Raw genomic sequence first — 225,223 nt, forward strand, 5'->3', positions numbered from 1 at the left:
GTGGCGCACCAGTGCTGCGGGTGCGTCCGGGTCGCGCAGATCCATCGTTGTATGCCCGACTGCGGCGCCAGGGGAGCGCAGCACCTCCAGCTCAGTGATGAGCGCCTCGATGTCATCACCGCCCCACGGCAGTTCCATGTCATGTGGAGCGAAGTGCTGAATGAAGACGGACGCGCCGTCGGCGAGCAGCCGGGACGCCACGGCGAAGCCGATGCCGCGGCGTCGGGACACGCCGGTGACGAGTGCGGTCTGGCCGGCGAGGGGGAGATGAGTCATGAAGGAGTCCTGTGGGGTCGCGGGTGGGTGCGGAGCAGGGGTGAGGTCACAGGGTCTTCATGCGCCACAACCTAGCATCGCCGCTTGGATGGACCGGTAGCGTGACCCCATGACCACCGTGTCCTGGCAGCGCGCCGAGAATGCCGTGATCGCGATCGCCGTGATCGTCACGACCCTCGTCCTGGGCTACGACTGGTGGTGGCTGCTCGCGCTCTTCCTGGCCTTCGACCTCAGCGCGCTCGGCTACCTGATCAGCCCGCGTGCCGGAGCCCAGGCCTACAACGCCGTCCACTCGTACTGGGGTCCGGCGGTGCTGGCGGTGGTCGCGCTCACGGTCGATGCCCGATGGGCCGGTCTGCTCGCGCTCGCATGGGCCTTCCACGTTGCGGTCGATCGCGCGCTGGGCTACGGACTGAAGGAGGGCGACAGCTTCCAGCACACGCACCTGGGCTGGATCGGCAAGGGGCGTCACACCCCGGAATGACCGCGAGCGTCGTGCGGTTGTCCGGGACGGAACGTCGAAGGAGCCGCGCATGACCATCGCCATCACCGCGGCCTCGGGAAACCTGGGGCCACTGGTCATCGATGCGCTGCTGGAGCGCGGCGTGCGGCCCAGCCAGATCGTGGCGGTGGTGCGCGATCCGTCCAAGCTGGACCACATCGCCGCCGCAGGCGTCAGCATCCGCCAGGGCAACTACGACAACCCGCCCAGCCTGCGCACCGCGTTCGAGGGCGCCCATAAGGTGCTGGTGATCTCCGGCTCGGAGTTCGGCCGTCGCATCGCCCAGCACGGCAACGCGATCGACGCTGCCGTCGCAGCGGGCGCGCAGCTGATCGCCTACACGTCCGTGCTGAGGGCCAGCGACGCGACCGTCAACCCTGTGCTTCCCGAGCACCAGGGCACCGAGCGGCTGCTGGAGCAGGCGGGCGTGCCGTGGGTCATGCTGCGCAACGGCTTCTACACGGAGAACTACGTGGAGCAGGCGCGTCAGGCCTTCGCGACCGGCGAGGTGCTCACGAGTGCCGGCATGGGTCGCACCGCATCGGCCACCCGCGCGGACTTCGCTGCCGCAGCCGCCGAGGTGCTGGTGAGCCCTGGACACGAAGGCCAGCGGTACGAGCTCGCGGGTGACGACGCCTGGACCATGCACGACTTCGCGGACGCGGTGGGCCGCATCGCCGGCCGTCCCGTGCACCTGCGTCAGGTGGACGCCGCGGAGCACCTCGAGGCGCTCATCGGCAACGGCGTTCCTCAGCCGTGGGCGGAGATGACGGTGGCGATCGACCAGGCTGTGCGGGCAGGGGAGCTCGATGCCCCCGGCGATGACCTCCCTCGCCTCATCGGACGCCGCACCACCCCGCTGGAGGATGGGCTGCGCGCCGCCCTCGCGTGACCCCACGGGCCACACCGCACGCGCCACTAGACTCGAATGCGTGCTGAGCCGAATCGACCTCCGTGACCGCCACCTGACCGCGCGCGAGCTGCTGGGCGTGGTCCCGCGTGCGGACGTGGACGTGTCTCATGCCCTCGCGACGGTCGAGCCCATCCTGGCTGCCGTGCGCGAGCGCGGGGCCGATGCTCTGCGCGAGTTCGGCGAGCGCTTCGACGGCGTGGTCCCGGAGCACCTGCGCGTGCCCGCCGCGCGCATCGAGGCGGCGCTCGAGACCCAGGATGAGGCCGTGCTCGACGCGCTGCGCGAGGCGATCGCGCGGGTGCGCACCTTCCACGACGCCACCGTGCCGCCGCCGGTGTCCGTGCAGGTGGCGCCCGGGGCTACGGTGTCGCAGCGGTGGATCCCCGTGGGCCGCGTGGGCCTGTACGTGCCCGGCGGCCTCGCGGTGTACCCCAGCTCCGTGGTCATGAACGTCGTGGCCGCACAGGCCGCTGGCGTCGAGTCCATCGCGGTCGCCACGCCGCCGCAGAAGGAGTTCGGCGGCGAGCCCCACCCGACCATCCTCGCGGCCTGTGCACTGCTGGGCGTCGATGAGGTCTATGCCGTGGGCGGCGCGCAGGCGGTGGGCATGCTGGCGTACGGCGTCGACGATCTGTGCGATCCCGTCGACGTCATCACGGGTCCAGGCAACGTCTACGTCGCTGCTGCCAAGCGCGCCGTCAACGGAGTGGTGGGCATCGACTCGGAGGCCGGACCCACGGAGATCGCGATCATCGCGGACGACTCCGCCGACGCGGGCTACGTCGCCGCGGACCTGCTCTCGCAGGCCGAGCACGATCCCATGGCGGGATCCGTGCTCATCACGGACTCCGAGGCCCTGGCCGATGCGGTCGAGCTCGCGCTCGCGGCGCGCATGGACGAGACCAAGCACCTGGCTCGCACCAAGGAGGCGCTCACGGGTCGCCAGAGCGCGGTGATCCTGACCGAGGACATCGACCAGTCCGTCGCGGTGGCCGATGCGTATGGCGCCGAGCACCTCGAGATCCACACCCGCGACGCCGCGGACGTGGCGGCGCGCATCCGCAGCGCTGGCGCGATCTTCGTGGGCCCGCACACCCCGGTGCCGCTGGGCGACTACCTCGCGGGCTCGAACCACGTGCTGCCCACGGGCGGCACGGCGCGCTTCGCGTCCGGACTGGGCGCGCACAGCTTCCTCAAGGCCGTGTCCACGATCCACTACACGGCCGATGCGCTGGCCGAGGTGGGGCACAAGGTCATCGCCTTGGCGAATGCCGAGGACCTTCCGGCACACGGCGAGGCGATCGCCGCGCGCCTGCAGGACTGACGGCGCGGCGGTGCCGCGCCGCGGGCGTCAGCGGACGCCCAGCACGAACGGGTAGACCGCGGACGCGCCGGCACGCCGCAGCAGCCGTGCGGCGACGGTGAGCGTCCACCCGGAGTCCGTGGAGTCGTCCACCAGCAGGATCGCGCGCGCCCGCATCGCGTCGAGCGCCGCGTCGTCGAGCTCGAGGGTGAGGCGGCGGTTCACGGACGCGAGCCGCTGAGCGGAGTTGACGTCGTGGCGGTCCGGGTCCTGGCGAGTGGAGACCGGACCGAGCGTGCCCAGGAACGGCACCTGCAGGTAGCGGCCCAGTCCCGGCCCCAGGTGGTCCATCAGCTGGGGGCGGGTCACGGATCGCAAGGCCACCACGGCGCTCACGGCAGGCCCTCGACTGTCGCCCGCACCTCGCCACAGGGCATCCCAGTCCTCGAGCGTCCGCACGGCCGCGCCGCGCAGCGCCTGCGGCGTCTCGCCGTCCACCGGCCGGCCGTCCTCGTCGCGTCCCTCGAACAGGTCGCGCAGCGCCCCGGACCACCCCAGTCCGTCCAGCCGGGCGATCGCGCGGCCCGGCTCAGCCTGCTCGTCGGCGGGGATGCGCCCGCGCAGGTCCACGCCCATCGCGTCCATCCCGCTGGGCCACTGCCGGCGCGGGACGATCTCCACGCCCACGCGGTCCAGGCCCTCGCGCGCGGCCGTCACCGCGTCGCCGTCCGGCAGGGCCGGGAGGTCGACGCCGCCGCAGCCGTCGCAGCGGCCGCACGTCCAGTCGTCCTCCAGGTCCGGATCGTCCAGCACGCGCCGGAGGAACGCCATGCGGCAGCCGTCGAGCGCCTCGTACTCGAGCATGGTGCGCTGCTCCGCCTCGCGCGCGGCGGCGACGCGGGCGTAGCGCTCGGCGTCGTACTCCCACGAGACGCCGGTCGCGAGCCAGCCGCCCTTCACGCGCGTGACGGCTCCGTCCACGTCGAGCACCTTGAGCATCGACTCGAGGCGCCCGCGACGCAGGTCCACCTGGGTCTCGAGCGCGGCCAGCGACGTGGGCGAGGCGGTCCCGAGCGCGCCCAGCGCCGTGCGGACCTGGTCCTCTGGCGGGAAGGCCTGCGAGCCGAACCACTCCCAGATCGCGCGGTCCTCCGCGCCCGGCAGGAGCACCACGAGCGCCCGGTCCACGCCACGGCCCGCGCGTCCCACCTGCTGGTAGTACGCGATGGGGGAGGACGGCGCGCCCACATGGATCACGAAGGCCAGGTCCGGCTTGTCGAACCCCATGCCCAGGGCGGAGGTCGCCACCAGCGCCTTCACGGCGTTGGTCTTGAGATCCTCCTCGAGCTGCTCGCGCTCCGTGGGGTCAGTGCGGCCCGTGTAGGCGCCCACGGCGTGCCCGGCGGCGCGCAGCTGCGACGCGACCTCCTCCGCGGCGGACACGGTGAGGCAGTACACGATCCCCGAGCCGTCGATCTCGTGCAGCGCGGCCGCGAGCCACGCCACGCGCGTCGCGGGATCCGGCAGGCGCACCACGCCCAGATGCAGCGACTCGCGGTCGAGCGCCCCGCGCAGCACCAGCACGTCCTCGCGCGCCGCCATGTCCGCTCCGCGCACCCCCAGCTGCTCGGCCACGTCGTCGGTCACGCGAGAGTTCGCCGTGGCCGTGGTGGCGAGCACCGGGATGCCATCGGGGAGCTCGGCCAGCAGCGTGCGGATGCGCCGGTAGTCCGGCCGGAAGTCGTGTCCCCAGTCCGAGATGCAGTGCGCCTCGTCGATCACCACCAGCCCCGCATCGGCCGCCAGCCGCGGCAGCACCTCGTCACGGAACTGCGGATTGTTGAGCCGCTCCGGCGAGCACAGCAGCACGTCGATCTCCCCGCGCGCGATCGCCGCATGGACGTCGTCCCACTCGGTGACGTTCGCGGAGTTCACCGTCGCGGCACGGATGCCGGCGCGCGAGGCCGCCGCGATCTGGTCGCGCATGAGCGCCAGCAGGGGAGAGACGATGATCGTGGGCCCCGCCCCGCGCGCCCGCAGCAGCGACGTCGCCACGAAGTACACCGCAGACTTGCCCCAGCCGGTGCGCTGCACCACCAGAGCGCGCGCGTGGCGGGCGACCAGCGCCTCGATGGCGCGCCACTGATCGTCGCGCAGGCGCGCATCGTCCCGTCCCACGAGGGCTCGCAGGGCGGCCTCGCCCTCCTCGCGCAGGACGGCCGATGCGGTGGTCGCTTCCGTGGTCATGCGTCCACCGTAGGTGGCGCCGGTGACATCGCTCGACCGCCGCATCGGCCGTCGATCGCCGCCACTAGACTTCCAGCCATGACGCTGCCCCTGCGCCCCGATCTGATCGGGCTGGAGCCCTATGGCGCCCCCCAGCTCGAGGTGACCGCGCGCCTGAACGTGAACGAGAACCCCTACGCCCCGCCGCCAGCCGTGGTGGACGCGATCGCTCAGGCCGTGCGCAAGGCCGCAGAGGGTCTCAACCGCTACCCGGACCGCGACTTCACGGCGCTGCGAGCGGACCTCGCGCACTACCTCGAGGTCGAGAGCCACGTCGACTTCGTCGAGGTGCGCAACATCTGGGCCGCGAACGGCTCCAACGAGGTGATGCTGCACCTGCACCAGGCGTTCGGCGGCCCGGGCCGGACCATGATGAGCTTCGCGCCCACCTACTCGATGTACCCCGAGTACGCGCGCGACACCATCACGGAGTACGTGACGCTGCCGCGCCGTGAGGACTTCCATCTGGACCTGGACGCCGCGCAGGCCGCGATCCGCGAGCAGCAGCCCAGCCTGGTGATCGTCGCGAGCCCCAACAACCCCACCGGGACCGCGCTGACGCTCGACGAGGTGCGCGCGCTGCTGAGCGCCGCGGATGACGTCGAGGGCGGCTGCGTGGTGGTGATCGACGAGGCCTACGCGGAGTTCCGCCGCTCAGGCGTGCCGAGCGCCGCGACCATCATCCCCGAGCACCAGAACCTCGCCGTCAGCCGCACCATGTCCAAGGCCTTCGCGCTGGCAGGCGGACGCCTGGGCTACCTGGTCGCTCACGAGCCGGTGATCGACGCGCTGCGCGTGGTGCGCCTGCCGTACCACCTGAGCGCCGTCACACAGGCGGTCGCGCGCGCCGCGCTGGCGCACCACCGCGCGCTGCAGGCGCAGGTGGACGAGATCCGCGCCGAGCGCGACGAGACCGTCGCCTGGCTGCGCGAGCAGGGCTACACGGTCGCGGACACGGACGCGAACTTCGCGCTGTTCGGTCCGTTCGAGGACCGTGAGAGGGTATTCGAGGGGCTGCTGGCGCACGGCGTGCTGATCCGTGTGACGGGCCCCGAGGGATGGCTGCGCGTGTCGATCGGCACGCCGCAGGAGATGGCGCTGTTCCGCAGCGCGCTACTGGAGGTCACCGCATGAGCCGCACGGGTCGCATCGAACGCGCCACGAGCGAGTCCCAGGTCCTGGTCGAGCTCGACCTCGACGGATCCGGCACCACCGAGATCGACACAGGCGTGCCGTTCTACGACCACATGCTCACCGCGCTGGGCAAGCACTCGCTCATGGACCTCACGGTCAAGGCCACCGGCGACGTGCACATCGACAGCCACCACACCGTCGAGGACGTCGCGATCTGCATCGGCGAGGCCCTCAAGCAGGCCCTGGGCGACAAGGCCGGCATCTCCCGCTTCGGCGACGCCATGGTGCCGCTGGACGAGGCGCTCGCGCAGTGCGTCGTGGACGTCTCCGGGCGTCCCTACTTCGTCCACGTGGGCGAGCCGGTGGGTCAGGCCACCCACCTCATCGGCGGCAACTTCGCGGGCTCGCTCACCGGACACGCGCTCGAGTCGATCGCGCACCACGCCGGCATCTGCGTGCACATGCGCGTGCTCGCCGGGCGCGACCCCCACCACATCGTCGAGGCACAGTTCAAGGCGCTCGCGCGAGCGCTGCGCGCCGCCGTGACGGCCGATGCGCGGGTGAAGGGGATCCCGTCGACCAAGGGCGCGCTGTGAGCGACGAGGACTTCGACGTTCCGGACGATCTGTCCGGCCTGGCGGACGCTACGCCGATGGGCGAGTCCGGTCGGCATGTCGAGCAGGACACGGTCGCGCTGTTCACGCCCATCCAGAACGGACGCGTGCTGGCGGCGGTGTGCGCGCTCAACGGCGTGAAGGGACAGGCGATCGAGACGTCGGCGGGCGCCTTCGCGGTGCTCGACGACACCACCGCCGGTGCCGTCGACACCGCGGGCGAGGTGATCAGCGCGTTCGTGAAGACGCAGCCCATCCTCGCGATGGAGCGGCGGGCCGGTCAGATCACCATCCACCGCTGGCAGGGCGGCGCCAAGGGCGACAAGCTGCCCCCGGGCCTCGCGCTCGACCAGGCGCCCGGCGTCATCACGACGCTCATGGCCGGCACGCAGACCATCGATGAGATCGCCGCCACCCATCCGGGGAAGGTGTTCGAGGCGCGCATGAGTCGCGTGTCCGCGTTCCGCGAGCTGCGCAAGGCCTCCAAGGAGGCCAAGAAGAGGTACAAGGCCATGGAGGCCAACAAGCGCGACTCGGACCCGGATCCCGGCGGCTCCGCCTCCTGAGCAGGCGCGCCTCCGCGGCCCGCCCGCCCGCGCATCGGCCGTCTCCCCACGCTCGTTAGACTTGACCGGTGACCTCCCCCCTCGTCTGCGTCCTCGACTACGGCTTCGGCAACGTCCGCTCCGCGGTGCGTGCCGTCGAGCATGTGGGAGCCCGCGTGGTGCTCACGGATGACCGCGCGATCGCGGAGAACGCGGACGGCCTGATCGTCCCGGGAGTGGGTGCCTTCGAGGCCGTGATGACGGGGCTCAAGGGCGTGCGTGGCGAGCAGGTCATCGGCCGTCGGCTGTCCGGCGGGCGTCCCGTGCTGGGGATCTGCGTGGGCATGCAGGTGATGTTCGAGCGCGGCGTCGAGCACGGCGTCGAGTCCGAGGGCCTGGACCACTGGCCCGGCACCGTCGAGAAGCTCCAGGCGCCCGTGGTGCCCAACATGGGCTGGGCGCAGGTCGACGTTCCCGCGCAGTCCGTGCTGTTCGACGGGCTCCAGGACGAGCGGTTCTACTTCGTCCACTCGTACGGTGCGCGGCAGTTCCCGCTGGGCACCACGGAGGACACTGGGCGCTTCCGTGCACCGCTGGTGACGTGGTCGGAGGCAGGCACGGCCGATGCCTCGGACCGGTTCGTCGCGGCTGTCGAGAACGGCCCGCTCAGCGCGACGCAGTTCCACCCGGAGAAGTCCGGCGAGGCGGGGCTGCAGCTGCTGCGCAACTGGGTGGCGACGTTGTCCTGACGGCGGCCCGCGCCCGCCTGCGCCTTCCGCCCTTGTAGGCAACTCATGTCGAGGGTGGACGCGATTGCGGGCGTCCGAGGCACGTGAGGGTCACGAATCACGGCTGCGTCAGGCACGACGAGCGGGGCTCGCAGAGATCGAGTTCGTCGGCCGCGGCGGTGCCGCGTCCGTGGCCATCACTGGCCTCGGGGAGCCCTGCGAAGCCGCAATCGTAGGCATGAGTTGCCTAGGAGAGCGGTGGGGTGGGAAGGTTCGCGGGGCCGGTCGCCGAGCCGTCGGGTGCGCAGCAGTCGTCCTCGCACTCCACCTCGGAGCCATGCAGCAGGGCGCCGGACGTGGTGGCGCACCCGTCGCCGCTCCACGCCTCGCGCCCCTCGCGCACCGCGAAGCCGGCGATCACGATCGCGGCGAGCGGATCCGCCCACCACCAACCCAGCAGCGAGTTCAGCAGCAGTCCCACCAGCAGCGCGGCGGACAGGTACGAGCACAGGACCAGCTGACGGGAGTCGGCGATCGCCGTCGCGGAACCGAGCTCGCGGCCCGTGCGTCGCTCGAACCAGGCGATGGACGGCATGATCGCGAGCGACGCCGCGGCGAGAGCGATGCCCACGGGGGAGTGCGCGGGCGGGTCCGCGGCGACCAGGGCGCGCACCGCATCGGCCGTCACCACGAGCGCGAGCGCGAAGAACGCGACCGCGATGAGGCGCAGAGTGAGGCGCTCCCGGGTGCGGGGATCCGGCGCCGCGAACTGCCACGCCACGAACGCGGCGGACGCGACCTCCACCACCGAGTCCAGCCCGAAGCCGATGAGCGCGCTCGAGCCCGCGACGGCGCCCGCGCTGAGCGCGATGATCGCCTCCGCGACGTTGTACGCGATGGTCCCGGCGACGATCCAGCGGATGCGGCGACGCAGCGTAGCGGCGCGGTCGGTGGTGAGGGCCGATGCGCTCATCAGCACGTGCACCCGTCGCCGTCGCAGCAGGACGGGTCCAGCGCGTACGTGAGCGCCAGCATCGCGCCCAGGGCCTGTGCCAGGGCCGGGTCCGCGAGCGAGTAGTGCATGTGGCGCCCACGCCGCTCGGCGACCACGAGGCCGCAGCCGCGCAGGCAGGACAGGTGGTTCGACATCGACTGGCGGCTCACGCCCAGCTCGGCGGCCAGGTCCGCCGGGCAGTGGCTCCCGTGGCGCAGGGCGAGCACGATCGCGGCGCGCGTGGGGACCGAGAGCGCGTGTCCCACGTGCGCCACCGCGCGGGTGTGTGCCGGAGCGGCGCAGGCGATGTGGTCGCGAGGCTCGGCGCCGAGGGAGACGCGGGTGTCCACAGCGATGCTCATGACAGCCACGGTAGTACAGGATTCGCTGTACTGTCGAGCGCCCTGCGGGAGTCGCCCGGGACGGTAGCCTGGTGCCCGCATCGGCCGTATCCCATGAAAGCGAGACCATGACCGACACCCGCCGCCTCGAGCTCCTCCCCGCCGTCGACGTCGCTGACGGCCAGGCCGTCCGCCTCACCCAGGGCGAGGCCGGCACCGAGACCGGCTACGGCGACCCGCTGTCCGCCGCCCAGGACTGGGTGGACGGCGGCGCCGAGTGGATCCACCTCGTGGACCTCGACGCAGCGTTCGGACGCGGGTCCAACGCGGAGCTGCTCGAGCGTGTGGTGAAGTCCGTCGACATCAAGGTCGAGATGAGCGGCGGCATTCGCGACGACGAGTCGCTGGAGCGCGCGCTCGCGACCGGCTGCGCTCGCGTCAACATCGGCACGGCGGCGCTCGAGAACCCCGAGTGGACCGCCGCCGCGATCGCCAAGCACGGCGACCGCGTAGCCGTGGGACTGGACGTGCGCGGCACCACGCTGGCCGGACGCGGCTGGACCCGCGATGGCGGCGACCTGTGGGAGGTGCTCGCCCGCCTGGACCGCGAGGGCTGCTCGCGCTACGTCGTCACCGACGTCAAGAAGGATGGCATGCTGTCCGGCCCCAACGTGGGACTGCTGCAGGAGGTCTGCGAGGCCACCGATGCGCCCGTCGTGGCCAGCGGCGGCATCTCGAGCCTCGAGGACATCGCCGCGCTGCGGGCGATCACGGACCGCGGCGTCGAGGGCGCGATCGTGGGCAAGGCGCTGTACAACGGCAACTTCACCCTGCCGCAGGCACTGGACGTGGCCGGCCGCCCGTAGCGGGCACCTGCGTCCCGCGCCGGCCGTCCACCACACACCTGTGACGGGCGGTGCCACTGGGACGCGTGCGCCTGCACTCGCGTCCCTCCCGTCTCACGAGACACAGCCGTGTGGTGAGCGGTTCGCGCGCGTCAGGGCACCGGGAGCGCGGCGTGCGTCACACCTGGGCGCCAGCGTCACCGGGAGCCCGTAGCATCGAAGCCATGAGCGACGGCGAGCCTGCCAAGGACATCCCGGAGTCGATCTTCGCGGACGACGACGGCAGTGCGGACGCGCGCCTCGCCCAGGCCCTCATCCGCTTCTCGCACGCGAAGACGACGCTGAGCGACGTGGTCGACGCGCTCGCCTACGCGCGCGTGCTGATCCCGGTGCTGGCCAGTGGCGACAAGCGCGTCATGGGCGAGCACGGCGTCGAGAAGGACGAGGTCGCGACCACCGGCGTGGTGGCCGTCCAGATGCCGGACGGCCGCGCGGCGCTGCCCGTGTTCACAGATGTGGACGCGATGAAGGCGTGGAATGCGCAGGCCCGTCCCATCCCGGCGGAGGGGCCGCGGGCTGCGCTCGCCGCGATCGCGGAGGGCTGGTCGAGCCTGGTCATCAACCCCGGCATGGAGACCGTGCTGATCCCGCGCCCAGCGGTGTGGGCGGTGGGTCAGGGTGAGGACTGGCGGCCTGCGGTCATCGATGGGACCGTCTCGGATGAGGTGAGGGAGGCGGTCGCCTCCGCCGTGACCGTGGATGAGGCGCTGCGGCGAGTCGAGGCGGCCCCGGGGCGTGGTGCGGAGGTCGCGATCGTGCTGAGCCTGTCGCCGGGCCTGACGCAGCCCGAGCTGGATGCGGTGCTGGAGCGCGTGCAGCGCGAGCTCGCGCACTCCGACGTGGTCGCTCAGCGCGTGGACACGCTCGAGCTCAGGCTCGCGACCGCGCCGTAGCACCGGACGGCAGGCCCGTCACCACGAGCAGGCGGCCTCGTTGGGCTCGTGCGTCGACTCGTCCGTGAGGAAGTCCATGAGCGACTCGTGGGTCACCGAGGACGCGCCTCCGCCGTCGTTGCCCGCGTAGATGACGCCCACGACCTCGCCGTTGACGTCCGCCAGGGGCGATCCCGAGTTGCCCTGCTTGATCTCCGCCCACAGCACGTCGATGTCGTCCTGTCCCTCGCCGAGCGTCTCCGGCGCCTGGCCCTGGAACGTCGCCGGCGTGGTGGTGAGGATGTCGCCCTCCGGGTACCCGACCACGTAGAGCTGCTCGCCCTGCTCGGCGGGATCCTGCGCGATGGTGGCCGCCTCGGGGAAGGTGCCGTCGATGGTCACCAGCGCGAGATCCGCGGTGGCATCCAGCACGGAGGAGGTCCCGGTGTAGTGGCGGCCGTCATAGCTGGTGAGCTCGATCTCGACGGCGTCCTCCACCACATGGCGATTGGTCACCACGGTGTTCTCGTCGAGCACCCACGCGGAACCGGTCTGGTAGGAGTCGCATGTCACCGCGGACACGCGCACGGCCACCCGCTCGACCACGGTGAAGCCGTCCTCGCCCACGGGCATCTCGGGCCATGGCGAGGGAGCCTCGACCTCTGGGATGAACGTCGCGGGCAGCTCCTGCGGCGCCGTCGGAAGAGGTGCGCAGCCCGCGATCGCGAGCGTCCCTGTGGCCAGCGCCACGGCCAGAGGGGTACGCCTCACCTCTCGGCCTCGTACTCTTCCCAGGCCTCCTCGAGAGTGGAGCAGTACTCGTCGATGTTCGCCTCCACCGCCCGGAGGCTCTCGGTCGTGTAGCGCCAGGACTCCCGCAGGTGGTCCGCAAGGTCCGCCTGCTCGTCGATGCACACGATCATGCGCTCGATCAGGTCCTCGGCGTAGACCAGGTCGTCGCTGGCGTTCGCGTCCGTGTTGGCGAACTCCGAGATGGTCGACTTCGCCTCGGTCAGCTGAGCCGAGACCTCATCGAGCGACTGCTCCGCTGCCTCCGCGTCGGAGCGCGCGACGGCCAGGCTCTCGCCCATCTCGAGCGCCTCGGCACGCAGCGCGTCGTTCTGGTCCACCCACTGCTCGTGGGTGAGCCACAGGTAGGCGCTGAGACCGGCCAGCGTCAGCACGCCGGCGGTCAGCGCGGTCCAGCCGAGGATCAGCGCTGTGAGGCGGCCCCCGCTGCGCTTGCGGGTGGCCGGCGCCGGCGGTACGGCCGATGCGACGGGTGGCACCCCGCCGGGCGCACCCGCCGGGGGCGGCGGCACGGGAGAGGTGTAGTGGTCCTGGCTCACGGCGCGTCCTCCTCAGCTCGGCGACCGATGACCGTCACCTTAGCCGCGGGTGCGGACAGGAGGCGAACCCCGGCACGCGTGGGGTGCATCGCTCAGCCCGAGAGTGCGCTCAGGCGGACGGTGCGGCCGCGCAGTCGATGGGCTCGGGCACCAGCAGCGAGGGCTGGGCGAGCAGCGTGTTGAGCATCGACACGGGCACGATGAAGCTCTGGTTCACGTCGTTCTTCGCGTAGACCACGCCCACCACCTCACCGGCGTCGTTGAGCACGGGGGAGCCGGAGGAGCCGGGCTCCACGATGGCGGTCGTGGCGAGCACCTGGTCGACGGCGCTCTCGAGCGGGTCCTTGGTGGGGCCCAGCACCACGCCGCTGACGGTGGTGAGCCGGCCGCCGCCCGGGTAGCCCACCACGGTGATGACGTCGCCTTCGAGGGGGTCCTCCTGCGAGCGGATGGCGTACGCCCCGCCCAGCGGCTCGGTGGTCTTGATGATCGCGATGTCCGCGACCGTGGTGGTGGTCGCGGCGGTGGCCTCGATCACGCGGCCGTCGTGCGTCGAGATCTGGATGTCGGCGGAGTCGTTGATCACGTGCCGATTGGTGACGAGCGTGAACGCGTCGAGAGCGAAGCCGGTGCCCGTCTTGACGAACCCGCAGCCCACGTTGCGCACGCGCACGGTCATGCGCTGCGCTGCCGTGAAGCCGTCGGGGGACAGACCCACGGTCTGCGCGACGGGCGTGGCGGTGGGCGTGGGGACCCAGTCCGAGGGCATGGGTGCAGGCCCTGCGGGGACGGTCGCGCAGCCGGCGAGCGCGACGGCTGCCGCGACCGCCGCGGTGATGACGCGGCGCCTCATTCTGAGAGCGCCTCGCGCAGCTGCTCGTTGCTGCTCTCCGCGGCGGCGCACAGCTGCCGGACGCTCTGCGCGTAGTCCGCGAGCTCCTCGGGCTCGTAGTTGTCCGGGTTCTCGAGGTAGGTCACCAGCTGCTGCTGGCCGTCGACGCAGCGGTGCAGCGCGTTCGCGACGGCGCTCGCGTTCGTCAGCGAGGTGGTGAGCTGATCGATCTGCTGGCTGGCGTACTCGCTCGCGTCCTCTGCGGAGGCCTTGCTCGCTCCCAGGTCGATCACGCGCTGGTTCGACGTGGCGAGCTGCTGGGTGAGCAGGTCGATCTCGGAGCCGAGCTGCATCGTGGTCTGCTCCTCGCGCGAGAGCCGCTCGCCCAGGTCGTAGTTAACGTCGGTGAGCGCGTCGGCTCGCGCCTGCCACTCGTCGGTGGTGGTCCACAGATGCCAGTTGAGGAGCACGGAGCCCGTGAGCAGCAGGAGCAGCAGCACGGTCGTGACGATCCATCCGGCACGCCTGCCCCGGCGAGCGGGCTCGTGGTCCTGGGCGGGCAGCGGCGGGTCCGTCTTACGGCGGCGGTGGGGGCGGCCGTCCGGGGCGACGGCGGCGGGGACCGGAGCCACCACGGTGCCGGGCTCGTCGGCCTCGTCGGAATCCGAGGCATCCGACTCCGGGTCCGCGTCGGATTCGGGGGTGCCGTCGTCGAGATCGGCGGCGCTGAGGGCGGAGATGCTCGGCGAGGAGGCGGTGGCGGCCGATGCGGGGCTCGCGGCGGCGGGGGCGCTCGCCTCGTCCTCGGTAGGGGCGGGGGTATCGGGCTCCGTGGACACGTCGTCTGAGACGAGGTCGCTGGTGGTGCGCTCGTCGACAGCGTCCGTGTCGCGGTTCATCTAGGTGACTGCCCCCGTGTACTTCTCCCCGGGTCCCTGACCGGGTGCGTCCGGGATGGCCGAGGCCTCCCGGAACGCCAACTGTACGCTTCGCAGTCCGTCGCGCAGCGCTCGTGCGTGAGTGTCGCCCAGATCAGGTGCGGACGCCGTGACCAGTCCCGCGAGGGCCTCGATCAGCTTGCGAGCCTCGTCGAGGTCCTCGTGGGCCTCGCCATCCTCGGCCAGCCCGCACCTGAGCGCAGCGGCACTCATGAGATGAACGCCTACCGTCGTGATAAGTTCCACGGCAGTGACGTCCGCCATGTCCCTGGCTGCGCGTGCGGACGCGTCGGAGAGCGCATCGGCGCTCGTTCCAGGTGAGTTCTCGCTCATTCGTGTTATCCTTGATGACTGACCGGCCGGGGATCGCTCTCCGGCGCGCAAGTGGAGACCACCTCCCACCCTAGGGCCAAAGCAATGGGCCAGGGTTCGGTTGCGACAGTCGTCGCGCCCCAGGCGCGGCGTGGCGTCGTGGACCCGGTGGCCTCTGCTCGTGCTCGAGCAGGGGCTTTTTCCTTGCCCGGAGGCATTGACAGACGACGAATTGGAGCCACCCATCAACGAGCCCCGCATCAATGAGCGCATCCGCGTCCCCGAGGTCCGCCTGGTCGGACCCAACGGTGAGCAGGTGGGAATCGTCCGCATCGAGGACGCCACCCGGCTCGCGCAGGAGGCGGATCTCGACCTCGTCGAGGTCGCGCCCAACTCGCGTCCCCCGGTCGTCAAGCTCATGGACTACGGCAAGTTCAAGTATGAGGCGGCGGTGAAGGCTCGCGAGGCTCGGCGCAACCAGGCGAACACCGAGATCAAGGAGATGCGCTTCCGTCTCAAGATCGACGAGCACGACTACGAGACCAAGAAGGGCCACATCGTCCGCTTCCTCAAGGGCGGCGACAAGGTCAAGGTCACGATCATGTTCCGCGGTCGCGAGCAGTCCCGTCCCGAGATGGGGCGCCGCCTGCTGCTGAAGCTGGCCGATGAGCTCCAGGACCTGAGCGTCGTGGAGAACATGCCGTCGCAGGAGGGGCGCAACATGTCCCTCGTGCTGGGGCCGCTCAAGAAGAAGGCCGAGGCCATGGAGGAGCAGCGCAAGGTCCGCGACGAGCGCAAGGCGGCCGACAAGGCCGAGCGCGCGGAGCGTGCAGCCGCCAAGGCCGCCAAGAAGACGTCGGGCGACGAGTCCGAGTAACGACCCGCACGTCCCGCACGGGGCGCGCAGAACGCAAGGAAGGGCAGTCATGCCGAAGAACAAGACCCACTCGGGCGCCAAGAAGCGCTTCAAGCTCACCGGCACCGGCAAGGTGAAGCACGCGCACGCGATGAACGTGCACAAGTTCGAGGAGAAGACGTCCTCGCGCAAGCGCCGCGTGGCGCAGGACGCGATCCTGTCGGACGCCGACTCGAAGAAGATCAAGAAGCTGCTGGGCAAGTAACCGCCCGAGAACGCAAGGAGTAACAGATATGGCACGCGTCAAGCGGGCAGTCAACGCCCAGAAGAAGCGCCGCAGCACCCTCGAGCGGGCCCACGGCTACCGTGGCCAGCGCTCGCGCCTTTACCGCAAGGCGAAGGAGCAGGTCACCCACTCGATGGTCTACAGCTACAACGACCGTCGCAAGCGCAAGGGCGAGTTCCGCAAGCTGTGGATCCAGCGCATCAACGCCGCGGCTCGCGCCAACGGCATGACCTACAACCGTTTCATCCAGGGCCTCAAGGCCGCTGAGATCGAGATGGACCGCCGCATGCTCGCCGAGCTCGCGGTGAACGACGCGCCGGCCTTCGCCGCCCTCGTGGAGACCGCCAAGAAGGCGCTCCCTGAGGACGTCAACGCGCCCGCCGCGTAAGTCTCAGGCATGACAGGACGCCCCGCCAGCCCCGACGACCTCACGCTCACGTTCGAGAATCCTCGAGCGGAGCGCATCAAGAAGGTCGCTCAGCTGGCGGGGCGTTCTGCGCGTTCCCGGGCCGGGCAGTTCCTGGTCGAGGGTCCGCAGGGCGTGCGCGAGGCGGTCGCGTGCGCGCCCGCCCGCGTGCGCGACATCTATGTCACGGCCGATGCGCTGGCCAGGCACCGCGATGTGGTCGCTGATGCTCTGGCGGCAGAGCTGTGGGTGCACCTCGCCACGGATGCCGTGGTGCAGGCGATCAGCTCGGATGCCCAGGGCATCGTCGCCGTCGTCCAGACCTCCGGCGACTCGCTCGACGACGTGCTCGCGCAGCAGCCGCGCCTGGTGGCTGTGCTCAGCAACGTGCGCGACCCCGGCAACGCCGGCACCGTCATCCGGGCGGCCGATGCGGCGGGAGCCCAGGCGGTGATCCTCGCCGGCGAGAGCGTGGACATCACCAACCCTAAGGTGGTGCGCTCCACGGCCGGCTCGCTGTTCCACCTGCCCATCGTGCGCGCGCCGCTGGCGGATGCGGTGGCGGCGCTGCACGACGCCGGCATCACGGTGCTCGCGGCGGATGGCAGCGGCGACGCCGAGCTGGGCGGGGAGGGCGCCGCTGACGAGGACATCGCCGTGCCCACGGCGTGGGTGTTCGGCAACGAGGCCTGGGGACTCACGGCGGACGAGCTGGCTCTCGCGGACCTCGTGGTGCGCATCCCCATCTATGGCCGCGCGGAGAGCCTCAACCTCGCGACTGCCGCCTCCGTGTGCCTGTACGCCTCGGCGCGCGCCCAGCGCGCCTGAGCCGCCGCACCGGCGTGTGACCGCTCCGGCGCGGGTGACGAAGATCACGCCCTCGATGTCGCAAGCGTCCCTGGTACGACCGTAATCTCGAACCATGTCCTCGCCTCCGCAGAGGCTGCGCAGGCTGAGCCGCTCGCGCGGCTTCCTCATCGCTGCCGCGATGGTGATCACCATCCTGATCCTCCAGATCGTGACCACCATCGCAGGCGTGCTCGCGGTGACCCGTCAGGCCGATGCGGCCGCGATCGACACGTACGGGTACGTGGGCGACCTGACCGCCGAGCGCGTGGCTCGCTACGTCGAATCAGCCAGCGACGTCACCGAGGGCACCGCGGTGCAGATCGAGCGTGAGCAGGACATCTCGATGGACCGGCTCGCGACGGCGATGTATCTGCGACTCGAGCGCGAGCCCACGGTGCGCTCCCTGTACGTGGGGTGGGCGGACGGGTCCTTCCTGGTGGTGCGCCGTGACGGCAGCGGCTTCGACGTCCAGCAGCGCAGCGGTCCGCCAGGCCAGCTGACCTCGAGCGGGGACTACGACTCGCAGTTCACGATGCTGGGCGAGCAGACCATCGAGTCCGAGTACGACCCCCGGGCACGGCCGTGGTACAAGGCAGGCGTCGGCGGTTCGGACGTTTCCTGGACGGACCCGTACCTGCAGTTCGGCTCCGACGAGACTCTGGTGTCCGCCGCGCGCGCCGCACGCGGCGGCGAGGGCCTGATCGCAGTGGCGGGAGCGGATCTCGAACTGGTGTCTCTCGGTCAGGTGCTCGACGATCTTCCGCTCGGCGAGGGCGCGGACGCCTACGTGCTGTCCCGCGGTGGAGTGATCATCGCGGTGCCGTCGGGTCAGCTGCGCGAGGTGGAGGAGATCTCCGCCCGCTACGGCAAGCCTGCACGGGCGGAGGACCTGGACCTGCAGATGGCTCCACCGCCGCTGGAGCCGGGCCAGGACTACATCTCGGAGGACGGCCTCACGATCGTGCTGGAGCGCACGCTCGAGCCCGCCGCGGACCTGGACTGGGTGCTGCACCTCAACGCGGACGCGAGCCAGCTCTCGCAGGGCCTGTCGAACCTGACGGGGACGGTGGTGGTGATCACGGCGTTCTCCGTGCTGATCACCATCGTCGCGATCCTGCTGGCGCTGCGCGTGTGGCGCCCGCTGCGCTCGCTGCGCCAGCGTGCGGCCACGGATCAGCTCACGGGGCTGGCCAACCGACACGAGTACCTGCGCCGTGGCACGCCGCTTGTGGAGCGGGCGATCGCGCGCGGCGACATGGTCATCGCGGTGGTGGTGGACCTCGACAACTTCAAGCGCCTGAACGACACCTACGGACACGAGACCGGCGATCTCGCGCTCGAGACGGTGGCACTGTCGCTGCGCGCCAACATCAGGGCGAGCGACATCGCCGCGCGCACGGGCGGCGACGAGTTCGTCGTGGTGCAGGTGCTGAGTCCCGGCGGTGACGCGCACGCGATCGTGTCGCGCCTGCGCGACGAGATCGAGCATGACCTGCACGCGCGCGTCGACGGCGGGGAGGCCGTGGGCGTCACCGCGGGCTTCGCGGTCGCGCAGTGGGGCGACCGCCTCGACGGGCTCGTCGCGCGTGCGGACGCGGCTCTCATCGAGGGCAAGCAGGCGGTCAAGGGGCGCGTCTACGCCAGCTGAAGGGGCGCATCCGCCGGGCCGAAACCTGCCGGAAGCGTGCGCGGTGCTAGCCTTCCGCGAGAACTGAGAGGGCTTCGAGATGGCTGACACACCCACCACCACCGTGCCGCTGGACATTCCTGGGGCACGCGGCACCGTCGCGCTCAAGGGTGCGGACGGCATCTTCTACAGCGTGCTGATCGACGGCGAGCCCGTGAAGCGCCGCAAGGGCGGCTGGGCCATCCCCATGCGCAAGGGCGACACCTCGAAGCTCGAGGTGCGCGGGATCCTGTCGGGCTTCCAGACGCTCGTCATGGATGGCCGCGAGGTGCACCGCATGGGCGGGCACGCGTCCACCGTGGAGAAGGCGCTGATGTTCCTGCCGCTGATCCTGGTGGTCTTCGGATTCCTGGGCGCGGTGCTGGCGGTGCTCCTGTTCTTCATGAACGTGCTGGCCGTCAAGAACCCGCTGCTGCCGCGTGTGGCGCGCATCGCGATCCCCATCGTCAACACCATCGCGGGCGGCGTGATCCTGTTCGTGCTCGCGAACATGGGCGGCTGAGCGCCCCACCCCTCACAGTAGGCAACTGATGTCCACGGTTCGCGGACACGACTGCCCGAGTAGGCAGCTCATGTCCAGACCGTCAGGGGTTCGGCTCCGGCTCCTCGAGCACGGGCGGCCGATGCGCGTCCGGACCCGCGCGGTTGGGGTCGAGCGACTCAGCCTCTCCGTCGCCGCTCTGGCGTCCCTCGACGAGCGCGACCAGCGCGGTGAGGTCCGCGGGCAGCGCGCGCTCCAGGACCGCGCGCATCTCCATCTCGTAGTCGCGCGCTCGCGGGCCCTCCAGCCAGGCGCGCAGCTCTACCCTGGTGCCGTTGGCGAAGGCGCGGGCCTCGTGATGCACGGTGAGCTCGGCGCCGTCGAGCTCGGTGGTGTCCGCGTAGACGTGGGGTGGGTCGAAGGCCGTGACGCGGAAGGACGCAGGCTCACCGGTCTTCGACTTCGACGTGCCGCTCGAACCCAGCTGCACGGGCGTGTCGACGTCGAACCAGTCCATGCTCGACGCCCATTCGGGGTGGGTGGGGAGATCCGCCCATCGCTCGAAGAACGCCTCGGGAGGGGCGGTGGACGTGTGGATGACGCTGCCGACTTCGATCATGCATCCACGCTAACCCGGCTTCCTGGCCCGTGCGCGCCCACGTTACAGTGGAGCCCATGAGCACCAGCGCGCGCACCGCCATCACGGCCCGCCGCGCTGACGTGCGCCGGGAGTGGGCCACGCAGGCCGCACCTTCGCTGTTTATCTAGGCCCAGGGAGAACCCCTGGGCCTTGACGCGCGAGCCGCACCACCGCATCGGCCGCCTGCACTCGCGCCGGTAGACTTCCCGACGGACACCCCACCCCTGGATTGGCACTCATGACTGACCTGTCACCCCTCGACGCCGCAGGCGTCGACGCGGCCATCGACGATGCGCTCGCTGCCATCGCGGCTGCCACCACCTTGGACGAGCTCAAGGAGGCGCGGCTGGCCCACACCGGCGACAAAGCGCCGCTGAGCCTCGCGAACCGGCAGATCGGCGGGCTCGAGCCCGCCGACAAGGCCACCGCCGGCAAGAACATGGGCAAGGCTCGCGCGAGGGTCAACGAGGCCATCGCCGGCCGCCAGGCCCAGCTCGAGGCCGAGCGTGACGCGCGCGTGCTGGTCGAGGAGACCGTGGATGTCACCCTGCCGGTGAGCCGCGAGCTGAAGGGCGCACGCCACCCGCTGGAGACCATGCAGGAGCGCATGTGCGACACGTTCGTCGCGATGGGCTGGGAGGTGGCCGAGGGCCCGGAGATGGAGGCGGAGTGGTTTAACTTCGACGCCCTCAACTTCGATCCCGACCACCCGGCGCGCGAGATGCAGGACACGTTCTTCATCGACCCGCCGGAGGCCGGCCTGCTGCTGCGCACCCACACCTCGCCGGTGCAGGTGCGCGCCGCGCTGGAGCGCCGCGACGCCCTCGAGAATGAGGGTCGCGGCATCTACGTGGTGTGCCCGGGCAAGACGTTCCGCACCGATGAGCTGGACGCGACCCACACGCCGGTGTTCCACCAGATCGAGGGCCTGGCCGTGGACAAGGGCCTCACCATGGCCCACCTCAAGGGCACGCTGGACGCGTTCGCGCGCAGCCTGTTCGGGCCCGATGCGGTGACGCGCCTGCGCCCCAGCTTCTTCCCGTTCACCGAGCCCTCCGCGGAGATGGATCTCCGTTGCTTCGTGTGCGACGGCGGCGACCCCGCGTGTCGCACCTGCTCCGGCACGGGCTGGATCGAGTGGGGCGGCTGCGGCATGACGCACCCCAACGTGCTGCGCGCCGCGGGCATCGACCCGGAGAAGTACACCGCGTTCGCGTTCGGCATGGGCATCGAGCGCACGCTCATGTTCCGTCACGGCGTCAAGGACATGCGTGACATGGTCGAGGGAGACGTGCACTTCTCCCAGCAGTTCGGGATGGAGATCTAGTCATGCCCAAGATTCCGCTGAAGTGGCTCGAGGAGTCCGTGGACCTGGTCCCCGGACACAGTGCCGAGGACGTCGCCGCCGCGCTCGCGAAGGTGGGGCTCGAGGAGGAGGGCATCGAGGGCGGTGGCATCACGGGACCGCTCGTGGTGGGCCGCGTGCTCTCGTTGGTCAAGGAAGAGGCCTCCAACGGCAAGACCATCAACTACTGCCGCGTGGACGTGGGGGAGCACAATGACCCCGCAGGACCCGGCCACAAGCCTGACAACAAGGACGAGTACCCCGCGTCCAAGGGCATCGTGTGCGGCGCGCACAACTTCGTGGAGGGCGACTGGGTGGTGTGCATCCTGCCCGGCGGCGTGCTGCCCGGGCCGTTCCCCATCGGTGGGCGCAAGACGTACGGTCACTGGTCGGACGGCATGATCTGCTCGTCCAAGGAGCTGGGGCTGGGCGATGACCACGATGGCATCATCGTGCTCTCCTCGCCCTCCGGTCAGTCCGTGGAGACCTTCCCGGGACTGGTGACGGCCGATGCTCTGGTGCCTGGCGCATCGGCGCTGGGCCTGCTGGGGTTGGACGAGCAGACGCTCGAGATCAACGTCACCCCGGACCGCGGCTACAGCTTCTCCGTGCGCGGCGTCGCCCGCGAGTACAGCCACGCCACCGGCCAGCCGTTCCGTGACCCTGCCGCCATCGAGGTGACGGGCACGCGCGTGGCCGACGGGTTCGGCTCCGATGCCTTCGCGGTGGAGATCGCGGACCAGGCGCCTGTGCGCGGGCGCGTGGGCTGCGACCGCTTCGCGGCGCGAGTCCTGCGCGGCTTCAACCCAGCCGCGCCCAGCCCCGCGTGGATGAAGCGACGCCTGGAGCAGTCCGGCATGCGCCCCATCTCGCTGGCGGTCGACGTCACCAACTACGTGATGCTCGAGACCGGTCACCCGCTGCACGCGTATGACCTGGACAAGGTGGTGGAGCCCATCGTGGTTCGCCGCGCGGTCAAGGGCGAGCAGCTCGAGACGCTGGACGATGTGGTGCGCACGCTGGATCCGGAGGACCTGCTGGTGTGCGACAGCGCCGGCGGCGAGGGCTTCCGGCCCATTGGCCTCGGCGGCGTCATGGGAGGTGCGGCCACGGAGGTGTCCGCATCGACCACGGACATCCTGCTGGAGGCCGCCCACTGGGACCCCATCACCATCGCGCGCACCGCACGCCGTCACAAGCTGGGCTCCGAGGCCTCGCGCCGCTACGAGCGTGGCGTGGACACGGCCCTGGCGCCGGTGGCGATCGAGCGCGCCCTGCGGCTCATGCAGGAGCACGGCGGGGGACAGCTGGACGAGGTCTGGCTCGACCTCGACAACACCGTGGCGCCCGCGCAGATCGCGATGGACGTCTCGTATCCGAGCACCATCGTGGGCGTCGAGTACAGCGCCGATGCTGTGGTGGCGGCGCTCGAGACGGTGGGCTGCGTCGTGGACCGCGACGCCGAGTCGCTCCTGGTGACGCCGCCCACGTGGCGCCCGGACCTCGAGGAGGCCATCAACCTGGTTGAGGAGGTCGCGCGCCTGCAGGGCTACGACGACCTCCCCTCGGTGCTGCCGGTCGCGCCCCCGGGGCGCGGTCTCACGCACAGCCAGCGGGTGCGCCGCGCGGTGGCGCGCACGCTGGCCGAGTCCGGTCTCACGGAGGTGCTGACGTACCCGTTCATCTCCGAGGAGCGCCTGGACGAGCTGGGCATCCCCATGGAGGACCCGCGCCGCGACGTGGTGCGCCTGGCGAACCCGCTGAGCGCGGAGCAGCCGCTGATGCGCACCACGATGCTCGCGACGCTGGTGGATGCGGTGAAGGTCAACCTGGGCCGCGGCGAGCAGGATGTCGCGGTCTATGAGCTGGGACGTGCGTACCAGTCCAAGCACATTGGCCAGCTGCCCACGGTGGACAACACCGACGGCGGCATCCGTCCGGAGGAGGTCGAGGCTCTCAACGAGGCCCTGCCGGGCCAGCCGCGCCGTGTGGCCGGCATCATGGCGGGCAACCGCGTGCGCGCGGGCTGGAACGGCCACGCCACGGCATGGGGATGGGCCGATGCGCTCGCGGCCGTGGAGCGCGTGGTCGCCGCCGCTGGGGCCGATGTGGTGGTGACGCAGGGTGCGCGTATGCCGTGGCACCCGGGCCGTGGAGCGACGTACTGGCTGGAGTCCGGCCACTTCGTGGGCCACGCGGGAGAGCTGCACCCCAAGGTGTGCGAGACGCTGGGTCTGCCGGCCCGGTCCGTGGCCTTCGAGGTGGTGCTGGATCCGATGATCATCTCGACGGAGGGCCGCATCCAGGAGGCCGTGCCGGTGTCGCAGCAGGTGCTGGCGAAGGAGGACTTCGCGTTCGTCGTCGCCGATGACGTGGCCGCGGGCGACCTGGTGCGCGCGGTGCGCTCCGCTGGCGGCGAGGTTGTGCAGGATGCGCGGGTGTTCGACGTCTACCAGGGCGAGCAGGTGGGCGAGGGTAAGAAGTCGCTGGCCGTGAACGTCGTGATGCGCGCTTCGGATCACACCTTGTCCGCTGACGAGGTGCTCGCGGTGCGCGAGGCCATCATCGGGGCGGCGGAGCAGGAGTTCGCGGCGGTGCTGCGGTAGGCGTCAGGTCTCCTGACTCGTCAATCCAGCCCAGAAGTCGCCGAGCAGAGGACCGGCCCCCGCCGGCGCACGATCGACAGCCTCGAACAGACGGGTGCGTTGCTCCCGCGTCGCGCCCACGTCATCCAGATACCGCTCAAGAGAGAACCCGGAGTGCGCGCCTAGCGGGAGCCTGTCCTTAAGGGTGGGCGGGGCGCTCGGGTTCGTCGACGCGAGGTCAGTGAGCCTGGGGTAAGTCCGCGCGACCTGCTTGAGGGCGGCAGCGCTCAGGTGCTCATTCGCGGCAAGCGCCATGGCGACCTGCACGTTATCGGAGGCGAGGAGCTCCTGCGCGACTGCGTCGTCAATATCGTCTGCGTACGCACGGTCGATCAACACGGAGAGTTGGTCCGCGTCTCGCCTCTCGGCGCCGCTGTTCACGGGAAGACATGCCTCAACGCGTCCTCGGAGGACTGAGTGGCAGGCGCGGTCCTGTATGTGCTGTACCTTTCGAAGCGACCACTGCGGCCATCGCGGAGGACCTGAATGTCGTGGCGTGCCAGCACGTTCTCACCATCGAGTTGCTCGAGCATGTGCAGCTCAAGGACGCCCTGCGTGGCGCTGGACTTCATGTTCGGAGTGTAGCCCGCGTCACTCGTCCTCACGTTGAGTGTTTCGGCTCTGAGGTCGGCCTCGGCCTTGGCGGCTGGAGTTGGATGCCCAACGGCGTACTGCTGTGCCCTGGGGGATCGCCCGCGAATAGGTGTCGCCCTCGACCTTGACTAGCTGCCCGGGTTCCAGCCGGTTGCGACCAACGCGGCGACCGGCCCGAACAGCGGCTGGGGGAGTGTGTCCCAGTCGAACCACGCCCACTCGTCGATCTTGTCCGGCTCCGTGGTGACCGGCTCGCCCTCCGCCTCCACGGCGTAGTGCAGCGTGACGTAGTGCAGGCCGTGCTCGGGAAACACGTCGTCGGTCCAGGTGATCGGCTCGACGGAGGTGGCCATCAGCCCGGTCTCCTCCTCCAGCTCACGTGCTGCCGCATCGGCCGGTGCCTCGCCCGGCGCGACCTTGCCGCCGGGGAAGGACCACGTGCCGGCGCCGTGCGAGCCGCGACGTCGGCCCAGCAGCACTTTGCCATCCCTCACCACCACAGCGCTGGTGCCCACCAGCGGCCCGCGCGGCGGCACGTCCAACTCTGGCAGCCCGGCGTCCATCCACTTGTCGATGGCAAGCGGCTGCCACGCCTCCAGACGCTCCAGTAGACCCTCTGCGTCGTCCTCGGTCAGCAGCAGCGCGCGGTGCTCGGGGCGGATGAAGCGCTGCCGCACCGCGTGGTCGAGCAGCTGCTTGAGGTCGTCGTAGAAGCCGGCCACAGACAGCAGGCCCACCGGCTTGTCGTGAAAGCCCAGCTGCGTCCACGTCGTGACCTCCAGGACCTCCTCGAAGGTGCCGAGGCCGCCGGGAAGGGCGATGAACGCATCGGACAGGTCCGCCATCATCGCCTTGCGCTCGTGCATGGTGTCCACCACGTGCAACTGCGTCACGCCCCGGTGGCTCACCTCCCGGCGGTCCAGCGCCTCCGGGATCACGCCGATGACCTCGCCTCCGGCCTTGAGTGCGGCGTCCGCCACCGCGCCCATGAGGCCCACGCTGCCGCCACCGAACACGACGCCGATGCCGCGGCTCGCGAGCAACGTGCCCAGCGCCGTGGCCGACTCCATGAACCGGGGGTCGGCACCGGGGCTGGAGCCGGCGAACACGCACACGCGCTTGAGAGTCATGCGGACATCCTTGCATCCGGCGGGCCGACTAGGCCCGCGCCCGCAGGCGCGCACCTGCGACCCCCAGGAACGCGATCACCACGGTGGCGCCCGCGAGCGAGGCGTAGAACACCGGGTCGAGCCCGAGGCTGAATCCGCGCACCATCGCCAGCGACGCGGCAATGAGCCCGGGCAGCGCCGTGAGGGTGCCGATCACCACCGCGCCCACGCCCACCAGCGCCGCCTCGACGCCCAGCATCGCGCGCAGCTGACGGCGCGTGGCGCCCAGCCGCCCCAGCAGGGCGAACTCGCCGGTCCTGGACCGCGTCGCGATCACCAGCGCATTCGCCGCCGCAATCCCGATGAACGCCAGCAGCACCATCAGCAGGACGTTGGACAGCCGCGAATCGTCGCTGCCACCCGCCACAGCCGCCTCCACGTACTCCGCAGCAGGGATCATCGGGAACCCGGCATCCGACGTCGACGCGGCCACCGCATCGGCCGCGCCCGGCTCCGTCTCGACATACACAGTGGCACCACCGGACGAGCTCGCAGTCGCCGGACTCATGATGAGGCCGCCCAGTCCCAGACCGCGCTCGTACACGGCGACCACTCGAGGGCTGGTCTCGGTCCCATCGGGCCAGCGCAGCTCAAGCCGATCGCCCACGCCCATGCCGGGCAACGTGAGCCCGTCTGCGGCGATCGCGACCGTGTCCGGCTCGGCAAGATCAGCCATGTCGCCGGCAGTCACGCCCGGATCGACGAGCCCAGCCGGGTCCTCGAGCACCGTCACCGCGCCCGCCTCCCAGTTCAGGCCGTCGAGGAAGGGGAGGTCCTCGTCGGCGGAATCGGTCCTGACCTGGACCATCGCCTGGCCCGTCGTGGCGACAGCCTCCACGCCGGGCGCTCCGGCGAGAGCCTCCCGCGCATCGACCGCCTGCTCGGACGGGCCCTGCCACACCAGGTCAGCGGCAAGCGCGTCGCCCAACTGCTGCGCCGCCGCCTGCGCGACCGTGTGATTCACACCCGTCTGCACCGAGCCCAGGGACACCAGCAGCGCCAGCGGCACCACGGCCGCCGTGAGGCGACGGGAGAAGCCGCGCGCGTTCGCGCTGGCCAGCACCGTCGCCGCGTGTCCCTGCAAAGAGCGTCGCCGCGTGAGCCACGTGGCTGCGCGGAGCACCAACGCCGGGCCCGCCAGGCCTACGGCGATCAGATACAGGAACGCCGATGCGGCACCCGCCGCGCCGCCCACGGCACCCGGGAGAAAGACGGGGGTGAGTGTCACCAGCAGCCCAGCGCCCGCGCAGATCCACGCCGCGACGATGCGTCCTGGGCTGAGCGCCCGTGCATCCGCGGTGGACGTGCCCACCGCCGCAGTGGGACTCAGCCGCGCCATCTCCCGCGCCGCGAGCCGTCCCGCGATCCACGCCGCCGGCAGCAGCAGCACGGCCGCCCCCAGCAGGGGCCACGGGGACGGCGAGGGCGCGAAGCCGGGCTCGACAATCCCGCTGGAGGTCAGCAGCGGCACCAGCGCGCCTGCGCCCCACCAGCCAGCGACCCCGCCCGCGAGCAGCGCCACGGCGGAGATCGCCATCACCTCGGTGGTGATCAGCGAGCGCACCTGCCTGCCCGTGGCGCCCACGGCGCGCAGCAGTGCGAACTCGCGGCGCCTGTCTCGCAGGGCCGCCGCGAAGGCCTGCGAGACCACGAAGACCGCGAGCATGAGGGCAACGCCCGCGAAGGAGCCCATCGCGGCAGGCAGCATCATCGCCGTGGGGGAGAAGGGATCGCTCTCGCGCAGCCCGGACTCGATGAGGACGCCAGAGGCGACCATCAGCGCCGCCGCGAGCACCACGGTGAGGAACACACCCGCTGCGCTGGGCCAGTGGGCTCGCAGCGCCCGGACTGACACCTGCCGCATCCCAGCGGCTGCCACGGCGGTCACCGTCCCAGCTCCAGCACGCGCTGCGACAGTTGCGGAGCCGTCAGTCCCGCGGCGCGGTCCACCACGGCGCCGTCCGCGAGGAACACGACCTCGTCCGCAGCGGCCGCCACCTGAGGATCGTGCGTGACCATCACGAGCGTCTGGTGGAAGGCGGTCACGGCCTCGCGGAGCGCATCCAGGATGGCGGCGCCGGTGTGGGAGTCGAGCGCACCCGTGGGCTCGTCCGCGAAGATCACCGCCGGCTGCGTCGCCAGCGCCCGCGCGATCGCGACGCGCTGCGCCTGCCCGCCGGATAGCTCGCTCGGCAGCCTGTGCGCCATGTCGCTGAGTCCCACGGCGGCCAGCAGCTCGGACTCGCGCCGCGCATCGGCCATCCTGCCGTCTAGCCACCACGGCAGGCGCAGGTTCTCGGCGACGGTGAGGTGGGGGAGCAGGTTGTAGGACTGGAAGATGAAGCCCACGTGGCGGCGTCGGAACTGCGTGAGCGCATCCGCGGACAGGTGGCTGACGTCCGTGTCGCCGATGACGATGCGTCCCGACGTGGGACCGTCGAGCCCGGCGGCGACGTTCAGGAGCGTGGACTTGCCGGAGCCGGAAGGGCCCATCACGGCGGTGAAGGAGCCCGCCGCGATCGCGAGGGTCACGCCGCGCATTGCGTGCACCGGCTGCGCGCCGCCAGGGTAGGTCTTGTGCACGTCAGTCAGGCTCACGGCCGTGCGGTTCGTCGTGAGGGGAGCGGTGGCCGATACGGCCGATGGGTGGGTCATCGTGACCTCCAGGGTCGGGCCCGGCGCGGGGTGCGCCGGCTACGGCCACGCTAGGAATCCGGACCGCGCCCGCTCTAGCGGCAAAGGTGCCCATTCGACAGGCTCCGCCTTTAGGAGGAACGGTCCTGCGACGAGGTATGCGGACGTCGCGCGATGGGGGAGACTATTGCTCCATCACGTAGTGACAGACTCCACGAGCGGAGGAGGACCATGGACGCAGAGGCCAGGGAGCAGCGCATCAGCGCAGCGTTCGTTGCCGCCGCAGACACCCTGACGGCCGAGTTCGATGAGGTCGAGCTCCTTCACACAGTTCTCCAGGACTGTGTGGAGATCCTGGGGATGAAGGCAGGCGGGCTGCTGCTCGCTGACGCCGATGGCAAGCTCCAGCTCCTCACCTCCACGGGAAGTGCAGCGGCATTCGTCGAGGTGATGCAGCTGGGCGCCGATGCGGGTCCCTGCATCGACTGCTACGACCGAGGAGAGAGGGTCTCGGTGAGCGACATCGAAGGCGAGCGCGAACGGTGGCCTGAGTTCAGCCGCGCCGCGGTGGCCCAAGGGTTCCGTTCCGCGCTGGCCACGCCGATGAGGCTGCGTGGAAGGGTCATCGGCTCGATGAACCTGTTCGGCGAGCACACGGGGCACGTCAGCGACCGAGACGCCGCCTTGGCCCAGGCCCTGGCCGATGTCGCCACGATCGGCCTGCTCCAAGAGCGCCTGGTCCGTGAAGGCAAGATGATCGAGGAGCAGCTCCAGCGCGCCTTGGACACCCGCGTCGCCATCGAGCAGGCCAAGGGTGTCATCGCGGGCTCGCTCTCGGTCTCGATGGACGAGGCCTTCGGGCTCATGCGGACCTACTCGCGCGATCGGAACCTGACCCTGCACGGTGTCGCCCAGAGCCTGAGCGCCCGGGAGCTTACGGCCCACGACTTCCGCGTCTCGGCGGAGCAGACCGCCACGTAGCAGGAGCGCTCCACCCGTGTTAGGGTCCGTAGCAGTCGCTCCAGACCTCGGCGACCGACCTTTTTTTGGTATGGAACCGAGGAGCATTGTGACTGATGTGTCTGCTGATGACACCCGTGCGACGACAACCAAGCCCCGGCGCTTGATCACCCTTCGGGAGCTGGAACACCGCCTCGACAGGCTCGAACGACTCCAGGAGCTCGATCGCCGCGCCGCGGCCGCCGCGTGCCCGCACGGCGGGGCGCCACACGACCGGACCGCGCCTGGCCCTGGCACCACCGTGATCTTCTCGGACGAGGTGTGCGACGAGTGCGGCGCACAGTCCGCTCAGCCCGCTCAGCCCGCTCAGCCCGCTTGAGGCTATCGTCCTCGTGATCGTCTAGCCGTCCACCTCGACCACGCGGTGCTGGTACGCCCACACCACGGCCTGCAGGCGGGAGCGCACGCCGATCTTGGGCAGCATGCGCGAGATGTGCGACTTCACGGTGGACACCTCGAGCACCAGCTCACGCGCGATGTCCTCGTTGGACATGCCCTGTGCGAGCAGTAGCAGGATGTCGAGTTCGCGTGGTGACAGCAGCTCCGATCCTTGCGCGACAGTGACCGGCTGAGCCTGGCGGCGACGCGAGAACTCGCGAATGACCATGCGAGTGAGGCTGCCGTCGAGGGTGCCGTTGCCGGCCGCGACCGAGCGCACGGCGGCCAGGATGTCCGCCGGCTCGGAGTCCTTGAGCATGAAGCCAGAAGCGCCGGCCTCGAGCGCCGCGAACACGTAGTCGTCGATCGCGAAGGTGGTCAGGATCAGCACCGGGACCTGTCGCTCTGCGGCAGGGTCGCACAGCTCCTTGGTGACGCTGATGCCGTCACGGCCAGGCATGCGCACGTCTACGCAGGCGACGTCCGGGCTCAACTCGCGCGCCATCTCGACCGCCTGGTCGCCGTCCGCGGCCGTGCCCACCACCTCGAGGTCGGGCTCGGCGCCCAGCAGGGCGGCAAGGCCGGCCCGCACCAGGCCCTGGTCGTCGGCGATCAGCACGCGGATCATGGCGCCTCTCCTGGGATGGCGTCGGATGCGGGCGCGGCTACCGGGGTGGGCGCGGTCTCGCGGGGGATGCTCAGCCGTACCCGCCAGCCGCCGTCCTCGGTGGGGCCGTACGTGAGCGCGGACCGCGTGAGCGCCGCGCGCTCCTCCATGCCGCGCAGCCCGAAGCCGCCCGGCCCATCGCTCGAGGTCTCAGCGCCGGCCGAGCCCGGGCCGTTCGTGACCACCACCTCGAGAGCGTCGCCCGCATCGCGCAGCTCGATGGCGCATCGGCCGCCCGGCGCGTGTCGCGCCGCGTTCGCGAGCGCCTCCTGCACGGTCCGGTAGGCAGCGAACTGGGACAGAGGGCCGATGCCGTGGGCGAGATCGCGCACCGACGCGCCCTGAGGGAGGCGCAACTCGACGTCGCGGCCGCGCTGTGTGGCCTCCGGCACGAGGGTCTCCAGCCCGGCGAGGGACTCGACAGCCGTGGAGACGTCACCGTCCTGGCGCAGCAACGCGACCAGGCCGCGCAGTTCGTCCAGCAGCGTGCGCGTCTGGGCCCGGACATCGGCCAGGCCCTGCTTGGCCGTGGCCGGATCGGTGTCGATCTGCTGCGAGATTGCGGAGGACATCAGCGCGATGCCGGACAGGTGATGCGCGGCAATGTCGTGCAGCTCGCGGGCGATGGCCGTACGCTCCGCCGCCAGCGCCGCCTCCGTGCGTGCCTCCAGTTCGCCCGCAAGCGCCGTAGCCTCACGCTCGCGGGAGGTGCGGACCTGCGCGCGGGCGTTCACCGCGGCGGCGATCCCGGTCGGCACGCCCACCACCACCACGGCCTGTGCCACCGCGGCGGCGACGGGCACCAGCGCGCCCTCGTCGAGCCGCAGGTTCGCGATCGCGCCGGCTGCTGCCGTCAGCGCGGCCGTGATCGCCCAAGGTGTCCACGTCTCGCTGACGCCGGTCTCGCCGGAGCTGCGGTGCCGCGTGGCCGCGTAGCTCGCGGCGATCACAGCGAGCAACGGGACGCTCGACGCGTCCCCCAAGCCCACTGCGGCCACGGCGAGCGCGAGCGCGCCCATCGCCACCAGCACGTGCCCCGGCGCCGAGCTCAGCCACGCCAGTCGCGCCCCCTGGACGATCACGGCGAGGACCGCGAACCACCACTGCCAGTCGCCGGGCCGTGGCATCGTGATCGCCGTTTCGGGATCCACGCTGGACAGCGCCGGCAACAGCAGCAGCATGGCCAGCGCCAGCGCGGTGACGGTCGCGCTGAGCGTCACATCGCGGCGCTCCGGGGCGCGTGGCGCGAAGGTCATGTGCCTAGGTTCTCACGGGGTGTCCATGGTGCGACGTCCCAGGTTCTGTATGACCCCGTCGAAACGATCGGGAAGATACCTCGGCCTTTGTGCGTTGACGACGGCGACCCGACCACCACGGTCCCATCGATGGGGCCGCGACAGATTGGAAACACCGTGATCATTCTTGGTCTGATTCTCTTCCTGATCGGCGTTCTCGCGTCGATCCCGATCCTGACGACCATCGGAATCGTGCTCCTCGTGGTCGGCCTCGTCCTGCTGCTCCTCGGCCGCTCCGGCCGCAGCCTTGGCGGGCGAAAGCACTGGTTCTGAACCACCCCTGACTTCCCCAGCCACGTCGTGAGACTCCGCTGACCACGAGGCGGGCTCCGCAGGGACATCCCTGCAGGGCCCGCCTCGTGCTGTGTCCGGGTGCGGGACCGGGAGCCGGCGCGGCTACTCGGCGCTCGCGCGGTAGGCGGCCGCCATGTCCTCGTTGCCGTAGCCGGCCGCGACGGCGCGAGCGAAGCGCTCGGCCGCCGCCTCGGCGCCGTCCAGCCGCACGCCGTGGGCGGTCGCCGCGGCCACGATCAGTTCCGCGTCCTTGCCGGCCGCCGCGACCGAGAAGCTCGGGGGAGTGAGCGCATCGTCCAGGATGAGGCCCGCCTTGGCTCGCAGGTACCCGCTGTCGAGCGGTCCGCCCTCGATCAGGTCGAGGAACTGGCGCGGGTCCACGCCCAGCGCCTGCGCCAGCGCGACCATCTCGCCCGCGGCGTTCGACACGGCGATCACCCAGCTGTTGGCCACGAGCTTGAGGCGCGTGGAGGCGGCCGATGCGCCATCGAGCCCCGTCCAGACCGTGCGGCTTCCCACGGCCTCCAGCACGGGCGCGAGGGTCGCCCGGACGTTCTCCGGCCCGGCGGAGAGCACCGTGAGCTGACCCGCCTCCGCGGGAGCGCGCGTGCCGAGCACGGGGGCGTCGACGAAGGTCACGCCGTGTCGCTGGGCAAGCGCGGCGAAGTCGGGCACCTCGTCCACGCCCACCGTCGTGCACTGCAGCCAGACGGCGCCTTGCCGCATCGCGGGAGCGGCCTCCTCCATCACCTCGCGCACCGCCGGGCCGTCGAAGAGCATGGTGAGCACCACATCGGCCCTAGCGACTGCATCGGCCGCCATCTCGACCACGATCGCGCCGTCCGCCTCGAGCGGGCGCGCGCGCTCGACAGTGCGGTTCCAGACGGTGACGTCCAGCCCCGCGCGCGCGAGGTTGCGCGCCATGGCCGCGCCCATGATGCCGGTGCCGAGGACTGCGATGGAGATGCTCATGCGCCCATCGTGGCACGGCGCGCTAGCGTCCTGTCATGACGACGCTGCACCTCCTGACAGGCCTCCCAGGCTCCGGCAAGACCCACTACGCCGCGCAGCTCCTCGCGCGCGAGTCCGGCCGCCACGTCGCGATGGACGATGCGGTGCTGGCGCGCGGCCTCAGCCTCGTCGACTACGAGGCTCGCTTCGCGCTGCAGCCGGAGGTCGAGGCCACCATCCCGCCGCTGCTGGCGAGCGGGGTGACGGTGGTGGCCGAGTTCGGCTCGTGGTCGCGGGAGGAGCGGGACCGCCTGCGAGCGCTCGCCCACGGCACCGGCGCCCGCACCGTGCTGCACTTCGTGGACATGCCCGTGGACGTCTGCATCGCGCGGGTGCTCCAGCGCGGCGGCGACGATGCGCAGGCGCTCGCGGATACCGTGCTGCGCGACTCCGCGCACCTGTACGAGCGGCCCACCGAGGACGAGGGCGCCGCCTACGACGCGTTCGAGATCGTGCGCGGCTGACGTCATCGGTGACGCGCGCATCGCCACGCGGTGGGACTGGCGGCGCGACGGCGGGCGATGTCAGACCCCCCTGTTTGACTGTTCTCATGGCCAATGACACGGCAGAGATCGAGCGGGTGAGCACCCTCCTGGGCGAGCTCGCCGCGCGCGATGTCTCCGGCCTGTCCACGGACGTGCTGCTGGCGCAGAACGCGGCGATCGCGAGGCTCGAGCGCCTCGTGGGTGCGCTCGGCTCGCGCTATGCGGGCGAGATCGCGCGCCGCTCCGCGCCCGAGCTTCCCGGCGGCGGCCTCGCGCGGCGCACCGGTCAGGGCAACGCCGCGACGCTCGTGTCGACGGTCCGCGGCGGCACCGTGGCGGGCGCCAAGCGCTCGATCAGCGCCGGTGGCGCCTTCTTCCCGGCCGATGCGCCTGCTGGGCTCGGCGGTGAGAGGGCCGATGCGCCGGCCAAGGCTCCGGCACCCCGGTACCCGGCGGTCGCTCGGGCCTCGGTGACGGGGGAGCTGTCGGTGGATGCGGCAGGCCTGATCGTGGACGGACTCGACAAGGTTCGCGCGCACGTCGAGGCCGCAGTGCTGGCGGAGGTCGAGGAGCGGCTGGTCACGCGAGCGGTGACCATGAGCGCCCACGACGTGCGCAAGATGGTGCTGCGCGCCCTCGCCCGGGTGGACCGCGTCGCGCACGAGCGCCGCGAGCGCGAGCAGCACGAGGCGCGCTACCTGTGGTGGAAGCAGGACCACGAGGGCACGGTGGTGATCCACGGCCAGATGGACGCGGTCACGGCCGCGCCGGTCATCGCGGTCCTCGAGCAGATGACCACACGCGACGTGCGCCGGCAGGGCCGCGACCACGGTGAGGACGGCGAGGGCCGCACGCCGGACGGGAGGACCGTTGGCCAGATGCGCGTCGACGCCCTCCACGACCTCGCGCGCCACGCGCTCGGGTGCACGGAGACCACGCGCTCGGGGGTGCGCACGTCGATCGTGGTCCGCATGTCGCTCAACGACCTCCGCACCGGTGACGGGCAGGGCAGCATCGACGGGATCGACCAGCCGGTGTCGGTGCGCGAGCTCCGCCGCCTGGCAGGCGACGCCGGAGTGATCCCGCAGGTGCTCGCCGGGGACGGCGCGGTGCTGGACATGGGGCGCACGGTGCGGCTGTTCACCGCCGCTCAGCGGCTCGCGCTCCTGGAACGAGACGGAGGGTGCGCCAAGTGCCACGCCCCGCCCGAGCACTGCGAGGCGCACCACATCGAGTGGTGGGATCACGGAGGCCGCACGGACCTCGCGAACGGCGTGATGCTCTGCACCCGCTGCCACCACGACGTGCACCGTCAGGGCTGGGAGATCCGCGCGAGCGCGACCGCCGTGACCTTCATCCCGCCGCCACACCTCGACCAGGGGAGAGCTCCGTCTCCGGGAGGGACGCGAGCGCTCGACATCGACATCCCGCCGCCGCCGGACATCCGCTGGCCAGAGGTCACCCCGGAGGACGAGGCGATGGTGCGCGCCTGGGTCGCCGCCGACCGAGCCGCCAGGGGAGAGCCCAGGGGAGAGCCCTGGGAAGAGCAGTACGCAGCGATGCGGGTAGTTGCTGCGTGGCACGAGGAGCGAGCAGAGGCGTAGCAGGGCGCGCCCGTCCGGGTGGTAGAGCGCCCCGGCCCGGTTCACCTGCGGGTGGCTTGCCCGATCAGCGGCTGGAACTGCCGGTGGAACTGCCGGTGGAGCTACGGCTAGAGCAGCCGCTCGAGCGCCCGCAGCGGAATCTGCACCCAGTCGGGCCGATAGTTGGACTCGTAGACCACCTCGTACAGCGCCTTGTCGATCTCGTACGCATGCAGCAGTGCCGCGGCCGCGGGGGAGTCCTCGTAGCCGTAGCCGCGCAGGAACGCGTTGCGGTTGCGCCGCACCCAGTCGTCGATGAACGCCGTGTCCTCGATGCCGTTGACGATCGCCACGGAGTGCGCCGCGTAGTCGAGCGACCGCAGCAGGCCCGCGACGTCCCGCGCCGCGGCATCCAGCCGCACGCGGTCCTCGAGAGGCTGAGCCGGCTCGCCCTCGAAGTCGATGATCTTCCAGCCGTTGGTGGTGCGCAGCGTCTGGCCCAGATGGAAGTCACCGTGCACGCGCTGCACCTCGATGGGTGCGGCATCCTCGAGCGCCGCATACGCGTCCCGAGCGCGCGGTGCGAATGCGGCGACGTTCTCGTGCATCGTCACCGCGGTGTCCGCACGTGCATGGAATCGCGCCACCAGGGCGGATACGTCCTCCGCCCCCCAGGTGGCCGTGCCCAGCGCCTCGCGCATCTCCCGGTGCACCACGGCCAGCGTGGCGCCCAGGCGCTCCGACTCGCCGGCATAGTCGCCGCCGGCCTCGCGCGCCCGCACCTCGTCGTCCTGGAGTGCACGCACGCTCGTGCGCGCCGTGTCCCAGCCGTCCGTGGCAGACCGCTCGAACACGCCGGCCATCGCGAGGTCGATGTCCCCCGCGGAGATCCAGCCCAGCAGCGGCGAGATCTGCTCGGAGCCCATGCGCGTGAGCGCGGCCTGGATCTCGATGTCAGGGTTGCGCCCCGGCGCGAGCTTGCGGAAGAACTTCACCAGCGCATCGCCCACGATCACCGACGTGTTGGACTGCTCGGCGGACAGCAGCACGGAGCTCTCGGGGTCCTCGAGCGCGAATCCCTCGAGACGCTCGTACGCGAGCCCCGCCGGCGCATCGGCCGTGTCCGAGAACCCGCGCAGCAGCAGCGCGCGTGCCTCCGGGTCATGCATCGCGTCGTACACGTAGAGCACCTGGCCGTCCAGCGTCGTGGCTCCCACGAAGCCATATGACAGATCCTCGCGAGGCTGCTGGCGGTAGGACAGCGGCACGTTGAACAGCGCCCCGGCCTGGACCAGCTCGAAGCGCACTCCCACCCCGGAGGCGGGGTCGCTCAGCCACGGCAGCTCGTGCACCGACTCGATGGCGACCTGCTCGCCGCCCTGACCGGACCAGCGCTGACGAGCGATGTACGCGGCCAGCTCGTCACGTTCCATCCACTGACTCATGGCAGCGTTCCTTCCGAGAGGGGGGATCGGGAGATCTTGAACCAGTAGAACCCATGCCCGGCCAAGGTGAGCAGATACGGCAGCTCGCCGATCGCCGGGAACTCCACGCCGCCGATCATCTCCACCGGCCGCGACCCCATGAACTCGTGGAGGTCCAGCTCGACGGGCTGCGGGAAGCGCGACAGGTTGTTGACGCACAGCATCACGTCGTCGCCGTCCTGGCGCAGGTAGGAGAACACGGACGGGTTGGAGCCGCCCAGGTCGTAGAAGCTGCCGGCGCCAAAGGCCGTGTGCTGGCGACGCACCTGCAGCATGCGCCGCGTCCAGTGCAGCAGCGAGGACGGGTTCTGCTGCTGCGCCTCCACGTTGATCGACTGGAAGCCGAACACCGGATCCATGATCACGGGCAGCGACAGCTTGCCCGGCGTCGCCGTCGAAAACCCGGCATTGCGGTCAGGCGTCCACTGCATCGGCGTCCTGACCCCGTCGCGGTCTCCCAGCCAGATGTTGTCGCCCATGCCGATCTCGTCGCCGTAGTACAGCACCGGCGAGCCCGGCAGGCTCAGCAGCAGCGCCGTGAACAGCTCCATGCGGTTGGTGTCGTTGTCCAGCAGGGGAGCCAGGCGGCGGCGGATCCCGATGTTCGCCTTCATCCGCGGGTCCGTCGCGTACTCGTTCCACATGTAGTCGCGGTCCTCGTCCGTGACCATCTCCAGCGTGAGCTCGTCGTGATTGCGCAGGAAGATGCCCCACTGGCAGTGATCCGGGATCTCCGGGGTCTGATCGAGGATCTCCGAGATGGGGTAGCGCGACTCGCGCCGCACCGCCATGAAGATGCGCGGCATCACGGGGAAGTGGAAGCACATGTGGCACTCGTCGCCGCCCACGGCCGGGTCGCCAAAGTAGTCCACGACATCCGCCGGCCACTGGTTGGCCTCGGCGAGCAGCACCCGCCCCGGGTAGTGCTCGTCCACGTAGCTGCGCACCTTCTTGAGGAACTCGTGGGTGCGCGGCAGGTTCTCGCCGTTGGTGCCCTCCTCCTCGTACAGGTACGGCACCGCGTCGAGGCGGAAGCCGTCCACGCCACGCTCCAGCCAGAAGGTCAGCGCCTCGAGCATCGCGTCGTGCACGGCCTCGTTCTCGAAGTTGAGGTCCGGCTGGTGGCTGTAGAAGCGGTGCCAGAAGTACTGCTGGCGCACCGGGTCCCACGTCCAGTTGGAGGCCTCGGTGTCCACGAAGATGATGCGCGCATCGGCGTAGGCCTCGTCCGTGTCGTGCCACACGTAGAAGTCCCCGTACGGGCCGTCGGGGTCGCTGCGGGAGGCCTGGAACCAGGGGTGCTGGTCCGAGGTGTGGTTCATCACCACGTCGATGATGACCCTCATGCCGCGATCGTGGGCGGCGTCGAGGAACTCCTGGAAATCGTCGATGGTGCCGATGTCCTCCGCGACGCCCGTGTAGTCGGCGACGTCGTAGCCGCCGTCACGCAGGGGCGAGGGGAAGAACGGCGGCAGCCACAGACAGTCGACGCCCAGCCACTCCAGGTAGTCGAGCTTCTCCGTCAGGCCGCGCAGATCGCCCACGCCGTCGCCGGAGGAATCGTTGAAGGAACGGATGAGCACCTCGTAGAACACGGCCTGCTTGAACCAGTCCGGATCCGTGGGGACGGGGTCGTGCGCGACATCGGTCATGTCCCCAACGTATGCAGGTATCTCCTCAGATGCCAGGGCGAAGGGCCGACAGGCGCCGTTTTGGGGTCGCAACGAGCCGAACGCACCCCGGCGCCCAGGTCGCGCTCGCGCGACCGACGGGCGATGCTGGAGGGATGGCGAAGCTCACCATCCCCGAACCCGTCGCGTCCTTCATCGATGCGGTCAACCGGCACGACGAGGAGGCGTTCCTCGACGCGTTCGTCGCCGGCGGCTACGTCGACGACTGGGGCCGCACGTTCCACGGTCGGGACCAGCTCAAGGCGTGGAGCGACACGGAGTTCATCGGCGCGCACGGCACCCTGACGCCGCGCGAGGTGGACATCGAGGGCGACGTCATCACGGTGAAGGGCGACTGGGAGGCCACGCACGCGAACGGATTCTCGAGCTTCGAGTTCGTGCCCGAGGACGGCTCGATCGCGTCCCTGACCATCCGGGAGGGCTGAGAGCGCGTGGGTGAGGGTCGAAGCAGCCCACCCTCGTGGAGGAACCCGTGAGACGCACCGCACGCTCCCTCGTCGCCGTCGCCCTCGCAGCCGCGCTCACCGCGGGCCTCGACGGCTGTGACAGCCTCCCGGAGATCGACCCCTCACGACTGCCCGACATCACCAGCGTGCCGCTTCCCACGGACACGGCCGGCCCCGCGCCGGAGCCCACCGCGCCTGAGCCCACCGAGGCGGTGACCGAGGAGCCGGAGCCCGTCCCCACGGAGACCGACACGGAGGAGCCCGAGCCGGAGCCTACCGCGACCGCCGCGCCGTCCGAGGAGCCCGCGGAGGAGCCCGCCGCGGAGGAGGACGCGACCGTATGGTGGCCGTGGGTCCTGGCCGCCCTCGTGGCGCTGGTGATCATCGTGGCGATCTGGCGGTTCCGGCAGAGGCGTCGCGCCTGGGACAAGCGGCTGTCGCACGCCGCTGGTGAGATGTCGTGGCTCGAGGAGTCGCTGATTCCGCAGGTCCTGTCCAAGCCCAGCGCCGCCGAGGCGTCAACGCTGTGGCGGGCGGCCCGCCCCCGGGTCCTCGAGCTCGATCGCGAGCTCCACGACCTGGGCCAGAGCGGCCCCACCGATGCGCGCACCGCTGCCGCCGGCGAGGGCTCGCAGGTGCTGGGCGGGCTCGCCGCCGCCGTGGATGCCGAGACCTCGACCGAGCCCGGCATGGGCGCCGATGCGCTGCGAGCGTCCCGCGCTCAGCTCGACCAGGCACGGGCTCAGGCGCGCGGGTGGATCGAGGAGGTGCGGCGGTAGGCGAGGGGCGCTCCTCAGGCGCCGAACTCGCGCCTGCTCTCCGGCATCATCCAGTCCTCGTCCGCCACGCGCGTGCTGAGCAGCGGGTCGCCATCCTTGACCAGCAGGTACTCGGTGCTGATGTCCCGCGGACCCTGGTCCGGATCGTCCCAGGTGGTGTCGACCAGCACCCAGCGCCCGTCCACGAGCACCTTGTTCCACGCATGTCCCGCGGACAGCTCGCTCGTGCTGTCGGTGCCGGTGACCGTCACGGCGTCGAGGCCCGCGAGCTCGGCCATCGCGGTGAACGCCATCGCGTATCCCGTGCACACGGCGCTTCCCTCGACGAGGATCCCGTAGGCCTCCTGGGACTGCTGGACGATGGGAAGTGCCCGGCCCACCTCCAGCGCATCGGACGCCTGAGTGTCGTACGTGGCCGCGGTGACGATGTAGTGATGGATCAGGCTCGCCTTCTCCGCGTCGCTCGCGGCGCCGGCGACACCGGCGGCGACCAGGGCGTCGGCTGCGGCCTGGCGCGTCTCGCTGCGACGGCGCTCCGCCTCCTCGTCGTCGTACACGTAGTTCGGCTGCAGGGTGAACGTGCCCGCGAGCTCCCGGACGGTCCACAGGTCGACGTACACGTACGGGCTCTGGATCGCGGCCTCGCCCACGGCCGCGAGGATCGCGTCCGTGCCGTGCTCGTGCGCCCACTGCGTCACGTCGATCGCCGGCGCCTGCGTGACCAGCAGTGGCTCGAGCGCGACGGCCATGGGCGTCGAGCTGTAGGTCCCGTAGGGCGTGTCCGGCGCGATGGGGGCAGCCGTCGCGTCCTCGACCACCGTGAACTGAACCCGCTCGGGCGTCGAGCCCCAGCCGCCGGACACCATGGACGCGATGCCCGCCGCGACCGCGACCGGCACCAGCAGGCCGAGCGCACGGCTGGCACGCGATCGGCGCGGCGGGACCGTAGCCGGGTACGCAGGCGCTGAGAAGGACGGCCCGTGGCTCGTAGGCGTGTGCGGGGACCAGGCAGGTCCGGGTGCCGGTGCGGTCACCGGCGCCGCCACGGCGGTGCGCGGCCGGGTGTGCGTGGTCCAGCGCTGACCGTCCCAGTAGCGCTCGTACGTCGGCGAGCTCGGGTCCGGCATCCATCCGGCCTGTGGCAGCGGCGCAGGCGCTGGCGCCGGCGCGGCAGCGCTCTCGCCGGCCCCCCCGTCGGGATAGAACATCACGCGGCCACCGTCCTCGCGGGCCAGGCGCCGCCCCCACGGCCGCGCGTGGATGAGACAGTACCTCACCACTCCGCCCTCGCCACGCTGGTGCGGGCCGCGTCGATCGGCGAGGGCTAGGCCTGCTCCGCCGTGGCCACCTGGCCGGCGTCCACGACCTCGCCCACGAGGCGCTCGATGACGTCCTCGAGCATCGCGGCTCCGATCACCGTGCCAGCGGGCTCATCGGTCGCGCTCGAGCCGTCGCCCCCGTCCTCGCGCACCAGGGCGATGTGGGTGCCACGCACCTGCATCGCCGTCAGCGCCTCCTCGAGCGACGTGTCGGGCGTCAGGAAGGTGATGGGACGGACCGCATCCTCCGGGATGGGCTTGCTGGCGTGACCACGCGGCACCTCGACGAAGTCCTTGAGGTGCAGGTAGCCCACGTACTCGCCGTCCGCGTCGATCAGCGGGAACCGCGAGAAGCCCGTCCTCACGCACTCCTTCTGCGCGCGCTGCGGCGTCACGTCGACGGGCAGGGTCACGAGGTCCTCGCACGGCGTCAGCACATCCATGACCGTCTCGAAGGACAGCTGGATCGATCCCGACATCACGCGGTGCTCCTCCTCATCGAGCAGGCCCTCCTGGCGCGACTCGGCCACGAACGCGGACACCTGGTCTGCATTGAACGCACTGGCGACCTCGTCCCGAGGCGTCACGCGCAGGATCTTGAGCACGCCGTTCGCGAACCAGTTCAGGGCCCAGATCACCGGCTTGAGCACCCACACGATCGCGTACATCGGGGGTCCGAGCAGGATCGCGGAACGCTCCGGTCCGGCGATCGCGATGTTCTTGGGAACCATCTCGCCCAGGACCATGTGCAGGGCGACCACGATCACGAGCGCGATCGCGAACGCGATCCCGTGCAGCCAGGCCCCCTCGACGCCGATCGCGGCGAGAGGCTTCTCCAGCTGATGCGCCACCGCGGGCTCACCGATCGCGCCCAGGCCCAGCGAGCACATCGTGATGCCCAGCTGTGCGCCGGCCATCATGAGGGACACCTTCTCCATGGCACGCACGGTGATGCGCGCGGGGTAGGAGCCCTCCGCGGCGCGAGGCTCGATCTGCGTGCGGCGAGCGGAGACGAGCGCGAACTCCGCGCCCACGAAGAACGCGTTGCCCGCGAGCAGCGCGACGGCGATGAGGATCGCGGTGAGGTCAGACATCCGCGGCCTCCCTGTCGCCGTCCTCGCCACGCGAACGGCGCGAGCGTGGCGAGTCCTCGTCCCCGTCGTCGTCCTCGTCGTCCTCACGCGGCACGACCTCGAGGATCACCCTGTCCACACGGTGGCCGTCACGCCGCGTGACGCGCAGGCGCACCTTCACGGGCGTGGGGATGTCGTCCTCGTCGCGGTGGTCCTCGTCGCGCGCGTCCACCTCGATCACGTCGCCCACGTGCGGGAAGCGCTCGAGGTGCTCCGTGATGAAGCCACCGAGCGTGTCCGACTCGCGCGCCTCCGGCATCTCGATGTGCGCGATGTCTCCGGCCTCGTCCGGTCGCAGCAGGCCGGACAGCGACCAGCGCCGCTCGTCCAGCTGCCGGAAGCGGGCGACGGGACGGTCCTGCTCGTCCTCGATCTCGCCCACGATCTCCTCGACCAGGTCCTCGAGCGTGACGACGCCATCGGTGCCGCCGTACTCGTCCACGACGATCGCCACCTGCGAACCCTTGCGCAGCGCGTCGAGCACGGCGCTGAGCGGCATGGTGGACGGCACGGACTCCACGGGCAGCATGATGTCGCGCATCGTCATGCCCTTGCGCTGGCGCGGCGGGACCGCGAGCGCCTTCTTGAAGTGCGCCACGCCCAGGATCTCGTCCACGTTCTCGCCCATGACGGGGAAGCGCGCGTGCCCCGTGCGCGAGGCGAGCGCGAGCAGGTCCGCCACGGAGTCGTCTGCCTCGACGAACGTGACGCGCGTGCGCGGGGTCATCGCATCGGACGCCGTGCGGTCCTTCATCTCGGCCGCTCTCGCGAGCCTGCGCGCCACCCGGGGCTCGAGCGTGCCCTGGGCGGCCGAGCGCTCAGCGAGCGACTCGAGCTCCTGGGCCGAGCGCGCCGAGGCGAGCTCCTCGCGCGGCTCGATCCCGAACCGGCGCACCACCCAGTTGGCGGAGCCGTTCAGCACTCGCAGCAGGGGGCCTGCGAACCACGTGAAGCCCCGCTGGGCTCCGGCGACGGCACGGCCGATGCGCAGCGGCTCCGCGATCGCCCAGTTCTTGGGCACCAGCTCCCCGAAGATCATCTGTGTCGCCGTCGCGATGATGAACGCGGCCGTGAAGGACACGGCGACGGATGTGGCCTCCGGCAGTCCCAGCGACTCGATGGGTCCGCGCAGCAGCGTCGCGATCGACGGCTCCGCGATGAATCCCACCAGCAGCGAGGTGACGGTGATGCCCAGCTGAGCACCGGACAGCTCGGTCGAGAGTTTCTTGAGCCCGGCCTGGAGCGACGCCGCGCGCTTGTCGCCCGACTTCGCCGCGCGGTCCACCGTGGGCCTGTCGACCGTGACGAACGCGAACTCCGCAGCGACGAACAGCCCGTTCGCGGCGATCAGCGCCACGGCCAGCAGCAACAGCAGCCAGGCCTGGGTCATGACAGGTCGCCTGTGCGAGAGCCGGTGGCGGCTCGATGAATGAGGGCAGGCGCCGGGCCGCGCGTCATCGCCAGGGGCGAGGCAACGGGCCGGCGCTCAGGACTATGGCCGTCGGGCATGCCGAAAGTGTACGCGAGGCGCGCGCGCTCGCACGCGATCGCTCGTGACCTTGGTCCCATGCTGCGTGCGTGAGCGCTTCTACGCTCGTGTGCAGGAAGCACCGCGAGGAGGTGGGGCAGCCGTGGGCGCCGAGCATTGCTCTCATGTCGACGACCGTGCGGGACATGAGCCCGTGCGGCGGCCGTCGTGTCCCATCGCCCTGCGCACCACCACCATGGCGGCGATGCTCAACGGAGAGCTCGCCGACCATGGCGTGTACGACGGCTTCGAGCTGCAGTGGTTCGACGATGCGCTCCACGGCACGGGCATGGCGGTGCTGCTGAGCCGCCGCGAGGATCGCTCCGTCGACTGCTACGTTCACCACGACATCTGCCTCGATCGCGCCATGTACGGCATCGGCGCGGGCGTGCGGACGTGGAACCGCGTCGACCTGCGCGGCGCGCACCTCGAGGTGCACGCGGACGGCGTGTCCGCCGAGGTCGCCTTCCTTGACGTCGACGGACGCCAGGTGATGATCGACATCGACGATCGCGATGGCGTCGCTCGCCGCCCAGCCGCCATGCTCGCGCCGGTGGGCGCGGGGACCGTGCGGCCCTCGTCCTTGATGCTCGTCTGGATGCCGCGCTTCGACCTGGTGCGATCGGCGCCCGGCCGCGGCCCTGTCGTCCGCATCGACGGCGAGGACGTGGCGCTCGGCACGCTGCCCGGCGCCCGATGGCACGGTCGCCACCTCCTCAAGTACGCGGCGCCCGTGTGGCCCATCGAGCTGTGCCGCGACGGGGACGCCCCTGCGGTGAGCGGGGGACAGGGCCGTGCCTGCCTCACGGGCGACGGTCGCGCCGTGAAGGCCATCAGCGCCGCCGCCGAGGGCCACGCCGCCCACATCGTGTTCGACCCCGCCTTCCCTGACCTGCGCGCCCTCGACGCCGGTCAGGCGCGGGAAGGACGGTGGACGGTCGCCGTCAACGACGTCGACCTCACGGGCGGCGTCTGGACCGCGACCCCAGGCCCTGGTCGCACGGAGGTCCATCTCGAGGTGACGCGCTCCTGGCGCCCCGGCGCGCTGCCATGGCTCATGCGCGTGGTCACCACGCTCATGCCGGTGTTCCGCCGGTGGCCACGCACCTACGCGTGGCGCGCGACCGTGCCCGACGGGGGCGGCCCGCCGCACGGGCGATGGCTGCGCACGGGCGGGCAGGACGGCACCGCCTACCGCCGCGCCACCCGCACCTGAAGGCGCTCGCGGCACCGGACCTTCGCCGCGCATCGGCCCAGGTGCGCGGGGTAGCGTGGCGGTCATCGGCCTCGACGCATGCGGCCGTGTCACCGTCCGTCCCAGCACCGTGAGGTCCTCGATGGCAGCCCCGACTGGCCGCGCCTCAGGCGCGTCGCCCGCCAAGCGCGAGCATTGGAGCGGACAGACCGCGTTCATCCTCGCGGCCGTGGGCTCCGCGGTGGGCCTGGGCAACATCTGGCGCTTCCCCGGCCAGGCCTACGAGGCCGGCGGCGGCGCGTTCATGATCCCGTACCTCGTCGCGCTGGTCGCCGCCGGCATTCCCATCCTGTTCCTCGAGAACGGCATCGGACACCGGTTCCGCGGCTCCGCACCGCTCGCGATGCGTCGGTCCACGCGCCGCGGCACCAGCCGGGCGGGCGAGGGCGTGGGCTGGTGGCACGTCGCCGTGTGCTTCGTCATCGGGCTGTACTACACCGCGGTGATCGCGTGGGCGGCCAGCTACTTCTTCTTCAGCTTCGACCTGCGCTATGCGGACGATCCCGGTGGCTTCTTCCTGGACCAGTACCTGCGCCTGGGGGAGCCGGGCACGGTGTCGCTCGAGTTCGTGCCCGGGGTGCTGTGGCCGCTGCTGGGCGTGTGGGCCGTTGCGATCGCCATCCTCGCGCTGGGCGTCGCCCACGGCGTCGAGCGCCTCAACGTCATCGGCATCCCGCTGCTGGTGGTGACCTTCCTCATCCTCGCGGCGCGAGCCCTCACCCTCGAGGGCGCAGGAGACGGCCTGAGCGCGCTCTTCACGCCGGACTTCGCGGCGCTGCGCGACGTGGACGTGTGGATCGCGGCCTTCGGGCAGGTGTTCTTCTCGCTGTCGCTGGCCTACGGCGTGATGATCACCTACGCGTCGTACCGCCGCCGGCGCTCCAACATCACCGGCCCGGCGCTCGTGGTCGCGTTCGGCAACAGCTCCTTCTCGATGCTCGCGGGCATCGCCGTGTTCTCCGCGCTGGGCTTCCTCGCGCACCAGGAGGGCGTCGCCGTCGCGGACCTCGAGGGCTACTCCGGCGTCGACCTGTCCTTCGTGACCTTCCCCGCCGTCATCGCGCAGATGCCCGGCGGCGCCTTCTTCGGCGCCCTGTTCTTCGCGGGGCTGGTGATCGCCGGCCTGACCTCGCTGATCTCCGTGCTGCAGACCATCTCCGCCGCCCTCCAGGACAAGTTCGGCTGGAACCCGCGCGTCTCCGCGGTGGTGGTGGGCGTGATCTCCGCGGTGCTGTCCGCCGTGGGCTTCGCGACCACCACGGGGCTGTTCCTGCTGGACGTCGTGGATCAGTGGTCCAACCAGCTCGGGATCGTGGCCGGCGCTGTCGCGATGATCGCCGCGGCTCTGTGGTTCGGACGCCGCGGCACCGAGCTCAGGCGTCACCTGTCCACGGTGTCGACCTTCCGGCTGGGCCGGGCGTGGGTGGTGCTCGTCAACGTGGTCGCGCTGGTGCTGATCTTCATGTTCGTGTCCAAGGCCGTGACGCTCGGCGCCTACGGCTACGGTGACTATCCCACCTGGTATGTCGTGGTGTTCGGATGGGGGACGGCGGCCTTCCTGCTCGCCGTCGCAGCGGTCCTGTCGCTGGTGAGATGGCGGCGCGACGTGCGCGACTTCTCGCCGTGGCCCACCCGAGCCCAGCTGAACCTGCCGGCCCAGCCCGACCCCACCGGCGCATCGGCCGGTCGCGAGGAGCACCAATGACGGCCGATGCACTGGTGCTGATGATCGCGACCCTCGTCGTGGTCTGGGGCGGCCTGGGCGCGTCGATCGCCTTCCTGGCGCGGCGCCCGGACCGCACGGATCTGCCCGAGGGCGGCGAGGACGATCCCGCGGCGCAGTCCTGACGTCGGTCGCTGAGGCCGCATCATCCGAGCAGGCACGAGGCGACGCCCACCGCGACCTCCCGCTGGGCCATCGTCACGTTCCCGGCCGCGTCGCGCACCTCGATGTCGACCACGACGAGCGAGCTCAGCAGCCCCAGGTCGAGCGCCGTGATCGGAGCGAGCACACCGCTCCACGTGCCGCCCGCCCCGCTCAACGGGATGAGCTGAGAGTGTCCGGTGGCGGTCGTCACCCGCAACGATGCCGCAGTCACCGCCCTGTTGTCGCTCGCCTGCACGCTGACGGGGGCGGGCTCGCCGCACACCAGGGAGTCGACCGCCCACGAGGCGAGCCCGCTGACGTTCACGGCGTGGATCACGGGTGCGACCGTGTCCTGCAGCGGTCCCTCGGGCAGCACGCCCTCCACCGTGTCCTTCACCGCATCCTCGACGTCGCCGAGCGAGACGTCGACGTCCAGCTGCACGTCGAGCAGTCCGTCGGCGGCCGATGTCGAGCCGCCGCCATCGCTGCCGCGTCCGCCCTGACCCGACCCGCCCCCGGGCGAGTCCTGCCGCGCGTCGCCGGGCTCGACGCCGGGCGCCGGAACCGGACCTGCTCCCGGACCGGTGGAGCCCGCGCCGTCGCGGGGCCCTGACGTCGCCGCCGCGGCCTCGCCGCGCGCCGCCTCCGGCGCCGTGATGCCGGGGATCACCGCCTCGATCGTGGGAGCGGGCTCGACGCGCACGTCGACGATGCTGGGGGGCGCGCTCACGCCCGGCACCGGTTCCGCATCGAACGGCGCGCGATCCACGAACCACGCGCTCGCCGCTGCGGCCGCCGCCGCGCCGGCCGCCAGCGCCAGCCATCCACCCACCCCGATCCCCGCGGCGCGCGCGGTGCGCCGAGCAGGGCTCGGCGCCCCCACCCCTGCGGGGTCGACGGCATCGAGGAAGGTGGGAGACGCTGGGGCCAGCGCGACGTCCGCGCCGCCGCTGTCGATGCGCGCCGTGAGGCTCGCCAGCAGCTCTTCGCGGCCCGCCACGGTGGGGGAGCCCGCCGCGGAGGTCAGCAGTGCGCGCAGTGCGGCATCGATGTCGTCCATCACGCCACCTCCTTGCGCAGTTCCTTGGCCAGCGACCCGCGGCCGCGGCTCAGTTGGGTCTTGACGGTTCCGGAGCTGATGCCCATCACCTGGGCGATCTCGTCGACCGCAAGGCCATCGAGGTAGTGCAGGACCACCGCGGTCCGCTGACGATCCGGCAGGTGAGTGAGCGCCTCGTGCACCGCGAGCGAGTCCACCACGTGCTCGGCCTCGTCGTCCGCCGGCTCGTCCCACTCGACCGCCTTGACGTACGCGCGTCCCTGGGCCCCGTCTCGCCGCCAGCCCTGCTTGACGTAGTTGATGGCGACCACGGTGATCCAGCCCGAGAGATTGTCGGGCTCGGTGTCGCAGGACAGGGTCTTGACGATCGCGTCCTGCACGGCGTCCTCGGCACGCTGGCGGTCCCCGGTCGCGACAGCGACCGCTCCGACCACACGTGCGTAGTCGGAGTCCAGGAAGGCGGCCACGCGAGCCCGCGTGGCCGCCGTCGCCGTCATCGCGAATCAGCCTCCCTCAGCACCATTGCTGGTCTTTTCAACCTAGACCCGCGGATATGTCACCTGTCCAGCCCAAGAAGCGCGGATGTGTCAATGTCCACAAGAGCGGGGTCGTCCTGATCGTCGCCCACGAACACGTTGGCATCCGCGTCGAGCAGGCCACCGACGGCCGCGCCGAGGTCCACGTCCAGCAGGTTCTTGTGATGCGTCACCGCAGGCAGCAGGCCGTCGACGTCGACATCGACGTCCGCGTCGATCAGCGGGCCGTGATCGTGGTCGGAGCCGCCATCGCCGGACCCGGAGCCATTCCCTGAGCCGCCGCTGCCGCCGCTGCCGCCGTTGGCGCCGCTTCCGCTGTCACCGGACCCGGACCCGGACCCGGAGTCCGACCCGGAACCGCCCGAGCCGCTACCGGACCCGCTTCCGGAGCGCGCGCCGCCTGCGAGCACGCCGTCCAGAAGGTCCGCGTCGACACGGGCGTCGAGCACGCTCACGCCGCCCGATCCGTCGCGGGAATCGTCATCGGAGCCGGTCTGTGGGTCGTCGTCCACTTCCACGGGCGGGAGGCAGACGGGGAGGTCCTCGGCACGCTCGCCCGCGCCCAGGATGCTGACGTCGGCGTCGACGGAAGCGCCTCCGCTGCCGTCATGGGAGCCGATGGTCACGAGGCCGTCGACATCGACCAAGCCCTCGTCGTCGGCGGTGGCCGGGCTGCTGAGCGCCCAGGAGGTGAGGAGAGCGATGAACGCTCCCGCGGCAGCCGAGCTCGTCACGATCGACACGGTGCCGTTGCGGTGAGTGAGTGCGCGAGTGGTGGACATGGTCGTCCCCTTTCCGGACTGCGCCGTTGCAATCCTGTTTTCCTCTGCACTGGTCAGATGCGCCACGAGCAGGAAAGGTTGACAGGAAACGCGAGAAAACGTTGTCGAGATCGTTTCGAGAAGTGCGGACGATCGGCGCGGCGGCGCGCGCATCGGCCTGCTTCCAGGCCCTTCGACGACCAGCGGGACCAAGGGCCCGCCCCCGCCGGCTGGGACCGGCGGACACTGCACAGAACAGCGCCACGGCGGCGCCCGCAGAGGAGGTCACCATGACCATCGAGATCCTGGGGCCCGCGTGCCCCACGAACGACGGCCTCGAGCGGCTGATCCGAGACGTGGCCGCGCAGGACCATCGAGACATTCGCGTCTTCACCATCACCGATCCCGCACAGGTCGCCGCCTACGGCGCGCGGTCCACGCCGGGACTCGCGGTCAACGGCCTCCTCAAGGTCGTCGGCCGCGTTCCGACCGCCGAGGAGATCCGCGCGCTGCTGTCTGACGACTGAGCGCCCGGCGGTCGGGCTCGAGCTGTCGCTAGGCTCGCCCCATGACAGGCGAGACCGACCTCGACACCCTCCTCACGTCGATGCGCCCCGAGCTCGATCCCGTCACGTACGTGTGGGCGAGCGTCGACGGCCTGGCGTCCGCCGCGGCGCTCATCGACGCCGTCGCCACCGTCCGCGAGGCGGAGGGCCTCACGCTGGTGCTGCCCATCGATGCCGCCGGCCGCCACGGACTGGAGTTCGAGTTCCCGAGCGCGCGCATCAGCCTCACCGTGCACTCGTCGCTCGAGGCCGTGGGGCTCACGGCGGCCTTCGCGCGCGCCCTCGCAGACGTGGGCATCAGCGCGAACGTGGTGGCCGGCTTCCATCACGACCATCTGTTCGTCCCTCAGGACCGCGCGGCGGAGGCCATGACGGCCCTGCGTCGCCTCGCGTCCGAGCGGTAGCGGGCCCGAGCACGTCGCCGCCGGCGAGGACCGCCCGCCAGCCCGGTGGAGGGCACGTGCGGTAAGGTGGCGGCGGTTCGGTCGCCAGCGCCGCGTGCGCGCCCGAGCCCGTCCCCACCCAGCCACCTCGCGACGTCGCGTGCGCTGCCAACCAGGCCCGCGCATCGGCCCGGATCCATGGCGCGCGCAGTGGAGCCGCCCACGACCCTGAGGAGCACGCATGCCCGATCAGCCCCGACCGTACGTCGCCGATCCAGCGCCCGAGCCGCAGCCCGTGACGGGTGCTCCGGAGGCCGACGAGTCGTTCTCCGTCAAGGCCGCGCTCCGCAACCCCCGGCGTCTGCGCACCGAGGTGCTCGCCGGCCTGGTGGTCGCACTCGCACTGATTCCCGAGGCGATCGCCTTCTCGATCATCGCCGGCGTCGATCCGCGCCTGGGGCTGTTCGCCTCCTTCACGATGGCCGTGACCATCGCGTTCGTGGGCGGCCGTCCCGCGATGATCTCCGCCGCCACCGGCGCCGTCGCGCTCGTGATCGCTCCCGTGGCCCGTGACTACGGCGTCGACTACTTCATCGCCACCGTCATCCTCGCCGGCGTGCTCCAGATCGTGCTGAGCCTGCTGGGCGTCGCGAAGATGATGCGCTTCATCCCGCGCTCGGTGATGGTGGGATTCGTCAACGCGCTCGCGATCCTCATCTTCATGTCGCAGCTGCCGCACCTGACGGGCGTGCCCTGGGTGGTGTACCCGCTGGTCGCCGTCGGCATCATCGTGATGGTCCTGCTGCCGCGCTGGACCACGGTGGTCCCCGCGCCGCTGGTCGCGATCGCGCTCATCACCGCGGCCGTGATCATCGCCGCGATCAGCGTGCCCACGGTGGGCGACGAGGGCGAGCTGCCCGAGTCGTGGCCGCAGCTGCTGTTCCCCGACGTCCCGCTGACGTTCGAGACGCTGCAGATCATCGCTCCGTTCGCGCTCGCGATGGCGCTGGTGGGGCTCATCGAGTCGCTGCTGACCGCGAAGCTCGTGGACGACGTGACCGACACCCACTCGAACAAGACCCGCGAGTCCTGGGGTCAGGGCGTCGCGAACATCGTGACGGGGTTCTTCGGCGGCATGGGCGGCTGCGCGATGATCGGCCAGACCATGATCAACGTGAAGGTCTCCGGAGCCCGCACGCGCATCTCGACCTTCCTGGCGGGAGTGTTCCTGCTGCTGCTCGTCGTGGGCCTGGGCGACCTCGTCGCGATCATCCCCATGGCGGCGCTCGTGGCCGTCATGATCATGGTCGCGGTCGGCACGTTCGACTGGCACTCGGTGCGGCTCGGAACGCTGCGCACCATGCCCAAGTCCGAGCTCGCCGTGATGCTCGCGACCGTCGTCGTGACCGTGTGGACCCACAACCTCGCGATCGGCGTGGGCGTGGGCGTGCTCACCGCGATGGTGCTGTTCGCCCGCCGGGTCGCGCACCTGACAACGGTGACCCGCCTGGATGCCTCGGACGACGACGACCAGCGCGTCTACGCCGTGGAGGGTGAGCTGTTCTTCCTGTCCTCGAACGACCTCGTGTACCAGTTCGACTACTCGGGGGATCCTCACCGCATCGTGATCGACATCTCGCAGGCGCACGTGTGGGACGCCTCGACCGTGGCCACGCTCGACGCGATCATCCACAAGTACGAGTCCAAGGGGAAGACGGTCACGATCGTCGGAGCCAACGAGGACACGCAGATGCGCCTCGACCGCCTCGCGGGGAAGCTGGGCGCCGGTCACTAGGCCGTCGCCGGCGGCGCCCCGCTCTCACGCGAGCTCGCGGTAGATGTGGAACGCGCGATCGCCCGTCTCGGGATCGCGGTGCACGAACCCGTGCCGGACGTAGAACCGCATCGCGTCGACATCAGGCTCGTCCACGCCGATCTCGACGAGGCCGGCGCCACGCCGCTCGGACTCGGTGATCAGCAGCGCCATGATGGCTGACCCGATGCCAGTGCCGCGCATGTCCTGCACCACGTAGAGGTCCTCGAGGTACGCGACCCGGCCTTCGTAGTAGGGCGAGTCGCGCATCGCCAGCGTCGCGAAGCCCACTGCCGGGACGCCCGCCAGGATCGCCCAGAAGCCATCCCCGGCGAGCAGTGCCTGCAGCCGTCGCTCGAGCGTCGCGATGGAGGGCGTGCTCTCGTCGTACTCGGCGTTGAAGTCCCACAGCAGCTGCGCGAGCACGGGCGCATCCTCAGGGGTCGCCAACCGGGTGGCGACAGCGGCACGGTCCATGCGTCCGACGCTACGCCCGTCGCGCTTCCCCCGTGGTCCTTCCGCTCGCGCGGCGGTGGCCCTATGCTCGGCTCAGAATCGGCCGTGCGTCGCGGGCCGCACATGCCAGGGGGTGCAGATGAGTGCGTGGCGGAGGCTGCAGGTGACGGCAGCGATCGAGTGTCCGGCGTGACGATTCGTCGCCGGGGGCGCGTCGCCGTCGCCGCGGCGTGCGTCGTGCTGATCGTCGCGATGGTCGGCATCTGGTTCACGGCTCGCAGCCATCTGCTGACGCAGGACGCGCCCGAGGACGAGGTGGCCCAGGTGCCCACGCCGGTGCTGAAGCGCGTCGATGGCGAGGCGCCCGTGCAGAGCCTGTGCGCCGAGCCCGTGAGCTGGGCCTCGACCGTCTCGCACCCCGCGCTGCTGGCCGTGCAGCGGTTCGGCGGCGAGACGAACGCATGCGTCGACGTCTACCGCGTGCTCGACGAGGATCCGGCCAAGGACTACTACCAGGCGCTGGTCGGCGCGTCGTGGGTCACCTGGGGGCTGGAGCTCCGATGGCCGTGGAGCGTGCAGGGCGAGCCCGAGGGAGAGCTGTGGGTGGAGCTCACCTGGGACCAGCGGGTCGCCGGCCGCCACTGGCAGACCGAGTGGGTGCAGCTCGAGGCGTGCCCGCCGGAGGGCGCTGCCGAGCTCGTGACGGTCCCGTGGGCGGACCACTACGCACCGGCCGCAGGGCTCGAGTGCCTGCAGTCGCCCGTCACCATCGGGCAGCCGCTCGCGGACGAGCAGCAGGTGACGTGGAGCGTGGTCGATCCGCAGGAGCTCACTGGCACCGGCATGCTCGTGGAGATCGCGGTGCCCGAGGGGGAGGTCCCGCTCTTCGACCTCGAGGTGCGGCAGGTCGACCTCGAGGGCTGACCGCGCTGTCCCGCGCTGTCCGGCGCGCCGCTTGACCCTGGATCGAACACGTGTTCGAATGGCGCCATGCGGTGGGAAGGGCAGGCGATCGCCACGGAGAGCGCGGAGGCGCTGCCCGGTCTCGCGCGCCTCAACAACCTCGTGCGCTCGGTGCGCACCCCCGAGTTCGAAGGCGTCACGTTCCATGAGGTGCTCGCCAAGAGCGCGCTGAACAAGGTGGGCCAGTCCAGCGCCGTCCCCTTCACGTGGACCATCAACCCGTATCGCGGCTGCACCCACGCGTGCGTCTACTGCTTCGCGCGCCCCAGTCACCAGTACCTGGAGCTCGACGCGGGCAAGGACTTCGACAGTCAGCTGATCGTCAAGGTCAACATCGTCGAGGCGCTGCGCCAGGACCTCGCCAAGAGGTCCTGGACGCGCGAGCACGTGGCGCTCGGCACCAACACGGATCCCTATCAGCGGGCAGAGGGCCGCTACCGACTCATGCCGGGCATCATCGACGCGCTCGCGGACTCCGGGACGCCGTTCTCGATCCTCACCAAGGGCTCGCTGCTGCGCCGCGACCTGCCTCGCCTGACCGATGCGCGGGCATCGGTTCCAGTGGATCTCGCCTTGTCGATCGCGATCGCGGACGACGACCTCCAGCAGTCGATCGAGCCCGGAACCCCCACGACGCAGGCGCGGCTCGCCACCGTGACGGCAGCGGCGGAGGCGGGCTTCGACGTCGCCGTGTTCATGATGCCCATCCTGCCCTTCCTCACCGACTCCGAGGAGCACCTCGACGGCGCCCTGCGTCGCATCAAGGAGGCCGGCGCCACCTCCGTGACGTACACCGCGCTGCACCTGAGGCCAGGCGTCAAGGAGTGGTACGCCCGCTGGCTCAACACCCACCGGCCGGACCTGACGCCCCGGTATCGAGAGCTCTACGGCGACGGCGCGTACGCCCCCAAGGAGTACCGTCGCGCGCTGGCCGATCGACTCAGGCCGCTCATCCGCGCGCACGGTCTCGAGCGCGCTCCCGAGGATCCGAACACCGGGTCGATGGGCTCCACGCAGCCGCGTCGCGTGGATGCACGCGACCGCGACGGGGAGTGGCGCACCACCTCCGCGGCGATGCAGGGCTCGCGCGCGAACCTCGCCGAGCTGAACCAGCCCGAGCCCACGCTCTTCTGAGTCGAGCCAGCCCCTACCAGGGTGCGACGTTGAGCTCGGTGCCCGCGATCACGATGGTGCCGCCGTCGTGGATGTCGAGTGCGGAGATCCCCAGCGCCAGAGCCTGCTCGACCGCGTGGCGCGACCGCTCGTCGATGACCCACACGGCGGCGCCCTCGCCGTCGCTGACCATCATGCCGCGTTGCGTGAGGCCCGTGACCCACATGCGCATCGGCGCCCTGCCCTCACCCATCGCCGACCTGAAGGTGGGTACAGGGGTGCGGGCTCGCAGGCGAGCGCGCGCGGCGGGGTGCTGCACGGCGGTCATGGCGCCTCCTCTCACGTTCGCGAACGTATCACCCTCCGCAGGAGGTTCGCGACGGCCGGAGGTCCCGATGGGTCCGGCCGCCGCCGCTACGATGTCGTGACCGCCAAGAACGCTCACGAGGAGGCACGTGGTGGAGGTCCTCGTCATCGGCGTGATCGCGCTCATCGCGATCGCCTTCGCGACCGCGGTGAGCCCGCGCGTGGGCGTCGCCGCGCCGTTGATCCTCGTGGCGCTCGGCGTGGCGGTGAGCCTGATCCCGGGCATGCCGGCCGTCGAGATCGAGCCAGAGGTCATCCTCGCGGGCGTGCTGCCCCCGCTGCTGTACGCCGCCGGCGCATCGATACCGGCCACCGACTTCCGTCGCGAGTTCAGGTCCATCGGCGCCCTGTCCGTGCTGCTCACGATCCTCTCCACGGTGTTGGTGGGCGTGCTCGTCCACGCGCTCATCCCGGACCTCGCGTGGCCGTGGGCCTTCGCGATCGGCGCCATCGTGTCGCCCTCCGACCCGGTGGCCACGGGCATCATCAAGAGGCTGGGCGTGTCTCCGCGCGTGGTGGGCCTGCTCGAGGGCGAGAGCCTGCTGAACGACGCCACCGCACTGGTGCTGCTGCGCGGCGCCATCGTGGCCGCCGCATCGGCCGTCACGCTGTGGGACATCGCGTGGCACTTCGTGCTGGCGATGGCGCTCGCCGTCGCGATCGGCTGGCTCGTGGGACGCGTCAACCTGTCCGTGAGCGCGCGCATCAAGGACCCCACGGCCAACACCGTCTTCACGTTCACGGTGCCCTTCCTGGCATCCATCCCGGCGGAGCTGCTCAACGCGTCCGGCCTGGTCGCGGCGGTGGTGGCGGGTCTCGTGACCGGCAACGGCGCTGCACGCCGGCTGTCGCCGCAGGCGCGCCAGTCGGATCACCAGACCTGGCATGCGATCGAGCTGATGCTCGAGGGCGCCGTCTACCTCATCCTGGGCCTGGAGCTGCTGGGCACCATCGAGGACGTGGAGCGCGACCATGAGGGCGTCGGGCACGCGCTCGGCATCGCAGTGGTGCTGCTGGTGGGCGTGCTGGTTGTCCGCGCGGCGTTCATCGCCCCGCTGCTGTGGGTGCAGGCGCGCCGTGCCCGCCGTGCCCGTGAGCTGCAGCCGCACGTCGAGCACGTCCGTGAGCTGCTCCAGGATCCCGAGCGGCGCGAGGCGGCAGGGCGCCGGCTGGGCTGGCGTGCCCGCATGCGGCATCGCGGCGCAGGTTCCGATCACGTCGAGCGCCGCCTCGCCCGCGTCCAGGCGGACCTGTCGTACCTGGTGCGCGGCACGCTCGGGCCCCGCGAGGGCGCCATCATGGTGTGGGCCGGCATGCGCGGCGTGGTGACGGTCGCCGCCGCGCAGACGCTGCCCACCGACACGCCCGGCCGCTCGCTGCTGGTCCTGGTGGCGTACCTGGTCGCCATCCTGTCGCTCGTCATCCAGGGCGGAACCGTCGCGTGGGTGGTGCGATGGGTGAAGCCGTCGATGGGCGCCTCGCCTGCCGAGCGACGCGCCGAGCGCGAGCGGCTCGACGCGCTTATGGACGAGGCGTCCGCTCGCGTCAGGCGCGAGTTCGCGTCGCAGGAGCATCACGGGCGCGGCGGCGCGCAGCACCTCGCGGTCATCCGCGCGCGCAGGGATGCCCTGCTCGACGCCCGGGACGTGGGCACCTTCTCGTCGCCGGTCCTGTCGCAGGCGCTGCACGAGCTGGACGTCGAGCAGATCCGGCTGGAGCTGTGAGCCTGTTGTCCCGGTCGCGGCGAATGCGGCCGCTGCGCGTGGGCCCGGGCGCGGCCCTCGCCCTCGCGGTCGCCGTCCTCGCTGTCCCCGTCGTCGCGGGATGCAGCGCAGACGCGCCGGTGCCCCCACGCGTCACCGCCACTGCGGCCAGGGACGCCTCCGAGCCCGCCACGTCAGGATCGCCGAGTCCCGCTGCGACCAGCAAGGCGGTCCCGGGCACGGGGGACGTCGACGCGCGCATCGTGGAGCACGCGGGGCGGCGCTACGCCGTGGTGACGCTGCCGCTGGAGGAGTGGGACGTGCGTGTGGACTGGGATCCGGACGCCGGGGGAGTGATGCTGGCGGACGTCCTCGCCGCGAGCGGCGAGATCCAGGTCGCCACGAACGCGGGGATCTTCACGCCGGAGATGGTCCCTGGCGGCCTTCTCGTCAGCGACGGCGAGGAGCTCGTGGGGCTCAACCTCGCGGACGGCGGCGGCAACTTCCACCTCAAGCCCAATGCCGTGTTCGCCGTCCTCGACGATGGCACCGCGACCGTCGTGGACAGCGTGGACTACGACCCCTCGGGCGTGCTCCACGCGACGCAGTCGGGGCCGGCGCTGCTGCTGGACGGCGAGGTGCACCCCGAGTTCCGCGAGGGCTCGACGAATCTTGCGGTCCGCAGCGGGGTGGGCGTCAGCACCACGGGAGACGTGGTGTATCTCGCGATCTCGACGGGACTGACCAACCTGTGGGACTTCGCCACGCTGTTCAGCGACCAGCTGGGGGTCGAGGACGCGCTCTACCTCGACGGACAGATCTCTGACCTGTGGGTGACGGGCCAGCCCGAGCCGAGCGTGCTGTCCGGACCCTACGCGGGCGTGATCACGGCGACCCTCCGGTAGGCACGGCGACCCGCGCATCGGCCGTCCTCGCCTGCGATCTCAGCCGCGGTGAGACAGACTGGGAGGCATGACGCACCTGCGCGCAATCCGAGACGACATCACGACGCTCAAGGTCGACGCGATCGTCAACGCCGCGAACGAGACCCTGCTGGGCGGGTCCGGCGTGGACGGCGCGATCCACGCTGCGGCCGGGCGCGGCCTGCACGACGAGTGCCGCGAGCTCGGCGGCTGCGAGCCGGGCGAGGCCAAGATGACCGGCGGGTACCGGCTGCCCGCCACGCACGTGATCCACACCGTGGGGCCCTTCTGGCGCGGCGGCGGCCATGGCGAGGACCAGGTGCTGGCGGACTGCTACCGGCACGCGATCGCGCTGGCTGCCGGACATGGACTGCGCACGGTGGCCTTCCCCTGCATCTCCACAGGAACCTACGGCTACCCGCAGGACTACGCCGCGGAGGTCGCCGTGGCCGCGGTGCGCGAGGCCGTCGAGCAGCACCCGTCGATCGAGGAGGTCACGTTCTGCTGCTTCTCGGACTACGACCTCGAGCTGTACGAGGCGCTGATCGCCGACTGATCTCGCGATGACGGTCGCGCACTAGGGTGTGCCGCATGCACACCCTCCGCGTCATCGCCCTGTTCGTGCTTGCCGCCTTCGCGGAGATCGGCGGCGCCTGGCTGGTCTGGCAGGGCATCCGCGAGCATCGCGGAGCGGTCTTCGTGGGTCTCGGCGTGGTCGCATTGGCGCTGTACGGCGTGATCGCGACCTTTCAGCCGGACCCGCACTTCGGGCGCATCCTCGCGGCCTATGGCGGGATCTTCGTCGCCGGGTCACTGGCGTGGGGCATCGTGGTCGACAAGTTCCAGCCGGACGTGTGGGACTGGACCGGCGCGGCGCTGTGCCTGCTGGGCGCGGGGATCATGATGCTCGCCCCTCGATGACGGGGACGCTCCACGGGCGATGCTAGATTGTTCGGCATGCCGAACAATCGCTCCGAGGCGGCCGATGCGGGCGTGACGGGCCGCCCCGGCGCGACCGGGCGCGGTCCCCGGCCCGAGCATCGGCTGTGGGCCCTGCTCGGTCCCGCCTTCGTCGCCGCGGTCGCCTACGTCGACCCCGGGAACGTCGCCGCGAACCTCACCGCGGGCGCCGAGTACGGCTACCTCCTGGTCTGGGTGCTGGTGGTCTCGAACGCGATGGCGGTGCTCATCCAGTACCTGAGCGCCAAGCTGGGCCTGGTCACTGGCCGGTCGCTCCCGGAGCTTCTCGGACAGCGGCTGCGCCGCGGCACCCGACTGACGTATTGGGGTCAGGCGGAGGTCGTCGCCGCCGCCACGGATCTCGCCGAGGTGATCGGCGGAGCGATCGCCCTCCACCTGCTGTTCGGCCTGCCGCTGATCTGGGGAGGGCTCATCACCGGTGTGGTCTCGATGATCCTGCTGGCGGTGCACTCGCGCCGCGGACAGCGCCCGTTCGAGTTCGTGATCATGGGCTTCCTGGCCATCATCGCTGTGGGATTCCTGGCAGGCCTGTTCGTGTCGCCCGTGAGCTGGAGCGAGGTCGCCGGCGGCCTGGTGCCGCGCTTCGGCGACGCGGGCACGGTGCTGTTGGCGGCCTCGATGCTGGGCGCCACGGTGATGCCGCACGCGATCTACCTTCACTCTGCGCTGGCTCGCGACCGGCACCTGCCGGGGGAGCCGGGCGTCGACAACGAGGTCGTGGCCGCCGAGCCGCGGGCGCTGCCGCCTGGCCAGGGCGTCGGTGGAGCGAACCCCGTCACTGCGGCCGCCGCGGACCCGTCGTGGAAGGATCGCCTGCCGCGACTGCTGCGCGCCACCAAGGCGGACGTGCTCTGGTCGCTGCTCATCGCCGGGTCCGTCAACATCGCGATGCTGCTCCTCGCCGCGGCGTCTCTGCGCGGCGTGAGCGGCACGGACTCGATCGAAGGCGCGCACGCCGCCATCGAGGCCAACCTCGGGCCCGCGATCGGCGTGATCTTCGCGGTCGGGCTGCTGGCCTCGGGACTCGCGGCGACATCCGTGGGCGCCTACGCCGGCGCGGTCATCATGGGCGGCCTGCTCCACCGGCGCATCCCGTTGCTCACCAGGCGCCTCATCACGCTCATCCCGGCGCTCGTGATCGTCGGCATGGGCGTCGACCCCACCTGGGCGCTGGTGCTGAGCCAGGTGGTGCTGAGCCTGGGGATCCCGTTCGCGCTCATCCCGCTGGTGCGCCTCACGAGCTCGCGCGCGGTCATGGGGGAGCACGCGAGCGGCCTGCCGGTGCGAGTGATCGGCTGGGTGGTGGTCGCGCTCATCGTGGCGCTCAACCTCGCGCTGATCGTCATCACGATCACCGGCGGCTGACGCCGCCGCGACCGCACCGACGGATGGGTGACTCCCGCGGCGTCACGCCCGCGCTGGAGTCACCCAGATCGCGCCGGCATCCTCGCCGTCGAGAGCGACGTCGGTGACCACGCCGTCCAGGCGGATGCGCACGCCGTCGACGTCGCTGGCGACCTCGACGCGTGCATCGGGGACCAGTCCCACCTGGGCGAACGCGCGCAGCCTGTCCGGGTCGTCGTCCGCGATGCGCGCGATGGTCGCAGTGCCGTCGCCGGCCTGTGCGAGCGGCACCGCGTCCGGCAGGTGCGCGGCGCCGTCCGCGGACGGGATCGGGTCGCCGTGCGGGTCCCGGGTGGGGTGCCCCAGGCGCGCGTCGATGGCGGCCACGAGGCGATCCGACACCGCGTGCTCGAGCACCTCGGCCTCGTCGTGGACCTCGTCCCAGTCGTAGCCCAGCTCCTGCACCAGGTACGTCTCGAGCAGCCGGTGGCGTCGCACCATCGCGAGGGCGTGCGAGCGCCCCGCCTCGGTGAGCGTGATGCCTCCGTAGTGGGCGTGCTCGACCAGGCCGTTGGCGGAGAGCTTCTTGATGCCGTCGGAGACGGTCGAGGTGCGCACGCCCAGTCGCTCCGCCAGCGCCGTGACGGACACGGGTCCGCTCGCCCACTCCTGGAGGTTCCAAATGCTCTTCAGGTAGTCCTGGGTGGACGGGGACAGGTCGGTGACAGGCACCGTGCCATCCTACGGAAGCGACGCGCACCGCGCCTCGTTCGCGCGAAGGACCCGTGCCGCCCCTCGCGGGTCACGGCACCGGCAGGCCGCCGTTGACATTGATGGTCTCGCCCACCACGTAGCTGGACTCGGGCGACGCCAGGAACACGTATGCGGGAGCCATCTCGACTGGCTGCCCGGCCCGGCCCAGCGCGGTGTTGTCGCCGAACCCGTCGAGCTTCTCCGGCGGCTGCCCCTCGGTCACCTGCAACGGAGTCCACACCGGGCCGGGAGCCACCGCGTTGACGCGGATGCCCTTCTCCGCGAGCTGCATCGCGAGTCCCTTGGTGAACCCATTGATACCGGCCTTCGAGGTCGCGTAGTCCACGATGATCGGCGAGGGCTTGTAGGCCTGCACCGACGTGGTGTTGATGATGGTCGAGCCGGGGCCCATGAGCTGGAGGGCGTCCTGGGTGAGCCACACCATGGCGTACAGGTTGGTCTTGAAGGTCCGGTCGAGATCCTCCTCGGTGATGTCCGTGAAGTCCTTGTGGTACTCCTGGTGCCCGGCGTTGTTCACGAGGATGTCGAGACCACCCAGGGCGTCCACTGCCTTCGCCACGAGAGTGCGGCAGAAGTCGCGGTGGCGGATGTCGCCGGCGATCAGGATGGCGCGGCGGCCCTCGCTCTCGATGAGCCCGCCAATGCGCTCGGCGTCCTCCCGCTCGGGCTCGAGGTAGTTGATGACCACGTCCGCACCTTCGCGGGCGAACGCGATCGCGACGGCCGCGCCGATACCGGAGTCGCCACCCGTGATGAGCGCCTTGCGGCCCTCGAGCCGGCCAGTGCCGCGGTAGCTCTCCTCGCCGTGATCGGCCTGAGGGTCGAGGTCGCGGTCAAGCCCGGGGAAGGGCTGCTCCTGGGCCTGCGGCCGGATATGCGCGTAGCGCTTGCTCGGATCGTCGAAGGTGAGCTGGTCGAAGGACATGGGTACCTCCCTGAGGGGTGGGTGGTGGACACGATCGTCGCGTCCCTGTCCCAGGGGACAACCGTCATGTGCCGGCGAGGATTCCGCCGCGCGGACGATGGCACGGCGGCCGATGCGCGTGCCAGGGTTGAGGCCATGGTCGCGTATCGGTCCCGTCAGCTCGCGTACGAGAACAGGTTCGCCTTGGTGCTCCTGCTGGGGTGCGCCGGGCTCTGTGCAGCGATCTTCACCGTCGGGGCCGGGTGGCGGCAGGCGCCATGGCTGTGCGCGGGCACGCTCGCCCTGCTTCTGTGCCTGCTCGCAGTGCCGCTCACGGTCACCGTCGACGACACCCACCTGCGGGTGCGGCTCGCCGGGGCGCTGCGGCGCGACATCGCGCTCGCCGATGTCCGCGCGGTCGAGCGCCGCGAGTACGCCCCGGTGCGGGAGTTCGGGGGCTGGGGCTGGCGCTGGGGTCTCACCCACCGCAACGCCCGGGCCTACACGACCACCGGCACCACCGCCGTGGTGCTGACGCTGCGCGACAGCCAGGAGGTCTACCTGGGCGTCGAGGACGAGGCCGCGCTGCTCGACCTGCTGTCCGCACGAATCGCCTCCTGATCACGGTTCGGTAAAATCTTCTTCCGATCGAGCCGGCACCCTGCTACCGTCCTCTCCGGACGTTCGTGCTGAGCGTTCGACTGTTCACCCCCAGGCATGCGAAAGGAGGCTCCGATGATGGACATCGACCTGAACACCACCGCCGCGAACGCGGCCACGTGGCGCTTCCTGTCCTCTCCCGAGCCCCGCAGCCTGCGAGGGGACAAGCGCCGCTTCGGCGCCGCCCAGCTCGGCTAGCCCGCAGCAGCTCCGCATCCTGATGGCCCCCTTGGGCCGCCGACGCATGCGGACCGTGATCGCACCCTGGCGCGTCAGGCCCCTCGCCTGCGCCCGCCAGCACCGGTCCGCTGCTGCGCCCTTTCGCTCACGCCCCCGGGCCTGAGTCTCGCGTCCCGCATGCGCGCCCACCACGGGCGCGGCGTGCCGGACTCCCCGCACGCTGGTGTCCGACAACCGCCAGCGCGTGCCCTGCCGGCCCTCGATCCTGTCGAGAGGAGGTGAACTGCCATGACTCATTACGAAGCTCTCGGGAAGCTCGCGGCGTACTACGCCGAGCGCCCCGACCTCATGCACGCCGATCGCGCCGAGGCGCGGCTCGGGCCGCTGCCCAGCGGCCTCGCCCGCCTGCGACGGCGCGTGCGTCTGGTGCGCCTGCGGGCGCGTCGCCGCGCGCGCATCGCCGTGAGCGCCACCGCGCTTCCCGGTCGCGCCACCCCTTGAGGGTGGCGCGGCTGGGGGGCCGCCTACTCCCCGGTGGGCTTCTCCTCGTGCCCGCCGAACCCCTTGCGCATCGCGCTCAGCACCTTCTCCGCGTAGATGTCCAGGTCGCGCGACGCGAAGCGCGAATACAGGGCGGTCGTGAGCACCGGCGTGGGCACGCCCTCGTCGATGGCCGCGATCGACGTCCAACGACCCTCGCCCGAGTCGGACACGTTGCCAGAGAACTCCGCGAGATCGGGGTCCTCGTGCAGGGCCTCGGCGGTGAGATCCAGCAGCCACGAGCCCACGACGGAGCCGCGACGCCACACCTCGGCGACGGCGGCGGTGTCGATGTCGTACTGATAGAACTCGGGGTTCGCCAACGGCGCCGTCTCGGCATCGGCCTGGCGCGTGGCCTTGCCCACGTTCGCATTGCGCAGCACGTTGAAGCCCTCGGCGTATGCCGCCATCAGGCCGTACTCGACGCCGTTGTGGACCATCTTCACGAAGTGCCCCGCGCCGTTGGGCCCACAGTGCAGCCACCCCTTCTCGGCGTCCACCGGCGTGCCCTCGCGCCCCGGGGTGCGCTCCGCGGCGTCGACGCCCGGCGCGATCGTGTCCCAGATGGGCGCGAGGCGCGAGACCGTCTCACGCTCGCCTCCCACCATCAGGCAGAAGCCGCGCTCGAGTCCATGCACGCCACCCGACGTGCCGCAGTCCACGTGATGGATGCCGCGCTCTCCCAAGGCGCTCGCATGCGCGATGTCGTCCCGGTAGTAGCTGTTGCCGCCGTCGATGACGGTGTCGCCGGGCTCGAGCACCTGAGCGAGCGCGTCGATCACGGACTGGGTGATCTGCCCCGCGGGCACCATGACCCACACCGAGCGAGGTGCGTCGAGCGCGGTGAGGAACTCGGTGAGCTCGCGCACCGGGATCGCGCCCTCGGCCGCGAGCGCGTCGATCGCGGCGGGGGAGACGTCGTGGACCGCGACGGTGTGGCCGTCGCGCATGAGCCGGCGGCTCAGTCCGGCTCCCATGCGTCCCAGGCCGATCATTCCCAGCTGCATCGGGGCGGTGGTCGTCATGTGTGTCTCCTCGCGGTCGTCTGTGGTGAGTCGTGTCCTGGGGGCGTGTCAGGGCCGGGGATTGTGCCACGGCCCGTCGTGCCCGATGAGCCGCCCGGCGGCCTCCTCCGGGCCCCAGGAGCCGGGGGCGTAGGGGATGGCGGGGGTGTGGTCGGTGAGCACGCCGTCGACCACCCGCCACGCGGCCTCGACCGAGTCCTCGTGCGTGAACAGCGCGCTGTCGCCCTTGAGCGCGTCGGCCAGCAGGCGCTCGTACGGCTCGCGCTCGAGCTCGCTCTCCGTGGGCAGCAGCAGCTCCCGCTCATGGCCCACGAACTCCTCGCCCGGGCGCTTCACCCGCACGCCCAGGCCGATCTCGCCTTCGGGTGACAGCCGGAAGCGCAGCCGGTTGGGATGCTGATCCGGGTCGGACGCATCCGCAAACAGCGCCTGCGGCGGGCGCTTGAAGTCCACCACCACCTCGCCCACGGAGACGGCCAGGCACTTCCCGGTGCGCAGGTAGAACGGCACGCCGGCCCAGCGCCACGAGTCGATGTGCAGCCGCACCGCGGCGTAGGTCTCGACGTCGGATCCGGGCGCGACGCCCTCCTCGTCGCGGTAGCCCTCGAACTGCCCGCGCACGTAGTCGGAACGGGTGAGCGGGCGCATCGCCTTGAAGACGTTGGACTTCGCCGACTGCACGGCTCCGTACCCCTGGTACGTGGGCGCCTCCATGGTCAGCAGGGCCACGATCTGGAACAGATGGTTCTCGACGACGTCGCGCAACGCGCCCGCGGACTCGTAGAACGAGCCGCGCCCCTTGACCCCGAAGTCCTCCGCGAGCGTGATCTGCACGGACTTGATGTAGTTGCGGTTCCAGATCGGCTCGAACATCGCGTTCGCGAAGCGGAAGTAGAGGAGGTTCATGATCTCCTCCTTGCCCAGGAAGTGGTCGATGCGGAAGATCGCGTGCTCGTCGAACACGCTCGTGATGTCCGCGTTCAGCGTCTTCGCGCTCGCAAGGTCCCTGCCGAAGGGCTTCTCGACCACGACGCGCGCGTTGGTGTTGAGCCCCACGCTCTCCAGTCCCTGCACCACGGTGCCGAACAGGGTCGGCGGGATCGCGAGGTAGTGCGTGGGAGATCCGCATTCGGCGAGCTGCTCCCGCAGCCGCTCGAAGGTCGAGGGATCGTTGTAGTCGCCGTCGACGTAGCGCAGCAGGCTCACGAGCCGCTCGAGCGCCTCGGGGTCATCGACTCCGCCCTTGGACGCGCCGACGGCCTCGCGGGCACGCTGCTGGAGGTCCGCGAGCTCCCACTGGGAGTACGCCACGCCCACGACCGGCACCGTGAGGGTGCCGGACTTCACCATCCGGTACAGGGACGGGAAGATCGACTTGCGGGCGAGGTCTCCGCTGGCGCCGAAGAACACCAGTGAGTCGGAGCTCGTCTCGGGCAACGCACCTGGCATGGCACTCCTCACAGGGATGGGACGGTGGTCAGTCTCCACACTAGGGGCGGCCGTCGCCCGGCGCCTGCGGTCACGTCCCGACCACGGTCGGCACCGTCATGGACGCGCCGGTGAGGCGCTGCGAGACGTCCCACAGCACCTCGATGGACCGTGACAGGCCGATGCGCCGGTACAGCGGGAGCCGCACCGCACGTCCCGTGACCACCCACCGCGGCCCGTACAGCTGGCCACCCTTCGCACGGGGGTCCGTCGCGGCGCGCAGCTGGGGCAGCGCCGCTCGCTCGGCAGGCATGCCGTAGTCCGCGGTGACCCGCTCCCAGAACGGTCCGGCGGATCCGCCTCCGCCTTCGCGCACCGTGCGCTTCTGCAGGTCTGTGTGCGCCAGTCCAGGGTGTGCGGCCAGCGACCTCGCGCGCACGCCAGCAGCCCGGAGCTGGCGGTCGAGCCCCAGGGCGAAGTGCAGGTTCGCGAGCTTGGCCTGGCCGTACGCGCCCCAGTCGTCGTAGCGGCCCTCGAGGTGCGGGTTGTCGGGGTCGATGCGCCTGCCGCTGTGGCGCGCGAAGCTCGTGACCGTCACGACGCGCGCCCGGTCCGCTCGCACCAGCGGCGCCAGCAGCCCGTCGGTCAGGGTCCAGTGACCCAGGTGGTCGATCGCGAGCTGGGTCTCGAAGCCGTCCTCGGTGCGCCGCTCCGGCATCGCCATCACGCCCGCATTGTTGATCAGCAGATCGACCTGGTCGTGCGACGCGGCGATCCGGGCGGCGGCCTCCCGGGTGCCCTCCTGCGACGCGAGGTCGAGCGGAACCACCTCGAGCGAGGCGCCGGGGTGAGCGGCGAGGATGCTCGCGCGCGCATCGGCCGTCTTGTCGGGATCTCGCGCCGCCATCACCACATGGGCGCCGGCGCCCGCGAGGGCGCTCGCGGTCACCAGGCCCAGGCCTCCGTTGGCTCCGGTGACGACGGCCACGCGACCGGTCTGATCGGGGATGTCCGTGATGGACCAGGGCATTGCGGCCTCCTCAGCTGGCAGTGCCCACGCTAACGCCGCGCACGAGGCCCACGATTCCGCCGCCCCGTGCGACCGGGGTCTCGGGAGAGCACGGGGCGTCCGCGGCTGCGATCCTGGACGGGGCACCGCCCGTCCGTGGAATGCCGCGCACCGGACCGGGGTTGCCTGAGAGAGCAATCCGGACGCCGAGCGAAGGAGCACGCCATGACCGCCACCACTCAGACCCAGCCGCTGGCAGCACTGTCCGAGGCCGGAGTGTCGATCTGGCTCGACGACCTCTCCCGCGAGCGTCTGCGCAGCGGCTCGCTCGCTCAGGACATCGAGGACAGCTCGATCGTGGGCGTCACCACGAACCCGTCGATCTTCGCCGCCGCCGTGTCCGGATCGGACCAGTACGACGCGCAGATCGGCGATCTCGCGGCGCGGGGCGTGGAGGTCGACGAGGCCGTGCGCATGATCACCACAGCGGACGTGCGCGAGGCCTGCGACGTGCTGCGACCCGTCTACGACCGCACCGACGGCGTCGACGGGCGCGTGTCGATCGAGGTGGACCCGCGTTTCGCGCGTGACACCGGGGCGACGATCGCGGAGGCCCGTCAGCTGTGGTGGCTGGTGGACCGCCCCAACGCGATGGTGAAGATCCCCGGCACGCGTGAGGGACTGCCGGCGATCACCCAAGCGCTGGTGGAGGGCATCTCGGTCAACGTCACCCTCATCTTCTCCCTCGAGCGCTACGCCGAGGTGGTCGACGCGTTCCTGGACGGGCTGGAGGCCGCGCACGCCGCGGGACACGACCTGTCGCGCATCGGCTCCGTCGCGTCCTTCTTCGTGTCGCGTGTGGACGCGGAGGTCGACAAGCGTCTCGACGCCGGGGGCGTGGGCTCTGGTGTGCGCGGCACCGCGGCGATCGCGAACGCTCGGCTCGCCTTCGAGCACCACGAGCAGGTGCTCGCGTCCGAGCGCTGGCAGCGCCTCGCGTCCGCCGGCGCGCACCCGCAGCGGCCGCTGTGGGCGTCGACGTCCGTCAAGGACGATGCCTACCCGGACACCATGTACGTCGACGAGCTCGTGACAGCGGGCACCGTCAACACCATGCCGCAGGGCACCATCGACGCGTTCGCGGACCACGGCCAGGTGCCGTCCGACCCCGAGGACTGGGACACGGTGCGCGGCACGTACGACGAGGCGCGATCGGCGTTCGAGCGCCTCGAGTCCGCCGGCGTGGACCTCGCAGACGTCACCGCGCAGCTCGAGGACGAGGGCATCCAGAAGTTCGCCGACTCCTGGGAGGAGCTGCTCGATCGCGTCCGGGAGCAGATGGGCGCCTGAGCGCCAGCGGTCACACCGCGGGCAGGTCCCCGCAGCGTTCGATCGTGTAGCCCAGGACCACGCTGAGACCCTCGCCGCCGCTGGCGGCGGCGTCGATCGCCCGCTCGTCCGCGAGCAGTGCGAGCACCCCGGCGTCGTACTGGGCGATCGAGGACGACTCGGCCGCGATGCGCGCCTCCGGGTCGACCCACGCGTCCAGATGGTCGAGCACGTGCTGGAACCCCTCGCCCGCCTCCTGAGCGGAGTAGCCCTCCGTCACGGGGGAGCCGTCGGACTCGAGCAGTGCCCGTGCCTGCGTCCACTCCGCGCGCACCCGCGCGCTCGCCGCGAGGATCTCCTCGCCCGCGGCGTTCATGGCTGCGACGTCGCCCCCGTCGTCCTCGACGCCCGTCTCGGCGGACTTGCGATCGGTCGCGTCCAGCAGCTCGCCCATCGCGACGTAGCCGTCCTGGGCCGGACCGCAGTAGGGGTCGATGCCGGCCTCGATCGGATCGGGCTGAGCGTCGCTGGTCGCGTCGGGGGAGGCGGACGCCGCGCTCGTGGCGCCCGTCGGGGCATCGGCCGATGCGCCCGGCGTCGGTGACCCCGTGGTGGAGGGCGACGGCGGCGCGGGATCGGGAGCCGAGCACGCCACGAGCAGGGCGGCAGCGATCAGCGTGGCGGTCAGGAGGTTCGCGCGCATGGCGTCGAGTGTTCCAGAGATGCGCGCAGGCCCCAAGAGCGATGCCGGGTCAGCGGTGGACCACGACCTTGCCGATCATCGAGCCGCTCTCGACCAGGCGGTGCGCCTCGCGCAGTCCGGCGGCGGAGAAGTCATCGATGCGCTCGGTCGCGGTCGTGGTGATCTCGCCCCGATCGACGAGGTCCGCGACGGCGTCGAGGATGCGCCGCTGCTCGGCGATGTCCCACGCGTCGTAGCGGGCCCTCGCGAACATGTACTCCCAGTGGATCGTGGCGGACTTCGCGAACAGCGGCAGCAGCGACTCGTCCGTCCCGTCGATCGAGACGACGTGGCCGAACGGCTTCAGCAGCGACGCGTACGCACCGATGTTGCCCGGGGTGTAGGAGGAGAAGACGTACTCGAGGCCGTGCGGAGCCAGTTGGCGTGCCGAGGCGAGAAGGTCGCGATGGTCAGCCACCGCATCGGCTCCCATGCGCAGGCACCAGTCCCGCGACTCGTCGCGGGAGGCGGTGGCGATGACCCGCAGCGCCGTCAGGCGTGAGGCGAGCTGCGTGAGGACGGACCCCACTCCTCCCGCACCGCCCACGATCAGCAGCGTCCCGGAGTCCTCGCGGTTGAGACGCAGGTGATCGAACATCGTCTCCCAGGCCGTGAGCGCGGTCAGCGGCAGCGATGCCGCGTCCGCGAAGCCCACCGACGAGGGCTTGAGCGCCACGATGCGATGGTCCACGGCCTGCAGGTCCGCGTTGGAGCCGGCGCGCGTGGCGTCGCCGGACCACCACACCTCGTCGCCTGGCTCGAGACCCTCGACCTCGGGACCCGCGGACACCACGGTGCCAGCGCCGTCGTAGCCCAGGACGCGCGGCTCGGAGTCCGTCTGGCTGCGGCCGTATCCGCCGGCGCGCTTCTTGACGTCGACGGGGTTCACGGACACCGCCTCGACGCGGATCACCACATCCGTGGGGCGTGGCTCCGGCTCAGGGACGTCGACGTCGCGCAGCGACGCGGGATCGTCGATGGGAAGCGGCTCGTAGGCGGCGATGGCACGCATGGCGGTCTCCTCCGTGTGTTCAGGCGCCGGCGACGCGGTGCTCGACGGCGGTGGCGACATCGCCGGCGTGGTCCCAGGACAGTCCGGCGGCGGCGAGGGCGTGGGTGATCGCCAGCCTGCGTCCCGTGTCCGCCGCCACGGCGCCGTCGGCGACGCCCGTGAGGCAGGTGAGGACCGCGTGCTCGACCAGCCACGCGACCGAGGATGCGGGTAGGTCTGCGCGCAGCCCGCCCGGGCCCGCACCGCGTCCGATGGCATCCGCGAGCAGCGCGCGCACCGGCTCCAGCGCACCCTCCACCTCCGCCCGCAGATGCGAGCGCATCCACATGGCCGTGAAGGGTGCCACGGGGGCCTGGTCCTCCCAGATGCGTGCGACCAGCAGTCCGATCTGCTCGGCGGGGCCGCCGTCCTCGATCACCGCCGCGTGAGCGATCCGCCGGGCGCCGCGCATGACGGTGGCATCCACCAGCGCCTGCCGGCTCGGATAGAGCGCCCGCACCTGCCGAGGGTCCGTGCCCGCTCGGGCGGCGATGCGCTCGAGCGGTGCCCCGGGCTCGCGCGACAGCACGGCCACGGCGGCGTCGAGGACGGCGTCGAGGCTGACGCCGCCGTCCTCGCGGCGCCGCGACCGTCCCAGTCTCACGGCGCGAAGATCCCGTCGACGGCGCGCGTGTACTGGTCCGCGACGCGGTCCCACAGGGCGTTCGCGTCGTGGTCGATGCCGCGTCGTGCCTCGTCCGCCTCGAACCATGCCACGGACTCGTGGATCGAGTCGCGGAACCAGTGGCGGGTGCCGAAGTCGGGGACCGCGGCGCGCAGCTTCGCGGTGTCGAAGATGGCCGCGTTCATCTTGTCGCCCTTGAGCGGTCCCTCGAATGCCTCGCGGTCGAAGCGGATCAGCGTCTCCGTGGGGACGTGCACCGTCTGCTCCTCGAGCGCGTCGCGCGAGACGCCCAAGGCGTCCGCGACGTGACCGTGGATCTGGTTCCAGGCCAGGACGTCGTCGCTGGTGATGTGGAAGTCCTCGCCCAGCGCGGCTGGATTGCCCAGCAGTCCCACCAGGCCCACCGCGAAGTCCCGGTGGTCCGTGACCGTCCACAGCGATGTCCCGTCGCCGTGGACCAGCACCGGCCGTCCCGCTCGGAGGCGGTCCGCGATGGTCCAGGGCTGGGCCCACGAGGTGATCCCGAAGATGATGTCGGAGTAGCCGTACGTGTGCGACGGGCGCACGATGGTGAAGGGGAAGTCCCGCTCGGCGCCGGCCTCGCGCAGCAGCCGCTCGCACTCCGCCTTGTCGCGGCTGTACTGCCAGTACGGGTTCGACAGCGGCGTGGTGTCCTCGCGCACCACGTAGTTCGTCGGCGGGGTCTCGTAGGCGCTCGCGGAGGAGATGAACACGTACTGCCGGGTGAGGCCGGAGAACGTCTCGATGTCCTGGGCGACGTGCTCGGGGGAGAAGCCGATCCACTGGACCACCGCGTCGTACTCGCCGTGCGCCGCGACATCCTCCCGCAGCGCCTCGCGCAGCGCCGCGGTGTCGTGCACGTCCGCGTGGATCGCTCGGGCGCCGTCCGGCACCGTGCCCTTGATGGACGTGCCGCGGTTGACGAGGGTGAGGTCCATGCCTCGCTCGACGGCCAGCGGGGAGCAGGCGGAAGAGATGAGGCCGGTGCCTCCGATGAACAGCACGCGCACGGGCGACTCCTGACGATGGTGGGGAGGGACGGTCCCAGGTTACGCCGCGAGCGCAGCGGTCACAGCGCGCACAGCTCGCCGGCGATGCCGCCGTCCAGACCGCGACCCCAGGTGACCTCGGCGACCACGTCGCCCACGAGGTCGAACACGTACCAGTGGCCTGGCGCCTCCTCGACCACGAGCTGGTCGCGCATCCCTCGCGAGGGGTCCTCCTGCACCACTGGCGCGGCCATCGGGTAGGCCGCCGCGACATCCGCGCGCGCGGAGCCGATCGACACGCCCTCAGCCGTCGCCGGCACCTCGTGCGGCGGCGCGGTCGCAGGGTCGCCGATGTACAGCATGCGGAACAGGCGAATGCCGCCCAGCGGGTCCTCGGGGTCGGTGATGGCCTGGATGTAGAGCGGATCCGCGTCGACGATCGCGCCGACCCACGGGCACTGAGCCTCGCCGGAGATCTCGACGCCCGGAAGTGCGGAGGAGGCCTCCTCGAAGGTCATGCCGGTGCAGACCGAGGCGAAGCGATGGCTGTCGAGGGCCACGTACGACACGTCGAGCCCGTCGTCGTACTGCGGGCAGTCGAGCGCGGCCGCGCTCCCGGTCGGGGCTGGCGTCGCCGGCGCCGACGGACCTGGCACCGGGGTGGACGCGGAGGTCGGAACGGGCGGGGGCGTCGACGGCTCGGGGGAGCCGGTCACCGACGGCGTCGCGGTCCACGGGGAAGGGTCCGTCGTATCGGGGCCGCTGGGGATGCAGCCTGCGGCGAGCGCCACCACCGCGGCGGCGAGCGCCACCGCACGCACGCGCTGCGTCACCCGTGGCATCGGCATCACCCCCGTAGTGCCGGGACACCGGCGGGACCGGTTCCTTGAGGCTCACGCTAGTCCTCTTTGCCCCGTTCGTGAACCCGGACGTCCGATGCGCGGGTTTCGTCAGGCGCGCGCCTGCTCCAGCGCGGCGCGATAGATCGCGGCGAGGCGGTCGGCCATCGCGTTCGCATCGGCGTCGATGGTCTGGCGCGCCGTGTCGGCCTCGAACCATGCGATGGCCTCTGCCATGCCGTCCTCGAAGGCGATGCGCGCCTCCCAGCCGGGCACCAGCGCCTTGATGAGGGAGGTGTCGTACACGGCGGGGTGCATCTTGTCGCCGTAGATCGACCCTGCCTGATCTGGCGCCGCCGCGACCAGCGCATCGGAGGGCACGCACACGCGCTGGGCCGCGAATGCCTCTGGGTCGATTCCGGCCGCGGTCGCGATGGCGCCGTAGAGGCCGTTCCAGGTCAGCGCCTCGTCGCCGGTGATGTGCACCGCCCGTCCCAGGGCCTCGTCGTTGCCCACCAGCCCCAGGATGCCCGCGGCGACATCGCGAGCGTGCGTGATGGTCCACAGCGCGGTGCCGTCCCCGGGGATCACGATGTCCGCTCCCCGGCGCATGCGATCCACGATGGTCCAGGGGTGGCGGGAGTTGCCGGTGAACGCGGGGATCTTGGACGGCCCGTAGGTGTGCGCCGGGCGCACGATCGTGAACCCGAGGCCCGCGGCGGGCGCCGCGGTGCGCAGGGCCTCCTCGGCTGCCTGCTTGAGCCGGGCGTACTCCCAGTGCGGGTTGTCCTGGGCGGTGTCCTCCGTGAGCGGGTCCAGGCGGTCAGGGGTGCGGTAGGACGCGCCCGTGGCGATCAGCACGTACTGCTGCGTGAGCGGAGCGAAGGTCTCGACGTCGGCGCTCACGTGGTCGGGCCCGAACGCGACGAACTGCACCACAGCGTCGAAGCGCTCTCGGCGCAGGCGCATCCCGTGCAGCGTCGCTCGCAGCGCCGCGGCGTCCGTGGCATCCGCGTGGATCACACGGGCGCCGGCGGGCGGCGCGGCCACCGGCGACCGGCCGCGGTTGACGAGGGTCAGGGAGTCTCCGCGCTCGTGTGCGAGCGCCGCGAGCTCGGAGGAGATCAGACCGGTGCCGCCGACGATGAGGATGTCCATGCCTCGAGCCTACGGCCCGGTTCTCGCGGGACATCTGGGATGAACCGGACTGATGTCGGTCACGCCCTTCCGAGCCGCTGCCGCCAGCACTACCGTGGGCCGCATGAGGGACGAGTGGGCGGTCGCGCTGCAGCGCGCGTTGAGGGATGGACTTCCTGCGGGGTGGCGGGAGAGCGCGCCATGGGGGTACCCGCAGCAGGCCGAGCTCGCGGTGATCGCTGGCGTGTTCGCTGCGCAGCTGCCGCAGTCGACTGCGGAGGAGGTCGCCGCGTCCTACATGATGGCGCGACCCGGTCGCATGCTCGACGACCTGTCCGCGTTGGCCGAGGTGCCGGTCGACGACCTCAGCGAGATGCTCGGCGCCGCCTGGGGGTCGAGCCGTGTGCTCGGCGTGACACGGCTGAGGGCGGCCGTGATCGCCGATGCCGCGCAGCAGCTCGTCGGCGAGGGCGTGCGCAGCGCTCGGCAGTATCGCGACGCCGTCGCGGGGGACGCGACGGCGATCGACGAGGCGTTGCGGCGCGTGCGTGGGCTCGGTGGGGTCAGCAGCGAGGCGATCTCCACGATGATGCAGGCCGAGCACAGGCCGGGCGCGGTGGTGGTCGCCCACGTGCGCGCGCTGCTGGGCGATGACGGCGACGCCGTCGCGGACGATGACGTGTTGCCGCTGCTGCGCGCGACGGCGAGACGGCTCACGGTCGAGCCGCGGGTGCTGCTGTACGCGCTGTGGCGGCTGTCGAGCGTGCCCGTCTCGGACGGCCAGGAGTACGTGCCGCAGACGGTGGTGGCGGACCTGCGGTCCGAGTCCGCCTAGCCGTCGACGGGACGGGTCAGGAGCGCGACGCGCACCTGACCTCCCTTGGTCTCCTGCTCTCCGAGCTGCCGGAACCCCAGGTGCTCGTGGAAGGCGATCGAGCGTGCGTTGAGCGGTCGCGTGTTGACCTCGGCCGTCACCTCGCTCGCGCCGCGCTCGCGGGCCCGCTCGAAGACGGACTCGTACATGGCCCGGCCCACGCCGGTGCCGCGAGCGCTCTCACCCACCACGATGCGGTCGATGTACTGGTGGCGCACGCCGCGGGACTCGAACCAGCGGTAGTTCTCGGACTGGTACGGCTGGCCGCTGCCGAGACTGAGCAGGAAGGCGATCACCGCGCCGTCCCGGTTGGTCGCGACCAGCGCGACGTCGCACCACTCCAGCAGCTCGACCAGCTCGTCCTTGCTCAAGTCGTTGACGGCGGGCACGGCGGCGGTGTTGAGCACCAGCACCTGGTCGAGGTCGGAGTCACGCATCACACGGAGCCTGAGGTTCTGCATGGCGCCATTGTGCCGTGATCGTGTCACCGGCGTGTGTCCGAACGGCGACGACGGGATGTCGTGATCAGGGCAGCAGCAGGACCTTTCCGGTGGTGCGGCGGCCCTCGAGAGCCTCGTGCGCGTGCGACGCCTGCGACAACGAGAAGGTCTCGCCGATGCGCACGTCGAGATCTCCCGCGGCGATTCCGGAGAACAGGTCGCCCGCGCGCCACGCGCGCTCCTCGTCGGTGCGCAGGAAGTGGCCCAGCGACGGTCTCGTGATCGACAGCGAGCCGCCGCTGTTGAGGCGCTGCAGACTGAACGCGGGAACCTGCCCGGAGGCGCCGCCGAACAGCACCATCGTTCCGCGCACCGCCAGGGAGGCGAGCGAGCCGTCGAAGGTCGAGGCGCCCACGCCGTCGTAGACCACGTCCACGCCACTGCCGTCGGTGAGCGCCCTGATGGCGCCCGGCAGCTCCGTCGCGATGTCGCGGAACCGCTCGTAGCGGATCACCTCGGTCGCGCCGGTGGCTCGCGACAGCTCCTCCTTGCGGTCGCCGGAGACGGTGGTGATCACGCGGGCGCCGCGAGCCACCGCGAGCTGGGTGAGCAGCAGCCCCACGCCGCCGGCTCCCGCGTGCACCAGGGCGGTGTGGCCGCCGTGCAGCGGGAACGAGGAGGCCGAGAGGTAGTGGGCGGTGAGTCCCTGGAGCATCACGGCCGCCGCGACGTCGAGGCCCACACCCTCGGGCACCTGGTAGGCGTCCGAGCGGCGCAGCCGCACCTGCTGGGCATAGGAGCGTGAGGTCGAGGCCCACGCGACGCGGTCGCCGGGCGCCGCCCAGTCGACCTGGGTGCCGACGGACGCGACCACGCCCGCTCCCTCGAGGCCCGGCGTGAACGGGAAGTCGACGGAGTAGACGCCCGAGCGCTGATAGGTGTCGATGTAGTTGACGCCGCACGCGGCCACGTCGACCAGCACCTCATCCGCGGCGGGCGAGGCGGAGGGCACCTCCTGCAGGGTCATGACCTGCGGCTCGCCTGGATGCTCGGCGGCGATGGCCTTCATCTCCTCATCGTGGCACGCCGCCGCCGCGCGCTCCAGCGCTCGGCGCCGGCCGTCGCTGACCATTCAAACCCATGTATAGTTATGCACATGGCAATCTCAGTGGCAGTCTCTGGCGCGTCCGGATACGTGGGGGGTGAGGTGCTCCGCGTGTTCAGCGAGCATCCCGATGTCGACTTCGGCGCGCTCGCGGCGCACTCGACCGCGGGCGACGCTCTGGGACTGCACCAGCCTCACTTGCGCACCCTCGCGGATCGCACCATCGTGGAGACGTCTCCGGAGAACCTCGCCGGCCACGACGTGGTGGTGCTCGCGCTCCCGCACGGGACGTCGGGGCAGATCGCGGCCCAGCTGCCGCCGGAGACGCTCGTCATCGACTGCGGCGCGGACCACCGCCTGGCGAGCGCGGAGGCCTGGGCGGAGTACTACGGGGGCGAGCACTCGGGTACGTGGCCCTACGGCATGCCGGAGCTCATCACCGGCGACGGCCACCAGCGCGACAACCTCCCCGGCACCACGCGGATCGCGGTGCCCGGGTGCAACGTGACCGCAGTGACGCTGGCGCTCCAGCCTGGGATCGCCGCCGGCGTCGTGGATCCCACGGACATCGTCGCCGTGCTCGCCAACGGCTACTCGGGAGCGGGCAAGAAGCTCGCGACCAACCTGCTGGCCTCCGAGGGACTGGGCGCCGCAAGCCCGTACGGCGTGGGCGGCGTGCACCGGCACATCCCGGAGATCGTCCAGAACCTCACCTCCGCCGGCGGAGAGGACATCCGTCTCAGCTTCACGCCCACCCTCGTGCCGATGGCGCGGGGCATCCTCGCGACCGTGACCGCGCCGCTCGCCTCCGGCGTGAGCGCGGACGAGGTGCGTGCCGCCTGGGAGAGGGCCTACGCGGACGAGCCGTTCGTCCACCTGCTCCCGGAGGGCCAGTGGCCCACCACCGCCGCGACCCTGGGCGCCAACACCTGCCTGGTGCAGGTCACCGTCGACCAGAAGGCCGGTCGGGTGGTGGTCATCAGCGCGATCGACAACCTCGTCAAGGGCACCGCCGGCGCAGCACTGCAGTCGATGAACCTCGCGCTCGGCCTGCCGGAGACCACCGGCCTCCAGACGCTGGGAGTCGCGCCATGAGCGTCACCGCTGCCCAGGGCTTCGTCGCCGCCGGTGTCGCCGCGGGCATCAAGTCCACCGGCGCCAAGGACGTCACCGTCGTGGTCAACGACGGGCCGTCGAAGGTCGCCGCCGGCGTCTTCACCACCAACCGCATCGAGGCCGCTCCCGTGACATGGTCCCGCGAGGTGGCCTCCGACGGCCGCGTCGACGCCGTCATCCTCAACTCCGGCGGCGCGAACGCCTGCACGGGCCCCGAGGGCTTCGCGGACACCCACCGCACCGCCGAGCACGTCGCCCACGCCCTGCAGGCGACGGGCCGCGACGTCGCTCCTGGCGACGTCGCCGTGTGCTCGACGGGGCTGATCGGCGTGCGCCTTCCCATGGACACGCTCCTCGATGGCGCCGATGCCGCCATCGCAGGTCTCGCGCCCGACGGCGGCGACGCCGCAGCAGAGGGCATCATGACCACGGACTCGACCCCCAAGAAGGCCGTCGCCGGACGCGACGGCTGGGTCGTGGGCGGGATGGCCAAGGGGGCGGGCATGCTCGCGCCAGGCATGGCCACGATGCTGTGCGTCGTGACCACCGACGCCCAGGTCGACGCCGCGACCGCCAAGGCGGCCCTCGCATCGGCCGTCGCGCAGACCCTCAACCGCGTCGACTCCGACGGCTGCATGTCCACCAATGACACGGTCCTGCTCATGGCCAGCGGCGCGAGCGGCGCTCAGCCCGAGGCGAGCGCCTTCGAGGCCGAGCTCACGACCGTGCTCGCGGACCTGTCCCGCCAGCTGGTCGCGGACGCCGAGGGCGCCGCCCACGACATCGCGGTCACCGTCGAGCGGGCGACCTCGGAGGCGGCGGCAGAGGCCGTGGCGCGTGCGATCACGCGCTCCAACCTCTTCAAGACCGCGATCTTCGGCAACGACCCCAACTGGGGCCGCATCATCTCCGCCGCGGGCACGGTCCCCGAGCACGTCGCCCCGTACGACGCGACCACCATCGACGTCTCCGTCAACGGCATCCAGGTGTGCCGCAACGCCGGAGTCGGCGACGACCGCGACCTGGTCGACCTCACCGGCCGCGAGGTGCAGGTGGTGGTCGACCTCAAGGCCGGCGACGCCTCCGCCACGGTCTGGACCAACGACCTCACCCACGACTACGTCCACGAGAACAGCGCATACTCCTCATGAGCCACGACATCGACACTCCCGACCTCACCGCCCAGCAGAAGGTGGGCGTCCTCATCGACGCCATGCCCTGGATCGAGTCCTTCAAGGGCGCGACCGTCGTCATCAAGTACGGCGGCAACGCCATGATCGACGACACGCTCAAGGCCGCGTTCGCCCAGGACATCGTCCACCTGCGACTGCTCGGCCTGTCGCCCGTGGTGGTGCACGGCGGCGGCCCGCAGATCTCCGAGATGCTCGGCAAGCTCGGCATCGAGTCCGAGTTCAAGGGCGGTCTGCGCGTCACGACCCCTGAGGCGATGGACGTGGTCCGGATGGTCCTCACCGGCTCCGTGTCGCGCGAGCTGGTGGGCCTCATCAACGACCACGGCCCGCTCGGCGTGGGGCTGTCGGGCGAGGACGCCGGCCTCCTGCAGGCCAAGCGCCGCCACGCCACGATCGACGGCAAGCAGGTGGACGTGGGCCTCGTGGGCGACGTCATCAAGGTCAACCCCGCCGCGATCGAGGACATCATCGGCGCCGGCCGCATCCCCGTGGTCAGCACCGTGGCGCCCGACATGGACGATCCCACGACGGTGCTGAACGTCAATGCGGACACCGCCGCCGCCGCGATCGCGGTGGCGCTGCGGGCGCGCAAGCTCATCATGCTCACGGACGTCGAGGGACTGTACGCGAACTGGCCCGACAGGAACTCGCTGGTGCGCCGCATCCACGCCACCGATGTCGAGAAGCTGCTCCCGTCGCTCGCGTCGGGCATGGTGCCCAAGATGGAGGCGTGCCTGCGTGCGGTGCGCGGCGGCGTGCCCCAGGCGCACATCATCGACGGGCGCGACCCGCACTCGATCCTCACCGAGATCTTCACGAGCTCCGGCTCCGGCACCATGGTGCGCCCCGACGACGTGGACCTGTGGGCATGAGCGCGCCGGGACACGGCCCGAGCGAGCACGGCGAGGCGGGACTGGAGAAGGGCGCCGTCGACCTCCAGCGCTACTCTCACGCCCTCATGGGCACCTTCGGGGTGCCGATGCGCGTGCTGGCCAGGGGAGAGGGCTCGTACGTGTGGGACGCGGACGGCAACCGCTACCTCGACCTGCTGGGCGGCATCGCCGTCAACGCGCTGGGCCACGGCCACCCCGCATGGGTCGAGGCGATCGCGACGCAGGCCGCGACGCTGTCGCACACCTCGAACTTCTTCGCCACCGAGCCGCAGATCGCGCTCGCGGAGAGGCTGCTGGACCTCGCGCACGCGCCGTCCGGCTCGCGCGTGTTCTTCGCCAACTCCGGCACCGAGGCCAACGAGGCCGCGATCAAGATGGCGCGCAAGACTGGCAAGGGCACCATCATCGCGCTGGAGGGCAGCTTCCACGGCCGCTCGACGGGCGCCCTCGCGCTCACGCACAAGGAGGCGTACCGGGCTCCGTTCGCGCCGCTCATGGGCGACGTGGTGTTCGTGCCCGTCAACGACGAGGACGCGTTGCGCGCGGCCGTCGCGGAGCACGCCGCGGACCTGTCCGCGATCATCGTCGAGCCCATCCAGGGCGAGGCCGGCGTGATCCCCCTGACGCACGCGTACCTCGCGCTGGCGAGGGAGCTCACCCGCCGTCATGAGGCGCTGCTGATCTTCGACGAGGTCCAGACGGGCGTCGCGCGCACCGGCGCGTGGTTCGCGCACCAGCTGCACGGCGTCCAGCCCGACGTCATGACGCTCGCGAAGGGCCTGGGCGGCGGCTTCCCGGTGGGCGCCCTCGTCGCGTTCGGCGAGGGGCCGGGCTCGATGCTCGGCAAGGGCGAGCACGGCACGACCTTCGGCGGCAACCCCCTCGCAGCCGCAGCCGCGCTCGCGACGCTGCGCGTGATCGAGGACGAGGACCTCATCGCCAACGTCAAGTCCGTGGGCACGCATCTGCGCGAGCGGCTCGAGGCCATGGACGGCGTGGTCGAGGTGCGCGGCGAGGGTCTGCTGCTCGGCATCGGCCTGGCCGCCCCCGCATCGGCCGAGATCGCCCAGGCCGCGGTCAAGGCCGGGTTCATCGTCAACCCTCCCAGCCCGGACACGCTGCGCCTCGTGCCCGCGCTGACGCTCACGACCGCGGAGGCGGACACCTTCCTGACGTGGATCGAGGGCCACCTGGCCGCTCACCCCCTGACCGATGACGGAGACCGGTGATGGTGCGACACTTCCTGCGCGACGACGACGTCACGCCTGAGGAGCAGCGCGAGATCCTGGAGCTCGCGCTCCAGCTGCGTGTGGACCGCTACAAGGTTCAGCCGTTCGTGGGCCCCAAGGCCGTCGCCGTGATCTTCGACAAGCCGTCGACTCGGACGCGCCTGTCCTTCTCCGTGGGCGTCGCGGAGCTGGGCGGCTACCCCGTGGTGATCGACGCGCAGACCTCTCAGCTGGGACGCGGGGAGTCCGTCGCGGACACCGCGCGGGTGCTCGAGCGTCAGGTGAGCGCGATCGTGTGGCGCACCTTCGGCCAGGACTGCATCGAGGAGATGGCGGCGCACTCGTCGGTGCCCGTGGTCAACGCCCTCACGGACGAGTTCCACCCGTGCCAGATCCTCGCCGACCTCGCCGCCGTGGCCGACGCGCGCGGCTCGGTGGGCGCCCTCGCCGGTCTCGACCTTGCCTACGTGGGCGACGGCGCGAACAACATGGCGCACTCCTACCTCCTGGGGGGAGCGACCGCCGGCATGCATGTGCGCATCGGCTCTCCCGAGGGCTACGCGCCGGACGCGGCCGTGGTCGCGCGCGCGGAGGAGATCGCAGCCGGCACCGGCGGCAGCGTCCTGATCTCGCACAGCCACGACGAGGCCGTCACCGGCGCGGACGTGGTCGCCACGGACACCTGGGTGTCCATGGGCGATGAGGCCGAGGGCGACGAGCGCTCCCACGCCTTCACCGCGTTCCAGATCAACGCCAGGACGCTCGAGCTGGCCGCCCCCGGCGCCCATGTGCTGCACTGCCTCCCGGCGTACCGCGGCAAGGAGATCACCGCATCGGTCCTCGACGGCGATCAGTCGCTCGTGTGGCTCGAGGCCGAGTACCGCCTGCATGCGCAGAAGGCGCTGCTGACTTGGCTGGCGGAGCGATGATGGCTCACACCATCCCCGCCACCAAGGCCGCCCGCCAGGCGCTCATCCGGCGCCTGATCGAGGCGGAGCCCATCCACTCGCAGGGCGAGCTCGCGGTGCGCCTCGAGGCGCAGGGCATCACCGTCACCCAGGCCACGCTCTCGCGCGACCTGGTGGACGTGGGCGCCGTCAAGGTCCGCGGCGTCACCGGTGGGCACGTCTACGCCACGGCGGAGACCATGTCCGCGGGGGAGGACACCGACCAGCGCCTGACGCGCCTGTGCGGCGAGCTCCTGTTCAGCGCGGACGGCTCGGCGAACCTGGCCGTGATCCGCACCCCCTCAGGCGCAGCGCAGTACCTCGCGAGCGCGATCGACGGTCACGACGACCCCGAGATCGTGGGCACCGTCGCCGGTGACGACACGCTGATGATCATCAGCCGCGACCCCGAGGGCGGGATGCGCCTCGCACAGAAGTTCCTGGATCGCGCCGCCGGCGGCGCGCACCAGTGACCACGAACGACCCTCAGCACCAACGAAGCGAAGGAAGATACGCAATGACAGATCGGGTAGTGCTCGCGTACTCGGGCGGCTTGGACACATCGGTGGCGATCGGCTGGATCGCCGATGCGACCGGCGCCGAGGTGATCGCGGTCGCCGTGGACGTCGGCCAGGGCGGCGAAGACCTCGAGGTGATCCGCCAGCGAGCGCTCGACTGTGGCGCGGTCGAGGCCTACGTGGCCGATGCGCGCGACGAGTTCGCGGAGGAGTACTGCATGCCGGCGCTCCAGGCGAACGGCCTCTATCAGGACAAGTACCCGCTGGTGAGCGGGCTGTCGCGTCCCGTGATCGTCAAGCACCTGGTGGCCGCCGCGCGCGAGTTCGGCGCGACCACGGTCTCCCACGGCTGCACCGGCAAGGGCAACGACCAGGTGCGCTTCGAGGTCGGCATCACCTCGATCGCCCCTGACCTCAAGTGCATCGCTCCGGTGCGCGACCTCGCGCTCACGCGCGACAAGGCCATCGAGTACGCGGGCCGCCACCAGCTGCCCATCGAGACCACCAAGTCCAACCCGTTCTCAATCGACCAGAACGTGTGGGGACGCGCCATCGAGACGGGCTTCCTGGAGGACATCTGGAACGCTCCCACCAAGGACGTCTACAACTACACCGACGATCCTGCGTTCCCGCCCGTTCCGGACGAGGTCATCATCACGTTCAAGCGTGGCATCCCCGTCGCGATCGACGGCGAGGCCGTCACGCCGCTGCAGGCGATCGAGCAGCTCAACAAGCGTGCCGGCGCGCACGGCATCGGCCGCATCGACATCGTCGAGGACCGGCTCGTGGGCATCAAGTCGCGCGAGGTCTACGAGGCTCCCGGCGCGATCGCGCTCATCGAGGCGCACCGCGAGCTCGAGAACGTCACCCTCGAGCGCGAGCAGGCCCGCTTCAAGCGCGGCGTCGAGCAGAAGTGGGGCGAGCTGGTCTACGACGGCATGTGGTCGTCGCCGCTGAAGAGGTCGCTCGACGTGTTCATCCAGGACACCCAGGAGCACGTGAACGGGGACGTTCGCATGGTGCTGCACGGCGGCCGTGCCACGGTCACCGGCCGTCGCTCGGACACCGGCCTCTACGACTTCAACCTGGCGACCTACGATGAGGGCGACGCGTTCGACCAGTCGGCCGCCCGCGGGTTCATCGAGATCTACGGCCTCGCCGCCAAGCAGGCCGCCGCGCGCGAGGCGCGCCTGAAGGGATAGTCATGTCCGATCAGCAGTCCGGCAGTCAGCACGGCGCCACGGTGGAGGGTGCCCTGTGGGGCGGTCGGTTCGCCGACGGCCCTGCCGATGCGCTGGCGAAGCTGTCCAAGTCCACGCACTTCGACTGGCGCTACGCCGACGACGACCTGCGCGGCTCGATCGCCCACGCCCGCGCGCTCCAGCGTGCCGGGCTGCTGACGGACCAGGAGACCTCGACCATGGTCGACGGCCTCACCTCGATGCGCGAGGATGTCGCTGCGGGCCGGCTGGGCCCGGCGGAGTCCGACGAGGACGTCCACGGCGCCCTCGAGCGGATCCTCATCGAGCGCATCGGCGCGGACGTGGGCGGCAAGCTGCGCGCGGGCCGCTCGCGCAACGATCAGATCGCCACGCTGTCCCGCATGTATCTGCGTCGCCACGCTCGCCTCATCGCGTCCCTCACGCTCGACGTGGTCGACGCGCTGCTGCAGCAGGCGGACCGCCACATCGACGCGCCCATGCCGGGCCGGACGCATTTCCAGCACGCTCAGCCGGTGACCATCGGCCACCACCTGCTGGCTCACGCCTGGCCGCTGCTGCGCGACGTCGAGCGCCTCACGGACTGGGACGCGCGCGCCGCGTTCTCGCCGTACGGCGCGGGGGCCTTGGCGGGATCCACGCTGGGGCTGGACCCCCAGGGCGTCGCGGACGAGCTCGGCTTCGTGGGCCCCATGGAGAACTCGATCGATGCGACCGCGTCGCGCGATGTCGTGGCGGAGTTCCTGTGGGTCACCGCGATGCTGGGCGTGGACCTGTCGCGCATCGCGGAGGAGGTCATCGCGTGGGCCACCGTGGAGTTCGGCTTCGCCGGCCTCGACGACGCGTACTCGACCGGCTCGAGCATCATGCCGCAGAAGAAGAACCCGGACATCGCGGAGCTCGCGCGCGGCAAGGCCGGCCGGCTCATCGGCGATCTCACGGGGTTGTTGGCGACCCTCAAGGGCCTGCCGCTGGCGTACAACCGCGACACTCAGGAGGTGCACGAGCCCGCCTTCGACGCCGTGGAGACGCTCGAGGTGCTGCTGCCTGCCTTCGCCGGGATGGTCCGCACGCTGGTGCTCCAGGCGGAGCGGATGGCGGAGCTCGCGCCCGCCGGCTTCTCGCTCGCGACGGACATCGCCGAGTGGCTCGTGAAGAAGGGCGTGCCCTTCCGCGACGCGCACGAGGTCGCAGGAGCGTGCGTGCGCCTGTGCGAGAAGCGCGGCAAGGAGCTGCACGAGCTCACCGCCGACGAGCTGGGGGAGATCCACCCGCAGCTCGACACGGGCGTGCTCGAGGTCCTGACGGTCGAGGGATCCCTCGCGGCGCGCGACGGCGTGGGAGGCACCGCTCCGGCGCGTGTAATCGAGCAGGGCAAGGCCGCTCGCGCCCGCGTCAAGCACTTCCGCCCGTGGGCCGGCGCGGCCTCCTAGCGCCCCACCCCACCTCCGCCTGAGCGCGCTAGCGGTCCGTGAGTGTCGAAGATGAGCGCGACGTGTCTCCTGGCGGTCGGAAACAGACAAGGAACGGCCATGTACGGACTCATCGGAGCGATCCGCGCCACCGCGGGCGACCGCGACACCCTCATGGCTGCACTCGCCTCCCGCAGCGTCGGCATGCCCGGCAACGAGGTCTACCTGATCGCCGCGGACGCGAACGACCCCGATCTCGTCTGGGTGACCGAGAGCTGGCGTTCCCGCGAGGCGCACCAGGCGTCCCTGTCGCTGCCGGCGGTCCGGGAGGCGATCGCGCGCGCCCGCCCGGTGATCGCCGGCTTCGACTCGCAGGTCGAGACCGTGCCGCTGCCGGCGCCGGAAACACCCGGGACACAACGGATCTGACACGATGGCGGGGTGATCGACGCCGTCTCCGCCCGCCTGCCAGCGATGCTGGAGGACGTGACCCGCATCATCGAGTGCGAGTCGCCCTCCGACGATCACGCCGCCATCGCCCGCAGCGCCGAGCTCGTCACGCAGGTGCTGGGCGCGCGTCTGGCTGGTGCGGGCCTGCCGGCCGAGCCTGAGCGCCTGGTGATCGACGGCGTCACGCACCTGCGCTGGCGACTGGGAGGTCCCACACGCGTGCTGCTCCTGGGCCACCACGACACCGTCTGGCCCCACGGCTCGCTCGCGACCCACCCGTGCGCCATCCGGGACGGCGTCCTGACCGGACCGGGCTGCTTCGACATGGCCATCGGGCTGGTCCAGGCGGTCCACGCGTGCGCCGTGCTCGCCGAGCGTGAGGGCGCCGATGCTCTCGCCGGCGTCACGATCCTGGTCACGGGCGACGAGGAGATCGGCTCCCTCACGTCGCGTGCGCTGCTCGAGGACGAGGCGCGGGACGCCGCTGCGGTGCTCGTCCTCGAGGCCTCCGGCCCGGGCGGCGCGCTCAAGACCGAGCGCAAGGGCACGGGCATGTACACGGTGACCACGCACGGCCGCGCCGCGCACGCGGGACTCGAGCCCGAGGCCGGCATCAACGCGGGACTCGAGCTCGCCCACCAGCTGCAGGCCGTCGCGGCCTTCGATGGCACCGGCGACGGCACCACCGTGGTGCCCACCAGCGGCCGCATCGGCTCGACGTCCAACACCGTTCCCGCGCAGGCCTCGTTCGACATCGACGTGCGCGCCCGCTCCGGCGCCGAGCTCGATCGCATCGACGCGAGCATCCACGCTCTGGCGCCGGTGCTCGACGGCGCTCGCGTGAGCATCAGCGGGGGAGTGAACCGACGTCCGCTCGAGCACGCACAGGCGCGTGACCTGTTCGCACGCGCGACCCGCCTCGCCGCCGCGGCGGGCATCGCCAGCCTCGACGAGTGCGCGGTCGGCGGAGCGTCGGACGGCAACTTCACCGCAGCGCTGGGCGTCCCGACGCTGGACGGTCTCGGCGGCGTCGGCGGCGGCGCGCACGCCGACAGCGAGCATGTGGAGGTGGCCCACGTGCCGCACCGCACGGCCCTGCTGGCGCTGCTCGTCCGCGACATCCTGGGCGACGCATGAGCGCGAGCGAGCGCCAGGCACGCACGGATGCGAGCGCCGCGGCGGCCGATGCGGGGGTCACCGTCCGCGATCTGGGGACCGGAGAGGTGGCGGCGGCTGCGGCGCTGCTCGCGTCGATCTGGGGCGCGCCCGCCGTCGAGCCGCCCCTGATGGTGGCGCTGTCGCACTCGGGAGCGTATGTCGCCGGGGCGTACGAGGGCGACACGATGGTGGGCGTCTGCATCGGCTACTTCTCCCAGCCCCTGGGCCACGCCCTGCACTCGCACGTGGCGGGCGTCCTGCCCGGGACCAGCCGGCGCGGCATCGGCGTGGCGATGAAGCTCCATCAGCGCGCGTGGGCCCTGGAGCGAGGGCTGTCGCGCATCACCTGGACCTTCGATCCTCTCGTGTCGCGCAATGCCGCGTTCAACCTCGAGCGGCTGGGCGTCGACATCGCCGAGTACCTCGTCGACTTCTATGGCGAGATGAGCGACGGCGTCAACGCCGGGCAGGGCAGCGACCGGCTCCTCGCGAGCTGGCGCCTCGACGCGCCGTGGCCGCCGCCGCGCCCCGCGCACCTCGTGCCCGACGTCGACCGCGCATCGGCCGTCCTCGGCACCGCCGTCGACGGCTCGCCGCACCCGCACGTCGCCAGTCCGGACGCCGCCGTCCTGACCGTCGCCGTCCCACCGGACATCGAGGCTCTGCGTCGCACGGACCCCACCCTCGCCGCGCGCTGGCGCGGTGCCGTGCGCGGGGCGATGGCGCCGCTGCTCGAGCGCGGCCTCGTCGTCCAGGGATTCCACGACCACCGCTACCTGCTGGGGAGACCATGATCCAGATCGACCACGTCACGCTGCGCGAGGTGCGCATGCCTCTCGTCGCGCCGTTCACCACGTCCTTCTCGACACAGACCGCACGCACGCTCATCGCAGTGGAGGTCGCCGCCCGCATGGGCGGTCGCGAGGTCACGGGCTGGGGCGAGTGCGGCGCCCTCGCCGAGCCGGTCTACTCCGAGGAGTACGCCGCTGGCGCGATGGACGTCACGGAGCGGTTCCTGCTGCCGCGGCTGGCGCAGGTTCAGCGCGACGGCAGCCTGACCGCGGAGACCGTCGGGGAGCACCTCGAGCCCGTGGTGGGGCACCGCATGGCGAAGGCCGCGCTCGAGGCCGCCGTGCTCGACGCGCAGCTCAAGGCCGCGGGCACGCCGTTCGCCACGTATCTGGGCGTGACGCGCGATCGCGTGCCCTCCGGGGTGAGCGTGGGGATCCAGGACTCGATCCCGCAGCTTCTGGACGTGGTCGCCGGCTACCTCGCGGAGGGCTACCAGCGCATCAAGCTCAAGATCCAGCCCGGCTGGGACGTCGATCCGGTCCGCGCGGTACGCGAGGCCCACCCGGACGTGCCGCTCCAGGTCGACGCCAATGCTGCGTACACGCTCGTCGACTCCGCTCACCTGCGGCGCCTCGATGCCTTCGAGCTGCTCCTCATCGAGCAGCCCCTCGCGGAGCACGACCTCCGCCAGCACGCCGCGCTCGCACAGGTGATGACCACGCCGATGTGCCTCGACGAGTCCGTGGTCTCCGCCGCTTCCGCCGCGGACGCCATCGCCATGGGCGCGGCCGCCGTCATCAACATCAAGCCCTCGCGCGTGGGCGGCTACCTCGAGGCGCGGCGCATCCACGAGGTCGCGCGGGCGGCCGGGGTCGCCGTGTGGTGCGGCGGCATGCTCGAGACGGGTCTGGCGCGGGGCGCCAATGCCGCCCTCGCGGGTCTGCCGGGATTCACGCTCCCGGGAGACATCTCCGCCTCGTCGCGCTTCTACGATCGCGACCTCACCACGCCGTACGTGATCGAGGACGGGTACATCCGCGTGCCCGAGTTCGCGGGGCTGTGCGAGGAGCCAGACGCCGATGCGCTGGCCGACTTCACCGTGAGCGAGCGACGTCTGGACGTCGCAGCCTCCTAGTCGACCGTGACCTCGGTCGCGCCTGTGATCGCGACCAGGTCCTGGTAGGAGATCTCGAACACGCTCGCCGGGATGCCGGCGGCCGCCCACAGCTCGCCGTGCTCGGCGAGCTCGACGTCGATGTAGGTGGGCAGGGACGTCACGTGCCCCACGGGCGCGACGCCCCCGATCGGCTGTCCTGTCGCGGCGCGCACCTGGTCCGGCGTGGCGCGGCCGACGGCCTCGACGCCGATGCGGGACGCGAGCTTGTCGGTGTCCACACGGTGCGAGCCCGACGTGAGCACCAGGATGGGGCCACGCTCGGTCATGAAGATCAGAGAGTTCGCGATGGCGCCGACCTCGCAGCCAAGGAACGCGGCAGCCTCGGCCGCGGTGTGCGTGCCCTCGCTGAGCTCGCGCACCCGTCCATGCAGCCCTGCCTCGTCGAGGATGGCCTTCACCTTCTGGACGTTCGCGTGCATGGCCCTACCGTAGCCTGGGCACGTGAGCGCCGTCCCTGTGAGTCAGATCGCGCAAGCGGTGCGTGCATCGGCCCCTCGCCTGCCCCGCACGCGCGTGGTCCTCGTGGACGGTCCGGCCGGATCAGGGAAGACCACCGTGGCGAACCATCTGGCGGTCGAGCTGGGAGGGGCGCCCTCCGCAGGCGCGGGGACGTTCGACCCGGCGACTGATCGTGCGGACGATGCGGCCGTGCAGATCCTCCACGCCGACGACATGTACGAGGGATGGGGCGGTCTCGACGCACTCGACGAGGTGCTCCTGGACCAGATCCTGGAACCGCTCGCCGCGGGCCGCGATGCGGGCTTCCACATGTGGGACTGGCACCGGTCCGAGCGCACGCATCGGATACCGGTGCCGCCCCGCGCCGTGCTCATCGTCGAGGGCGTAGGGGTAGCGAGCCCCCGCGCGCGTGCGCATGCGGTGCTGACCGTCTGGGTCGAGGCGCCCGCGGACGTGCGGCTGCGGCGCGGGATCGAACGGGACGGCGAGGCGATGCGCGAGGAGTGGGAGCGGTGGCAGTCGGTCGAGGCCCGGGTGCTCGATGCGCACGACACCCGCAGCGCGGCCGATGTGGTCGTGGACGGCACCGGAGTCCTCCCAGACGCGTCGGGCGCGCTGTGAGGTCTCTGAGAGGTCTCTCAGATGCACGCGCTTAGCGTCGTAGGTGTCGCTGGGCATGCGACACCGCGAGTCGGTTGGACCCCTCGTAAGACGTCCACCCCTCAGCGCCGACTCGCGATTCCGCTCCGCGTGCCCAGCGACCTTCCTCGTGTTGCGGGGCAATGGCGCCCCGCGACCGCTCGTCCACGTGGGCTGGCACAATGGCCCCATCATGACTGAGCACATCCTCGACGAGCTCGCCTGGCGCGGGCTGATCTCCCAGACCACCGGCGACGACGAGCTTCGCGCCCACCTCGACGAGGGGCCGGTCACCCTCTACTGCGGATTCGATCCCACGGCACCTAGCCTGCACATCGGCAACCTGGTGCAGATCCTCACGGTCAAGCGGTTCCAGCAGGCGGGCAACCTCCCGCTCCTGCTCGTGGGCGGGGCGACCGGGCTCATCGGCGATCCCAAGATGACGGGCGAGCGCACGCTCAATCCCGTCGAGACGGTGCACGAGTGGGTCGAGCGCATCCGCGGGCAGATCGAGCCCTTCCTCGACTTCGAGGGCGACGCCGCAGCGCGCATGGTCAACAACTACGACTGGACCAAGGACATGACCGCGATCGAGCTGTTGCGCGACGTGGGCCGTCACTTCCGTCTCGGCACGATGATCGCGAAGGACACCGTCGCTCGCCGGCTCAACTCTGACGAGGGCATCTCGTACACCGAGTTCTCGTACCAGGTGCTGCAGGGCATGGACTACCTCGAGCTGCATCGGCGCTTCGGCTGCACGCTGCAGACCGGCGGCTCCGACCAGTGGGGCAACCTCACGGCCGGCACCGAGCTGACGCGCAAGGCGGAGGGGACCAGCGTGCACGCGCTGGCCACACCGCTCATCACGAAGGCTGATGGCACGAAGTTCGGCAAGACGGAGGCGGGCACCGTGTGGCTCGACCCCGAGATGACGAGCCCATACGCCTTCTACCAGTTCTGGGTCAACGCTGCCGATGCGGACGTGGTGATGTACCTGAAGGTGTTCACGTTCCTGTCGCGTGAGGAGATCGAGGCCCTCGAGACCGCTGTCGCCCAGGAGCCGTTCAAGCGGGAGGCGCAGCGAACCCTGGCCTGGGAGGTCACCGCGCTCGTGCATGGTGCCGCTGCGGCCGATGCCGTGGTCACCGCCTCGCAGGCGCTGTTCGGCCGGGGAGACCTGGACGGGCTCGATGCCGCCACGCTGGAGGGTTGCGCGCAGGAGCTGGGGGGAACCGACCTGCGGGCCGGCGCCACCGTGATCGATGCTCTTGTCACCAGCGGCATCGTCGCGTCGCGCTCCGATGCCCGGCGCGCGGTGCAGGACGGCGGCGCGTACGTGAACAACGCCAAGGTGAGCGATCAGGATGCCTCCGTGGACGCCCTGCCCCCGCTTGCAGGAGGCTGGTACGTGCTCAGGCGCGGCAAGAAATCTGTGGCACTTGTGCGGTCCGTCCGCTGACGGACGCACCCGCATCAGCGACACACCCGTCGAATAGCAGGGGCTTCCGTGTCGCAGAGGCCGCGACACGCCCGGCACGCCCCGATTTGACTTGGGGTTCACCGGGCCGTAATGTCTTCCTCGCTGCCAACGACGGAAGCGCTTCTCGGAGGACTGCAGAAGGCCACGAGAAGCCCCATGACAGCTCCCCATCAGCACAGAACAGCGGTCGCAAGCGCGCCCGAGGTGATGTACGATGGAGAGCCCCCGCGGGATCGGGACTGACAGACACGCTGACACAGCGATTTGACAGGAACATGAACAAGGGGTAAGTTGGTAGGGTTGCCCGAACGGGTCCAGCCGGTCAGGATCGCAGAAAGCGCGATTTGACAGGGTGGAAACGGGCGAGTAACTTAGATGAGTTGCCAAAACGGGAACGACAAAAATCGCCGATAGTGCGATTTGACAAGTCGGAAACGAACCGGTAACTTTGAAGGGTTGCCCCAAACCACTCGCTCGAAAGAGCAGTGATTGGTGCGCGTCCGAACCTTGAGAACTCAACAGTGTGCCACATAGTCGATGCCAAAACCTCCGGCATCACGGCGAGAGAGCTTCGGCTCGATCATCGCGATGCAGGATTCCTTTGGTAGACAACGAAATGTCAGTGACATTTTGTTCGAAGCTAGAGATTAAACGGTTCCTCGGAACCACTTCGTATTGTATGTGAACCGGCCTAGCCGGATTGCTATCAAACATTAACGGAGAGTTTGATCCTGGCTCAGGACGAACGCTGGCGGCGTGCTTAACACATGCAAGTCGAACGGTGAAGCGAGAGCTTGCTCTCGTGGATCAGTGGCGAACGGGTGAGTAACACGTGAGTAACCTGCCCCAGACTCTGGGATAAGCCTTGGAAACGAGGTCTAATACCGGATACGAGACGAGACCGCATGGTCATTGTCTGGAAAGAATTTCGGTCTGGGATGGACTCGCGGCCTATCAGCTTGTTGGTGAGGTAACGGCTCACCAAGGCGACGACGGGTAGCCGGCCTGAGAGGGCGACCGGCCACACTGGAACTGAGACACGGTCCAGACTCCTACGGGAGGCAGCAGTGGGGAATATTGCACAATGGGCGCAAGCCTGATGCAGCGACGCCGCGTGGGGGATGAAGGCCTTCGGGTTGTAAACCCCTTTCAGCAGGGAAGAAGCGAAAGTGACGGTACCTGCAGAAGAAGCGCCGGCTAACTACGTGCCAGCAGCCGCGGTAATACGTAGGGCGCAAGCGTTGTCCGGAATTATTGGGCGTAAAGAGCTCGTAGGCGGTCTGTCGCGTCTGCTGTGAAAACCCGAGGCTCAACCTCGGGCCTGCAGTGGGTACGGGCAGACTAGAGTGTGGTAGGGGAGACTGGAATTCCTGGTGTAGCGGTGGAATGCGCAGATATCAGGAGGAACACCAATGGCGAAGGCAGGTCTCTGGGCCACAACTGACGCTGAGGAGCGAAAGCATGGGGAGCGAACAGGATTAGATACCCTGGTAGTCCATGCCGTAAACGGTGGGCACTAGATGTGGGGCTCTTTCCATGAGTTCCGCGTCGCAGCTAACGCATTAAGTGCCCCGCCTGGGGAGTACGGCCGCAAGGCTAAAACTCAAAGGAATTGACGGGGGCCCGCACAAGCGGCGGAGCATGCGGATTAATTCGATGCAACGCGAAGAACCTTACCAAGGCTTGACATATACCCTTTATCCCTAGAGATAGGGAGTCCTTCGGGGGGGTATACAGGTGGTGCATGGTTGTCGTCAGCTCGTGTCGTGAGATGTTGGGTTAAGTCCCGCAACGAGCGCAACCCTCGTCCTATGTTGCCAGCACGTAATGGTGGGGACTCATAGGAGACTGCCGGGGTCAACTCGGAGGAAGGTGGGGATGACGTCAAATCATCATGCCCCTTATGTCTTGGGCTTCACGCATGCTACAATGGCCGGTACAAAGGGCTGCAATACCGCAAGGTGGAGCGAATCCCAAAAAGCCGGTCTCAGTTCGGATTGAGGTCTGCAACTCGACCTCATGAAGTTGGAGTCGCTAGTAATCGCAGATCAGCAACGCTGCGGTGAATACGTTCCCGGGCCTTGTACACACCGCCCGTCAAGTCACGAAAGTCGGTAACACCCGAAGCCGTCGGCCCAACCCTTTTGGGAGGGAGACGTCTAAGGTGGGATTGGCGATTGGGACTAAGTCGTAACAAGGTAGCCGTACCGGAAGGTGCGGCTGGATCACCTCCTTTCTAAGGAGCACTTGGCAGCTCTCGAGCTGTCCAGGACTCGCATCGGCCTCATACGTAGGCCGGCGAGAGCTCACGGATGGAACATCGACTAGGCATGACGCTGCGAGCGTCTCATCAGTACGCCCCTCGGGGTTGGAACCATGAGAAACGCACGGCGAATGCACGGCACACTGTTGGGTCCTGAGGGATCGGGCGTCACGCTCAACCTCAGGTCGGTCACGATGACTGACTGGACGGATCACTGGATCTGGATGAACCACCGTGCTTCGCACGGCAGGCGCCAGAAGAAGGTGAGCCCGCCCGTACCTTGAGAACTGCATAGTGGACGCGAGCATCTTTGATTTCTGTAGTCAAGTTTTTAAGAGCACATGGTGGATGCCTTGGCAGAAGGAGCCGATGAAGGACGTTGTAGCCTGCGATAAGCCTCGGGGAGCTGGCAAACAAGCTTCGATCCGAGGATGTCCGAATGGGGAAACCCCGCTGGAGTCATGTCCAGTGACCCTCGCCTGAACACATAGGGCGAGCGGAGGGAACGTCGGGAAGTGAAACATCTCAGTACCGACAGGAAGAGATATTCCGTGAGTAGTGGCGAGCGAAAGCGGAACAGGCCAAACCGTCAGCGTGTGATAGCCGGCAGGCGTTGCGTTGACGGGGTTGTGGGACCTCACAGAGGGAGCTGCCGCTCTCTCAAGGAGTCAGAAATCCGCGTGATAGTCGAAGGGCATTGAAAGGCCCGGCACAGAGGGTGTAACCCCCGTAGACGAAATTGCGCGGACTCCTGAGAGTCATCCCAAGTAGCACGGGGCCCGAGAAATCCCGTGTGAATCCGCAGAGACCACTCTGTAAGCCTAAATACTACCTTCTGACCGATAGCGGAACAGTACCGTGAGGGAAAGGTGAAAAGTACCCCGAGAGGGGAGTGAAATAGTACCTGAAACCGTGTGCTTACAATCCGTCGGAGCCTCCCTAGCAGGGGTGACGGCGTGCCTTTTGAAGAATGAGCCTGCGAGTTAGTGCTCGGTGGCAAGGTTAACCCGTGAGGGGCAGCCGTAGCGAAAGCGAGTCCGAATAGGGCGATTGAGTCGCCGGGTCTAGACCCGAAGCGAAGTGATCTATCCATGGCCAGGTTGAAGCGCGGGTAAGACCGCGTGGAGGACCGAACCCACTTGGGTTGAAAACCGAGGGGATGAGCTGTGGATAGGGGTGAAAGGCCAATCAAACTTCGTGATAGCTGGTTCTCCCCGAAATGCATTTAGGTGCAGCGTTGCGTGTTTCTTACCGGAGGTAGAGCTACTGGATGGCCAATGGGCCCCACCAGGTTACTGACGTCAGCCAAACTCCGAATGCCGGTAAGTGAGAGCGCAGCAGTGAGACTGTGGGGGATAAGCTTCATAGTCGAGAGGGAAACAGCCCAGAACACCAACTAAGGCCCCTAAGCGTGTGCTAAGTGGGAAAGGATGTGGAGTTGCACAGACAACCAGGAGGTTGGCTTAGAAGCAGCCACCCTTGAAAGAGTGCGTAATAGCTCACTGGTCAAGTGATTCCGCGCCGACAATGTAGCGGGGCTCAAGTACACCGCCGAAGTTGTGTCATTCACACACTGCCTGGTCTTCGGATCCAAGCGTGTGGATGGGTAGGGGAGCGTCGTGTGGCGAGTGAAGTCGCGGGGTAACCCAGCGGTGGACGCCACACGAGTGAGAATGCAGGCATGAGTAGCGAAAGACGGGTGAGAAACCCGTCCGCCGAATGACCAAGGGTTCCAGGGCCAGGTTAATCCGCCCTGGGTAAGTCGGGACCTAAGGCGAGGCCGACAGGCGTAGTCGATGGACAACGGGTTGATATTCCCGTACCGGCGAAGAACCGCCCATGCTGAATCGGATGAAGCTAAGCGCCCGATGCCACTCAACCCTTCGGGGAGCGGTGGAGTAGCGCGCGACCCAAAACCGTAGTAGGCAAGCGTATTAACAGGGGTGACGCAGGAAGGTAGCCGGGCGTGGCGATGGTAGTCCACGTCTAAGGTCGTAGGGCGAGCTGTAGGCAAATCCGCAGCTCATGTGCCTGAGAGCCGATGGTGACCACATCAGTGGGAAACCGGTGATCCTATGCTGCCAAGAAAAACCTCGGCGCGAGGTTCTAGCCGCCCGTACCCCAAACCGACTCAGGTGGTCAGGTAGAGAATACTAAGGCGATCGAGTGAATCGTGGTTAAGGAACTCGGCAAAATGCCCCCGTAACTTCGGGAGAAGGGGGGCCTGAGGCGTGATCGGTCCTTGCGATCGTGAGCGTTTGAAGGCCGCAGAGACCAGGGAGAAGCGACTGTTTACTAAAAACACAGGTCCGTGCGAAGTCGCAAGACGATGTATACGGACTGACGCCTGCCCGGTGCTGGAAGGTTAAGAGGAAGGGTCAGCCGCAAGGCGAAGCTCTGAATTTAAGCCCCAGTAAACGGCGGTGGTAACTATAACCATCCTAAGGTAGCGAAATTCCTTGTCGGGTAAGTTCCGACCTGCACGAATGGCGTAACGACTTCTCCGCTGTCTCAACCGCGAACTCGGCGAAATTGCACTACGAGTAAAGATGCTCGTTACGCGCAGCAGGACGGAAAGACCCCGGGACCTTTACTATAGCTTGGTATTGGTATTCGGTGTGGTTTGTGTAGGATAGGTGGGAGACTTTGAAGCCGATACGCCAGTATTGGTGGAGTCATTGTTGAAATACCACTCTGATCACTCTGGATATCTAACCTCGGTCCGTAATCCGGATCAGGGACAGTGCCTGGTGGGTAGTTTAACTGGGGCGGTTGCCTCCCAAAGAGTAACGGAGGCGCCCAAAGGTTCCCTCAGCCTGGTTGGCAATCAGGTGGCGAGTGCAAGTGTACAAGGGAGCTTGACTGTGAGACTGACAGGTCGAGCAGGGACGAAAGTCGGGACTAGTGACCCGCTGGTGGCATGTGGAAGCGCCAGCGCTCAACGGATAAAAGGTACCCCGGGGATAACAGGCTGATCCTGCCCAAGAGTCCATATCGACGGCATGGTTTGGCACCTCGATGTCGGCTCGTCGCATCCTGGGGCTGGAGTTGGTCCCAAGGGTTGGGCTGTTCGCCCATTAAAGCGGTACGCGAGCTGGGTTTAGAACGTCGTGAGACAGTTCGGTCCCTATCCGCTGCGCGCGCAGGAAATTTGAGAGAATCTGTCCCTAGTACGAGAGGACCGGGATGGACGAACCTCTGGTGTGCCAGTTGTTCCGCCAGGAGCACGGCTGGTTGGCTACGTTCGGAACGGATAACCGCTGAAAGCATCTAAGCGGGAAGCCGGTCTCAAGATGAGATTTCCATGAGCTTCGGCTCGAGAGGCCCCCAGCAGACCACTGGGTTGATAGGCCGGATGTGGAAGAGAGGACTAAAGACTCTTGAAGCTGACCGGTACTAATAGGCCGATAACTTGACTTTAATCATTAATGCTACGCGTCCACTGTGCGGTTCCCGAGATACGGTCGGGTACTGATATCTCCATAGAGTTTCCGCTGCCATAGCGAGAGGGAAACGCCCGGCTCCATTCCGAACCCGGAAGCTAAGCCTCTCAGCGCCGATGGTACTGCACTCGTGAGGGTGTGGGAGAGTAGGTCGCAGCGGGACATTCTTCTACGAAGGGCCGCCCAACGCTGGGCGGCCCTTCGTCATTTCCGCAAGAATCGTCCCAGGCGCACGGCGCCGGCAAGCATCGATCGGAGCACCATGGCCTCCTCTGAAGGACCGGACCGCGACAGCGGCGACGACCAGCAGCCCGCGGGCTCGGGACGAGCCCCATCCGGGCGTTCCGGCGGAGACTCAGCACGCAGCTCGCGCCCCACGAGGGACGACCGCGCGCCCTCGAGCGGCGGACGCGGGCGCGATCGGGCGCCATCGGACCGCGGCGATCGTGGATCCCGGCCATCACAGCAGGGGTCCGGCTCGAACCGGGGCTCGTACGGCTCGCGCCCCGCTCGCGCCGGCGACGGCGGAGACTCCCGCGGCAGCCAGGGGTCACGCCCGCGCCGAGACCCGGACTCCCGGGGAGGGCGAGGCGGCGGTGGCCCGCGTGCGACAGGTTCCGACCGCTTCGGGAGCCGTCCGCCGCGCGATGGCGACAGGCGGGGTCCGTCACGCGGCGGCCGCCCGGACGATCGCCGCGGAGGGCCGCGCTCGGGCGACGATCGCGCATCGGGGCGTCCCCAGGACCGCGTGCGGCGCGACGACCGGACCGGTTCCCGTGACGACGGTTCGCGTCGTGGCGATCGGACCACCCAGAGACCGCACGTGGACGCTCCTGACGTGCCCGAGGACGTGACCGGTGCGCTGCTCGACCGCAGCGTACGAGGACGTCTGCGCACTCTCAGCAAGGACAACGCGGAGGACGTGGCACGCCACCTCGTGATGGTGGGGTCGCTGCTCGACCTCGACCCCGAGCTCGCCTATCAGCACGCCCAGGTGGCGGTGGCCCGCGGCGGGCGTGTGGACGTCGTGCGCGAGGCGAACGCCCTCGCGGCCTATGCCACCGGACGCTACGCTGAGGCGCTGCGCGAGTTCCGCACCGTGCGTCGCCTCAACGGATCCAACGAGCACCTGCCGCTCATGGCCGACTGCGAACGGGGGATGGGCCGCCCGGAGCGCGCGATCGACCTCGCGCGCTCGCCGGAGGCGTCCGACCTCGGTCCGCGCGGCACCGTGGAGCTCGAGATCGTGGTGGCGGGCGCGCGCGTCGACATGGGCGACCCTGCAGCCGCGCTGGTGTCCCTGCGGCGCCTCGAGACGGCGGATGCACAGCTCCGTGCACGCATCGACGCCGCGACGGTGACCGCCCTGCGGGCGCTCGATCGACACGACGAGGCGGATGAGCTGGAGGCACGCGTGCCCTCGAGCGAGGTGGAGCCCGACCTCGACTTCGACATCACGGTGTACGACGTGGCCGAGCTCCCTGAACCCGTGGCCGAGCCCGACCCCGCCTCTCCCGATCCCGCCACCTCCGACGACGCCCCGGAGGCCCGTTCGTGACCTCATCGTCCCTGCTGGGCAGCGCGGAGCCGCTGCAGAACGCCTTCGACGCGGCGCTCGTCGACCTCGACGGCGTCGCGTACCGGGGGCCGCACGCCATCCCTACCGCTCCTGCGGCGCTCGACGCCGCGCGCGCGGCCGGCATGCGGGTCGTGTTCGTCACCAACAACGCTTCCCGCGAGCCCGCCACGGTCGCAGAGCACCTCACCAGCCTGTCCATCCCCGCGGCGCAGGACGAGGTGATGACCGCAGCGCAGGCCGCAGCCGCACTGATGCTCGAGTCGCTGCCGGCAGGGTCGAGCGTCTACGTCGTGGGCGGAGCAGGGCTGCGCACCGCGGTCACCGAGGCGGGATACCGCATCGTCGACAGCGCGCACGACGGGCCGGACGCCGTCGTGCAGGGCTTCTCTCCCGATGTCTCGTGGAAGGAGCTCGCCGAGGCGTCCTACGCGATCTCGGCCGGCGCGCGCTTCTTCGCCTCCAACAAGGACCTCACCATCCCCAACGAGCGCGGCACGGCTCCCGGCAACGGCGCGCTGGTCAACGTGGTGGTGACGGCAACGGGCGTGGAGCCGCCGGGTGCTGGCAAGCCCGAGCCGGCGATGTTCCGCCTCGCGGCCCAGAAGGCCAGCGCCTCGCGCCCCCTGGTGGTGGGTGATCGGCTCGACACGGACCTGAAGGGCGCGCGCGCCGCCGGGTATCCCGGACTGCAGGTGATGACGGGCGTCGACGGCGTGCGTGACGCGATCCTGGCGCCTCCCGAGCACCGTCCCGCCTTCCTCGGACTGGACCTGACCGCCCTGGCGATGGCACACCCCGAGCCTCGGCGTCACGGGGACCGATGGACCGTGGGCGCGGCCACCGCATGGGTCGCCGCAGGGCGGCTTCACGTCGAGAGCGATGGCGACGGCTCGGCCGATGGGCTCGACCCCGCACGGGCGGCGTGCGCCGCCGCCTGGGCGACCGCGGACTACGGCCGCGACGTCGATGTTGAGAGCCTTCCTGACCTGGGAGTACCCTCGTCCTATGAATGACATCAAGGATCAGCGCGAGCCGCTGGGCGAGGTCAAGTATCCGGCCGAGGTCCGCGAGGCCCTCAACGCCGTCACGGAGCTGCCCGAGGACCTCGACAAGCAGGCCGAGTTCTTCGACAAGATCCAGGACTCGCTGTCCACGCGCATGCGCGAGGAGCAGTAGGGCGCTCATGCGGCTGGACCGCGCGCTCGCTGCGCGCGGCCTCGCTCGATCGCGCTCGCACGCCCAGGAGCTGATCGCCGCCGGCGCCGTCACCGTCGACGGCGTCGTGGTCACCCGTGCCGCCTCGGAGGCGCCGGATGCCGCCGAGCTGGCCGTCGCACCTGACTCCGTCCACTATGTCTCTCGCGCCGCGCACAAGCTGCTCGGCGCGCTCGATGCGTGCGCCCCGCTGGGCCTCGATGTCGCCGGCGCGCACGCTCTCGACGCAGGTGCGTCGACCGGCGGCTTCACCCAGGTGCTGCTCGAGCGAGGGGCCGCCCGCGTCGATGCCGTCGACGTGGGACATGGCCAGCTCGTCGGCTCGCTGCGGGCGGATCCCCGAGTGACCGTCACCGAGGGCATGAACGTCAGGGACCTCGCGCCCGGTGGCCCCGGCACCGGCGCACAGGTGGTCGTCGCGGACCTCTCGTTCATCTCGCTCACGCTCGTGCTTCCGTCGCTCGTGCGCACGGCCGATGCGCACGCCGAGTTCGTGCTGATGGTCAAGCCGCAGTTCGAGGTGGGACGCTCCAAGCTGAGCGCTCGGGGCGTCGTGACCGACCCCCGCGCCCGAGCATCCGCCGTGAGAGGCGTCGCCGACGCGATGTCCGCGGCGGGCATCGCCGTTCACGATGTCGCACGCAGCGCTCTGCCTGGTCCTCAGGGGAATGTGGAGTTCTTCGTGTGGGGCGGTGGAGCATGGCAGGCTAGGCCCCACAGGCCCGAGCGTCCCGTCCTCGTCGACAGCGCGCTCGACCACGCGATCGCACGAGAGGTGGAAGGAGACCGATGACCCGCAGGATCCTGATCATCGCGAACCCCCGGCGTCCCGGAACGATCGAGGCGGGTGCGGAGGCGGCGCGCGTGCTGGGCGCGGCGGGGATCGAGACCTGCACGGACTTCACGGCGGGAGTCTCCGACCCCATCGAGGCAGCGCTGGTCCTCGGCGGCGACGGCACCATGCTGCACGCCGCCGAGCGGACGCACGGCACGGGAATCCCGCTGCTCGGGGTGAACCTGGGCCGGGTGGGATTCCTCGCCGAGCTGGAGCGGGAGGACGTCGCCACCGCCGCGCAGCGACTCGCGGACGGGGACTACACCGTCGAGGAGCGTGGCACGCTGCGGGTGAGCGTGACCCGCGAGGACGGCTCCGTCGCGACCGGCTGGGCGCTGAACGAGGCGACCGTCGAGCGCGCGAATCGCCTCCGGACCCTCGAGGTGTCTCTCGCCGTCGACGGGCTGCCGCTGTCGAGCTTCGGCTGCGACGGCCTGGTGATCGCGACCGCGACGGGATCGACCGCGCACGCCTTCTCCGCCGGCGGGCCCGTGATGTGGCCCGACGTCGACGCGTTGCTGTGCGTCCCGCTGGCCGCCCATGCACTGTTCGCGCGCCCGCTCGTGGTGGGCCCCGAGTCCTCGTTCCAGATCGAGGTGGTCGCATCCTCCGAGTCCAAGGGCCAGGTGGTGCTCGACGGCTCGCGCAGCATCGACACCGGCCGGGGCTGCCTCATCGAGGTGCGCCGCGGCATCCACGGGGTGCGCTTGGCCCGCATGTCCGACGCGCCGTTCACGGAGCGGCTCGTCAAGAAGTTCTCGCTGCCCACCGACGGGTGGCGCGGCGAGCGCGCGCACCCCACGCCCATCGGACGGGAGATCCACGGCTCGACCGCGCCGAGCCCCGGCTCGCCCGCCCGCGACTCCGCCCCGCCGGACGAGGACGGCTGAGAGTGCTCCACGAACTCAGCATCACGGACCTGGGCGTCATCGAGTCCGCGCGGATCGAGGTGGGCCCGGGCCTGACCTGCGTCACGGGGGAGACCGGCGCCGGCAAGACCATGGTGCTCACCGGGCTGGGTCTGATCCTGGGCGCGAAGGCCGTCCCCGAGACTGTCCGCGCAGGAGCCGATGCGGCGCTGGCCGAGGCGGTGCTCGACGCCCCTCGCGACGGTGCGATCGCCCAGCGGCTGGCCGAGGCGGGAGTCGAGGTCGACGACGACGGCACCGTCATCGTCGCGCGAACCGTGGGCGCGAGTCGGCGCTCCCGCACCGTGATCGGCGGGCGCACGGTCCCGCAGGCGCTGCTCGCGGACGTCGCGGCCGAGCTCGTCACGGTCCACGGCCAGCACGATCAGGCGCGGCTGCGGACGCCAGCACGCCAGCGCGACACGCTCGACGCGTACGCCGGCGACGACCACAAGGGCACCGTCGCCGAGTACCGCCATGCGTGGACCGCGTGGACCGAGGCGAGCGCTGCGCTGGCGCGCATGGAGGACGGTGCGCAGGCGGCTCGCGCAGAAGTGGTCCGGCTGCGAGACGACCTCGACGCCATCGACGCGCTCGCGCCGCAGCCGGGGGAGGACGAGGAGCTCGCCGCCCAGGCGCGCGTGCTCGAGAATGCGGAGGACGTCCGCACGGGAGTCGCGTCCGCGCACGCCGCGCTCGGGGGAGACGACGAGTTCACGGCCGTCGCGGCGCTCGAGGCAGCCCGCCGCGCCCTGGGCGACGCGGCCCGCCACGACGACGCGCTCGGTGCGCTCGACGAGCGGCTCGCGAGCCTCGCCTACGGTGCCGGCGACCTCGTCACGGAGCTCGCGTCCTACCTCGAAGGACTCGACGCCGACCCGGCGCGGCTGGACGAGATCCACCAGCGCCGCTCGGATCTGGCTGGCCTCATGCGGCGCATCGGCGTTCCCGATCTCGCCGGGGTGCTCGAGCACGCCGAGCACGCGCGTGCGCGAGTCGCCGAGGACGACGCGTGGGACGAGACCCTCGTGGAGCGCCGCGCCGCCGTGGCGAGCACGCGGTCCGCCCTCGAGGAGGCCGCCGAGCGGCTGAGCGCCGGTCGTCGCGACGCGGCCACGCGCCTCGCCGCCGCCGTGCGCGAGGAGCTCGCCCAGCTCGCGATGCCAGACGCCGACTTCGCGGTGGCCGTCGAGCCGATCGACCCTGCGCCGCACGGCGCGGACGCCGTCGCCATGACGCTCGCCTCGCATCCTGGGGCGCCGCATCGGCCCATCGCCGAGGCCGCCAGCGGCGGCGAGCTGTCCCGGATCATGCTGGCGCTCGAGGTCGCCCTGGCGCACTCCACGCATGAGGGACCCCGCACCTTCGTGTTCGACGAGGTGGACGCCGGTGTGGGGGGCAAGGCCGCCGTCGCGGTCGGCGGCCGCCTCGCGGCGCTCGCCCAGACGCACCAGGTGATCGTGGTGACGCACCTCGCGCAGGTGGCCTCCTTCGCCGACACCCACGTGGTGGTCGCCAAGGCGACGGACGGCTCCGTGACCCGCGCGCAGGTCACCGCGGTGGAGGCGGACGCGCGTGTCGAGGAGATCGCGCGCCTGCTGTCGGGCCAGGAGGATTCGGCCACGGCACGCGCCCACGCGCTTGAGCTGCTGGAGGCCTCCGGCGTGCGACGATGAGCGCATGAATCGCTCTGTGCCTCATGCGAGCGCGAGCGACGGCACCATCACCGGACCTCTGCGAATCGAGCCGAGCGTGCGTGCACTCGCGCGCCGGCTGAGGGCCGGCGACGTCGCCGTCATCGACGTGCTCGACCTCGACCAGAAGGCGGCCGAGTCGCTCGCAGCCCGCCAGCCCGCCGCCGTCGTGAACGTGCGCCAGTCGATGTCCGGCCGGTTCCCGACGGGCGGCCCGCGGGTGCTGCTCGATGCGGGAATCGTGCTGATCGACGACGTGGGCTCTGCGGTGCTGGGCTGCAAGGACGGCACCCCGGCGACCATCGAGGGCGCACGCGTGATGGTCGACGGCGACGTGGTCGCGGAGGGCGCGCGCGTGGACGCTGACGCCCTCGAGGACCTCACGACGGGAGCGATCGATGGGCTCAAGGTCCAGCTCGCGACCTTCACGGCGAACGCGCTGGACCACGTCGAGCGCGAGTCCGACACGATCCTGCATGGCTCCGGTCTTCCCGACGTCGGAGTCGACATGGGCGGCCGGCACGTGGTGGTCATCGCCGCCGGCTACCGGCACCGCGAGCAGCTGCGAGAGATTCGCCGCTACCTGCGCGACCGCAGGCCCATCCTCATCGCAGTGGGCGATGCGGCCGATGCGACGCTCGACCTCGCATCCTCGCCTCACCTGATCATCGGCGACGTCGAGGGGGTGCGTGACGACGCGCTCAAGGCGGCGGACGAGGTGGTGCTCCACGATCCTCACGGTGGGCCCACGGGCCAGGCGCGGGTCGACGCGCTGGGCCTGCGGCACACGACCTCGCAGTCGTCGCTGCCCTCGGCCGCCCTCGCGATCCTCATCGCGGAGGCAGGGGGAGCGGACGTGATCGTCACGGTGGGCGTCGAGGCCACGCTGCAGGACTACCTCGAGTCCGCGCACACGGACGCCTCGGGGATGTTCCTGGCGCGCCTGCAGGCCGGACGCGCGATCGTGGACGCGCCCGCGGTGGTGCAGCTCTACCGGCATCGGTACTCGCCGTGGACGCTCGTCGCCCTGGTGCTCAGCGCGTTGCTGGCGCTGGGAGCGGCCGTGTGGGTCACCCCCGGCGGGCGCGCATGGCTCGAGGATGTGTGGGCCACCGTCGTCGGATGGTTCGGAGGAGCATGATGAAGGACTTCCGCTATCACGTGGTCTCGCTGGTCGCCGTGTTCCTCGCGCTCGCGGTGGGCGTCGTGCTGGGCTCCGGGCCCATGCGCGACGCGTTCGTGGGCGGACTGACGGAGCAGATCGACCAGCTCGAGGCCGATCTCGCGACCGCCGAGGACGAGGTCGCTGCCGCGCAGGCGCAGACCACCACCGGACGCCAGTACGCGGACGAGTCCGCGCCTGGGCTGCTGACCGGGAGGCTGCTGGGCACGTCCGTGGCGACGGTCCAGGCCATGGATCCCTCGGCCGAGGACGCCGCGGGCGTGCGCGACCGCATCGTCCAGGCCGGGGCGACGGTCAACGCAGAGCTGACCATCGAGCCGCTGTGGACGGATCCGTCGCAGACGGCGTTCCGGTCATCGCTCGCCTCGACCATCGCTCCGAACGTGCTGGGGGTCGACGAGACCACCTCGCCGTCCACGGTGCTCGCGCACGCGCTCGCACAGGCGCTCATGCCGGGCGTGTACCCGCCGGGCACGGACGAGTCCGACCTCGCGGGCACGGACTTCCCCGACCCCGAGGCGGCCGCGGACCGCTCGGCGCTGCTGATGGACCTGCTCACCGAGGCGGGCCTGGTCTCCGGCGTCTCGACGGACGCCGTGCAGTCCGTGGCGTTCATCGCCGGTCCTGGATCCAACGACGAGGCCGTGCGTGCGGAGACATCCGGAGCCATCGCCGCAGTGGCCGCGATCATGGCTCAGTACGCCCAGGCGGTGGCAGTCGCCTCCGGAGTGGACGCGACCGGCGACGTGCCCAGCGCGGTGCTCAACTCGCCCGACGCAGCGGCGAGCGTCGCGACCGTGGTGGAGGGCACCGGCTTCTACGGCCAGATCTCCGTGCCGCTCGCGCTCGCCGATGCCGCTGCGGGTGCCGTGGGTCACTACGGTCCGGGGGAGGGTCGCACGCTCGTCCCGCCCCAGGGTGGCTGATCCGCGCGGACCCGGTCCACGCATCGGCGCGGCGACGGGCCCCTCGCCCCGGAAAGACTGTTAGCATTGAAGCCCGTGGAGCGAACGCGATTCTCGTCCGGCACGGACCATGTCACCCGTCACATCTTCGTCACGGGAGGCGTCGTGTCCTCCCTGGGAAAGGGACTCACGGCATCCTCGCTGGGGCGCTTGCTGCGCTCCCGCGGCCTGCGCGTGACGATGCAGAAGCTCGATCCCTACCTCAACGTGGATCCGGGCACGATGAACCCGTTCCAGCACGGCGAGGTGTTCGTCACCGAGGACGGCGCCGAGACCGACCTGGACATCGGCCACTACGAGCGCTTCCTCGACGTGAAGCTCTCCGCGTCGTCCAACGTCACCACGGGTCAGGTGTACTCGCAGGTGATCGCGAAGGAGCGCCGCGGCGAGTACCTCGGTGACACGGTCCAGGTGATCCCGCACATCACGGACGAGATCAAGCGCCGCATGCGCGAGCAGGCCGGCCCCGACTGCGACGTCATCATCACCGAGGTGGGCGGCACCGTGGGCGACATCGAGTCCCAGCCGTTCCTCGAGGCGGCGCGTCAGGTGCGTCACGACGTGGGCCGCGACCACGTGTTCTTCCTGCACGTGTCGCTCGTGCCGTTCATCGGCCCCTCCGGCGAGCAGAAGACCAAGCCCACGCAGCACTCGGTGGCGGCGCTGCGCAGCATCGGCATCCAGCCCGACGCCCTCGTGCTGCGCTCGGACCGCCCCGTGCAGCCCTCGGTCAAGAACAAGGTCGCGCTGATGTGCGACGTCGAGCCCGATGCCGTCGTCAACGCGATCGACGCGCCCAGCATCTACGACATCCCGCGTGTGCTGCACTCCGAGGGCCTCGACGCCTACGTGGTGCGCCGCCTCAACCTGCCGTTCCACGACGTCGAGTGGGGTGCGTGGCAGGACGTGCTCAACCGCGTCCACCGCCCGGCCCACGAGGTCGAGGTGGCGTTGGTGGGCAAGTACATCGACCTTCCCGACGCGTACCTGTCCGTGGGGGAGGCGCTGCGCGCAGGCGGCTTCCACCACAACGCGAAGGTGAACATCCGCTGGGTGGCCTCGGACACCTGCCAGACCCCCGAGGGTGCCCAGAAGGCGCTCGGCGGCGTGGACGCGGTGCTGGTCCCCGGCGGGTTCGGCATCCGTGGCGTGGACGGGAAGATCGGCGCGCTGCGCTGGGCCCGCGAGAACGGCGTTCCCACGCTGGGCATCTGCCTGGGCCTGCAGACCATGGTCATGGAGTACGCGCGCAACGTCCTGGGTCTCGAGGGAGCCTCGAGCTCCGAGTTCGACCCCGACACCCCGCACCCCGTGGTGGCGACCATGGAGGAGCAGCTCGAGATCGTCGACGGCCAGGGCGACCTGGGCGGCACGATGCGCCTGGGCGAGTACCAGGCGGTCCTCAAGGCCGGCTCGGTGGCTGCCGAGACGTACGGCGCGACCGCTGTGGGCGAGCGTCACCGCCATCGTTACGAGGTGAACAACCAGTACCGCCAGCAGCTCGAGGAGGCGGGCCTGGTGGTCTCGGGCGAGTCTCCCGACCGCGAGCTCGTCGAGTTCGTCGAGCTGCCACGCGAGACCCACCCGTACTACATCTCGACGCAGGCTCACCCGGAGTTCCTGTCGCGGCCCACCAAGGCGCACCCCTTGTTCGCGGGGCTCATCGGTGCCGCGCTGGCCGTGCGCGAGGGAACCTCCGAGCCGGCCGCCGCTGACGCCAGCGCCACCGCCTGAGCTGTGACCGAGCCGCTCGCCGACGTCCCGGGCTCGCGCCCCGTCCTGACCACCCACGAGCGCTTCGTGGGCAAGGTGTGGGACATCGCGAGCGACGAGGTCGACCTGGGGGAGGCGGGCGTCGTCACGCGCGACTACGTGCGTCACACCGGCGCGGTGGTGATCATCGCCCTCGATCCCGAGGACCGGGTCTACCTGGTGCGTCAGTATCGCCACCCGGTGGGTGCCGAGTGCTGGGAGCCCCCCGCAGGCCTGCTGGACGTGGCGGACGAGCAGCCCCTGGACGCCGCGCGTCGCGAGCTGCACGAGGAGGCCGACCTCACTGCGGCGACCTGGCACGCCCTCGTGGACTACTGTCCGTCAGGAGGAGGCTCCTCCGAGGCGGTCCGCGTGTACCTGGCGCGCGACATCGCGCAGGTGCCGGAGCACGAGCGTCACGTGCGCACCGACGAGGAGCGCGACATGATCGGCGCCTGGGTGCCGCTGGACGACGCAGTCGCGGCCATCCTCGACGGCCGCATCCGGTCCTCGTCCGCGGTGGCGGGCCTGCTCGCTACGGACCGTGCACGGCGCGACGGCTACACGTCGCTGCGCGCCCCCGATGCTCCGTGGACACGCCCGGAAGCGACGCGCCTGGTGCGCTGACGCGCGCGTCCACTGCCGCGTCCCAGCAGGGGCTAGGCGGACCGCGAGGGCGTGGGTGCGGCCCTCAGCAGGTAGTACGCCGCCGCCGCCGCTGCGGTGAACACCGCCAGACCCGCGAGGTGGAGGGCGACCACGGCCTCCGGCAGCCCTGTGAAGTACTGGACGTAGCCGATCGCGCCCTGCGCGAGCGTCACGATGGCGAGCACCATCCACGCGCGACGCACCTCGTCGCGCTCGCCCACCGATCGGTCCCCGCGCACGCGCCAGATCAGCGCCGCCAGCACCACGATGAAGGCCCAGACCGATGCCGCGTGCACGCGCGCGATGAGCTCGGGGTCGAGGTCCAGGCGCTCGGTCGCGTCGATGTCGCCCGAGTGAGGCCCCGCGCCCGTGGTCAGGGCGCCCAGGAACAGGATCGCCGCGACCAGGACGGCCAGCAGCCGACGGTGCCAGGGCATCGGAGCTCCCGCGCGCTCCGGAGCGCGCCGGTACCTCAGCGCGAGCCACACGGCGTACCAGACCAGGACCGTGGACAGCAGCAGGTGGGGCGCGACCACCAGCGGGTGGAGCTGGACGAGCACGCTGATGCCGCCCACGACCGCCTGGATGATGACGCCGATGCCCGGCACCAGGCCGAACCATCTCAGCTCCGGCCGGCTGCGCCACACGGCGATCGCGACGCCCAGAGCCACCGCGACCAGCACGAAGGTCAGCAGGCGGTTGCCGAACTCCACGGCCGGGTGGAACCACTGCTCGGGGTGGAACTCAGGCGTGAAGCTGCCGGGCTCGCACTGCGGCCACGTCGAGCAGCCGAGCCCTGAGCCGGTGAGCCTCACCAGCCCGCCGGTCACGATGATGCCGCCCTGCGCGAGGATGTTGGCGATCGTGAAGCCGCGCCCGTGGCGCGCGATGAAGTCGAGGGGGCGTTGCAGCACCCCACAATCCTAAGCGGCGCCAGCAGAAGGCCGGGCCGACGTGCTCGCGGCGCGATGGCGCGACGAATTACGCAACACTCAGGTAAGGCTTCCCTTGCTTGCCGGGAACTATTTGAGCAACGAGAATGTTGTCCTATCTGAACCCCCCGACGACTCGACCGCGAGAGGAGTGAGCCATGGCTGGAGACACCACCCGCGACCGGGTGCTGGGCCTCATCGCCTCCGCCGGCCCCATCACGGCCGCGACGCTCGCGCACGAGCTGGGCGTCACGCCCGCGGGAGTGCGGCGTCACCTGTCGGCGCTCTCCGACGATGCGCTCATCACCGAGCACGAGCAGCCCGGCACCCACGTGCGCGGACGCGGACGCCCGGCGAAGTCCTACGTCGCGACCACCGAGGGCCAGCGCTCACTCACGACGGCGTACTCGTCGGTCGCCGTCGACGCGGTCGCGTTCATGCGCGAGCACGGTCAGCTCGACGAGTTCGTCGAGGCCAAGGCCGCCGAGCTCGAGATCCGCCTGCGCGCCTCGATGCCCCAGGACGCATCCATGGGGGAGCGCGTCGACGCCCTGTCCAAGGCCCTGGCCGAGCAGGGCTTCGCGACCTCGGTGCGCCCCGGCCCCGGCGGCTTCACCCTTCAGCTGTGCCAGGGCCACTGCCCTGTGCAGTCCATCGCCGAAGAGGCCCCGGAGTGGTGCGAGGCGGAAGCCCGTGCCTTCTCCCGCGTCCTCGACGTCCACGTCCAGCGCCTGTCCACCCTGGCAGGCGGAGCCCACGTGTGCACCACCACCATCCCGGTCGCTGCGGTGACCACCAAGGAAGGATGACCATGAGCACTCCCACCGACAACGCCCCGGCCCAGACCGATGAGGAGATCATCGCGTCGATCGGCGGCTACGAGTACGGCTGGCACGACAACGATGCCGCGGGCGCGATCGCGCAGCGCGGCCTGTCCGAGGACGTCGTGCGCAACATCTCCGCGCTCAAGAGCGAGCCCGAGTGGATGCTGAACCAGCGCCTCAAGGGCCTCAAGCTGTTCGACAAGAAGCCCATGCCCCACTGGGGATCGGACCTGTCCGGCATCCACTTCGACCAGATCAAGTACTTCGTGCGCTCCACGGAGAAGCAGGCTGCGACGTGGGACGACCTGCCCGAGGACATCAAGGCGACGTACGACAAGCTGGGCATCCCGGAGGCGGAGAAGCAGCGCCTCGTGTCCGGCGTCGCCGCTCAGTACGAGTCCGAGGTCGTGTACCACCAGATCCGCGAGGACCTGGAGGAGCAGGGCGTCATCTTCATGGACACCGACACCGCGCTGCGCGAGCACCCGGAGCTGTTCGAGCAGTACTTCGGCACCGTGATCCCTGCCGGTGACAACAAGTTCGCCGCGCTCAACACGGCCGTGTGGTCGGGCGGCTCGTTCGTCTACGTCCCCCCGGGCGTCCACGTCGACATCCCGCTGCAGGCCTACTTCCGCATCAACACGGAGAACATGGGCCAGTTCGAGCGCACGCTGATCATCGCTGACGAGGGCTCCTACGTCCACTACGTCGAGGGCTGCACCGCGCCCATCTACAGCTCCGACTCGCTGCACTCCGCGGTGGTCGAGATCATCGTCAAGAAGAACGCCCGAGTGCGCTACACGACCATCCAGAACTGGTCGAACAACGTGTACAACCTGGTCACCAAGCGCGCCACGGCCGCCGAGGGAGCGACCATGGAGTGGGTCGACGGCAACATCGGCTCCAAGGTCACCATGAAGTACCCGGCGATCTTCATGCTGGGCGAGCACGCCCGCGGCGAGACCCTGTCGATCGCCTTCGCGGGCGAGGGCCAGCACCAGGACGCGGGCGCCAAGATGGTGCACGCTGCTCCCAACACCTCGAGCTCGATCGTCTCCAAGTCGGTCGCACGCGGCGGCGGGCGCACGTCCTACCGCGGCCTGGTGCAGGTGCTCGAGGGTGCCAAGAACTCCCGGTCGAACGTGCTGTGCGACGCGCTGCTCGTCGACCAGATCAGCCGCTCCGACACCTACCCGTACGTCGACGTCCGCGAGGACGACGTCCACATGGGTCACGAGGCGACCGTCTCGAAGGTGTCCGAGGACCAGCTGTTCTACCTCATGTCCCGAGGCATGGACGAGACCGAGGCCATGGCCATGATCGTGCGCGGGTTCGTCGAGCCCATCGCGCGCGAGCTGCCCATGGAGTACGCACTCGAGCTGAACCGCCTCATCGAACTGCAGATGGAAGGAAGTGTCGGTTGACCACCACCGATCACTCGCAGGCCACCGCTGACGCCGCCCACACCGACGGCGTCGTCGTCCCCCAGGGCTCGCGCGGCGAGCGCTTCACGTCCTTCGACGTGGACGCATTCGAGCAGCCGGGTCCCCGTGACGAGGACTACCGGTTCTCGGCGCTGCGCGACCTCGCGCCGGTGCTCGACGAGGCCGCCGCCCCCGCGGACGGCGCGTCCGTCGAGGTGACGGCGCCGCAGGGCGTCGTCGTGGGCGAGCTCGCCCAGGGCGAGGCTCCGCGCGGCACCGTGCTCGTCCCGGAGGACCGCATCGCGGCGATCGCGTCCGCTGGCACCGAGCGCGCGACGCACGTCGCGATCCCGGCCGATGCGCAGCTCACCGATCCGATTCGTGTCGCCATCACCGGTCGCGAGCGCTCCCGCTCGCACCTGGTGATCGAGGCGGGCACTCACAGCGAGGCGACCGTCATCCTCGAGCACCGCGGCACCGGCGCGCACGCCGGCAACGTCGAGGTCATCATGGGTGACGGCTCGCAGCTCAAGGTCGTGAGCCTGCAGCAGTGGGACGACGACGCCGTGCACGCGGGCACCCACCACGCCCGCGTGGGCCGCGACGCGACCTACAAGCACGTCGCGGTGTCGCTGGGCGGCAAGGCGGTGCGCCTGGCCGTGACGGCCGAGTACGGCGGCACCGGCGGCTCCGCCGAGCTGCTGGGCCTGTACTACTCGGACGCCGGTCAGCACCTCGAGCACCGGACGTTCATCGACCACAACGCTCCCCAGTGCCACTCGAACGTCGCCTACAAGGGCGCGCTCGCAGGCAAGACGGCACGCACCGTGTGGATCGGCGACGTCCTGATCCGCGCCGCGGCCGAGGGCACGGACACCTACGAGCTCAACCGCAACCTCGTCCTGACGGACGGCGCGCGCGCGGACTCGGTGCCCAACCTCGAGATCGAGACCGGTGAGATCGAAGGGGCGGGCCACGCTTCCGCGACCGGTCGCTTCGACGACGAGCAGATGTTCTATTTGCGCTCGCGCGGCATCCCCGAGGACCGCGCGCGCAAGCTCGTGGTGCGAGGCTTCTTCGCGGACCTGATCCAGCAGATCGGCGTCCCCGAGGTCGAGGCCGGGCTCATGCAGGAGATCGACAAGGAGCTCGAGCACTTCTCGGAGGAGCCGGCGTGACCAGCACCGTAGTGGCCTCTCTCGCCGACCTGGCGCCCGGCTCCGCGATGACCGTCATGGTCACCTCTGACAGCGGCGCGACCGTGCCCGTCGCGCTCGTGCGCGAGTCCGGGGGCGATGTGTACGCGATCGGCGACACCTGCACCCACGGAGAGGTCTCGCTCGGCGAGGGCGATGTCGAGGGCCACGAGGTCGAATGCTGGGCGCACGGCGGCCGCTTCGACGTCCGCTCGGGCGACGCCACCGAACTTCCGGCCATGGAGCCGGTCCCTGTGTACTCCGTGTCCATCGTCGACGGCGCCATCGCCGTCGACGTGGACGCGAACATTGCTGTGACGAAGGAGAACTGATGACCACTCTTGAGATCAAGAACCTCCACGTGAGCGTGGACACCCCCGAAGGCACCAAGCAGATCCTGAAGGGCGTGGACCTGACTATCCGCTCGGGCGAGACGCACGCCATCATGGGCCCCAACGGATCCGGGAAGTCGACACTGGCGTACTCGGTCGCTGGCCACCCCAAGTACACGATCACCGACGGTGAGGTGCTGCTGGACGGCGAGAACGTGCTCGAGATGAGCGTGGACGAGCGTGCCAAGGCGGGCCTGTTCCTCGCCATGCAGTACCCCGTGGAGGTCCCCGGGGTCTCGGTGTCGAACTTCCTGCGCACCGCCAAGACCGCGATCGACGGCGAGGCTCCCAAGCTGCGCACGTGGGTCAAGGAGGTCAAGGGCTCGATGGAGAACCTCCGCATGGACGCCTCGTTCGCCGAGCGCAACGTCAACGAGGGCTTCTCCGGCGGTGAGAAGAAGCGCCACGAGATCCTTCAGATGGAGCTGCTGCAGCCCAAGATCGCGATCCTCGACGAGACCGACTCCGGTCTGGACGTCGACGCGCTGCGCATCGTCTCCGAGGGCGTGAACCGCGTCAAGGACAACACCGGGCTGGGCGTCATGCTCATCACGCACTACACGCGCATCCTGCGCTACATCAAGCCCGACTTCGTCCACGTGTTCGTGAACGGCCGGGTCGCCGAGCAGGGCGGACCCGAGCTGGCCGAGCGCCTCGAGGCCGAGGGCTACGACCGCTTCCTGGTCGAGGCGTAACGATCGCGATGCTCTCCTCCAGTCTGCGCGACGACTTCCCGCTCCTGACCCGCACGGTCAGGAACGGGAAGCCGCTCGTGTACCTGGACTCGGGGGCCACGGCCCAGAAGCCGCGCGCGGTGATCGATGCCGAGCGCGACTTCTACGAGCACCACAACGGTGCTGTGGGCCGCGGCGCTCACCTCCTCGCGGAGGAGGCCTCCGGCCTGTTCGAGGCGGCGCGCGGCGACGTGGCGACGCTGGTGGGTGCGCAGCACGAGGAGATCGTGTGGGCCGAGAACGCCACGGCGGCCCTCAACCTGGTCGCGAGCGGCATCGGCAATGCGTCCGCCGGCATCGGCGGCGAGGAGGCGGCGCGCTTCCGCATCGGCCCCGGCGACGAGATCTGCGTGACCGAGGCCGAGCACCACGCGAACCTCGTGCCCTGGCAGGCGCTCGCGACCCGGACGGGCGCGACGCTGCGGTGGATCCCGGTCGACGATCACGGCCGCCTCGACCTGGACGACCTCGACGAGCTCGTGAACGAGCGCACCGCGGTGCTCGCGTTCACCCACGTGTCGAACCTGACGGGCGTCATCTCGCCCGTCGCGGCACTCGTGGCCCGAGCCAAGGCCGTGGGCGCGCTCACGGTGCTGGACGGATGCCAGTCGGTGCCCCACCTGCCGGTGGACGTCGCTGCACTCGACGTGGACTTCATGGCGTTCAGCTCCCACAAGATGCTGGGCCCCACGGGGATCGGCGCGCTGTACGGCCGCAAGGAGCTGCTCGACGCGCTGCCGCCCAGCGTGTTCGGCGGCGGAGCCGTGAAGGTCGTCACGATGGAGACCACCAGCTGGCTCGACGCGCCGATGCGCTTCGAGGCCGGCTCGCAGCCCGTCGCCCAGGCGGTGGGCATGGGCGCCGCGGCGCGCTACCTGATGGAGATCGGCATGGATCGCGTCGAGGCGCACGAGCGCGAGCTCGCCGCGCTGCTGCGTGGCGGCGTCGCGGACCTCCCCGGCATGCGGCTGCTCGGACCCGAGGGCGACGCGGACGCGCGCGACGTGATCGCGATCGCGGCCGTCTCGGTCGACGGCATCCACCCGCACGACGTGGGCCAGGTGCTCGACGACGCGGGCATCGCGGTGCGCGTGGGTCACCACTGCGCGCAGCCGCTTCACCGGCGCTTCGGCGTGACGGGCTCGACCCGCGCCAGCGCCCACGTGTACACGACCCCGGACGACGTGCGCGCCTTCACCGAGGCGCTCGCGACCGTCCCCGCATTCTTCGGAGTGAAGGCATGAGCGCACTGGAGCAGATGTACCAGCAGGTGATCATGGATCACGCCCGTCAGGCCCATGGGCGCGGCCTGGTGGAGATCGAGCTGCCGCTGGTGGGGGAGTCCCACCAGGTCAACACCACCTGCGGCGACGAGATCCGCCTGCGCGTGGGCCTCGACGGCGACCGGATCGGAGCCGTGTCATGGGAGGGGCAGGGATGCTCGATCTCCCAGGCCTCGGTGTCCGTGCTGAGCGAGCTGGTCGAGGGCGAGAGCCTCGAGGAGGCGGACCGCACCATGGACGCGTTCCGCGACCTGATGCAGGCCAAGGGCGAGCCGTTGGACGATGACCGAGAGGACCTGCTCGGCGACGCGACCGCGTTCGTCGGAGTGGGCAAGTACCCGGCGCGCATCAAGTGCGCCATGCTGGGATGGATGGCGTTCAAGGACGCGGTCATCCAGGCACGAAAGGACCAGCCATGACCGAGACTCAGACCCCCGCCAACGCCGCGGACGTCGAAGAGGCGATGCGCGACGTGATCGATCCCGAGCTGGGGATCAACGTCGTCGACCTCGGCCTCGTCTACGGCGTCGCGCTCGACGAGAACCAGCACGCCGTGATCGACATGACGCTCACCTCGGCGGCGTGCCCGCTCACGGACGTCATCGAGGACCAGACCGGCCAGGCGCTCGACGGCGTGGTCGACGGCTTCCGCATCAACTGGGTGTGGATGCCGCCGTGGGGCCCGGACAAGATCACCGATGACGGCCGCGAGCAGCTGCGGGCGCTCGGCTTCAACGTCTGAGAAGGATGGTCGGAGCGCCGCTCAAGCGGCGTCGGTGAACACCCCGAACGCGTCGCAGGACGCTGCGCCCTGCTCGTAGCCGAGGATCACCGCCTCGCGGCGCTGCTGCGATGAGCCGTGCGTGAACGAGTGGGGCTCGACGTAGCCCTGGACGGTCTCCTGGATGCGATCGTCGCCCACGGCCTCGGCCGCCGCGAGGGCGTTGTCGAGCTGCTGGTCCGTGATGGGCTCGAGGAACGGGCGTCCGGTCTCGGGATCCTCCACGGTCGATGCCTCGCCGATCCAGTCGCCTGCGAGGCAGTCGGCCATCAGCTCGATCCTCACGCCGTCGGAGTCAGGTCCGGTCCCGGATCTGTCCGCGGCCTGCAGAGCCCCCGTGATGCTCTCGATGTGGTGGCCGTACTCATGGGCGATCACGTACAGCTGCGCAAGCGGGCCGTCTTCGAAGCCGTACGCCGCGAGGGCGTCCACGAAGCTCGTGTCGAGATACATCGTCGCGTCCACGGGGCAGTAGTACGGCCCGGTTGCCGCCGACGCGGCGCCGCAGCCTCCTGTGGTGGCCTCGTCGAACACGACGACCCCGGGCGGCGTGAAGGCGTGGCCCAGGCCGGGCAGCACGTCGCTCCAGTACGCGTCGAGCGACTCGATCGCGCCGAGCACGCGACAGTCGTCGTACGCATTGGCGTCCGCACCGGTGGTGCAGCGCTCGGCGAACGCGGCCGCCGTGTCCGGGTCCTCGGCGCCTGCGCTCCCGCCCGAGGTGTCCAGATCCGCGGGGTCGCCGCCCAGCAGCACGTACGCCAGCACCAGGAGCAGCCCGCCCACGCCGCCGCCGATCGCGATGCCGCCGCCGCGACGGCGGCCGCGGCGCTGCACGCGAGACGGGTCCAGCCGAGCGCCGTCCCTGAAGGTCATGGTTGGCTCCGCGCGGGATCGCGGGGCCTCGCGTCGCTCGCGTGACCCGCGAGCAGCGCGAAGGCGTCCTCGCGAGACATCGACGATGCGGGCGGCACCACGCCTTCGCGCGGTCCCACAGCGGCGCCCGCGCGACCACGCCGGCGCCGCCTCGACGGCTGGCCCGGGGGAGCCGCGCGGCGGGATCGGCGCCTCTCGCGAGCCTCCTCCGCGATGCCGCGCGCGTGCAGCGCCTGGCCCAGCTGCAGGGCGAAGCCCACGCTGCGCGTGGTCGTAGGGAACACCACGGCCCGCACCGAGCGATCGAGTCCGCGCGCACGGGCCGCCATGCGCGACTCCAGGTACAGCCGCGCCACCTCGGGTAGCGCCCGCAGCATGAGCGCGAACATCAGCCCGAGCGTCTCCGGCGGGAGCAGGAACCTGATGGGACGCGCGACGGCGGAGACGAAGTCGAGCATCGCCGCCATCGACGTCGAGCACGTCACGGCCAGCGCCAGCGCCACGATGCCGATGAGATCTGCGGCCACGTCGATCGCGCGTGCGTAGTCGCCGCGCCACACGTGCAGTCCCGAGCTGAGTCCCGCGACGGCCAGGGTGCCGAGCATCGCGTACAGCGTCGCCTTGGCCGGCGGCTCGGTCGACGCCAGGAGCAGCACGCACGCGCACATGATGCCCACCGAGGTCACCGGGTCGGACACGAGGACCGTGGTGATCGCCAGCGTGACGAGCAGGAGCACCTTGAACCAGGCCGGCGCGGCGTGCAGGGGAGTGCTGCGCGGCCGGTACAGGCCCAGCATGGAGATCATGCGGAGGGCCGCCGCGAGACGCGGCCGAACATCAGGTCGCGATAGAAGGCGACGGCCTCGATCGGGGAGCCGTCGAACGCGACGCCACCGTCGTCGATCACCAGGGTGCGCTCGGCACGGGCGGCCGAGTCGAGATCATGGGTGACCTCGATGAGCTGCACCGGCAGCGAGCGCAGCAGCGAGCCCACGTGGGCCCGCCAGCGCAGGTCGAGCAGCGTGGTGGGCTCGTCCGCGATGAGGATGCGCGGCGTCACCGCGAGCACGCCCGCCAGGGCCAGGAGCTGGCGCTGGCCACCGCTGAGCGCGTTGACGGACACGTCCGCCCTGTCGCCCAGGCCGATCTCCTCGAGCGCTGCGAGCGCCGCATCGGCCCGCTCGTCCTTCTTGTCGATGGTGCGTCGCAGCGACAGCATCACGTCCTCGATGGCCGTGGGCATGATGAGCTGGGCGGACGGGTCCGTGAAGAGGAATCCCACGATGCGGCGCACCTTGGGCCCGTGCCTGGCGACGTCGAGCCCCTCGACCTCGACCGAGCCCTCCGACGGCAGCACCAGTCCATTGATGAGGCGCACCAGCGTGGACTTGCCGCCGCCGTTCGCGCCGATGATGGAGATGTGGCGCTCCGTGAGCCGCAGGCTGGTGGGCTCGAGGATCGGCACCCCGGAGTCGGGCGCGACGACGGCCGCGTCCTTGAATTCGATCATGCCCCAAGGCTATGCGGTCGTGGCGTGCTCGTGCTCCACAGCGGCTGAGCGGGCGCGGGTTCCCGGCAGGAGCTGGGGGTACGCGCGGTGGATGATCGCCGCCACCGCCGCGGCCACCAGCACCTTGATCACGTCCCCGATCGCGAAGGGGCCCATGGCGATCGCGGCCTCCGTGACCGTGATCTGCGCACGCCAGGCCAGCCAGGGGATGCCGATCGCGTAGACCACCGGGATCGACGCGAGACCCGCGATCACCAGGTGCAGGTACGTGAGACGCGTGCGGCGGCGGAACGCGACCGTGATGGCGCCCACCACCCACGCGGCCGGCAGGAAGGCGAGCAGGAAGCCGCCCGTGGGACCCGCGAGCACCGCGCTGCCCCCCATGAGGTTGGCGAAGATCGGGGCGCCGGCGAGCCCCACCACGAGGTAGAGGAGCACGGCGCCGGCACCGCGCCACGGCCCCAGCACGAGGCCCGCCAGCACCACGGCGAAGGTCTGCAGCGACACGGGCACGCCGAACGCGAGCGTCACCTCGGGCACCGCGGTCGAGGCGGCGATGAACGCGGCGAACACGGCGACCAGCGCGACGTCGGCTCCGGTGAGGCGGCGGGGCATGGGGATCTCCTCTGTCTGGGACAATGGACTGGCGCCCACGCTACTCGTGGCCGCTCCCGCATCGGCCATCGGACGGCCACGCGGACCAAACCTTGTCGAAACCGCACAACTGCCGCGCGCTGCGCGGAGGGGAGATTCGTTGATCGCCGCTCAGGACCTCGAGATGCGCATCGGCGCGCGGGTGCTCCTGCACCCCACGTCGTTCCACGTCAATGCCGGCGACCGCATCGGCCTCGTCGGGCGCAATGGCGCCGGCAAGACCACCCTCACCAAGATCCTCGCCGGCGAGGGCGTGCCATCCGCAGGCAAGGCGGTCCAGAAGGGTCGCATCGGCTACCTCCCCCAGGATCCCCGCACCGGCGACCTCGAGCAGGCGGCGATGGACCGCATCCTCGCCGCGCGGGACCTCGCGGGCCTGGCGCGCAAGATGCGCGACGCCGAGGAGGCGATGGCGGGCGAGGACGAGCAGGCCCGTGACAAGGCCATGGACCAGTACCCCCGCATCGAGGAGCGCTTCCGCGCCGCCGGCGGCTACGCCGCGGAGGCCGAGGCGTCCCGCATCGCCGCGAACCTGGGCCTCGACGAGCGCGTGCTCGCGCAGCCCGTCGGCGTCCTGTCCGGCGGGCAGCGTCGCCGCGTCGAGCTCGCCCGCGTGCTGTTCTCGGGTGCGGAGACGCTGCTGCTCGATGAGCCCACGAACCACCTCGACGCGGACTCGATCGCGTGGCTGCGCGCGTTCCTGGTCCAGTACGCCGGCGGTCTGATCGTGATCTCCCACGACGTCGACCTGGTGCGGGCGTGCGTGAACAAGGTGTTCCACCTCGACGCCAACCGCGGCGTCATGGACCAGTACGCGATGGGCTGGGACCTCTACCTCCAGCAGCGCGAGGACGACGAGAAGCGCCGCCACCGCGAGCGACGCAACGCGGAGAAGAAGGCCGCCGAGCTGCTGGCGCAGGCGGACAAGATGCGCGCCAAGGCCAGCAAAGCCGTGGCCGCGCAGAACATGGCCAAGCGTGCCGAGCGTCTGCTCGCCGAGACCGAGGACACCCGCGCGAGCGACAAGGTCGCCTCGCTGCGGTTCCCCACACCCGCGCCGTGCGGCAAGACCCCGCTGCGCGCCCAGGAGCTGTCGAAGTACTACGGCTCCCTCGAGGTCTTCACGGACGTCGAGCTCGCGATCGACCGCGGCTCCAAGGTCGTGGTGCTGGGACTCAACGGTGCCGGCAAGACCACCCTCCTGCGACTGCTCGGCGGCGTCGAGACGCCGGACACCGGGATCATCGAGGCGGGGCACGGGCTCAAGCTCGGCTACTACGCCCAGGAGCACGACACCCTGGACATGGACGCGACGGTGGGGGAGAACATGGCCCACGCCGCGCCGGACCTGGGCGAGACCGAGGTGCGCAAGGTGCTCGGCTCGTTCCTGTTCAGCGGCGACGACGCGGGCAAGCCCGCGCGCGTGCTGTCCGGTGGCGAGAAGACGCGCCTGGCGCTCGCGACGCTCGTGGTGAGCCAGGCCAACGTGCTGCTGCTCGACGAGCCCACCAACAACCTGGACCCTGCCTCGCGCGCCGAGATCCTGAACGCGCTGCGCTCGTACGAGGGCGCCGTGGTGCTGGTCACGCACGACGAGGGCGCCGCGGAGGCGCTCGACCCGGAGCGCGTGCTGCTGCTGCCGGACGCCGTCGAGGACCTCTGGAACGAGTCCTACCGGGACCTGATCGCCCTCGCCTGAACGCGCTCTCCAGGCACACGAGAGAGCGCTCCGGCGCTAGAGGGCGTCCTCGATCTCCTCGTCGGTGAGCCGTCGACGGCGCTGAGGTGGCCGGGCCGCGGGCGCTGCGCGATCCATGCGTGCGTCACGGCGCAGCAACAGGACGCCGCCCACGGGCGCCATCACCGCGAACAGCCACCACTGCCACGCATAGGACAGGTGGGGGCCCAAGGTCAGCTCGGGCAGCGGCACCGGCTCGCCGATGGGCGTCGGGACGCACGAATCGTCCGCGCACAGCTCGCGCAGCATCCCGTAACCGGGGACGGGGTCACCCGTGGGCGCCGGCAGCTGCGCCGGAGTGATGCGCGTGATGGAGCCGGCGGTGGTCTTGCCGTCGTCCTCCTCCCAGTCGCGCAGCACGACCGTGATCTGGACGCCAGGATCGGACGGCAGATCGAACGCGGACGCATCCTCGGTGCCGCCTGGCTGCGGGACCCACCCCAGGTTGACCATGAGCGACTGCCCGTCCACGGTGTCGAACCACGCGAGGTACTGCCACGCGGCGGTCCCGTCCACCGGGCGTCCCCGCAGCACGGTGGGAGGGGCAGGATCGAAGGACCCTGTCGCGGTGACGGTCCGCCACTGTGCGCCGGGCGGCAGGGTGGACGCCTCCGCGGGCACCACGGCGCCCAGGTCCGCCACGGGAGACTCGACGGCGCTCCCATAAGCCGCGCGCGCATCGGCCCGTTCCACGTGCCGGCCGTACTGCCACAGGCCCAGCAGCGTCGCGACCGCGCTCACCGCGAGGCACACCGCCATGGTGGCCGCGATGCGCAGCAGGGAGGGATGGCGGCGGGCGGGCACGAGTCGATGGTAGTCGTGGACGCATCAGGGCCCGTCACCACGATCGCGGTGACGGGCCCTGATGGACGGACAGCGGCTAGAGCAGGTCCACCGGCTCCTCCGACGTGGTCTCGAGCATCTCGAAGTCGAACACCCAGTAGCGGCTGCCCTGGGTGCCATCGATGGCGGGGCACTGGTCGTTCGCCAGCACCAGCCGCGCCTCGGGCTCGTTGGGGAAGCCGACGTCGAGGTCGATCTCGAACTCGTTGTACAGCTCGGAGCCCTCCTCGACGGGGATCTCCTCGTCGGCGGACAGCAGGACCGTCTCACCGGTCTCGCGGCTGGTCTCCATGAGGTACTCGACGCCCGTCTCGCGGTTCATCGCACCCGCGTAGTCGAAGCGCTGCCCGTTGAAGCTCGTGGGGATCGCGTTGTCCTCGATGAACCCCTCGACGTCGGTGATGCGACGGATCGTGTAGGTCACCTCGGGGGTGACGAGCCAGCTCTCGCCAGGCCGGGCGTACTGGTCGAACGGAGCCTCCTCGCCCATCCCGGCGAGGTGCTCCTGCCACTGCGCCTTGAGCGCCTCCAGGTCCTCGGGACCCGTGATGCCGTTCTCCGCGTCGAAGGTGGGCTCGGTCCACTGATACATGCGGTCCAGGCTGCCCTGCGCGCGCTCGAGCTTGGCCCGCTCGCTGCCGTCGTCGCCTGCGGTCTCCGGGTCGACCTCGTCGTTCATGACCTCGAAGAGCCATGCCACGACGATTCCGCCGGTGCTCGCCAGCGAGCGGCCGCGCGTCTCGATGCGCTGCCAGGCGAGGGGCTGCTCGCACTGCGGGGTGCCGGCCTCGTCGAAGAGATCGGCCTTGAGCGGCGCGTAGATGGGGTCCCCATTGCGGAACCAGGCATCGACGTAGCCGTCGTTCCCGCTCGAGCAAGCCGTCAGGGCCAGCGTGGACACGGCTGCGAGCGCTCCGATGCGCGCGGCCGTGCTCCAACGTCGTCGCGCGACGCCGCGCGAGCCCATGTCGTCCGTGGTCATTCGTCACTCCCCTTTGTGCGACGGTGCGATGGTCACCATTGCGAGTCCAAACGTTTCGACAGCGGTCACCATACCAACATCGCCGGGCAGTTCCGACGCCGCGCCGTGCGGTTGCGATGCAATTGTGACCTTCCCGTTTCCCGCGCCTCACACTTCCTGCTCGCACCCCGCGCCGTCGGCTACCGTGTCACCCATGTCACGACACGTACTCGTCACCGGAGCCAACCGCGGCATCGGCCGCTCGATCGCCGAGGGCTTCGTCGCTGCCGGCTACACGGTCTCGTCGATCCACCGCAGCGGCGAGCTGCCCGAGGGCGTCACCGGCGCCATCGCGGACATCACGGACACGGACGCCGTCAACGCGGCCTTCGACGCGCTCGAGGAGCAGCACGGGCGCGTCGAGATCCTGGTCGCGAACGCCGGGATCACCCGCGACGGACTCCTCATGCGGATGACCGACGAGGACTTCGCGGATGTCCTCGAGACCAACCTGACCGGCACCTTCCGGTGCGTGCGGCGCGCGTCGCAGTCGATGATCCGCCAGCGCTTCGGTCGCATCGTGCTGGTGGGCTCCGTGGTGGGGCTGCTGGGCAACCCCGGCCAGGTGAACTACTCGTCCTCCAAGGCGGCGCTGATGGGCATGGCGCGCTCCATCACCCGTGAGCTGGGGGCGCGCGGCATCACTGCGAACGTGATCGCCCCAGGCTTCATCGCGACGGACATGACGGCGGAGCTGGGCGAGGACACGGTCAAGCAGTACGAGGGGTCGATCCCGGCCAAGCGGTTCGGCGCTCCCGAGGACGTGGCCGCCGCCGCGCTGTATCTCGCGTCCGACGCCGCCGGCTACGTCTCCGGCGCGGTCATCCCCGTCGACGGCGGACTGGGGATGGGACACTAGGGGCGCACGCGCTCGGCGAGCCGTGTCGCGGCTCGCACCACGACGGCCGATGCGGGGGTCGCTAGGCTTCCAGCGAGGAGGAGAGACATCTATGGGCATGCTCGATGGCAAGAACATTCTGGTGACGGGGGTCCTGACGGAGGGCTCGATCGCCTTCGACGTGGCACGTCTGTGCCAGGAGCAGGGCGCGACCGTGGTCCTCACGGGCGTGGGCCGCACCTTCAAGATCACCCAGGCGATGGGTCGCCGGCTGCCGGAGGCGGCGCCGGTGGTCGAGCTGGACGTCACGGACCCGGCGCACCTCGCGGCGCTCGCGGACGCCGTGAAGGAGCACGTGCCCCACCTCGACGGCGTGGTGCACTCCATCGGCTTCGCGCCGCAGACCGTCATGGGCGGCAACTTCATGTCAGCGCAGTGGGAAGACGTCTCGACGGCGATCCAGATCTCCGCGTACTCCCTCAAGGCGCTCGCCCAGGCGGCTCTGCCGCTGATGACGCAGGGCGGCTCGATCGTGGGCCTCACGTTCGACGGCCGCTACGCGTGGCCCGTGTACGACTGGATGGGCGTGGCGAAGGCGTCGTTCGAGGCCGTGAACCGCTACCTGGCACGCGACCTGGGACCGGAGGGCGTGCGCTGCAACGTCGTCTCCGCCGGCCCCATCAAGACCACCGCGGCACGGCACATCCCGGGCTTCGACCAGATGGAGGGCGTGTGGTCGGACCGCGCGCCCCTGGGCTGGGACTCCGACGCCACCGAGCCGACCGCCAAGGCCGTCACCGCGCTGCTGAGCGACTGGTTCCCGGCCACCACGGGCGAGATGATCCACGTCGACGGCGGCGTGCACGCGATGGGACAGTGAGACCATGCCCACGCTGATCATCGCCCGCCACGCCAAGGCTGAGGCTCCGGCCCTCGGGCTCCAGGACATGGAGCGCACCCTGGCGCTCATCGGCCGCAAGGCGTCGACCAAGCTGGGCGAGGAGGTCGCCGCGGCCGGGCTGCGTCCCGACGTCGCGCTCGTCTCGCCGGCCACGCGCACCCAGCAGACGTGGAAGCTCATGTCCGCGGCGCTTCCGGACACGCGCACGGAGACGGTGGACGGCATCTACGAGACGGACGTCGAGGGCCTCCTGAGCGTGGTGCGCGAGCTCCACGACGTCGAGACGGCGATCATGGTGGGCCATGAGCCCACGTCCTCCGCCGCGACGGCGTACCTGTCCGGGCCGGGCTCCGACACGGGCTCGTTGAAGAACATCGCGCACGGCCTGTCCACGGCGACCGCGGCCGTGCTCGAGTTCGACGGCACGTGGGCGGACCTGGACTCCCGCACGGCGCGGCTGGTCGCGGTGCTGTCCGGTCGCAACGTCGAGTAGGGCTGCGCACCGCGCTCGACACGAGGAGGGGCCATGGCGACCGAGCATGAGTCGCTGGACGGTTTCATCGGCGACTTCATCCGACGCCAGCCGATGTTCTTCGTCGCCACCGCAGCGGCCGACGGGCTGGTCAATGTCTCTCCCAAGGGCGGAGCGGGCACGCTGGTGGTCCTGGACGACCATCGTGTGGCCTATCTCGACCTCACGGGCTCCGGGTCCGAGACCATCGCCCACGTGCGCGCGCTCAATCGCATCACCCTGATGTGGTGTGCGTTCGACGGACCTCCCATGATTGCGCGCATCCACGGCACCGCAGAGGTGATCACTCGCGACAGCGAGCAGTGGAGCACGATGGCGGCGCCCTTTCCCGACACGCCCGGTGCCCGCGCCATCGTGGTGGTCAGCGCGCAGCGCATCAGCGACTCGTGCGGCATGTCCGTGCCGGAGATGACGTACGAGGGCGACCGCGAGCATCTCACCAGGTGGGCGCGAGGCAAGGGCGAGGACGGCCTGCGCGACTACTGGAACCGCAAGAATGCGACGAGCCTCGACGGGCTGCCGGCCCTGGCCCCTCACGAGCGGGTGTGACGCGCAGGCCGCGACGAAGCCGCGCCCTCACGTGGTGGTCGTGAGCACGCCGCCGTCGGCGCGCACTGCGGCCCCGTTGGTCGCGGACGCCAGGGGACTGACGAGGTAGACGGCGAGAGCCGCGATCTCCCCGGGCTCGATGAACCGTGCCAGCAGCGAGCTGCCTCGCTGCGCGATGATCGCCGCCTGCAGCTCGGACTCCTCCATCCCCTGCGCCTGGGCGAGCTGGCGCACCACGGCGGCCACGCCGTCCGAATAGGTAGGACCTCCGACGATGGTGTTCACCGTCACCGAGGTCCCTCGCGTGAGCTTGGCGAGGCCATTGGCCAAGGCGAGCGCGCCCGCCTTGGCGACGCCGTAGTGCAGCATGTCCGCGGGCACGTCGAGGGCGGACTCCGTGCCGACGAACAGGATGCGGCCGGTGCCGCGCGCGAGCATCCCCGGCAGCACCGCGCGCGAGAGGCGCACCCCGCTCATGAGGTTGATGTCGAGGCTGCGGCGCCAGTCGTCATCCGTGAGCTCCGAGAACTCGCGCAGGCCGAACTCGCCCACGTTGTTGACGAGGATGTCGACCTCGCCGAGCGCGGGCACGAGCCGGTCCACGTCGCTGTCGACGCCGAGGTCCCCAGGCAGCCCCGTCACGGCGGCGTGGGGCACATCCGCTCGCAGCCGGTCCACGGCCGCCTCGACGCGGGCGGCGGCGCGACCGTGGAGGATCACCCGTGCCCCCTCGGCCGCGAGGCCCCGTGCGATCGCGTAGCCGATGCCCTGCGTCGATCCGCTCACGAAGGCGCTTGCCCCGTTCAGCTGCATGTCCATGTGGTCGCTCCTGTTGTTCGCCACGTCGGTGGGACGCGGCTCATTCACTTGCTCGGGAAAGTGAAACCTAGGCGCTTTCAGTTTCCTAGTCAAGTCAGTTCAGGGTGAATGCACGCGGAGATGGCGTAGCATGCAGCCATGCCTGACACCACACGAGCAGCGTCGCTGAGCGACGAGGAGCTGGAGACGTGGGCCGCAGTGGCGACCCTCCTCGAATGGCTTCCCGCCGCACTCGATGGCCAGCTGCTCAAGGACTCCGCCCTGACGCACTTCGAGTACGGCATCCTCTACGCGCTCGGCACCGCTGAGCGACGGACGCTGCGCATGAGCACGCTGGCCGGCTACTCGAACAGCTCCCTGTCGCGCCTGTCCCGGGCCGCGACCCGCCTGGAGTCCAAGGGATGGATGCGGCGAGAGCCCGACCCTGCGGACGGCCGCTACACGCTGGCGATCCTCACCGACGCCGGAGCCGCCAAGGTCGAGCAGGCGGCGCCGGCGCACGTCGAGCTCGTGCAGCGCACGGTCTTCGATGCGCTCACGCGCGCGCAGGTCCGCCAGCTCGGGGAGATTAGCCGCCGGGTCCTCGCGGCGATACGTGCCGACGGTGCGTGGGCGCCGCCGGTGCGGCAGCAGGGCGGCGGCTGAGCGTCAGCGGTCGATGACGTCGAGCACGGCAGTCAGGCTGGGCTCGTTGACCGCGGCATCGGCCAGTTCCTGAACCACCGGCTTGGCGTTGAACGCGATCCCCAGGCCCGCGGCCGCCATCATGTCGAGGTCGTTGGCGCCGTCTCCCACGGCGACCGCGTCTGCCGGGTCGACGCCCAGCTGCTCGCAGTACTCCAGGAGCGCCTGTGCCTTCGCGGCACGATCGATCACCGGGCCCACGGTGCGCCCGGTGAGGCGCGCATCGGCCACCTCCAGGCGGTTGGCCCGGAACAGCGAGATGCCGACGCGCGCGGCCAGCGGCGCGACGATCTCCTCGAAGCCGCCGGACACCAGCGCGGCCGTCCAGCCTCGCGACTGGAGCGTGGAGATCAGCTCCTGCGCGCCGGGAGTGAAGCGCACCTCGTCCAGGACTTGCGCGAACACGGTGTCGGGCACCCCAGCGAGCGTGGCCACCCGCTGGCGCAGCGACTGACCGAAGTCGATCTCGCCGCGCATCGCGGCCTCGGTCACGGCGGCGACCTCCGCCTCCGTGCCGGCGCGCGCAGCGATCATCTCGATGACCTCGGACGTGATCAGGGTCGAGTCGACGTCCAGGACGATGAGCCGTCCGGTCATGCCTTGACGATGGTGCCCTTGGGCACGACGGTGATGCCGGTCTCGGTGACCGTGTAGCCGCGCTCGAGGTCCGCCTGGCGGTCGATCCCGATGCGTGCGCCCTCCTCGACCTGGACGTTCTTGTCGATGATCGCGCGGTGGACCTGCGCGTGGCGGTTCACCACGACGTCGTCCAGCAGCACCGAGTCCGAGACCGTGGACCACGAGTGCAGACGCACCCCGGGGGACAGCACGGAGCCCGTGACGGTCGCTCCCGACACGATCACGCCGGGCGACACTATCGAGTCCGCGGCGTGTCCGAGGCGGCCCTCCTCGGAGTGGATGAACTTCGCGGGCGGCTCGGTGATGAGTCCCTGGTGCACGGGCCACTCGCGGTTGTAGACGTTGAAGATGGGCTGGACCGCGATGAGGTCCATGTGCGCCTCGTAGTACATGTCGAGGGTTCCCACGTCGCGCCAGTAGTCGCGGTCGCGATCCGTCGAGCCGGGCACGTCGTTCTCGAGGAAGTCGTAGAAGCCGCAGGTGCCCTTGTCGACGAAGTACGGGACGATGTCGCCGCCCATGTCGTGCTTGGACTCCTCGTTCTCGGCATCCGACTTGAGCGCCTCGAGCAGCGGCTCCACGGACGCGACGTAGTTGCCCATCGAGGCGAGGATCTCCTGGGGCGAGTCCGGCAGGCCGTCAGGATCCTTGGGCTTCTCCAGGAACGCCTTGATCATCCCCGGGTTGTCCTTGTCGACGTCGATCACGCCGAACTGGTCCGCGAGCCCGATGGGCTGGCGGATGCCCGCCACGGTGAAGTCTGCTCCCGACTCGATGTGCGAGTCGACCATCTGCGAGAAGTCCATGCGATACACGTGGTCGGCACCGACGATCACGACGATGTCGGGGCACTCGTCCTCGATGATGTTGACGGTCTGGTAGATCGCGTCGGCACTGCCGAGGTACCAGTGCTTGCCCCGTCGCTGCTGAGCGGGCACGGGCGCCACATAGTTGCCCAGCAGCGGCGACATGCGCCAGGTGCGAGCGATGTGGCGGTCCATCGAGTGGGACTTGTACTGGGTGAGGACCACGATGTGCAGATACCTCGAGTTCACGAGGTTCGACAGTGCGAAGTCGACCAGTCGATAGGTGCCGCCGAAGGGGACGGCGGGCTTGGCGCGTGCCGCGGTGAGGGGCATCAAGCGCTTTCCCTCACCTCCGGCGAGGACGATGGCGAGTACTTTCGGCGCTGACATACGCCCAGCATAGGGCCAGTGTCGGACGCGTGTCAGGGCGCATCGCTGGGGAGGTCGCACTACCGTGGGGGACATGAGAGTCGACATCCTCACCCGCGAGTTCCCGCCCCACATCTATGGAGGCGCCGGCGTGCACGTCGCGGAGCTGTCCGCCGTGCTGCGCCAGCACATCGACGTCGAGGTGCGGGCCTTCGATGGCCCACGAGACGAGCCCGGCGTCGTGGGCTACAACCCGTTGGGCGGGGGAGTCGGGGACGCCTCCCTCGATGTCCTGGCCCACAACCTGCCGATGGCGAAGGACTGCGCCGGCGCGGACCTGGTGCACTCGCACACCTGGTACGCGAACATGGCGGGCCACCTCGCTGCGCGCCTGCACGGCATCCCGCACGTCCTGAGCGCGCACTCCCTCGAGCCGCTGCGTCCGTGGAAGGCCGAGCAGCTGGGTGGGGGATACCAGGTGTCGTCCTGGATCGAGCGGACGGCCTACGAGGGCGCCGACGCGGTCATAGCCGTGAGCGACGGCATGCGACGGGACATCCTGCGCTCGTATCCCACGGTGAACCCGGACAAGGTGGGCGTGATCCACAACGGGATCAACGTGGACGCCTGGGCCGCGCCGTCCACCGACGAGGAGCGGGCGGCGGCCGATGCGGTGGTGCAGCGGTACGGCATCGACCGGTCGCGTCCTGCGCTCGTGTTCGTGGGGCGCATCACCCGGCAGAAGGGGCTGCCGCACTTCCTGCGCGCGGTCGAGCAGCTCCCGACCGATGTGCAGGTGGTCCTGTGCGCCGGCGCTCCCGACACGAAGGACATCGCCGCCGAGGTCTCGGGCCTCGTGTCGAGCCTGCAGGAGCGGCGCGACGGCGTGATCTGGATCGAGGAGCACCTCCCTCGCGCCGAGCTGGTGGCCGTGCTCGACGCGTGCACCGCGTTCGTGTGCCCGAGCGTGTACGAGCCGCTGGGCATCGTGAACCTCGAGGCGATGGCCGTGGGCCTTCCTGTCGTCGCGACGGCGACCGGCGGCATCCCCGAGGTGGTCGTGGACGGCTCCACCGGCACCCTCGTGCCCATCGACCAGGTCCAGGACGGCACCGGCACGCCCACGGACCCGGAGGCGTTCATCGCGGATCTCGCGGCCGCGCTGACCGACATGGTGTCCGATCAGGAGCGTGCCGCGCGCATGGGAGCCGCGGGGCGCGAGCGTGCCGCTGAGCACTTCTCGTGGGAGACCATCGGCGAGCGCACCCTGCAGTTGTACCGCGCGCTGGTCGGATAGGCTCGTGAGCATGACTGAGGTGCTGCGTCTCGACCATGTCGGCCTGCGCCGCGACGGCAACGCGATCCTGTCCGACATCACCTGGACAGTGCATGCGAACGAGCGCTGGGTCATCCTCGGCCCCAATGGCGCAGGCAAGACGTCGCTGCTCACGATCGCCTCCGCCCGCATGCATCCCAGCGACGGCTCCGCGACCATCCTGGGCGAGGAGCTGGGGCACACGGACACCCAGGACCTGCGCACCCGCGTGGGACTGTCCAGCGCGGCGCTCGCGGACCGCATCCCCGACGACGAGACGGTCCGCGACGTGGTCATGACCGCCGCGCACGGCATCACCGGCCGTTGGCGCGAGGACTACGAGCAGATCGACGAGGACCGGGCAGACGCGCTGCTCGCCGCGTTCGGCATGAGCGGATTCGCCGAGCGCGAGTTCTGGACGTTGTCGGAGGGCGAGCGCAAGCGGGTGCAGATTGGCCGCGCGCTCATGACGGACCCCGAGCTGCTGCTCCTCGACGAGCCCGCCGCCGGTCTGGACCTGGGCGGACGCGAGGAGCTGCTGGCCGCGCTCACCGAGCTCGCAGGAGACCACCGATCGCCCGCGATGGTGATGGTCACCCACCACGTCGAGGAGATCCCCCAGGGCTTCACGCACGCGATGCTGCTGCGCGAGGGCGAGGTGGTGGCCCAGGGGCCCGTGCGCGACACCATCACGGCGAGCCACCTGACGCAGACGTACGGCATGCCCGTCGAGCTGCACGCGTTCGGCGGCCGCTGGACGGCTCGGCGCGGCTGAGGCCCGCAGGTGAGGATCTCGGCGAGGGCGGAGTATGCCGTCCGGGCCGCCACCGAGCTGGCCGCCGCATCGCCCGAGTCCGCGACGCGCACCACGGAGGCGATCGCGCAGGCGCAGGAGATCCCGCGGAAGTTCCTCGAGGGCATCCTGTTGTCGCTGCGTGAGGCGCAGCTGGTCACCGCTCAGCGCGGGATCGGCGGCGGCTACCGACTGCTCCGGCCAGCGGATCAGATCACGGTCGCGGATGTGGTGCGCGCGGTCGACGGCCCCCTGGTGTTCGTGCGCGGCGAGCGCCCCTCGGACCTGAGGTACGACGGCTCGGCGGAGCCCCTTCTGGGGGTGTGGGTCGCGCTGCGCGCCCGGGTGCGCGAGGTCCTCGAGGGCGTCACGCTCGCCGATCTCGCGCGGGGCGACCTTCCCGGTCCCATCGCGGCGATCAACGAGGACCCCGCGGTCTGGGCGAATCCCGAATAACCTATCTTCTTAGTAGGTATTGATTCCTACCAGATTGATAGGTAATCTCCTCCTGAGCGGCATCGGCCGCACGTCCCAGGCGCGTGCGCCCTGAACACAGGAGGCGACATGAGAGCGCTCATCGTCATGGCATTCGTGGGCTTCGGCGCCCAGCTCGTGGACGGCAGCCTGGGGATGGCCTACGGAGTCACCTCGACCACGCTGCTGCTCGCGGTGGGCACCAGCCCGGCCGCCGCATCGGCGACCGTGCACCTCGCGGAGATCGGGACCACGCTGGCGAGCGGCGTGTCGCACTGGCGGTTCGGCAACGTCGACTGGCGGGTCGTGGGGCGGGTGGGAGTCCCCGGCGCCGTGGGTGCCTTCCTGGGCGCGACAGTGCTGTCGCAGCTGTCGACCGAGGCCGCCGCGCCCGTCATGGCCGGCATCCTGCTGGCGCTCGGCGTCTACCTCCTCGTGCGCTTCACCGTGCGTGGGGTGCCGCGTCGCCTCGACCGCGCACCGCTCAAGCGACGCTTCCTCGCCCCGCTGGGACTGGTCGCCGGCTTCGTCGACGCGACGGGCGGCGGCGGCTGGGGGCCCGTGGGGACGCCTGCGATCCTCGCCACGGGCCGCCTCGAGCCGCGCAAGGTCATCGGCTCCATCGACACCTCCGAGTTCCTGGTCGCGATCTCCGCCAGCGGCGGGTTCCTGCTCGGGCTCGGCACCGCCGGGATCGACATGGGCGTCGTGCTCGCGCTGCTGGCCGGAGGCCTGCTCGCCGCGCCGCTGGCGGCGTGGCTGGTGCGGCTGGTCCCGCCCCGCCTCCTGGGGGCCGCGGTGGGCGGCATGATCATCCTCACCAACACCCGCTCGCTCATCCGTGCCGAGGTCATCCCGCTGGCGGGCGCGGCGACCACCGCCGTGTACGCGGCCATCGTCGCGCTCTGGATCGCGGCGCTGGCCGTGTCATGGGCCGCGTGGCGCAAGGAGCGCGCAGCGACCGCCGAAGTTGGGGCCGCGACCGCGCTGGAGGTGCCCTCCGACCGCGCCTGACCAGGGCTGACGCTCCTTCTCGTGGGAGTCCTCCGCGCGGACGATGCCACCGCCGAGGCCCCCCTGCTAGGTTGCCGAGAAGGAGGTGCAGCATGGATTCGCTGTGGTGGTTCGTGGGCGCGATGGCCCTTGGCATCGTCGAGGTCTTCACCCTCGACCTGACCTTCGCGATGCTCGCCGGAGGCGCGCTCGCCGGAGGCGCGGCGGCCCTGCTGGGACTGCCATGGTGGGTGTGCGTGATCATCGCATGTGCGGTGGCGGCACTGCTGCTGTTCACGCTGCGTCCGTACCTGCTCAAGTCCATCAGCGCGCGAGGCGAGCTGATCGAGACCAACACCGCCGCGCTCGTGGGCGTCGAGGGCCGCACCCTCGACGCCGTCACCGAGTTCGCCGGACGCGTGAAGCTTGGCGGGGAGGTCTGGTCCGCACGCACGCGGGACGACGCGCCCGCCATCGATGAGGGCACCGAGGTCACGGTGCTCGAGATCCGCGGTGCGACGGCGATCGTCGCGCCCCAACCGAAGGGGGAGTGATCATGGATCCCGTCCAGATCGCCATCGCCGTCGCGGCGATAGTCCTCGCGATCTTCGTCATCTCGGCGATCGCGCGAGCCATTCAGATCGTGCCGCAGGCGGAGACGCGCGTGGTCGAGCGGCTGGGGCGCTACTCGCGCACCATGCAGGCCGGCATGCACCTGCTGGTGCCGTTCATCGACAAGGTGCGTCAGAAGGTCGACATGCGCGAGCAGGTCGTGTCCTTCCCGCCGCAGTCCGTGATCACCTCGGACAACCTCGTGGTCGAGATCGACACGGTCATCTACTTCCAGGTCACCGACGCCCGCGCCGCGGTCTACGAGATCGCCAACTACATCGTCGGCATGCAGCAGCTCACCGTCACGACCATCCGCAACGTCATCGGCACCATGGACCTCGAGCAGACGCTCACCAGCCGCGACCAGATCAACGGCCAGCTCCGCACGGTGCTCGACGAGGCGACCGGCAAGTGGGGCATCCGCGTGGGACGTGTCGAGCTCAAGGCCATCGACCCGCCCGTGTCCGTCAAGGACTCGATGGAGAAGCAGATGCGCGCCGAGCGCGACCGTCGCGCCGCGATCCTCACGGCCGAGGGCGTCAAGCAGTCCCAGATCCTCGAGGCCGAGGGTCAGAAGCAGTCGGCGATCCTCAAGGCCGAGGGCGACGCCCAGGCCGCGATCCTGACCGCCGAGGGCGAGGCGCGCGCGATCCTCCAGGTCTTCGACGCCATCCACGAGGGCGACGCGGACTCGAAGCTGCTCGCGTACCAGTACCTGCAGATGCTGCCCGAGATCGCCAAGAACGAGTCCAACAAGGTGTGGTTCGTGCCCACCGAGTTCACGGGCGCGCTCAAGTCGATCAGCGCCGCGTTCGGAGCGGAGGAGGCTCCCGAGCCGCTCGAGCGCGACCCGGAGCGCGGCACCGACCGCAAGTCCCGGATCACCTCCGCGCTCACCGACCCCGCCGAGGCGCTGCGCCTGGCGAAGCAGGAGGTCGAGGACGCCACCTCGGACGCCACCGACGCCGGCACCCGCTCGGGCCGCCCGCGCGACCCGAACGCCGAGAAGGGCCAGAACTAGCAGGACCCGTCAGAGCCCCGGCGCCGTGAGGTGCCGGGGCTCTCGCGCGCCCGCCCTCTTCTCACCTGAGCGCGCCAGCGGTCCGTCAGTGTCGCTCGCGGGCCTCGGGTGAGTCCTGGCGGTCACAGTCGACCACAATGGTCCGCATGCCCGTCATCCCCATCGCCGACGCCGCCGACGCGCGCCTCGCCGACTACCGCGACCTCACGGACGTGGCGCTGCGCCGCCGCCTCGAGCCGGAGCGCGGCCTGTACATGGCGGAGGGCGCCAAGGTGATCGAGCGGGCGCTGGCCGCGGGCCACGAGCCGCGCTCGGTCCTCATGAGCGAGCGGTGGCTCGACTCGCTGACCGTCCCGGACGCCACGCCGGTGTACGTCGCGCCCGCGGAGGTGCTCGAGGCCGTCACCGGCTACCAGGTGCATCGCGGCGCGCTGGCGGCGATGGAGCGCCCCTCGCTGCCGTCGCTCGAGCGGATCGCGCGCGACGCCCGCCGCATCGTGGTCCTCGAGGGGATCGTGGACCACACCAACGTGGGCGCGATCTTCCGCTCGGCGGCAGGCATCGGCGCCGATGCGATCGTGGTCGCGCCCACCTGCGCGGACCCGCTGTACCGGCGCAGCGTCAAGGTGTCCATGGGCACCGTCTTCCAGGTACCGTGGACGCGCGCGCAGGAGTGGCCGGGCGCGCTGCGCACGCTGCAGGAGGCCGGGTTCGCCGTGGCCGCCCTTGCCCTCGCGGACGATGCGGTGAGCCTGGACGAGTTCGCCGCGGCCGGCCACGAGCGCATCGCGATCGTCATGGGCGCCGAGGGCGACGGACTGAGCCGTGCCGCCCAGCAGGCGGCGGACGCGGTGGTCACCATCCCCATGGCCGGGGGAGTGGACTCGCTCAACGTGGCCGCCGCATCGGCCGTCGCCCTGTGGGCGCTGCGCCCCGCCGGCTGAACCCCGCACTCTTCCAGGTGGGCTGGACGATGTCGGAGCCTGGTGACACAATCGAACATATGTTCGAATGCGAGGTCTTCCTCGCGGTGACCCCAGGAGCCCCATGCCCATCGAGACGACCCCGGATGCCTCTCAGGAGGAGCGGCTCAGCCGCGCCCGGGCGGCGCTCAAGGGTGTCGAGACGCGCATCGGCGCCGCTCGCGAGGCGTGGGATCGGCCTGCGCTGCCGCTGACCGCGGACCTGACGGAGCTGATGCCGGAGGGGCTGCGCCGGGGTCAGGTGGTGGCCGTCACGGGGGCGACGTCGCTGATGCTCGCGCTCGCCGCAGAGGCCTCGCGTGCGGGATCGTGGACGGCGGCCATCGGCATGCCCACCGTGGGCGTGGTCGCGGCGGCCAGGCGAGGCATCGAGCTGTCGCGACTGGCGCTCATCCCGCACCCGGGCGCGCAGGCGGCCGATGCCGTGGGGGCGTGCGTGGACGGCATGGACGTGGTGCTGCTGGGCGAGCGGCTCGCGCTGTCCGACGCGAACCGCCGCCGCATCGGCGCGCGGGCGCGCGAGCGGGGCGGCGTGGTGATCGCCGCAGGCGAGTGGCCCGCGGCTCACGTGCGGCTGGACGTGGTGAGCTCCGCCTGGAGCGGGCTGGGCGCAGGGGACGGACGCCTGCGCGAGCGTGAGCTCACGGTCGCGGTGGGCGGACGCCGCGCCGGCGCGACGCGACGTGTGCGGGTGCTGCTGGACGGAGACGTCGGGGCGCGCTGGACGCGCCCCGGAGCACGCATCGACGTGGACGAGGAGGTCGCATGAGCGACATCGCCCCTGCACGTCGGGAGAGCTCGACGGGGCCCGTCGTCACCGTGCGCAGGGCCGTGCTGTGGGTCCCGGACTGGCCTGTCGTGGCCGCGATGGGCGAGGCAGGGCTGGGGGCCGATGCGCCGGCGGCGGTGCTGCACGGGCGTGGCATGGTCGCGGTGTCGGCGGCGGCTCGCGCGGCCGGGGTGCGGCGCGGGATGCGTCGTCGGCTCGCGCAGCGCGCCTGTCCCGAGCTCGCGATCCTGCCGCACGACGAGGGCCGCGACTCGCGTGCCTTCGAGGCGGTCGCCGCAGCCGCGGAGGAGGTGGTCTCCGGCGTCGAGGTGTCCCGTCCGGGCCTGCTGATGATCCCCGCGGACGGGGCGGCGCGCTTCCACGGCTCGGAGGAGGCGCTGGCGGAGGCTCTCGTGACCGCCGTCGCGGAGCTCGCGGGCTGCGAGTCCGGGGTGGGGATGGCCGACGGGCTGCTCGCGGCGGTGCTCGCGGCCCGGTCCTCGGCGCTGGTGCCGGGAGGCGGCTCCGCCGACTTCCTCGCGGACGCGCCCGTGGAGGTGCTGCCGCTGGCCGCGATGGAGCGGCGCCAGCGCGAGCAGGTCGAGGATCTGGTGAGCGTGCTGACGCGGCTGGGGCTGACCACCCTCGCGGACTTCACCGCGCTGCCGGCAGGGGACGTGCTCGCGCGATTCGGTCCGGTGGGGATGTGGGCCCACCGCGTCGGCCGTGGCGAGGACGTGCGCCCGCCGGTGCTGCGCCGCTCCGAGGAGGACATCGCCGTGACGTACGCGTTCGAGGAGCCCGCGCAGCGCGTCGAGCAGCTCGCGCTCGTGGCGGACCACGTGTCACGGCAGCTCGACGCGGCGCTCCTGGAGGCCGGCGTGCGCTGCGGGCGGGTGCGCATCGCCGCCACCACCGAGCGCGGCGACGCCCTCGAGCGGGTCTGGCGCACGGACGTGGGCTCGCGCGCGGGTGCGTTCGCCAAGCACATGACGGACCGGGTGCGCTGGCAGCTCGAGGGATGGCTGTCGGGAACCTCGAGCGGGCCGGAGCGCGCCCCGCTGACCGCGCTGCAGGTCACCGCGGAGGACGTGGTGCCGCTGGGCAGCGAGCAGGCCTACCTCTGGGGAGGCGTGTCCGGCGCGGACTCGCGCGCCCAGCGCACCTTGGAGAGGGTGCAGGGGCTGCTGGGGGCCGATGCCGTGCTGGCCGTGCGCGAGCAGGGCGGCCGCTCCCCGCGGGACCGCGTGCTGGCGCTGCCGTGGGGCCAGGAGGCGACCCCGAGCCGGCGCATCGAGCACCCATGGCCCGGCCGCATCCCCGATCCCGCCCCGGCGACCGTGCTGCCGGTGCCGGAGCCGCTCGAGGTCCTCGACGCCGGCGGCGCGCCGGTGCGCATCGACCGGCGGCTGGCCATGAGCGCCCCTCCCACCTGGGTGCGACTGCAGGTGGACCCGCGCGACGAGCGGGCGGCCGCCGCGCGACGTCACCCGTCCTCGGGGCGCATGGGCCTGGCGAGCGACGGCCCTTCGTGGGGGCTGCCGCAGCCCGTCGAGGCGTGGGCGGGCCCGTGGCCCATCGTCGAACGATGGTGGTCCGAGGACTCCTCGCGCCGCGCATGCCTGCAGATCTCGCTGCGCCGCCCGGACGGCGCCCCGGGGCACGCGCTGCTGGCGTCCTTCACCGACGGCTCCTGGGTGCTCGAGGCGATCTATGACTGACTGCGTCGACTACGCCGAGCTGCACGCCCACAGCGCCTTCAGCTTCCTCGACGGCGCCAGCCATCCCGAGGAGATGGCGGCCGAGGCCGGGCGGCTGGGGCTCAGCGCGCTCGCCCTCACCGACCACGACGGCCTCTACGGCGCGGTGCGATTCGCCAACGCCGCGCGTGCCATCGACCTGCCCACCGTCTTTGGTGCGGAGCTGCACCTGGGCGCCCCCGAGACTCCCGGCGGTCCGCCGGTGCTGGACCCACCCACCGGGGTGCCGGACCCGCGCGGCAGCCACCTCGTGGTGCTGGCCCGCGGCGCCGAGGGCTACGGGAGGCTGTCCCACGCCATCGGGATGGCGCACCTGGCCACAGGGGAGAAGGGCCTGGCCCGCTACACCCTCGAGGACCTCGCGGCCACGGGCGACGGCCGGTTCCTGGTGCTCACCGGCTGCCGCAAGGGATCCGTGCGGCGGGCGCTCGCCGGCGTGGGGGTCCCGGGCGCCAACGCGCTGTCCGGCGCCGTGACGCCGCTGGGCTTCGCGGCCGCCCGGCGCGAGCTGGACCGGCTGACGTCGCTGTTCGGGCGGGACAACGTCGCCGTCGAGATCACGGACACCGGGGACCCGTTCGACTCCGAGAGGGCCGATGCGCTGGCCGATTTGGCCTTCGACGCGCGCCTGCCGCTCGTGGCCACCACCAACGCGCACTATGCGAGCCCGCGTGACGCGGACCTGGCCGGCTCGCTCGCGGCGGTGCGGGCCCGCTCCTCGCTCGACGACATGGACGGCTGGCTTCCCGGCGGCTCCGGCGGCCACCTCCGCTCGGCCGCAGAGATGCTGCACCGTCACAGGCGTCACCCGCAGGCCGTCGCCACTGCGGCGAGGCTGGCCGCCGAGTCCGCGTTCGACCTCAACCTCGTCGCCCCGAACCTCCCGCCCTACCCGGTTCCCGAGGGCCATACCGAGGCGTCGTGGCTGCGCGAGCTGGTCAAGCGCGGGGCCTACGCCCGCTACGGACCTCCGCACGACGAGCGGATCCCGGGAGCCTGGAAGCAGCTCGAGCATGAGCTGAACGTGATCGAGGCGCTCGACTTCCCCGGCTACTTCCTCATCGTCCACGACATCGTGAGCTTCTGCCGCGACCACGACATCCTGTGCCAGGGACGAGGCAGCGCCGCGAACTCGGCGGTGTGCTTCGCGCTGGGCGTGACCGCGGTGGATGCGGTCACCCACGGGCTGCTGTTCGAGCGCTTCCTGGCACCGGAGAGGGATGGCCCCCCGGACATCGACGTCGACATCGAGTCCGATCGCCGGGAGGAGGTCATCCAGTACGTCTTCCAGCGGTTCGGCCGCATCAACGCCGCGATGGTCGCCAACGTGATCCAGTACCGGCCGCGATCGGCGGTGCGGGACGCGGCGAAGGCACTGGGCTACGACGTGGGCCAGCAGGACGCCTGGTCCAAGAGCATCGACCGGTGGAGCTCGTTGCGGGTGCCGCAGGACAGACAGGAGGAGTGGGCCGCGCAGCAACGCGATGCGATGTGGCCGGAGCCGGCGCCCTCGCAGGACCTCGAGCACATCCCCGAGCCCGTGCTCGACCTCGCCGAGCGCTTCCTGCGGCTGCCGCGCCACCTGGGCATCCACCCGGGTGGCATGGTGCTGTGCGACCGGCCCGTGATCGACGTGTGCCCCGTGGAGTGGGCACGCATGCCCGGGCGCACGGTGCTGCAGTGGGACAAGGACGACTGCGCCGATGCGGGGCTGGTGAAGTTCGACCTGCTGGGCCTGGGGATGCTGTCCGCGCTCAAGTACGCGTTCGGGTCCATGCGGGACACCACGGGGGAGGAGCTGGGGCTCCACTCGCTGCCGCAGGAGGATCCCGAGGTGTACGACCTGCTGTGCGCCGCGGACACGGTGGGGGTGTTCCAGGTCGAGTCCCGCGCCCAGCAGGCCACGCTGCCGCGGCTGCGGCCGCGCCGGTTCTACGACATCGTGATCGAGGTGGCGCTCATCCGTCCCGGTCCCATCCAGGGAGGCTCGGTGCATCCCTACATCAACCGCGCGAGGGGTCGCGAGCCCGTCACCTACCTGCACCCGTTGCTCAAGAAGTCCTTGGGCAAGACCCTGGGCGTGCCGCTGTTCCAGGAGCAGCTGATGCAGATGGCGATGGACTGCGCAGGCTTCGACGGCTCGCTGGCGGACCAGCTGCGGCGGGCGATGGGCTCCAAGCGCAGCCCCGAACGCATGGAGGCGCTGCGCGCCCGCTTCATGGTGGGCGCGAACGAGCGTGGCATCACCGCGGACGTTGCCGAGCAGATCTTCGACAAGCTCAAGGCCTTCAGCGACTTCGGCTTCCCCGAGTCCCATTCGTACTCCTTCGCGTACCTGGTGTACGCCTCGAGCTGGCTGAAGGTCCATCGTCCCGCCGCCTTCTACGCCGGCCTGCTGGCCGCGCAGCCCATGGGCTTCTACAGTCCGCAGTCCCTCGCGGCCGATGCGCGGCGCCACGGCCAGGTGGTGCTGCGACCCTGCGTGGAGCGCTCGGAGGTGCTGGCCGGCGTCGAACGCGTCGCGCAGCCGTTCGACGCTCCCGACGAGACCCGTGCGGACCTGGCCGCCCTGGTGCATGTGGATCGCACCCTTGCCGTGCGCATGGGCCTGTCTGCGGTGCGAGGGCTCGGGGCCGATGCCGCGCAGGCGATCGTCGACGCGCGTGCCGAGTCGCCGTTCACGTCCCTGACGGACATGGCGCGACGCGTGCGGGTGAGGCCCGCGGGAGTGAAGGGCCACTCGGGGCTGGCGCCTGAGAGGGGGCTCACCGTCGCGCAATGGGAGGCGCTGGCCACCGCAGGCGCGCTCGAGTCGCTGGGAGTCACCAGACGCGAGGGCCTGTGGGCCTCCGGGGCGTTGGCTCGTGAGGGCCCGGACACCCTCGAAGGCGTCGAGACCGGCGTCGAGGCGCCCATGCTGCCCGGCATGAGCGCGGTCGAGGAGGCCGTCGCGGACGTGTGGGCCTCCGGAGTGTCCGCGGACAGCTATCCCACGGTCTTCGTCCGTGGCGGGCTCGACGCGCAGGGCGTGCTCACCGTGGCCGGAGTGACCGAGCACGAGGCCGAGCGGCGGGTGACCGTCGCGGGCGTCGTCACCCATCGTCAGCGCCCCGGCACGGCCAAGGGAGTGACGTTCCTGTCGCTCGAGGACGAGACGGGCTTCCTCAACGTCATCTGCTCGGTGGGGGTGTGGCGGCGCTTCCAGGCCGTGGCGAGACGCTCGGCGGCCCTGGTGATCCGCGGCCGCATCGAACGGGCCGACGGCGCCACGAATCTTGTCGCCGAGCACCTGTCCCCGCTGTCGCTGAAGGTCCCTGCGAAGAGCAGGGACTTCCGCTAGAGCGGGCCGTGGCGGCACGCTCGCGTGGTGTCTGACGAACCGCACGCCATGCTACTATTGCCGTCGCGCTGAGGCGCTCCACGGAGCACCGCAGACCACCTGTCCGGGTGGCGGAAATGGCAGACGCGCTAGCTTGAGGTGCTAGTGCCCTTTATCGGGCGTGGGGGTTCAAGTCCCCCCTCGGACACCAGCAGGGCCGGAGGCGACAGCCTCCGGCCCTTCGTCGTTCCCGCGGCCGTCGCCGCCGCATCCGCCCTGCCAGCCTGGACCGCGTGATCCGTCCCGAGGCGGGCATCAGGACGCGCTCCTCGACGGGGGCCTCGACCTCGCCAGCGCGCCCCAGCAGCCCGAGATGACAGCAACTTTCACACGCGCAACCGCCGTTCAGGACCCGCCATCGGAGGCGCTCGAGCGACGCCGACGAGCTCCCGTCAGATCACGAATCGGTAACAAGGGGGGAATGTCCAGGGCGCATGCGCAGTTGACCCTCACGAAGGAAGCAGTTCAGACGTGAAGCAAAGGAGAACATCATGCTCGCTACGATCCTCTGGATCCTCGCAGTCGTCCTCGTCGTGCTCGGCATCGTCCGCATCATCCAGAAGGACGTGCTGTGGGGCATCGTGCTCATCATCGTCGGCCTCCTGATCGGACCCGGTGGAGTGAGCATCTTCACCTGACGGCTGCCTCAGCGCCGTCACCACCCGACGCCCGCCCGTCCGCTCCCCTTCGGACCGGCGGGCGTCGGCGCGTCCGGACGCTAGCCTGAACGCATGAGCGCTTCCGTCGACGTGGTCCAGATCTGTCAGGACCTCATCCGTATCGATACCTCCAACTACGGCGACGAGCCGGGCCCGGGAGAGCGCGAGGCGGCGGAGTACGTCGCCGCCTTCCTCTCGGGCCTGGGCCTGAAGCCCGTGATCCGGGAATCGGAGCCTGGGCGCGCCAGCGTGACGTGCCTGTGGCCGGGGACCGACCCCAACCGCGATGCGCTCGTGGTCCACGGGCACCTCGACGTGGTGCCGGCCTTCGCCGAGGACTGGTCCGTCGACCCGTTCGCCGCGGAGATCAAGGACGGCATGATCTACGGCCGCGGAGCCGTGGACATGAAGAACATGGACGCGATGATCCTCGCCTCGGTGGCGACCATGATCCACGCGGGCGAGCAGCCGCCGCGGGACATCGTGCTCGCGTTCTTCGCGGACGAGGAGCACGGCGGCGCACGGGGAGCCAAGTGGCTGGTCGAGAACCACCCCGAGGACTTCCACGGCGCCACTGAGGCCGTCAGCGAGGTGGGCGGCTTCTCCGCGTACATCAACGGCCGGCGTGCCTACCTCATCCAGACGGCGGAGAAGGGCATCCAGTGGCTCAAGCTCATCGCCCATGGCAAGCAGGGGCACGGCTCCCTGGTGCACCGTGACAACGCGGTGGCGCACCTCGCGGGAGCGCTGACGCGCATCGGCGCGCACGAGTGGCCGGTCGAGCTGACGCCCACCGCCGAGCGCCTGCTCAAGGGCGTCGCGGAGCTCGAGGGCATCGAGTACGAGCCCACGCCGGAGGTCATCGACCGCCTGGTTGCCGGACTCGGCGCGATGGCACCCATGATCGAGGCCTCGGTGCGCAACACGTCGAACCCGACCATGATGGACGCCGGCTACAAGACCAACGTGGTGCCGGACACTGCGGTGGGCTACGTCGACAGCCGCTATCTCCACGGTCAGCAGGAGCAGGTGCTGCGACAGATCGAGGAGCTGGCCGGCACGCACGTCAAGGTCGAGCCCTACATCGAGGAGCGCAGCCTCGAGGTTCCCTTCGAGGGGGCGCTGGTGGACAAGATGATCGCGGCGCTCGGCTCGGAGGACCCCGACGCCCCTGTGCTGCCGTACTCGCTGATGGGCGGCACGGACAACAAGCACCTCGCCGCCATCGGCATCACCGGCTACGGATTCGCGCCTCTGCAGCTGCCGCCGGACCTCGACTTCCCGTCGCTGTTCCACGGCATCGACGAGCGCATCCCGGTGGACAGCCTGTTCTTCGGCACCCGGGTGCTCACGAGCTTCCTGCGCGACTGCTGAGCGGGCCCTGACCACCGGGGCCGTCGCGGCTCAGGCGGCGTCGGTGCGCTGCACCCTCATGACGCGCCTGCGCAGCCAGACTCGCCTCGCGCCGCCGTAGAGGATCTGGGAGCGCGAGAGCTCCCAGCGACCGTATTCGGCCTGCTCCGTGAGCAGCGAGCGGGTCTCAGCGCGCGTGACGTCCCGCGGGATGTCCACCACGCGCCACTCGAACCGGCTCGAGGCAGCGGGGCGCCCGCGCGATGGCGTGATCACGTGCGGCGAGTGTCCGTCGTTTTCTCTCATGTCCCCTCCCATTCAACTGCAACCACAGGTACCGTCATAACCATGAGCACCGATGCGCGTGAGGCCTTGCGACGGCTCGTCGCCACTCTCGAGGAGCACCTCGAGGCCGTCGCGACGCGTCGCGGCCCGGCCGATGCGGCGGTGGACGATGCATACGACTCCGTCGCCAGCGCGTTCGAGCAGTACGAGGAGGCTCTCGACACGGAGTATGCCGAGACCCTGCCCCTCGTGCTCGACGACGACTTCGAGGACGGCGACGGCGACGGCGACCTCGACGAGGAGCTCGATCCCCACGCTGAAGAGGACGAGGACGAGCTGGACGACGACGTCGAGGACTTCGACCTCCGGTAGGCCGCTCGCGTCATCGTCATCGCGCTACCGCCGCTCCGGGTAGCCGATGGGGGGCGCGGAGATCTCGTCGAGCGCCTCGGCGATCGAGTCCGGAAGCTCCAGGCTCAGCGCGTCCAGAGAGGGCCGGAGCTGCTCCGAGGTTCTCGCCCCGACCACGGCGGCGCTCACCGACCGCTGGCGCAGCGTCCATGCCAGCGCGATCTCGATGGGGTGCACTCCCAGTCCCTGCGCGGCCGTCACCACCGCGTCCACGATCGACGCGGATCGCTCATCCATGTAGGGCGCCACGAATCCGCTGAGGTGCTCGGAGGCGGCTCGGGAGTCCGCAGGGATCGCATCGCGGTACTTGCCGGTCAGGACTCCCCGGCCCAGAGGCGACCAGGCGAGCACTCCCATGCCGAGCGCATCAACCGCGGGCAGCACCTCCCGTTCGATGCCGCGCTGCACCAGGGAGTACTCCATCTGGCTGGCGCTGATGGCGGGGCGACCTGCGAGCGCGGCGATGCGGGCGGTGGCCCAGCCGGGGTGGTTCGAGACGCCCACGTAGCGCGCGCGGCCCGAGTTCACCGCGATCTCGAGAGCATGCAGCGTCTCCTCGACCGGCGCGACGGGGTCGAACGCGTGCACCAGCCACAGGTCCACATGATCCGTGCCCATGCGGCTCAGCGACGCGTCCAGCGTGTCCAGCAGCGTGTCTCGCGACGCGTCGATGACGCCGCCGGACTCGGTGCGCCGGATCCCGGCCTTGGTGCAGATCTGCACGTCGGAGCGCGAGATGGTGCCGCCCAGCATCGTGCCGATGAGCGCCTCGGAACCGCCGTCGGCGTACGACGCGGCCGTGTCCAGCAGCGTGCCGCCGGCGCTGAGGAACGCGTCGAGCTGAGCGCCCGCCTCGTCTGCGCCGGTGTCCCGGCTCCACGTCATGGTGCCCAGCGCGAGAGCCGAGACCACGAGACCGCTGGTGCCGACCCTTCTCCGCTGCATGCAGGCGACGCTACCGGCTGCGACGGGCTGGCCTCCGGCGCGACGCGCGGGCGCTAGCCTTGCGCACATGGAGTGGTGGGAAGCGGTCATCCTCGGGCTGGTGCAGGGACTCACGGAGTTCCTCCCCATCTCCTCGAGCGCGCACATCCGCGTGATCGGGCCGCTGCTGCCGTCCGGCGGCGATCCGGGCGCGGCGTTCACGGCGATCATCCAGATCGGCACCGAGGCGGCCGTGCTGCTGTACTTCCGCAAGGACATCGCGCGCATCATCTCCGCGTGGGTGTCCGCCCTCGCCGGGCGCAACGGCGCCGATCGCGCGTCCCGACTCGGTCGCGGCAGCCCCGATGCGCGCATGGGCTGGTGGGTGATCCTGGGCTCGGTGCCCATCGTGGTGCTCGGAGTGCTGTTCCAGGACGCGATCGAGAACTACCTGCGCAACCTCTACCTGACCGCGGCAGTGCTCGCCATCTTCGCTCTGGTGCTCGGCTTCGCGGACCGCTTCGGTCGCAAGGAGCGCGAGCTCACGGAGCTGACGGCCAAGGACGCGATCCTGCTGGGACTGGCCCAGGCGGCAGCGCTGATCCCTGGCGTGTCCCGCTCCGGCGGCACCATCTCGATGGGGCTGTTCCTGGGGCTCACGCGGGAGGCCGCGGCGCGCTACTCGTTCCTGCTCGCGATCCCTGCCGTGCTGGGCTCCGGGCTGTTCCAATGGGTGACGAACTCCGGGGAGCTGACGGAGCCCGGCGGTCCCGGGATCGCGAACACGGTGATCGCAGCGGCGGTCGCGTTCGCCGTCGGTTTCGTCGTGATCGTGTGGTTCCTCCGGCTCATCACGCGCCACTCGTTCTGGCCGTTCGTCTGGTACCGCATCGGCCTGTCCGCCCTGATCCTCGCCCTGCTGGGCGCCGGCGTGATTCCTGCGCTCGCCTAGTCGGTGCGCTTGGGACCGCCGTCACCACGGCGGCGCAGGAACTGCTCGAACTCGGCCGCGATCGCGTCTCCGGAGGCCTCCGGCAGGCTCGTCTCGTCCATGAGGGACTCGAGCTGCTGGACATGAGCCGCGATCTCCTCGTCCTCGTCGGTCAGCTCGTCCGCACCGCGCTGCCACGCCTCGGACTCGTCGGGCAGCTCGCCCAGGTCGATCGGGAGGCCCAGCAGGCGCTCGAGCGAGCCCAGGAGAGTCGCGGTGGCCTTGGGGCTGGGAGGGTGCGCGATGTAGTGCGGCACCCCCACCCACACGCTGAGCACGGTGATCCCGCGCAGCTGCGCCTCGTGCCCCAGCACGCCCACGATGCCTGTGGGCCCCTCATAGTCCGATGCCTCGAGTGCGTAGCGCTCGCGCGCGTCCGCATCCTCGCTGGTGATGAAGGTGGGGAGCGGACGCGTGTGGGGCACGTCGAGCAGGAGCGCCCCGCACGTGACCAGCGTGGTCACACCCAGGTCCTCGGCGGCGTCGAGGACCTCCGCACAGAACGAGCGCCATCGCATCGACGGCTCGATGCCGCGCACGAGGCTCAGGCCGCGCTCGCTCGGCCACGGACCCGTCGTGGTCGACACGACCGTGCCGGGCCACGACACCACGCGGTCGCCCGACGGCAGCCGCGTGATGGTGGGACGGCTCACCTGGAAGTCGTGATAGTCCTCCGGGTCGATCGCGAGGTGCTGCTCCGAGCCCCACGTATGCGCGAGGTGATCGAGCGCTCCGGACGCCGCCGAGCCTGCATCGTTCCAGCCCTCGAAGGCGGCGATCATGACGGTCTCGTCGTCTCCGATGGCGCTCTCGCGATCCTCCGTGCTCATCAGTCCAGCCTAGACTCAACCAGTGTGAACCAACAGCACTCTCTGCCCGCCGCCGTGCTGTGGGACCTGGACGGCACGCTCATCGATTCGGAGCCGTTCTGGTTCGCGAGCGAGCGTGCGCTCGCCGCCCGGTTCGGGGCGACCTGGTCGGACGCCGATGCGCACGCTCAGATCGGCGCGGAGCTCACCGTCACCGCCCGCTCGTTGCGAGACGCGGGTGTGGACCTGCCGGTCCCTGACATCATCGAGCTGCTCGTCGCCGAGGTCGCCGAGAAGGTGCGCACCAGCGCGCCGTGGAATGCCGATGCGCGTGCCCTCCTCGAGCGGGTCGTCGCCGCCGGCATCCCGTGCGCGCTCGTGACGATGTCCTACTCACGCCTCGCCCAGGCATTTCTCGCGACCGCTCCGGACGCCTTCGCCGTGGTGGTCACGGGAGATCGCGTGGCGCACGGCAAGCCCCATCCGGAGCCGTACCTGACCGCCGCGGCAGAGCTGGGCGTGCCCATCGCGCAGTGCGTCGCCGTCGAGGACTCGCCCACGGGTGTGGCGTCGGCGCTCGCGGCGGGAGCGCGCACGGTGGGCGTCGAGCGCATCGTGCCGCTCGACCCGCGGCCAGGTCTCGCGCGTGTGCGCAGTCTCGAGGGACTGGGGCCGGAGGACCTGCTGACGGTGCACGACCATGGCCGACCCGCGCGCTCGTAGGCGCGAGCGAGAGCACGGCACGAGGCCCGCAGAGGGGAGGCTGCAGGCCTCGCGCCATGTCAGGAGGCCAGGCCTGCTCGGGCGATGACGTCCTTGAACCAGTGGAACGAGTCCTTGGGCGTGCGCACCTGGGTGTCGTAGTCCACGTGGATGAGGCCGAACCGGCTCGACTCGCCGTAGGCCCACTCGAAGTTGTCCATGAGCGACCACACGAAGTATCCGCGCAGGTCGATGCCCTCGTCGAGAGCCCGCTTCACGGCGCGCACGTGCTGGTCGAGGTACGCGATGCGGCGGTCGTCGTGCACCACGCCGTCCTCGCCTGGCTCCTCGAACCACGAGGAGCCGTTCTCCGTGATCCACAGCGGGGGCGCATCGTAGTCGTCGGTGATGCGGTGGAGCAGGGCCACCATGCCATCCGGATCGATCTCCCACCCGCGATCCGTGACCGGCAGCCCCTGGTCGGAGCGGCCGGTGTCGCCGGCGCCCACCGCCATGACGCCGGCACGGAAGCGGTCCGGGGCGTCCGGTCCCGGCCCCGTGATGATGCCCTGCTGGTAGTAGTTGATCCCCAGGTCGTCCAGCGGCTGGTGGATGATCTCCAGGTCCCCGTCGATCACGTGGCTGAAGTCCATCAGCGGGGCGAGGTCCTCGATCAGGTCTGCCGGATACGAGCCCGTGAGCATGGGATCGAGGAAGATGCGGTTGGTCACCGCGTCGACGCGGCGCGCGGCGTCGACGTCGGCGGGGGAGTCGGTGGCGGCCACCGCGGGCACGACGTTGAGCGTCACGCCGAACCGGTGCCCCTCGCGACGGCTGTCCTGCCATCGCTGCAGGGCGAGGCCATGGCCGAGGTTGAGGTGGTGCGCGGCGCGAATGGCGTTCGCCGGCTCCTGCCGTCCCGGGGCGTGCTCTCCATCGGCGTATCCGAGATGGGCCGCGCACAGCGGCTCGTTCAGCGTGGTCCAGATGTCGATGTGGTCGCCCAGTGCCCCGTACGCCAGCTCCGCGTAGTCGGCGAACCGGTACGCGGTGTCTCGCTCGGGCCAGCCGCCGGCGTCCTCGAGCTCCTGGGGAAGGTCCCAGTGGTAGGCGGTGACCCAGGGGGTGACGCCCTTGTCGCGCATCGCGTCGACGAGCCGCTTGTAGAAGTCGACGCCCTTGTCGTTGAGGCCGCCCGCTGCCCCCGGCTGGAGGCGCGGCCACGCGAGCGAGAAGCGGTAGTACGGCGCTCCCAGCTCGGCCATGAGCGCGACGTCCTCCTCCCATCGGTGATAGTGGTCGCAGGCCCGGTCGCCGGTGGTGCCGTCCTTGATGCGGCCGGGAGTGTGGGAGAACGTGTCCCAGATGGAGGGACCGCGGCCGTCGACGTCGACGGCCCCCTCGATCTGGTAGCTCGCGGTGGAGGTTCCCCAGCCGAAACCGGCGGGGAACGGGGTGCCGGAAGGTCGCTCGTCCATCAGTTCTGCAGCCTTGCATCGCGGCCCGACGCGTCAAGGATGGCGGCCCAGACGTCATCGGGGATAGTCCACGACGACCACTCGAGCAGCTGCGCGATGCGTTCGGGCCGCGAGACTCCGACGATGGTGGAGTGGATGCGCTCGTCGCGCGTGGAGAACTGCACGGCCGCGGCCCCGAGGGGAACTCCAGCGTCGGCGCAGATCTGCTCGATGCGCCGCACGGCTGTGGCGGTCTCGTCACGCATGGGCGCGTAGCAGTATGTCGATACTGCGTCGCTTCCGCGGGCGAGAACTCCGCCCCCGAAGGGAGCCCCGTTGACGATGCCGTATCCGGCCTCGTGCGCCTGTTGGATCAGCGCGTCGGCCGTGCGGTCGGCGAGGGTCCAGCGGTTGTGAGTGAGCACGATCTCGAAGGCCCCGGTGCGCAGGAAGCGAGACAGCAGGGAGGTGGGCCCTCCCGCCACTCCCAGGTGGTCCGCGATTCCCTCCTCCTTGATGCGCACCAACTCCTCCACGGCTCCGCCCGGCGCCATCGCCTCCTCGAAGGTGATGCGCTCGGGATCGTGGAGGTGGAGGATGTCGACGCGTTCCACGCCCAGCCGCTCCAAGGAGCCCTCGATCGACCTCCGCACGGCGGCACCGTCGAACTCGCCGGTGACGAAGTCAGGGTCCACCTTGGTTGCGAGCACCATGTCGCGTGCGAGGCCACCCGATTGCTGCAGCGCAGTCCCGATGCGATGCTCGGAAGCGCCGTCGCCGTAGCCGGCGGAGGTGTCGAGGAAGCGGATGGGGGAGGCGAGCGCGGCATGCACAGTCTCCACCGCGCGGTGCTCCGGCGTGTCGTACCCGAACGCGGCTTCCATCCCGCCCAGCGGGCCGCCTCCCATGCAGAGCTCCGTCACGGTGAGCCCGGTCGCCCCGAGCGTCCGAGTCCTCACGACGGCTCCGCGGAGAGCGGGGAGTCGACCGCGATCCCCAGCGCCCGCTCGACGTCAGCGTGGACCAGCGGCGGGGGAGTGCCGCCGAACTCCGGGCACAACGCCTGGAAGCTGCACCAGCCGCACAGCGTCGACTTCCGCGTTCGGAACTGTCCCGTGCGAGCCGCGGATGCGATCTCGTTCCACAGCTCGCGGATCTCGAACTCGATCTGGGCGAGGTCGTCGTCCGTGGGATGCAGCACCACGGTGCCGCCGTCGCGCAGGTACAGGAGCTGAAGGAGCGCCGGGCGGCGGCCCCGCAGGCGCTCCACCAGCAGCGCATAGAAGCGCATCTGGAACTTCGCCTGCTGGCCGTAGCGGGGATGCGGCGTCTTGCCTGTCTTGTAGTCGACCACTCTGATCGAGCCATCGGGCGCGACGTCCACGCGATCGATCACGCCGCGGAGGTTGGGGCCCTCGTCGAGCTGGTACTCGACGAACTCCTCGCGTCCCGCAGGCTCGAGCCGCTGGGGATTCTCCATGGTGAAGTACGTGGCGACGCGCTCGCGCGCGTCCGCGAAGAACTGGTCGCGCGCGCTCGCGTCCTCGAACAGCTCCTCCAGCTGCGGCTCCTTGGCGAGCATGGCGTCCCACTCGGAGGGAAGCATGGCCTGCGCCGCCTCGACCGTCCGGTCGCGCGCGGGCAGGTCGTAGACGTGCTCGAGCACCGCGTGCACCAGAGTTCCCAGGCGCGGCGCGATCGACGGCGGCTCCGGGATCCGGTCCACGACGCGCAGCCTGAACATCAGCGGACACTGGCGGAAGTCCCCGGCGCGTGATGGCGACAGGGCGGGGCGACGGCTCATGCCCACCACCCTAGGCGCCGCGAACGACACGGCCGCGAGGCGCATCGGCCCCACGCGACCGTCTACCGTGGTCCCATGAGCGACGCCCCTCGCCGCACCCGCGGCCTCCAGCTCGGACGCGCGTTCGGCGGCCGCGTGATCGTGCAGGGATCCACGCTGGTGATGCTCGTGGTCCTCGCGTTCATCTTCAGCACCAACGGCGGCCAGGAGCTCACCCGCCGCGGCTTCACCATCGGGCTGATCCTCGCGGCGCTGCTGTTCGTCTCCGTGTTCCTGCACGAGCTCGCTCACGCCGCGACGGCCAAGGCGTTGGGCCGCCAGGTCCACGAGGTGGTGATCACGCTGTGGGGCGGTCACACGAGCTTCGACGCGCAGGGCATCACGCCTCGTGTCGCGGGGATCACGGCTGCGGCTGGCCCGCTCGCGAACCTGGCCATCGCAGGCCTGGCCTGGGCGGCGCTCGCGACCGGCGCCTTCGACCTCACCCTCGCCGAGTTCGTCCGCCAGGACCTCACCGCCTACCAGCTCATCCGGTACCTGATGGTGGCCAACCTCATCCTCGCGGCGTTCAACGCGCTGCCGGGCATCCCGATGGATGGCGGCCGGGTGCTGGAGTCCATCGTGTGGGCCGTGACCAAGGACCGCTATCGGGGCGTGATCGTGGCGGCATGGGGCGGACGGGTGGTGGCGATCGGCGTGGCCGCGTACGCGATCGGGGCGCCCTTCGCGCAGGGCGGTCGCCCCGGAACGTTCGAGCTGATCTGGGCGGCGCTGATCTTCATGATCCTGTGGCCTGCGGCATCCTCCGCCCTCAAGAGCGCCCAGATGCTGCGGCGTCGCGAGTCCGTGACCGTGGGCACGCTCATGGTGCCGGCGGTCGCGATCCCGTACACCGCGACGGTGGCCCAGGCGGTCGCCGAGGCCTCCGCTCACGGTGCTCGCGAGATCGTCGTGCTGGGCGCGGACGGAGCGGCCGCCGGGCACTTCCCGGTCGCGATGGCGGATGCGGTGCCGGTCGAGGCGCACCACGACACCGGTCTGCAGTCGGTGGTGATGCCGCTGCCGCGCGGCACCGACGTGCCGCCCGGGCTCGCAGGCGACGACCTGGTCGATGCGCTGCGCACGTGGTGGGGTCGCACGGATGGCTGGGTGGTGGTCCAGGACGGTGAGGTCGTGGGCCTGGTGCGGCTCGGCGACGTCATGTCAGCGCTGCGCTGACGCCGGGTCGGGGCCCCCGCGCGTCGCCCTAGACTGGACGGCATGACCGTCCCCACCCCTCCTGCGGGCGCCGAGGCGCGCCGCGGGCCCCTGCGCGCAGGCGACCGGATCCAGCTCACCGACGCGAAGGGCCGGCACCACACGATCGTGCTGGAGGCGGGCAAGACGTTCCACACGCATCGCGGGCAGTTCACTCACGACGAGATCATCGGCCAGCCCGAGGGCACCGTCGTGACCAACACCGCCGGCTACGACTACCTGGTGCTGCGACCGCTGCTGAGCGACTTCGTGATGTCGATGCCGCGCGGCGCCGCGGTGATCTACCCCAAGGACTCGGGCCAGATCATCCAGATGGCGGACATCTATCCCGGTGCGCGTGTGGTGGAGGCGGGAGTGGGCTCGGGAGCGCTCACCATGTCGCTGCTGCGGGCGGTCGGCGACGCGGGCGAGCTGATCTCCATCGAGCGGCGCGAGGACTTCGCTGGCATCGCCCGCTCCAACGTCGAGAGCCACTTCCACGGCCCGCATCCCGCGTGGCGACTCGAGATCGGCGACTTCGCCGACCGCGTCGCGGAGGTGGCCGAGCCGGGAACGGTGGACCGCATCGTCCTGGACATGCTCGCGCCGTGGGAGAACCTCGACGCAGCGGCCGCTGCGCTCGCCCCCGGCGGCGTGTTCCTCGCGTACGTCGCGACCACCACGCAGCTGTCGCGGCTCGCCGAGGATCTGCGCGAGCACGGCGGGTTCACCGAGCCGCAGGCATGGGAGTCGATGGTGCGCACCTGGCACCTCGAGGGCCTGTCCGTCCGGCCGGACCACCGGATGATCGGCCACACCGGCTTCCTGCTCACGACGCGGCGCATGGCGCCCGGCGTCGACGCGCCGGTGCGCAAGCGCCGACCCGCCAAGGGCGCCTACCCCACGGACGGCGAGTGGACGCCCGAGGACCTGGGCGAGCGCGCAGTCAGCGACAAGAAGGTGCGCCGCGTGCGCCGAGACGCCGAGCGGACCCTCGCCGTCGAGCTCGGCGATGCCACGGATGGCGCGAACCACGGAACGGAGGACTGATGGTCGCGGAAGGCCAGGACCGGATCGCGGCGCTGCAGGCGCGCAACGCGGAGCTGCAGCGCCTGCTCGAGGCGGCGCGCGAGTCGCTGGGCGAGATGCGCAGCAAGCTCGCCGAGGCATCGGCACCGCCCCAGACCTTCGCCACCTTCGTGCAGCGAGCGGGCCAGCACGCAGACGTGGTCAGCAACGGTCGCCGCATGCGCGTGACGGTGCTCCCCACGGTGGACGCTGACCTGAAGCCCGGCGACGAGGTGCTCCTCAACGCGATGAGCGTGCTCGTGGGCGTGGCGCAGTCGGACCGCGCGGGCCAGGGCGCCATCGTGCGCGAGGTCATCGACGACGATCGCATGCTGGTGGTGTCGCGCGGCGAGGACGAGCGCGTGGTGATGCTCGTGGGCGGCGATGCCCGCCATCGGGTCTCCGAGGGCGACACGGTCATCATCGACACGCGCACGGGATTCGCGACCGAGCGCATCGAGCGCACAGGAGTCGAGGCGCTGCTGCTCGAGGAGGTGCCGGACGTCGACTACGACTCGATCGGCGGTCTCGCTCCCCAGATCGAGCGCATCAGGGACGCGATCGAGCTGCCGCTGCGTCACCCGGACCTGTACCGCGAGCACGCGCTCACGCCACCGCGCGGTCTCCTGCTGTACGGGCCCCCCGGCTGCGGCAAGACGCTGATCGCGAAGGCCGTCGCCCACAGCCTGGCCGACGCGGTGGGCGCCGATCGCTCGTACTTCCTGTCCGTGAAGGGTCCGGAGCTGCTCAACAAGTACGTGGGCGAGACCGAGCGCTACATCCGCACCATCTTCGAGCGCGCACGCGCCAAGGCCAGCGCCGGCTCTCCCGTGGTGGTGTTCTTCGACGAGATGGAGGCGCTGTTCCGCTCGCGCGGCTCCGGCGTCAGCTCGGACATGGAGACGACGATCGTCCCGCAGCTGCTCACGGAGCTCGACGGAGTGGAGCAGCTGGGCAACGTCATCGTGATCGGCGCCTCCAATCGCGAGGACATGCTGGACCCGGCGATCCTCCGTCCCGGACGCCTCGACGTCAAGATCGAGATCTCGCGCCCCGACGCCGCGTCCGCGCGCGACATCTTCTCCAAGTACCTCACCGCGGAGCTGCCGCTCGCCGCATCGGCCGTCGAGGCGGCCGGGGGAGACCGGGACGTAGCCGCGAAGAACCTCGCGGAGCGCGGCGTCGACCGTCTCTACGCGGACCCGTCCAACGCGAAGTACATGTCAGGGGCGCTGGTGCGCAACGCCGTGGACCGCGCCAAGACGCGCGCGATCAAGGCCGTGATCGCCGGCGGCGAGCGCGGCATCAGCGCTCAGCACGTCGACGCGGCCTGTGACCAGGAGCTCGCGGAGGCCAAGGCCGTCGCGGCGAGCTCGCTGCGCGAGGGCTGAGCGTGCGCGTCGCGGGGATCGAGACCGAGTACGGGATCGTCGATCCCGCGCAGCCGCAGGCCAACCCCATCCTGCTGTCCTCGCGGCTCGTGAGCGCCTGCCGGCTGTGGGCCAACGGTCGCACGGCGCCGTGGGACTACGGCGGCGAGGACCCGCTCCAGGACCAGCGCGGGATGCGGCGCGACCGTGCGAAGGCAGGCGCGGACATGCTCACCGACGTGCACGAGTGGGACCCGGCGCACGGGCGCATCTCGCTGCGCCGGCGGCGCGGATCGTGGGAGGACCCCGCCCATCTGAACGCGGTGCTCTCGAACGGCGCGCGCTTCTACGTCGACCACGCGCACCCGGAGTACTCGGGGCCCGAGGTCGCGACGGCCCACGAGGCCGTGGTGTGGGACCGCGCGGGAGACGCCATCGCGCTCGCAGCCGCCGAGCGCTACGCCGTCGAGGAGGACCTCCGCGTCGAGCTGTACAAGAACAACGTGGATGGCAAGGGCGCGAGCTACGGCACGCACGAGAACTTCCTGGTGCGCCGCGACGTCGACTTCGACGAGCTCGCGCGACTCATCACCAGCCACCTCGTGACGCGACAGGTGGTGGTGGGAGCCGGGCGCGTAGGCCTCGGCCAACGCGGCGAGCGCCCCGGTTTCCAGATCTCCCAGCGCGCCGACTACATGGAGACCGAGATCGGGCTCGAGACCACGCTGCGCCGGCCCATCGTCAACACCAGGGACGAGCCGCACGCCGATCGCAAGCGCTGGCGCCGGCTGCACGTGATCATCGGCGACGCCAACTGCCTCGACGTTCCCACGTTCCTCAAGGTCGGCACCACCTCGCTCGTGCTGTCCGCGATCGAGGCCGAGGACGAGCGTCTCGACGCGCTGGTGCTCGCGGAGCCGGTCGCGGCGGTGTCGCGCATCTCGCATGACCTGTCGCTGCGCGCCGAGCTGCCGCTGGCCTCCGGGGAGGTCGCCACGGCCCTCGAGATCCAGCGCGCGCTGCTGACGATCGCGCGGGACTACGCGGCCGATGCCGACGACGTCCAGGTGATCGCGCGCTGGGAGCAGGTGCTGGACGCCTTGGGACGGGACATCTTCTCCGCCTCCAAGGACGTCGAGTGGGTCGCGAAGCTGCAGCTGCTGGGACGACTGCGCGACAAGCACAGCGCGCCCGGCCCCGACGGCGCGGTCGCGCCGCTGCCGTGGACGGACCCGCGACTGGCGGCGCTCGACCTCCAGTGGAGCCGCCTGGGCGACGGCTGGGCCGCGCGTCTGAGCGCGGCTGGCGCGGTGACGCGGCTCACGGACGATGCGGAGGTCGCGGCCGCGGTGCATGCGGCTCCGCAGAGCACCAGAGCCGCCGTGAGGGGCGCGTTCGTCGGCGCCCACCCAGAGCTGGTCGATGCCGCCGGGTGGTCCACCGTGGTGCTCGACCGCGAGACGGCGCATGGCCGCCTCGAGGTGCTGCATCTGGATGACCCCCTGCAGACCTCGCACCCGCTGCTGGAGCAGCTCGACGGCTGAGCCTCACGGCGCATCGGCCGTGGCGCCTGGCCGGGTCTAGACTCGACGCATGCCCCAGACGCACGCCTCCGGACAGCCCTACGAGGACGACGCCCCCGAGCCCGCACCTCCCGCCGCCAAGGCGGAGAGCTCGGACGCCCTCGACAGCCTGCTCGACGAGATCGACGACTCGCTGCAGACCAACGCGGAGCAGTTCGTGCGCTCGTTCGTCCAGAAGGGCGGGCAGTAGCCTCGTCCGCTGCACCAGGAGCGGTCTCCGCTGACGTCCCGCCCCCGCTCGAGGTCGACCCCGCTCGCCGCATCTTCGGACTCGAGACCGAGTTCGGGCTGCACCTCGACGCCCCGAACGCGCGCGCTGTCACGCCGGAGGAGGTCGCCGGTCACCTGTTCCATTCGGTGGTGAAGTGGGGGCGCTCGTCGAACGTCTTCCTGCCCAACGCGTCGCGCCTGTACATCGACGTGGGCGCGCACCCGGAGTACGCGACCGCCGAGTGCGACACGCTCACGGACCTCATCGCCTCGGACAAGGCCGGCGAGCGCATCGTGCACGGACTGGTCGAGGAGGGCGAGAGGCGCCTCGCGGACGCCGGGATCGACGGCACGATCCACCTGTACAAGAACAACGTCGACTCGGCGGGCAACAGCTACGGGTGCCACGAGAACTACCTGGTGCGGCGGCGTGCGGACTTCCGGGCCTTCGCATCGGCGCTCCTGCCGTTCCTCATCACCCGGCAGATCGTGACCGGCGCGGGCACCATCACCCGCAGTCCCGCGGGAGCGCACTACAGCTTCTCGCCGCGGGCGGACCACATGTGGGAAGGGCTGTCCTCCGCGACCACCCGCTCGCGACCCATGATCAACACCCGTGACGAGCCGCACGCGAACGCCGAGCTCTACCGCCGCATGCACGTGATCGTGGGCGACTCCTCGATGTCGGAGACCACCACCCTGCTCAAGGTGGGCGCGACGGACCTGATCCTGCGGATCATGGAGGCGCGCCAACCGCTGCCCGACCTCGCGCTGGCCAAGGAGATGCAGGCCATCCGCGACGTCGCCCACGACCTCACGGGGGAGGCCACCGTCGAGCTCGCGGACGGTCGTCGGCTCACCGCGGTGCAGATCCAGAGCACGTACCTCGACCTGGTCCGCGCGCACGTCGGCGGCGTCATCGAGCCCACGCCGGAGGTCGAGCGCATCCTCGACCTGTGGGAGCGCGGCATCGAGGCCGTCCGCACGCAGGACCTCTCGCAGGTGGACACGGAGCTGGACTGGGCCATCAAGCTGCGGCTCATCGAGCGCTACCAGGCCCGGCTGGGGTGCGCGCTCGACGACCCGCGCCTGGCGCGCCTCGAGCTCGCGTACCACGACATCTCGCCCACGCGGGGCCTGTTCCACCGGCTGCAGCGCGACGGGCTCGCCGCGACGGTGGTCGAGGACGCCGCGATCCAGCACGCGACGACGGCGCCGCCCGCCACCACCCGTGCGGCGCTGCGAGGACGCTTCGTCTCCGCGGCCGTCGCTGCCGGCCAGGACTTCACCGTCGACTGGGTGCACCTCAAGCTTGCCGGCGGCTCGAAGCGAACAGTCCTGCTCAAGGACCCGTTCCGGAACACGGACGAGCGTGTGGACGTTCTGCTGACGGCGCTGGAGGACCCCTCCGCGCCGGTAGACTGACGGCACCCCCTCACCTGTTTCGAAAGGGCATCCGTGCGCCGCCTTGCCGTTCTCGCCGTCGCCAGCGTGACCGCGCTGGCGCTCTCGGCGTGCTCGAACGACAGCGAGGCTCCGGACGCGAGCGCGTCGCCCTCGGGCGGCGTCGAGGCCATCACGGTCGCGCAGTCCGAGACCCTCGCGCCTGACATCGAGTTCACCGCAGGCCTCGACTACGACGTCGAGGAGACCCAGGTGCTGTGGGAGGGCGAGGGCGAGCCCCTGGTCGCGGACCAGGCCCTGCTGCTCGACGTCTACGGCGAGTCCTTGGTCGACGGCACCGTGATCATCAACACCTTCGACGGCACGCCCACGCCCAACCTGCTGAGCCGCGAGATGATCGGCGATGCGATGTACGACGCGCTGTTGGGCGTGCGCGTGGGTGCGCGCGTGCTCGTCGTGACGCCTCCCGGCGACGGAGTCGCGGAGAGCGAGCCCATCGCGCTGGTGGTGGACGTGCTCCCGACCCGCCCGGTCGGAGACGAGGTGCCGCCCGCGGAGGGCATGCCCACGGTGAGCACGCTGAGCTCCGGCGAGCCCCAGGTGACCATCCATGACGGCGTCGAGCCCACGGGCGACCTGCAGGTCTCGACGCTGGTGCGCGGCTCCGGGCCGCAGATCTCGCCCGCGTCCCACGTGCTCGCGAACTACTCGATCGTGTACTACGCGGACAGCCCTGCGGACAAGGACGCTGGCCTCGAGGCCGGCGAGCAGTGGGCGGCCGGCGACGTGTTCGACTCCTCCTGGGCCGCCGAGCGCGAGCCGCTGCTGGTCGACATGGACGAGGTCTCCGCGGTCCCCGGTCTCCAGCAGGGCCTGCTGGACCAGACGCAGGGCTCCCAGGTGATGATGGTCGTGCCGCCGTCGCTGGGCTACCCGGCGCTGGGCACCATGGTGTTCGTCGTGGACATCCTCGACGTGTGGAACCCGGAGGGATGATGGGCGTCGCCGTGCGAGTGATCCCGTGCCTCGACGTCGACGCGGGTCGCGTGGTCAAGGGCGTCAACTTCGTGGACCTGCGCGACGCGGGCGACCCCGTCGAGCTGGCTCGCGCGTACGGCGCCGCCGGCGCGGACGAGGTCACGTTCCTCGATGTCACGGCGTCCGTGGACGGCCGCGACACCACCTACGACGTGGTGGGACGGACCGCGGACACGGTGTTCGTGCCGCTGACCGTGGGCGGCGGAGTGCGCACTCCTGACGACGTGGATCGGCTGCTGCGCGCGGGAGCGGACAAGGTGGGCGTCAACACCGCCGCGATCGAGCGCCCTGAGCTGATCGCTGAGATCGCCGAGCGGTTCGGCTCCCAGGTGCTCGTCCTGTCCGTCGACGCCCGCCGCTGCGGACCCGACACGGTCACCGCCTCGGGCTACGAGGTGACGACCCACGGCGGCAAGAAGGGCACCGGCATCGACGCGGTCGAGTGGGCACGCCGCGGCGCCGAGCTGGGCGCCGGCGAGATCCTGCTGAACTCGATGGACGCCGACGGCACCACCGCTGGCTTCGACCTCGAGATGATCCGCGAGGTGCGCGCCGTCGTCGACGTCCCCCTCATCGCGTCGGGCGGAGCGGGCACGGCGGAGCACTTCGTCGAGGCCGCGCGAGCCGGAGCCGACGCGGTGCTGGCGGCCAGCGTCTTCCACTTCGGCACGCTCTCGATCGCGCAGGTCAAGCAGGCCATGCGCGACGCGGGAATCGAGGTCAGGTGACCAGGCCTGGGCGCCCGGACGACTACCGCCTGAGCGGATCCTTCAACCGCAAGGCCTTCCAGCTGCTGCGCCACGCGGTGCGCACCGAGCCGTGGCGGTTCGGCTTCGCGATCCTCGCGGCAGCGGTGTTCTCGATCCTGACGGTGCTGTTCGGCACCCTCCTGGGGAAGATCACGGACGACGTCGTCATCCCCGGCGTCGCGGGCGAGGAGATCCAGGGCATCTGGGGCGACATCACCCAGGACCCGCAGGGGGCGATCCTGCTCGCCGGCGCGGCGTTCCTGGGCATCGGCGTGGTCAACGCGGTGCTGGTGGGGCTGCGACGCGGCGTGCAGGGGATCGCCGTCGCAGGCGTGGGCGCCCGCCACCGTCGCGTGGTCGCCGATGCGCTGGCCAGCCTTCCGCTCGGATGGCACCGGGCGAACCCCTCGGGCCGACTGCTGTCCGCGATGTCCTCGGACTCCGAGAGCGCGACCAACACTCTGCACCCGTTCGCGTTCACCGTGGGTTCCTTCGTGATGATGTTCGCGGCGGGATACTCGATGTGGGTGATGGACCCGTGGCTCGCCGTCACCGGGCTCGCGGTGGTGCCGGTGATCTTCGCGATCAACCTCGCGTACGAGCGCGTCATCACTCCTCGATGGGATCGGGGTCAGTCGCTGCGCGCGGACGTGTCGACCATCGCCCACGAGAGCTTCGAGGGCGGCACGGTCGTGAAGGCGCTGGGTGCCGAGCGTCGCGAGAGCGAGCGCTTCTCCGCGGCCGTGACCGGCCTGCGCGACGCGGACATCACCGTGGGGCGCACGAGCGCGTGGTTCGAGCCGCTCATGGACCTCATCGTGCCGCTGGGGTCCGTGGCTCTGATGGTCGTGGGCGCGGTTCGCGCCGATGCCGGAGCCGTGACGGTGGGCAACGTGGTCTCCGCCATCTACCTCGTCACGCTGTTGGCGGTCCCCATCCGCGGGCTGGGCTGGGTGCTGGGGCAGATGCCCCAGGCGCTGGTGGCGTTCCGTCGCGTGGGGGAGATCTCCCAGGCCGCGACCGAGGTGGACGAGCCGGGTCACCGCCAGGTCTCGAGGGCCGGTGCCGGCGCGGTGAGCTTCTCCGGGGCGGACATCGGCGCCGACGACGGCGACGGCAACCTCGCGGTCATCCTGCGCGACGTGTCGCTCGCTCTCGAGCCGGGCACGGTGACCGCGCTCGTGGGCGCCACCGGCGCGGGCAAGACCACCGTCGCGCTCGCCGCGGCGCGACTGGCGCGCCCCACGGAGGGCGCGATCACGCTGGATGACGTGGACCTGGAGACCATCGCCTCGCTGGGCGATCACGTGGCGCTGGTGCCGCAGACGGCCTTCGTGTTCGCCGGCTCGGTGCGCGACAACGTCACGCTGGGCGAGGACTACGACGACGATCAGGTCTGGGATGCGTTGCACCGCGCCAACGTGATCGACGTGGTCGAGAAGCTGTCGGGGGAGCGCGGCGCCGGGCTGGACGCGACGCTCGCCGAGCGCGGCATGAACCTGTCGGGTGGCCAGCGTCAACGCCTCGCCCTCGCCCGCGCCCTCGTGCGACGGCCCCGCGTGCTGGTGCTCGACGACGCGACCAGCGCCGTCGATCCTCGGGTGGAGCAGGAGATCCTGCGCGGACTGAGCGCAGACGGCGCCGGTCCCACCGTCCTGATCATCGCGTACCGCCTGGCATCGATCCTGCTCGCCGATCACGTGGTGCACGTGGACTCCGGATCGGTGGTCGACGCGGGCACGCACCGCGAGCTCATCGAGCGCGATCCCGGCTACCGCGAGCTCGTCCTCGCGTACGAGGAGGACTCGCGCCGTCAGGCGGACGAGGAAGCGGGGTACGTGGGATGAGCGCCGCAGACGACGACACGATGACCGTGCGCCACATGTTCCGGCGCGGCCTCGAGGTGAGCCCGGAGTTCCGCGTGGGACTCGCCGTCACCCTGGTGCTCGCGACCTTCGCCGCGATGGGCCGGGCGGCGGTGCCGTTCCTGACGCAGCGCGTGACGGACGAGGGTCTGCTCGCGCCGGGCGGCGTGGACGTGCCGCTGGTGGTCGCCTACGCGAGCGCGGGCTCCGTGGTGCTCGTGATCGCCGCGATCCTTGCCTGGCGCGTGCGCGTACGCATGGTCAGCGCGTCGGAGAAGGGCCTGGCGACCCTGCGCGTGCGCGCGTTCGACAAGGTCCACGAGCTGTCCGTCCTCACGCAGAACGAGGAGCAGCGAGGGCGCTACGTCTCGCGTGTCACCGGCGACGTGGAGACCATGCGCGACCTCATGCAGTGGACCGGGGCGGCGATGATCATCTCCGCGCTCGAGTCCGCGGTGATCTTCGGCGTGATGCTGCTGTACTCGTGGCAGCTGTCGATCCTGGTCCTGCTCGCCTTCCTGCCGATGGTGGGATCGCTGCTGTGGATCCAGCCGCGGGTGCGCCGCGCATTCCAGGGAGTGCGCTCCAAGATGGCGGACCTGCTGGGCCGCACCTCCGAGCAGATCGTCGGAGTGGCGACCATTCGCTCCTACGGCGTTCAGCAGCGCATGCGCGACCAGCTGCACGACGAGATCGACGACATCCTGGTGGCCGAGCGCAGGGCGTCGATCCTGTCCTCGCTGAACTTCTCGTCCACGGTGATCGGCCAGTCCCTCGCGACCGGCCTGGCGCTCATCGGCGGCACCACGCTGGCCCTGCGCGGCCAGCTCAGCGTCGGCACCGTGGTCGCGTTCGCCTTCCTCGTCTACATGTTTGCCGGGCCGCTGATGTGGATCATCGAGATGCTCGCGGAGATGCAGCGCGCGGTGGTGGGCTGGAAGCGGGTGCTCGAGCTCGTGGACCAGGAGGTCACCGTCGCTGACCCCGGCGCCGAGGGCACCCCGATCCCTCACGGACATGGCGAGCTGAGCGTCGAGGGCGTGCGCCTGACCTATCCCGGCGGTCCCGAGGTGCTGAAGGGCATCGATCTGGAGGTCCCGGCGGGCAAGCGCATCGCCCTGGTGGGACAGACCGGCTCGGGCAAGACGTCCCTGGCCCGACTGCTGTCCCGGTTCTTCGACCCCTCGGAGGGAACGGTCCGCGTGGGCGGCGTCGACCTGCGACGCGTGCCCGTGACGTCGCTGCGCCGCTCCGTGGCCGTGGTCCCCCAGGAGGGCTTCCTCTTCGACGGCACCATCCGCAGCAACCTCGCCTACGCGCTGCCGGAGTCCTCCGCCGACGACCTCGAGCACCGCGCGCTGGCGGCGTTCGAGTCCTTGGGACTCGACGCCTGGCTCGAAGCGCTGCCCTCAGGCATCGACACTCCGGTGGGGCCGCGCGGCGAGCTGCTGAGCGCTGGAGAGCGCCAGCTCGTGTCGATCGCGCGCGCCTACCTGCGCGATCCGGACCTGCTGATCCTCGACGAGGCCACCAGTGCGGTGGATCCCGCGACCGAGGTACGCATCTCGCGCGCCCTCGAGGGCCTCATGCAGGGCCGCACCGCAGTGGTGATCGCGCACCGCCTGTCGACGGCAGAGCGCGCGGACCTGGTCGCGGTGATGGAGCAGGGCGAGCTCGTCGAGGTCGGTCCTCACCGCGAGCTCGTGAACGCGGGTGGCATCTACGCAGGTCTGTACGCGGCCTGGGTGTCCCAGACTCGCGACTGAGCCGGTCCATCGGCGTCGCCCTCCGACGTGGATGCCTCGTCCTCCTGCTCGGCCGTGGACGATGACGATGGCGCCGAACGCTGGGAGGGGGCTGGGGGTGCGTGACGATCTGGAAGGATGGTCGGCATGTCCCTGGATCCTCAGATCGCCGAGCGTCTCAAGCGTTCCGACGACGGCCTCGTGTGCGCGGTCGTCCAGGATCGCGCCACCCGCGAGGTCCTCATGGTCGCGTGGATGAACGACGAGGCCCTTCACCAGACGTTGACGACCGGCCGGGCGGTGTACTGGAGCCGCTCTCGGGGCGAGCTGTGGCGCAAGGGCGACACCTCCGGCCACATCCAGGAGGTCCACCGCGTCGAGATCGACTGCGACGGAGACGCGCTGCTGGTGACAGTCACCCAGCACGGACCCGCGTGCCACACCGGCGCCACCACCTGCTTCCAGGCCGGGGGAGACCTGCACGCCGTGGACGCGGAGAGCCTCGCATGAGCCAGCCCGTCGCGGTGGCCTGGGGCCAGACCTGGCCCACGCTGGAGGGTTTCGTCGACCTGGGTCGGACGCACCGCGTGGTGCCGGTCGTGCGTCGCGTGCTCGCCGATGGCCTCACGCCCGTCGCGGTCTACCGTGCGCTCGCCGGCGATCGCCCCAACACCTTCATCCTCGAGTCCGCCGAGCCCGACGGCACCCGCGGTCGGTACTCGTTCGTGGGCGTGCACGCACGGGCTGCGCTGACGGTGGACGGCGACGAGGCTCGCTGGTCCGGCGACGTGCCCGTAGGTCTCGCGGACGGCGCGCCGCTGGACGCCATCCGCCGCGCGCTGCACGAGCTGCGCTCGGAGCCCATTCCGGGTCTGCCTCCGCTCACGGGGGGTCTGGTGGGCGTGCTGGGCTGGGACATCGTCCGCCAATGGGAGCCCACGCTGCCGCAGAAGGCGCCGCGCGAGCTCGACGTGCCGGACGCGCACCTGCTCCTGGCCACCGACGTGGCGGCGATCGACCACCAGGACGGCTCGGTGTGGCTGATCGCCAACGCCGTGAACGCCGATGCGCAGGCCAGCGGCATCGAGGGTGCCTACGCCGATGCGGTGGCCCGTGTCGATGCGATGGAGCGAGCGCTCGTGGACGCCCCCGCGGGTGATGTCTCCGCGCTGGACGCCGACGCGGTGGAGCCGTCCGTGAGGCAGCGCTCGGCGCACGGCGAGTACGAGGACATGGTGGCGTTCGCCAAGGGCGCGATCCGCGACGGCGAGGTGTTCCAGATGGTGCCGGCGCAACGCTTCGACGTGGACTGCGAGGCGAGCCCTCTCGACGTCTACCGGGTGCTGCGCACGCTCAACCCGAGCCCGTACATGTACTGCTTCCAGCTCGAGGACGACCTCGGCCGACAGTTCGCGGTCGTGGGCGCCAGCCCCGAGTCGCTCGTTGCCGTGCATCGCGGACGGGTCTCGACCTTCCCCATCGCGGGCTCGCGGCCGCGGGGCGCCACCCCCGAGGAGGACAAGAGCCTCGAGGAGGAGCTGCTCGCGGATCCCAAGGAGCTGGCCGAGCACGTCATGCTGGTCGACCTCGCTCGCAACGACCTCGTCAAGGTGTGCGCTCCCACCTCGGTGGAGGTGCTCGAGTTCATGAAGGTCAACCGCTACAGCCACATCATGCACATCTGCTCGACCGTGGTCGGCCAGCTCGAGGGCGCGCATGGGCCCGTGGACGTGTTCGCGGCGACCTTCCCTGCGGGCACTTTGTCCGGCGCACCCAAGCCCCGTGCCATCGCGTTGATCGACGAGATCGAGCCCACGCGGCGCGCGTTCTACGGCGGCGCCGTGGGCTACTTCGACTTCGCGGGCGACATGGACATGGCGATCGCCATCCGCACGTCGCTCATCGAGAACGGTGTCGCCCATGTCCAGGCGGGCGCCGGGATCGTCGCCGACTCGGTCCCCGCGAGCGAGGATCAGGAGACCAAGGACAAGGCCGCCGCGATGATTCGCGCCATCTCGCTCGCGTCACGCCTGCGTCCCGCGCGAGATGGCTAGACTGGCCCCACGACTGGCAAGGAGAAGGAATGTCGAGCATCGAGATCGCCCCGGAGAACCTCCCCGATGAGGCGCACGCCAACCACGGCAAGACCACGGCGGCGTGGGTCACCAACGGGGGCCTCGTCATCGCGGCGCTCGTGATCTCGATCGGTCTGGCGTTCCCGATCTGGCCCGTGGTCTGGGTCGGAGTCGGCCTGGCAGTCGTGGCTCTCGCGGTCGGGGGTGCCCTGCGCGCGCTCGGCCACGGGCAGCCCCTCACGTAGCGGCCCCTCATCCCGGTCGCTCGCCATCAAAGGAGACACGCATGAGTGACATCACCCCGCCCCCTCCGCCGCCTCCCGCGGCGCCCCAGCCCGGCGTCCCCGGCTCGGCCGGTCAGCCCCCGAACAACAACCTGGTGCTCGCGATCATCACCACGGTGCTGTGCTGCCTCCCGCTGGGCATCTGGGCGATCGTCAAGGCTGCGGAGGTCAACGGCAAGTGGGAGCGTGGCGACCACGCCGGTGCCCAGGAGTCCGCCGACACCGCCAAGAAGGTCTCGCTGTGGGGCATCGGCATCGGCGCCGTAGTCGGCATCGCGTACCTCGCGCTCCTCTTCGGCGGAGTCTTCGCGCTCGACGCGTCCGTCTGAGCCGTGTCGCTCCTCGAGAGGGTGGAGTCCGCGCAGCGCACCGCTGCGTCGCGACTCCACCCTCTCGTCGCGCCTGTGGCCGTCGCGGTGGCGACCGTCGCCGCGACCGCCTACGTGGCCCAGGTCGACCCCCACGAGGGCGGCCACTATCCGACGTGCCCCAGCCTGTGGCTCACCGGCTGGTACTGCCCGGGCTGCGGCTCGCTGCGCGCCATCCACGACATGGCCCACCTCGACCTCGCGGGAGCGTGGGGCATGAACCCGCTCGCGGTGCTCGTGGTGCCGTGGCTGCTGTGGCGCTGGGCCGCGTGGACCGCGGCCGCGCTGGGGCGTCCCGTGCGGCGCAGGCCCGCGCCGGCCTGGTCCCTCTACGCGCTGGCGGGAGCCGTCGTGCTCTACGCCGTGCTGCGCAACATCCCTGCCCTGGAGCCGTACCTGGCTCCGTGATCGCCCACGACCCTCCGGACCGATGGACGGGTCATCCGGACCTGGACGCGGCGGTAGCATGGTGGCCATGAACGGGGGAAGACGATGAGCGTTCTCGAGAGCATCGTGGCAGGCGTGCGCGAGGATCTCGCCGTGCGCGAGTCCGGCACGTCGATGGACGCTCTCAAGGAGCGCGCCTCCCGTCTGCCCTGCGCGATCGACGCCCGCCAGCTGCTCGCCTCCGACGCGGTCTCCGTGATCGCCGAGGTGAAGCGCTCCAGCCCCTCCAAGGGCGACCTCGCCTCCATCAGCGACCCCGCCTCGCTCGCCACCGAGTACGAGGCCGGCGGCGCCACCGTCATCTCCGTGCTCACGGAGGAGCGCCGGTTCGGCGGCTCCCTGGCGGACCTCGACGCGGTGCGCGCCAAGGTCGACATCCCCATCCTTCGGAAGGACTTCATCGTCACTCCGTACCAGGTGTGGGAGGCGCGCGCCCACGGCGCGGACGTGGTCCTGCTCATCGTCGCGGCGCTCGACCAGATGGCCCTCGAGAGCCTGGTCGAGCGGGTCCACTCGCTCGGCATGTGCGCGCTGGTCGAGGTCCACGACGAGGAGGAGGTCAAGCGTGCAGCGGACGCCGGCGCTCGCGTGATCGGCGTCAATGCCCGCAACCTCAAGACCCTCGAGGTCGATCGCCACACCTTCGCCCGCGTCGCGCCCACGATCCCGGACGGCATCATCCGCATCGCCGAGTCCGGCATCCGCGACGGCCATGACGTGGTCGAGTACGCGCGCATGGGCGCCGACGCCGTGCTGGTGGGCGAGGCGCTCGTGAAGGACAAGGACCCCCGCACGGCCGTGGCGGAGATGGTCGCCGCCGGCGCCCACCCCGCGCTGCGAGCGGTGCGTCCGTGACCGGTTCGCTGCAGCAGGCCCCCGGGCCCTTCTTCGGTGACTTCGGCGGGCGCTTCGTGCCCGAGGCGCTCATGGCCGCCCTCGACGAGCTGACGGACGCCTACGACAAGGCCCGCATCGACCCTCCCTTCACTCAGGAGCTCGACCGCCTCGCACGCGAGTACACGGGCCGGCCCAGCATCGTCACCGAGGTGCCGCGCTTCGCCCGGCACGCCGGGGGAGCGACGGTCTACCTCAAGCGCGAGGACCTCAACCACACCGGGTCGCACAAGATCAACAACGTGCTGGGGCAGGCGCTGCTCACCAAGCGCATCGGCAAGTCGCGGGTGATCGCGGAGACCGGCGCAGGACAGCACGGCGTCGCCACCGCGACGGCAGCCGCGCTCATGGACCTCGAGTGCGTGATCTACATGGGCGAGGAGGACACCGAGCGCCAGGCGCTCAACGTCGCCCGGATGCGCCTGCTGGGTGCGGAGGTGGTTCCCGTCACCACCGGCACGCGCACCCTGCGTGATGCGATCAACGAGGCCTTTCGCGACTGGGTCGCCAACGTCGAGACCACCAACTACGTGTTCGGCACCGCCGCCGGGCCCCACCCGTTCCCGGCCATGGTGCGCGACTTCCAGCGCATCATCTCCGTCGAGGCCCGTGCGCAGATGCTCGCGTTGGGCGGGCTTCCCGACGCGGTGCTCGCCTGCGTGGGCGGCGGCTCCAACGCCATCGGCTCGTTCGACGCGTTCCTCGACGACGACGGCGTGCGGCTCATCGGCTGCGAGGCGGCAGGAGACGGCGTCGAGACGGACCGTCACGCCGCGACCCTGACGGGTGGCCGCGCGGGCGTCCTGCACGGCTCGCGCTCGTACATCCTCCAGGACGCGGAGGGCCAGACCCTGCCGTCGCACTCGATCTCCGCGGGTCTGGACTACCCGGGCGTGGGCCCGCAGCACTCCTGGCTGGCAGAGATCGGCCGTGCCGAGTACTGGCCGGTGACGGATGCGGAGGCCATGGAGGCCTTCCGCCTGCTCAGCCGCACCGAGGGCATCCTGCCGGCGATCGAGACCGCGCACGCCCTGGCCGGCGCCCTCCGGCTGGGCCAGGAGCTCGGCCCCGACGCCACGATCCTCGTCACGCTGTCCGGCCGAGGAGACAAGGACGTCGAGCAGGCCGCGCGGTGGTTCGACATGCTGCCGGGACAGGACGCGTGAGCGCGCTCAGCGATCGCTTCGATGCGATCGAGGCGGAGGGCCGTGCAGCCCTCGTGTGCTACCTGCCCGTGGGCTTTCCCGACGTGGAGACGTCGATTCGCGCGATGCAGGCGATGGTCGAGGCCGGCGCGGACATCGTGGAGATCGGCCCGCCATACTCGGACCCGGTGCTCGACGGTCCGGTCATCCAGCTCGCGGTCGCCCAGGCTCTCGAGCGAGGAGTGCGGATGGCGGACACCTTTGCCGCGGTTCGCGCGGTGCGCGAGGCCGGCGCGGAGCCCGTGGTCATGTCCTACTTCAACCCGATGCTGCAGCACGGGCTCGACGCCTTCGCGCGCGACGTGCAGCAGGCCGGCGGCTCCGGGGTCATCACGCCTGACCTCACGCCGGACGCCGGCGCGGACTGGGTCGACGCCGCGCGCGCCGTCGACCTCGACACGATCTTCCTGGTGGCGCCGTCGACCACCCGCGAGCGCATGCATCTCACCGCCGAGGCATCTCGTGGCTTCGTCTACGCCACCCCCTTGATGGGAGTGACGGGGGAGCGGGCGCAGGTGGGCGACGCCGCCGAGCGCGTCGTCGCCGAGGTGCGCGAGGCCGGCGCCGAGCGCGTGTGCGTGGGCGTGGGCGTCTCGACGCGCGAGCACGCGGCTCAGATCGCCCGCTTCGCCGATGGCGTGATCGTGGGCACCGCCCTGGTGCGAGCCCTCGGCGAGGCGCCCGACCCCGAGTCCGGCATCGCCGCGGTGCGCGAGCGCGTGACGCAGCTCGCCGCCGGCGTGAGAGAAGGGCGCTGATGCGCACGTACATCCCGAGCCCTCCGGCCGAATGGCAGAGCTTCGCCATCGGCCCGCTCACCATCCACGCCTACGCACTGTTCATCCTCGCAGGCATCTTCTTCGCGCTGTGGTTCACCACCAAGCGGTGGGTGGAGCGCGGCGGCGACCCCGAGACCGTGGGCGAGATCGCCCTGTGGGCGATCCCCTTCGGGATCATCGGCGGGCGCCTCTATCACGTCATCTCGACGCCGGGGCCGTACTTCGGCGAGGACGGTGACCCCTGGGCCGCCTTCGAGATCTGGAACGGCGGCCTGGGCATCTGGGGAGCGATCGCGCTCGGAGCGCTCGGAGCGTACATCGGCGCCCGGCGCCACCATGCCTCGTTCTCGGCCTTCGCGGACGCCGCCGCCCCGGCGGTGCTGATCGCGCAGGCGATCGGCCGCGTGGGCAACTGGTTCAACCAGGAGCTGTTCGGCGCACCCACGACGGTGCCGTGGGCCCTCGAGATCGACCCCATGTTCCGTCCCGAGGGCTACGAGCAGTTCGAGACCTTCCACCCCACCTTCCTGTACGAGCTGCTGTGGAACCTCGCGGGTGCGGCGCTCATCGTCTACCTCGACAGGCGCTTCGACCTGCGCGGCGGCCGCGTGTTCTGGCTGTACGTGATGGTCTACGTCTCGGGTCGCCTGTGGATCGAGATGGTGCGCATCGACACCGCGGTGACCGTGGGAGGCCTGCGCATCAACGTGTGGGTGTCGATGGCGGTGCTCGCGCTGGCCGTGATCATGTTCGTGGTCCTCGGCAGGCTCCAGGCCGCGAAGTCCGAGCGCGTGCCGCGCGATCGCCTCGCGGCGCCCCGCACGGCCGATGCGCCCCAGGGCGAGCCTGCAGAGGCACCTGCGAGCGCGTCGGCAGAGCAGCCCGGCGAAGCCGTTATCCTTGCCGAGGACAGCGACGGCCCCACAGCGAAGGGCGCGACCGCATCGGCCGATCAGGCCGAGACGACCGACGACGACGGCCCGGCCACAAGCCAGGAGAAGTCATGATGGGTTCTTTACCGGAGCCCGGTACGCGGTAGGCTGTTCACCCGTGTGTTCACCGGGCGACGGCGCCCCGCAACCAACGAGTCCTCGGCGCCAGCCGGGGACGGCAAAGGACGGTGTGATGGCCGCTTACTCTGGCGCTCCCCAGCCCGGCTACGGGCTGTACAACCCCGCGTACGAGCACGACGCGTGCGGTGTCGCCTTCGTGGCGACCCTGCGTGGCACGCCCGGTCGCGACATCGTGGACGCCGGGCTGACGGCCCTCAAGAACCTCGAGCACCGCGGAGCCGTGGGCGCGGAGACCGAGACCGGCGACGGGGCGGGTCTGCTCACGCAGGTCCCTGACCGCTTCCTGCGCGCCGTGGTGGATGTCGAGCTCCCCGACGCTGGCCACTACGCGGTGGGCATCGCGTTCCTCACCCCAGGCGAGGAGGACGCGCAGATGCGCGCCTTCGAGCAGGCCGCCCAGTCGGAGAGCGCTCAGGTGCTCGGCTGGCGGGACGTTCCCGTGAACCCGGAGCCGCTGGGACCCTCGGCACGCGCCGCCATGCCGGTGTTCCGGCAGGTGTTCGTGGTCGCGGACGGACTCTCGGGCATCGAGCTGGACCGCCGCATCTACCGTGTCCGCAAGCGTTCGGAGAAGTCCGGCGGCCCGTTCTTCGCGTCGCTGTCGAGCCGCACGCTGACCTACAAGGGCATGCTCACCACGTACCAGCTCGAGCAGGTGTTCCCCGACGTCACGCACGAGCTGTTCGAGTCCGAGCTGGCGCTGGTGCACTCGCGCTTCTCGACCAACACGTTCCCGTCGTGGCCGCTGGCGCAGCCGCTGCGCGGCATCGCGCACAACGGCGAGATCAACACCGTTCAGGGCAACCGCAACTGGATCACCGCGCGCGAAGGCACCATGGCCTCCGAGCTGCTGGGCGACATGGCGGACCTGATGCCCATCTGCACGCCCTCCGCGTCGGACACGGCCTCGTTCGACGAGGTCCTCGAGCTGCTGCACCTGAGCGGACGCTCGATGCCGCACGCAGTGCTGATGATGATGCCCGAGGCGTGGCAGAACAACCAGGAGATGGACCCTGCACGGCGCGGGTTCTACGAGTACCACTCATCGCTCATGGAGGCCTGGGACGGCCCCGCCGCGCTGCACTTCACCGACGGCACGCTCATCGGCGCGACCCTCGACCGCAACGGGCTGCGCCCCGGCCGCTTCTGGCTCACGGACGACGGCCTCGTGGTCGCCGGGTCCGAGGCCGGTCTGCTCGACATCGATCCGGCGAAGGTGGTCCGCAAGGGCCGTCTGCAGCCGGGACGCATGCTGCTGGTGGACACCGCTGCCGGTCGCATCGTCGAGGACGAGGAGATCAAGTCCCAGCTCGCGGCCGAGCACCCGTACGAGCAGTGGGTCAAGGACAACGCCGTGCGGCTCGCGGACGTCCCCGACCGCGAGCACGTGGTGCACTCGCAGGCCTCCGTCAAGCGCCGCCAGCGGGCGTTCGGGTACACCGAGGAGGAGCTCAAGAAGCTGCTCACGCCCATGGCCGCCACGGGCATCGAGCCCATCGGTGCCATGGGCTCGGACACGCCCATCGCGGTGCTGTCGAGCCGGCCGCGCCTGCTGTTCGACTACTTCACGCAGATGTTCGCGCAGGTCACCAACCCGCCGCTGGACGCGATCCGCGAGGAGATCGTCACCGCGATCGGCGGAGCGATCGGCCCGGAGCCCAACCTGCTCGAGGCCACCCCTGAGCACGCGCGCAAGATCATCCTCGACTTCCCCGTGATCGACAACGACGAGCTCGCGAAGATCCTCCACATCGATGCGGACCCGCACCTCAAGGGAGTGTTCTCGGCCCGCAAGATCCGTGGTCTGTACCGCGTGCGGGACGGCCACGAGGGCCTGGAGCGCCGCCTCTCGGACATCTTCGACGAGGTCGACCACGCGATCGCGCAGGGCGAGTCCTTCATCGTGCTGTCCGACCGCGACTCGAACCAGGACTTCGCGCCCATCCCGTCGCTGCTGCTGACCTCGGCGGTGCACCATCACCTGGTGCGCAACCACACGCGTACCCGCGCCTCGCTCATCGTCGAGGCCGGCGACGTGCGCGAGGTCCACCACGTGGCGCTGCTCATCGGCTACGGCTGCGCCGCGGTCAACCCGTACCTCGCGATGGAGACCGTCGAGGATCTGGCGAACCGCGGCTACCTGGGCGACGTGACCCCGGAGAAGGCCACCGGCAACCTCATCAAGGCGCTCGGCAAGGGCGTCCTCAAGATCATGTCAAAGATGGGCATCTCGACCATCGCGTCCTACCGTGGTGCGCAGGTCTTCGAGGCCGTGGGGCTGTCGCGCGCGTTCGTCAACCGGCACTTCGTGGGCACTCCCAGCCAGATCGACGGCGTGGGCATGGACGTCATCGCGCGGGAGGTCGCCCAGCGGCACGCGGACGCGTACCCTCCGTCGGGCGAGCTGCCGCCGCACCAGCGCCTCAACACCGGCGGCGAGTACCAGTGGCGACGAGACGGCGAGGAGCACCTGTTCGACCCTCACACGGTCTTCAAGCTCCAGCACTCGACGCGCACCCGCCAGTACGACGTTTTTCGGCAGTACACCGACCGGGTGGACGATCAGTCCCGGCGTCTCATGACGCTGCGCGGCCTGCTCGAGTTCTCCTCCGACCGCCAGCCGGTGCCCCTCGACGAGGTCGAGCCCGTGAGCGAGATCGTCAAGCGCTTCAACACCGGCGCAATGTCCTACGGCTCGATCTCCGCGGAGGCCCACGAGACTCTGGCGATCGCCATGAACCGCCTGGGCGGGCGCTCCAACACGGGCGAGGGCGGCGAGTCCACCGAGCGCCTGTACGACCCCGAGCGTCGCAGCGCGATCAAGCAGGTCGCCTCGGGCCGGTTCGGCGTCACCAGCGAGTACCTCGTGAACGCGGACGACATCCAGATCAAGCTCGCCCAGGGCGCCAAGCCCGGCGAGGGCGGTCAGCTGCCCGGGACCAAGGTGTATCCCTGGGTCGCGGAGACGCGTCACTCGACGCCGGGCGTGGGCCTCATCTCGCCGCCGCCGCACCACGACATCTACTCGATCGAGGACCTCAAGCAGCTCATCCACGATCTGAAGAACGCGAACCCTAACGCGCGCATCCACACCAAGCTGGTGTCCGAGGTGGGCGTGGGCACCATCGCGGCAGGCGTCGCGAAGTGCAAGTCGGACGTGGTGCTGATCTCCGGCCAGGACGGAGGCACCGGCGCGAGTCCGCTCAACTCCCTCAAGCACGCGGGAGCCCCCTGGGAGATCGGACTCGCGGACACGCAGCAGACCCTGGTGCTCAACGACCTGCGCGACCGCATCGTGGTCCAGGTCGACGGCCAGATGAAGACCGGCCGGGACGTCATGGTCGCGGCGCTGCTGGGGGCCGAGGAGTTCGGCTTCGCGACGGCGCCCCTCGTGGTCGAGGGCTGCATCATGATGCGCGTGTGCCACCTCGACACCTGCCCGGTGGGCGTCGCGACCCAGAACCCCGAGCTGCGCTCGCGCTTCACCGGACAGGCCGACCACGTCGTGACCTTCTTCGAGTTCATCGCGGAGCAGGTGCGCGAGCACCTCGCCGCACTGGGATTCCGCACCATCGCGGAGGCGGTGGGCCACGTCGAGGCGCTCGAGACCCGCGCCGCGGTCGACCACTGGAAGGCGAAGGGCCTGGACCTGGGACCGGTGCTCGCGCGCCCCGAGCCGGGACGGTCGCTCATCAGCTCGACCACGCAGGAGCACGGGCTCGAGGTGGCTCTGGACCGCGAGCTCATCGAGCGCTGCCAGCCGGCGCTGGAGCGTCAGGAGAAGGTGTCCTTCGAGGTGCCCATCCGCAACGTGAACCGCACGGTCGGGACCATGCTGGGCCACGAGGTGACCAAGCGCTACCGCGGCGATGGCCTGCCGGACGGCACCATCGATCTCACCTTCAACGGCTCCGCCGGACAGTCCTTCGGCGCCTTCGTGCCGCGCGGCATCACGTTGCGACTGGTGGGTGACGCGAACGACTACGTGGCGAAGGGGCTCTCCGGCGGCCGCGTGATCGTGCGCCCGCCGCGCGAGTCGATGATGGACGACTCCAAGGACGTCATCGCAGGCAACGTCATCGGGTACGGCGCCACGGGCGGCGAGATCTTCCTGCGAGGCCAGGTGGGCGAGCGCTTCCTGGTGCGCAACTCCGGGGCGACCGCCGTGGTCGCCGGCGTGGGCGACCACGCTCTCGAGTACATGACGGGCGGCACCGCCGTGATCCTGGGGCGCACGGGTCGCAATCTGGGCGCGGGCATGTCCGGCGGAACGGCATACGTGCTCGACCTGCGCCGCGAGCGCGTGAACGCCCTCGCGCTGGCGGCAGGCGAGCTGACGCTGAGCGAGCTGGATCCCGAGGACGAGACCATCGTCCGCACGCTCATCGATCGCCACGTGGAGGCCACCGAGTCGCCGCGCGGCCGTGAGCTGCTGAACAACTGGGACGAGACACGGACGCGCTTCACGCGCGTGCTGCCCGCTCAGTACGCCCGTGTCCGTGATGCGCTCGCCGAGCTCGAGGCGAGCGGTGGTGACCTGCGCGCTCCTGGTGCGTGGGCCGAGTTCCTGGAGGTGACCAGTGGCTGATCCGCGCGGATTCCTGCGGACTCGCGAGCGCGAGCTGCCCGCCTACCGGCCGGTGCCGGTCCGTCTGCTCGACTGGAAGGAGGTGCGGGACGAGCTGTCGCGTGACGAGCCCACCCTGCGCCGCCAGGCGTCGCGCTGCATGGACTGCGGCATCCCGTTCTGCCACCAGGGCTGCCCGCTGGGCAACCTCATCCCCGAGTGGAACGACCTCGTGCGCGAGGGGCAGTGGGACGATGCGATCGACCGCCTGCACGCGACCAACAACTTCCCGGAGTTCACCGGCCGCATCTGCCCGGCGCCGTGCGAGACCTCGTGCGTGCTGGGCATCAACCAGCCGGCCGTGACCATCAAGAACATCGAGGTCGAGATCATCGACCACGCCTTCGAGAACGGCACCGTCGAGCCCCACATCCCGCAGCGGCAGACCGGCAAGACCATCGCGGTCGTGGGCTCCGGCCCTGCGGGACTGGCCGCCGCGCAGCAGCTCACGCGAGCAGGGCACACCGTGCGCGTGTACGAGAAGGACGACCGTCTGGGCGGCCTGCTGCGCTACGGCGTGCCGGACTTCAAGATGGAGAAGATCCACATCGACCGCCGCATCGAGCAGATGGAGGCGGAGGGCACGCGTTTCCGCACGGACGTCACCATCGGCGAGGACATCGCGTGGGACGAGCTGCGTGCCCGCTACGACGCGGTCCTGGTCGCCACCGGCGCGCCCCGTCCCCGTGATCTGCCGGCGCCGGGGCGCGAGCTCGAGGGCATCCACTTCGCGATGCCGTACCTGCACCAGGGCAACGTGGCGGCAGGGGGCGGCGACGTCGAGGACCAGATCCACGCGGAGGGCAAGCACGTCATCGTGATCGGCGGCGGCGACACCGGCTCCGACTGCATCGGCACGGCACTGCGTCAGAAGGCGGCATCCGTCACCACGCTGGCGATCGGCAAGCAGCCGCCCATGGAGCGTCCCAACGGAGAGCCGTGGCCCACGGACCCGCGCGTGTTCGAGATCTCCTCGAGCCACGAGGAGGGTGGCGCCCGCGAGTACCTCGCGTCGACGGTGGAGTTCCTGGGCGACGAGAACGGCCACGTGCGCAGCCTGCGCGTCGCGGAGACCCAGTACAACGAGGACGGCTCGCGCACGCCCAAGGCGGGCACGGAGCGCGAGGTCCCGGCGGATCTGGTGCTGATCGCGATGGGCTTCACCGGCCCGGAGACCGACGAGCTGTCCTCGCAGGGCGGGGTGGCGATCTCGGACCGTGGCGCGATCCAGCGCTCCGATGACTACAGCACCAACGTCCCGGGCGTGTTCGTGGCGGGCGACGCCGGTCGCGGCGCCTCGCTGGTGGTGTGGGCGATCGCGGAGGGCCGTGCGGCGGCCTCGGCGATCGACGCCCACCTGCTCGGCAGCACCGAGCTGCCCGCTCCTGTCACCGCTCATACTCACGCGATCCGCGCCTGAACCGGGTCCTGATACCCAGGCGCTCATGCGCCGCACCTACTAAGTTGGAGAACATGCGAAACGCGAAGATCGTCTGCACCATCGGCCCCGCCACCTCATCGATCGAGAACATGCGCCAGCTCGTCGGCGCTGGCATGGATGTGGCCCGCATCAACCGCTCGCACGGCTCCGCGCAGGAGCACGAGGATGTCTACCGCAACGTCCGCCAGGCGGCGGACGAGGCTGGCCGCAACGTCGCCGTCCTGGTGGACCTGCAGGGCCCCAAGATCCGTCTCGAGAAGTTCGCGGACGGTCCGCACGAGCTGTCCGTGGGTGACGTGTTCACCATCACCACGCGCGACGTCGTGGGGACCAAGGACATCTGCGGCACCACCTTCAAGGGGCTGCCCGGCGACTGCTCGCCCGGCGACACCCTGCTGATCGACGACGGCAAGGTGCGTCTCGAGGTCACCGAGGTCACCGACACCGACGTGGTCACGCGGTGCGTGGTTCCGGGTCCGGTCTCGAACAACAAGGGCATCAACCTGCCCGGAGTGGCCGTCTCCGTCCCCGCGCTGTCCGAGAAGGACGAGGACGACCTGCGCTGGGGCCTGCACCTGGGCGCCGACTTCATCGCGCTGTCCTTCGTGCGCGGCGCGCAGGACTACGAGGACGTCGCGCGCATCATGGCGGAGGAGGGCATCACGGTGCCCGTCATCGCCAAGGTCGAGAAGCCGCAGGCGGTCGACAACCTCGAGGAGATCGTCGACGCTTTCGACGGCATCATGGTCGCCCGCGGCGACCTCGGCGTCGAGCTCCCTCTCGAGGAGGTGCCGCTGGTCCAGAAGCGCGCGATCGAGCTGTGCCGTGCCAACGCCAAGCCCGTGATCGTCGCGACCCAGGTGCTCGAGTCGATGACGCATGCACCCGTCCCGACCCGCGCCGAGACCTCGGACTGCGCGAACGCGATCCTCGACGGCACGGATGCGGTGATGCTGTCCGGCGAGACCTCGGTGGGCGACTTCCCGATCGTCACCGTCGAGACCATGGCGCGCATCGTCCGCAACACGGAGGAGAAGGGCTTCACGCGCATCGCCCCGTTCCTCACCACCCCCAAGACCCGCGGTGGCGCGGTGACGCATGCGGCGGCGGAGATCGCGGACGTCCTCGACATCAAGTACATCGTGACGTTCACGCAGTCCGGCGACTCTGCGCTGCGGATGGCCCGCCTGCGCCCGTCGGTGCCGATGCTCGCGTTCACGCCGGAGCCCAAGACGCAGAAGCGCCTGGCACTCAGCTGGGGCGTGCGCGCCGAGCTGGTGGACCGCGTGGACTCGACGGACGAGATGGTCAACCTGGTCGACTCGTATCTCAAGGACACCGGCAAGGCCGTCGACGGCGACTACGTGGTCGTGGTCTCGGGCACGCCGGTGGGCGTGCCGGGCACCACCAACTCGATCTTCGTGCACAAGGTGGGTCAGGTCCGCCTCTGATCTGCTCGCACACGAGCTGAGGGCCCGCGACTCCATCAGGAGTCGCGGGCCCTCGGTCTGCGTGCGGCCGATGCGCTCAGGCCTTGCCGCCGAACGCCGTCCAATCGCGGGTGGGCAGCTGCGGAGCCGCGCGCTCGTACTCGTCCCGGAACAGGGGAGAGGCGATGATGTAGTCCGCCGTCGCGAGGTTGGTTGCCATGGGGATGTTCCACACGGTCCCCAGCCGCAGCAGCGCCTTCACATCCGGGTCGTGCGGCTGGGCCTCGAGCGGATCCCACAGGAAGATCAGCAGGTCGATACCGCCCTCGGCGATGCGTGCGCCGATCTGCTGGTCGCCGCCGATGGGACCGGACAGGAACCGGTGCACCGGGAGCTTGAGCTCGTTCGCGAGCATCGATCCTGTGGTCCCGGTCGCATAGAGCGAATGCTCGGACAGCGAACCGCGGTTGAACCGCGCCCAGGTCAGGAGATCGTCCTTCTTGTGGTCGTGAGCGACCAGCGCGATGTGACGGGTGACGTGCGGTGCCATGGCGGTGCCTTCCGGTCCACGCGACCGCGGGGAGAGCCGCGATCGGCTGAAGCGCGCATCGGCGCTGATGCGCGCAGTGCCCCGAGTGGGATTCGAACCCACACTGGAACGGGTTTGAGCCGTTTGCCTCTGCCAGTTGGGCTATCGGGGCCAGCGCGACCAAGGCTATCGCCTCCCTGGGGCTGCGAAGTGCGTGCTCGCGGTGTCCCAGTTGGGCCAACGGGCCTCGCAGACATTAGGCTGGGGCCGTGACTGACACCCCTGACACCGTCGAGCCCATCGAGATGCCCGCCTCGAAGAAGCGCCGCGCCGTCGTCGCCGAGGACGAGGCGCTGATCCGCATGGACATCGTCGAGACGCTGACCGAGGCCGGCTACGACGTGGTGGGCGAGGCCGCCAACGGCGAGGAGGGCTTCGCCCTCGCGCAGGAGCACCAGCCCGACGTCGTGGTGATGGACATCAAGATGCCCGTGATGGACGGCATCACCGCCGCGGAGAAGATCGCCGCCGAGCGCCTCGCTCCGGTAGTGCTCCTCACCGCGTTCAGCCAGACCGAGCTGGTCGAGCGCGCGCGCGACGCCGGCGCGATGGCGTACGTCGTGAAGCCGTTCACGCCCGCGGACCTGCTCCCGGCCGTCGAGATCGCCGCGTCCCGCTTCGCGGAGATCCGCGCGCTCGAGTCCGAGATCGCGGACATCACGGAGCGCATGGAGACCCGCAAGAAGGTCGAGCGCGCGAAGGGCCTGCTCATGGAGAACATGCGTCTGAACGAGCCCGAGGCCTTCCGCTGGATCCAGAAGACGTCGATGGACCGTCGCCTCACCATGCGCGAGGTCGCGGAGGCCGTGATCGACCAGATGGGCGCGGGCAAGAAGTAGCGGGACCCTCCCGACGCGCCGCGCACGATTCCGCCACAGGCGAGCGTCGCTGTGCGGCGAATACCTCCGCCATCGCTGCCCCCCAGGTCACAAAATTGTGATGATCGGGACCCACACCTGAAATCTGGTGACGGTACGGTGAACCCTAAGGCATCCCGAGGACCGTCCTCGGGGCCGAAGGACTGGCGGAGACACCGCCAGTGTGGAGGGAACACACCATGGCACGATGGAACACCATCGCGCGTGGCGCGGCTCTTGCAGCCGCCGCCTCGCTCGCCCTCGCAGCCTGCTCGTCTGAGGACGGCGGCTCGGAGGACACGGGTTCGGAGGGCACCGGTTCCGGTGACGCGCTCAAGATCGGCTCGCTGCTGCCGCTGACGGGAAGCCTCGCCTTCCTCGGCCCGCCCGAGGTCGCAGGCGTCGACCTGGCCGCCAAGGAGATCAACGACGCTGGTGGCATCTTCGGCGCGGACGTGGAGATCATCCACGAGGACTCCTCGGACACGGACAACCCCCAGATCGCTCAGCAGTCGGTCTCCTCGCTCATCTCGGATGAGGTCGCGGCGATCGTCGGTGCGGCGTCCTCGTCCGTGTCGCTGAACGTGGTCGACGACATCGCTGCGGCGAGCATCGTCCAGATCTCGCCCGCGAACACCTCGACCGCTCTGTCCGGATACTCGCCGTTCTACTTCCGCACCGCACCGCCGGACACCGTGCAGGGCGACGCCCTCGCGAACCTCATGCTCGGCGACGGCATCGAGAACCTCGGCATCCTGCTCTTCGCGGACGACTACGCCACCTCGCTGCGCGACGTGGTCTCGGGCGTCTACGAGGAGAACGGCGCGACCATCACGTACGGAAACTCGGGCGACGAGTTCCAGACGGACGCGGCGAACTTCGAGTCGATCGTCCAGGACGTGCTCGCCACCAACCCCGACGGCATCCTCGTGATCGCCTTCGACCAGACCAAGGCCATCATCCCGGCCCTGGTGGGTGCGGGCTTCCCGTCCGACAAGCTCTACCTGACGGACGGCAACACCGCGGACTACTCGGCGGACTTCGAGCCCGGCACCATGACCGGCGCGCAGGGCACCATCCCCGGCGCCAACGCCTCGGACGAGTTCAAGACGCTGCTGGACGAGGTCCACGGCGAGCCGCTCGACTCGTACGCCTACGGTGCTGAGTCCTACGACGCCACCATGCTGGTCGCCCTCGCGGCGCTCAAGGGTGGCGGCAGCGACGGTCAGACCGTGGCCGACAACCTGGCCGCAGTCTCCGGTGCTGACGGTGGCACCGAGTGCACCGGCTGGGTCGAGTGCTCGGAGCTGATCGAGTCCGGCGAGGACATCATCTACCAGGCCGTCTCCGGCGTTGGCCCGTTCAACGAGGACAACGACCCCTCGAGCGCCTACGTGGGCGTCTACGAGTACGGCGACGACAACATCCAGACCTGGGTGGAGGCGGTGTTCGGCGAGGTCTGATCCTCACTGACCGCTTCAGCGAGAGGGCTCCCGGCTCAGGCCGGGGGCCCTCTTCGCATGTCCGCCTGGACCTCTCGCGCCCGAGCGTGTGTGCCTTCGCTGTGGATAGGCCCCGCGACACCAGGAGCAGGGAGAGCGCTGAGCTGACGGTGATGGTCGGCTGCACAGGCGCAGGGGAGCGGCCGCACCTGCCGTGTCGCCACCGTGTGCAGCCGACGCGAAGGCAGCCGATGCGCGGGCAGCGGTGGCAATGGCAGAACCCCCGCCGGCACAGGGCCGACGGGGGTTCGACGGTGCGGTGCTACGCGCCGAGCGTTCCCAGGTAGAGCTCGATGACCTTGGGGTCCTTCAGTAGCTCCTGGCCTGTGGCGGTGTACGCGCTCGTACCCTGGTCGAGCACGTAGCCGCGGTCGCAGATCTGCAGGCAGCGACGCGCGTTCTGCTCGACCATGATGACCGTGACGCCGGTCTTGTTGATCTCGCGGGTACGCACGAAGGTCTCGTCCTGGCGGACGGGGGACAGTCCCGCCGACGGCTCGTCGAGCAGCAGCACCGACGGGTCCATCATGAGCGCCCGCGCCATCGCGACCATCTGGCGCTCGCCTCCCGACAGCGAGCCGGCCCGCTGGTGATGGCGAGAGGCCAGGTCGGGGAAGAGGTCCATGATCTTGTCGAACTGCTTCTGGAAGCCCTTCGACGCCTGGAACGCGCCCATCTCGAGGTTCTCTCGGATGGTCAGGGACGGGAACACGTTGTTGGTCTGAGGGACGAAGCCCACTCCCATGCGCACCAGCTCGTCGGCACGCTTGTTGGTGATGTCCTGGCCGCCCAGGGTGACCGTGCCCTCGCGGATGGGCACCAGCCCGAACAGCGCCTTGAGGAACGTCGACTTGCCGGCGCCGTTGGGGCCGATGATGCCGATCAGCTCGCCCTCGGCGACCTCCATCGAGCATCCGTTGAGGATGTCGACGCCGGGAAGGTAGCCGGCGATGATGTCGTCAGCGATCAGGATGGGTTCTGCGGTGGCCATCAGGAGCCCTCCTCCGACAGGTCGGTGTCCATGTGAGCGCCCAGGTACGCCTCCTGCACCTCGGTGTTCTGCATCACGGTGTGCGGCGGTCCCTCCGCAATGATGCGGCCCTCGGCCATCACCACCACCCAGTCCGAGATGCGCCGCACCATGTGCATGTCGTGCTCGACGAAGAGGACGGTGACGCCCTCCTGCTTGAGCTGGACGATGTGATCCAGCAGCGACTCGGTGAGCGCCGGGTTCACGCCCGCCATGGGCTCGTCGAGCATCACCATCTCGGGATCGGACATGAGCGCGCGAGCCATCTCCAGCAGCTTGCGCTGGCCGCCGGACAGGGTGCCTGCGTAGTCATCCTTCTTCTCGTAGAGCTTGAACCGCTTGAGGAGCACGTGCGCCTTGGCGGTGATCTCCTCCTCGCGGTCCTTCCACAGCGGCTTCGCGAACGCCACGAAGAAGTTCTCGCCGCTCTGGTCGCTCGCACCCAGGCGCATGTTCTCCAGCACCGTCATGCGGCTCAGCGCCTTGGTGAGCTGGAACGTCCTCACCTTGCCGGCTCGCGCGACCTTGGCGGGCGAGACTCCCTTGAGGGAGTGGCCGTTGAACAGCCAGTCGCCCGTCTGCGGCTTGTCGAAGCCGGTGAGCAGGTTGAAGAACGTGGACTTGCCGGCACCGTTGGGACCGATCAGCGCCGTGATGGCGCCGCGCTGCACCTCGAAGTGCTTGACGTCGACGGCGGTGAGGCCGCCGAAGTGCCGATGCACGTTGTCGGCGACCACGATGGGGTCCGGCTTGGGGGCGCCAGGCTCCTGGGGAACGGAGGCGAACACATCGTCAGTCATTGAAGGCCAGCTCCTTCTTGTCGCCCAGGATTCCCTGGGGCCTGAAGATCACCAGGCACATGAGCGTGATGCCCACGAGCGTGAGCGAGAACGGCTCGAGCTCCTGGGTGTTGAGGAGAGTCTCGGGGATCAGCAGCGACGCCAGTCCCTTCACCGCCACGAGCGAGCCCCAGAACAGGATCGAGCCCAGCACGGGACCGAAGATGGTCGCCGCGCCTCCAAGGAGCAGCAGCGTCCAGATCCAGAACGTCGTGGGTCGACCCATCGAGTCGGGCTGGACGGAGGCGCCGAGCGCCCAGATGATGCCCGCGAGCGCTCCGATCACGCCCCCGATCACCAGTGCCTGCATCTTGTACGAGTAGACGTTCTTGCCGAGCGAGCGCACGGCGTCCTCGTCCTCGCGGATTCCCTTGAGGACGCGTCCCCACGGCGACTTCGACAGGCGCCAGTACATCAGCAGCATGAGGGCCACCAGCGTCCAGCCCACGACCAGCAGCCACCAGCTCGTGGACCGGGTGCCGTGGAAGGTCCAGACCAGGAAGGTGACCTGCGAGTCGGGGAAGGGAGAGAGCATCTCGAACGACCCCTTGAAGTCGTTGCCTCGGATGCCTGTCGAGGCGCCCGTGAGGTCGTTCAGATTCTGCGAACGTCCCAGGTAGCGGATCATCTCTGCTGCCGCGATGGTCACGATCGCGAGGTAGTCGCCGCGGAGCTTGAGCGTGGGCCAGCCCAGGATGAGCCCGAAGACGGCCGCACACGCGATCGCGACGATCACGCCCAGCCAGATGGGCCCGCCCTCGCGGACGGTGATGGCGTAGCCGTACATGCCCAGGAGCATGAAGCCTGCCTGACCCATGTTGAGCAGGCCGGTGAGCCCGAAGTGGAAGTTCAGGCCGATGGCCGCGAGCGCGAATGCCGCGGTCGTGGGCGCGATCGCCTCGCGCAGGATGTCGTAGATGAGATCCATGGCCTAGCCCACCCTTTCCGCTCGTCCGAGGATTCCTTGTGGTCTCACCAGCAGCACCAGGATCAGGATGGCGAGAGCGGTGGCGTACTTGAGGTCGGGCCCGAGCCACAGGGTCGAGGTCTCGACCACGACGCCGATGACGAGGGATCCGACGAGGGCGCCGAAGGGCTGGCCGAGGCCGCCGAGCGTGACGGCCGCGAACATCAGCAGCAGCAGCTTGGCGCCCACATCGAACTTGGTGCCGGAGTCGTACAGAGCCATCAGGATGCCGCCCAGGGCGGCGAGGCTCGCTGCCATGATCCACACCAGTCGGATGATCGCGTCGACCTTGATGCCCGATGCCGCGGCGAGCGCCGGGTTGTCCGACACCGCACGGGTGGCGCGCCCGAGACGCGTGCGCAGCAGGAAGTACGCCACGGCCAGGAGGACGGCGATCGAGATGGCGATCGACACGGCGGTGGTGTCGCCCAGCTGGATGGGCCCCACCTGGCGGCGCTCCTCGATCGCGATCGAGACGCGCAGGCGGTCGGGGCCGATCCACCACTGCAGGAGGTTGAGGAGCGCGAGGGACAGTCCGATCGAGACGATCATCTGCTGGACCATCTTGACGCCGCGCTTGCGCAGCTTGGACCACAGGAAGCGGTCCTGGAGCCAGCCTGTTCCGCCCGCCACGACGATGGCCGCGATCGCAGCGAGCCAGAGCGGCCACCCGATCACGAACTCCCATGGCAGCAACGGCAGCGACACGGGCTGCTGAGTCGCGAAGAAGTAGGCGAGCATCGCACCCAGCGACACCTGCTCTCCATGCGCGAAGTTGCTCAGTCCGGTGGTGCCGTAGATGAGCGACAGTCCCACGGACGCGAGCGCCAGCAGGAGTCCGAACACCAGGCCGTTGAACACGTTCTGCGCGATGCGGTTCGTGCCAGGGGCGTCTGCGGCGGTGTCGTCGACCGTCACCTCCGCCTCCGTGGTCTCGGCATCGGCATGGATCGCGCTCGTCTGCGCGACCGCTGTCGCTGCGTCCGGCGTGTCGGCCATGGCTGTGGAGCCGATGGTCGAGACGGCGAACACGGCGAGAGCAGCCACGACGAACACGATCAGCGCGCGCACGATGGCGCGTCGGTCGATTCTCTTCGTCAAGGATCCCCTCCAGGTCAGGATTGTCTCAACATACGCGACGCATGTTTCGACTATGTGGCGGCGCGTTGACGAATAGCGCAGGTGAGTCGCGCCGTTGCGACCGGTCTGCCCTCTTCGTCCGTGATGTCGATCGAGTAGCTCGCGATGGTGCGCCCGCGGTGCAGCGCGGACGCCACCGCGCGGACGGCGCCCTCGCTCACCGCTCGGTGATGCGTGATGCTGAGGTCGATGCCCATGGCGATGCCCTCCGGCATCGCGTGAGCCATGGCGGCGTACGACCCGAGCGTCTCTGCGAGCACCGCTGATGCGCCGCCATGCAGGAGCCCGTACGGCTGAGTGTTGCCGGAGACGGGCATCGAGCCCTCGGCGCGGTCGGGCGTCACGGAGTCGATGGAGATGCCCATCCGCTCCATGAGGGTGCCCCTGCCGAGCTCCTCCAGTGACACATCGTCGATGTCAGCCATAGAGGATAGGTTGGCACAGTGAGCGACTCTCCACGACCAACGCTGCTGCTGATCGACGGACTTTCGATGGCTTTCCGGGCCTTCTTCGGCCTTCCGGTCGAGAACTTCGCGACCTCCACCGGCGTGCCGACCAACGCTGTCTACGGCTTCACGACGATGCTGGCCACGCTGATGCGGGAGCACCATCCCACCCACGTGGCCGTCGCGTTCGACCTTCCCGGCGGGACCTTCCGCACGGAGCGGCTCGAGTCGTACAAGGGTGGCCGCGCGGAGACCCCGCCGGAGTTCGAGCCGCAGGTGCCGCTCATCCGCGAGGTGCTCGATGCCCTCGGGGTCGCGGCGGTCGACAAGGAGCGCTACGAGGCCGACGACCTCCTCGCGACGTATGCGCGCCTGGGACGGGAGGCGGGCATGCGCGTGCTCGTGGTGTCGGGGGATCGCGACACGATCCAGCTCGTCACCGATGACGTGACCCTCCTGTACCCCCGCAAGGGTGTATCGGATCTGGTGCACTTCACGCCGGAGGCGGTCGACGAGAAGTACGGCGTGCAGCCCTCTCAGTATCCGGAGCTCGCGGCCCTCGTGGGCGAGACCAGCGACAACCTGCCCGGCGTGCCGGGCGTGGGGCCCAAGACCGCCGCGAAGTGGATCGGCGTGTACGGGAGCCTCGAGGAGATCCTCGACAGCGCTGACGACGTTCCCGGCAAGGCGGGTCAGAGCCTTCGCGATCACCTCGACCAGGTGCGCCTCAACCGCGAGCTCAACCACCTCATCACGGACCTCGAGGTGCCGCTGACGGTGGACCAGCTCGAGTACGGCGGCGCCGATGCGGCGGCGATCCACCAGGTGTGCGACGCGCTGCAGTTCCGCACGCTGCGCGACCGCCTGCTCCCCTTCGCGAACGAGGACTCCACGGCCGATGCGCCCGACGCGCCAGAGGAGGTCGAGGTGGTGCTGGAGGGGGCGGTGGCCGCCGTCACGTCGCTGCCGGGTCCGGTCGCGCTCCACGTCGACGGCCGGATCGGCGCCGATGCGGATGCGTGGGCGCTGGGAGTGTGCGCGGACGGTCAGGCGTGGGGGATCGATCTGTCGTCGCTGGACGCCGCAGACGAGGCGGCGCTGCGCGCGTGGCTCGAGGACCCCGCCGTCGAGAAGGTGCTGCATGCCGCGAAGGATGCGTGGCATGCCCTCATCTCCCGTGGCATCGACCTGCAAGGGGTGACGGGGGACACCCAGATCGGCGCTTTCCTGGTGAATGCCGATCAGCGCGGCTTCGACCTCGAGGCGGTGCTCCAGCGCTATCTGGGGATCACGATCTCCGGCGGTTCTGGCGGAGGCGAGCTCGACCTGGGGCTCGACGCACCGGCCGCTCAGGCAGCGGGCGCGACGGCCGCGCACGTCGCGCGCCTCGCCGCGGAGCTCGACGCCGAGGTCGATCGCCGCGGGATGGCGCAGCTGTACCGCGAGGTCGAGATTCCACTGATAGCCGTGCTCGCGCGCATGGAGCATGCGGGGATCGCGGTCGATCGCGAGCACCTGGGCTCGCTCGCCGACGCGACTCGCAGTCGCGCGGACCAGGCGGCCGCGATGGCCCACGACGCCATCGGCGGCGACGAGGTGAACCTCGGCTCGCCCAAGCAGCTTCAGGAGGTCCTCTTCGAACGTCTCGGGATGCCCAAGACCAAGAAGATCAAGACCGGATACTCGACCGACGCATCGTCCCTCGCGGATCTCCAGGCGAAGAGCCCTCATCCGTTCCTCGAGGCGCTCCTGGCGCATCGGGACGCGGCCAAGCTGGGACAGATCATCGAGACCCTGGCGCAGTCGATTCGCGACGACTCCCGCATCCACACCACGTTCTCCCAGGTCGTGGCCTCGACGGGCCGGCTGAGCTCCAAGGACCCCAACCTCCAGAACATCCCGATCCGCACCGAGGAGGGCCACCGCATCCGGGAGGCCTTCGTGGTCGGCGAGGGCTTCGACACCCTGCTCACCGCCGACTACAGCCAGATCGAGATGCGCATCATGGCGCACCTGAGCAAGGACGACGGGCTGATCGAGGCGTTCCGCGCGGGAGAGGACCTGCACCGCTTCGTGGGCGCCCGCGTGTTCGGCGTGGAGCCCGAGGATGTGAGTCCTGAGATGCGGTCGAAGGTCAAGGCGATGAGCTACGGCCTCGCCTACGGGCTGTCCTCTTTCGGTCTCGCTCGCCAGCTGTCGGTTCCGGTCGGCGAGGCGCAGGCGCTGATGGACGACTACTTCGCGCGGTTCGGGGGCGTGCGGGAGTACCTGCGCTCGGTCGTGGAGAAGGCGCGCCAGGACGGGTACACCGAGACGATCCTGGGACGTCGCCGGTACATCCCCGACCTCACGTCCACCAATCGACAGCGCCGCGACATCGCGGAGCGAGTCGCTCTCAACGCACCCATCCAGGGAAGCGCCGCGGACCTCATCAAGAAGGCGATGCTGGGCGTGGACGCCGCGCTGCGGGACCAAGGTCTGGCCTCTCGTCAGCTGCTGCAGGTGCACGATGAGCTGGTGGTCGAGGTGGCGCCTGGCGAAGAGCAGGCAGTCGAGTCGATCCTCACGGACCAGATGCACGGCGCCGGCGACCTCTCGGTGCCCCTCGATGTTCACGTCGGCAGGGGCTCGAACTGGCGCACGGCCGGACACTAGGGTGGACGCATGCGCGTAGGAATCCTGACCGGAGGCGGGGACTGCCCCGGCCTCAACGCCGCCATTCGAGCCGTCGTCAAGCGCGGCACGGCGGAGCATGGCATGTCGATCGTGGGCTTCCGCAACGGGTGGGAGGGCGTCATCAACGGTGATGCCGTCCCGCTCACCAGGGACGACGTGAGCGGCATCCTCGTTCACGGCGGCACCATGCTGGGCACCGCGCGCTGCCACCCTCACAAGGTCGAGGGCGGCCTGGACGCCGTGCACCAGACGTTCGAGGACGAGAAGCTGGACGCCCTCATCTGCATCGGCGGCGACGGCACCCTCAAGGCGGCGTCCAAGGTGCACAAGTCCGGCGTGCCCGTCATCGGCATCCCCAAGACCATCGACAACGACGTGGTCGGCACCGACTCGTCGATCGGGTTCGACACCGCCGTGTCGATCGCGACGGAGGCCATCGACCGGCTGCACTCGACCGCGGAGTCCCACAACCGCGTCATGGTGGTGGAGCTCATGGGACGTCACTGCGGGTGGATCGCCGTGACGGCGGGCATCGCGGGCGGCGCCGACATCATCCTGGCGCCGGAGTCACCGTTCGACATCGAGGCGATCGGCAAGAAGATCCGCCATCGTCACCGCTACAAGAACTTCTCCATCGTCGCCGTCGCGGAGGGCGCGATCCCCGCCGAGGGCAGCGATTGGGACGCGGACGACACCCTCGACTCGAAGGGCAACCCCATCGCGGGTCAGGTGGGCGCTCAGGTCACTCGCGCGATCGAGCGTGTGACCGGCTTCCCCACCCGTCTCACGACGTTGGGCTACGTCCAGCGCGGCGGAGTGCCCACGGCCGCGGACCGGCTCCTCGCCACCCGCTTCGGAGTGGCGGCGATCGACGCGGCGGCAGGCAAGGAGTTCGGCACGTTCACGGCGCTGCGAGGCGAGCGCATCGAGATGCTGGAGTTCTCGGAGATGGCAGGCAAGACCAAGTACGTCCCCGAGGAGCTGCTGCGGACCGCCTGGGGGCTCTAGCGCGCCGCAGCGCCGTCCGCGGAGGAGTCGTCCCCATCGACGTCCACCACGTCCTCGGGAGCGGGGACCGCTCGACGGGGCCTGCCGACGGGGGCGAGACGAGGCTCGATCGAGGGATCCTCGGGGTGGCTGACACGCGGGTGCGGCGTCCAGCCGGCGGGGTGCTCGGACGCGTACCCGTGGCCGGTCCACCTGCTCTCGGCCTCGCCCAGGAGCGCGACGCGCACCACCTTCTCCGCCGCGTTGCCGTCCTCGAAGGTGGCGAATCGGGCACGGAAGGACGCACGGCGCTCGGCGTGCTCCGCCGACTCGTAGCTGCGTGACCTCAGGCTCTCGACCAGGTCCTGTGCGGTCGTGACCACCTGGCCCGGCGCATCGGCCGTGATGTCGAAGTACGCCCCCCGGCTCCACCGATAGTGGTCCCAGTCGTAGCAGAACAGCACGATGGGCCTGTCCAGCAGGGCGTAGTCGAACATGGCGGACGAGTAGTCCGTGATGAGCGCATCCGAGGCGAGGTAGAGGTCCTCGACCTCCCACCCTCGGGACACATCGATCACCTGCTCAGGGATCACGGTCCTGCCACGACGGTCGTGATAGTAGTGATCGCGCACCAGCAAGCGCGTGTCCGCTGGCAGCGACCGTGCGAAGGCGGTGAGGTCGAACTCGTCCTCGTGCGGCCCGCGGCGGGTGCGCCACGTGGGCATGTACAGGACGGCCCGCTCACCATCGGCCAGGCCCAGTCGCGCGCGCTGGTGACGACGGTCCTGCTCGGTGGCCGCGAACAGGACGTCGTTGCGTGGGAAGCCCACCTCGAGCTGCGTCGCGCCCGAGCTGTACGCCCGCTCCCACACCTCCGTGAGGTAGGGGCTCGTGGTCAGCGAGTACGTCCAGCGCTGACAGCGACGATGCATCGTCACGATGGTCGCGTCGGAGGGTCGCTCGCCCGAGTAGTGACGGTCGGCCCCCATGTACTTCAGCGCGGTGCCGTGATGCGTCTGCACGTAGACCTGGCCGTCGCGCGCCGGCAGGCTCCAATGCGGGTTGGCATCGTCGACCACGAAGGACGCGGTCGCGATGAGTCGCAGGTAGGCGAGCGTGCGCGGGGTCACGTACTCCACTCCGTCGGGGATGAGGTGCACGTCCTGCTTGCGCACGATCCACACTCCTCGCAGGTGCGGCGCGATCTCCTGCTGCTTGCGATAGATCGCCAGCGGGTTGCCTCGCGGCGCACGGTGCCACACGGAGGTGTAGGCGACCAGGGTGGGGTCGAGGGGGAGGCGCTGGTAGTACCAGAGGCCCACCGTGCGGTCCTGCACGCCGCGCACAGCACGCCCCACGAAGGTGCGGGTGCGGCGGCGCAGCTTGCGCAGGCGAGCGGGGATCACGCCGCGAAGCATAGCCGGTGAACGTTGCGTGAACGATGGCCGCCTATCCTGGTGCGATGACGCGCGTGCTCACCTTCGGGACCTTCGATCTGTTCCACATCGGCCATGTCAACGTGCTCCTGCGCGCCGCGGACCTGGGCGATCACCTCACGGTGGGCGTGTCCTCGGATGAGCTCACGATGGCGAAGAAGGGGCGCTACCCGGTCTATCGCGAGGAGCATCGCCTCGCGATCGTGAGCTCGCTGGCCTGCGTCGACGACGTGTTCGTGGAGCAGTCGCTGGAGCTCAAGGGCGAGTACATCGCGGAGCACCGCGCGGACGTGCTGGTGATGGGCGACGACTGGAAGGGTCGGTTCGATCACCACCGGGAGCAGTGCGAGGTGATCTACCTGCCGCGCACCGCGGAGGTGTCGACCACCGACATCATCCAGAGCATCCGCCGAGACCTGGACTGACGTTCCGCGGAGGGCCGATGCGCGCCGCGGCCGGCAGTTCCGGCGCGGCCTTTGTGCTGGGACGGGCGAAGCGGTAGGATGAATGTCGGTCTCGTGCGCCTGCGCGCAGGCCGGTCCATGTCCATACGATTCATCCATTCTTCATCGGAGCTACTCCTTAATGTCCGTATCCACCCCCGAGTCCACCCCCATCGCAGTCAACGACATCGGCTCGAGTGAGGACTTCCTCGCCGCGATTGACGCGACCATCAAGAACTTCGACGACGGAGACCTCGTCGAGGGCACCATCGTCAAGGTCGACCGCGACGAGGTCCTGCTCGACATCGGCTACAAGACCGAGGGCGTCATCCCCGTTCGCGAGCTGTCGATCCGTCACGACGCCGACCCCGATGAGGTCGTGGCCGTCGGCGACACCGTCGAGGCCCTCGTTCTTCAGAAGGAGGACAAGGAAGGCCGCCTCATCCTGTCCAAGAAGCGTGCGCAGTACGAGCGCGCCTGGGGCTCGATCGAGAAGATCAAGGAAGAGGACGGCGTCGTCACCGGCTCCGTCATCGAGGTCGTCAAGGGTGGCCTGATCGTGGACATCGGTCTGCGCGGCTTCCTCCCGGCCTCCCTGGTCGAGATGCGTCGCGTGCGCGACCTCGGCCCGTACATCGGCCAGCAGATCGAGGCGAAGATCATCGAGCTCGACAAGAACCGCAACAACGTGGTCCTGTCGCGCCGTGCCTTCCTCGAGCAGACGCAGTCCGAGGTGCGCTCGAGCTTCCTCACGGCGCTGCAGCCGGGCCAGGTCCGCAAGGGCACCGTCTCCTCGATCGTCAACTTCGGCGCGTTCGTCGACCTGGGCGGCGTGGACGGCCTGGTGCACGTCTCGGAGCTGTCCTGGAAGCACATCGACCACCCCAACGAGGTCGTCTCCGTGGGCCAGGAGGTCGAGGTCGAGGTTCTCGACATCGACATGGACCGCGAGCGGGTCTCGCTGTCGCTCAAGGCGACCCAGGAGGACCCCTGGGAGGTCTACGCTCGCACGCACGCGATCGGCCAGATCGTTCCCGGCAAGGTCACCAAGCTCGTTCCGTTCGGCGCCTTCGTGCGCGTGTTCGACGGCATCGAGGGCCTGGTGCACATCTCGGAGCTCGCCGTGCGTCACGTGGACCTGCCAGAGCAGGTCGTGCAGGCGGACGAGGAGGTCTTCGTCAAGATCATCGACATCGACCTCGAGCGTCGCCGCATCTCGCTGTCCATCAAGCAGGCCAACGAGGGCGTCGACCCGGCCGGCGAGGACTTCGACCCGGCGCTGTACGGCATGACCGCCGAGTACGACGAGACCGGCAACTACAAGTACCCCGAGGGCTTCGACCCCGAGACCCAGGAGTGGCGCGACGGCTTCGACGAGCAGCGCGAGGCCTGGGAGGCGGAGTACGCGAAGGCTCACGAGCGCTGGGAGGCGCACAAGGCGTTCGTCGCGAAGCAGGAGGAGCAGGCCGCCGAGGCCGAGACCGTCGGTGCCGCGGCGCCGCGCAAGCGTGGGCCCAAGGCCGACGCGGGCGCCTCGTACACCTCGCACGACGAGACGGCCGATGCGGGAACCCTCGCCTCGGACGAGCGTCTCGCCGCGCTGCGCGAGAAGCTCACGGGCAACTAAGCACCCGTACGACGACAGGGCCGCGATCCGCCAGGATCGCGGCCCTGTCGCATGTCCGCCACCAGGCCGCGAACGTCCCACGGCGCGCTGTCTGGCGTGTGCGGTCCGGGGGTGCGACACTCGCTCCATGCTCCGCATCGCACTCACGGGCGGCATCGCCGCAGGCAAGTCGACCGCTTCCGCGCGCTTCGGGGAGCTGGGCGCGACGGTGGTGGACCATGACATCCTCGCGCGACGCGCGGTGGAGCCCGGCTCCGCCGGTCTCGTGGAGATCGTCCGCGCGTTCGGCGACCGCGCCGTGCGCGACGGCGCGCTCGACCGAGCGGCGCTGGCGGCCATCGTGTTCCATGACCCCGCGGCGCGTGCGCAGCTCGACGCGATCGTGCACCCGTACGTGTTCGCGATGGCTCGGGCGGCGGACAAGCAGGCGCGAGCGGATGGAGCGCAGGTGGTCGTCCACGACATCCCCCTCCTGGTCGAGGCCGGCGGCGGCGAGGACTACGACCTCGTCGTCACGATCGCCGCGCCCGAGGAGGTGAGGGTTGCGCGAATGGTGGAGTCTCGCGGCATGAGCCGCGACGATGCGCTCGCCCGGATCCGCTCGCAGGCCAGCGATGCCGAGCGCTCGGCCGCCGCGGACACGGTGCTCGACGGAAGCGGCACGGCCGAGGCGCTGCGCGCCCAGGTCGACGAGTACTGGCAGGTCCACGTTCCAGCGCACTGACTCGAATGTCGGTGGCTGCGCGTAGCGTAGGAGCCATGACAGAGGATCTTCGCCGCTCGGACGCGCCCTTCGAGGTCATCTCGGAGTACACGCCCTCGGGCGACCAGCCCAAGGCCATCGACGATCTGGCGCGCCGCATCGAGGCGGGGGAGCAGGACGTGGTGCTCCTGGGCGCGACCGGCACCGGAAAGTCCGCGACCACGGCGTGGCTCGTCGAGCGCCTGCAGCGTCCCACGCTGGTGATGGCCCACAACAAGACGCTCGCCGCGCAGCTGGCGACCGAGTTCCGCGAGCTGCTGCCCAACAACGCGATCGAGTACTTCGTGTCGTACTACGACTACTACCAGCCGGAGGCGTACGTTCCGCAGACGGACACCTTCATCGAGAAGGACTCCTCGATCAACGAGGAGGTCGAGCGGCTGCGCTACTCCGCCACGAACTCGCTGCTGACCCGTCGCGACGTGGTGGTGGTGTCCTCCGTGTCCTGCATCTACGGCCTGGGCACGCCGGAGGAGTACATCCAGGGGATGGTCACGATGGCCGTGGGAGACGTCCTCGACCGCGACGGTCTGCTGCGGGAGTTCGTGCAGATGCAGTACTCGCGCAACGACCTCGCATTCACCCGCGGGACCTTCCGGGTCCGCGGCGACACCGTCGAGATCATCCCCGTCTACGAGGAGCTCGCGATCCGCATCGAGATGTTCGGCGACGAGGTCGAGGCGCTCTACACCCTCCATCCGCTCACGGGCGAGGTGGTCGAGCGCCGCGAGCAGGTGCACATCTTCCCGGCGTCGCACTATGTGGCGAGCGTGGATCGCATGAACCGCGCGATCGCGACCATCGAGCTTGAGCTCGACGAGCGTCTCCAGGAGCTCGAGCGACAGAACAAGCTGCTCGAGGCCCAGCGTCTCAAGATGCGCACCACCTTCGATCTGGAGATGATGCGCTCGGTGGGGACATGCTCGGGAATCGAGAACTACTCGCGCCACATCGAGCAGCGCGCCACCGGGACCCCGCCTCACACGCTGCTCGACTACTTCGCCGACGACTTCCTGCTTGTGATCGACGAGTCGCACGTGACCGTGCCCCAGATCGGTGCGATGTACGAGGGCGACGCGTCCCGCAAGCGCACGCTCGTGGAGCACGGCTTCCGCCTGCCCTCGGCGCTCGACAACCGTCCGCTCAAGTGGGGCGAGTTCCAGGAGCGCGTGGGGCAGACCGTGTACCTGTCGGCGACCCCCGGCCAGTACGAGCTCGAACGAGCGAACGGGGTGGTCGAGCAGATCATCCGTCCCACCGGACTGGTCGACCCGAAGGTGGTCGTCAAGCCCACCGAAGGGCAGATCGACGATCTCCTGGAGCAGATCCGTGCCCGGGTGGAACGCGACGAGCGCGTGCTCGTCACGACCCTCACGAAGAAGATGGCGGAGGACCTCACCGAGTTCCTCGCCGAGCGGGACGTCCAGGTCGAGTACCTGCACTCGGACGTGGACACGCTCCGACGCGTGGAGCTCCTCCGGGAGCTACGCATGGGCCGCTTCGACGTCCTCGTGGGCATCAACCTCCTGCGCGAGGGTCTCGACCTGCCCGAGGTCTCCCTGGTGTCGATCCTGGACGCGGACAAGGAGGGCTTCCTGCGCTCCGGCACGTCGCTCATCCAGACCATCGGTCGCGCAGCGCGCAACGTGTCCGGCGAGGTCCACATGTATGCGGACACCATCACCGACTCGATGGCGTCCGCGATCGACGAGACCAATCGCCGCCGCGACATCCAGATCGCCTACAACAAGGACAACGGCATCGATCCCACGCCGCTGCGCAAGCGCATCGGCGACATCACCGAGATGCTCGCGCGTGAGGAGGCGGACACCGCGAAGACGCTCGAGCGTGCCGCCAGGGCGAGTGGGGCAGGCGCCGGCGGCTCCGGCTCGTCACCCATGGCAGGCAGGCCCTCGGACGAGCTCAGCGAGCTCATCGAGAGCCTGTCGGGGCAGATGCGCGAGGCCGCAGGCGAGCTCAAGTTCGAGCTCGCCGCACGCCTGCGGGACGAGATCGCCGAGCTCAAGAAGGAGCTGCGGCAGATGCTCGACGCCGGCTGACAGGAGGAGCCCCGACGGCGCGTACGATTGCACGGTGACCGACCCCCTCGTCTGGACCGCGACCATCGCGTTCATCATCGCCCTGTTCGTCTTCGACTTCGCGGTGGTCATCCGCAAGCCGCACGAGCCCACCTTCCGGGAGTCGGTGGGCTGGTCCGTGTTCTACATCGGGATCGCGCTGGTCTTCGGTGTGGTGATGCACTTCTGGCACGCCGACTTCTCGACCACCGAGTACCTCGCGGGCTACATCACGGAGAAGTCGTTGTCCGTCGACAACCTGTTCGTGTTTCTGGTGATCATGACGCGGTTCGCGGTGCCACCGCAGTACCGCTCACGGGTCCTGCTGGTCGGCATCGCGGTCGCGCTCGTGCTGCGCGCAGTCTTCATCGCCGCCGGGGCCGCGGCGCTGGATGCCTTCTCGGCGCTCTTCTACGTCTTTGGCGCCTTCCTGATCTACACCGCATGGGGGCTCGCGAAGGAGAGCAACGAGGACACCGCGAAGCAGGAGTACGAGGAGGGCCGGATGGTCCGCCTGGTGCGGCGCCTGTACCCGGTCACGGACGGCTATCGCGAGGGAAGGATCATGGTGCGGGAGGCGGGCCGTCGCATGGTCACCCCCATGCTGCTCGTGATGGTCGCGATCGGCTCGACGGACGTGCTGTTCGCGCTGGACTCGATCCCTGCCATCTTCGGCCTCACCCAGGATCCCTTCATCGTGTTCACGGCGAACGCGTTCGCTCTGCTGGGACTGCGCCAGCTGTACTTCCTCGTGCAGGGCCTGCTGCAGCGCCTGGTGTACCTGCACTACGGTCTGGCGGCGATCCTCGCCTTCATCGGCGTCAAGCTCGTGCTGCATGCGCTGCACGAGAACAACCTGCCGTTCGTCAACGGGGGCGAGGGGCTGAGCGTGCCCGAGATCTCCACCGCGCTGTCGCTCACGGTCATTCTCGCGATCCTCACGATCGCGACGGTCGCCAGCCTCCTGGCGACGCGCAACCGTCCCTCCGACGCCCCCGAGGTGGTGCGGGAGCAGGCGGGCGAGGCTCTCGAGGGCTCACCGGAGGACGTCGAGCGCCGGGAGCCCGCAGAGCGGGACGACGGCCGCTAGCGCGGCGGGCGGCGGCGCGACGCCCCCTGCCTCACGTCAGACGCGCAGCGAGGCCCGTGCCGAACAGCGCGGGCCACACGCGGATGCGATGCTCGGGCACCAGTCCCGCGCGCACGAACGGGTCGCCTTCGATGATCGCCTCGACCTCCTCGAGCGACGCCGCCTCGCAGACGAGGAGCGCGCCAGGAGCGCCGTCGTCGTCGTAGCGCCCGTAGGCGAGCATCGTGCCCTCGTCGGCCAGCGCGGCAAGGTAGGCGCGGTGCGCGGGGCGATGCTGGTCGCGTTCGTCGGAGCGGTCGTCGTACGCGTACTCGATGGTGAAGGTGGTCATGGCGACCATCGTGCCAGGCTCGCCGGGGCGACACGCCGATTCGAACATGCGTTCGAACACAACTCCGCGTAGCATTGCCGTGTGAACGACCAACTTCTGGTGCGCGGAGCGCGCGAGCACAATCTCAAGGGCGTCGACCTCGACCTGCCCCGAGACTCCCTGATCGTCTTCAGCGGGCTCTCGGGATCGGGCAAGTCCTCCCTCGCCTTCGACACCATCTTCGCGGAGGGGCAGCGCCGCTACGTCGAGTCGCTGTCCGCCTACGCGCGGCAGTTCCTCGGCCAGATGGACAAGCCGGACGTCGACTTCATCGAAGGGCTGTCGCCCGCGGTGTCGATCGACCAGAAGTCCACGAACCGCAACCCTCGTTCGACCGTGGGCACCATCACCGAGGTCTACGACTACCTCCGCCTGCTGTATGCCCGCGTGGGAACGCCGCACTGCCCGGTCTGCGGAGAGCGCATCCAGGCGCAGACGCCGCAGCAGATCGTCGACTCCGTCCTCGCGCTGCCGGAGGGCACGCGCTACCAGGTGCTCGCACCGGTGGTGCGCGGGCGCAAGGGAGAGTATGCGGACCTGTTCGAGGAGCTGCAGCAGCAAGGCTTCGCCCGCGCTCGCGTGGACGGCGAGACCGTCCAGCTCACCGATCCGCCTCAGCTCGAGAAGAAGCTCAAGCACACCATCGAGGTGGTGGTGGACCGGCTCGTGGCCCGGGACGGCGTGCGTCAGCGCCTCACCGACTCCGTCGAGACCGCGCTGCGCATCGCGGACGGACTGGTGCTCATCGACCCCGTCGACGGCGAGCTCGACCAGCGCCGCTACAGCGAGAAGCGCGCCTGCCCCAACGACCACGTGCTGGCGCTCGAGGAGATCGAGCCGCGCACCTTCTCCTTCAATGCCCCCTACGGCGCGTGCCCGGAGTGCACGGGCATCGGCGTGAGGCTCGAGGTCGATCCCGACCTCGTGGTCCCGGATCCGAGCCTGAGCATCAACGAGGGCGCGGTCGCGCCGTGGTCGAGCACGTCGACCTCCTCCGAGTACTTCGGGCGCCTGCTCGCGGCGCTGTCGCGTGACCTCGGCTTCTCGCTCGACACCGCGTGGGAGGACCTGTCCGAGGACGTCAAGCAGGCCGTGCTCGTGGGCAAGGACTACGAGGTGCACGTCAAGTTCCGCAACCGGTTCGGGCGCGAGCGGCAGTACACCACTGGCTTCGAGGGCGTGATCTCCTGGATCGAGCGCCTGCACTCCCAGACCGAGTCCGACTGGTCGCGGGAGAAGTACGAGTCCTACATGCGCGAGGTGCCGTGCCCCGTGTGCGGCGGCGCCCGCCTCAAGCCCGAGGTGCTCGCCGTGACGATCGGGGGCCGCTCGATCGCTCAGGTGTGCGACCTGTCCATCGCGGACGCGAGGGACTTCCTGCTGACGGCGGAGCTGGACGAGCGCGGACGTCAGATCGCCGTCCAGGTCCTCAAGGAGATCGACGCCCGGCTGGGCTTCCTGCTCGACGTGGGCCTGGACTACCTGACGCTCTCGCGCGCCGCCGGGACGCTCTCGGGCGGCGAGGCGCAGAGGATCCGCCTCGCGACGCAGATCGGCTCCGGCCTCGTGGGCGTGCTGTACGTGCTCGACGAGCCCAGCATCGGGCTGCACCAGCGCGACAACCGCCGCCTAATCGACACCCTGACCCGTCTGCGGGACCTCGGCAACACGCTGATCGTGGTCGAGCACGACGAGGACACCATCCGCACGGCCGACTGGGTCGTGGACATCGGTCCCGGCGCCGGCGAGCACGGGGGAGAGGTGGTCCACTCCGGGACATACGAGGACCTGCTCGACAACGAGCGCTCGATCACCGGCGCCTATGTGGCCGGGCGTCGCAGCATCGCAGTGCCGGAGTCGCGTCGCCCCATCGACCCCGATCGCGAGATCACGGTCGTGGGCGCGCGCGAGCACAACCTCCAGGGCATCGACGTGTCCTTCCCGCTGGGAGTCCTCACCGCGGTGACGGGAGTGTCCGGCTCCGGCAAGTCCACCCTGGTGAACGCGATCCTGTACACGTCGCTCGCCAACACGCTCAACGGCGCGCGCCAGGTGGCTGGCCGGCACACGCGGATCACCGGCACGGACCAGCTCGACAAGATCGTGCACGTCGACCAGGGGCCCATCGGGCGCACGCCGCGGTCGAATCCCGCCACCTACACGGGTGTGTGGGACAAGGTCCGCAAGCTGTTCGCCGAGACGAACGAGGCGAAGGTGCGCGGCTACGGACCCGGCCGGTTCTCCTTCAACGTCAAGGGCGGCAGGTGCGAGTCCTGCTCGGGCGACGGCACGCTCAAGATCGAGATGAACTTCCTGCCGGACGTCTACGTGCCGTGCGAGGTCTGCAAGGGCGCCCGGTACAACCGCGAGACGCTCGAGGTGCACTTCAAGGGCAAGAACGTGGCCGATGTGCTGGACATGCCCATCGAGGAGGCGGCGCACTTCTTCGAGGCGATCCCCGCGATCTCGCGGCACCTGCGGACGCTGGTGGAGGTGGGGCTGGGCTACGTCCGGCTGGGACAGCCCGCTCCCACCCTGTCCGGCGGCGAGGCTCAGCGCGTCAAGCTCGCGTCCGAGCTGCAGCGGCGCTCGACCGGCCGCACCATCTACGTGCTCGACGAGCCCACCACGGGACTGCACTTCGAGGACGTTCGCAAGCTCCTCGGCGTGCTCCAGGACCTCGTGGACAAGGGCAACACCGTGATCGTGATCGAGCACAACCTCGACGTGATCAAGTCCGCCGACTGGGTCGTGGACATGGGGCCGGAGGGTGGCTCCGGCGGTGGCCTCGTGGTCGCCGAGGGCACCCCGGAGGAGATCGCGCAGGTCGACGCCAGCCACACCGGCGCGTTCCTCAAGGAGATCCTCGCGGTGCCGTCGCGCGCGTAGGCTGGCGATCGTGACCAACCCCGCGGACTACCGGCCCGCGCCCGGCAGCATCCCCGCCGAGCCCGGCGTGTACCGGTTCCGCGACCCGCACGGCCGCGTGGTCTACGTGGGCAAGGCCAAGAGCCTGCGCGCGCGACTGTCGAACTACTTCCAGGACCTCAGCAACCTCCACCCTCGCACGCGCATCATGGTGACCACCGCAGCCTCGGTGGAGTGGACCGTGGTCCGCAACGAGGTCGAGGCGTTGATCCTCGAGCACACCTGGATCAAGCAGTACGACCCGCGGTTCAACGTGGTCTTCAAGGACGACAAGTCCTACCCCTACCTCGCGGTGACCATGGGCGAGACGTACCCCCGCATCCAGGTCATGAGGGGTGAGCGCCGCAAGGGCGTGAGGTACTTCGGCCCGTACGCGCGTGCGTGGCAGATCCGCGACACCGTCGACACGCTGCTGACGGCGCTGCCCGTGCGCACCTGCGCGCCGGGGGTGTTCCGCAAGGCCGAGCGCCAGGGACGGCCGTGCCTCCTGGGGTACATCGACAAGTGCTCGGCGCCCTGCGTGGGGCGCATCAGCGAGGAGGACCACCGCGCGCTGGCGGAACGCGTGTGCGCGGTGCTCGGCGGCGACGCCAAGGGCATGATCCGGGACCTCACCCAGTCGATGACCGACGCTGCTGAGCGCGAGGACTTCGAGGCCGCCGCGCGCGCCCGCGACCGACTGCACGCGCTGCGCGACGTGCTCGACCGCAACGCTGTGGTGCTCGCGCAGGGGACGGATGCGGACATCTTCAGCCTGGTCGACGACGAGATGGAGGCGGCCGCCCACGTCTTCCACGTGCGTGACGGGCGCATCGCCGGGGAGAGGGGCTGGGTGGTCGACAAGCCCGAGCCGCTCGAGGTGCCTGGCATGGTCGCCCAGCTGATCCAGGAGGCCTACGGAGCGGTGGAGGGGGTCGACGTGCCACCGGAGGTGCTGGTGCCTGCGGCGCCCGAGGGCGCGGACGCGCTGCGCGAGTGGCTGCGCGGCGTTCGCGGTGCCGCGGTTGACATTCGTGTCCCCTCGCGGGGGAAGAAGGCGGAGCTTGCCGGAACAGGCCACCAGAACGCCCTGCAGGTGCTCGAGCAGCACCGGCTCAAGCGCTCATCGGACCTGTCGACCCGTGCCGCAGCGCTGCAGGAGCTGCAGGAGGCGATCGGCATGGTCGAGGCCCCGCTGCGCATCGAGTGCTACGACATCTCGCACACCGGCGGCACCAACCAGGTCGGATCCATGGTGGTGTTCGAGGACGCTCTGCCGCGCAAGGCGGAGTACCGCCAGTTCTCGATCGCGGACGGCACGGACGACACCGCCGCGATGCGTGAGGTGCTGACGCGGCGCTTCAAGCGCTACCTCGAGGAGTCGCGGCTCCCGCCCGAGGAGCGCGAGACGGCGCGGTTCGCGTACCCGCCGCAGCTGGTGCTCGTGGACGGTGGCCTCCCGCAGGTGAACGTGGCACGGGAGGCGCTGGACGCGCTCGGGGTGGCCGACGTGATGGTCGTGGGTCTCGCGAAGCGTCTCGAGGAGGTATGGGTGCCGGGCGAGGAGTTTCCCGTCATCCTCCCGCGAGGCTCCGAGGCGCTGTTCCTCCTGCAGCGGCTGCGAGATGAGGCGCACCGCTTCGCCATCACGCGGCATCGTGGCAAGCGCGGCAAGGCGATGAAGGCGTCGGCGCTGGACGACGTGCCGGGGGTGGGACCCGAGCGCGCGAAGGCGCTCATCCGACACTTCGGTTCGCTCGCCAAGGTCAAGCAGGCCTCCGTGGAGCAGCTCACGCTCGTTCCCGGCATCGGCGCCGGCACGGCGCAGGCGATCCTCCGAGCCGTGCGCGGCGACGATGGCATGCTGGACACATGACTGAGGAGCCACCAGCCGTCACCTATCCGTCCGGCATCCCGCGGCCCAGCTTCGAGGCCCCCGAGGTCGCCCCGGAGGTGATGGTGCTGACCGGCATGTCCGGAGCAGGACGCACGAAGGCTGCCGCGGTGCTGGCGGACCTGGGCTGGTACGTGGTCGACAACCTGCCGCCGCATCTGCTCTCCGGGCTCGTGACGTCGTTGATCGGGGGCGACACGCGCCGACGGCTCGCGGCCGTGGTCGACGTGCGAGGAGGCGAGTTCTTCAAGGACCTCGAGACCGTGGTCGACGATCTCGAGGTGAAGGGGGTGCCGGTCCGCCTGCTGTTCCTCGACGCGTCCGACGAGGCGCTCGTGCGTCGCTTCGAGGAGGCGAGACGGCCCCACCCACTCCAGCAGGACGGCACGCTGCTGGAGGGCATCGCGCGCGAGCGCACCATGGTCGCGGACGTGCGCGACCGGGCCGATCACATCATCGACACATCGCGGTTGAACGTCCACGAGCTCCGAGACGTGATGACGCGCGAGGTGTCCGACGAGACTCCGCGCCTGCAGATCAACGTCCAGTCGTTCGGCTTCAAGAACGGGATCCCCGCGGATGCGGACTTCGTCGCGGACGTGCGATTCCTCCACAATCCGCACTGGGTGCCCGAGCTGCGCCCCCTCACCGGCCTCGATCCTGCGGTGCGGGATCACGTGCTGGGAGCCGAGGGCGCCCAGGAGTTCGTGGATGGGTACGCTTCCGTGATCGACAGCGCGCTGCACCTGTACCGGGCCCACGACAAGCATGCGGTGACCATCGCTGTCGGATGCACCGGCGGCAAGCACCGCTCCGTGGTGATGGCGGAGGCGTTGGGCGCGGACCTGCGCGCACGTGGCTACGACGTCCGCACGACGCATCGGGACCGTCCGCGCGCATGAGCGGCGAGCCGCGCGTGGTGGCGATGGGGGGCGGCCACGGCCTGTACGCGACCCTCACCGCCCTGCGCGGGTTGACGCCGCACCTCACCGCGGTGGTGACAGTGGCGGATGACGGTGGCTCGTCAGGCAGACTGCGATCCGAGATGGGCATCGTCCCGCCCGGAGACCTGCGGATGGCGCTGTCCGCGCTGTGCGCCGACACGGAGTGGGGACGCACTTGGCGGGATGTCCTGCAGTGGCGCTTCTCCACCGACGGCCCGCTCGACGGCCACGCGATGGGAAACCTGCTGATCGCCGCACTGTGGGACCGCACCGACGACGTCGTCGACGGACTGGCCTGGGTGGGCAGGCTGCTGCAGTCGCAGGGAAAGGTGCTGCCGCTGTCGGTCGACCCGTTGGAGGTCTCGGCGCTCGTCGAGGGTCCCCACGGCTCCCACGAGGTGGTGGGGCAGGTGGCGGTCGCGACCGCGGATGGCCGGATCCAGGAGCTGCGTCTGGCACCCGAGAATCCGCGCGTCCCACAGGAGACCATCGACGCGATCGACCACGCCGATCTGGTGGTGCTGGGGCCCGGCAGCTGGTACACCTCGGTGCTCACCCATTTCAAGGTCGCCCAGGTCGCGGCGGCGCTCGAGCGCGCCGCCTCGCGCTGCGTGGTGGTCCTCAACGTCGGCCACGACGACGAGGAGACCGCGGGCACGGACCGCATCGACGATGTGCGCGCGCTGCGTCACGCCGCGCCGTGGTTCGTGCCCGCTGACGTGCTGATCGACGTCGCGCACGGCACGGAGGGAGCGCTGGAGGACGAGGTGGCCGCGTGGGGAGCGCGACTGCGCATCGGCGACGTGTGCTCGAAGGCCTCCGCGGACGCCCATGACGCGACCGCGCTGCGGCGCGAGCTCGTGGCGATCGCCCGTGAGCGGGGTCTCACCGTCACCGCCGGAGCGGGAGGAGTGGCAGGATAAGCGCATGGCTCTGACCGCACAGGTGAAGGATGAACTGGCACGCGTCGCCGTCGAGAAGACGTCCGCACGCAAGGCCGAGGTGGCGACGACCCTCAGGTTCGCGGGCGGTCTGCACATCGTCTCCGGTCGGATCGTGATCGAGGCCGAGCTCGACACCGCGGTGGGGGCGCGCCGCCTGCGCGCGTTCATCCACGAGGTGTTCGGCCTGATGAGCGAGATCATCGTGGTCTCCGGCGGGGCCCTCAAGAAGGGCAACCGCTATGTGGTCCGCGTGGTCAAGGAGGGGGAGTCCCTCGCCCGACAGACCGGTCTGCTGGATCACCGCGGACGTCCCGTCCGCGGCCTCCCGCCGCAGGTGGTGGGTGGATCGATCGAGGACACCGTGGCCGCCTGGCGTGGCGCCTTCCTGGCGCACGGATCACTGACGGAGCCGGGCCGCTCCTCCGCGCTCGAGGTCACGTCTCCGGGGCCGGAGGCGGCTCTGGCCCTCGTGGGCGCCGCGCGCCGCCTGGGCGTGAGCGCCAAGTCGCGCGAGGTGAGGGGCGTGGATCGCGTGGTGATCCGCGACGGCGATGCGATCGCGACGCTGCTGACTCGCCTCGGCGCCCACGACTCGGTGCTCGAGTGGGAGGACAAGCGCACGCGTCGCGAGGTGCGTGGCACCGCGAACCGGCTGGCCAACTTCGACGACGCGAACCTGCGTCGCAGCGCCCAGGCGGCCGTCGCCGCCGGCGCCAGGGTCCAGCGGGCCTTCGAGATCCTGGGCGACGAGGTGCCCGAGCACCTCGTGGAGGCGGGGCGCCTGCGCCTCGAGAACAAGGACGCGTCGCTCGAGGAGCTCGGCAAGCTCGCGACCCCTCAGCTCACCAAGGACGCCGTCGCCGGCCGCATCCGGCGCCTCCTCGCCACGGCAGACAAGCGCGCCGAGGAGCTGGGCATCCCCGATACCGAGGCCGGCATCACGCAGGAGATGCTGGAGCTCGACTAGCTCGCACCAGGACTTTCGTACCGCGCGCCGGTTCGCGCAGAGGTAGTACGCTGGAATCAGTGGTTCCCTGGGGACCGCGTCCCGCGCACGTCGAGGTGCGCACCCGCATCCATCCACCCATGCGTCGGTGTCGTCCGGCGCAAGTCGAGGAGATCAACAGTGACCATCAAGGTCGGCATCAACGGCTTCGGCCGCATCGGACGCAACTTCTTCCGCGCAGTGCTCGCTTCGGGCGCGGACATCGAGGTCGTGGGCATCAACGACCTCACGGACAACGCGACGCTCGCTCACCTGCTCAAGTACGACTCCATCCTCGGGCGCCTGGGTGCCGAGGTCTCCTTCACCGAGGACACCATCACCGTGGGCGGCAAGACGTTCGCCGCATCGGCCGAGCGCGACCCCGCCAACCTCAAGTGGGCGGACCTGGGCGCGGACGTCGTCATCGAGTCGACCGGATTCTTCACGGACGCCACCAAGGCGAAGGCCCACATCGAGGCCGGCGCCAAGAAGGTCATCATCTCCGCTCCGGCGAAGAACGAGGACGCCACCTTCGTGATGGGCGTGAACCACGAGGACTACGACCCCGCGTCGCACCACATCATCTCGAACGCCTCGTGCACGACGAACTGCCTCGCCCCGCTCGCGAAGGCGCTGAACGACGGCATCGGCATCGAGAAGGGCCTGATGACGACCATCCACGCGTACACCGCGGACCAGAACCTTCAGGACGCCCCGCACAGCGACCTTCGCCGTGCGCGCGCCGCAGCGCTCAACATCGTGCCGACCTCGACCGGCGCCGCCAAGGCCGTCGCGCTCGTGCTGCCGGAGCTCAAGGGCAAGCTGGACGGCTACGCCCTGCGCGTGCCGGTTCCCACCGGCTCCGCGACGGACCTCACCTTCACCGCCTCGCGCGAGACCTCCGTCGAGGAGATCAACGAGATCGTCAAGGCGGCCTCCGAGGGCGCCATGAAGGGCTACCTGACCTACACCGAGGACCCGATCGTGTCGAAGGACATCGAGACGGACCCGGCCTCGTCGATCTTCGACTCGGGCCTCACCAAGGTCATCGGCGACCAGGTCAAGGTCGTCTCCTGGTACGACAACGAGTGGGGCTACTCGAACCGCCTCGTGGACCTCACGGTCTTCGTGGGCGAGAAGCTCTGAGCGACACACCCGTGAACACGGCGACGTCCGCGCACGCTCAGCGTGTGCGGACGTCGCCATGTTCGGACCTGTAAGGACACCGTCATGAAGACCATCGACAGCCTCGGAGACCTCACCGGCAAGAAGGTGCTGGTGCGCTCCGACCTCAACGTGCCGCTCGACGGCACCACCATCACCGACGACGGCCGCGTGCGCGCCTCGGTCCCCACGATCCAGCGCCTCCTGGACGCCGGAGCGTCCGTGATCGTCACGGCGCACCTGGGCCGTCCGGGCGGCGAGCCCAATCCGGACTACTCGTTGGCACCGGCCGCCGCGCGGCTCGCGGAGCTGCTCGGCCAGCCCGTGACCCTGGCCGAGGACCTCGTGGGCCCCTCGGCCGAGGCGACGGTCGCGGCGCTCGAGCCCGCGCAGGTCGCGATGCTCGAGAACGTCCGCTTCGACGCTCGCGAGACCTCGAAGGACGATGCGGAGCGCGAGGCACTGGCGGACGCCCTCGCCGAGCTGGCGGACGCGTTCGTCTCCGACGGCTTCGGAGTGGTGCACCGCAAGCAGGCCTCCGTGTACGACATCGCGAAGAAGCTGCCGTCCGCCGCGGGGCTGCTGGTCCAGAACGAGGTCGAGTCGCTGTCGCGCGCGACCACGGACCCCGAGCGTCCCTACGCCGTCGTGCTGGGCGGCTCCAAGGTGTCCGACAAGCTCGGCGTGATCGAGAACCTGCTGGGCAAGGCCGACCGGCTGCTGATCGGCGGCGGCATGGTGTTCACCTTCCTGGCCGCCAAGGGCCACGGGGTGGGCTCCTCGCTGCTCGAGGCGGACCAGATCGACAAGGTCAAGGGCTACCTGGCCACGGCCGAGGCCAACGGCGTCGAGATCATCCTCCCCGAGGACATCGAGGTCGCCTCGGCGTTCGCGGCCGATGCGGAGCACCGCACCGTGCCTGCCGCAGAGATCCCCGACGGCTGGATGGGTCTGGACATCGGTCCTGAGGCGGGCAAGGCCTTCGCCGCCGCGATCGCGGATGCGAAGACCATCGTCTGGAACGGCCCGATGGGCGTGTTCGAGTTCGAGGCGTTCGCCGGCGGCACCACCGCGGTGGCGCAGGCCATGATCGACTCGGACGGCTTCTCCGTCGTCGGCGGTGGCGACTCCGCCGCTGCGGTGCGGCGCTTGGGCTTCGACGAGGCCGGCTTCTCTCACATTTCCACGGGCGGCGGCGCGTCGCTCGAGCTGCTCGAGGGCAAGGTCCTGCCGGGCCTGGCCGTACTGGAGGACTGACACATGGCACGCACCCCCCTCATCGCAGGGAACTGGAAGCTCAACCTCGACCACCTCGAGGCCACCCACACCGTGCAGAAGCTCGCCTGGCTCCTGCGCGACGCCAAGCACGACTTCGACGACGTCGAGGTGGCGGTGCTGGCCTCGTTCACCTCGATTCGGTCCGTGCAGACGCTCGTGGATGCGGACCAGCTGGAGCTCAAGTACGGAGCGCAGGACATCTCCCAGCACGCGTCCGGTGCCTACACCGGAGAGGTCTCCGGCGCGCAGCTGTCGAAGCTGGGCGTGAGCTACGTCGCCGTGGGCCACTCCGAGCGCCGTGAGTACCACGGCGAGGGCGACGAGGTGGTCGCGGCGAAGACCAAGGCCGCGTTCGACTCGGGCATCGTGCCGATCGTGTGCGTGGGCGAGGGACTCGATGTGCGCAAGGCCGGCGATCAGGTCGAGTACACGCTTGCCCAGGTGGACGGCGCGCTCAAGGACCTCCCCGCCGACAAGGCCAAGGACGTCGTCATCGCGTACGAGCCCGTCTGGGCCATCGGCACGGGAGAGGTCGCGACGCCTGCAGATGCGCAGGAGGTCTGCGGCGCGATCCGCGGCCGTCTCGCCGAGCTCTACGACGACGAGCTCGCCGCAGGCGTGCGCGTGCTCTATGGCGGGTCGGTGAAGTCCGGCTCGATCGCCCAGCTGATGGCGGAGCCGGACGTCGACGGCGGCCTCGTGGGCGGTGCCAGCCTCGATCCCGAGGAGTTTGCGAAGATCGCCCGCTTCCGGTCTCACCAGGTGGGACTGTAACGGTCTCGCTGGAGGGCATCGTCGCGTATCCTGGTACCCGTTCGACCGCGATCCTAGAAGGAGCACTGTGAATTTCCTCGAGACCACGCTGTGGGTGCTGCTGGTGATCACCAGCTTCATGCTCATTGGCCTCGTCCTCATTCACCGAGGCAGGGGAGGCGGCATCACCGACATGTTCGGCGGTGGCTTCTCCTCGGGAGTGCAGTCCTCCGCAGTGGGTGAGCGCAACCTGACGCGCTTCACCTGGATCACGGCGATCGTGTGGGTGATGGTGATCGTGCTGCTCGGTCTCATCTCCCGCTTCGCTCTCTGAGGGACAACGAGGGGGACACATGGCTGCAGGCAATGCGATCAGAGGCTCGCGCGTAGGCGCGGGCCCGCTGGGCGAGGACGAGCGCGGCGAGTCCGCGCCTCGCCAGACCGTCAACTACTACTGCGCGCGTGGTCACATCACGTCGCCGAGCTTCGCGCTCGGGGACGAGACCGACGCGCCGGAGATTCCGCTGGAGTGGGACTGCCCCAAGTGCGGCTTCCCGGCCGGGCTCGACGCGGAGAACCCGCCGGAGCCCATCCGCAACGAGCCGTACAAGACGCACCTCGCGTATGTGAAGGAGCGTCGCTCGGACGAGGAGGGCCAGGCCCTGCTCGACGAGGCGCTCACCGAGCTGCGTGCGCGTCGCGAGTCCGTCTCCGTCGCCGACTGACTCCAGCACGCCGTCGTCAGGCCGCCGTCCCGGATCGGGGACGGCGGCCTGACGCGTCTGGGGGCAGGGGGAGGGGAATGGTCGCACGGGCGATAGTGTCGTAGAAGGTGGGCACCTGGGCCCAGCGATGACACGAGGAGAGACATGCAGATCGAGATCGAGTACTGCGTTCCCTGCGGCTACCTGGACCGCGCCGTCGAGGCTCAGAAGACGCTGCTGAGCACCTTCGGTCAGAGCCTCGAGGGGGTCACGCTGAAGCCGGGCGAGAAGGGTGTCTTCACGTTCCGCGCCGGTGACGACGTGATCTACTCCAAGCCCGATGAGTACGACATCACCACGATCGTCGAGACGGTCAAGGCTCGTCTCTAGTCCTCGCGCTCGTCGTCTCCGAGCTCAGATGCGCGTGGCCGCGGCGGCGTCGATGAGCCACAACGTCCGGTCGGTGCCGCGGACGGCCGAGCCGGGAAGGTCTGCGTCCCCATAGAGGCAGCCCGCGACCACGTCGGCCTTGGCGGCGCCTGCAGCCACCACCCACACCTCTGCGGCCCGGTTGATCGCCTCGAGAGTGAGCGAGACCCGTGTGGGCGGCGGCTTGGGGGAGTCGTGGACGGCGATCGCCGCGGCGCCGGCGGTCCGGTATCCCGCGTGGCCGGGGAACAGGCTTGCCACATGGCCGTCGGGACCGAGCCCGAGCATCAGCACGTCGAAGGCGGGGCTGCCGTTCGCTGCGATCTCAGTCGCATAGGACTCGGCGGCTGCCTCCGCGGACGCGAAGCCACTGGTCGAGCCCATGCGATGGATGGTGTCCTCGGCGAGCGGGAGCCGCGACAGCAGCGCGCGCTGCGCCTGACCCTCGTTGCGGTCGGGGTCGCCGTCGGCCACGAAGCGCTCGTCGCCCCACCAGATGTGCACAGCCGTCCAGTCGATGCCTGCGGCGAGCGGCGACGCGGCTGCCGCCTCGAGCGTCGCGATCCCGACGGTCCCGCCGGTGAGGACGATGTCCGCTCGGCCGCGGTGAGCGAGCACGTCGCCGATGCGCACGAGCAGTCTCGCGGCCGTGGCCTGTGCGACGTCGTCGGGGTCTGCGTAGACGATGACGTCCGGCATGGTGACCATCTCCGTTCGATCAGCCCCGGGCGCGGGCGAACTGGGCGAGCGCCTCGCCGTAGACGGGGTCCTCGTCGAGCCGGCGCAGCTCCTCCGCGAGGCAGTCGCCGAGGCTCCTGGCAGGCAGGGCGATGGTGTGGTCGGGCTGACCGGGCTGCGTCAGGGTCGCGTTGTGGCCGTCCGGACGGAAGATGCCGATCTCACCCGAGGGCGTCTCGAGCACGATCGACTGCAGTCCTCGGACGGTATCGTCGTACGAGTCCTCGATCTCGCACCCCAGGGTGTTCTGCAGCCACGCGCCCAACAGCAGGATCGACGGGCTGCCGGTGTCGCCGTGCAGGCGCGCCCGCGTGACCCGGCGATCGTCGACCTGCTCGAGGGCGGATGCGAGCAGAGCGCGCCAGCGCGTCACGCGCGTCCACGCCAGGTCCGTGTCGCCTGGCAGGTACGACTCCGCCAGGCGCACCAGCACGTCACCGGGCTCCTCCTCGCCCTTGGTGTCGGTGATGCGGCGCACCGCCATCTGGCCGATGCCGGATCCCGAGGCCGAGGCGGGAACCTCCGCCGGCCACCACGCGACGATGGGCGCATCGGGCAGGAGCAGGGGAGTGACGAGCGTGTCGCCGTGGGGGATCTGCGCACCAGAAGGACGCAGCACCACGACCTCCGAGGCGCCCGCGTCACCGCCGACGCGGAGCTCCGCGTTGAGGCAGTCGTCTCCATCGTCGTGAGGCGCGACCACGATGATGCGGCACGGGTGCTCACGTGAGGCGACGTTGGCCGTCTCGATCGCCTCGTCGGCATTGGCGCCGGTGGCGTCGATCACGAGGGTCATGACGCGGCTGAGCGACACGACGCCGCCCTCCTTGCGCGCGTTCACCAACGCCTTGTTGATCTCCGAGGTGTTGGTCTTGGGCAGGGTGATGATCATGGGCGCCTCCAGACTCGGCCGTCCTTCGCGAGCATCGCATCGGCGCTCGGCGGTCCCCAGGTACCGGATCGGTACTCCTCCGGACGTCCCGACTCGGCCCAGTGGGCGGTGATGGGGTCGAGCAGCCGCCACGACAGTGCGACCTCCTCGTGGCGGGGGAACAGCGGCGGGTCGCCCAGGAGCACGTCGAGGATGAGCCGCTCGTAGGCCTCCGGGGAGGACTCGGTGAAGGCGTTGCCGTACGCGAAGTCCATCGTGACGTCGCGCACCTCCATGGTGGTGCCCGGGACCTTCGAGCCGAACTTGAGCGTCACGCCCTCATCCGGCTGGACGCGGATGACGAGGGCGTTGTTGCCCACCTCGACGCCGTCGATCTCCTGGAAGTAGGGGCTGGGCGCCTTCTTGAAGACGAGCGCGATCTCGGTGACGCGGCGTCCCAGTCGCTTGCCGGCGCGCAGGTAGAACGGGGTGCCCGCCCAGCGGCGGTTGGGCACGTCCAGGCGGATCGCAGCGTAGGTCTCGGTGATCGACTCCAGGTCGATGCCGTCCTCGTCGAGGAATCCGCCCACGCGCTCGCCACCACGCCATCCGGCCGAGTACTGGCCGCGCGCGGTGTTGGCGTCCAGGTCCGCCGGCAGCTTGGTGGCGCGCAGCACCTTCTCCTTCTCGTCGCGAAGGTCGTCCGCGTCGAACGTCGCGGGCTCCTCCATCGCAGTGAGCGCGAAGAGCTGCAGGAGGTGGTTCTGGATCACGTCCCGTGCCTGGCCGATGCCGTCGTAGTACCCGGCGCGCGAGCCGATGCCGATGTCCTCGGCCATGGTGATCTGGACGTGGTCGATGAACTGGCTGTTCCAGATGGGCTCGAACAGCTGGTTCGCGAAGCGCAGCGCGAGGAGGTTCTGCACCGTCTCCTTGCCCAGGTAGTGGTCGATGCGGAACACCGAGTCCGGCGGGAAGACCTCGCTCACCACGGCATCGAGCTCGTTCGCGGACTCGAGGTCGTGACCGAAGGGCTTCTCGATGACCACGCGGCGCCAGGCGCCGTCGTGGGCGTCGGACAGGCCCGAGTCGCGCAGCTGGGTCAGCACCTGGGGGAATGCCGACGGGGGGATCGACAGGTAGAACGCGTGGTTGCCGCCCGTGCCGCGGCGCTCGTCGAGCTCCTCGACGGTCTCCTTGAGGCGCTGGAACGCGTCGGGGTCATCGAAGGTGCCCTGGACGAAGCGGATGCCCTCCGCGAGCTGCTTCCACGTCTCCTCGCGGAACGGCGTGCGCGCGTGCTTCTTGACGGACTCGTACACCACCTCCTCGAAGTCCTCGCGCTCCCAGTCGCGCCGCGCGAAGCCGGTGAGCGCGAAGGCCGGCGGCAGCAGGCCGCGGTTGGCGAGGTCGTAGACGGCGGGCATGAGCTTCTTGCGAGCGAGGTCGCCCGTCACGCCGAACATCACGAGGCCACACGAGCCGGCGATGCGGGGAAGCCTGCGATCCCGGGGATCACGCAGGGGGTTGTTCACGAAAGGTCCTCCAGCTCGTTGGTGCGCGGCGCGCGACCGTGAGGACGCGCGCCGCGACCGATCACTTGGCGGCGGCGACCGACTCGCGCGCGTGCGCGGCCACGTTGTCAGCCGTGAAGCCGAACTTCTCGAACAGCAGGTCGGCGTCCGCCGAGGCGCCGTAGTGCTCGATGGAGACGATGCGACCGGCGTCGCCCACGATGTCGTGCCAGGGCTGCGCGATGCCTGCCTCGACGGCGACACGGGCCTTGACTGCCGAGGGCAGGACCGACTCACGGTACGCCTCGTCCTGGTCGTCGAACCACTCGCGACACGGCATCGAGACCACGCGTGCGTGGATGCCGTCCTCTGCCAGCAGGTCGCGGGCGCCCAGCGCGTGCTGGACCTCGGAGCCGGTGCCGATCAGGATCACGTCGGGGGTGCCCTCGGTGTCCGCGAGGACGTAGGCGCCCTTGAGCACGCCCTCGGCCGACGCGAACTCGTCGCGGTCGACCGTGGGCACGCCCTGACGGGTCAGGATGATGCCCGCGGGGCCGTCGACGCGCTCGAGGATCCCGCGCCAGGCGTAGGACGTCTCGTTCGCATCGGCGGGACGGACCACGGCGAGGCCGGGGATGGCCCGCAGCGCTGCGAGGTGCTCGATGGGCTGGTGCGTGGGGCCGTCCTCGCCCAGGCCGATGCTGTCGTGGGTCCACACGAAGATGCTCGGCGCCTTCATGAGGGCGCCCAGTCGCACCGCGGGACGCATGTAGTCGGAGAACGTGAGGAACGTGCCTCCGTACGCGCGAGTGGGGCCGTGCAGGGCGATGCCGTTGAGGATCGCGCCCATCGCGTGCTCGCGGATGCCGAAGTGCAGGGTGCGGCCGTAGATGTTGCCGGAGAACTTCTCCGTCGAGCGGTGCTCGGGCAGGAACGACGGCTCGCCGTCCATGGTGGTGTTGTTCGAGCCTGCGAGGTCGGCCGAGCCGCCCCAGAGCTCGGGCAGCACCGGCGCGAGCGCGCTGAGCACCTTGCCGGACGCCGCACGGGTGGCGATGGAGGTCCCGGCCTCGAACGTGGGCAGGACGTCGGTCCATCCGTCGGGCAGCTGCTCCGAGTGGAAGCGCTTCAGCAGCGCGGCACGCTCCGGGTTCTCGGCCTCCCAGCGCGCGATGTCGGCGTTCCAGTCCGAGTGCGCCGCCTGGCCGCGCTCGCGCACCTTGAGCGCGTGGTCGAGCACCTGCGGATCGACGTCGAAGGTCTTGTCGGGGTCGAAGCCCAGGACCTCCTTGAGCCCCTTGACCTCGTCGCCTCCCAGCTTCGAGCCGTGGATGCCGCCGGTGTCCTGCTTGGTGGGCGACGGCCAGCCGATGATGGTGCTGAGCGCGATGAACGAGGGCTTCGAGGTCTCTGCCTTCGCCGCCTCGATCGCGGACGCGAGGGCGTCGATGTCCTCGACGTATTCCTCGCCCTCCTTCTTCCACGCGACGTGGTGCGTGTCCCAGCCGTACGCGGCGTAGCGAGCGATGACGTCCTCGGTGAAGGCGACGTCCGTGTCGTCCTCGATCGAGATGTTGTTGTCATCCCAGATCACCACGAGGTTGCCGAGCTCCTGGGTGCCGGCGAGCGACGACGCCTCGGCGGACACGCCCTCCTGCAGGTCGCCGTCCGAGGCGATCACATAGATGAAGTGGTCGAACGGGCTCTGGCCGGCAGGTGCGTCGGGGTCCAGCAGCCCGCGCTCCCGGCGAGCGGCCATCGCCATGCCCACGGCGGTCGCGACGCCCTGGCCGAGCGGTCCGGTGGTGGTCTCCACGCCATCCGTGTGGCCCAGCTCCGGGTGACCCGGGGTGCGCGAGCCCCACGTGCGCAGCGCCTTGATGTCGTCGAGGTCGACGTCGTAGCCCGAGGCGAACAGCTGGAGGTACAGCGTGAGGGAGGAGTGACCGGCGGAGAGCACGAACCGATCGCGTCCCATCCAACGCGAGTCCGAGGGATCGTGACGCATGACGTTCTGGAACAGCAGGTAGGCGGCCGGCGCGAGCGAGATGGCGGTGCCGGGGTGGCCGTTGCCGACCTTCTCGACGGCATCGGCGGCGAGGACGCGAAGGGTGTCGACGGCGCGGCGATCCGCGTCAGTCCAGTTGACGGTCACAGAATTCTCCCAAGGATCTCGAGTCGTGATTCCCGGCCAGCCTACCGGCGACTGCGCCGCTCGCGACACCGATCCGCGGAACTCACAGCGCCCAGGTGGGAGCGGTGAACGACGCGACACACGGTGGTCATGGAGCGCCCGTCGGCAAGGCCAGGGCGCGGGCGTGCCGCAGGTAGGATGGAGGCATGTCCCCGGCAGCCCCCGTCACCGATCCGGTGACCGCACCCGCGGTGCCTCGCTGGCTGCAGGCGACGCGCACGGTCAAGGGCTACATCGCGCTCACCAAGCCACGCATCATCGAGCTGCTGCTGGTAACCACGATCCCCACCATGGTGCTCGCGGCGAACGGCTGGCCATCCTGGACGCTGCTGCTCAGCACCCTCGTGGGCGGCGCACTGTCCGCTGGCGCCGCCAACGCCTTCAACATGTACATCGACCGCGACATCGACGCCGTGATGAAGCGCACCCGCAACCGGCCGCTCGTCACCGGCGCGGTGAGCGAGCGCGGCGCGCTCGTGTTCGCGTGGGTGCTGGCCGTCGTGTCGACGGCATGGTTCGTGTGGGTCGTGGACTCGCCGCTCGCGGCGCTGCTGTCCGTGCTCGCGATCCTGGGCTACGTCGTGGGCTACACGCTGATCCTCAAGCGCCGCACCTCGCAGAACATCGTGTGGGGAGGAGCGGCGGGCTGCATGCCGGTGCTGATCGGGTGGGCCGCCGTGACGCAGTCGCTGTCCTGGACGCCGGTGCTGCTGTTCGGGATCATCTTCTTCTGGACGCCCCCGCACTACTGGCCGCTGTCGATGCGGTTCCGTCGCGACTACGCGGACGCGGAGGTGCCGATGCTGCCCGTGGTCGCCTCGACGCACCGGGTGGCCGTGGAGATGATCGCGTACGCGGTCGCGATGGTCGCGGTGTCGCTGCTGCTGGTGCCCGTGGCCGGCATGACCTGGGTCTACGCCTTGGTCGCGACGGCGGCGGGTGCGTGGTTCGTCGCCGGCTGCGTGCGGCTGTACCGGCGCTCCGAGCGGGGCGAGGACAAGCTGCGGGAGATGCGCCTGTTCCGGGACTCGATCACGTACCTCACGATCGTGTTCGCCGCGATCCTGGTCGATCCGTTCCTGCCGGACGCCCTGACCGCCGTCGCGAGCTGACCGTGCTCGACGACGAGCGTGACGCCTACCTCGCGCACGTCACCGTCGAACGTGGCCTCAGCACCCACACCGTCTCCGCCTACCGGCGCGACCTCGCGCGCTACTGCCGCTTCCTCCAGGCGCGCGATCGATCGAGCGTGGCCCAGGTGACCCGCGCTGACGTCGCGGCGTTCGCGGAGGCGATCGGCACCGGATCTGACGGCGCTCGAGCGCTGGCCCCCGCATCGGCGTCACGGACCGTGGTGGCGGTGCGCGGCTGGCATCGCTTCGCCGTCGCCGAGGGCTGGGCCGTCGACGACGTCTCTGTCGAGGTCAAGCCTCGAGCGATCCCTCAGCGCCTGCCCAAGGCGATCTCGACGGACGCAGTGGCGCGCATCCTGGAGAGCGCCGGCGGCGACGAGGGCGCCGCGCTGCGCGACCGCGCGCTGCTCGAGCTGGTGTACGCGTCAGGCGCCCGCATCTCCGAGGCCACGGGTCTCGACGTCGACGACGTGCGCCTGGGCCGCGCCGAGGCCGCCGTGCTGCTGCGGGGCAAGGGCCGCAAGGAGCGGGTGGTGCCCATCGGCGGCTACGCCGCCGACGCGCTCGACGCGTACCTGGTGCGCTCGCGCGGCGCCCTCGCGCAGGCAGGGCGTGGCACGCCGGCGCTGTTCCTCAACACCCGCGGCGGGCGGCTGTCCCGTCAGAGCGCCTGGGCGATCCTCAAGGTCGCGGCCGAGCGCGCCGGCGTCGAGGACGTCTCGCCGCACACGCTGCGACACTCCTTCGCGACCCACCTCCTCGCGGGCGGAGCGGACGTGCGCGTGGTGCAGGAGCTGCTGGGCCATGCGTCCGTCACGACCACCCAGATCTACACCGCAGTGACCCAGGACGCGCTGCGCGAGGTGTACGTGGCGGCGCACCCGCGCGCCCGCTGATCCGGTGCCCTACCTGCGCGGTAGTGTGGGAGCGTGAGCGATTTCCCCGTCCCCGAGCCCCTCAGCGGTCACGGCCCGGCTCGTGTGATCGCGCTGTGCAACCAGAAGGGCGGCGTGGGCAAGACCACCACGACCGTCAACATGGCAGCCGCGCTGGCGGAGTACGGGCGCCGGGTTCTGGTGGTGGACTTCGACCCTCAGGGCGCCGCGTCCGCCGGGCTCGGCGTCAACGCCAACGAGCTCGACACCACCATCTACGACCTGCTCATGCGGTCGGGAGTCAGCGCTGCCGACGTGATCCGCTCGACCGCGGTCGACGGCCTCGACCTGATCCCTGCCAACATCGACCTGAGCGCCGCCGAGGTGCAGCTGGTGGGCGAGGTCGCGCGGGAGTCCACGCTGGCCCGGGGGCTGCGGGCCGTCGCGGACGACTATGACGTGATCCTCATCGACTGCCAGCCGTCGCTGGGCCTGCTCACCGTCAACGCGCTCGTGGCCGCGCACGGCGTGATCATCCCGCTTGCGTGCGAGTTCTTCGCGATGCGCGGCGTCGCCCTGCTGGTCGAGACCATCGACAAGGTCCAGGACCGCCTCAACCCGCGCCTGACGATCGACGCGATCATCCCGACGATGTACGACGGCCGCACCCTGCACGCTCAGGAGGTCGTCGAGCGCGTTCAGCAGCGGTTCGGGGACAAGGTCACCCGGACGATGATCCACCGCACGGTGAAGTTCCCCGACGCGACGGTCGCCGCAGAGCCGATCACGACCTTCGCTCCCAAGCACGCCGGCGCCGAGGCCTACCGCGCCCTCGCCCGCGAGCTCGTGTCACGCGGCATCGCCGCCTGATCGTGAGCGCCGTCCCTGACGCGCAGGCCGGCGAGCGCAGGCCGGGGTTCGAGGTCCACCTCGACAACTTCGAGGGCCCGTTCGACCTGCTGCTGTCCCTGATCTCCAAGCATGAGATGGAGATCACGGAGGTGGCGCTCGCACGCGTCACGGACGAGTTCCTCGCGACCATCGCGTCCCACGAGAGCGACTGGGACCTGTCGCAGGCCAGCGAGTTCCTGGTGGTGGCGGCGACGCTGCTCGACCTGAAGGCGGCGCGCCTGCTGCCGCAGGGACAGGTCGAGGACGCCGAGGACCTCGAGCTGCTCGAGGCTCGCGACCTGCTGTTCGCCCGTCTGCTCCAGTACCGCGCGTTCAAGCAGGTGGCACTGACCTTCGAGCAGATGCTCGCGGCCCCCCGTCGCCTGCCGCGCGACGTGCCGTTGGAGCCGCAGTTCGCGATGCTGCTGCCCGAGCTCGTGTGGAGCGTGACCCCAGACGACCTCGCGCGGCTCGCGGCGCATGCGCTGCAGCCCAAGCAGGCGACAGCCGGCGTGAGCATCGCTCACCTGCACGCCCCAGCGGTCAGCGTGCGCGAGCAGGCCGCACTGGTCACGTCGCGGCTGCAGCGCGAGCGAGTCATGACGTTCAGGTCGCTCGTGCACGACGCCGACCACCTCAACATCGTGGTCGCCAGGTTCCTGGCGCTGCTCGAGCTGTTCAAGGAGGCCGTGGTCGCGTTCGATCAGATACGCTCTCTCGGCGAGCTCACGATCCGGTGGACCGGCGGCGAGGACCAGGTCGACATCGAGGTCTCGGACGAGTTCGACGAGGCAGCCCCTGTGGAGGAGAGCCGTGGAGACGAGTGACGTGCACACCCGAGGCGCCATCGAGGCGATCCTCATGGTCGTCGACGAGCCCGTGCCCGCCGCCGATCTCGCCGCGGCGCTCGACGTGCCCGAGGATGCCGTGGTCGCGACCCTGGGGCGCCTGCGCGACGAGTACGCGGACCCGGAAGCGCCCCGCGGCTTCGAGCTGCGTGAGGTCGACGGACGCTGGCGCGTGTACTCGTCGCGGCTGTACGCCGATGCGGTGGGGGCCTTCGTGGTGGAGGGGCAGTCGGCACGACTGTCGCAGGCGGCGCTCGAGACTCTCGCCGTGGTCGCCTACCGCCAGCCCGTCACCCGCGGCCAGGTGTCGCAGGTGCGCGGCGTGAACGTGGACTCCGTGATGAAGACGCTGTCCGCCCGTGGCCTGGTGACCGAGGTGGGAGAGATCGGCGGTGCCGTGCAGTACGGCACCACGACCGAGTTCCTCGAGAGACTGGGCCTGGCGTCGCTCGACGACCTTCCCGAGCTCGCGCCGTACCTGCCGGACCTGGCGGACATCGACGGAGAGGGACGCTGATGGGCGATCTGGAGATCCACCGGCCCGAGGGCGTGCGCCTGCAGAAGGTGCTCGCCGCCGCGGGCGTGGGCTCGCGGCGCAAGTGCGAGGTGCTGATCGAGCGGGGAGACGTCAAGGTCGACGGCGAGGTCGTCACGCAGCTGGGCGTGCGTGTCGATCCCGACGCCGTGAAGATCGAGGTCAAGGGCAAGCGCATCGTCGTGGACGACCACAGCGTCACGGTGGTGCTGAACAAGCCGCGCGGCGTGGTCTCCACGATGTCCGACCCCCAGGGGCGGCCCGCGCTGGACGCGTTCGTGCAGGACTACTCCGAGAGGCTGTTCCATGTGGGCCGGCTCGACGCGGAGACCACGGGCGTGCTGCTCCTCACGAACGACGGCGAGCTCGCCAACAGGCTCGCCCATCCCACGCACGGCGTGCCCAAGGTGTACGTGGCGAAGGTCGAGGGCCAGGTGGGCAAGCAGCTGTGCACGCAGTTGCGCGCCGGGGTCGATCTCGACGACGGTCCCGTGCGCGTCACGGACTGCGCGATCCTCGACGTGAGCAAGGGCCACTCCCTGGTCAAGGTGGAGCTCCACGAGGGACGCAACCGGATCGTGCGTCGCATGCTGGACAAGGTGGGTCACCCCGTGGTCGATCTGGTGCGCACGGACTTCGGCCCCATCAGCCTGGGGACGCTGCAGCCGGGCGAGGTGCGGCGTCTCAGCCGCGAGGAGGTCGGCGGGCTGATGGCGGTCGCCGGGCTGTGAACGCGACCCCGCGCCCCCGATACGATGGTGCGCATGCCAGTCAGAGCCATCCGCGGAGCCACGACCCTCGACGCTGACGACCGCGAGCACCTGCACGGCAGGACCCAGGAGCTGGTCGAGGCGCTCATGAGCGCCAACAGTCTCGACACCGAGGACGTGATCTCGGTGATCTTCACGTGCACGCAGGACATCGTCAGCGACTTCCCGGCGGCAGCGGCGCGCGAGCTGGGCTTCGGCGCCGTGCCGCTCATGTGCGCTCAGGAGATGGCGGTGCCCGGGGCCCTGCCACGGGTGGTCCGCGTGCTCGCGCACGTCGAGACCGCTCTCGCCCGCGAGGCCGTCACGCACGTGTACCTGCACGAGGCGGTCGCGCTGCGGCGCGACCTGGCGCAGTGAGCGCACCCGTGTCCGCCCCGCGCACTCATGTGATCGGCGCCGGGCTGATCGGTGCGAGCATCGGCATCGGGCTGAGCGCCGAGGGCTGGTCCGTGACCATCGAGGACGCGGACGAGGAGGCGGAGGCGCTCGCTCGCTCGATCGGAGCGGGGCGTGCGCTCGACGGCGGCGCACCCGACCTGGTGATCGTCGCGGTGCCGCCGTCCTTTGCGGCCGATGTGGTGGTCTCCTCGCTTGACCGGTTCCCTGGAGCGGTCGTCACCGACGTGGCGAGCGTGAAGGCACCGATCGCGGCCGCGGCCGATGCCTCGGGCCACGGGGAACGGTACGTCGGCTCTCACCCCATGGCCGGTCGCGAGATCTCGGGCGGCATGGCCGCCCAGGGCGACCTCTTCAAGGCCCGGCCATGGGTGGTGTGCGCGAACGGCGCGAGCGCATCGGCCGTCGAGACCGTGACGCGCCTCGCCCACGCGCTCCAGTGCGACGTGGTGCGCATGGAGGCCGGCGCGCACGACGCCGCGGTGGCGCGCGTGTCCCACGCCCCCCAGGTCGCCGCGTCCGCCGTCGCCGCGGCACTCGGTCCGCTCGAAGCGGATGACGTGGCCCTCGCGGGGCAGGGGCTCAGGGACGTCACCCGCATCGCCGCGTCCGACCCGGGGATGTGGGCGGACATCGCGCGCCTCAACCGCTCGGCTCTGGTCGCGACGATCGATCACATCATCGCGGACCTCGAGGACATCCGAGATGCCGACGACGTGGGCGAGGCGGTGACCGACCTCATCGAGCGTGGCCGCGTCGAGGTCGCGCGCATCCCTGGCAAGCACGGCGGCGCCAAGCGGGACTGGACTCCGGTCACCGTCGTGGTCCCCGACGCACCGGGACAGCTGCTGCGCCTGCTGGGCGACGCCGCGGCCGTGGGCGTCAACGTCGAGGACATCACCATCGAGCACTCGCCGCGTCAGCCCGTGGGCCTGACGACGCTTCACGTGCTCCCGGCGCGAGCGGGCGAGCTCGCCCAGGCACTCGCCGCCAACGATTGGGAGATCGCCGCACCATGACTGGAATCGTCATCGCCATCGACGGACCTGCCGGCACCGGCAAGTCGACCGTGTCTCGGGAGGTCGCGACGCGGCTGGGACTGGCGTACTTCGACACCGGGGCGACGTACCGCGTCGCGACTCTGGCGTGCCTCAAGGAGGGCGTCGACTTCAGCAGGACGAGCGACGTCGCCGCGATGGTCGCCACCATGAACGTCGAGCTGGTGCTCGATCCCGGAGCCCCGCGGGTGCTGCTCGACGGCGAGGACGTGTCGCGCCAGATCCGCACGGACACGGTCGCTCTGACGGTCTCCAAGGTCGCCACCAACCTGGAGGCGCGGCCCATCCTCCAGGAGATGCAGCGCACGGTGATCCGACACGAGCTGGAGGCGGGATTCTCGCGAGGCCGCGGCGTGTGCGCCGAGGGCCGTGACATCACCACGGTGATCGCGCCCGAGGCCGACGTGCGCGTGCTGATGACAGCGGACGACGAGGTACGGGTGGCACGCCGCGCCGGGGAGGGCGCGGACCGGATGACCGTGCGCGAGGCGGTGCTCGGGCGCGACCGGAGGGACAGCGCCGTGGTCAGCTTCCACGAGGCGGCCGATGGCGTGCACACGCTCGACACGACCGACCTCACCATCGAGGAGGCCGTGCGCGCGGTGATCTCGCTCGCGCACGAGGCCCAGCTGTGACCACTGCCCAGGCTCCGAGCCAGTGGGGACCGCGCTGGTCCCGATGGGTGGGCCGCGTGCTCGCCCGGGGCCTGTGGGCCACCGAGGTGCGCGGTCGGGACCGTGTGCCGAGCGCCGGTCCAGCCATCGTGGTCGCCAACCACGTGGGGTTCATCGACGGGCCGGTGCTGCATGGCGTGATCCCTCGCGGGTCGCACTTCCTCATCGGCTCCCACATGTTCCACGGCGCGCTCGGAGCGTTGCTGCGCGGCGCGTCGCAGATCGAGGTCGAGGGCTCCGGTCGTGCCGCTCTCGCGCAGGGGCTCGCGGTCCTGCGGCGCGGTGACGTGGTGGGGATGTTCCCCGAAGGCACCCGGGGGGCGGGACGGGCGGACGCGGTCCATGGCGGCGCGGCGTGGCTCGCCCTGCAGTCCGGCGCTCCCATCGTGCCCACGACGATGCTGGGCACCCGTCACACCGGCGAGCCGGTGAGCGTGTGGCCCCGGCCGCGCCGGCGCATCCTGGTGGAATTCGGCCACCCGCAGGTGCTCGAGCCACCCGCTGAGCTGAAGGGGCGCCGGCGTCAGGAATGGGCGCAGGAGGCCGTCGCTGAGGCACTGCGTGCCCAGGTCGCGGGGACGCTCGCGACCACCACCATCGAGTTGCCCGCCGACGACGGCGGACGCAGCGACACTGAGGAGGCTCTGTCATGAGCGACGACCAGGAGTACCACGGCCTCGAGGACGTTCCCGCTCCGTTGCAGGTGCCCTCGGATCCGGAGGAGTCACTCGACGAGGTGCGCGAGGCGGCTCTGCGGGCGGGGCTCGAGGAGTACGACCTCACGCCGGAGGACCTCGCCGCGCTGGCAGGGGAGGAGGCGCCGGAGACGGAGGCCGCTCTGCCGACCCTCGCCGTCGTCGGCCGTCCCAACGTGGGCAAGTCCACGCTCGTGAACCGCATCATCGGCAGGCGGCTGGCCGTGGTGGAGGACACCCCCGGCGTCACGCGCGACCGCGTGTCCTACCCCGCTGAGTGGGCGGGAACCGACTTCATGCTCATGGACACCGGAGGCTGGGAGGCCAAGGTGCAGGGCCTCGACCTGTCCGTGGCCCAGCAGGCCGAGGTCGCGATCGACATGGCGGACGCGATCCTGTTCGTCGTCGATGCGACCGTGGGCGCCACGGCGTCGGACGAGAAGGTGGTCAGGCTCCTGCGCAAGTCGGGCAAGCCGGTGGTGCTCGCCGCCAACAAGGTCGACGGCCCGCAGGGCGAGCTCGAGGCGGCCTCGCTGTGGAACCTCGGACTCGGAGAGCCCTACCCTGTGAGCGCGCTGCACGGACGCGGCACAGGCGACCTGCTCGACGCCGCGGTGGCGGCGCTCCCCACGGAGATGGAGCAGGTCGCGGTCGACCCGGAGGCGCCGCGCCGCATCGCGCTCGTGGGCCGCCCCAACGTGGGCAAGAGCTCGCTCCTCAACCAGCTGGCGGGAGAGCGCCGAGTGGTGGTCGATGAGACGGCCGGCACCACTCGAGACCCCGTGGACGAGCGCGTCGAGATCGGCGGGCGCGCGTGGACCCTGGTGGACACCGCGGGCATTCGACGTCGCGTGCACATGACCAAGGGCGCGGACTTCTACGCGTCCCTGCGCACAGGGGCGGCGATCGAGCGGGCGGAGGTGGCCCTGGTGCTGCTGGATGCCTCGGTGCCGCTGACGGACCAGGACACTCGGGTGATCTCCCAGGTGGTCGAGGCGGGCCGGGCGATGGTGCTCGTCTTCAACAAGTGGGACCTCGTGGGCGAGGACGAGCGCTTCCTGCTGGAGCGCTCGATCGAGCAGGACCTGGTCCAGCTCCCGTGGGCCCTGCGGATCAACCTGTCGGCCCGCACGGGGTGGCACACCAACCGCCTGGTGCCGGCGATCGACCTGGCGCTCGGGAGCTGGGATCAGCGCATCTCGACGGGACGCCTCAACAGCTTCCTGGGAGAGCTGGTCGCCGAGCACCCTCACCCCGTGAGATCCGGCAAGCAGCCCAAGATCCTGTTCGCCACGCAGGCGTCCACTCGCCCGCCGCGCTTCGTGATCTTCACCAGCGGATTCCTGGACCCCACGTACCGCCGCTTCATCGAGCGACGACTCCGCGAGGCGTTCGGGTTCGAGGGCTCGCCCCTCCAGATCTCGGTGCGCGTCAGGGAGAAGCGCAAGCGCCGCTGACGGCTCGCGGCTCGAGACCTAGGGCTGCGCCGGCGCGGACAGGTGCACGAGCTCGAAGGACTCTCCATCGCTGTCCCGCGGCAGGCCCGTGCGGATGTCGCACGCCCACGTGCGCCCCGTCTGCGCGTCCAGCCCGCGGATGGCGGCGTGGACGTCGCGGCTCTTGATCGCCTTCGCGGCCGCATCCTTGGCCGCCTCGCCCAGGCGCGAGAGGGGAGTGTCGGCGTCGGCCACGCCATCGACGATCTCCAGGATGGTCGCAGAGGGCATCGCGGCGCGATCGAGCTGGAGACCGGCGACCGGGGACACGGTGACCTCGACCCTGCCGTACTGAGCGCGCACCCGTTCGAGACCGCCCACGCCCCAGAGGTAGGCACCCATGCGGGAGGTGTTGGCCCAGACAGAGACCTGCGAGTAGCGGTGGGCCCCGACGCCCCCGGATCCTGCCTCACGCACCCCGTGGGCGAACAGCACCAGACCGGCGGCCGCGTCCATCGCCGGTCCGTCCGCGGCGATGCGGGAGCGCACCCGCGCCATGTCGTAGTCGCGCGGAAGGGCCACGGAGCAGTGCAGGACGATCATGCGGCCAGCCTAGGCCGTGGCGTCGTGGTCACCGCGCTGGAAGGCGAGCTCGACGAGCTCGCGCAGCACGCCCTCGTCGACGGCATCGAGGCGCTTGACGTACACGCATCCCGCACCCGTCGTGTGCGGACCGAGCCGCGCAAGCAGGGACTCGGCGCCAGGATGATCCTGGATCCCATACACGGACATCTGGGCCTTGCGGGGCGAGAACCCCACGTTCATCCAGTCGCCTTCGCGTCCGGAGGCGTAACGGTAGTGGTGGTGCCCGAACCCGACGATGCTCGTCCCCCACATCACCGGCGAGGCGCCGGTGACCTCCTCGATGAGCGCGACCAGCCGCCACGCCTCCTCGCGTCGGCGTTCGGGCTCGACGCCTGACAGGAACTGCTCAACCGGCTGATCCGTGGGCTGCGTCGTGTTCTGCGCCATGCCCTCAGGCTAGATCCACGCGCGTGAGCGCGCTGGACGGCGGGTGAGATGCGTCACGACCATGGCCTGCGCCCGAGCGGCTGCCGATAGCGTGGCCTCGTGCTCGACATCATGACCATGCGGATCGCCCTCGGCACGGTGTCGATCCTCGTGACCGTGCTGTTCTTCATGGGCGTCTATCGGCCCACGCGGTCGACGTTCGCCGGGTGGTGGACGGTGGGACTGCTGTGCTCGGGAGGGAGCACGAGCCTCCTGATGCTCAACGGCACCAGCGCGCAGGTGGTGACCAACCCCGCCGCGAACGTGCTCTCGGTCCTCGGCACCACCTGCGTATGGTTCGCGACCCGGTCCCTGCGGGGAGGGGGGCTGCCGCAGTGGCTCATGCCGGTCGCCGCCGCCGCGATCGTCGCCGTGTCAGCGCTGGACCAACCGGCCACGAATGCGTGGGCCGGCAACGGTGTGCTGTTCGCGTACATGGCCGTGATGTTCGTGCTCGGTTCCGTGGAGCTCTGGCGCAGCTGGCGGAGCCGTCGCGTGAGCGAGGGCCCGGTCCGCTCGACGGAGGCGCTGGTCGCTCTCCTCGTGGCAGCGCTGGCGGCGAGCGTGCTCGCAGTCTTCTACTCGCTGCGCACGGTGCTGTTCCTGACCGTCGGCAAGGACTCCGGCCTGTTCGAGACGCTCGTGGGCACCGGCACCACGACGGCGATCCTGCTGCTGACGCTGGTGGCGGTCACGTTCAGTGCCTCGACCATCGGCTGGGACCAGCAGACTCGCGTGCTGCGCCGGCGTGCTGTCTCCGATGACCTGACCGGGCTGCTGGGCCGCTCCGAGTTCCTCACCTGGACGGACACCGCGCTGTCCCAGAGCTCGCCAGGGGTGTCGCTGGTCGTGGCCGACCTGGACCACTTCAAGCGCATCAACGACGAGCATGGTCATGCTGCTGGCGATACGGCGCTGCTCGCCTTCGCCGATGCGCTGCGGGACGTGGTGGGCGAGGGCGAGTTCGCCGGCAGGCTCGGCGGCGAGGAGTTCGCGCTCCTGCTGCGTGACGCGCCCGAGCGCGCGACGTCCCGGCTGGAGTCTCTGGCACACGCACTCGCGCAACGATCGCGGACGGCAGACGTCCCCTTGCCCACCGCGAGCTTCGGGATCGCAGCCGCGACGCAGGGTGACACCCTCACGGCGCTCTTCGAGCGCGCGGATCAAGCGATGTATCAGGCGAAGGCGGAAGGCCGCGACCGCGTCGTGGTCTACGCCGAGCCCGCGCTCTGACGGCGCGACACGCCCGAGCCCGCGACCGTCTGCCTCGCCGCGCCCCGGCCTTCGCCGCCACGGTGGGCGCGCGCCTCGGCCGCGGTCCTCGGGGCTGACCGGGACCTTGGACCCAGTCCGCGGTGAGCACTAGATCTAGTGTGACGATGCGAGTGGCACCACGACATCTAGTGATGCGACGACGCGCGGACCGATAGGGGAGTCACATGAGCATCACCGATCTCGACCGCGAAGGCGGCGCTGCAGACGCTGCGTCTGCACCCACCGTCGTCAAGCGCGACGGGCGGACGGTGGCCTTCGACGAGCGCCGCATCGCAGTGGCGCTGACCAAGGCCTATGCGGCGGTGCATGGCACCGTCGAGCGCGCGCACCAGCGCAGCGTGGACGCGCTGGTGCGGCGCGTGGTCGCCGAGCTCGCGCACCGTGGCCCCGATCCGGTCAAGATCTACGAGATCCAGGCCGTGGTCGAGCACGAGCTGCTCGATGCTGGCGAGAGAGAGGTCGCGCGCGCGTACATCGACTACCGGGTGGAGCGGGACCTGCGCCGCTCGGAGGCGATGGATCTCAATCACTCGATCCACCGCCTGCTGGACAAGGACGCTGCGGTGGTGCACGAGAACGCGAACAAGGACGCGCAGGTGTACAACACCCAGCGCGACCTGACCGCCGGGATGGTGGCCCGGGCGATCGGGCTGCGGATGCTCCCTGCCCATGTGGCGAACGCCCATCAGAAGGGCGACATCCACTTCCACGATCTCGACTACCACCCGTACGCACCCATGACGAACTGCTGCCTGATCGACTTCCGCGGCATGCTGTCGACCGGCTTCAGGATCGGCAACGCTCAGGTGGATCCGCCACGATCCATCCAGACGGCCACCGCGCAGATCGCGCAGATCATCGCGAACGTGTCCTCGAGCCAGTACGGCGGCTGCACGGTGGACCGGATCGACGAGCTGCTCGCGCCGTACGCCGCCCTCAACCAGGCCAAGCACGAGGCCGACGCGCGGCGCTGGATCGCCGGAGACCGCGCCCAGCGGGACTACGCCCGCGAGAGGACCACGAAGGACATCTACGATGCGATGCAGAGCCTCGAGTACGAGATCAACACGCTCTTCACCTCGAACGGCCAGACGCCGTTCACCTCGGTCGGATTCGGGCTCGGCACCAGCTGGCTCGAGAAGGAGATCCAGCGGGCGATCCTGCGGGTGCGCATCCACGGGCTCGGAGCCGAGCGCCGTACGGCGATCTTCCCCAAGCTCCTGTTCACGCTGCGCCGCGGTATCAACCTCGACGCAGCCGACCCCAACTACGACATCAAGCGCCTGGCCGTCGAGTGCGCGACCAAGCGCATGTACCCGGACATCCTCAGCTACGACCGCATCGTCGAGATCACCGGCTCGTTCAAGGCGCCCATGGGCTGCCGGTCGTTCCTGCAGGGGTGGCAGGACGATGCTGGCGCGGAGGTGGTGGACGGGCGCATGAATCTCGGGGTGGTGACGCTGAACCTGCCACGCATCGCCCTCGAGGCCCAGGGTGATCTCGATCAGTTCTGGCGCATCCTGGACGAGCGGCTCCAGACCATGCGGGACGCGATCCTGTATCGGGTGGAGCGCTGCAAGGAGGCGGTGCCTGGCAACGCTCCCATCCTCTATCTTCACGGGGCGTTCGGACACCGGCTGAACCCCACGGATGAGGTGGACGCGCTGTTCCGGGACGGCCGCGCGACCGTGTCGCTCGGGTACATCGGACTGTACGAGGTCGCCGCGGCCTTCTTCGGCGGAGCCTGGGAGCAGGATCAGGACGCGAAGGCGCTCACGGTGGCGGTGCTCGGACGGCTGGGTGACGCCGCGGCGTCGTGGTCGGCGCACACGGGCTATCACGTGGGCGTGTACTCGACGCCGTCGGAGAGCCTCACGGATCGCTTCTGCCGGCTCGACAAGGACAGGTTCGGGGCCGTGCCCGACATCACGGACAAGGACTACTACACGAACTCCTTCCACTACGACGTCCGCAAGAGCCCCACGCCGTTCGAGAAGCTCGACTTCGAGGCCGAGTACGCGCCGCTGACGTCAGGCGGCTTCATCCACTACTGCGAGTACCCCGTGCTCGAGCACAATCCGAGCGCCCTCGAGGCGGTGTGGGACTACGCGTACGACCGCATCGGCTACCTCGGGACGAACACGCCGGTGGACCGCTGCTACGAGTGCGAGTTCGCAGGAGAGTTCGAGCCGACCGCG

222 protein-coding genes, 2 tRNA genes and 3 rRNA genes (2 of these 227 only partly in view) are annotated in these 225,223 nt (G+C 70.3%); 154 read left to right on the plus strand and 73 right to left on the minus strand.

The features are described 5' to 3' along the window. Window positions 1–276 carry the 5' portion of an SDR family oxidoreductase gene (locus Dac01nite_RS05255; protein ID WP_203653931.1) on the minus strand. It extends 585 nt beyond the left edge of the window, so 276 of the gene's 861 nt are visible here — the first part of the coding sequence; its start codon is at window positions 274–276; the stop codon falls past the left edge of the window. A 109-nt stretch (window positions 277–385) separates the two neighbouring features. Here Dac01nite_RS05255 and Dac01nite_RS05260 point away from each other — a divergent pair, with 109 nt between their 5' ends. The 3 genes from Dac01nite_RS05260 to hisD are packed head-to-tail and all read left to right on the plus strand — an operon-like array spanning window position 386 to window position 3,015. Beyond that, window positions 386–760 (plus strand): DUF4260 family protein, encoded by a 375-nt coding sequence (locus tag Dac01nite_RS05260; RefSeq protein WP_203653933.1) that lies wholly within the window; start codon window positions 386–388, stop codon window positions 758–760. Window positions 761–809: 49 nt separating this feature from the next. Next, a complete protein-coding gene (locus Dac01nite_RS05265) occupies window positions 810–1,670 on the plus strand; it encodes an NAD(P)H-binding protein (RefSeq protein ID WP_203653935.1) in 861 nt (286 codons plus the stop codon). Between the two features lie 40 nt (window positions 1,671–1,710). After that, the gene (hisD, locus tag Dac01nite_RS05270; RefSeq protein ID WP_203653937.1) at window positions 1,711–3,015 is read left to right on the plus strand and encodes a histidinol dehydrogenase; all 1,305 of its coding nucleotides are present in this window, start codon (window positions 1,711–1,713) and stop codon (window positions 3,013–3,015) included. A 27-nt stretch (window positions 3,016–3,042) separates the two neighbouring features. Here the strand turns inward: hisD and Dac01nite_RS05275 are convergent, their stop codons facing one another. Beyond that, window positions 3,043–5,241, minus strand: a complete 2,199-nt coding sequence (locus Dac01nite_RS05275) for a RecQ family ATP-dependent DNA helicase (protein WP_203653939.1) — start codon at window positions 5,239–5,241, stop codon at window positions 3,043–3,045. A 78-nt stretch (window positions 5,242–5,319) separates the two neighbouring features. Here Dac01nite_RS05275 and Dac01nite_RS05280 point away from each other — a divergent pair, with 78 nt between their 5' ends. The 4 genes from Dac01nite_RS05280 to hisH all read left to right on the plus strand — a co-directional run bounded on the left by Dac01nite_RS05280 (window position 5,320) and on the right by hisH (window position 8,322). Then, complete coding sequence (locus Dac01nite_RS05280; protein ID WP_203653941.1) at window positions 5,320–6,414, plus strand: histidinol-phosphate transaminase; 1,095 nt, start codon at window positions 5,320–5,322, stop codon at window positions 6,412–6,414. Further along, window positions 6,411–7,010 carry an imidazoleglycerol-phosphate dehydratase HisB gene (gene hisB, locus Dac01nite_RS05285; RefSeq protein ID WP_203653943.1) on the plus strand — a complete coding sequence of 200 codons (600 nt, stop codon included), beginning with the start codon at window positions 6,411–6,413 and terminating at the stop codon, window positions 7,008–7,010. Before Dac01nite_RS05280 ends, hisB begins: the two co-directional genes overlap by 4 nt. Then, window positions 7,007–7,594 (plus strand): hypothetical protein, encoded by a 588-nt coding sequence (locus Dac01nite_RS05290; protein ID WP_203653945.1) that lies wholly within the window; start codon window positions 7,007–7,009, stop codon window positions 7,592–7,594. Before hisB ends, Dac01nite_RS05290 begins: the two co-directional genes overlap by 4 nt. A 68-nt stretch (window positions 7,595–7,662) precedes the next feature. Next, the gene (hisH, locus tag Dac01nite_RS05295; RefSeq protein ID WP_203653947.1) at window positions 7,663–8,322 is read left to right on the plus strand and encodes an imidazole glycerol phosphate synthase subunit HisH; all 660 of its coding nucleotides are present in this window, start codon (window positions 7,663–7,665) and stop codon (window positions 8,320–8,322) included. A gap of 226 nt (window positions 8,323–8,548) precedes the next feature. Here the strand turns inward: hisH and Dac01nite_RS05300 are convergent, their stop codons facing one another. Together Dac01nite_RS05300 and Dac01nite_RS05305 are read right to left on the minus strand one after the other, a co-directional pair. Beyond that, window positions 8,549–9,274 (minus strand): cation efflux transmembrane domain-containing protein, encoded by a 726-nt coding sequence (locus tag Dac01nite_RS05300; RefSeq protein ID WP_203653957.1) that lies wholly within the window; start codon window positions 9,272–9,274, stop codon window positions 8,549–8,551. After that, a complete protein-coding gene (locus tag Dac01nite_RS05305; RefSeq protein WP_203653958.1) occupies window positions 9,274–9,657 on the minus strand; it encodes an ArsR/SmtB family transcription factor in 384 nt (127 codons plus the stop codon). The genes Dac01nite_RS05300 and Dac01nite_RS05305 overlap by 1 nt, the downstream gene beginning before the upstream one ends. Window positions 9,658–9,764: 107 nt before the next feature. On the opposite strand from Dac01nite_RS05305, the gene priA reads away from it, so the two are divergent. Together priA and Dac01nite_RS05315 are read left to right on the plus strand one after the other, a co-directional pair. Next, window positions 9,765–10,502 (plus strand): bifunctional 1-(5-phosphoribosyl)-5-((5-phosphoribosylamino)methylideneamino)imidazole-4-carboxamide isomerase/phosphoribosylanthranilate isomerase PriA, encoded by a 738-nt coding sequence (gene priA / locus Dac01nite_RS05310; protein WP_203653960.1) that lies wholly within the window; start codon window positions 9,765–9,767, stop codon window positions 10,500–10,502. A 203-nt stretch (window positions 10,503–10,705) separates the two neighbouring features. Continuing rightward, window positions 10,706–11,434: an SseB family protein gene (locus Dac01nite_RS05315; RefSeq protein ID WP_203653962.1), complete on the plus strand. Its 729-nt coding sequence runs from the start codon at window positions 10,706–10,708 to the stop codon at window positions 11,432–11,434. Between the two features lie 18 nt (window positions 11,435–11,452). Here Dac01nite_RS05315 and Dac01nite_RS05320 read toward each other — a convergent pair whose 3' ends face one another. From Dac01nite_RS05320 to Dac01nite_RS05340, 5 genes are all read right to left on the minus strand, one after another. Next, on the minus strand, window positions 11,453–12,184 hold the full coding sequence (locus tag Dac01nite_RS05320) for a trypsin-like peptidase domain-containing protein (RefSeq protein WP_203653964.1): 732 nt from the start codon (window positions 12,182–12,184) through the stop codon (window positions 11,453–11,455). Next, complete coding sequence (locus tag Dac01nite_RS05325; protein ID WP_203653966.1) at window positions 12,181–12,762, minus strand: hypothetical protein; 582 nt, start codon at window positions 12,760–12,762, stop codon at window positions 12,181–12,183. Before Dac01nite_RS05325 ends, Dac01nite_RS05320 begins: the two co-directional genes overlap by 4 nt. A gap of 109 nt (window positions 12,763–12,871) precedes the next feature. Beyond that, window positions 12,872–13,615 carry a S1 family peptidase gene (locus Dac01nite_RS05330; protein ID WP_203653968.1) on the minus strand — a complete coding sequence of 248 codons (744 nt, stop codon included), beginning with the start codon at window positions 13,613–13,615 and terminating at the stop codon, window positions 12,872–12,874. Further along, window positions 13,612–14,493, minus strand: a complete 882-nt coding sequence (locus Dac01nite_RS05335) for a hypothetical protein (protein ID WP_203653970.1) — start codon at window positions 14,491–14,493, stop codon at window positions 13,612–13,614. The genes Dac01nite_RS05330 and Dac01nite_RS05335 overlap by 4 nt, the downstream gene beginning before the upstream one ends. Next, on the minus strand, window positions 14,494–14,865 hold the full coding sequence (locus tag Dac01nite_RS05340; RefSeq protein ID WP_203653972.1) for a DUF1844 domain-containing protein: 372 nt from the start codon (window positions 14,863–14,865) through the stop codon (window positions 14,494–14,496). Window positions 14,866–15,061: 196 nt separating this feature from the next. Here Dac01nite_RS05340 and infC point away from each other — a divergent pair, with 196 nt between their 5' ends. The 6 genes from infC to Dac01nite_RS05370 all read left to right on the plus strand — a co-directional run bounded on the left by infC (window position 15,062) and on the right by Dac01nite_RS05370 (window position 19,430). Next, window positions 15,062–15,721 (plus strand): translation initiation factor IF-3, encoded by a 660-nt coding sequence (infC, locus tag Dac01nite_RS05345; protein ID WP_239066533.1) that lies wholly within the window; start codon window positions 15,062–15,064, stop codon window positions 15,719–15,721. 49 nt (window positions 15,722–15,770) lie between these two features. Further along, window positions 15,771–15,965, plus strand: a complete 195-nt coding sequence (rpmI, locus tag Dac01nite_RS05350) for a 50S ribosomal protein L35 (RefSeq protein WP_062076403.1) — start codon at window positions 15,771–15,773, stop codon at window positions 15,963–15,965. Between the two features lie 28 nt (window positions 15,966–15,993). Then, on the plus strand, window positions 15,994–16,374 hold the full coding sequence (gene rplT, locus Dac01nite_RS05355) for a 50S ribosomal protein L20 (RefSeq protein WP_203653974.1): 381 nt from the start codon (window positions 15,994–15,996) through the stop codon (window positions 16,372–16,374). Between the two features lie 9 nt (window positions 16,375–16,383). Then, on the plus strand, window positions 16,384–17,220 hold the full coding sequence (locus Dac01nite_RS05360; RefSeq protein ID WP_203653976.1) for a TrmH family RNA methyltransferase: 837 nt from the start codon (window positions 16,384–16,386) through the stop codon (window positions 17,218–17,220). Between the two features lie 94 nt (window positions 17,221–17,314). Next, window positions 17,315–18,889, plus strand: a complete 1,575-nt coding sequence (locus tag Dac01nite_RS05365; protein ID WP_203653980.1) for a sensor domain-containing diguanylate cyclase — start codon at window positions 17,315–17,317, stop codon at window positions 18,887–18,889. 79 nt (window positions 18,890–18,968) lie between these two features. Beyond that, window positions 18,969–19,430 (plus strand): hypothetical protein, encoded by a 462-nt coding sequence (locus tag Dac01nite_RS05370; protein WP_203653981.1) that lies wholly within the window; start codon window positions 18,969–18,971, stop codon window positions 19,428–19,430. An 82-nt stretch (window positions 19,431–19,512) separates the two neighbouring features. Here Dac01nite_RS05370 and Dac01nite_RS05375 read toward each other — a convergent pair whose 3' ends face one another. After that, window positions 19,513–20,028: an SRPBCC family protein gene (locus tag Dac01nite_RS05375; RefSeq protein WP_203653982.1), complete on the minus strand. Its 516-nt coding sequence runs from the start codon at window positions 20,026–20,028 to the stop codon at window positions 19,513–19,515. 259 nt (window positions 20,029–20,287) lie between these two features. On the opposite strand from Dac01nite_RS05375, the gene pheS reads away from it, so the two are divergent. Then, entirely contained in the window at window positions 20,288–21,376 is a 1,089-nt protein-coding gene (gene pheS, locus Dac01nite_RS05380) for a phenylalanine--tRNA ligase subunit alpha (protein ID WP_203653983.1), read from the plus strand. Window positions 21,377–21,378: 2 nt separating this feature from the next. Beyond that, window positions 21,379–24,000, plus strand: a complete 2,622-nt coding sequence (pheT, locus tag Dac01nite_RS05385) for a phenylalanine--tRNA ligase subunit beta (protein WP_203653984.1) — start codon at window positions 21,379–21,381, stop codon at window positions 23,998–24,000. A 3-nt stretch (window positions 24,001–24,003) separates the two neighbouring features. Here the strand turns inward: pheT and Dac01nite_RS05390 are convergent, their stop codons facing one another. From Dac01nite_RS05390 to Dac01nite_RS05410, 5 genes are all read right to left on the minus strand, one after another. Beyond that, a complete protein-coding gene (locus Dac01nite_RS05390; RefSeq protein ID WP_203653986.1) occupies window positions 24,004–24,378 on the minus strand; it encodes a hypothetical protein in 375 nt (124 codons plus the stop codon). 38 nt (window positions 24,379–24,416) lie between these two features. Continuing rightward, complete coding sequence (locus Dac01nite_RS05395; protein ID WP_203653988.1) at window positions 24,417–24,611, minus strand: hypothetical protein; 195 nt, start codon at window positions 24,609–24,611, stop codon at window positions 24,417–24,419. Window positions 24,612–24,761: 150 nt separating this feature from the next. Continuing rightward, window positions 24,762–25,763 carry a TIGR00730 family Rossman fold protein gene (locus Dac01nite_RS05400; RefSeq protein WP_203653997.1) on the minus strand — a complete coding sequence of 334 codons (1,002 nt, stop codon included), beginning with the start codon at window positions 25,761–25,763 and terminating at the stop codon, window positions 24,762–24,764. 28 nt (window positions 25,764–25,791) lie between these two features. Next, window positions 25,792–27,657 carry an FtsX-like permease family protein gene (locus tag Dac01nite_RS05405; protein ID WP_203653999.1) on the minus strand — a complete coding sequence of 622 codons (1,866 nt, stop codon included), beginning with the start codon at window positions 27,655–27,657 and terminating at the stop codon, window positions 25,792–25,794. 29 nt (window positions 27,658–27,686) lie between these two features. Next, window positions 27,687–28,400, minus strand: a complete 714-nt coding sequence (locus Dac01nite_RS05410) for an ABC transporter ATP-binding protein (RefSeq protein ID WP_239066534.1) — start codon at window positions 28,398–28,400, stop codon at window positions 27,687–27,689. A gap of 267 nt (window positions 28,401–28,667) precedes the next feature. On the opposite strand from Dac01nite_RS05410, the gene Dac01nite_RS05415 reads away from it, so the two are divergent. Together Dac01nite_RS05415 and Dac01nite_RS05420 are read left to right on the plus strand one after the other, a co-directional pair. After that, entirely contained in the window at window positions 28,668–29,417 is a 750-nt protein-coding gene (locus Dac01nite_RS05415) for a GAF and ANTAR domain-containing protein (RefSeq protein WP_203654003.1), read from the plus strand. Window positions 29,418–29,505: 88 nt separating this feature from the next. After that, window positions 29,506–29,775 carry a hypothetical protein gene (locus Dac01nite_RS05420; RefSeq protein ID WP_203654031.1) on the plus strand — a complete coding sequence of 90 codons (270 nt, stop codon included), beginning with the start codon at window positions 29,506–29,508 and terminating at the stop codon, window positions 29,773–29,775. A 21-nt stretch (window positions 29,776–29,796) separates the two neighbouring features. Here Dac01nite_RS05420 and Dac01nite_RS05425 read toward each other — a convergent pair whose 3' ends face one another. Both Dac01nite_RS05425 and Dac01nite_RS05430 read right to left on the minus strand, forming a co-directional pair. After that, complete coding sequence (locus Dac01nite_RS05425) at window positions 29,797–30,462, minus strand: response regulator (RefSeq protein WP_203654033.1); 666 nt, start codon at window positions 30,460–30,462, stop codon at window positions 29,797–29,799. After that, the gene (locus Dac01nite_RS05430; RefSeq protein ID WP_203654035.1) at window positions 30,459–31,757 is read right to left on the minus strand and encodes a sensor histidine kinase; all 1,299 of its coding nucleotides are present in this window, start codon (window positions 31,755–31,757) and stop codon (window positions 30,459–30,461) included. The genes Dac01nite_RS05425 and Dac01nite_RS05430 overlap by 4 nt, the downstream gene beginning before the upstream one ends. A 156-nt stretch (window positions 31,758–31,913) precedes the next feature. Between Dac01nite_RS05430 and Dac01nite_RS05435 the strand changes: the two genes are divergently transcribed. Further along, the gene (locus Dac01nite_RS05435; protein WP_203654037.1) at window positions 31,914–32,069 is read left to right on the plus strand and encodes a DUF6131 family protein; all 156 of its coding nucleotides are present in this window, start codon (window positions 31,914–31,916) and stop codon (window positions 32,067–32,069) included. 123 nt (window positions 32,070–32,192) lie between these two features. On the opposite strand, the gene Dac01nite_RS05440 is transcribed toward Dac01nite_RS05435, so the two are convergent. Next, window positions 32,193–33,062, minus strand: a complete 870-nt coding sequence (locus Dac01nite_RS05440; RefSeq protein WP_203654039.1) for an NAD(P)-dependent oxidoreductase — start codon at window positions 33,060–33,062, stop codon at window positions 32,193–32,195. Between the two features lie 35 nt (window positions 33,063–33,097). On the opposite strand from Dac01nite_RS05440, the gene Dac01nite_RS05445 reads away from it, so the two are divergent. Both Dac01nite_RS05445 and Dac01nite_RS05450 read left to right on the plus strand, forming a co-directional pair. After that, complete coding sequence (locus Dac01nite_RS05445; protein WP_203654041.1) at window positions 33,098–33,565, plus strand: P-loop nucleotide/nucleoside kinase family protein; 468 nt, start codon at window positions 33,098–33,100, stop codon at window positions 33,563–33,565. A gap of 86 nt (window positions 33,566–33,651) precedes the next feature. Continuing rightward, window positions 33,652–35,190 (plus strand): HNH endonuclease, encoded by a 1,539-nt coding sequence (locus tag Dac01nite_RS05450; protein ID WP_203654043.1) that lies wholly within the window; start codon window positions 33,652–33,654, stop codon window positions 35,188–35,190. Window positions 35,191–35,297: 107 nt separating this feature from the next. Here Dac01nite_RS05450 and Dac01nite_RS05455 read toward each other — a convergent pair whose 3' ends face one another. Together Dac01nite_RS05455 and treS are read right to left on the minus strand one after the other, a co-directional pair. Next, window positions 35,298–36,614, minus strand: coding sequence for a maltokinase N-terminal cap-like domain-containing protein (locus tag Dac01nite_RS05455; RefSeq protein ID WP_203654052.1), 1,317 nt, complete (start codon window positions 36,612–36,614; stop codon window positions 35,298–35,300). Next, the gene (gene treS, locus Dac01nite_RS05460; RefSeq protein WP_203654060.1) at window positions 36,611–38,305 is read right to left on the minus strand and encodes a maltose alpha-D-glucosyltransferase; all 1,695 of its coding nucleotides are present in this window, start codon (window positions 38,303–38,305) and stop codon (window positions 36,611–36,613) included. Before treS ends, Dac01nite_RS05455 begins: the two co-directional genes overlap by 4 nt. 134 nt (window positions 38,306–38,439) lie before the next feature. On the opposite strand from treS, the gene Dac01nite_RS05465 reads away from it, so the two are divergent. Together Dac01nite_RS05465 and Dac01nite_RS05470 are read left to right on the plus strand one after the other, a co-directional pair. Beyond that, window positions 38,440–38,769 carry a nuclear transport factor 2 family protein gene (locus Dac01nite_RS05465; RefSeq protein WP_203654062.1) on the plus strand — a complete coding sequence of 110 codons (330 nt, stop codon included), beginning with the start codon at window positions 38,440–38,442 and terminating at the stop codon, window positions 38,767–38,769. 47 nt (window positions 38,770–38,816) lie between these two features. After that, complete coding sequence (locus Dac01nite_RS05470; RefSeq protein ID WP_203654064.1) at window positions 38,817–39,569, plus strand: hypothetical protein; 753 nt, start codon at window positions 38,817–38,819, stop codon at window positions 39,567–39,569. 14 nt (window positions 39,570–39,583) lie between these two features. Here Dac01nite_RS05470 and Dac01nite_RS05475 read toward each other — a convergent pair whose 3' ends face one another. The 3 genes from Dac01nite_RS05475 to Dac01nite_RS05485 all read right to left on the minus strand — a co-directional run bounded on the left by Dac01nite_RS05475 (window position 39,584) and on the right by Dac01nite_RS05485 (window position 43,411). Then, window positions 39,584–40,777 (minus strand): transglutaminase domain-containing protein, encoded by a 1,194-nt coding sequence (locus tag Dac01nite_RS05475; protein WP_239066570.1) that lies wholly within the window; start codon window positions 40,775–40,777, stop codon window positions 39,584–39,586. Between the two features lie 116 nt (window positions 40,778–40,893). Further along, entirely contained in the window at window positions 40,894–41,982 is a 1,089-nt protein-coding gene (locus tag Dac01nite_RS05480) for a hemolysin family protein (protein WP_203654068.1), read from the minus strand. Then, the gene (locus Dac01nite_RS05485; protein ID WP_203654070.1) at window positions 41,975–43,411 is read right to left on the minus strand and encodes a hemolysin family protein; all 1,437 of its coding nucleotides are present in this window, start codon (window positions 43,409–43,411) and stop codon (window positions 41,975–41,977) included. Before Dac01nite_RS05485 ends, Dac01nite_RS05480 begins: the two co-directional genes overlap by 8 nt. A gap of 241 nt (window positions 43,412–43,652) precedes the next feature. On the opposite strand from Dac01nite_RS05485, the gene Dac01nite_RS05490 reads away from it, so the two are divergent. The 3 genes from Dac01nite_RS05490 to Dac01nite_RS05500 all read left to right on the plus strand — a co-directional run bounded on the left by Dac01nite_RS05490 (window position 43,653) and on the right by Dac01nite_RS05500 (window position 46,652). After that, entirely contained in the window at window positions 43,653–44,765 is a 1,113-nt protein-coding gene (locus Dac01nite_RS05490) for a hypothetical protein (RefSeq protein WP_203654072.1), read from the plus strand. 121 nt (window positions 44,766–44,886) lie between these two features. Further along, the gene (locus tag Dac01nite_RS05495; protein ID WP_203654074.1) at window positions 44,887–46,509 is read left to right on the plus strand and encodes a sodium-dependent transporter; all 1,623 of its coding nucleotides are present in this window, start codon (window positions 44,887–44,889) and stop codon (window positions 46,507–46,509) included. Continuing rightward, on the plus strand, window positions 46,506–46,652 hold the full coding sequence (locus tag Dac01nite_RS05500; protein WP_203654076.1) for a methionine/alanine import family NSS transporter small subunit: 147 nt from the start codon (window positions 46,506–46,508) through the stop codon (window positions 46,650–46,652). Before Dac01nite_RS05495 ends, Dac01nite_RS05500 begins: the two co-directional genes overlap by 4 nt. A 20-nt stretch (window positions 46,653–46,672) precedes the next feature. Here Dac01nite_RS05500 and Dac01nite_RS05505 read toward each other — a convergent pair whose 3' ends face one another. From Dac01nite_RS05505 to Dac01nite_RS05515, 3 genes are read right to left on the minus strand one after another with little or no spacing between them, the layout of a single operon-like run. Next, window positions 46,673–47,731, minus strand: a complete 1,059-nt coding sequence (locus Dac01nite_RS05505) for a hypothetical protein (RefSeq protein WP_203654078.1) — start codon at window positions 47,729–47,731, stop codon at window positions 46,673–46,675. Then, window positions 47,731–48,228, minus strand: a complete 498-nt coding sequence (locus tag Dac01nite_RS05510; protein ID WP_203654080.1) for an RNA polymerase sigma factor — start codon at window positions 48,226–48,228, stop codon at window positions 47,731–47,733. Before Dac01nite_RS05510 ends, Dac01nite_RS05505 begins: the two co-directional genes overlap by 1 nt. Before the next feature lie 59 nt (window positions 48,229–48,287). Then, window positions 48,288–49,049 carry a hypothetical protein gene (locus tag Dac01nite_RS05515; protein WP_203654082.1) on the minus strand — a complete coding sequence of 254 codons (762 nt, stop codon included), beginning with the start codon at window positions 49,047–49,049 and terminating at the stop codon, window positions 48,288–48,290. A 269-nt stretch (window positions 49,050–49,318) separates the two neighbouring features. Between Dac01nite_RS05515 and Dac01nite_RS05520 the strand changes: the two genes are divergently transcribed. The 3 genes from Dac01nite_RS05520 to Dac01nite_RS05530 all read left to right on the plus strand — a co-directional run bounded on the left by Dac01nite_RS05520 (window position 49,319) and on the right by Dac01nite_RS05530 (window position 51,772). Beyond that, a complete protein-coding gene (locus tag Dac01nite_RS05520; protein ID WP_203654084.1) occupies window positions 49,319–49,555 on the plus strand; it encodes a thioredoxin family protein in 237 nt (78 codons plus the stop codon). 41 nt (window positions 49,556–49,596) lie between these two features. Next, window positions 49,597–49,998, plus strand: coding sequence for an ACT domain-containing protein (locus Dac01nite_RS05525; protein ID WP_203654086.1), 402 nt, complete (start codon window positions 49,597–49,599; stop codon window positions 49,996–49,998). A 220-nt stretch (window positions 49,999–50,218) separates the two neighbouring features. Continuing rightward, window positions 50,219–51,772: a SulP family inorganic anion transporter gene (locus Dac01nite_RS05530; protein ID WP_203654087.1), complete on the plus strand. Its 1,554-nt coding sequence runs from the start codon at window positions 50,219–50,221 to the stop codon at window positions 51,770–51,772. Window positions 51,773–51,796: 24 nt separating this feature from the next. Here Dac01nite_RS05530 and Dac01nite_RS05535 read toward each other — a convergent pair whose 3' ends face one another. Continuing rightward, window positions 51,797–52,267, minus strand: coding sequence for a GNAT family N-acetyltransferase (locus Dac01nite_RS05535; RefSeq protein ID WP_203654089.1), 471 nt, complete (start codon window positions 52,265–52,267; stop codon window positions 51,797–51,799). Between the two features lie 168 nt (window positions 52,268–52,435). Here Dac01nite_RS05535 and Dac01nite_RS05540 point away from each other — a divergent pair, with 168 nt between their 5' ends. Beyond that, window positions 52,436–53,170, plus strand: a complete 735-nt coding sequence (locus tag Dac01nite_RS05540; protein WP_203654091.1) for a hypothetical protein — start codon at window positions 52,436–52,438, stop codon at window positions 53,168–53,170. Between the two features lie 66 nt (window positions 53,171–53,236). After that, window positions 53,237–54,343 (plus strand): Rv2578c family radical SAM protein, encoded by a 1,107-nt coding sequence (locus tag Dac01nite_RS05545; protein ID WP_203654093.1) that lies wholly within the window; start codon window positions 53,237–53,239, stop codon window positions 54,341–54,343. 13 nt (window positions 54,344–54,356) lie between these two features. Here the strand turns inward: Dac01nite_RS05545 and Dac01nite_RS05550 are convergent, their stop codons facing one another. Beyond that, window positions 54,357–54,650, minus strand: a complete 294-nt coding sequence (locus Dac01nite_RS05550; RefSeq protein WP_203654095.1) for a hypothetical protein — start codon at window positions 54,648–54,650, stop codon at window positions 54,357–54,359. 130 nt (window positions 54,651–54,780) lie between these two features. Here Dac01nite_RS05550 and Dac01nite_RS05555 point away from each other — a divergent pair, with 130 nt between their 5' ends. From Dac01nite_RS05555 to Dac01nite_RS05575, 5 genes are all read left to right on the plus strand, one after another. After that, window positions 54,781–56,412: a cation:proton antiporter gene (locus Dac01nite_RS05555; RefSeq protein ID WP_203654097.1), complete on the plus strand. Its 1,632-nt coding sequence runs from the start codon at window positions 54,781–54,783 to the stop codon at window positions 56,410–56,412. Continuing rightward, window positions 56,409–57,296: a phosphodiester glycosidase family protein gene (locus Dac01nite_RS05560; protein WP_203654104.1), complete on the plus strand. Its 888-nt coding sequence runs from the start codon at window positions 56,409–56,411 to the stop codon at window positions 57,294–57,296. Before Dac01nite_RS05555 ends, Dac01nite_RS05560 begins: the two co-directional genes overlap by 4 nt. A 67-nt stretch (window positions 57,297–57,363) precedes the next feature. Beyond that, window positions 57,364–57,870 (plus strand): O-acetyl-ADP-ribose deacetylase, encoded by a 507-nt coding sequence (locus tag Dac01nite_RS05565; RefSeq protein ID WP_203654106.1) that lies wholly within the window; start codon window positions 57,364–57,366, stop codon window positions 57,868–57,870. A 35-nt stretch (window positions 57,871–57,905) separates the two neighbouring features. After that, window positions 57,906–58,235: a YnfA family protein gene (locus Dac01nite_RS05570; RefSeq protein WP_203654108.1), complete on the plus strand. Its 330-nt coding sequence runs from the start codon at window positions 57,906–57,908 to the stop codon at window positions 58,233–58,235. A gap of 36 nt (window positions 58,236–58,271) precedes the next feature. Continuing rightward, a complete protein-coding gene (locus Dac01nite_RS05575; protein ID WP_203654116.1) occupies window positions 58,272–59,660 on the plus strand; it encodes an Nramp family divalent metal transporter in 1,389 nt (462 codons plus the stop codon). 42 nt (window positions 59,661–59,702) lie between these two features. Here Dac01nite_RS05575 and Dac01nite_RS05580 read toward each other — a convergent pair whose 3' ends face one another. Both Dac01nite_RS05580 and Dac01nite_RS05585 read right to left on the minus strand, forming a co-directional pair. After that, window positions 59,703–60,371 carry a metal-dependent transcriptional regulator gene (locus tag Dac01nite_RS05580; protein ID WP_203654118.1) on the minus strand — a complete coding sequence of 223 codons (669 nt, stop codon included), beginning with the start codon at window positions 60,369–60,371 and terminating at the stop codon, window positions 59,703–59,705. A gap of 70 nt (window positions 60,372–60,441) precedes the next feature. After that, on the minus strand, window positions 60,442–61,338 hold the full coding sequence (locus Dac01nite_RS05585; RefSeq protein ID WP_203654120.1) for a glucose 1-dehydrogenase: 897 nt from the start codon (window positions 61,336–61,338) through the stop codon (window positions 60,442–60,444). Between the two features lie 24 nt (window positions 61,339–61,362). On the opposite strand from Dac01nite_RS05585, the gene Dac01nite_RS05590 reads away from it, so the two are divergent. From Dac01nite_RS05590 to Dac01nite_RS05595, 3 genes are all read left to right on the plus strand, one after another. Further along, the gene (locus tag Dac01nite_RS05590) at window positions 61,363–61,938 is read left to right on the plus strand and encodes a hypothetical protein (RefSeq protein WP_203654122.1); all 576 of its coding nucleotides are present in this window, start codon (window positions 61,363–61,365) and stop codon (window positions 61,936–61,938) included. 114 nt (window positions 61,939–62,052) lie between these two features. Further along, window positions 62,053–62,175 carry a hypothetical protein gene (locus Dac01nite_RS12190; RefSeq protein WP_275404522.1) on the plus strand — a complete coding sequence of 41 codons (123 nt, stop codon included), beginning with the start codon at window positions 62,053–62,055 and terminating at the stop codon, window positions 62,173–62,175. Window positions 62,176–62,445: 270 nt separating this feature from the next. Beyond that, window positions 62,446–62,658 carry a hypothetical protein gene (locus tag Dac01nite_RS05595; RefSeq protein WP_203654124.1) on the plus strand — a complete coding sequence of 71 codons (213 nt, stop codon included), beginning with the start codon at window positions 62,446–62,448 and terminating at the stop codon, window positions 62,656–62,658. Between the two features lie 23 nt (window positions 62,659–62,681). On the opposite strand, the gene gnd is transcribed toward Dac01nite_RS05595, so the two are convergent. From gnd to Dac01nite_RS05610, 3 genes are all read right to left on the minus strand, one after another. After that, window positions 62,682–63,722, minus strand: coding sequence for a phosphogluconate dehydrogenase (NAD(+)-dependent, decarboxylating) (gene gnd, locus Dac01nite_RS05600; RefSeq protein ID WP_239066535.1), 1,041 nt, complete (start codon window positions 63,720–63,722; stop codon window positions 62,682–62,684). Window positions 63,723–63,770: 48 nt separating this feature from the next. After that, window positions 63,771–65,171, minus strand: coding sequence for a glucose-6-phosphate dehydrogenase (gene zwf / locus Dac01nite_RS05605; RefSeq protein ID WP_203654126.1), 1,401 nt, complete (start codon window positions 65,169–65,171; stop codon window positions 63,771–63,773). A gap of 70 nt (window positions 65,172–65,241) precedes the next feature. Beyond that, the gene (locus tag Dac01nite_RS05610; RefSeq protein WP_203654134.1) at window positions 65,242–66,180 is read right to left on the minus strand and encodes an oxidoreductase; all 939 of its coding nucleotides are present in this window, start codon (window positions 66,178–66,180) and stop codon (window positions 65,242–65,244) included. Window positions 66,181–66,384: 204 nt separating this feature from the next. On the opposite strand from Dac01nite_RS05610, the gene tal reads away from it, so the two are divergent. Continuing rightward, a complete protein-coding gene (gene tal, locus Dac01nite_RS05615; RefSeq protein ID WP_203654136.1) occupies window positions 66,385–67,509 on the plus strand; it encodes a transaldolase in 1,125 nt (374 codons plus the stop codon). Window positions 67,510–67,519: 10 nt separating this feature from the next. Here tal and Dac01nite_RS05620 read toward each other — a convergent pair whose 3' ends face one another. The 6 genes from Dac01nite_RS05620 to Dac01nite_RS05645 form a co-directional block, all read right to left on the minus strand. Beyond that, window positions 67,520–68,191, minus strand: coding sequence for a hypothetical protein (locus tag Dac01nite_RS05620; protein ID WP_203654138.1), 672 nt, complete (start codon window positions 68,189–68,191; stop codon window positions 67,520–67,522). A 49-nt stretch (window positions 68,192–68,240) separates the two neighbouring features. Further along, the gene (locus Dac01nite_RS05625; protein WP_203654140.1) at window positions 68,241–69,242 is read right to left on the minus strand and encodes a zinc-binding alcohol dehydrogenase family protein; all 1,002 of its coding nucleotides are present in this window, start codon (window positions 69,240–69,242) and stop codon (window positions 68,241–68,243) included. Window positions 69,243–69,261: 19 nt separating this feature from the next. After that, window positions 69,262–69,885, minus strand: coding sequence for a TetR/AcrR family transcriptional regulator (locus Dac01nite_RS05630; protein ID WP_203654142.1), 624 nt, complete (start codon window positions 69,883–69,885; stop codon window positions 69,262–69,264). Then, on the minus strand, window positions 69,882–70,937 hold the full coding sequence (locus tag Dac01nite_RS05635) for an NAD-dependent epimerase/dehydratase family protein (RefSeq protein ID WP_203654150.1): 1,056 nt from the start codon (window positions 70,935–70,937) through the stop codon (window positions 69,882–69,884). The genes Dac01nite_RS05630 and Dac01nite_RS05635 overlap by 4 nt, the downstream gene beginning before the upstream one ends. Before the next feature lie 59 nt (window positions 70,938–70,996). Next, a complete protein-coding gene (locus tag Dac01nite_RS05640) occupies window positions 70,997–71,758 on the minus strand; it encodes a hypothetical protein (protein ID WP_203654152.1) in 762 nt (253 codons plus the stop codon). A 108-nt stretch (window positions 71,759–71,866) separates the two neighbouring features. Next, window positions 71,867–72,913: an NAD-dependent epimerase/dehydratase family protein gene (locus Dac01nite_RS05645; RefSeq protein ID WP_203654160.1), complete on the minus strand. Its 1,047-nt coding sequence runs from the start codon at window positions 72,911–72,913 to the stop codon at window positions 71,867–71,869. 103 nt (window positions 72,914–73,016) lie between these two features. On the opposite strand from Dac01nite_RS05645, the gene Dac01nite_RS05650 reads away from it, so the two are divergent. Next, window positions 73,017–73,727: a DUF8548 family protein gene (locus Dac01nite_RS05650; protein ID WP_203654162.1), complete on the plus strand. Its 711-nt coding sequence runs from the start codon at window positions 73,017–73,019 to the stop codon at window positions 73,725–73,727. On the opposite strand, the gene Dac01nite_RS05655 is transcribed toward Dac01nite_RS05650, so the two are convergent. Next, the gene (locus tag Dac01nite_RS05655; protein WP_203654169.1) at window positions 73,724–74,227 is read right to left on the minus strand and encodes a GNAT family N-acetyltransferase; all 504 of its coding nucleotides are present in this window, start codon (window positions 74,225–74,227) and stop codon (window positions 73,724–73,726) included. The two genes, Dac01nite_RS05650 and Dac01nite_RS05655, sit on opposite strands and share 4 nt — an antisense overlap. Window positions 74,228–74,291: 64 nt before the next feature. Further along, window positions 74,292–75,275 (minus strand): quinone oxidoreductase family protein, encoded by a 984-nt coding sequence (locus Dac01nite_RS05660; protein ID WP_203654171.1) that lies wholly within the window; start codon window positions 75,273–75,275, stop codon window positions 74,292–74,294. Window positions 75,276–75,356: 81 nt separating this feature from the next. On the opposite strand from Dac01nite_RS05660, the gene argC reads away from it, so the two are divergent. The 12 genes from argC to menC all read left to right on the plus strand — a co-directional run bounded on the left by argC (window position 75,357) and on the right by menC (window position 87,374). Continuing rightward, window positions 75,357–76,406 (plus strand): N-acetyl-gamma-glutamyl-phosphate reductase, encoded by a 1,050-nt coding sequence (argC, locus tag Dac01nite_RS05665; RefSeq protein ID WP_203654173.1) that lies wholly within the window; start codon window positions 75,357–75,359, stop codon window positions 76,404–76,406. Further along, entirely contained in the window at window positions 76,403–77,578 is a 1,176-nt protein-coding gene (gene argJ / locus Dac01nite_RS05670; protein WP_203654175.1) for a bifunctional glutamate N-acetyltransferase/amino-acid acetyltransferase ArgJ, read from the plus strand. The genes argC and argJ overlap by 4 nt, the downstream gene beginning before the upstream one ends. After that, window positions 77,575–78,492, plus strand: a complete 918-nt coding sequence (gene argB / locus Dac01nite_RS05675) for an acetylglutamate kinase (RefSeq protein WP_203654177.1) — start codon at window positions 77,575–77,577, stop codon at window positions 78,490–78,492. The genes argJ and argB overlap by 4 nt, the downstream gene beginning before the upstream one ends. Next, window positions 78,489–79,742: an acetylornithine transaminase gene (locus tag Dac01nite_RS05680; protein WP_203654178.1), complete on the plus strand. Its 1,254-nt coding sequence runs from the start codon at window positions 78,489–78,491 to the stop codon at window positions 79,740–79,742. The genes argB and Dac01nite_RS05680 overlap by 4 nt, the downstream gene beginning before the upstream one ends. After that, window positions 79,742–80,671, plus strand: a complete 930-nt coding sequence (gene argF / locus Dac01nite_RS05685) for an ornithine carbamoyltransferase (RefSeq protein ID WP_203654180.1) — start codon at window positions 79,742–79,744, stop codon at window positions 80,669–80,671. Before Dac01nite_RS05680 ends, argF begins: the two co-directional genes overlap by 1 nt. Continuing rightward, window positions 80,671–81,162, plus strand: coding sequence for an arginine repressor (gene argR, locus Dac01nite_RS05690; protein WP_203654182.1), 492 nt, complete (start codon window positions 80,671–80,673; stop codon window positions 81,160–81,162). Before argF ends, argR begins: the two co-directional genes overlap by 1 nt. A gap of 44 nt (window positions 81,163–81,206) precedes the next feature. Next, window positions 81,207–82,409: an argininosuccinate synthase gene (locus Dac01nite_RS05695; RefSeq protein ID WP_203654184.1), complete on the plus strand. Its 1,203-nt coding sequence runs from the start codon at window positions 81,207–81,209 to the stop codon at window positions 82,407–82,409. 2 nt (window positions 82,410–82,411) lie between these two features. Next, a complete protein-coding gene (gene argH / locus Dac01nite_RS05700) occupies window positions 82,412–83,860 on the plus strand; it encodes an argininosuccinate lyase (RefSeq protein ID WP_203654187.1) in 1,449 nt (482 codons plus the stop codon). A gap of 99 nt (window positions 83,861–83,959) precedes the next feature. Next, window positions 83,960–84,268 (plus strand): putative quinol monooxygenase, encoded by a 309-nt coding sequence (locus tag Dac01nite_RS05705; protein WP_203654189.1) that lies wholly within the window; start codon window positions 83,960–83,962, stop codon window positions 84,266–84,268. A 12-nt stretch (window positions 84,269–84,280) separates the two neighbouring features. Next, window positions 84,281–85,426, plus strand: coding sequence for a M20/M25/M40 family metallo-hydrolase (locus Dac01nite_RS05710; RefSeq protein WP_239066536.1), 1,146 nt, complete (start codon window positions 84,281–84,283; stop codon window positions 85,424–85,426). Next, window positions 85,423–86,241, plus strand: coding sequence for a hypothetical protein (locus Dac01nite_RS05715; RefSeq protein ID WP_203654191.1), 819 nt, complete (start codon window positions 85,423–85,425; stop codon window positions 86,239–86,241). The genes Dac01nite_RS05710 and Dac01nite_RS05715 overlap by 4 nt, the downstream gene beginning before the upstream one ends. Beyond that, on the plus strand, window positions 86,238–87,374 hold the full coding sequence (gene menC, locus Dac01nite_RS05720) for an o-succinylbenzoate synthase (RefSeq protein ID WP_239066537.1): 1,137 nt from the start codon (window positions 86,238–86,240) through the stop codon (window positions 87,372–87,374). Before Dac01nite_RS05715 ends, menC begins: the two co-directional genes overlap by 4 nt. Here menC and Dac01nite_RS05725 read toward each other — a convergent pair. Then, the gene (locus Dac01nite_RS05725; RefSeq protein WP_203654193.1) at window positions 87,371–87,835 is read right to left on the minus strand and encodes a YbaK/EbsC family protein; all 465 of its coding nucleotides are present in this window, start codon (window positions 87,833–87,835) and stop codon (window positions 87,371–87,373) included. The two genes, menC and Dac01nite_RS05725, sit on opposite strands and share 4 nt — an antisense overlap. Window positions 87,836–87,857: 22 nt before the next feature. Between Dac01nite_RS05725 and Dac01nite_RS05730 the strand changes: the two genes are divergently transcribed. The 15 genes from Dac01nite_RS05730 (at window position 87,858) to Dac01nite_RS05800 (ending at window position 106,458) form a co-directional block, all read left to right on the plus strand. Then, a complete protein-coding gene (locus tag Dac01nite_RS05730) occupies window positions 87,858–88,496 on the plus strand; it encodes a uridine kinase family protein (RefSeq protein ID WP_203654195.1) in 639 nt (212 codons plus the stop codon). Window positions 88,497–88,707: 211 nt separating this feature from the next. Continuing rightward, entirely contained in the window at window positions 88,708–89,973 is a 1,266-nt protein-coding gene (gene tyrS / locus Dac01nite_RS05735; RefSeq protein ID WP_203654203.1) for a tyrosine--tRNA ligase, read from the plus strand. A 734-nt stretch (window positions 89,974–90,707) separates the two neighbouring features. Beyond that, window positions 90,708–92,230, plus strand: a 16S ribosomal RNA gene (locus Dac01nite_RS05740). Window positions 92,231–92,578: 348 nt separating this feature from the next. Then, window positions 92,579–95,677: ribosomal RNA gene (locus Dac01nite_RS05745) — 23S ribosomal RNA — on the plus strand. Between the two features lie 69 nt (window positions 95,678–95,746). After that, window positions 95,747–95,863: ribosomal RNA gene (rrf, locus tag Dac01nite_RS05750) — 5S ribosomal RNA — on the plus strand. Together the 16S, 23S and 5S rRNA genes form the textbook arrangement of a ribosomal RNA operon. Window positions 95,864–96,523: 660 nt before the next feature. Beyond that, window positions 96,524–97,258: a tetratricopeptide repeat protein gene (locus Dac01nite_RS05755; RefSeq protein WP_239066538.1), complete on the plus strand. Its 735-nt coding sequence runs from the start codon at window positions 96,524–96,526 to the stop codon at window positions 97,256–97,258. Then, on the plus strand, window positions 97,255–98,292 hold the full coding sequence (locus Dac01nite_RS05760; RefSeq protein WP_203654211.1) for an HAD-IIA family hydrolase: 1,038 nt from the start codon (window positions 97,255–97,257) through the stop codon (window positions 98,290–98,292). Before Dac01nite_RS05755 ends, Dac01nite_RS05760 begins: the two co-directional genes overlap by 4 nt. Then, window positions 98,285–98,455, plus strand: coding sequence for a hypothetical protein (locus Dac01nite_RS05765; RefSeq protein WP_203654213.1), 171 nt, complete (start codon window positions 98,285–98,287; stop codon window positions 98,453–98,455). Before Dac01nite_RS05760 ends, Dac01nite_RS05765 begins: the two co-directional genes overlap by 8 nt. A 7-nt stretch (window positions 98,456–98,462) precedes the next feature. Beyond that, a complete protein-coding gene (locus Dac01nite_RS05770; protein WP_203654215.1) occupies window positions 98,463–99,287 on the plus strand; it encodes a TlyA family RNA methyltransferase in 825 nt (274 codons plus the stop codon). Next, window positions 99,284–100,219, plus strand: coding sequence for an NAD kinase (locus tag Dac01nite_RS05775; RefSeq protein WP_203654222.1), 936 nt, complete (start codon window positions 99,284–99,286; stop codon window positions 100,217–100,219). The genes Dac01nite_RS05770 and Dac01nite_RS05775 overlap by 4 nt, the downstream gene beginning before the upstream one ends. 2 nt (window positions 100,220–100,221) lie before the next feature. After that, on the plus strand, window positions 100,222–101,913 hold the full coding sequence (gene recN / locus Dac01nite_RS05780; protein WP_203654224.1) for a DNA repair protein RecN: 1,692 nt from the start codon (window positions 100,222–100,224) through the stop codon (window positions 101,911–101,913). Window positions 101,914–101,917: 4 nt separating this feature from the next. Next, a complete protein-coding gene (steA, locus tag Dac01nite_RS05785; RefSeq protein ID WP_203654226.1) occupies window positions 101,918–103,072 on the plus strand; it encodes a putative cytokinetic ring protein SteA in 1,155 nt (384 codons plus the stop codon). Beyond that, window positions 103,069–104,040 carry a copper transporter gene (locus Dac01nite_RS05790; RefSeq protein WP_203654235.1) on the plus strand — a complete coding sequence of 324 codons (972 nt, stop codon included), beginning with the start codon at window positions 103,069–103,071 and terminating at the stop codon, window positions 104,038–104,040. The genes steA and Dac01nite_RS05790 overlap by 4 nt, the downstream gene beginning before the upstream one ends. A gap of 75 nt (window positions 104,041–104,115) precedes the next feature. Continuing rightward, window positions 104,116–105,813 carry a CTP synthase gene (gene pyrG / locus Dac01nite_RS05795; RefSeq protein ID WP_203654249.1) on the plus strand — a complete coding sequence of 566 codons (1,698 nt, stop codon included), beginning with the start codon at window positions 104,116–104,118 and terminating at the stop codon, window positions 105,811–105,813. Window positions 105,814–105,816: 3 nt separating this feature from the next. Beyond that, window positions 105,817–106,458 carry an NUDIX domain-containing protein gene (locus Dac01nite_RS05800; RefSeq protein ID WP_203654251.1) on the plus strand — a complete coding sequence of 214 codons (642 nt, stop codon included), beginning with the start codon at window positions 105,817–105,819 and terminating at the stop codon, window positions 106,456–106,458. A 32-nt stretch (window positions 106,459–106,490) separates the two neighbouring features. On the opposite strand, the gene Dac01nite_RS05805 is transcribed toward Dac01nite_RS05800, so the two are convergent. Next, the gene (locus Dac01nite_RS05805; RefSeq protein ID WP_203654253.1) at window positions 106,491–107,393 is read right to left on the minus strand and encodes a COX15/CtaA family protein; all 903 of its coding nucleotides are present in this window, start codon (window positions 107,391–107,393) and stop codon (window positions 106,491–106,493) included. Window positions 107,394–107,569: 176 nt separating this feature from the next. Between Dac01nite_RS05805 and Dac01nite_RS05810 the strand changes: the two genes are divergently transcribed. Genes Dac01nite_RS05810 through Dac01nite_RS05845 form a run of 8 tightly spaced genes read left to right on the plus strand, consistent with a single transcriptional unit; the run spans window position 107,570 to window position 114,006 of the window. Next, window positions 107,570–108,220 (plus strand): helix-turn-helix transcriptional regulator, encoded by a 651-nt coding sequence (locus tag Dac01nite_RS05810; RefSeq protein WP_203654255.1) that lies wholly within the window; start codon window positions 107,570–107,572, stop codon window positions 108,218–108,220. A 2-nt stretch (window positions 108,221–108,222) separates the two neighbouring features. Continuing rightward, a complete protein-coding gene (sufB, locus tag Dac01nite_RS05815; protein WP_275404523.1) occupies window positions 108,223–109,659 on the plus strand; it encodes a Fe-S cluster assembly protein SufB in 1,437 nt (478 codons plus the stop codon). Then, the gene (sufD, locus tag Dac01nite_RS05820; protein WP_203654260.1) at window positions 109,656–110,837 is read left to right on the plus strand and encodes a Fe-S cluster assembly protein SufD; all 1,182 of its coding nucleotides are present in this window, start codon (window positions 109,656–109,658) and stop codon (window positions 110,835–110,837) included. Before sufB ends, sufD begins: the two co-directional genes overlap by 4 nt. Then, window positions 110,834–111,187: a non-heme iron oxygenase ferredoxin subunit gene (locus Dac01nite_RS05825; protein ID WP_239066539.1), complete on the plus strand. Its 354-nt coding sequence runs from the start codon at window positions 110,834–110,836 to the stop codon at window positions 111,185–111,187. Before sufD ends, Dac01nite_RS05825 begins: the two co-directional genes overlap by 4 nt. After that, entirely contained in the window at window positions 111,187–111,942 is a 756-nt protein-coding gene (gene sufC, locus Dac01nite_RS05830; protein ID WP_203654262.1) for a Fe-S cluster assembly ATPase SufC, read from the plus strand. The genes Dac01nite_RS05825 and sufC overlap by 1 nt, the downstream gene beginning before the upstream one ends. A gap of 8 nt (window positions 111,943–111,950) precedes the next feature. Beyond that, window positions 111,951–113,225, plus strand: a complete 1,275-nt coding sequence (locus Dac01nite_RS05835) for a SufS family cysteine desulfurase (RefSeq protein ID WP_203654265.1) — start codon at window positions 111,951–111,953, stop codon at window positions 113,223–113,225. After that, a complete protein-coding gene (gene sufU, locus Dac01nite_RS05840; RefSeq protein WP_203654266.1) occupies window positions 113,222–113,683 on the plus strand; it encodes a Fe-S cluster assembly sulfur transfer protein SufU in 462 nt (153 codons plus the stop codon). The genes Dac01nite_RS05835 and sufU overlap by 4 nt, the downstream gene beginning before the upstream one ends. Beyond that, complete coding sequence (locus Dac01nite_RS05845) at window positions 113,680–114,006, plus strand: metal-sulfur cluster assembly factor (RefSeq protein ID WP_203654268.1); 327 nt, start codon at window positions 113,680–113,682, stop codon at window positions 114,004–114,006. Before sufU ends, Dac01nite_RS05845 begins: the two co-directional genes overlap by 4 nt. Window positions 114,007–114,027: 21 nt before the next feature. Here Dac01nite_RS05845 and ypfJ read toward each other — a convergent pair whose 3' ends face one another. The 4 genes from ypfJ to Dac01nite_RS05865 are packed head-to-tail and all read right to left on the minus strand — an operon-like array spanning window position 114,028 to window position 117,046. Then, entirely contained in the window at window positions 114,028–114,921 is an 894-nt protein-coding gene (gene ypfJ / locus Dac01nite_RS05850) for a KPN_02809 family neutral zinc metallopeptidase (protein WP_203654270.1), read from the minus strand. After that, the gene (locus Dac01nite_RS05855; protein WP_203654272.1) at window positions 114,918–115,727 is read right to left on the minus strand and encodes an energy-coupling factor transporter transmembrane component T family protein; all 810 of its coding nucleotides are present in this window, start codon (window positions 115,725–115,727) and stop codon (window positions 114,918–114,920) included. The genes ypfJ and Dac01nite_RS05855 overlap by 4 nt, the downstream gene beginning before the upstream one ends. Next, on the minus strand, window positions 115,724–116,431 hold the full coding sequence (locus tag Dac01nite_RS05860) for an energy-coupling factor ABC transporter ATP-binding protein (protein WP_203654274.1): 708 nt from the start codon (window positions 116,429–116,431) through the stop codon (window positions 115,724–115,726). Before Dac01nite_RS05860 ends, Dac01nite_RS05855 begins: the two co-directional genes overlap by 4 nt. A gap of 9 nt (window positions 116,432–116,440) precedes the next feature. After that, window positions 116,441–117,046, minus strand: a complete 606-nt coding sequence (locus Dac01nite_RS05865; protein WP_239066540.1) for a biotin transporter BioY — start codon at window positions 117,044–117,046, stop codon at window positions 116,441–116,443. A gap of 163 nt (window positions 117,047–117,209) precedes the next feature. Between Dac01nite_RS05865 and Dac01nite_RS05870 the strand changes: the two genes are divergently transcribed. Continuing rightward, window positions 117,210–118,784, plus strand: a complete 1,575-nt coding sequence (locus tag Dac01nite_RS05870; protein ID WP_373307239.1) for an ABC-F family ATP-binding cassette domain-containing protein — start codon at window positions 117,210–117,212, stop codon at window positions 118,782–118,784. Between the two features lie 36 nt (window positions 118,785–118,820). Here Dac01nite_RS05870 and Dac01nite_RS05875 read toward each other — a convergent pair whose 3' ends face one another. Together Dac01nite_RS05875 and Dac01nite_RS05880 are read right to left on the minus strand one after the other, a co-directional pair. Further along, window positions 118,821–119,627: an SURF1 family protein gene (locus Dac01nite_RS05875; protein WP_203654280.1), complete on the minus strand. Its 807-nt coding sequence runs from the start codon at window positions 119,625–119,627 to the stop codon at window positions 118,821–118,823. A gap of 76 nt (window positions 119,628–119,703) precedes the next feature. Beyond that, window positions 119,704–120,648, minus strand: coding sequence for a hypothetical protein (locus Dac01nite_RS05880; RefSeq protein WP_203654282.1), 945 nt, complete (start codon window positions 120,646–120,648; stop codon window positions 119,704–119,706). A gap of 193 nt (window positions 120,649–120,841) precedes the next feature. On the opposite strand from Dac01nite_RS05880, the gene fabG reads away from it, so the two are divergent. From fabG to Dac01nite_RS05900, 4 genes are all read left to right on the plus strand, one after another. Further along, window positions 120,842–121,546: a 3-oxoacyl-ACP reductase FabG gene (gene fabG, locus Dac01nite_RS05885; RefSeq protein WP_203654284.1), complete on the plus strand. Its 705-nt coding sequence runs from the start codon at window positions 120,842–120,844 to the stop codon at window positions 121,544–121,546. 91 nt (window positions 121,547–121,637) lie between these two features. Next, window positions 121,638–122,405 (plus strand): enoyl-ACP reductase FabI, encoded by a 768-nt coding sequence (gene fabI, locus Dac01nite_RS05890; RefSeq protein WP_203654286.1) that lies wholly within the window; start codon window positions 121,638–121,640, stop codon window positions 122,403–122,405. A 4-nt stretch (window positions 122,406–122,409) separates the two neighbouring features. After that, on the plus strand, window positions 122,410–122,919 hold the full coding sequence (locus Dac01nite_RS05895) for a SixA phosphatase family protein (protein ID WP_203654288.1): 510 nt from the start codon (window positions 122,410–122,412) through the stop codon (window positions 122,917–122,919). Between the two features lie 33 nt (window positions 122,920–122,952). Next, on the plus strand, window positions 122,953–123,507 hold the full coding sequence (locus tag Dac01nite_RS05900; protein ID WP_203654290.1) for a pyridoxamine 5'-phosphate oxidase family protein: 555 nt from the start codon (window positions 122,953–122,955) through the stop codon (window positions 123,505–123,507). Between the two features lie 27 nt (window positions 123,508–123,534). Here the strand turns inward: Dac01nite_RS05900 and Dac01nite_RS05905 are convergent, their stop codons facing one another. Beyond that, window positions 123,535–124,326 carry an SDR family NAD(P)-dependent oxidoreductase gene (locus tag Dac01nite_RS05905; protein WP_203654292.1) on the minus strand — a complete coding sequence of 264 codons (792 nt, stop codon included), beginning with the start codon at window positions 124,324–124,326 and terminating at the stop codon, window positions 123,535–123,537. A gap of 138 nt (window positions 124,327–124,464) precedes the next feature. Between Dac01nite_RS05905 and Dac01nite_RS05910 the strand changes: the two genes are divergently transcribed. Then, window positions 124,465–124,971, plus strand: a complete 507-nt coding sequence (locus Dac01nite_RS05910; protein ID WP_203654300.1) for a MarR family winged helix-turn-helix transcriptional regulator — start codon at window positions 124,465–124,467, stop codon at window positions 124,969–124,971. Window positions 124,972–124,974: 3 nt separating this feature from the next. Here Dac01nite_RS05910 and serB read toward each other — a convergent pair whose 3' ends face one another. Continuing rightward, window positions 124,975–125,607 (minus strand): phosphoserine phosphatase SerB, encoded by a 633-nt coding sequence (gene serB, locus Dac01nite_RS05915; RefSeq protein WP_203654302.1) that lies wholly within the window; start codon window positions 125,605–125,607, stop codon window positions 124,975–124,977. Continuing rightward, window positions 125,604–126,845, minus strand: a complete 1,242-nt coding sequence (gene glgC, locus Dac01nite_RS05920; RefSeq protein ID WP_203654304.1) for a glucose-1-phosphate adenylyltransferase — start codon at window positions 126,843–126,845, stop codon at window positions 125,604–125,606. Before glgC ends, serB begins: the two co-directional genes overlap by 4 nt. A 73-nt stretch (window positions 126,846–126,918) precedes the next feature. On the opposite strand from glgC, the gene glgA reads away from it, so the two are divergent. From glgA to Dac01nite_RS05985, 13 genes are all read left to right on the plus strand, one after another. Next, window positions 126,919–128,121: a glycogen synthase gene (gene glgA / locus Dac01nite_RS05925; RefSeq protein WP_203654306.1), complete on the plus strand. Its 1,203-nt coding sequence runs from the start codon at window positions 126,919–126,921 to the stop codon at window positions 128,119–128,121. 10 nt (window positions 128,122–128,131) lie between these two features. Further along, entirely contained in the window at window positions 128,132–128,914 is a 783-nt protein-coding gene (locus Dac01nite_RS05930; RefSeq protein ID WP_203654308.1) for an ABC transporter ATP-binding protein, read from the plus strand. 9 nt (window positions 128,915–128,923) lie between these two features. Further along, entirely contained in the window at window positions 128,924–129,388 is a 465-nt protein-coding gene (locus tag Dac01nite_RS05935; protein WP_203654310.1) for an RrF2 family transcriptional regulator, read from the plus strand. Between the two features lie 108 nt (window positions 129,389–129,496). Continuing rightward, the gene (locus Dac01nite_RS05940) at window positions 129,497–130,420 is read left to right on the plus strand and encodes a sulfite exporter TauE/SafE family protein (RefSeq protein WP_203654317.1); all 924 of its coding nucleotides are present in this window, start codon (window positions 129,497–129,499) and stop codon (window positions 130,418–130,420) included. 92 nt (window positions 130,421–130,512) lie between these two features. Continuing rightward, the gene (locus Dac01nite_RS05945) at window positions 130,513–130,953 is read left to right on the plus strand and encodes an NfeD family protein (RefSeq protein WP_203654320.1); all 441 of its coding nucleotides are present in this window, start codon (window positions 130,513–130,515) and stop codon (window positions 130,951–130,953) included. Between the two features lie 2 nt (window positions 130,954–130,955). Further along, the gene (locus Dac01nite_RS05950) at window positions 130,956–132,032 is read left to right on the plus strand and encodes an SPFH domain-containing protein (RefSeq protein WP_203654322.1); all 1,077 of its coding nucleotides are present in this window, start codon (window positions 130,956–130,958) and stop codon (window positions 132,030–132,032) included. 146 nt (window positions 132,033–132,178) lie between these two features. Next, a complete protein-coding gene (locus Dac01nite_RS05955; protein WP_203654330.1) occupies window positions 132,179–132,976 on the plus strand; it encodes a TrmH family RNA methyltransferase in 798 nt (265 codons plus the stop codon). A gap of 103 nt (window positions 132,977–133,079) precedes the next feature. Next, entirely contained in the window at window positions 133,080–133,784 is a 705-nt protein-coding gene (gene imuA', locus Dac01nite_RS05960; RefSeq protein ID WP_203654338.1) for a DnaE2-dependent mutagenesis accessory factor ImuA', read from the plus strand. Beyond that, window positions 133,781–135,505 carry a Y-family DNA polymerase gene (locus Dac01nite_RS05965; protein WP_203654340.1) on the plus strand — a complete coding sequence of 575 codons (1,725 nt, stop codon included), beginning with the start codon at window positions 133,781–133,783 and terminating at the stop codon, window positions 135,503–135,505. Before imuA' ends, Dac01nite_RS05965 begins: the two co-directional genes overlap by 4 nt. After that, window positions 135,498–138,884 carry an error-prone DNA polymerase gene (locus Dac01nite_RS05970; RefSeq protein ID WP_203654342.1) on the plus strand — a complete coding sequence of 1,129 codons (3,387 nt, stop codon included), beginning with the start codon at window positions 135,498–135,500 and terminating at the stop codon, window positions 138,882–138,884. The genes Dac01nite_RS05965 and Dac01nite_RS05970 overlap by 8 nt, the downstream gene beginning before the upstream one ends. A gap of 101 nt (window positions 138,885–138,985) precedes the next feature. Next, window positions 138,986–139,074: transfer RNA gene (locus Dac01nite_RS05975), tRNA-Leu, on the plus strand. A gap of 340 nt (window positions 139,075–139,414) precedes the next feature. After that, window positions 139,415–139,561 carry a GPGG-motif small membrane protein gene (locus Dac01nite_RS05980; RefSeq protein WP_203654344.1) on the plus strand — a complete coding sequence of 49 codons (147 nt, stop codon included), beginning with the start codon at window positions 139,415–139,417 and terminating at the stop codon, window positions 139,559–139,561. Window positions 139,562–139,654: 93 nt separating this feature from the next. Further along, window positions 139,655–140,956, plus strand: coding sequence for a M20/M25/M40 family metallo-hydrolase (locus Dac01nite_RS05985; protein WP_203654346.1), 1,302 nt, complete (start codon window positions 139,655–139,657; stop codon window positions 140,954–140,956). A 30-nt stretch (window positions 140,957–140,986) separates the two neighbouring features. Here the strand turns inward: Dac01nite_RS05985 and Dac01nite_RS05990 are convergent, their stop codons facing one another. Beyond that, window positions 140,987–141,241 carry a DUF5703 family protein gene (locus tag Dac01nite_RS05990; RefSeq protein ID WP_239066541.1) on the minus strand — a complete coding sequence of 85 codons (255 nt, stop codon included), beginning with the start codon at window positions 141,239–141,241 and terminating at the stop codon, window positions 140,987–140,989. 42 nt (window positions 141,242–141,283) lie between these two features. Here Dac01nite_RS05990 and Dac01nite_RS05995 point away from each other — a divergent pair, with 42 nt between their 5' ends. After that, entirely contained in the window at window positions 141,284–141,592 is a 309-nt protein-coding gene (locus Dac01nite_RS05995; RefSeq protein WP_203654348.1) for a primosomal protein, read from the plus strand. 24 nt (window positions 141,593–141,616) lie between these two features. On the opposite strand, the gene Dac01nite_RS06000 is transcribed toward Dac01nite_RS05995, so the two are convergent. Beyond that, complete coding sequence (locus Dac01nite_RS06000; protein WP_203654356.1) at window positions 141,617–142,576, minus strand: aldo/keto reductase; 960 nt, start codon at window positions 142,574–142,576, stop codon at window positions 141,617–141,619. Between the two features lie 67 nt (window positions 142,577–142,643). Here Dac01nite_RS06000 and Dac01nite_RS06005 point away from each other — a divergent pair, with 67 nt between their 5' ends. After that, complete coding sequence (locus Dac01nite_RS06005) at window positions 142,644–143,507, plus strand: undecaprenyl-diphosphate phosphatase (protein WP_203654358.1); 864 nt, start codon at window positions 142,644–142,646, stop codon at window positions 143,505–143,507. Here the strand turns inward: Dac01nite_RS06005 and Dac01nite_RS06010 are convergent. Next, entirely contained in the window at window positions 143,504–144,376 is an 873-nt protein-coding gene (locus Dac01nite_RS06010; RefSeq protein WP_203654360.1) for a PAC2 family protein, read from the minus strand. The two genes, Dac01nite_RS06005 and Dac01nite_RS06010, sit on opposite strands and share 4 nt — an antisense overlap. Window positions 144,377–144,400: 24 nt before the next feature. Here Dac01nite_RS06010 and Dac01nite_RS06015 point away from each other — a divergent pair, with 24 nt between their 5' ends. Next, a complete protein-coding gene (locus Dac01nite_RS06015) occupies window positions 144,401–145,078 on the plus strand; it encodes an HAD family hydrolase (protein WP_239066542.1) in 678 nt (225 codons plus the stop codon). A 59-nt stretch (window positions 145,079–145,137) separates the two neighbouring features. Here the strand turns inward: Dac01nite_RS06015 and Dac01nite_RS06020 are convergent, their stop codons facing one another. From Dac01nite_RS06020 to Dac01nite_RS06030, 3 genes are read right to left on the minus strand one after another with little or no spacing between them, the layout of a single operon-like run. Then, window positions 145,138–146,535 carry a GH1 family beta-glucosidase gene (locus tag Dac01nite_RS06020; protein WP_203654364.1) on the minus strand — a complete coding sequence of 466 codons (1,398 nt, stop codon included), beginning with the start codon at window positions 146,533–146,535 and terminating at the stop codon, window positions 145,138–145,140. Continuing rightward, entirely contained in the window at window positions 146,535–147,473 is a 939-nt protein-coding gene (locus Dac01nite_RS06025) for an aldo/keto reductase (protein WP_239066543.1), read from the minus strand. The genes Dac01nite_RS06020 and Dac01nite_RS06025 overlap by 1 nt, the downstream gene beginning before the upstream one ends. Then, window positions 147,470–148,318: a RecB family exonuclease gene (locus Dac01nite_RS06030; RefSeq protein WP_203654366.1), complete on the minus strand. Its 849-nt coding sequence runs from the start codon at window positions 148,316–148,318 to the stop codon at window positions 147,470–147,472. The genes Dac01nite_RS06025 and Dac01nite_RS06030 overlap by 4 nt, the downstream gene beginning before the upstream one ends. Before the next feature lie 75 nt (window positions 148,319–148,393). On the opposite strand from Dac01nite_RS06030, the gene Dac01nite_RS06035 reads away from it, so the two are divergent. From Dac01nite_RS06035 to pyk, 22 genes are all read left to right on the plus strand, one after another. Beyond that, window positions 148,394–149,536 carry a site-2 protease family protein gene (locus tag Dac01nite_RS06035; RefSeq protein WP_203654368.1) on the plus strand — a complete coding sequence of 381 codons (1,143 nt, stop codon included), beginning with the start codon at window positions 148,394–148,396 and terminating at the stop codon, window positions 149,534–149,536. 42 nt (window positions 149,537–149,578) lie between these two features. Then, entirely contained in the window at window positions 149,579–150,604 is a 1,026-nt protein-coding gene (locus Dac01nite_RS06040) for a tRNA (adenine-N1)-methyltransferase (protein WP_203654370.1), read from the plus strand. Next, window positions 150,604–152,013, plus strand: coding sequence for a proteasome ATPase (gene arc, locus Dac01nite_RS06045; RefSeq protein WP_203654378.1), 1,410 nt, complete (start codon window positions 150,604–150,606; stop codon window positions 152,011–152,013). The genes Dac01nite_RS06040 and arc overlap by 1 nt, the downstream gene beginning before the upstream one ends. A 2-nt stretch (window positions 152,014–152,015) precedes the next feature. Then, complete coding sequence (gene dop, locus Dac01nite_RS06050) at window positions 152,016–153,536, plus strand: depupylase/deamidase Dop (RefSeq protein WP_239066544.1); 1,521 nt, start codon at window positions 152,016–152,018, stop codon at window positions 153,534–153,536. 49 nt (window positions 153,537–153,585) lie between these two features. Beyond that, window positions 153,586–153,765, plus strand: coding sequence for a ubiquitin-like protein Pup (locus tag Dac01nite_RS06055; protein WP_203655217.1), 180 nt, complete (start codon window positions 153,586–153,588; stop codon window positions 153,763–153,765). A gap of 71 nt (window positions 153,766–153,836) precedes the next feature. Next, window positions 153,837–155,210, plus strand: coding sequence for a Pup--protein ligase (pafA, locus tag Dac01nite_RS06060; RefSeq protein ID WP_203655226.1), 1,374 nt, complete (start codon window positions 153,837–153,839; stop codon window positions 155,208–155,210). Between the two features lie 33 nt (window positions 155,211–155,243). Then, the gene (locus tag Dac01nite_RS06065; RefSeq protein ID WP_203654380.1) at window positions 155,244–156,185 is read left to right on the plus strand and encodes an FKBP-type peptidyl-prolyl cis-trans isomerase; all 942 of its coding nucleotides are present in this window, start codon (window positions 155,244–155,246) and stop codon (window positions 156,183–156,185) included. Next, a complete protein-coding gene (hisF, locus tag Dac01nite_RS06070) occupies window positions 156,185–156,955 on the plus strand; it encodes an imidazole glycerol phosphate synthase subunit HisF (RefSeq protein ID WP_203655228.1) in 771 nt (256 codons plus the stop codon). Before Dac01nite_RS06065 ends, hisF begins: the two co-directional genes overlap by 1 nt. Next, window positions 156,952–158,823, plus strand: a complete 1,872-nt coding sequence (locus Dac01nite_RS06075; protein ID WP_203654382.1) for an ABC transporter ATP-binding protein — start codon at window positions 156,952–156,954, stop codon at window positions 158,821–158,823. The genes hisF and Dac01nite_RS06075 overlap by 4 nt, the downstream gene beginning before the upstream one ends. Then, a complete protein-coding gene (locus tag Dac01nite_RS06080) occupies window positions 158,820–160,607 on the plus strand; it encodes an ABC transporter ATP-binding protein (RefSeq protein ID WP_203654384.1) in 1,788 nt (595 codons plus the stop codon). The genes Dac01nite_RS06075 and Dac01nite_RS06080 overlap by 4 nt, the downstream gene beginning before the upstream one ends. A gap of 126 nt (window positions 160,608–160,733) precedes the next feature. Beyond that, on the plus strand, window positions 160,734–161,096 hold the full coding sequence (hisI, locus tag Dac01nite_RS06085; RefSeq protein ID WP_373307237.1) for a phosphoribosyl-AMP cyclohydrolase: 363 nt from the start codon (window positions 160,734–160,736) through the stop codon (window positions 161,094–161,096). Beyond that, on the plus strand, window positions 161,093–162,640 hold the full coding sequence (locus Dac01nite_RS06090) for an anthranilate synthase component I (RefSeq protein WP_203654400.1): 1,548 nt from the start codon (window positions 161,093–161,095) through the stop codon (window positions 162,638–162,640). Before hisI ends, Dac01nite_RS06090 begins: the two co-directional genes overlap by 4 nt. 29 nt (window positions 162,641–162,669) lie before the next feature. Further along, a complete protein-coding gene (locus tag Dac01nite_RS06095) occupies window positions 162,670–162,906 on the plus strand; it encodes an HGxxPAAW family protein (RefSeq protein WP_203654402.1) in 237 nt (78 codons plus the stop codon). 41 nt (window positions 162,907–162,947) lie between these two features. After that, window positions 162,948–163,274, plus strand: a complete 327-nt coding sequence (locus Dac01nite_RS06100) for a CD225/dispanin family protein (protein WP_203654404.1) — start codon at window positions 162,948–162,950, stop codon at window positions 163,272–163,274. 3 nt (window positions 163,275–163,277) lie between these two features. Then, window positions 163,278–163,721 carry a DUF2752 domain-containing protein gene (locus tag Dac01nite_RS06105; protein ID WP_203654406.1) on the plus strand — a complete coding sequence of 148 codons (444 nt, stop codon included), beginning with the start codon at window positions 163,278–163,280 and terminating at the stop codon, window positions 163,719–163,721. An 84-nt stretch (window positions 163,722–163,805) separates the two neighbouring features. Further along, complete coding sequence (gene trpC / locus Dac01nite_RS06110) at window positions 163,806–164,615, plus strand: indole-3-glycerol phosphate synthase TrpC (protein ID WP_203654408.1); 810 nt, start codon at window positions 163,806–163,808, stop codon at window positions 164,613–164,615. Beyond that, window positions 164,612–165,820, plus strand: coding sequence for a tryptophan synthase subunit beta (gene trpB / locus Dac01nite_RS06115; protein WP_203654410.1), 1,209 nt, complete (start codon window positions 164,612–164,614; stop codon window positions 165,818–165,820). Before trpC ends, trpB begins: the two co-directional genes overlap by 4 nt. Next, entirely contained in the window at window positions 165,817–166,617 is an 801-nt protein-coding gene (gene trpA, locus Dac01nite_RS06120) for a tryptophan synthase subunit alpha (protein WP_203654412.1), read from the plus strand. Before trpB ends, trpA begins: the two co-directional genes overlap by 4 nt. After that, window positions 166,617–167,645 carry a prolipoprotein diacylglyceryl transferase gene (gene lgt / locus Dac01nite_RS06125; protein ID WP_203654421.1) on the plus strand — a complete coding sequence of 343 codons (1,029 nt, stop codon included), beginning with the start codon at window positions 166,617–166,619 and terminating at the stop codon, window positions 167,643–167,645. Before trpA ends, lgt begins: the two co-directional genes overlap by 1 nt. Before the next feature lie 118 nt (window positions 167,646–167,763). Continuing rightward, window positions 167,764–172,299 (plus strand): glutamate synthase large subunit, encoded by a 4,536-nt coding sequence (gene gltB, locus Dac01nite_RS06130; protein ID WP_203654423.1) that lies wholly within the window; start codon window positions 167,764–167,766, stop codon window positions 172,297–172,299. Then, on the plus strand, window positions 172,292–173,758 hold the full coding sequence (locus tag Dac01nite_RS06135) for a glutamate synthase subunit beta (RefSeq protein WP_203654425.1): 1,467 nt from the start codon (window positions 172,292–172,294) through the stop codon (window positions 173,756–173,758). Before gltB ends, Dac01nite_RS06135 begins: the two co-directional genes overlap by 8 nt. 53 nt (window positions 173,759–173,811) lie before the next feature. Further along, a complete protein-coding gene (gene pyk, locus Dac01nite_RS06140; protein ID WP_203654427.1) occupies window positions 173,812–175,230 on the plus strand; it encodes a pyruvate kinase in 1,419 nt (472 codons plus the stop codon). 76 nt (window positions 175,231–175,306) lie between these two features. On the opposite strand, the gene Dac01nite_RS06145 is transcribed toward pyk, so the two are convergent. Next, on the minus strand, window positions 175,307–175,759 hold the full coding sequence (locus Dac01nite_RS06145; RefSeq protein ID WP_203654429.1) for a methylglyoxal synthase: 453 nt from the start codon (window positions 175,757–175,759) through the stop codon (window positions 175,307–175,309). A gap of 77 nt (window positions 175,760–175,836) precedes the next feature. Then, window positions 175,837–175,910: transfer RNA gene (locus Dac01nite_RS06150), tRNA-Leu, on the minus strand. Window positions 175,911–176,043: 133 nt separating this feature from the next. Here Dac01nite_RS06150 and Dac01nite_RS06155 point away from each other — a divergent pair. Together Dac01nite_RS06155 and Dac01nite_RS06160 are read left to right on the plus strand one after the other, a co-directional pair. Next, the gene (locus tag Dac01nite_RS06155; RefSeq protein ID WP_203655230.1) at window positions 176,044–176,637 is read left to right on the plus strand and encodes an ANTAR domain-containing response regulator; all 594 of its coding nucleotides are present in this window, start codon (window positions 176,044–176,046) and stop codon (window positions 176,635–176,637) included. A 218-nt stretch (window positions 176,638–176,855) separates the two neighbouring features. Next, window positions 176,856–178,118, plus strand: a complete 1,263-nt coding sequence (locus Dac01nite_RS06160; protein ID WP_203654431.1) for an ABC transporter substrate-binding protein — start codon at window positions 176,856–176,858, stop codon at window positions 178,116–178,118. 301 nt (window positions 178,119–178,419) lie between these two features. On the opposite strand, the gene Dac01nite_RS06165 is transcribed toward Dac01nite_RS06160, so the two are convergent. Genes Dac01nite_RS06165 through Dac01nite_RS06185 form a run of 5 tightly spaced genes read right to left on the minus strand, consistent with a single transcriptional unit; the run spans window position 178,420 to window position 182,558 of the window. Further along, window positions 178,420–179,148, minus strand: a complete 729-nt coding sequence (locus Dac01nite_RS06165) for an ABC transporter ATP-binding protein (protein ID WP_203654433.1) — start codon at window positions 179,146–179,148, stop codon at window positions 178,420–178,422. Beyond that, complete coding sequence (locus tag Dac01nite_RS06170) at window positions 179,148–179,987, minus strand: ABC transporter ATP-binding protein (RefSeq protein WP_203654436.1); 840 nt, start codon at window positions 179,985–179,987, stop codon at window positions 179,148–179,150. Before Dac01nite_RS06170 ends, Dac01nite_RS06165 begins: the two co-directional genes overlap by 1 nt. Then, a complete protein-coding gene (locus Dac01nite_RS06175) occupies window positions 179,980–180,954 on the minus strand; it encodes a branched-chain amino acid ABC transporter permease (protein ID WP_203654438.1) in 975 nt (324 codons plus the stop codon). The genes Dac01nite_RS06170 and Dac01nite_RS06175 overlap by 8 nt, the downstream gene beginning before the upstream one ends. Before the next feature lie 3 nt (window positions 180,955–180,957). Continuing rightward, the gene (locus Dac01nite_RS06180) at window positions 180,958–182,094 is read right to left on the minus strand and encodes a branched-chain amino acid ABC transporter permease (RefSeq protein ID WP_239066545.1); all 1,137 of its coding nucleotides are present in this window, start codon (window positions 182,092–182,094) and stop codon (window positions 180,958–180,960) included. Window positions 182,095–182,144: 50 nt separating this feature from the next. Beyond that, window positions 182,145–182,558 (minus strand): PaaI family thioesterase, encoded by a 414-nt coding sequence (locus Dac01nite_RS06185; protein WP_203654440.1) that lies wholly within the window; start codon window positions 182,556–182,558, stop codon window positions 182,145–182,147. Window positions 182,559–182,576: 18 nt separating this feature from the next. Here Dac01nite_RS06185 and polA point away from each other — a divergent pair, with 18 nt between their 5' ends. Then, window positions 182,577–185,234, plus strand: coding sequence for a DNA polymerase I (gene polA, locus Dac01nite_RS06190; protein WP_275404528.1), 2,658 nt, complete (start codon window positions 182,577–182,579; stop codon window positions 185,232–185,234). Between the two features lie 9 nt (window positions 185,235–185,243). Then, window positions 185,244–186,263, plus strand: a complete 1,020-nt coding sequence (locus Dac01nite_RS06195; protein WP_203654442.1) for a 6-phosphofructokinase — start codon at window positions 185,244–185,246, stop codon at window positions 186,261–186,263. On the opposite strand, the gene Dac01nite_RS06200 is transcribed toward Dac01nite_RS06195, so the two are convergent. Then, window positions 186,260–187,648, minus strand: a complete 1,389-nt coding sequence (locus tag Dac01nite_RS06200) for a CDP-glycerol glycerophosphotransferase family protein (RefSeq protein WP_203654444.1) — start codon at window positions 187,646–187,648, stop codon at window positions 186,260–186,262. The genes Dac01nite_RS06195 and Dac01nite_RS06200 overlap by 4 nt on opposite strands. Before the next feature lie 56 nt (window positions 187,649–187,704). On the opposite strand from Dac01nite_RS06200, the gene Dac01nite_RS06205 reads away from it, so the two are divergent. From Dac01nite_RS06205 to Dac01nite_RS06225, 5 genes are all read left to right on the plus strand, one after another. Next, window positions 187,705–188,103: an FAD synthase family protein gene (locus tag Dac01nite_RS06205; RefSeq protein ID WP_203654446.1), complete on the plus strand. Its 399-nt coding sequence runs from the start codon at window positions 187,705–187,707 to the stop codon at window positions 188,101–188,103. A gap of 160 nt (window positions 188,104–188,263) precedes the next feature. Beyond that, complete coding sequence (gene rpsA / locus Dac01nite_RS06210) at window positions 188,264–189,748, plus strand: 30S ribosomal protein S1 (RefSeq protein ID WP_203654454.1); 1,485 nt, start codon at window positions 188,264–188,266, stop codon at window positions 189,746–189,748. Window positions 189,749–189,875: 127 nt separating this feature from the next. Further along, window positions 189,876–190,472 (plus strand): dephospho-CoA kinase, encoded by a 597-nt coding sequence (coaE, locus tag Dac01nite_RS06215; RefSeq protein WP_203654463.1) that lies wholly within the window; start codon window positions 189,876–189,878, stop codon window positions 190,470–190,472. Window positions 190,473–190,507: 35 nt separating this feature from the next. Next, window positions 190,508–192,571: an excinuclease ABC subunit UvrB gene (gene uvrB, locus Dac01nite_RS06220; RefSeq protein WP_203654465.1), complete on the plus strand. Its 2,064-nt coding sequence runs from the start codon at window positions 190,508–190,510 to the stop codon at window positions 192,569–192,571. Between the two features lie 34 nt (window positions 192,572–192,605). Next, entirely contained in the window at window positions 192,606–193,679 is a 1,074-nt protein-coding gene (locus Dac01nite_RS06225) for a TerC family protein (RefSeq protein ID WP_203654467.1), read from the plus strand. A gap of 31 nt (window positions 193,680–193,710) precedes the next feature. On the opposite strand, the gene Dac01nite_RS06230 is transcribed toward Dac01nite_RS06225, so the two are convergent. Continuing rightward, complete coding sequence (locus Dac01nite_RS06230; RefSeq protein ID WP_203654469.1) at window positions 193,711–194,010, minus strand: YciI family protein; 300 nt, start codon at window positions 194,008–194,010, stop codon at window positions 193,711–193,713. An 81-nt stretch (window positions 194,011–194,091) separates the two neighbouring features. Here Dac01nite_RS06230 and uvrA point away from each other — a divergent pair, with 81 nt between their 5' ends. From uvrA to Dac01nite_RS06285, 11 genes are all read left to right on the plus strand, one after another. Then, on the plus strand, window positions 194,092–196,938 hold the full coding sequence (gene uvrA, locus Dac01nite_RS06235) for an excinuclease ABC subunit UvrA (RefSeq protein ID WP_203654476.1): 2,847 nt from the start codon (window positions 194,092–194,094) through the stop codon (window positions 196,936–196,938). Between the two features lie 10 nt (window positions 196,939–196,948). Continuing rightward, window positions 196,949–198,832 (plus strand): excinuclease ABC subunit UvrC, encoded by a 1,884-nt coding sequence (uvrC, locus tag Dac01nite_RS06240; RefSeq protein WP_203654478.1) that lies wholly within the window; start codon window positions 196,949–196,951, stop codon window positions 198,830–198,832. Continuing rightward, on the plus strand, window positions 198,829–199,752 hold the full coding sequence (rapZ, locus tag Dac01nite_RS06245) for an RNase adapter RapZ (RefSeq protein WP_203654480.1): 924 nt from the start codon (window positions 198,829–198,831) through the stop codon (window positions 199,750–199,752). Before uvrC ends, rapZ begins: the two co-directional genes overlap by 4 nt. Then, complete coding sequence (locus Dac01nite_RS06250; protein WP_203654488.1) at window positions 199,749–200,717, plus strand: gluconeogenesis factor YvcK family protein; 969 nt, start codon at window positions 199,749–199,751, stop codon at window positions 200,715–200,717. Before rapZ ends, Dac01nite_RS06250 begins: the two co-directional genes overlap by 4 nt. A 4-nt stretch (window positions 200,718–200,721) precedes the next feature. Continuing rightward, window positions 200,722–201,705 (plus strand): DNA-binding protein WhiA, encoded by a 984-nt coding sequence (gene whiA / locus Dac01nite_RS06255; RefSeq protein ID WP_203654496.1) that lies wholly within the window; start codon window positions 200,722–200,724, stop codon window positions 201,703–201,705. Between the two features lie 159 nt (window positions 201,706–201,864). Further along, a complete protein-coding gene (gap, locus tag Dac01nite_RS06260) occupies window positions 201,865–202,869 on the plus strand; it encodes a type I glyceraldehyde-3-phosphate dehydrogenase (protein WP_203654506.1) in 1,005 nt (334 codons plus the stop codon). A gap of 84 nt (window positions 202,870–202,953) precedes the next feature. After that, window positions 202,954–204,144, plus strand: coding sequence for a phosphoglycerate kinase (locus tag Dac01nite_RS06265; RefSeq protein WP_203654508.1), 1,191 nt, complete (start codon window positions 202,954–202,956; stop codon window positions 204,142–204,144). Between the two features lie 3 nt (window positions 204,145–204,147). After that, entirely contained in the window at window positions 204,148–204,939 is a 792-nt protein-coding gene (tpiA, locus tag Dac01nite_RS06270) for a triose-phosphate isomerase (protein WP_203654510.1), read from the plus strand. A gap of 67 nt (window positions 204,940–205,006) precedes the next feature. Beyond that, window positions 205,007–205,252, plus strand: a complete 246-nt coding sequence (gene secG / locus Dac01nite_RS06275) for a preprotein translocase subunit SecG (RefSeq protein ID WP_203654512.1) — start codon at window positions 205,007–205,009, stop codon at window positions 205,250–205,252. Window positions 205,253–205,271: 19 nt separating this feature from the next. Then, window positions 205,272–205,643 carry an RNA polymerase-binding protein RbpA gene (locus Dac01nite_RS06280; protein WP_203654514.1) on the plus strand — a complete coding sequence of 124 codons (372 nt, stop codon included), beginning with the start codon at window positions 205,272–205,274 and terminating at the stop codon, window positions 205,641–205,643. Window positions 205,644–205,787: 144 nt separating this feature from the next. Further along, on the plus strand, window positions 205,788–206,012 hold the full coding sequence (locus Dac01nite_RS06285) for a SelT/SelW/SelH family protein (RefSeq protein WP_203654516.1): 225 nt from the start codon (window positions 205,788–205,790) through the stop codon (window positions 206,010–206,012). A gap of 24 nt (window positions 206,013–206,036) precedes the next feature. On the opposite strand, the gene pgl is transcribed toward Dac01nite_RS06285, so the two are convergent. The 4 genes from pgl to tkt form a co-directional block, all read right to left on the minus strand. Next, complete coding sequence (pgl, locus tag Dac01nite_RS06290) at window positions 206,037–206,750, minus strand: 6-phosphogluconolactonase (RefSeq protein WP_239066546.1); 714 nt, start codon at window positions 206,748–206,750, stop codon at window positions 206,037–206,039. A gap of 19 nt (window positions 206,751–206,769) precedes the next feature. Further along, window positions 206,770–207,681 (minus strand): glucose-6-phosphate dehydrogenase assembly protein OpcA, encoded by a 912-nt coding sequence (locus tag Dac01nite_RS06295; RefSeq protein WP_203654526.1) that lies wholly within the window; start codon window positions 207,679–207,681, stop codon window positions 206,770–206,772. Then, window positions 207,678–209,195, minus strand: coding sequence for a glucose-6-phosphate dehydrogenase (gene zwf / locus Dac01nite_RS06300; RefSeq protein WP_203654528.1), 1,518 nt, complete (start codon window positions 209,193–209,195; stop codon window positions 207,678–207,680). Before zwf (Dac01nite_RS06300) ends, Dac01nite_RS06295 begins: the two co-directional genes overlap by 4 nt. A 61-nt stretch (window positions 209,196–209,256) precedes the next feature. Further along, window positions 209,257–211,329: a transketolase gene (gene tkt / locus Dac01nite_RS06305; protein ID WP_203654530.1), complete on the minus strand. Its 2,073-nt coding sequence runs from the start codon at window positions 211,327–211,329 to the stop codon at window positions 209,257–209,259. A gap of 185 nt (window positions 211,330–211,514) precedes the next feature. Here tkt and Dac01nite_RS06310 point away from each other — a divergent pair, with 185 nt between their 5' ends. Genes Dac01nite_RS06310 through der form a run of 11 tightly spaced genes read left to right on the plus strand, consistent with a single transcriptional unit; the run spans window position 211,515 to window position 220,700 of the window. Further along, window positions 211,515–212,480: a heme o synthase gene (locus Dac01nite_RS06310; RefSeq protein WP_203654532.1), complete on the plus strand. Its 966-nt coding sequence runs from the start codon at window positions 211,515–211,517 to the stop codon at window positions 212,478–212,480. Between the two features lie 2 nt (window positions 212,481–212,482). Then, a complete protein-coding gene (locus tag Dac01nite_RS06315; protein WP_239066547.1) occupies window positions 212,483–213,397 on the plus strand; it encodes a site-specific tyrosine recombinase XerD in 915 nt (304 codons plus the stop codon). 33 nt (window positions 213,398–213,430) lie between these two features. Beyond that, a complete protein-coding gene (locus Dac01nite_RS06320; protein ID WP_203654534.1) occupies window positions 213,431–214,246 on the plus strand; it encodes a ParA family protein in 816 nt (271 codons plus the stop codon). Between the two features lie 2 nt (window positions 214,247–214,248). Continuing rightward, window positions 214,249–215,094, plus strand: coding sequence for a segregation and condensation protein A (locus Dac01nite_RS06325; protein ID WP_239066548.1), 846 nt, complete (start codon window positions 214,249–214,251; stop codon window positions 215,092–215,094). Continuing rightward, on the plus strand, window positions 215,081–215,632 hold the full coding sequence (gene scpB / locus Dac01nite_RS06330) for an SMC-Scp complex subunit ScpB (RefSeq protein WP_308438279.1): 552 nt from the start codon (window positions 215,081–215,083) through the stop codon (window positions 215,630–215,632). The genes Dac01nite_RS06325 and scpB overlap by 14 nt, the downstream gene beginning before the upstream one ends. Further along, window positions 215,632–216,381, plus strand: coding sequence for a pseudouridine synthase (locus Dac01nite_RS06335; protein ID WP_203654541.1), 750 nt, complete (start codon window positions 215,632–215,634; stop codon window positions 216,379–216,381). The genes scpB and Dac01nite_RS06335 overlap by 1 nt, the downstream gene beginning before the upstream one ends. Window positions 216,382–216,414: 33 nt before the next feature. After that, window positions 216,415–216,777, plus strand: coding sequence for a chorismate mutase (gene aroH / locus Dac01nite_RS06340; RefSeq protein ID WP_203654543.1), 363 nt, complete (start codon window positions 216,415–216,417; stop codon window positions 216,775–216,777). Window positions 216,778–216,785: 8 nt separating this feature from the next. Further along, window positions 216,786–217,835 carry a prephenate dehydrogenase gene (locus Dac01nite_RS06345; RefSeq protein WP_203654546.1) on the plus strand — a complete coding sequence of 350 codons (1,050 nt, stop codon included), beginning with the start codon at window positions 216,786–216,788 and terminating at the stop codon, window positions 217,833–217,835. Further along, window positions 217,832–218,509, plus strand: a complete 678-nt coding sequence (gene cmk, locus Dac01nite_RS06350; protein ID WP_203654559.1) for a (d)CMP kinase — start codon at window positions 217,832–217,834, stop codon at window positions 218,507–218,509. The genes Dac01nite_RS06345 and cmk overlap by 4 nt, the downstream gene beginning before the upstream one ends. Beyond that, the gene (locus Dac01nite_RS06355; RefSeq protein ID WP_203654566.1) at window positions 218,506–219,201 is read left to right on the plus strand and encodes a lysophospholipid acyltransferase family protein; all 696 of its coding nucleotides are present in this window, start codon (window positions 218,506–218,508) and stop codon (window positions 219,199–219,201) included. The genes cmk and Dac01nite_RS06355 overlap by 4 nt, the downstream gene beginning before the upstream one ends. Next, window positions 219,198–220,700, plus strand: a complete 1,503-nt coding sequence (der, locus tag Dac01nite_RS06360; protein WP_203654568.1) for a ribosome biogenesis GTPase Der — start codon at window positions 219,198–219,200, stop codon at window positions 220,698–220,700. The genes Dac01nite_RS06355 and der overlap by 4 nt, the downstream gene beginning before the upstream one ends. An 18-nt stretch (window positions 220,701–220,718) precedes the next feature. Here the strand turns inward: der and Dac01nite_RS06365 are convergent, their stop codons facing one another. After that, window positions 220,719–221,282, minus strand: a complete 564-nt coding sequence (locus tag Dac01nite_RS06365) for a DUF4865 family protein (RefSeq protein ID WP_203654570.1) — start codon at window positions 221,280–221,282, stop codon at window positions 220,719–220,721. A 9-nt stretch (window positions 221,283–221,291) separates the two neighbouring features. After that, the gene (locus tag Dac01nite_RS06370; RefSeq protein ID WP_203654572.1) at window positions 221,292–221,711 is read right to left on the minus strand and encodes a DUF1801 domain-containing protein; all 420 of its coding nucleotides are present in this window, start codon (window positions 221,709–221,711) and stop codon (window positions 221,292–221,294) included. A 99-nt stretch (window positions 221,712–221,810) separates the two neighbouring features. Here Dac01nite_RS06370 and Dac01nite_RS06375 point away from each other — a divergent pair, with 99 nt between their 5' ends. Together Dac01nite_RS06375 and nrdD are read left to right on the plus strand one after the other, a co-directional pair. Continuing rightward, window positions 221,811–222,983, plus strand: a complete 1,173-nt coding sequence (locus tag Dac01nite_RS06375) for a GGDEF domain-containing protein (protein ID WP_203654574.1) — start codon at window positions 221,811–221,813, stop codon at window positions 222,981–222,983. A 206-nt stretch (window positions 222,984–223,189) separates the two neighbouring features. Then, window positions 223,190–225,223, plus strand: the 5' portion of a protein-coding gene (nrdD, locus tag Dac01nite_RS06380; RefSeq protein ID WP_203654576.1) for an anaerobic ribonucleoside-triphosphate reductase. It continues 207 nt past the right edge of the window; the window shows 2,034 of its 2,241 coding nt (coding positions 1–2,034); its start codon is at window positions 223,190–223,192; its stop codon lies off the right edge, out of view.

The organism is Demequina activiva (genome assembly GCF_016862815.1).
Lineage (GTDB): Bacteria > Actinomycetota > Actinomycetes > Actinomycetales > Demequinaceae > Demequina > Demequina activiva.

Coding starts and splice junctions, on each gene's coding strand:
- tal (WP_203654136.1), top strand. CDS start 66,385: ATGACCGCCACCACTCAGACCCAGCCGCTGGCAGCACTGTCCGAGGCC.
- argC (WP_203654173.1), top strand. CDS start 75,357: ATGCACATGGCAATCTCAGTGGCAGTCTCTGGCGCGTCCGGATACGTG.
- Dac01nite_RS05810 (WP_203654255.1), top strand. CDS start 107,570: ATGGCTGGAGACACCACCCGCGACCGGGTGCTGGGCCTCATCGCCTCC.
- Dac01nite_RS06100 (WP_203654404.1), top strand. CDS start 162,948: ATGAGTGACATCACCCCGCCCCCTCCGCCGCCTCCCGCGGCGCCCCAG.
- Dac01nite_RS06230 (WP_203654469.1), bottom strand. CDS start 194,010: ATGACCACCTTCACCATCGAGTACGCGTACGACGACCGCTCCGACGAA.
- rpsA (WP_203654454.1), top strand. CDS start 188,264: ATGTCCGTATCCACCCCCGAGTCCACCCCCATCGCAGTCAACGACATC.
- Dac01nite_RS05955 (WP_203654330.1), top strand. CDS start 132,179: ATGCCCGTCATCCCCATCGCCGACGCCGCCGACGCGCGCCTCGCCGAC.
- Dac01nite_RS05260 (WP_203653933.1), top strand. CDS start 386: ATGACCACCGTGTCCTGGCAGCGCGCCGAGAATGCCGTGATCGCGATC.
- coaE (WP_203654463.1), top strand. CDS start 189,876: ATGCTCCGCATCGCACTCACGGGCGGCATCGCCGCAGGCAAGTCGACC.
- imuA' (WP_203654338.1), top strand. CDS start 133,080: ATGCCCATCGAGACGACCCCGGATGCCTCTCAGGAGGAGCGGCTCAGC.
- Dac01nite_RS05300 (WP_203653957.1), bottom strand. CDS start 9,274: ATGAGCGCATCGGCCCTCACCACCGACCGCGCCGCTACGCTGCGTCGC.
- pheT (WP_203653984.1), top strand. CDS start 21,379: ATGCCCAAGATTCCGCTGAAGTGGCTCGAGGAGTCCGTGGACCTGGTC.
- Dac01nite_RS05305 (WP_203653958.1), bottom strand. CDS start 9,657: ATGAGCATCGCTGTGGACACCCGCGTCTCCCTCGGCGCCGAGCCTCGC.
- gltB (WP_203654423.1), top strand. CDS start 167,764: ATGGCCGCTTACTCTGGCGCTCCCCAGCCCGGCTACGGGCTGTACAAC.
- gnd (WP_239066535.1), bottom strand. CDS start 63,722: ATGACGACCACCGCCCCGATGCAGCTGGGAATGATCGGCCTGGGACGC.
- Dac01nite_RS05550 (WP_203654095.1), bottom strand. CDS start 54,650: ATGACCGCCGTGCAGCACCCCGCCGCGCGCGCTCGCCTGCGAGCCCGC.
- Dac01nite_RS05415 (WP_203654003.1), top strand. CDS start 28,668: ATGGACGCAGAGGCCAGGGAGCAGCGCATCAGCGCAGCGTTCGTTGCC.
- Dac01nite_RS05475 (WP_239066570.1), bottom strand. CDS start 40,777: ATGTTCTATCCCGACGGGGGGGCCGGCGAGAGCGCTGCCGCGCCGGCG.
- Dac01nite_RS06000 (WP_203654356.1), bottom strand. CDS start 142,576: ATGCAGCGGAGAAGGGTCGGCACCAGCGGTCTCGTGGTCTCGGCTCTC.
- rplT (WP_203653974.1), top strand. CDS start 15,994: ATGGCACGCGTCAAGCGGGCAGTCAACGCCCAGAAGAAGCGCCGCAGC.
- uvrB (WP_203654465.1), top strand. CDS start 190,508: ATGACAGAGGATCTTCGCCGCTCGGACGCGCCCTTCGAGGTCATCTCG.
- cmk (WP_203654559.1), top strand. CDS start 217,832: ATGACTGGAATCGTCATCGCCATCGACGGACCTGCCGGCACCGGCAAG.
- Dac01nite_RS05705 (WP_203654189.1), top strand. CDS start 83,960: ATGTACGGACTCATCGGAGCGATCCGCGCCACCGCGGGCGACCGCGAC.
- Dac01nite_RS05640 (WP_203654152.1), bottom strand. CDS start 71,758: ATGCCACGGGTGACGCAGCGCGTGCGTGCGGTGGCGCTCGCCGCCGCG.
- Dac01nite_RS05650 (WP_203654162.1), top strand. CDS start 73,017: ATGAGGGACGAGTGGGCGGTCGCGCTGCAGCGCGCGTTGAGGGATGGA.
- pheS (WP_203653983.1), top strand. CDS start 20,288: ATGACTGACCTGTCACCCCTCGACGCCGCAGGCGTCGACGCGGCCATC.
- Dac01nite_RS05545 (WP_203654093.1), top strand. CDS start 53,237: ATGCGGTGGGAAGGGCAGGCGATCGCCACGGAGAGCGCGGAGGCGCTG.
- Dac01nite_RS05990 (WP_239066541.1), bottom strand. CDS start 141,241: ATGAGAGAAAACGACGGACACTCGCCGCACGTGATCACGCCATCGCGC.
- Dac01nite_RS05870 (WP_373307239.1), top strand. CDS start 117,210: ATGCGCATCGGCGCGCGGGTGCTCCTGCACCCCACGTCGTTCCACGTC.
- Dac01nite_RS06160 (WP_203654431.1), top strand. CDS start 176,856: ATGGCACGATGGAACACCATCGCGCGTGGCGCGGCTCTTGCAGCCGCC.
- Dac01nite_RS06285 (WP_203654516.1), top strand. CDS start 205,788: ATGCAGATCGAGATCGAGTACTGCGTTCCCTGCGGCTACCTGGACCGC.
- Dac01nite_RS05645 (WP_203654160.1), bottom strand. CDS start 72,913: ATGGACATCCTCATCGTCGGCGGCACCGGTCTGATCTCCTCCGAGCTC.
- Dac01nite_RS06280 (WP_203654514.1), top strand. CDS start 205,272: ATGGCTGCAGGCAATGCGATCAGAGGCTCGCGCGTAGGCGCGGGCCCG.
- Dac01nite_RS05565 (WP_203654106.1), top strand. CDS start 57,364: ATGACGCACCTGCGCGCAATCCGAGACGACATCACGACGCTCAAGGTC.
- Dac01nite_RS05585 (WP_203654120.1), bottom strand. CDS start 61,338: ATGTCCTTCGACCAGCTCACCTTCGACGATCCGAGCAAGCGCTACGCG.
- argB (WP_203654177.1), top strand. CDS start 77,575: ATGAGCCACGACATCGACACTCCCGACCTCACCGCCCAGCAGAAGGTG.
- treS (WP_203654060.1), bottom strand. CDS start 38,305: ATGACCGATGTCGCGCACGACCCCGTCCCCACGGATCCGGACTGGTTC.
- Dac01nite_RS05660 (WP_203654171.1), bottom strand. CDS start 75,275: ATGAAGGCCATCGCCGCCGAGCATCCAGGCGAGCCGCAGGTCATGACC.
- Dac01nite_RS05370 (WP_203653981.1), top strand. CDS start 18,969: ATGGCTGACACACCCACCACCACCGTGCCGCTGGACATTCCTGGGGCA.
- priA (WP_203653960.1), top strand. CDS start 9,765: ATGACCGACACCCGCCGCCTCGAGCTCCTCCCCGCCGTCGACGTCGCT.
- Dac01nite_RS05515 (WP_203654082.1), bottom strand. CDS start 49,049: ATGTCCACCACTCGCGCACTCACTCACCGCAACGGCACCGTGTCGATC.
- Dac01nite_RS05430 (WP_203654035.1), bottom strand. CDS start 31,757: ATGACCTTCGCGCCACGCGCCCCGGAGCGCCGCGATGTGACGCTCAGC.
- Dac01nite_RS06040 (WP_203654370.1), top strand. CDS start 149,579: ATGACCGTCCCCACCCCTCCTGCGGGCGCCGAGGCGCGCCGCGGGCCC.
- hisF (WP_203655228.1), top strand. CDS start 156,185: ATGGGCGTCGCCGTGCGAGTGATCCCGTGCCTCGACGTCGACGCGGGT.
- Dac01nite_RS05510 (WP_203654080.1), bottom strand. CDS start 48,228: ATGACGGCGACGGCGGCCACGCGGGCTCGCGTGGCCGCCTTCCTGGAC.
- Dac01nite_RS05695 (WP_203654184.1), top strand. CDS start 81,207: ATGACAGATCGGGTAGTGCTCGCGTACTCGGGCGGCTTGGACACATCG.
- Dac01nite_RS05970 (WP_203654342.1), top strand. CDS start 135,498: ATGACTGACTGCGTCGACTACGCCGAGCTGCACGCCCACAGCGCCTTC.
- Dac01nite_RS05855 (WP_203654272.1), bottom strand. CDS start 115,727: ATGATCTCCATGCTGGGCCTGTACCGGCCGCGCAGCACTCCCCTGCAC.
- Dac01nite_RS05280 (WP_203653941.1), top strand. CDS start 5,320: ATGACGCTGCCCCTGCGCCCCGATCTGATCGGGCTGGAGCCCTATGGC.
- Dac01nite_RS05480 (WP_203654068.1), bottom strand. CDS start 41,982: ATGTCTGACCTCACCGCGATCCTCATCGCCGTCGCGCTGCTCGCGGGC.
- Dac01nite_RS06165 (WP_203654433.1), bottom strand. CDS start 179,148: ATGGCCACCGCAGAACCCATCCTGATCGCTGACGACATCATCGCCGGC.
- tpiA (WP_203654510.1), top strand. CDS start 204,148: ATGGCACGCACCCCCCTCATCGCAGGGAACTGGAAGCTCAACCTCGAC.
- Dac01nite_RS05770 (WP_203654215.1), top strand. CDS start 98,463: ATGCGGCTGGACCGCGCGCTCGCTGCGCGCGGCCTCGCTCGATCGCGC.
- Dac01nite_RS05265 (WP_203653935.1), top strand. CDS start 810: ATGACCATCGCCATCACCGCGGCCTCGGGAAACCTGGGGCCACTGGTC.
- Dac01nite_RS05445 (WP_203654041.1), top strand. CDS start 33,098: ATGACGACGCTGCACCTCCTGACAGGCCTCCCAGGCTCCGGCAAGACC.
- Dac01nite_RS05575 (WP_203654116.1), top strand. CDS start 58,272: ATGCCGAACAATCGCTCCGAGGCGGCCGATGCGGGCGTGACGGGCCGC.
- Dac01nite_RS05450 (WP_203654043.1), top strand. CDS start 33,652: ATGGCCAATGACACGGCAGAGATCGAGCGGGTGAGCACCCTCCTGGGC.
- Dac01nite_RS05945 (WP_203654320.1), top strand. CDS start 130,513: ATGGATTCGCTGTGGTGGTTCGTGGGCGCGATGGCCCTTGGCATCGTC.
- Dac01nite_RS05655 (WP_203654169.1), bottom strand. CDS start 74,227: ATGCAGAACCTCAGGCTCCGTGTGATGCGTGACTCCGACCTCGACCAG.
- Dac01nite_RS05495 (WP_203654074.1), top strand. CDS start 44,887: ATGGCAGCCCCGACTGGCCGCGCCTCAGGCGCGTCGCCCGCCAAGCGC.
- Dac01nite_RS06175 (WP_203654438.1), bottom strand. CDS start 180,954: ATGGATCTCATCTACGACATCCTGCGCGAGGCGATCGCGCCCACGACC.
- Dac01nite_RS05765 (WP_203654213.1), top strand. CDS start 98,285: ATGAATGACATCAAGGATCAGCGCGAGCCGCTGGGCGAGGTCAAGTAT.
- Dac01nite_RS05375 (WP_203653982.1), bottom strand. CDS start 20,028: ATGATCGAAGTCGGCAGCGTCATCCACACGTCCACCGCCCCTCCCGAG.
- Dac01nite_RS05330 (WP_203653968.1), bottom strand. CDS start 13,615: ATGAGGCGCCGCGTCATCACCGCGGCGGTCGCGGCAGCCGTCGCGCTC.
- argH (WP_203654187.1), top strand. CDS start 82,412: ATGTCCGATCAGCAGTCCGGCAGTCAGCACGGCGCCACGGTGGAGGGT.
- Dac01nite_RS05775 (WP_203654222.1), top strand. CDS start 99,284: ATGACCCGCAGGATCCTGATCATCGCGAACCCCCGGCGTCCCGGAACG.
- rapZ (WP_203654480.1), top strand. CDS start 198,829: ATGACTGAGGAGCCACCAGCCGTCACCTATCCGTCCGGCATCCCGCGG.
- Dac01nite_RS06095 (WP_203654402.1), top strand. CDS start 162,670: ATGTCGAGCATCGAGATCGCCCCGGAGAACCTCCCCGATGAGGCGCAC.
- Dac01nite_RS06370 (WP_203654572.1), bottom strand. CDS start 221,711: ATGGCGCAGAACACGACGCAGCCCACGGATCAGCCGGTTGAGCAGTTC.
- Dac01nite_RS06055 (WP_203655217.1), top strand. CDS start 153,586: ATGCCCCAGACGCACGCCTCCGGACAGCCCTACGAGGACGACGCCCCC.
- Dac01nite_RS06265 (WP_203654508.1), top strand. CDS start 202,954: ATGAAGACCATCGACAGCCTCGGAGACCTCACCGGCAAGAAGGTGCTG.
- Dac01nite_RS05620 (WP_203654138.1), bottom strand. CDS start 68,191: ATGCGCGCGAACCTCCTGACCGCCACGCTGATCGCTGCCGCCCTGCTC.
- Dac01nite_RS05910 (WP_203654300.1), top strand. CDS start 124,465: ATGCCTGACACCACACGAGCAGCGTCGCTGAGCGACGAGGAGCTGGAG.
- pyk (WP_203654427.1), top strand. CDS start 173,812: ATGCGAAACGCGAAGATCGTCTGCACCATCGGCCCCGCCACCTCATCG.
- Dac01nite_RS06145 (WP_203654429.1), bottom strand. CDS start 175,759: ATGGCACCGCACGTCACCCGTCACATCGCGCTGGTCGCTCACGACCAC.
- Dac01nite_RS05725 (WP_203654193.1), bottom strand. CDS start 87,835: ATGCACGCGAACGTCCAGAAGGTGAAGGCCATCCTCGACGAGGCAGGG.
- serB (WP_203654302.1), bottom strand. CDS start 125,607: ATGACCGGACGGCTCATCGTCCTGGACGTCGACTCGACCCTGATCACG.
- fabI (WP_203654286.1), top strand. CDS start 121,638: ATGGGCATGCTCGATGGCAAGAACATTCTGGTGACGGGGGTCCTGACG.
- Dac01nite_RS05880 (WP_203654282.1), bottom strand. CDS start 120,648: ATGACCACGGACGACATGGGCTCGCGCGGCGTCGCGCGACGACGTTGG.
- Dac01nite_RS06195 (WP_203654442.1), top strand. CDS start 185,244: ATGCGCGTAGGAATCCTGACCGGAGGCGGGGACTGCCCCGGCCTCAAC.
- Dac01nite_RS06335 (WP_203654541.1), top strand. CDS start 215,632: ATGGGCGATCTGGAGATCCACCGGCCCGAGGGCGTGCGCCTGCAGAAG.
- Dac01nite_RS06250 (WP_203654488.1), top strand. CDS start 199,749: ATGAGCGGCGAGCCGCGCGTGGTGGCGATGGGGGGCGGCCACGGCCTG.
- hisI (WP_373307237.1), top strand. CDS start 160,734: ATGTCCCTGGATCCTCAGATCGCCGAGCGTCTCAAGCGTTCCGACGAC.
- argF (WP_203654180.1), top strand. CDS start 79,742: ATGGTGCGACACTTCCTGCGCGACGACGACGTCACGCCTGAGGAGCAG.
- Dac01nite_RS05865 (WP_239066540.1), bottom strand. CDS start 117,046: ATGCCCCGCCGCCTCACCGGAGCCGACGTCGCGCTGGTCGCCGTGTTC.
- Dac01nite_RS06035 (WP_203654368.1), top strand. CDS start 148,394: ATGAGCGACGCCCCTCGCCGCACCCGCGGCCTCCAGCTCGGACGCGCG.
- argJ (WP_203654175.1), top strand. CDS start 76,403: ATGAGCGTCACCGCTGCCCAGGGCTTCGTCGCCGCCGGTGTCGCCGCG.
- Dac01nite_RS05485 (WP_203654070.1), bottom strand. CDS start 43,411: ATGACCCAGGCCTGGCTGCTGTTGCTGCTGGCCGTGGCGCTGATCGCC.
- Dac01nite_RS05980 (WP_203654344.1), top strand. CDS start 139,415: ATGCTCGCTACGATCCTCTGGATCCTCGCAGTCGTCCTCGTCGTGCTC.
- Dac01nite_RS05335 (WP_203653970.1), bottom strand. CDS start 14,493: ATGAACCGCGACACGGACGCTGTCGACGAGCGCACCACCAGCGACCTC.
- Dac01nite_RS05535 (WP_203654089.1), bottom strand. CDS start 52,267: ATGGACCGTGCCGCTGTCGCCACCCGGTTGGCGACCCCTGAGGATGCG.
- Dac01nite_RS05520 (WP_203654084.1), top strand. CDS start 49,319: ATGACCATCGAGATCCTGGGGCCCGCGTGCCCCACGAACGACGGCCTC.
- Dac01nite_RS05525 (WP_203654086.1), top strand. CDS start 49,597: ATGACAGGCGAGACCGACCTCGACACCCTCCTCACGTCGATGCGCCCC.
- Dac01nite_RS06295 (WP_203654526.1), bottom strand. CDS start 207,681: ATGATCATCACCCTGCCCAAGACCAACACCTCGGAGATCAACAAGGCG.
- Dac01nite_RS06090 (WP_203654400.1), top strand. CDS start 161,093: ATGAGCCAGCCCGTCGCGGTGGCCTGGGGCCAGACCTGGCCCACGCTG.
- Dac01nite_RS06005 (WP_203654358.1), top strand. CDS start 142,644: ATGGAGTGGTGGGAAGCGGTCATCCTCGGGCTGGTGCAGGGACTCACG.
- Dac01nite_RS05930 (WP_203654308.1), top strand. CDS start 128,132: ATGACTGAGGTGCTGCGTCTCGACCATGTCGGCCTGCGCCGCGACGGC.
- Dac01nite_RS05365 (WP_203653980.1), top strand. CDS start 17,315: ATGTCCTCGCCTCCGCAGAGGCTGCGCAGGCTGAGCCGCTCGCGCGGC.
- Dac01nite_RS05500 (WP_203654076.1), top strand. CDS start 46,506: ATGACGGCCGATGCACTGGTGCTGATGATCGCGACCCTCGTCGTGGTC.
- Dac01nite_RS05985 (WP_203654346.1), top strand. CDS start 139,655: ATGAGCGCTTCCGTCGACGTGGTCCAGATCTGTCAGGACCTCATCCGT.
- tyrS (WP_203654203.1), top strand. CDS start 88,708: ATGACTGAGCACATCCTCGACGAGCTCGCCTGGCGCGGGCTGATCTCC.
- lgt (WP_203654421.1), top strand. CDS start 166,617: ATGCGCACGTACATCCCGAGCCCTCCGGCCGAATGGCAGAGCTTCGCC.
- rpmI (WP_062076403.1), top strand. CDS start 15,771: ATGCCGAAGAACAAGACCCACTCGGGCGCCAAGAAGCGCTTCAAGCTC.
- Dac01nite_RS06310 (WP_203654532.1), top strand. CDS start 211,515: ATGTCCCCGGCAGCCCCCGTCACCGATCCGGTGACCGCACCCGCGGTG.
- Dac01nite_RS05570 (WP_203654108.1), top strand. CDS start 57,906: ATGCACACCCTCCGCGTCATCGCCCTGTTCGTGCTTGCCGCCTTCGCG.
- Dac01nite_RS05395 (WP_203653988.1), bottom strand. CDS start 24,611: ATGAAGTCCAGCGCCACGCAGGGCGTCCTTGAGCTGCACATGCTCGAG.
- sufB (WP_275404523.1), top strand. CDS start 108,223: ATGAGCACTCCCACCGACAACGCCCCGGCCCAGACCGATGAGGAGATC.
- Dac01nite_RS06365 (WP_203654570.1), bottom strand. CDS start 221,282: ATGATCGTCCTGCACTGCTCCGTGGCCCTTCCGCGCGACTACGACATG.
- arc (WP_203654378.1), top strand. CDS start 150,604: ATGGTCGCGGAAGGCCAGGACCGGATCGCGGCGCTGCAGGCGCGCAAC.
- Dac01nite_RS05835 (WP_203654265.1), top strand. CDS start 111,951: ATGCTCTCCTCCAGTCTGCGCGACGACTTCCCGCTCCTGACCCGCACG.
- Dac01nite_RS05530 (WP_203654087.1), top strand. CDS start 50,219: ATGCCCGATCAGCCCCGACCGTACGTCGCCGATCCAGCGCCCGAGCCG.
- Dac01nite_RS06185 (WP_203654440.1), bottom strand. CDS start 182,558: ATGGCTGACATCGACGATGTGTCACTGGAGGAGCTCGGCAGGGGCACC.
- ypfJ (WP_203654270.1), bottom strand. CDS start 114,921: ATGACCTTCAGGGACGGCGCTCGGCTGGACCCGTCTCGCGTGCAGCGC.
- Dac01nite_RS06020 (WP_203654364.1), bottom strand. CDS start 146,535: ATGGACGAGCGACCTTCCGGCACCCCGTTCCCCGCCGGTTTCGGCTGG.
- pgl (WP_239066546.1), bottom strand. CDS start 206,750: ATGCCGGACGTCATCGTCTACGCAGACCCCGACGACGTCGCACAGGCC.
- sufC (WP_203654262.1), top strand. CDS start 111,187: ATGACCACTCTTGAGATCAAGAACCTCCACGTGAGCGTGGACACCCCC.
- Dac01nite_RS05895 (WP_203654288.1), top strand. CDS start 122,410: ATGCCCACGCTGATCATCGCCCGCCACGCCAAGGCTGAGGCTCCGGCC.
- steA (WP_203654226.1), top strand. CDS start 101,918: ATGAATCGCTCTGTGCCTCATGCGAGCGCGAGCGACGGCACCATCACC.
- Dac01nite_RS05400 (WP_203653997.1), bottom strand. CDS start 25,763: ATGACTCTCAAGCGCGTGTGCGTGTTCGCCGGCTCCAGCCCCGGTGCC.
- Dac01nite_RS05950 (WP_203654322.1), top strand. CDS start 130,956: ATGGATCCCGTCCAGATCGCCATCGCCGTCGCGGCGATAGTCCTCGCG.
- Dac01nite_RS12190 (WP_275404522.1), top strand. CDS start 62,053: ATGATGGACATCGACCTGAACACCACCGCCGCGAACGCGGCCACGTGG.
- Dac01nite_RS05790 (WP_203654235.1), top strand. CDS start 103,069: ATGATGAAGGACTTCCGCTATCACGTGGTCTCGCTGGTCGCCGTGTTC.
- Dac01nite_RS06170 (WP_203654436.1), bottom strand. CDS start 179,987: ATGACTGACGATGTGTTCGCCTCCGTTCCCCAGGAGCCTGGCGCCCCC.
- Dac01nite_RS05340 (WP_203653972.1), bottom strand. CDS start 14,865: ATGAGCGAGAACTCACCTGGAACGAGCGCCGATGCGCTCTCCGACGCG.
- Dac01nite_RS05845 (WP_203654268.1), top strand. CDS start 113,680: ATGACCGAGACTCAGACCCCCGCCAACGCCGCGGACGTCGAAGAGGCG.
- Dac01nite_RS05315 (WP_203653962.1), top strand. CDS start 10,706: ATGAGCGACGGCGAGCCTGCCAAGGACATCCCGGAGTCGATCTTCGCG.
- Dac01nite_RS05465 (WP_203654062.1), top strand. CDS start 38,440: ATGGCGAAGCTCACCATCCCCGAACCCGTCGCGTCCTTCATCGATGCG.
- Dac01nite_RS05940 (WP_203654317.1), top strand. CDS start 129,497: ATGAGAGCGCTCATCGTCATGGCATTCGTGGGCTTCGGCGCCCAGCTC.
- der (WP_203654568.1), top strand. CDS start 219,198: ATGAGCGACGACCAGGAGTACCACGGCCTCGAGGACGTTCCCGCTCCG.
- Dac01nite_RS05860 (WP_203654274.1), bottom strand. CDS start 116,431: ATGATCGAATTCAAGGACGCGGCCGTCGTCGCGCCCGACTCCGGGGTG.
- argR (WP_203654182.1), top strand. CDS start 80,671: ATGGCTCACACCATCCCCGCCACCAAGGCCGCCCGCCAGGCGCTCATC.
- Dac01nite_RS05425 (WP_203654033.1), bottom strand. CDS start 30,462: ATGATCCGCGTGCTGATCGCCGACGACCAGGGCCTGGTGCGGGCCGGC.
- Dac01nite_RS06030 (WP_203654366.1), bottom strand. CDS start 148,318: ATGAGCCGTCGCCCCGCCCTGTCGCCATCACGCGCCGGGGACTTCCGC.
- fabG (WP_203654284.1), top strand. CDS start 120,842: ATGTCACGACACGTACTCGTCACCGGAGCCAACCGCGGCATCGGCCGC.
- Dac01nite_RS05905 (WP_203654292.1), bottom strand. CDS start 124,326: ATGGACATGCAGCTGAACGGGGCAAGCGCCTTCGTGAGCGGATCGACG.
- Dac01nite_RS06080 (WP_203654384.1), top strand. CDS start 158,820: ATGAGCGCCGCAGACGACGACACGATGACCGTGCGCCACATGTTCCGG.
- Dac01nite_RS05505 (WP_203654078.1), bottom strand. CDS start 47,731: ATGGACGACATCGATGCCGCACTGCGCGCACTGCTGACCTCCGCGGCG.
- Dac01nite_RS05625 (WP_203654140.1), bottom strand. CDS start 69,242: ATGCGTGCCATCGCCGCCTACGAGCCGCTTCCCATCGACGATCCCGCG.
- Dac01nite_RS05595 (WP_203654124.1), top strand. CDS start 62,446: ATGACTCATTACGAAGCTCTCGGGAAGCTCGCGGCGTACTACGCCGAG.
- Dac01nite_RS05715 (WP_203654191.1), top strand. CDS start 85,423: ATGAGCGCGAGCGAGCGCCAGGCACGCACGGATGCGAGCGCCGCGGCG.
- trpC (WP_203654408.1), top strand. CDS start 163,806: ATGAGCGTTCTCGAGAGCATCGTGGCAGGCGTGCGCGAGGATCTCGCC.
- glgA (WP_203654306.1), top strand. CDS start 126,919: ATGAGAGTCGACATCCTCACCCGCGAGTTCCCGCCCCACATCTATGGA.
- zwf (WP_203654126.1), bottom strand. CDS start 65,171: ATGCCAGGTGCGTTGCCCGAGACGAGCTCCGACTCACTGGTGTTCTTC.
- Dac01nite_RS05995 (WP_203654348.1), top strand. CDS start 141,284: ATGAGCACCGATGCGCGTGAGGCCTTGCGACGGCTCGTCGCCACTCTC.
- Dac01nite_RS05900 (WP_203654290.1), top strand. CDS start 122,953: ATGGCGACCGAGCATGAGTCGCTGGACGGTTTCATCGGCGACTTCATC.
- glgC (WP_203654304.1), bottom strand. CDS start 126,845: ATGTCAGCGCCGAAAGTACTCGCCATCGTCCTCGCCGGAGGTGAGGGA.
- aroH (WP_203654543.1), top strand. CDS start 216,415: ATGCCAGTCAGAGCCATCCGCGGAGCCACGACCCTCGACGCTGACGAC.
- hisB (WP_203653943.1), top strand. CDS start 6,411: ATGAGCCGCACGGGTCGCATCGAACGCGCCACGAGCGAGTCCCAGGTC.
- Dac01nite_RS06010 (WP_203654360.1), bottom strand. CDS start 144,376: ATGAGCACGGAGGATCGCGAGAGCGCCATCGGAGACGACGAGACCGTC.
- Dac01nite_RS05360 (WP_203653976.1), top strand. CDS start 16,384: ATGACAGGACGCCCCGCCAGCCCCGACGACCTCACGCTCACGTTCGAG.
- Dac01nite_RS05275 (WP_203653939.1), bottom strand. CDS start 5,241: ATGACCACGGAAGCGACCACCGCATCGGCCGTCCTGCGCGAGGAGGGC.
- whiA (WP_203654496.1), top strand. CDS start 200,722: ATGGCTCTGACCGCACAGGTGAAGGATGAACTGGCACGCGTCGCCGTC.
- Dac01nite_RS05440 (WP_203654039.1), bottom strand. CDS start 33,062: ATGAGCATCTCCATCGCAGTCCTCGGCACCGGCATCATGGGCGCGGCC.
- Dac01nite_RS05455 (WP_203654052.1), bottom strand. CDS start 36,614: ATGAGTCAGTGGATGGAACGTGACGAGCTGGCCGCGTACATCGCTCGT.
- Dac01nite_RS05610 (WP_203654134.1), bottom strand. CDS start 66,180: ATGCCCTGGTCCATCACGGACATCCCCGATCAGACCGGTCGCGTGGCC.
- Dac01nite_RS06205 (WP_203654446.1), top strand. CDS start 187,705: ATGACGCGCGTGCTCACCTTCGGGACCTTCGATCTGTTCCACATCGGC.
- sufU (WP_203654266.1), top strand. CDS start 113,222: ATGAGCGCACTGGAGCAGATGTACCAGCAGGTGATCATGGATCACGCC.
- Dac01nite_RS06155 (WP_203655230.1), top strand. CDS start 176,044: ATGCCCGCCTCGAAGAAGCGCCGCGCCGTCGTCGCCGAGGACGAGGCG.
- Dac01nite_RS05680 (WP_203654178.1), top strand. CDS start 78,489: ATGAGCGCGCCGGGACACGGCCCGAGCGAGCACGGCGAGGCGGGACTG.
- Dac01nite_RS05965 (WP_203654340.1), top strand. CDS start 133,781: ATGAGCGACATCGCCCCTGCACGTCGGGAGAGCTCGACGGGGCCCGTC.
- menC (WP_239066537.1), top strand. CDS start 86,238: ATGATCCAGATCGACCACGTCACGCTGCGCGAGGTGCGCATGCCTCTC.